The 230,686-nt window shown below is 70.1% G+C and carries 151 protein-coding genes and 2 pseudogenes (2 of these 153 running past the window's edge); 82 read left to right on the top strand and 71 right to left on the bottom strand.

Annotated elements, in window-relative coordinates:
• Positions 1-3,908: the 5' portion of a choice-of-anchor D domain-containing protein gene (locus tag I3V78_RS21600; protein ID WP_204490346.1), read on the bottom strand. Its footprint begins 2,362 nt before the window's first position; only the first 3,908 of its 6,270 coding nucleotides appear in the window; it begins with the start codon at positions 3,906-3,908; its stop codon lies off the left edge, out of view.
• Between the two features lie 639 nt (positions 3,909-4,547).
• Here I3V78_RS21600 and I3V78_RS21595 point away from each other — a divergent pair.
• The 4 genes from I3V78_RS21595 (at position 4,548) to I3V78_RS21580 (ending at position 10,359) form a co-directional block, all read left to right on the top strand.
• Positions 4,548-6,020: an OmpA family protein gene (locus I3V78_RS21595; RefSeq protein ID WP_204490345.1), complete on the top strand. Its 1,473-nt coding sequence runs from the start codon at positions 4,548-4,550 to the stop codon at positions 6,018-6,020.
• 71 nt (positions 6,021-6,091) lie between these two features.
• Entirely contained in the window at positions 6,092-8,134 is a 2,043-nt protein-coding gene (locus tag I3V78_RS21590) for an Ig-like domain-containing protein (RefSeq protein ID WP_204490344.1), read from the top strand.
• 181 nt (positions 8,135-8,315) lie between these two features.
• Positions 8,316-10,268: an Ig-like domain-containing protein gene (locus I3V78_RS21585; protein ID WP_204490343.1), complete on the top strand. Its 1,953-nt coding sequence runs from the start codon at positions 8,316-8,318 to the stop codon at positions 10,266-10,268.
• Positions 10,192-10,359: a hypothetical protein gene (locus tag I3V78_RS21580; RefSeq protein WP_204490342.1), complete on the top strand. Its 168-nt coding sequence runs from the start codon at positions 10,192-10,194 to the stop codon at positions 10,357-10,359. Before I3V78_RS21585 ends, I3V78_RS21580 begins: the two co-directional genes overlap by 77 nt.
• An 87-nt stretch (positions 10,360-10,446) precedes the next feature.
• Here I3V78_RS21580 and I3V78_RS21575 read toward each other — a convergent pair whose 3' ends face one another.
• Together I3V78_RS21575 and mutS are read right to left on the bottom strand one after the other, a co-directional pair.
• On the bottom strand, positions 10,447-11,430 hold the full coding sequence (locus tag I3V78_RS21575) for a hypothetical protein (RefSeq protein ID WP_204490341.1): 984 nt from the start codon (positions 11,428-11,430) through the stop codon (positions 10,447-10,449).
• 54 nt (positions 11,431-11,484) lie between these two features.
• Positions 11,485-14,106, bottom strand: a complete 2,622-nt coding sequence (mutS, locus tag I3V78_RS21570; protein WP_239578156.1) for a DNA mismatch repair protein MutS — start codon at positions 14,104-14,106, stop codon at positions 11,485-11,487.
• Positions 14,107-14,400: 294 nt separating this feature from the next.
• Between mutS and nhaA the strand changes: the two genes are divergently transcribed.
• Entirely contained in the window at positions 14,401-15,732 is a 1,332-nt protein-coding gene (gene nhaA / locus I3V78_RS21565) for a Na+/H+ antiporter NhaA (protein WP_204490339.1), read from the top strand.
• 36 nt (positions 15,733-15,768) lie between these two features.
• Entirely contained in the window at positions 15,769-17,475 is a 1,707-nt protein-coding gene (locus I3V78_RS21560; protein WP_204496740.1) for an AarF/UbiB family protein, read from the top strand.
• On the opposite strand, the gene I3V78_RS21555 is transcribed toward I3V78_RS21560, so the two are convergent.
• The 7 genes from I3V78_RS21555 to I3V78_RS21525 form a co-directional block, all read right to left on the bottom strand.
• Complete coding sequence (locus tag I3V78_RS21555) at positions 17,468-20,572, bottom strand: efflux RND transporter permease subunit (protein ID WP_239576513.1); 3,105 nt, start codon at positions 20,570-20,572, stop codon at positions 17,468-17,470. The genes I3V78_RS21560 and I3V78_RS21555 overlap by 8 nt on opposite strands.
• Positions 20,569-21,750: an efflux RND transporter periplasmic adaptor subunit gene (locus I3V78_RS21550; protein WP_204496739.1), complete on the bottom strand. Its 1,182-nt coding sequence runs from the start codon at positions 21,748-21,750 to the stop codon at positions 20,569-20,571. Before I3V78_RS21550 ends, I3V78_RS21555 begins: the two co-directional genes overlap by 4 nt.
• 21 nt (positions 21,751-21,771) lie before the next feature.
• A complete protein-coding gene (locus tag I3V78_RS21545; RefSeq protein WP_204490338.1) occupies positions 21,772-23,085 on the bottom strand; it encodes a TolC family protein in 1,314 nt (437 codons plus the stop codon).
• Positions 23,086-23,637: 552 nt separating this feature from the next.
• Positions 23,638-24,924 (bottom strand): hypothetical protein, encoded by a 1,287-nt coding sequence (locus I3V78_RS21540; RefSeq protein ID WP_204490337.1) that lies wholly within the window; start codon positions 24,922-24,924, stop codon positions 23,638-23,640.
• A 72-nt stretch (positions 24,925-24,996) separates the two neighbouring features.
• Positions 24,997-26,034, bottom strand: a complete 1,038-nt coding sequence (locus tag I3V78_RS21535) for an SPFH domain-containing protein (protein WP_204490336.1) — start codon at positions 26,032-26,034, stop codon at positions 24,997-24,999.
• 20 nt (positions 26,035-26,054) lie between these two features.
• A complete protein-coding gene (locus I3V78_RS21530; RefSeq protein ID WP_204490335.1) occupies positions 26,055-27,122 on the bottom strand; it encodes an SPFH domain-containing protein in 1,068 nt (355 codons plus the stop codon).
• Positions 27,119-27,715 (bottom strand): hypothetical protein, encoded by a 597-nt coding sequence (locus tag I3V78_RS21525; protein ID WP_204490334.1) that lies wholly within the window; start codon positions 27,713-27,715, stop codon positions 27,119-27,121. Before I3V78_RS21525 ends, I3V78_RS21530 begins: the two co-directional genes overlap by 4 nt.
• A gap of 274 nt (positions 27,716-27,989) precedes the next feature.
• Between I3V78_RS21525 and I3V78_RS21520 the strand changes: the two genes are divergently transcribed.
• The 3 genes from I3V78_RS21520 (at position 27,990) to I3V78_RS21510 (ending at position 31,878) form a co-directional block, all read left to right on the top strand.
• Positions 27,990-28,832 (top strand): MBL fold metallo-hydrolase, encoded by an 843-nt coding sequence (locus I3V78_RS21520; RefSeq protein WP_204490333.1) that lies wholly within the window; start codon positions 27,990-27,992, stop codon positions 28,830-28,832.
• Positions 28,832-30,427, top strand: coding sequence for a sigma-54-dependent Fis family transcriptional regulator (locus I3V78_RS21515; protein ID WP_204490332.1), 1,596 nt, complete (start codon positions 28,832-28,834; stop codon positions 30,425-30,427). Before I3V78_RS21520 ends, I3V78_RS21515 begins: the two co-directional genes overlap by 1 nt.
• A gap of 368 nt (positions 30,428-30,795) precedes the next feature.
• Positions 30,796-31,878 (top strand): hypothetical protein, encoded by a 1,083-nt coding sequence (locus I3V78_RS21510; RefSeq protein ID WP_204490331.1) that lies wholly within the window; start codon positions 30,796-30,798, stop codon positions 31,876-31,878.
• 13 nt (positions 31,879-31,891) lie between these two features.
• Here the strand turns inward: I3V78_RS21510 and I3V78_RS21505 are convergent, their stop codons facing one another.
• The 4 genes from I3V78_RS21505 to I3V78_RS21490 all read right to left on the bottom strand — a co-directional run bounded on the left by I3V78_RS21505 (position 31,892) and on the right by I3V78_RS21490 (position 37,586).
• A complete protein-coding gene (locus I3V78_RS21505) occupies positions 31,892-32,779 on the bottom strand; it encodes a hypothetical protein (RefSeq protein ID WP_338023697.1) in 888 nt (295 codons plus the stop codon).
• A gap of 160 nt (positions 32,780-32,939) precedes the next feature.
• Complete coding sequence (locus I3V78_RS21500) at positions 32,940-34,841, bottom strand: serine/threonine-protein kinase (RefSeq protein WP_204490329.1); 1,902 nt, start codon at positions 34,839-34,841, stop codon at positions 32,940-32,942.
• Positions 34,838-36,526: an adenylate/guanylate cyclase domain-containing protein gene (locus I3V78_RS21495; RefSeq protein ID WP_204490328.1), complete on the bottom strand. Its 1,689-nt coding sequence runs from the start codon at positions 36,524-36,526 to the stop codon at positions 34,838-34,840. Before I3V78_RS21495 ends, I3V78_RS21500 begins: the two co-directional genes overlap by 4 nt.
• A 100-nt stretch (positions 36,527-36,626) precedes the next feature.
• A complete protein-coding gene (locus tag I3V78_RS21490; RefSeq protein WP_204490327.1) occupies positions 36,627-37,586 on the bottom strand; it encodes a hypothetical protein in 960 nt (319 codons plus the stop codon).
• Between the two features lie 97 nt (positions 37,587-37,683).
• On the opposite strand from I3V78_RS21490, the gene truD reads away from it, so the two are divergent.
• From truD to I3V78_RS21470, 4 genes are all read left to right on the top strand, one after another.
• Positions 37,684-39,300, top strand: coding sequence for a tRNA pseudouridine(13) synthase TruD (truD, locus tag I3V78_RS21485; RefSeq protein ID WP_204490326.1), 1,617 nt, complete (start codon positions 37,684-37,686; stop codon positions 39,298-39,300).
• A gap of 123 nt (positions 39,301-39,423) precedes the next feature.
• Positions 39,424-39,990, top strand: coding sequence for an RNA polymerase sigma factor (locus I3V78_RS21480; protein WP_420840456.1), 567 nt, complete (start codon positions 39,424-39,426; stop codon positions 39,988-39,990).
• Positions 39,987-40,496 carry a hypothetical protein gene (locus I3V78_RS21475; protein ID WP_204490325.1) on the top strand — a complete coding sequence of 170 codons (510 nt, stop codon included), beginning with the start codon at positions 39,987-39,989 and terminating at the stop codon, positions 40,494-40,496. Before I3V78_RS21480 ends, I3V78_RS21475 begins: the two co-directional genes overlap by 4 nt.
• Positions 40,497-40,504: 8 nt before the next feature.
• Entirely contained in the window at positions 40,505-41,899 is a 1,395-nt protein-coding gene (locus I3V78_RS21470) for a bactofilin family protein (protein WP_204490324.1), read from the top strand.
• Between the two features lie 18 nt (positions 41,900-41,917).
• On the opposite strand, the gene I3V78_RS21465 is transcribed toward I3V78_RS21470, so the two are convergent.
• The gene (locus I3V78_RS21465; protein WP_204490323.1) at positions 41,918-42,130 is read right to left on the bottom strand and encodes a hypothetical protein; all 213 of its coding nucleotides are present in this window, start codon (positions 42,128-42,130) and stop codon (positions 41,918-41,920) included.
• A 197-nt stretch (positions 42,131-42,327) separates the two neighbouring features.
• On the opposite strand from I3V78_RS21465, the gene I3V78_RS21460 reads away from it, so the two are divergent.
• A complete protein-coding gene (locus I3V78_RS21460) occupies positions 42,328-43,686 on the top strand; it encodes an FAD-dependent oxidoreductase (protein ID WP_204490322.1) in 1,359 nt (452 codons plus the stop codon).
• Positions 43,683-45,170: an FAD-dependent oxidoreductase gene (locus I3V78_RS21455; RefSeq protein ID WP_204490321.1), complete on the top strand. Its 1,488-nt coding sequence runs from the start codon at positions 43,683-43,685 to the stop codon at positions 45,168-45,170. Before I3V78_RS21460 ends, I3V78_RS21455 begins: the two co-directional genes overlap by 4 nt.
• 15 nt (positions 45,171-45,185) lie before the next feature.
• On the opposite strand, the gene I3V78_RS21450 is transcribed toward I3V78_RS21455, so the two are convergent.
• Together I3V78_RS21450 and I3V78_RS21445 are read right to left on the bottom strand one after the other, a co-directional pair.
• Positions 45,186-45,788 (bottom strand): zf-TFIIB domain-containing protein, encoded by a 603-nt coding sequence (locus tag I3V78_RS21450; protein ID WP_204490320.1) that lies wholly within the window; start codon positions 45,786-45,788, stop codon positions 45,186-45,188.
• A gap of 16 nt (positions 45,789-45,804) precedes the next feature.
• Positions 45,805-46,671 (bottom strand): protein phosphatase 2C domain-containing protein, encoded by an 867-nt coding sequence (locus I3V78_RS21445; protein ID WP_204490319.1) that lies wholly within the window; start codon positions 46,669-46,671, stop codon positions 45,805-45,807.
• Between the two features lie 214 nt (positions 46,672-46,885).
• Here I3V78_RS21445 and I3V78_RS21440 point away from each other — a divergent pair, with 214 nt between their 5' ends.
• Entirely contained in the window at positions 46,886-48,229 is a 1,344-nt protein-coding gene (locus I3V78_RS21440; RefSeq protein WP_204490318.1) for a cellulose binding domain-containing protein, read from the top strand.
• A 49-nt stretch (positions 48,230-48,278) separates the two neighbouring features.
• On the opposite strand, the gene I3V78_RS21435 is transcribed toward I3V78_RS21440, so the two are convergent.
• Genes I3V78_RS21435 through I3V78_RS21425 form a run of 3 tightly spaced genes read right to left on the bottom strand, consistent with a single transcriptional unit; the run spans position 48,279 to position 50,403 of the window.
• Positions 48,279-49,502, bottom strand: a complete 1,224-nt coding sequence (locus I3V78_RS21435; protein WP_204490317.1) for a cytochrome P450 — start codon at positions 49,500-49,502, stop codon at positions 48,279-48,281.
• Positions 49,503-49,556: 54 nt separating this feature from the next.
• Complete coding sequence (locus tag I3V78_RS21430) at positions 49,557-49,751, bottom strand: ferredoxin (protein WP_204490316.1); 195 nt, start codon at positions 49,749-49,751, stop codon at positions 49,557-49,559.
• Positions 49,752-49,809: 58 nt separating this feature from the next.
• Entirely contained in the window at positions 49,810-50,403 is a 594-nt protein-coding gene (locus tag I3V78_RS21425; protein ID WP_204490315.1) for a TetR/AcrR family transcriptional regulator, read from the bottom strand.
• A gap of 174 nt (positions 50,404-50,577) precedes the next feature.
• On the opposite strand from I3V78_RS21425, the gene I3V78_RS21420 reads away from it, so the two are divergent.
• The 6 genes from I3V78_RS21420 to I3V78_RS21395 all read left to right on the top strand — a co-directional run bounded on the left by I3V78_RS21420 (position 50,578) and on the right by I3V78_RS21395 (position 59,013).
• Positions 50,578-51,663 carry an acyl-CoA dehydrogenase family protein gene (locus I3V78_RS21420; protein ID WP_204490314.1) on the top strand — a complete coding sequence of 362 codons (1,086 nt, stop codon included), beginning with the start codon at positions 50,578-50,580 and terminating at the stop codon, positions 51,661-51,663.
• Entirely contained in the window at positions 51,660-51,986 is a 327-nt protein-coding gene (gene cutA, locus I3V78_RS21415; protein ID WP_204490313.1) for a divalent-cation tolerance protein CutA, read from the top strand. Before I3V78_RS21420 ends, cutA begins: the two co-directional genes overlap by 4 nt.
• A 304-nt stretch (positions 51,987-52,290) precedes the next feature.
• Positions 52,291-53,574 (top strand): DUF1552 domain-containing protein, encoded by a 1,284-nt coding sequence (locus I3V78_RS21410; RefSeq protein ID WP_204490312.1) that lies wholly within the window; start codon positions 52,291-52,293, stop codon positions 53,572-53,574.
• 68 nt (positions 53,575-53,642) lie between these two features.
• Positions 53,643-55,982 (top strand): DUF1592 domain-containing protein, encoded by a 2,340-nt coding sequence (locus tag I3V78_RS21405; protein ID WP_204490311.1) that lies wholly within the window; start codon positions 53,643-53,645, stop codon positions 55,980-55,982.
• 353 nt (positions 55,983-56,335) lie between these two features.
• On the top strand, positions 56,336-57,673 hold the full coding sequence (locus I3V78_RS21400) for a cytochrome P450 (RefSeq protein WP_204490310.1): 1,338 nt from the start codon (positions 56,336-56,338) through the stop codon (positions 57,671-57,673).
• 32 nt (positions 57,674-57,705) lie between these two features.
• The gene (locus I3V78_RS21395) at positions 57,706-59,013 is read left to right on the top strand and encodes a cytochrome P450 (RefSeq protein WP_204490309.1); all 1,308 of its coding nucleotides are present in this window, start codon (positions 57,706-57,708) and stop codon (positions 59,011-59,013) included.
• Positions 59,014-59,074: 61 nt separating this feature from the next.
• Here I3V78_RS21395 and I3V78_RS21390 read toward each other — a convergent pair whose 3' ends face one another.
• The gene (locus I3V78_RS21390; protein ID WP_204490308.1) at positions 59,075-64,663 is read right to left on the bottom strand and encodes a type I polyketide synthase; all 5,589 of its coding nucleotides are present in this window, start codon (positions 64,661-64,663) and stop codon (positions 59,075-59,077) included.
• Between the two features lie 6 nt (positions 64,664-64,669).
• Positions 64,670-74,791, bottom strand: a complete 10,122-nt coding sequence (locus I3V78_RS21385) for a type I polyketide synthase (protein WP_204490307.1) — start codon at positions 74,789-74,791, stop codon at positions 64,670-64,672.
• 283 nt (positions 74,792-75,074) lie between these two features.
• On the opposite strand from I3V78_RS21385, the gene I3V78_RS21380 reads away from it, so the two are divergent.
• From I3V78_RS21380 to I3V78_RS21350, 7 genes are all read left to right on the top strand, one after another.
• Positions 75,075-80,423, top strand: coding sequence for a beta-ketoacyl synthase N-terminal-like domain-containing protein (locus I3V78_RS21380; RefSeq protein WP_338023696.1), 5,349 nt, complete (start codon positions 75,075-75,077; stop codon positions 80,421-80,423).
• Positions 80,424-80,489: 66 nt separating this feature from the next.
• On the top strand, positions 80,490-90,500 hold the full coding sequence (locus I3V78_RS21375; protein WP_204490306.1) for a type I polyketide synthase: 10,011 nt from the start codon (positions 80,490-80,492) through the stop codon (positions 90,498-90,500).
• A gap of 18 nt (positions 90,501-90,518) precedes the next feature.
• Positions 90,519-96,740 carry a type I polyketide synthase gene (locus I3V78_RS21370; protein WP_204490305.1) on the top strand — a complete coding sequence of 2,074 codons (6,222 nt, stop codon included), beginning with the start codon at positions 90,519-90,521 and terminating at the stop codon, positions 96,738-96,740.
• The gene (locus tag I3V78_RS21365) at positions 96,733-98,145 is read left to right on the top strand and encodes a cytochrome P450 (RefSeq protein ID WP_204490304.1); all 1,413 of its coding nucleotides are present in this window, start codon (positions 96,733-96,735) and stop codon (positions 98,143-98,145) included. Before I3V78_RS21370 ends, I3V78_RS21365 begins: the two co-directional genes overlap by 8 nt.
• A complete protein-coding gene (locus I3V78_RS21360; RefSeq protein WP_204490303.1) occupies positions 98,142-106,175 on the top strand; it encodes a type I polyketide synthase in 8,034 nt (2,677 codons plus the stop codon). Before I3V78_RS21365 ends, I3V78_RS21360 begins: the two co-directional genes overlap by 4 nt.
• 29 nt (positions 106,176-106,204) lie before the next feature.
• Entirely contained in the window at positions 106,205-107,713 is a 1,509-nt protein-coding gene (locus I3V78_RS21355; RefSeq protein ID WP_239576511.1) for an FAD-dependent oxidoreductase, read from the top strand.
• Between the two features lie 60 nt (positions 107,714-107,773).
• A complete protein-coding gene (locus I3V78_RS21350) occupies positions 107,774-108,274 on the top strand; it encodes a cytochrome P460 family protein (RefSeq protein WP_204490301.1) in 501 nt (166 codons plus the stop codon).
• 41 nt (positions 108,275-108,315) lie between these two features.
• Here the strand turns inward: I3V78_RS21350 and I3V78_RS21345 are convergent, their stop codons facing one another.
• Positions 108,316-108,825 carry an SHOCT domain-containing protein gene (locus tag I3V78_RS21345; protein ID WP_338023695.1) on the bottom strand — a complete coding sequence of 170 codons (510 nt, stop codon included), beginning with the start codon at positions 108,823-108,825 and terminating at the stop codon, positions 108,316-108,318.
• Positions 108,826-108,990: 165 nt separating this feature from the next.
• Here I3V78_RS21345 and I3V78_RS39355 point away from each other — a divergent pair, with 165 nt between their 5' ends.
• From I3V78_RS39355 to I3V78_RS21320, 3 genes are all read left to right on the top strand, one after another.
• On the top strand, positions 108,991-110,127 hold the full coding sequence (locus I3V78_RS39355) for a CDP-alcohol phosphatidyltransferase family protein (protein WP_239576510.1): 1,137 nt from the start codon (positions 108,991-108,993) through the stop codon (positions 110,125-110,127).
• 172 nt (positions 110,128-110,299) lie between these two features.
• On the top strand, positions 110,300-111,370 hold the full coding sequence (locus I3V78_RS21325) for a hypothetical protein (protein WP_204490299.1): 1,071 nt from the start codon (positions 110,300-110,302) through the stop codon (positions 111,368-111,370).
• A gap of 228 nt (positions 111,371-111,598) precedes the next feature.
• Positions 111,599-113,092 (top strand): hypothetical protein, encoded by a 1,494-nt coding sequence (locus I3V78_RS21320; protein WP_239576509.1) that lies wholly within the window; start codon positions 111,599-111,601, stop codon positions 113,090-113,092.
• Between the two features lie 828 nt (positions 113,093-113,920).
• Here the strand turns inward: I3V78_RS21320 and I3V78_RS40190 are convergent.
• A complete protein-coding gene (locus tag I3V78_RS40190; protein WP_204490297.1) occupies positions 113,921-116,293 on the bottom strand; it encodes a Kelch repeat-containing protein in 2,373 nt (790 codons plus the stop codon).
• 90 nt (positions 116,294-116,383) lie between these two features.
• Between I3V78_RS40190 and I3V78_RS21310 the strand changes: the two are divergent.
• Positions 116,384-116,944, top strand: a pseudogene (locus tag I3V78_RS21310) (IS3 family transposase); the annotation flags it as partial.
• Between the two features lie 97 nt (positions 116,945-117,041).
• Here I3V78_RS21310 and I3V78_RS21305 read toward each other — a convergent pair.
• From I3V78_RS21305 to I3V78_RS21295, 3 genes are all read right to left on the bottom strand, one after another.
• The gene (locus I3V78_RS21305; RefSeq protein ID WP_204490296.1) at positions 117,042-117,512 is read right to left on the bottom strand and encodes a hypothetical protein; all 471 of its coding nucleotides are present in this window, start codon (positions 117,510-117,512) and stop codon (positions 117,042-117,044) included.
• Positions 117,513-117,576: 64 nt separating this feature from the next.
• Positions 117,577-119,550 (bottom strand): hypothetical protein, encoded by a 1,974-nt coding sequence (locus tag I3V78_RS21300; protein ID WP_204490295.1) that lies wholly within the window; start codon positions 119,548-119,550, stop codon positions 117,577-117,579.
• A 5-nt stretch (positions 119,551-119,555) separates the two neighbouring features.
• On the bottom strand, positions 119,556-122,387 hold the full coding sequence (locus tag I3V78_RS21295; RefSeq protein ID WP_239576508.1) for a DUF6603 domain-containing protein: 2,832 nt from the start codon (positions 122,385-122,387) through the stop codon (positions 119,556-119,558).
• On the opposite strand from I3V78_RS21295, the gene I3V78_RS21290 reads away from it, so the two are divergent.
• Positions 122,346-122,810, top strand: a complete 465-nt coding sequence (locus tag I3V78_RS21290; RefSeq protein WP_204496970.1) for a hypothetical protein — start codon at positions 122,346-122,348, stop codon at positions 122,808-122,810. The genes I3V78_RS21295 and I3V78_RS21290 overlap by 42 nt on opposite strands.
• Here I3V78_RS21290 and I3V78_RS21285 read toward each other — a convergent pair.
• Both I3V78_RS21285 and I3V78_RS21280 read right to left on the bottom strand, forming a co-directional pair.
• Positions 122,777-124,810: a phage tail protein gene (locus tag I3V78_RS21285; protein ID WP_204490294.1), complete on the bottom strand. Its 2,034-nt coding sequence runs from the start codon at positions 124,808-124,810 to the stop codon at positions 122,777-122,779. The genes I3V78_RS21290 and I3V78_RS21285 overlap by 34 nt on opposite strands.
• Positions 124,811-124,835: 25 nt before the next feature.
• On the bottom strand, positions 124,836-128,780 hold the full coding sequence (locus I3V78_RS21280; protein WP_204490293.1) for a hypothetical protein: 3,945 nt from the start codon (positions 128,778-128,780) through the stop codon (positions 124,836-124,838).
• Between the two features lie 89 nt (positions 128,781-128,869).
• On the opposite strand from I3V78_RS21280, the gene I3V78_RS21275 reads away from it, so the two are divergent.
• Entirely contained in the window at positions 128,870-129,640 is a 771-nt protein-coding gene (locus I3V78_RS21275) for a spermidine synthase (protein ID WP_239576507.1), read from the top strand.
• Positions 129,641-129,647: 7 nt separating this feature from the next.
• On the opposite strand, the gene I3V78_RS21270 is transcribed toward I3V78_RS21275, so the two are convergent.
• Positions 129,648-130,532 (bottom strand): SDR family NAD(P)-dependent oxidoreductase, encoded by an 885-nt coding sequence (locus I3V78_RS21270; protein WP_239576506.1) that lies wholly within the window; start codon positions 130,530-130,532, stop codon positions 129,648-129,650.
• Between the two features lie 185 nt (positions 130,533-130,717).
• Between I3V78_RS21270 and I3V78_RS21265 the strand changes: the two genes are divergently transcribed.
• On the top strand, positions 130,718-131,182 hold the full coding sequence (locus I3V78_RS21265) for a universal stress protein (RefSeq protein WP_204490292.1): 465 nt from the start codon (positions 130,718-130,720) through the stop codon (positions 131,180-131,182).
• A 4-nt stretch (positions 131,183-131,186) separates the two neighbouring features.
• Here the strand turns inward: I3V78_RS21265 and I3V78_RS21260 are convergent, their stop codons facing one another.
• The 5 genes from I3V78_RS21260 to I3V78_RS21240 form a co-directional block, all read right to left on the bottom strand.
• The gene (locus tag I3V78_RS21260; RefSeq protein WP_204490291.1) at positions 131,187-131,960 is read right to left on the bottom strand and encodes a lysophospholipid acyltransferase family protein; all 774 of its coding nucleotides are present in this window, start codon (positions 131,958-131,960) and stop codon (positions 131,187-131,189) included.
• Between the two features lie 18 nt (positions 131,961-131,978).
• Positions 131,979-132,767 carry an exodeoxyribonuclease III gene (locus I3V78_RS21255; RefSeq protein ID WP_204490290.1) on the bottom strand — a complete coding sequence of 263 codons (789 nt, stop codon included), beginning with the start codon at positions 132,765-132,767 and terminating at the stop codon, positions 131,979-131,981.
• A gap of 236 nt (positions 132,768-133,003) precedes the next feature.
• On the bottom strand, positions 133,004-133,648 hold the full coding sequence (locus tag I3V78_RS21250) for a hypothetical protein (protein WP_204490289.1): 645 nt from the start codon (positions 133,646-133,648) through the stop codon (positions 133,004-133,006).
• Positions 133,649-133,819: 171 nt separating this feature from the next.
• A complete protein-coding gene (locus I3V78_RS21245) occupies positions 133,820-135,097 on the bottom strand; it encodes a WD40/YVTN/BNR-like repeat-containing protein (protein ID WP_204490288.1) in 1,278 nt (425 codons plus the stop codon).
• Between the two features lie 19 nt (positions 135,098-135,116).
• On the bottom strand, positions 135,117-135,581 hold the full coding sequence (locus I3V78_RS21240; RefSeq protein WP_204490287.1) for a hypothetical protein: 465 nt from the start codon (positions 135,579-135,581) through the stop codon (positions 135,117-135,119).
• 142 nt (positions 135,582-135,723) lie between these two features.
• Here I3V78_RS21240 and I3V78_RS21235 point away from each other — a divergent pair, with 142 nt between their 5' ends.
• Positions 135,724-136,149, top strand: coding sequence for an OsmC family protein (locus tag I3V78_RS21235; protein WP_204490286.1), 426 nt, complete (start codon positions 135,724-135,726; stop codon positions 136,147-136,149).
• 3 nt (positions 136,150-136,152) lie between these two features.
• Here I3V78_RS21235 and I3V78_RS21230 read toward each other — a convergent pair whose 3' ends face one another.
• The gene (locus I3V78_RS21230) at positions 136,153-137,283 is read right to left on the bottom strand and encodes an NAD-dependent epimerase/dehydratase family protein (RefSeq protein ID WP_204490285.1); all 1,131 of its coding nucleotides are present in this window, start codon (positions 137,281-137,283) and stop codon (positions 136,153-136,155) included.
• Positions 137,284-137,421: 138 nt separating this feature from the next.
• Between I3V78_RS21230 and I3V78_RS21225 the strand changes: the two genes are divergently transcribed.
• A complete protein-coding gene (locus tag I3V78_RS21225) occupies positions 137,422-138,267 on the top strand; it encodes an alpha/beta fold hydrolase (protein WP_204490284.1) in 846 nt (281 codons plus the stop codon).
• Here I3V78_RS21225 and I3V78_RS21220 read toward each other — a convergent pair.
• On the bottom strand, positions 138,205-139,122 hold the full coding sequence (locus tag I3V78_RS21220; RefSeq protein WP_204490283.1) for an alpha/beta fold hydrolase: 918 nt from the start codon (positions 139,120-139,122) through the stop codon (positions 138,205-138,207). The genes I3V78_RS21225 and I3V78_RS21220 overlap by 63 nt on opposite strands.
• A 69-nt stretch (positions 139,123-139,191) precedes the next feature.
• Here I3V78_RS21220 and I3V78_RS21215 point away from each other — a divergent pair, with 69 nt between their 5' ends.
• The 3 genes from I3V78_RS21215 (at position 139,192) to I3V78_RS21205 (ending at position 141,747) form a co-directional block, all read left to right on the top strand.
• A complete protein-coding gene (locus I3V78_RS21215; protein WP_204490282.1) occupies positions 139,192-140,193 on the top strand; it encodes an aldo/keto reductase in 1,002 nt (333 codons plus the stop codon).
• Between the two features lie 4 nt (positions 140,194-140,197).
• Positions 140,198-141,001: a phytanoyl-CoA dioxygenase family protein gene (locus tag I3V78_RS21210; RefSeq protein WP_204490281.1), complete on the top strand. Its 804-nt coding sequence runs from the start codon at positions 140,198-140,200 to the stop codon at positions 140,999-141,001.
• A 170-nt stretch (positions 141,002-141,171) separates the two neighbouring features.
• A complete protein-coding gene (locus I3V78_RS21205) occupies positions 141,172-141,747 on the top strand; it encodes a hypothetical protein (RefSeq protein WP_204490280.1) in 576 nt (191 codons plus the stop codon).
• Between the two features lie 131 nt (positions 141,748-141,878).
• Here the strand turns inward: I3V78_RS21205 and I3V78_RS21200 are convergent, their stop codons facing one another.
• Positions 141,879-144,218 (bottom strand): PAS domain S-box protein, encoded by a 2,340-nt coding sequence (locus I3V78_RS21200; RefSeq protein WP_204490279.1) that lies wholly within the window; start codon positions 144,216-144,218, stop codon positions 141,879-141,881.
• Positions 144,219-144,680: 462 nt separating this feature from the next.
• On the opposite strand from I3V78_RS21200, the gene I3V78_RS21195 reads away from it, so the two are divergent.
• Both I3V78_RS21195 and I3V78_RS21190 read left to right on the top strand, forming a co-directional pair.
• Complete coding sequence (locus tag I3V78_RS21195; protein WP_204490278.1) at positions 144,681-145,757, top strand: endonuclease/exonuclease/phosphatase family protein; 1,077 nt, start codon at positions 144,681-144,683, stop codon at positions 145,755-145,757.
• A gap of 37 nt (positions 145,758-145,794) precedes the next feature.
• Entirely contained in the window at positions 145,795-146,589 is a 795-nt protein-coding gene (locus tag I3V78_RS21190; protein ID WP_338023693.1) for a WbqC family protein, read from the top strand.
• Between the two features lie 16 nt (positions 146,590-146,605).
• Here I3V78_RS21190 and I3V78_RS21185 read toward each other — a convergent pair whose 3' ends face one another.
• Positions 146,606-148,396 carry an ATPase gene (locus I3V78_RS21185; protein ID WP_204490276.1) on the bottom strand — a complete coding sequence of 597 codons (1,791 nt, stop codon included), beginning with the start codon at positions 148,394-148,396 and terminating at the stop codon, positions 146,606-146,608.
• Positions 148,397-148,480: 84 nt separating this feature from the next.
• Here I3V78_RS21185 and I3V78_RS21180 point away from each other — a divergent pair, with 84 nt between their 5' ends.
• The 3 genes from I3V78_RS21180 (at position 148,481) to I3V78_RS21170 (ending at position 151,564) form a co-directional block, all read left to right on the top strand.
• Positions 148,481-150,142, top strand: a complete 1,662-nt coding sequence (locus I3V78_RS21180) for an acyl-CoA dehydrogenase family protein (RefSeq protein WP_204490275.1) — start codon at positions 148,481-148,483, stop codon at positions 150,140-150,142.
• 14 nt (positions 150,143-150,156) lie between these two features.
• A complete protein-coding gene (locus tag I3V78_RS21175; protein ID WP_204490274.1) occupies positions 150,157-150,573 on the top strand; it encodes a hypothetical protein in 417 nt (138 codons plus the stop codon).
• A gap of 616 nt (positions 150,574-151,189) precedes the next feature.
• A complete protein-coding gene (locus tag I3V78_RS21170) occupies positions 151,190-151,564 on the top strand; it encodes a hypothetical protein (protein ID WP_204490273.1) in 375 nt (124 codons plus the stop codon).
• Between the two features lie 143 nt (positions 151,565-151,707).
• Here I3V78_RS21170 and I3V78_RS21165 read toward each other — a convergent pair whose 3' ends face one another.
• The 5 genes and pseudogenes from I3V78_RS21165 to I3V78_RS21145 all read right to left on the bottom strand — a co-directional run bounded on the left by I3V78_RS21165 (position 151,708) and on the right by I3V78_RS21145 (position 156,725).
• Positions 151,708-152,949 (bottom strand): M48 family metalloprotease, encoded by a 1,242-nt coding sequence (locus I3V78_RS21165; RefSeq protein ID WP_204490272.1) that lies wholly within the window; start codon positions 152,947-152,949, stop codon positions 151,708-151,710.
• Between the two features lie 137 nt (positions 152,950-153,086).
• A complete protein-coding gene (locus tag I3V78_RS21160; RefSeq protein WP_204490271.1) occupies positions 153,087-153,836 on the bottom strand; it encodes a hypothetical protein in 750 nt (249 codons plus the stop codon).
• 9 nt (positions 153,837-153,845) lie between these two features.
• Positions 153,846-154,055 (bottom strand): annotated as a pseudogene (locus I3V78_RS40185) (hypothetical protein); the annotation flags it as partial.
• 316 nt (positions 154,056-154,371) lie between these two features.
• Positions 154,372-155,673 carry a hypothetical protein gene (locus I3V78_RS21150; RefSeq protein ID WP_204490270.1) on the bottom strand — a complete coding sequence of 434 codons (1,302 nt, stop codon included), beginning with the start codon at positions 155,671-155,673 and terminating at the stop codon, positions 154,372-154,374.
• A gap of 209 nt (positions 155,674-155,882) precedes the next feature.
• Positions 155,883-156,725 carry an alpha/beta hydrolase gene (locus tag I3V78_RS21145; protein WP_204490269.1) on the bottom strand — a complete coding sequence of 281 codons (843 nt, stop codon included), beginning with the start codon at positions 156,723-156,725 and terminating at the stop codon, positions 155,883-155,885.
• Positions 156,726-156,820: 95 nt separating this feature from the next.
• Between I3V78_RS21145 and I3V78_RS21140 the strand changes: the two genes are divergently transcribed.
• On the top strand, positions 156,821-157,798 hold the full coding sequence (locus I3V78_RS21140; protein WP_204490268.1) for an SPFH domain-containing protein: 978 nt from the start codon (positions 156,821-156,823) through the stop codon (positions 157,796-157,798).
• A complete protein-coding gene (locus I3V78_RS21135; RefSeq protein WP_204490267.1) occupies positions 157,791-158,720 on the top strand; it encodes a diacylglycerol kinase catalytic domain-containing protein in 930 nt (309 codons plus the stop codon). The genes I3V78_RS21140 and I3V78_RS21135 overlap by 8 nt, the downstream gene beginning before the upstream one ends.
• A 3-nt stretch (positions 158,721-158,723) precedes the next feature.
• On the opposite strand, the gene I3V78_RS21130 is transcribed toward I3V78_RS21135, so the two are convergent.
• Positions 158,724-161,750: an error-prone DNA polymerase gene (locus tag I3V78_RS21130; RefSeq protein WP_420840425.1), complete on the bottom strand. Its 3,027-nt coding sequence runs from the start codon at positions 161,748-161,750 to the stop codon at positions 158,724-158,726.
• A 327-nt stretch (positions 161,751-162,077) separates the two neighbouring features.
• Between I3V78_RS21130 and I3V78_RS21125 the strand changes: the two genes are divergently transcribed.
• Both I3V78_RS21125 and I3V78_RS21120 read left to right on the top strand, forming a co-directional pair.
• Positions 162,078-163,082, top strand: coding sequence for a DUF3142 domain-containing protein (locus I3V78_RS21125; protein ID WP_338023692.1), 1,005 nt, complete (start codon positions 162,078-162,080; stop codon positions 163,080-163,082).
• Positions 163,069-165,075: a hypothetical protein gene (locus I3V78_RS21120; protein WP_204490264.1), complete on the top strand. Its 2,007-nt coding sequence runs from the start codon at positions 163,069-163,071 to the stop codon at positions 165,073-165,075. The genes I3V78_RS21125 and I3V78_RS21120 overlap by 14 nt, the downstream gene beginning before the upstream one ends.
• Here I3V78_RS21120 and I3V78_RS21115 read toward each other — a convergent pair.
• Positions 165,032-165,850, bottom strand: a complete 819-nt coding sequence (locus I3V78_RS21115) for an alpha/beta fold hydrolase (RefSeq protein ID WP_204490263.1) — start codon at positions 165,848-165,850, stop codon at positions 165,032-165,034. The two genes, I3V78_RS21120 and I3V78_RS21115, sit on opposite strands and share 44 nt — an antisense overlap.
• A gap of 145 nt (positions 165,851-165,995) precedes the next feature.
• Between I3V78_RS21115 and I3V78_RS21110 the strand changes: the two genes are divergently transcribed.
• The 4 genes from I3V78_RS21110 (at position 165,996) to I3V78_RS21095 (ending at position 168,829) form a co-directional block, all read left to right on the top strand.
• A complete protein-coding gene (locus I3V78_RS21110; RefSeq protein WP_204490262.1) occupies positions 165,996-166,475 on the top strand; it encodes an NfeD family protein in 480 nt (159 codons plus the stop codon).
• A complete protein-coding gene (locus I3V78_RS21105) occupies positions 166,476-167,540 on the top strand; it encodes an SPFH domain-containing protein (RefSeq protein WP_204490261.1) in 1,065 nt (354 codons plus the stop codon).
• An 87-nt stretch (positions 167,541-167,627) separates the two neighbouring features.
• A complete protein-coding gene (locus I3V78_RS21100; protein ID WP_204490260.1) occupies positions 167,628-168,293 on the top strand; it encodes a hypothetical protein in 666 nt (221 codons plus the stop codon).
• 59 nt (positions 168,294-168,352) lie between these two features.
• On the top strand, positions 168,353-168,829 hold the full coding sequence (locus tag I3V78_RS21095; protein WP_204490259.1) for a heme-degrading domain-containing protein: 477 nt from the start codon (positions 168,353-168,355) through the stop codon (positions 168,827-168,829).
• Here I3V78_RS21095 and I3V78_RS21090 read toward each other — a convergent pair.
• Positions 168,816-169,325, bottom strand: a complete 510-nt coding sequence (locus I3V78_RS21090) for a superoxide dismutase family protein (protein WP_204490258.1) — start codon at positions 169,323-169,325, stop codon at positions 168,816-168,818. The genes I3V78_RS21095 and I3V78_RS21090 overlap by 14 nt on opposite strands.
• 312 nt (positions 169,326-169,637) lie before the next feature.
• On the opposite strand from I3V78_RS21090, the gene I3V78_RS21085 reads away from it, so the two are divergent.
• Entirely contained in the window at positions 169,638-171,140 is a 1,503-nt protein-coding gene (locus I3V78_RS21085; RefSeq protein WP_204490257.1) for an ATP-binding cassette domain-containing protein, read from the top strand.
• A 7-nt stretch (positions 171,141-171,147) separates the two neighbouring features.
• Here I3V78_RS21085 and I3V78_RS21080 read toward each other — a convergent pair whose 3' ends face one another.
• Positions 171,148-171,756: a glutathione S-transferase family protein gene (locus I3V78_RS21080; protein ID WP_275583496.1), complete on the bottom strand. Its 609-nt coding sequence runs from the start codon at positions 171,754-171,756 to the stop codon at positions 171,148-171,150.
• 73 nt (positions 171,757-171,829) lie between these two features.
• Here I3V78_RS21080 and I3V78_RS21075 point away from each other — a divergent pair, with 73 nt between their 5' ends.
• Positions 171,830-172,942 (top strand): hypothetical protein, encoded by a 1,113-nt coding sequence (locus tag I3V78_RS21075; protein ID WP_204490255.1) that lies wholly within the window; start codon positions 171,830-171,832, stop codon positions 172,940-172,942.
• A gap of 32 nt (positions 172,943-172,974) precedes the next feature.
• Positions 172,975-173,736 (top strand): 2OG-Fe(II) oxygenase, encoded by a 762-nt coding sequence (locus I3V78_RS21070; protein WP_204490254.1) that lies wholly within the window; start codon positions 172,975-172,977, stop codon positions 173,734-173,736.
• 15 nt (positions 173,737-173,751) lie between these two features.
• Here the strand turns inward: I3V78_RS21070 and I3V78_RS21065 are convergent, their stop codons facing one another.
• The 9 genes from I3V78_RS21065 to I3V78_RS21025 form a co-directional block, all read right to left on the bottom strand.
• Positions 173,752-174,315: a hypothetical protein gene (locus I3V78_RS21065; RefSeq protein ID WP_204490253.1), complete on the bottom strand. Its 564-nt coding sequence runs from the start codon at positions 174,313-174,315 to the stop codon at positions 173,752-173,754.
• A 12-nt stretch (positions 174,316-174,327) separates the two neighbouring features.
• The gene (locus I3V78_RS21060) at positions 174,328-175,890 is read right to left on the bottom strand and encodes a hypothetical protein (RefSeq protein WP_204496969.1); all 1,563 of its coding nucleotides are present in this window, start codon (positions 175,888-175,890) and stop codon (positions 174,328-174,330) included.
• Positions 175,891-175,912: 22 nt separating this feature from the next.
• Entirely contained in the window at positions 175,913-177,172 is a 1,260-nt protein-coding gene (locus tag I3V78_RS21055; protein WP_204490252.1) for a glutathionylspermidine synthase family protein, read from the bottom strand.
• Positions 177,169-178,026 (bottom strand): DUF350 domain-containing protein, encoded by an 858-nt coding sequence (locus I3V78_RS21050; protein ID WP_239576505.1) that lies wholly within the window; start codon positions 178,024-178,026, stop codon positions 177,169-177,171. The genes I3V78_RS21055 and I3V78_RS21050 overlap by 4 nt, the downstream gene beginning before the upstream one ends.
• A 13-nt stretch (positions 178,027-178,039) precedes the next feature.
• Positions 178,040-178,888, bottom strand: a complete 849-nt coding sequence (locus I3V78_RS21045; RefSeq protein WP_204490251.1) for a hypothetical protein — start codon at positions 178,886-178,888, stop codon at positions 178,040-178,042.
• Positions 178,889-178,944: 56 nt separating this feature from the next.
• Positions 178,945-179,640: a hypothetical protein gene (locus tag I3V78_RS21040; RefSeq protein WP_204490250.1), complete on the bottom strand. Its 696-nt coding sequence runs from the start codon at positions 179,638-179,640 to the stop codon at positions 178,945-178,947.
• Positions 179,637-181,655, bottom strand: a complete 2,019-nt coding sequence (locus I3V78_RS21035; RefSeq protein WP_204490249.1) for a hypothetical protein — start codon at positions 181,653-181,655, stop codon at positions 179,637-179,639. The genes I3V78_RS21040 and I3V78_RS21035 overlap by 4 nt, the downstream gene beginning before the upstream one ends.
• A 131-nt stretch (positions 181,656-181,786) precedes the next feature.
• Positions 181,787-183,586 (bottom strand): ABC transporter ATP-binding protein, encoded by a 1,800-nt coding sequence (locus tag I3V78_RS21030; RefSeq protein WP_204490248.1) that lies wholly within the window; start codon positions 183,584-183,586, stop codon positions 181,787-181,789.
• Complete coding sequence (locus tag I3V78_RS21025; protein ID WP_204490247.1) at positions 183,583-185,364, bottom strand: ABC transporter ATP-binding protein; 1,782 nt, start codon at positions 185,362-185,364, stop codon at positions 183,583-183,585. The genes I3V78_RS21030 and I3V78_RS21025 overlap by 4 nt, the downstream gene beginning before the upstream one ends.
• Before the next feature lie 68 nt (positions 185,365-185,432).
• Here I3V78_RS21025 and I3V78_RS21020 point away from each other — a divergent pair, with 68 nt between their 5' ends.
• Positions 185,433-186,404: a DUF481 domain-containing protein gene (locus tag I3V78_RS21020; RefSeq protein WP_204490246.1), complete on the top strand. Its 972-nt coding sequence runs from the start codon at positions 185,433-185,435 to the stop codon at positions 186,402-186,404.
• Positions 186,405-186,490: 86 nt separating this feature from the next.
• Positions 186,491-186,775, top strand: a complete 285-nt coding sequence (grxC, locus tag I3V78_RS21015) for a glutaredoxin 3 (protein WP_204490245.1) — start codon at positions 186,491-186,493, stop codon at positions 186,773-186,775.
• Positions 186,776-186,787: 12 nt separating this feature from the next.
• Here grxC and I3V78_RS21010 read toward each other — a convergent pair whose 3' ends face one another.
• Together I3V78_RS21010 and I3V78_RS21005 are read right to left on the bottom strand one after the other, a co-directional pair.
• Positions 186,788-187,750 (bottom strand): SDR family NAD(P)-dependent oxidoreductase, encoded by a 963-nt coding sequence (locus tag I3V78_RS21010; protein ID WP_204490244.1) that lies wholly within the window; start codon positions 187,748-187,750, stop codon positions 186,788-186,790.
• Positions 187,751-188,017: 267 nt separating this feature from the next.
• Positions 188,018-188,557, bottom strand: a complete 540-nt coding sequence (locus I3V78_RS21005) for a hypothetical protein (protein WP_204490243.1) — start codon at positions 188,555-188,557, stop codon at positions 188,018-188,020.
• 250 nt (positions 188,558-188,807) lie between these two features.
• Here I3V78_RS21005 and I3V78_RS21000 point away from each other — a divergent pair, with 250 nt between their 5' ends.
• The 3 genes from I3V78_RS21000 to I3V78_RS20990 are packed head-to-tail and all read left to right on the top strand — an operon-like array spanning position 188,808 to position 191,952.
• Positions 188,808-189,965 carry an LGFP repeat-containing protein gene (locus I3V78_RS21000; RefSeq protein WP_204490242.1) on the top strand — a complete coding sequence of 386 codons (1,158 nt, stop codon included), beginning with the start codon at positions 188,808-188,810 and terminating at the stop codon, positions 189,963-189,965.
• A gap of 44 nt (positions 189,966-190,009) precedes the next feature.
• Entirely contained in the window at positions 190,010-191,482 is a 1,473-nt protein-coding gene (locus tag I3V78_RS20995; RefSeq protein ID WP_239576504.1) for a TIGR02269 family lipoprotein, read from the top strand.
• Entirely contained in the window at positions 191,482-191,952 is a 471-nt protein-coding gene (locus tag I3V78_RS20990) for an NUDIX hydrolase (RefSeq protein ID WP_204490241.1), read from the top strand. The genes I3V78_RS20995 and I3V78_RS20990 overlap by 1 nt, the downstream gene beginning before the upstream one ends.
• Positions 191,953-191,980: 28 nt before the next feature.
• Here I3V78_RS20990 and I3V78_RS20985 read toward each other — a convergent pair whose 3' ends face one another.
• Together I3V78_RS20985 and I3V78_RS20980 are read right to left on the bottom strand one after the other, a co-directional pair.
• Positions 191,981-193,303, bottom strand: coding sequence for a hypothetical protein (locus tag I3V78_RS20985; protein WP_204490240.1), 1,323 nt, complete (start codon positions 193,301-193,303; stop codon positions 191,981-191,983).
• 59 nt (positions 193,304-193,362) lie between these two features.
• On the bottom strand, positions 193,363-194,142 hold the full coding sequence (locus I3V78_RS20980) for a helix-turn-helix domain-containing protein (RefSeq protein WP_338023691.1): 780 nt from the start codon (positions 194,140-194,142) through the stop codon (positions 193,363-193,365).
• A 132-nt stretch (positions 194,143-194,274) separates the two neighbouring features.
• Here I3V78_RS20980 and I3V78_RS20975 point away from each other — a divergent pair, with 132 nt between their 5' ends.
• Both I3V78_RS20975 and I3V78_RS20970 read left to right on the top strand, forming a co-directional pair.
• A complete protein-coding gene (locus tag I3V78_RS20975; protein ID WP_204490239.1) occupies positions 194,275-195,054 on the top strand; it encodes an SDR family oxidoreductase in 780 nt (259 codons plus the stop codon).
• Complete coding sequence (locus I3V78_RS20970) at positions 195,051-195,986, top strand: alpha/beta hydrolase family protein (RefSeq protein WP_204490238.1); 936 nt, start codon at positions 195,051-195,053, stop codon at positions 195,984-195,986. The genes I3V78_RS20975 and I3V78_RS20970 overlap by 4 nt, the downstream gene beginning before the upstream one ends.
• Here the strand turns inward: I3V78_RS20970 and I3V78_RS20965 are convergent, their stop codons facing one another.
• Complete coding sequence (locus I3V78_RS20965; RefSeq protein WP_204490237.1) at positions 195,987-196,916, bottom strand: LysR family transcriptional regulator; 930 nt, start codon at positions 196,914-196,916, stop codon at positions 195,987-195,989. It abuts the gene before it with no gap.
• Positions 196,917-197,040: 124 nt separating this feature from the next.
• On the opposite strand from I3V78_RS20965, the gene I3V78_RS20960 reads away from it, so the two are divergent.
• The 7 genes from I3V78_RS20960 (at position 197,041) to I3V78_RS20930 (ending at position 203,005) form a co-directional block, all read left to right on the top strand.
• Positions 197,041-197,790, top strand: coding sequence for an SDR family oxidoreductase (locus I3V78_RS20960; protein WP_204490236.1), 750 nt, complete (start codon positions 197,041-197,043; stop codon positions 197,788-197,790).
• A 107-nt stretch (positions 197,791-197,897) separates the two neighbouring features.
• Positions 197,898-198,479, top strand: coding sequence for a hypothetical protein (locus I3V78_RS20955; RefSeq protein WP_204490235.1), 582 nt, complete (start codon positions 197,898-197,900; stop codon positions 198,477-198,479).
• Positions 198,480-198,589: 110 nt separating this feature from the next.
• A complete protein-coding gene (locus I3V78_RS20950) occupies positions 198,590-199,117 on the top strand; it encodes a hypothetical protein (RefSeq protein WP_204490234.1) in 528 nt (175 codons plus the stop codon).
• A gap of 78 nt (positions 199,118-199,195) precedes the next feature.
• Entirely contained in the window at positions 199,196-199,819 is a 624-nt protein-coding gene (locus I3V78_RS20945) for a sigma-70 family RNA polymerase sigma factor (RefSeq protein ID WP_204490233.1), read from the top strand.
• Positions 199,812-201,110 carry a FecR domain-containing protein gene (locus I3V78_RS20940; RefSeq protein ID WP_204490232.1) on the top strand — a complete coding sequence of 433 codons (1,299 nt, stop codon included), beginning with the start codon at positions 199,812-199,814 and terminating at the stop codon, positions 201,108-201,110. Before I3V78_RS20945 ends, I3V78_RS20940 begins: the two co-directional genes overlap by 8 nt.
• A gap of 95 nt (positions 201,111-201,205) precedes the next feature.
• Complete coding sequence (locus I3V78_RS20935; protein WP_204490231.1) at positions 201,206-201,724, top strand: hypothetical protein; 519 nt, start codon at positions 201,206-201,208, stop codon at positions 201,722-201,724.
• A 57-nt stretch (positions 201,725-201,781) separates the two neighbouring features.
• Positions 201,782-203,005 (top strand): porin family protein, encoded by a 1,224-nt coding sequence (locus I3V78_RS20930; protein WP_204490230.1) that lies wholly within the window; start codon positions 201,782-201,784, stop codon positions 203,003-203,005.
• Positions 203,006-203,022: 17 nt separating this feature from the next.
• Here the strand turns inward: I3V78_RS20930 and I3V78_RS20925 are convergent, their stop codons facing one another.
• The 4 genes from I3V78_RS20925 to I3V78_RS20910 form a co-directional block, all read right to left on the bottom strand.
• Positions 203,023-204,024 carry a hypothetical protein gene (locus I3V78_RS20925; protein ID WP_204490229.1) on the bottom strand — a complete coding sequence of 334 codons (1,002 nt, stop codon included), beginning with the start codon at positions 204,022-204,024 and terminating at the stop codon, positions 203,023-203,025.
• A 22-nt stretch (positions 204,025-204,046) separates the two neighbouring features.
• A complete protein-coding gene (locus tag I3V78_RS20920) occupies positions 204,047-205,594 on the bottom strand; it encodes a DUF5942 domain-containing protein (protein ID WP_204490228.1) in 1,548 nt (515 codons plus the stop codon).
• A gap of 144 nt (positions 205,595-205,738) precedes the next feature.
• Complete coding sequence (locus I3V78_RS20915) at positions 205,739-206,023, bottom strand: hypothetical protein (protein WP_204490227.1); 285 nt, start codon at positions 206,021-206,023, stop codon at positions 205,739-205,741.
• 601 nt (positions 206,024-206,624) lie between these two features.
• Entirely contained in the window at positions 206,625-207,011 is a 387-nt protein-coding gene (locus tag I3V78_RS20910) for a hypothetical protein (RefSeq protein ID WP_204490226.1), read from the bottom strand.
• A gap of 703 nt (positions 207,012-207,714) precedes the next feature.
• Here I3V78_RS20910 and I3V78_RS20905 point away from each other — a divergent pair.
• The 6 genes from I3V78_RS20905 to I3V78_RS20880 all read left to right on the top strand — a co-directional run bounded on the left by I3V78_RS20905 (position 207,715) and on the right by I3V78_RS20880 (position 212,788).
• A complete protein-coding gene (locus I3V78_RS20905; RefSeq protein ID WP_204490225.1) occupies positions 207,715-208,116 on the top strand; it encodes a hypothetical protein in 402 nt (133 codons plus the stop codon).
• Between the two features lie 13 nt (positions 208,117-208,129).
• The gene (locus I3V78_RS20900; RefSeq protein WP_204490224.1) at positions 208,130-208,624 is read left to right on the top strand and encodes an endonuclease V; all 495 of its coding nucleotides are present in this window, start codon (positions 208,130-208,132) and stop codon (positions 208,622-208,624) included.
• Positions 208,625-208,792: 168 nt separating this feature from the next.
• Entirely contained in the window at positions 208,793-209,845 is a 1,053-nt protein-coding gene (locus tag I3V78_RS20895; protein WP_204490223.1) for an esterase/lipase family protein, read from the top strand.
• Between the two features lie 10 nt (positions 209,846-209,855).
• Positions 209,856-210,518, top strand: coding sequence for a hypothetical protein (locus I3V78_RS20890; RefSeq protein ID WP_204490222.1), 663 nt, complete (start codon positions 209,856-209,858; stop codon positions 210,516-210,518).
• Between the two features lie 15 nt (positions 210,519-210,533).
• Entirely contained in the window at positions 210,534-212,294 is a 1,761-nt protein-coding gene (locus I3V78_RS20885; RefSeq protein WP_204490221.1) for a GMC oxidoreductase, read from the top strand.
• 74 nt (positions 212,295-212,368) lie between these two features.
• Positions 212,369-212,788: a response regulator gene (locus I3V78_RS20880; RefSeq protein WP_204490220.1), complete on the top strand. Its 420-nt coding sequence runs from the start codon at positions 212,369-212,371 to the stop codon at positions 212,786-212,788.
• On the opposite strand, the gene I3V78_RS20875 is transcribed toward I3V78_RS20880, so the two are convergent.
• The 5 genes from I3V78_RS20875 to I3V78_RS20855 form a co-directional block, all read right to left on the bottom strand.
• Positions 212,715-213,350 (bottom strand): RNA polymerase sigma factor, encoded by a 636-nt coding sequence (locus I3V78_RS20875; RefSeq protein ID WP_204490219.1) that lies wholly within the window; start codon positions 213,348-213,350, stop codon positions 212,715-212,717. The genes I3V78_RS20880 and I3V78_RS20875 overlap by 74 nt on opposite strands.
• Positions 213,337-217,284: a protein kinase domain-containing protein gene (locus I3V78_RS39940; RefSeq protein WP_204490218.1), complete on the bottom strand. Its 3,948-nt coding sequence runs from the start codon at positions 217,282-217,284 to the stop codon at positions 213,337-213,339. Before I3V78_RS39940 ends, I3V78_RS20875 begins: the two co-directional genes overlap by 14 nt.
• 223 nt (positions 217,285-217,507) lie before the next feature.
• A complete protein-coding gene (locus tag I3V78_RS20865; protein ID WP_204490217.1) occupies positions 217,508-219,022 on the bottom strand; it encodes a Y-family DNA polymerase in 1,515 nt (504 codons plus the stop codon).
• Between the two features lie 24 nt (positions 219,023-219,046).
• On the bottom strand, positions 219,047-219,907 hold the full coding sequence (locus I3V78_RS20860) for a P-loop NTPase family protein (RefSeq protein WP_204490216.1): 861 nt from the start codon (positions 219,905-219,907) through the stop codon (positions 219,047-219,049).
• Between the two features lie 149 nt (positions 219,908-220,056).
• Positions 220,057-221,220, bottom strand: a complete 1,164-nt coding sequence (locus I3V78_RS20855) for a vWA domain-containing protein (RefSeq protein WP_204496727.1) — start codon at positions 221,218-221,220, stop codon at positions 220,057-220,059.
• A 283-nt stretch (positions 221,221-221,503) separates the two neighbouring features.
• On the opposite strand from I3V78_RS20855, the gene lon reads away from it, so the two are divergent.
• The 5 genes from lon to I3V78_RS20830 form a co-directional block, all read left to right on the top strand.
• A complete protein-coding gene (lon, locus tag I3V78_RS20850; RefSeq protein ID WP_204490215.1) occupies positions 221,504-223,972 on the top strand; it encodes an endopeptidase La in 2,469 nt (822 codons plus the stop codon).
• A gap of 215 nt (positions 223,973-224,187) precedes the next feature.
• Positions 224,188-225,372: an efflux RND transporter periplasmic adaptor subunit gene (locus tag I3V78_RS20845; RefSeq protein ID WP_204490214.1), complete on the top strand. Its 1,185-nt coding sequence runs from the start codon at positions 224,188-224,190 to the stop codon at positions 225,370-225,372.
• Positions 225,373-225,381: 9 nt separating this feature from the next.
• Positions 225,382-228,525, top strand: a complete 3,144-nt coding sequence (locus I3V78_RS20840; RefSeq protein WP_204490213.1) for an efflux RND transporter permease subunit — start codon at positions 225,382-225,384, stop codon at positions 228,523-228,525.
• Positions 228,526-228,686: 161 nt separating this feature from the next.
• Positions 228,687-230,120 carry a glycosyl hydrolase family 18 protein gene (locus I3V78_RS20835; RefSeq protein WP_204490212.1) on the top strand — a complete coding sequence of 478 codons (1,434 nt, stop codon included), beginning with the start codon at positions 228,687-228,689 and terminating at the stop codon, positions 230,118-230,120.
• A 32-nt stretch (positions 230,121-230,152) separates the two neighbouring features.
• Positions 230,153-230,686 carry the start of a glycosyl hydrolase gene (locus I3V78_RS20830; protein ID WP_204490211.1) on the top strand. Its footprint extends 960 nt past the window's final position, so 534 of the gene's 1,494 nt are visible here — the first part of the coding sequence; the start codon lies at positions 230,153-230,155; the stop codon falls past the right edge of the window.

Raw genomic sequence — 230,686 nt, 5'->3', positions numbered from 1 at the left:
CTGATGGACAGGGCGGACTTCCCACTGTTGCCGATGGTGAATTGAGCCGCCGCGCTCATGTGATTCAACTGCGTGGCCGCGAACGTCAACCGCGAGGGCAGTGTGATGTTCGCCGACTGCCCCTTGCCCGACAGGTTGAAGCGCACCGTGCCCTCGGCCGCGTTCGAGGCGACCTGGAGCCGGGCGGAATAGTCGCCGTTCTCCGTGGGCCTGAAGGAGACCGGAACCGTGACCTCCGCGCCAGGCTGCAGCTCCTTGGTGGAGGGATCCGTGCAGTCGAAGGGCGGCGGCGTCACGCTGGAATCGATGATGCTGATGATGCCCAGCGTGAGCGGGGCATCGCCCTCGTTCTTCACCGTCAACTCCCGGGGGCTCCGGGTATTCACGGAGACATTGCCAAAGTCGAGCTCCTGCTCGGTGGGACTGCCCGCGATGTAGAGCTTGATCCGGGGTTGTGTCCCCTTGCCAATGAGCGTGAGCCGGGGCTGCGGCACGTTGTTCGCGTCGCTCAACAGCGTGACGCTCTCGTTGACCAGGCCCGTGACGGACGGCGCGAAGGTCACCTTGATGTCGATGCTCGGACGGCTCGGGTTGAGCACCACGCTGGCGATGGACGGCCCGGTGAAGGCGCCATTGCTGAACTGCAGACCCTGGAGATGGATGTCGCTCGAGCCGTCATTGGTGACGGTGAACGTCCGCTCCGCCGTCGTCGTGGTGCGAACGTCCCCGAAGTCCAAGGTGAGGGAATTGGTGTCCGTCTTGGAATGGACCCGCAGCAGCTTCTGCGCCCCGCCCGACAAGGGGATGGTCACGAGCGCGTGGTCCGGATCATTGGTCTGGAAGACCAGGTTGCCCTCGTAGTCCCCAAGCACCGCGGGCGTGAACCCCACCGTGATCAGCTGCTCGCCTTGCGCGCTGGTCAGCTCGAAGTCCGTGCTCGGGCTGACCGAGAACGGGTTGACCCCCGAGGCGACGGTCGTCTGGAGCGAGCTGAAGCGCAGCTTGCCCGTGCCCATGTTGCGCACGGGAATCGTCAGGGTCGACATCGGCCCGCCCACGTTCTTCTTGCCGAAGTCACGCTTGCCCGTGGTCACCTGGAGCTGCGGCTTGACCCCCGAGCCCTCCAGCGACACGCGCTGACTGGCGACCTCCGTGTTCGCGCTGAAGAGATTCAGGTAACCCTGGAGCAGCGCGCTCGACTCCTGCGTGGGGCGGAAGCGCACCGTCAGCGTCTTGCCTCCCGGAGGCACCTCGAGCTCCGTGCCACGCGGAATCGCGGGCTCGAGCGTGTAGGCCGTGTCCCCCTCGGTGAAGACGTCGTAGAAGAACGCCGAGCCCGAGCCGGTGTTGTCGATCTTCACGTTGCGCGTCTCGCCCACGCCGCCGGCGCGGACCTCGCCGAACTCGAGCTTCGACACGGTGGAGACGCGCGGCCGCACGCCCCGGCCGCGCAGATCGATCTTGAGGCTGTTCTTGTAGGTCGGATCCGTGTTGCCCAGGACGACGGAGCCCAGGACCGGAGTGCCCGTGTCCTCGGGCGCATGGAAGTTGACCTTGATCTTCACGGAGGAGCCCGCCTCGCCCTTGGCCTTGAGCTCCGTGTTGTTCGGCGGCTTCTGGGTGATGGTGTAGGCCTCGTGGGTGGGCGGACCGATGGTCGCCAGCACGATGGGACCATTGCCCTCGTTGCTCACCGTCACCTCCAGCTCCATGTCACTGCCGACCGGCCGATCCTTGAAGTCGAGCAGGCCTCCGGACGTCATCACCACCTTGGGCGCGACGGGCGTGCCGGACACCGGAAGGGTGAAGCCGCTCAAGTCCCTGTCCCGGTTGACCAGGGCGATCTCTCCCGCGCGTGGCAACAGGGGCTCGGCGGTGGGCGCGTCGAAGCGCACCCGGAACGTCGCGGACGAGCCCGGGTCCGCCGGCGAGCTCTTGGCCTTCAACACCGTCCCGTTCGCGGGCTGCTGCGTCAGCACGAACGAGGAGTCCGTGGGCGCGCCAATGGAGTCCAGCAGGAGCGGACCCGTGCCGTCGTTGCTCACCACCACCTCCAGCTCCGGTGACGTCCCGGCGCGATGCGTCCCGAAGGCGAAGCCGCTCGCCGGGTTGAGCCGCAGCTTCGGTTTGACGGCGCTGCCCGTCATCGGGAGGGTGAAGGTCTTGAGGTTCTTGTCCGTGTTGACGACGGCGAGCGTGCCCGCGCGCACGAGCTCCGTCGTGTCCACGGTGGAGGAGGTGGGCGCGTCGAAGCGCACCTGGATCGTCATGGACGAGTCCGGATTGGCCGGCGTCGTCTTGGCCTTCAGCACGGTTCCATCCGCGGGCTTCCGGGTGACGGTGAAGGCGTTGTCCGTGGGCGTGCCGAAGGAGTCCACGGTGAGCGGGCCCGTGCCCTCGTTGCTCACCACGAGATCCAGGAGCTTGGAGGTCTCGGCGCGCACCGGCCCGAAGACGAAGCCTCCCGGCACGCTCAACACGAGCTTCGGTTTGACGGCGGTCCCGGACAGGGGAAGCGTGAAGGTGTTGAAGGCGCTGTCCGTGTTGACGAGGGCGATGGTGCCCGAGCGTGGGATGGCCGTGGTGTCCACGGTGGCCGAGGTGGGCGCGTCGAAGCGCACCCGGAAGGTCGCGGACGAGTCCGGATCGGCCGGCGTCGTCTTGGCCTTCAACACCTTCCCATCCGCCGGTTTCTGGAGGATGACGAAGGCGCTGTCCGTGGGCAGGCCGATGGAGTTCAGCGTGAGCGGGCCCGTGCCGTCGTTGCGCACCACGACATCCATCTCCTGCGACGTCTCGGCGCGCACCGGTCCGAAGGCGAAGCCTCCCGGTACGCTCAGCACCAGCTTCGGTTTGACGGCGGTGCCGGCCACGGGGACGGTGAAGGTGTTGAGCGTCTTGTCCGTGTTGACGAGGGCGATGGTGCCCGAGCGCGCGAGGGCCGTGGTGTCCACGGTGGCCGAGGTAGGCGCGTCGAAGCGCACCTGGAGCGTCATGGACGAGCCGGGATCGGCCGGCGTGCTCTTGGGCTTGAGCACCGTGCCGTCGGCGGGCTTCTGGAGGATGACGAAGGCGTTGTCCGTGGGGAGACCGATGGAGTCGACGGTGAGCGGACCCGTGCCCTCGTTGCTCACCACGATATCCATCGTTCGGGACGTCTCGGCCCGTACAGGGCCGAATTGCAGACCTCCGACCAGACTCATCGTGAGCCGCGGCTTGATGGACGTTCCCGTGAGCTGGATGGGCGTGCCCGGGAAGTCCGGATCGTTGGCGACATTGAGGTCGAGTTGGGCAGTGACCTCGACGCCATCGGCCGCCGGAAGATCGGAGGCCAGGTACTGCACGGTCAGTGTTGTGGATGCACCGGGAGCAAGCGAGATGGGCGGTGGCGTCTGCGCCGGAGTCAGCGCCACGGAGAAGGCATTGTTGCCAGTGATGGTGGGAGAGAAGGAGATCGCATTGGCGCCGACGTTGCGCACCACGATGCCTTGCGTGACGGCGTCGGTGGCGCGAACCTTGCCGAAGGCAATGGGCTCCGTATCCACGACCGTGGCGTATGGAATTCCTTCTCCGGCCAGATCGATGAGAGGCAGTTCCGCCGTGGCGTCACTGGTGATTTGAATCTGCCCATCGAAGGATTGTTCCGCGTCAGGTGCGAATTCGACCTCGATCTCCGCGGGCACGGCCCCTGGCTTGCTGTCTGGCTGCACGGTGATCGTGGCATTCAGGTCGAGCGGCTTCGTGATGTTGAAACGCCCGCCGCCCACCTTGGCGATCTTCGTGATCTTCAGCGGGGCTTCACCGTCATTGGTCAGCAGGATCTTCTTCTTGATGCTTGTCGTTCCTACCTGCTGGAAGCCAAAGTTCAGCGCAGTCCCGACGGACGACTTGATATGCCGCTCAAGCACGGTCAACTCGAGCTTGACGTGAGAGATACAGTAGGAACTGTTCTCCGGAACAAGCTTGAGTTTATTGACATCCCCCACGGCGGTCTTCCACCCAATGCCCGCGCCGAGAGATGCTTCTGCCTTGTTTACAACGCGACCCGCGGCATCCCCGTCACATTTGGTCGGTGTCGTTGCGCATTTGCGTTGTTGTGTCGAGAATGCGCTACCCACGGCTTGGTCGTTCACATACACCGTAACTGTGCGACTAAATGTGTTGGACTCGTGAATGGAAGCACCAAATACCGTGGCCTTGATCGCCTGGACATGCAGGCCGCGGTCCAGGGTGTATGAGATGTCCTTCGTGAAATCAGCGGACGTCGTGCTTCCCGGGCACTTGTAGGTCGTCCGCGAATCACATTGGAGACAGTCGCTGTTGCCGTTCCCGGTCCACGTCAGAAGAAGATCCGGTACGTCCTTGATGACCCGACTCTGGGTGGCAACCAGGGTCATGCCCACGGCCTGCGGTGCTTCTTCCGGCGCTGGACTTGCCGGCTCGGTTGGTCCACAGGCGGCCAGCGCGCCCAGGCACAGCAGGAGCCGCACATAGAGTCGGAGCACTTGTCTCTCCCCACGAAAAGAGCGGTAGGATTCTACCCGATCATGAGCTTACCTTCATCCACCCGGGGTGCAATCGTCGCGGTTTCGCTGGGTTGCTCGCTGGCCTCGGCGCAGTCCAACGACCAGTTGCCGGGCTTCGAGCTGGAGCGACTGGAGACCAACACCGGCCGCGGCACGGTGCTGGTCGGAAACGGCGAGCTCATGGTTCCGAGTGGCCTCAGCGTCAGCCTGCTGGGACACTACCAGAGCCAGCCCCTCGTGCTGAACAACGGCGAGAAGAACCTGGACATCGTCCAGCACCGCGCGACCGCGATGCTGTCCGCGAGCTACGGCGTCCTCTCCTGGCTCGAGCTGGGCGCGCAGTTGCCGTTCGTCCTCTGGCAGCAGGGCAAGAGCCCCACCGACGTCGGTCTGGCCGAGCTGAGGGCGCAGGGCCTCGGAACACCCGTCCTGCAAGCGCGCCTGGGGGTGCTGTCCCGGCGGCGACGGCAGCCCCTGGATCTGGCCGCGGATCTGGGCATCGGGCTGCCCATCGGCACGGGCTCCGCGCTGGCGGGGGATGACGGGCCCCGGTTCCATGCTCGGATGGTGGCGGGCACGGAGATGGGTTGGCTCCATCCCTCGCTCGAGGTGGGCGTGCTCTTCCGCCCCAACATCCTCCTGCCCTCCTCCCCCCAGACCCCTGTTCGCGAGGGGGCCAGCTCGGAGATCCGGCTCGCGGCGGCACTGGCCACGACGGGTCAGGGCCTCCGGGGAGAGCTGGGCATGCGCGCGACGTTCGCACAGCAACCCTCCCTGGAATTGCTCGGCGGGGCCCGTTTTCCGCTGATTTCGGGCCTGGATGCCTTCCTCCTCGGAGGACCCGGGATCGGCGCGGCGCCGGGCACTCCGCGCTTCCGCGTGGTCGCGGGCATCTCGTTCCGCAACGAGCCGCCTCCCAAGATCGCCTTCCTGGACGAGCGCTCGGACCAGGAGCTCCAGCTCGTCCTGGCCAACCCCGAGCGACCCACGCAGGAGAAGCCCGTGCGGCCGGTGCCCACATGGGATATCGCCCTGGGTCGCGGCGAGGAGCAAGGGCCGCTGGCCGCGGCCGCCGAGCCCCTGCCCACCGCGAAGCCGCATCAGCCCGGTGAGCGGGAGAAGGTCGTCTTGCGTGGGGAGATCCACTTCTCGCAGGGAAGCGCCGATCTCCCAGGCGTGGTACCCCTGCTCGATCAAGCCGTCCTCCGCCTGTCGGATCAGGCACGGGCGGGCGTCATCCTCGTCGAGGGGCACTCGGACAAGGATCGCGCGGACTCCTTCACCGCGGTCCGTCGCGCCCAGGCCATCCGGCGCTATTTGATCGATCAGGGGGTTCCCGCCACACGGGTCCGGATTCAAGGCTTCGGCGCGGATTGGCCTGTCAGCGCCCAGCCCGCCACCGAGCAGGAGCGGCAGCTCAACCGTCGGGCGGAAGTGCTCGTCATCACCGATGCCGCCGCCGAGCCGCTCACGACGCAGCAGACTCCTCCGTGAAAGCGCCTCCCCACTCCGAGGCCCATTTCCGCCTATTCTCCAAGTGCTCACGTGAAAGGAGTACAAACCTCATGAAGTACACCAAGGCCCTCCCCTGGCTGCCCGCGCTCCTGGCGCTCGGCGCTTGTGATGGAGAGACCGAAAAGCAGACGCCTCGGCTCGAGGCCGTCACCGTCAGCTGCACGCCGACGCAGGTGGTGGCGGGACAGAGCGCGCAGTGCAGCGCGAGCGCTACGGACCAGGAGGGCGCCCCCTTCGCCGTCTCCGCCTTCACCTGGACGAGCAGCGACAGCGCCCGGGCCCAGGTGGACGCCTCGGGCGGGGTGCGTGCCCAGGCCGCCGGCCCCCTCACCATCCGCGCCAGCGCCACCTCGGGCGGCATCACCCGCCAGGGCGAGGCCTCCCTGACGGTCTCCGACCGCCCGGCCACCGTGCACGCCGCCCCCATTACCGCCTCCGAGACATGGCGTCTGGCCGACAGCCCCCACGAGGTGCGTGGCCAGCTGTCCGTGAGCACTGGCGCCACCCTCACCCTGGAGCCGGGCGTCGTCGTGCGCTTCGCTCCGGACGCCGAGCTGCGCGTACAGGGCGCCCTGTTGGCCCCCGGCTCCGCCCAGGCCCCCGTCCAACTGCTCGGTGTGGCGCTCACCCCTGGCTCCTGGCGCGGCCTGGTGTTCTCCGCCTCGGGCAGCGCCTCCTCCCTCTCTCATGTCTCCGTGCAGGGCTGTGGTGCCCCCTCCGGCGAGGGCGCCTGCCTCTCCCTGCGCGACTCGGCCGCCCCCCTCCTCCAGGACGTCTCCGTGCGCCAGAGCGGCTCGGTGGGCGTGCTCGCCGACGCCTCCAGCGGCTTCGGCCCCGGCTCCTCCCGCCTGTCCGTCTCCGACAGCGTCGGCGTCGCCGTGCGAATGAGCGCCAACCTCGCCGGCTCCCTGCCCTCCTCCTCTTCCTTCTCCGGCAACGCCGCCGACGCCGTCGAGCTCTCCGGCAACGTCACCCGCTCCCAAGCCTGGTCCGGCTCCTTCCTCGTCCCGGAAACCCTGCGGGTCGAGGGGACGCTCACCACGGGCATCACCCTCACCATCACCGCCGGCAGCGTGCTGCGCTTCGCGCCCCGGGCCGAGATGCTCGTGGGCTATGACGAGAACCTCGCCTCGCTCGTGGTGGAAGGCACGGCCGCCGCGCCCGTGCGCTTCACCGCCGACGCCGCCAGCCCCCAGCCCGGCCACTGGCGTGGCGTGTACGTCGCTTCTGAAATGACTACTTCCAGCCGACTGGCACATGCCACGTTCGAGTACGCCGGGGCCGAGGGCGCCCTTGCCGGAACCCGTGCCAACCTGAGCATCGGCGGAATCTGTGAGACGTGTGTCACCCTCACGGATGTCACCGTCCAGAAGAGCAGCGGCCCTGGCCTCGTGCTCCATTCGCCGCTGAATCCCGAATCGGCCCGGCTCACCTCGCGTGACAATGGTCAGTACGCGCTCTCGATCGCGCCAAGACTTGTCCCCCTCATCGCCAAAGACAGTACCTTCAGCGGCAATGCCCTCGGCATCGAACTCATGGCCGGAAGTGTCGGAGTCAGTCAGACCTGGCCCAACCTGGGCCTTCCTTATGTGATTACCAACTTCGTCTATGTGGGCTCGGAAAGCCCCCCCACCCTCACCCTTGCGCCGGGGACGGAAGTCCGCTTCGCGCCCGGCGCGTTCCTGAGCGTGGGCACGCGCGTCGGCAATTTCCCGGGCAAGCTCATCGCCCAGGGGACGGCCCAGGCGCCCATCCGCTTCGTTCCCGATGCGGCCTCCCCCGCTCCCGGCTATTGGCGTGGCCTGCACTTCGGTCGGGCCGATGGCAGTCGCCTCGAGCATGTCGAAATCTCTCACGGCGGCGGCACGGGCGAGCCCGGCATCTACAGGCTCTACGGCGCTGGCAACCTCAATATCTACCGGGAGATTGGTCCCTTCTTCACCCACACCCGCTTCACCTGGGCCAAGGACTGCGCCATCACCGGCAGCCCGGGCACCCGTGACGACGAGACCTCCGTCAACACCGACTTCTTCCTGCCCGAGTACGCCAACTCCTTCGCCAACAACGGCTTCGACGGCCAGTGCGATAGCTGACGTCGACGTCCTTCACCTCGGCTCACCTCGGCCTCGGTTCGCCTGCTCGCGGACCGGGGCCTTTGACTGCCCGCGGCCCTCTGGCGCCTGGACGCCACCACCTGGCGTCCTCACGCAAGCCCCGCACGGCCTCCTCCGCTACAAGCCCCCGCCTCTCTTTCACCCCGGGGGGTTGTCGCCCATGTCTTCCCGTCGCTTCTTCCTCTCCACCGCCTTGTTCCTGGCTGGCTGTGGAGACTCTTCTCCCGTCCCCGCTTCTTCTCCCCGGCTCGAGGCCGTCACCGTCAGCTGCACGCCGACGCAGGTGGTGGCGGGACAGAGCGCGCAGTGCAGCGCGAGCGCCACGGACCAGGAGGGCGCCCCCTTCGCCGTCTCCGCCTTCACCTGGACGAGCAGCGACAGCGCCCGGGCCCAGGTGGACGCCTCGGGCGGGGTGCGTGCCCAGGCCGCCGGCCCCCTCACCATCCGCGCCAGCGCCACCTCGGGCGGCATCACCCGCCAGGGCGAGGCCTCCCTGACGGTCTCCGACCGCCCGGCCACCGTGCACGCCGCCCCCATTACCGCCTCCGAGACGTGGCGCCTGGCCGACAGCCCCCACGAGGTGCGTGGCCAGCTGTCCGTGAGCACTGGCGCCACCCTCACCCTGGAGCCGGGCGTCGTCGTGCGCTTCGCTCCGGACGCCGAGCTGCGCGTACAGGGCGCCCTGTTGGCCCCCGGCTCCGCCCAGGCCCCCGTCCAGCTGCTCGGTGTGGCGCTCACCCCTGGCTCCTGGCGCGGCCTGGTGTTCTCCGCCTCGGGCAGCGCCTCCTCCCTCTCCCATGTCTCCCTGCGGGGCTGTGGTGCCCCCTCCGGCGAGGGCGCCTGCCTCTCCCTGCGCGACTCGGCCGCCCCCCTCCTCCAGGACGTCTCCGTGCGCCAGAGCGGCTCGGTGGGCGTGCTCGCCGACGCCTCCAGCGGCTTCGGCCCCGGCTCCTCCCGCCTGTCCGTCTCCGACAGCGCCGGTGTCGCCGTGCGCATGAGCGCCAACCTCGCCGACTCCCTGCCCTCCTCCTCTTCCTTCTCCGGCAACGCCGCCGACGCCGCCGAGCTCTCCGGCAACGTCACCCGCTCCCAAGCCTGGTCCGGCTCCTTCCTCGTCCCGGAAACCCTGCGGGTCGAGGGGACGCTCACCACGGGCATCACCCTCACCATCGCCGCCGGCAGCGTGCTGCGCTTCGCGCCCCGGGCCGAGATGCTCGTGGGCTATGACGAGAACCTCGCCTCGCTCGTGGTGGAGGGCACGGCCGCCGCGCCCGTGCGCTTCACCGCCGACGCCGCCAGCCCCCAGCCCGGCCACTGGCGTGGCGTGTACGTCGCTTCTGAAATGACCACTTCCAGCCGACTGGCACATGCCACGTTCGAGTACGCCGGGGCCGAGGGCGCCCTTGTCGGAACCCGTGCCAACCTGAGCATCGGCGGAATCTGTGAGACGTGTGTCACCCTCACGGATGTCACCGTCCAGAAGAGCAGCGGCCCTGGCCTCGTGCTCTATTCGTCCCTGAATCCCGAATCGGCCCGGCTCACCTCGCGTGACAACGGTCAGTACGCGCTCTCGATCGCGCCAAGACTTGTCCCCCTCATCGCCAAAGACAGTACCTTCAGCGGCAATGCCCTCGGCATCGAACTCATGGCCGGCCATGTCAATGACAGTCAGACCTGGCCCAAGCTGGGCCTGCCTTATGTGATTACCAACTTCGTCTATGTGGGCTCACAAAGCCCCCCCACCCTCACCCTTGCGCCGGGGACGGAAGTCCGCTTCGCGCCCGGCGCGTTCCTGAGCGTGGGCACGCGCGTCGGCAATTTCCCGGGCAAGCTCATCGCCCAGGGGACGGCCCAGGCGCCCATCCGCTTCGTTCCCGATGCGGCCTCCCCCGCTCCCGGCTATTGGCGTGGCCTGCACTTCGGTCGGGCCGATGGCAGTCGCCTCGAGCATGTCGAAATCTCTCACGGCGGCGGCACGGGCGAGCCCGGCATCTACAGGCTCTACGGCGCTGGCAACCTCAATATCTACCGGGAGATTGGTCCCCTTCTTCACCCACACCCGCTTCACCTGGGCCAAGGACTGCGCCATCACCGGCAGCCCGGGCACCCGTGACGACGAGACCTCCGTCAACACCGACTTCTTCCTGCCCGAGTACGCCAACTCCTTCGCCAACAACGGCTTCGACGGCCAGTGCGATAGCTGACGTCGACGTCCTTCACCTCGGCTCACCTCGGCCCCGGTTCGCCTGCTCGCGGACCGGGGCCTTCGTGTGTCCGAGTCCACTCGCGTCTCAACGCCGCGATGACGTGACGCCAATGCGCAACAGGAAGCGGGCCTTGCGCTCCAGGTCCGCCAGGTGCCGGGACGGCTGCGCCACGGGCACCGGCGCGGGGCGCGGACTCGCGGGCACGATGGCGCGCACGGGCGCCACGACGGGCGCGGGCGGTGCGGCCGGACGCCGGGGCTCGGGCGCGCTCGGGTCGTGAATCACCACGGGGATTTCAATGCGTCCGCGCACGGGTCGCCGGGGGCCGGACTGTCGCCGAGGCAGGGGCGGCACTTTCTCCTCCACCCCGCGCCCGTGGAGCCACGCCCCACAGCGCCAGAGCACGTCGTGGCGCTGGGCCAGCAGCGTCCAGAAACGATCCCGTTGCTCGATGGCCCGGAGCAGCGAGGGCCCCGTGTCGTCGCCCTCCTCCGATCTGCGCCCGAGCATCAGCCGCAGCTTGCCCACCAATTGCTCGGCCTCGGTGAGGTTCGCGCCGGACAGCGGCGAGCGGCCCGCGAGGCGGCCCTCGTTGCGGCGCAGGAGCGCGGTGAGGGCGGCGCAGTCCTCCAGGATGTCCTGCTGGGCCCGGAGCCACACCTCCTCGGCGTCCGCGTCGGACAGCAGGCCCGCCTCCGCCAGGGCATCCGCCGTCTTGCGCAGCTTGCGACGCAGGCCCTGGGCCTCGTCGAACAGGCGGCCGAAGGACGAGGCCTGGAGCTCGTGCTCCACCCGCAGCTCGGCGAAGACGAGCCCCTGGGCGAGCCGTGGCAGTTGCGACAGCTCCACGAGGTTCACGTTGGGCAGGCGGCCCACGAGGACCGAGCCCGCGCCCACCACGTTCTCCACGCCCCGCACCACCGCGTGGTAGGCGAGCACCACGTCCGCGCCACACGCCTCGATGAAGCCCGGCTCGATGGCCATGGCCGCCGGGTAGAACGAGTCGTAGGCCGTGCGCGAGGCGATGGTCTCCAGCTCCGAAGGCTCACTCCGCTCGTCTTCACCCATACGGGCGAGCCTACCGAGCGGCCCCGGCGCGCCGCAATGGCCGCCGGGGACGCCCTACTTGAGCTCGCGCTGCAGCTTCGCCAGCAGGTTGAGCGCCTCCAGCGGCGTCAGCTCGTTGAGCGAGGCCGCCTGCAAGGACTCCAAGACCTTCTGCTGCGCGGGCGCGAGCGTGGGGCCCGCGCTCCCACCGCCGAACAGGCCGAGCTGTCCCGGCGCGGGCGCGCTCGCCTTGGCACCCCGCCGCGCGAGCCGGGGCTTGCCGTTGTCGTCGAACTCGCCGGATTCCAGGTTGCGCAGGATGTCCCGGGCGCGCTCCACCACCTCGGGGGGCAGGCCGGCGAGCCGCGCCACTTCGATGCCATACGAGCGGTTGGCGCCGCCGGGCACGAGCTTGCGCAGGAAGAGCACCTTGCCGCCCTGCTCCTTCACGGCGATGCAGAGGTTCTTCACCCGGGGCTTCTCGCGCGCCAGGTCCACCAGCTCGTGGTAGTGCGTGGCGAAGAGCGTGCGCGCGCCACACTTGTCGTGCAGGTGCTCGGCCACCGCCCAGGCGATGGACAGGCCGTCGTAGGTGGACGTGCCGCGGCCAATCTCGTCCAGGATGACGAGGCTGCGCCGCGTGGCGTGGTGCAGGATGTGGCTCGTCTCCGTCATCTCCACCATGAAGGTGGACTGGCCCCGCGCCAGGTTGTCCGCCGCGCCCACGCGCGTGAAGATGCGATCACTCAGGCCGATGCGCGCCGAGGCCGCCGGCACGAACGAGCCCGCCTGCGCCATGAGCACCGTGAGCGCCACCTGCCGCATGACGGTGCTCTTGCCCGCCATGTTCGGGCCCGTGATGATGAGGATCTGCGACTCGCCCGAGTCCAGCTTCACGTCGTTGGGAACGAACGCCTCGCCCGCCCCCAGCACGCGCTCCACCACCGGGTGACGGCCGCCGGTGATGGTGAGCACCTCGGAGTCGTCCACCACCGGGCGCACGTAGCCGTACTCGGCCGCGCACCGCGCCAGCGACAAGAGCGCGTCCGCCGTGGCCACGCCCTCCGCCGCCGAGCGCAGCCGTGGCGCCTCCTTCACCACCTGGGCCCGCAGCTGCTCGAACAGCTCCAGCTCCAGCGCGCACCGCCGCTCCTCGGCCGTGAGCACCTTCTCCTCGTACTCCTTGAGCTCCGGCGTGACGAAGCGCTCGGCGCCCACCATCGTCTGCTTGCGGATGTAGTCCGGGGGCACGGAGTTCAGGTTCGACTTCGTCACCTCCAGGTAGTACCCGAAGACGCGGTTGAAGCGGATCTTCAGCGAATTGATGCCCGTGCGCTCGCGCTCACGCGTCTCGAGCTTCAGCAGGAAGTCCTTGCCGGAAGTGGACAGCTCCACGAGCTTGTCCAGCTCGGCGTGGAAGCCCGGCCGGATGAAGCCGCCCTCCTTGAGGACCGCCGGGGGCTCGTCCACCACCGCGGACAGGAGCACCTGGGTGAGCTCCGGCAGCGCCCCGAGTGGCCCCGCGAGGCTCTTGAGCAGGCCGGACTCGCAGCGCGCGAGCGCCGCCGACAGCCGGGGCAGCTGCGCCAGGGACACCGCGAGCGCGCGCAAATCCCTCGCGCTGCCCGCGCCGAGCGACAACCGGCCGCACAGCCGCTCGATGTCGCCGACTTCCTTGAGGATGCCCGTGAGCTCCTCGCGCCACACGCTGCGCCGGGACAGCTCGTCCACCGCGTCCAGGCGGGCGTTGATCTCCGGCAGCGAGCACAGCGGAGCCGCGAGCCACCGGCCGAGCTTGCGCGCCCCGAGCCCCGTCGCCGTGCGGTCCAGCACGCCCAGCAGCGAGCCCTTGCGCCCGCCATCGCGCAGGGTGCGCAGCACTTCCAGGTTGGCGCGCGAGGACTCGTCCATGACGAGGTGCCCGCCGCGCTGCTGGCGGCTGAGCCGGTCCACGTGCGCCGCGGCCGTCTTCTGCGTGTCCTTGAGGTAGCGCAGCGCCGCGCCCGCCGCGCCGGTGGCCAGGGGCGCGTCCTGCAGGCCGAACGCCTCCAGCGACTGCACCGCGAAGTGGCCCCGCAGGTACACCGCCGCCCGCGCGGGCTCGAATGCCGCCTTCTCCAGCTCCGCCACCGCCGGGGGCTTGTTGAGCCGCGAGGTGACGAAGGTCGTCTCCGGGCTGTCGCGGAAGCCCTCGGGCACGAGCAGCTCGCGCGGCTCCACCCGGGCGAGCGCCTCCACCAGCTCCTGGCTCGTCTCCGCCTCCAGGGTGAAGAACTCGCCCGTGCTGGCCTCCAGCAGCGCCGCGCCGAAGCCCTCGGCGCCCGGGTACACGGCGGCCAGGAAGTTGCTCGCCCGGGGCTCGAGCGACTCCTCGTCCAGCACCATGCCCGGGGTGATGACCCGCGTCACCTCGCGGCGCACGATGCCCGGCGCGCTGCCCGCCTCCTCCACCTGCTCGCAGATGGCCACCTTGAGGCCGTGCTCCACGAGCCGGGCGATGTAGCGGCGCGCCGAGTGGTAGGGCACGCCCGCCATGGGCACCTTCTCCGCGTTCTTGGCCCGCGCGGTGAGGGTGATCTGCAAGAGCTCCGAGGCGCGGATGGCGTCCTCGAAGAACATCTCGTAGAAGTCTCCCAGCCGGAAGAAGAGGATGGCGTCCGGATTGAGCGCCTTGACCTCGAGGTACTGCCGCATCATGGGGGTGAGCGCGCCGATCTCCCGCGCCGCCGCCGGTTCGGTTTCCACCGGAACCTCGGCCTCCTCCCCACTTCCCTTGGCTTCCTTCCGCGTCGCGCCCATCGCGGCTCCTTGTCTCATGCGTTCGGGTCGGGATCAACAGAACACCCGACCTCCGCCGTCTACCTCGTCGCTCCTACTCCGGCCATGGGGCCCGGCTCGCCTGGACGCCCTGCGTCCCCGAGGGACGGAAATCGGTCCGGCGGCGTCCGAAAACCATGGCCCGAGGCCGGGGAGCATGCGATCCGTCCCGACATGGAGACCCAACCCCGCCCGCCCCCGCCCCGGCTGTTCCAGGTCGCCACCGCGCCGTTGCAGGCCTTCTTCCGGTTGGAAGCCAGCAGCGGCATCCTCCTGGCGCTGTGCGCCGTGGCGGCCATGGTCTGGGCCAACTCGCCCTGGTCGGCGGGCTATGGCGCGCTCTTCGACGCGCCGCTGTCCCTGGGGGTGGGCGGGGCCCCCTCGCACTTCACCTTCCGCGAACTCATCAACGACGGGTTGATGACGATCTTCTTCTTCCTGGTGGGCATGGAGATCAAGCGCGAGCTGGCCACGGGCGAGCTGCGCACGGTGTCCCGGGCCCTCCTGCCGCTCATCGCGGCGCTGGGGGGCATGGTGGTGCCCGCGGCCGTCTACATCGCGCTCAACGCGGGCACGCCGGCCATGAAGGGCTGGGCCATTCCCATGGCCACGGACATCGCGTTCGCCATCGGGTGCCTCACCCTGCTCAAGGGCCGGGTGAGCCATGGCCTGGTGGTGTTCCTCACCGCGCTGGCCATCTTCGACGACATCGGCGGCATCCTCGTCATCGCCCTGTTCTACGGCTCGGGCCTGCACGTGGAGTGGCTGCTCGGGGGGCTGGGCCTCACGGGGGTGCTGTGGGCCTGCAACCACTACTACGTGCGCAACGGCGTGGTGTACGCGCTGCTGGGCACGGGGCTCTGGTACGCCCTGCACCATGGCGGCATCCACTCGACCATCGCGGGCGTCATCACGGGCATGATGATCCCCGCGCGGCCCGTGCGCCGGGGCCGTGAGGTGCTCGAGGAGCTGCGCGGCTTCATCGACGAGCTGTTGCGCGCGCCCCAGGACGAGGCGGTGCGCACCCAGCAGCTCCTGCACATCGAGGAGCAGATGGAGGACATCGAGCCGCCGCTCACGCGCTTCGTGCACCTGTGGCACGGCTGGGTGTCCTACGGAATCGTGCCGCTGTTCGCCCTGGCCAACTCGGGCATCGACGTGCGGGGCATGCACCTGGCGGACCTGCTCGCGCCCCTGCCGCTGGGGGTTCTGCTGGGCCTGTTCGTGGGCAAACAGGTGGGCATCTTCCTGTTCACCTGGGTGGCGGTGAAGGCGGGCGTGTCCGAGATGCCGGGCGGGTCGGGACTCGGGCAGCTGCATGGCGTGGCGGTGGTGGCGGGCATCGGCTTCACCGTGGCGCTGTTCGTCGCGGGGCTGGCCTTCGCCCAGGAGCCCGAGCTGCTGTCCCAGGCGAAGCTGGGCATCCTCCTGGGCTCGCTGCTCTCGGGCGTGGTCGGCTATGGAATCCTGCGCCTGGCGCGGCCCCCCCGGCCCCAGGAAGGTTGAGTTCGCGGGGCCCGCCGTGGAAAGGTGCCGGGCACCGTGCTCTTCCAGGATTTGAACCGCATCCGGCAGATTGGCGTCATCGCGGCGCGCCATGGCTTTGGCGAGTGGTTGGAGCGCGCCGGGGTATGGCGGCTGCTCGGGCGGCGCGAGAAGGTGGAGGTGGCGCCGGAGACGCAGCGCGCCAGCACCGCGCGCCGCTTCCGCATGCTGCTCAATGACCTGGGGCCCACCTTCGTCAAGCTCGGGCAGATCCTCTCCACGCGCGCGGATCTGCTGCCGGCCGAGTACATCGAGGAGCTGGCCACGCTGCAGGATCACGTGGAGCCCATCGCCCTGGAGGAGGTCTACACGCGCATCCGCGAGGCGCTCGGGCAGGAGGCCTCGACGCTCTTCAAGCAGATCGATCCCCAGCCGCTCGCCGCGGCGTCCATCGCCCAGGTGCACCGCGCGGTGACGCTCGAGGGCGAGGAGGTGGTGGTCAAGGTGCAGCGGCCGGGCATCTCCGCGCGGATCGACTCGGACCTGGGCGTCTTGCGCTCGCTGGCCAAGCTGCTCGAGGCGGTGGTGGAGGAGACGGGCATCTACTCGCCCACGGGCATCATCGACGAGTTCGACCGGGCCATCCACGAGGAGCTGGACTTCATCCAGGAGGCCGCGAACATCCGCGCCTTCCAGGAGAACCACCGCAACCGGCCGTACATGACCATTCCCCAGGTGCACGCGGGGCTGAGCAGCCGCACGGTGCTCACCATGCAGTTCGTGCGGGGCGTGAAGGTGAGCCAGGCGCAGCTGTCCCCCGAGGACCGGCGCGAGGTGGCGGGCCACCTGCTCGACACGAGCTTCCGCCAGCTCTTCGAGGACGGGCTGTTCCATGGAGACCCCCACCCGGGCAACATCCTGGTGCTGGAGGGCAACCGGGTGGCGCTGCTGGACTTCGGCGTGGTGGGCCGGCTCACGCGCGCCATGCAGGAGACGCTGGTGATGCTGGTGCTGGCGGTGGCGCTCAAGGACAGCGACTCCGTGGCGCGCATCCTCTACCGGATTGGCGCGCCGGACGCGCGCGCCAACCTGATGGGCTTCCGCAACGACATCGAGAGCGTGCTGGGCAAGTACCTCACGACGACGCTGGGCCAGGTGGACGCGCGCAGCGTGCTGCGGGACCTGTTGGATCTGGCGGTGAAGTACCACATCCGCGTGCCCAAGGAGTACGCGCTGCTGGGCCGGGCCTCGGTGTCCACCGAGGGCATCCTGCGCACGCTCCACCCGGACCTGAACGTGATCGAGGTGGCGATGCCCTACGCCAAGGAGCTGCTCGCGGACCGGTACGATCCGAGCCAGCTCCAGGGCGGGCTCATGCGCACGCTCCTGCGCTTCCAGTCCATGGCGGCGGACCTGCCCACGCAGCTGTCGCAGATCCTCCTGGACCTGGAGTCGGGGAAGTTCAGTGTGACGGTGCGCGCGGAGCAGTTCGACCGGCTCAACGAGAGCCTGCGCACCGCGGCGATCGTCATGTTCCTGGGCCTGTGCGCCTGCGGCACCATCGTGGGCGTGTTCATCTCCTTCGCCCAGGCGCCGCCGTGGCAGTACCACGGCCTGCCCGTGCTGGGCCTGTTGGGCGTGGCCATGTCCGCGGCGCTCTTCGGCGCGACCTTCACCTGGTACCTCTTCGGCAACCGCATCGGCTTTGGCAAGGTGCGCGTGCGCAAGTGGCTCGGGCCCGCGACCAAGCCTCCGCTCAAGTAGGCGCCGGGTGCTTGCCCTCCGGCACGCTCGGGGGCTGTTCGTGGCCGGACTCGCCGCGCCCCAGGCGCGTCTTGATGCGGTCGGCCACCACGTAGAACGCGGGCACCACGAGCAGGCTGAGCACCGTGGACAGCGACAGGCCGCCGAGCACCGCCACCGACATGGGGGCGCGCGTCTCGCTGCCCGCGCCCAGCGACAGCGCCGCGGGCACCGCCGCCATCATCGTGGCCAGGGTGGTCATCAGGATGGGCCGCAGGCGCACCGGGCCCGCGCGCTGCATGGCCTCGGTGGCCGTGGCGCCCAGCTCGCGCTGCTGCAGCGCGTAGTCCACCAGGATGATGGAGTTCTTCTTCACGATCCCCATGAGCAGCAAGAGGCCGATCATGCTGAAGATGTTGAGCGTGGTGCCCGTGGCGGCCATGGCGAAGGCGGCGCCCGCCACCGACAGCGGGAGGATGGTCAGCACCGTCACCGGGTGGAGGAACGAGTTGAACTGCGAGGCGAGCACCATGTACGCCACGCCGATGCCCAGGAGGAGCGCGAAGATGAGGCTGCTCATGGACTCCTGGAAGGCGATGCTCGAGCCGCCGAACACCACCCGCGAGCCTCCGGGCAGCTCGCCCGCCAGGCGTCGCACCGTCTCCAGGGCCTCCTGCTGCGTGGAGCCCGGGGCCACGTTGGCGAAGATGCTGATGGCGCGCTCGCGATCCCGCCGGGTGATGGCCTGGAGCGCCGGGCGCTCCTCCTGCGTCACCAGCGTGGACAGCGGCACCAGCGCCCCCGTGCCCGTGCGCACCTTGAGCAGCGACAGGTCCTCCGGGCGCGAGCGCTGATCCTTGAGCAGGCGCATGCGCACGTCGATGCGCCGGCCCCCGGTGCTGTACTTGCCCACGCGCACGCCGCCCACCAGGGCGTTGAGCGTGCTGCCCACCGAGGCCATGGACACGCCCAGGTCCGCCGCGCGCGCCCGATCCGGGGTGATGCGCAGCTCCGGCATGCCGAGCTGGTAGTCGGAGTCCACGTCCACCACCTTGCCGCTCGCCTGGAGCTTGTCGCGCATCTCCGTGCTGGCCTCGATGAGCTGCTCCCAGTCCGAGCCGCGCACGCTGAACTCCACCGGGAAGCCCCGCGAGGCCGTGAAGCCGCTCTGCGACAGGTCCATCACCACCGCGCGCAGGCCGGGGTAGGAGTTGAGCTCCTTGCGCAGCACCTGCTGGAAGTCGGACTGACTCATGCGCTGGTCGGGCGGCACCAGGGTGATGTTGAGCATGCCGCCGTTCACGCTGCTCACGCCGCCACCGCCGCCCACCACCGCGAAGAGCCGCGCCACCTCGGGCCGCCCGAGCACGAACGCCTCCGCCTTCTGGAAGATCTTGTCCGTCTCCTCCAGCGTGCTGCCCACCGACGTCTGCATGCGCACCATGAGGCGGCTCTGGTCCTGCGAGGGGACGAACTCGCTCGACAGGCGCTGGTAGGCCAGCCCCGACAACGCCAGCACCCCCACCGCCCCGCCCAGCACCCACCAGGGGTGGCGCAGGCCCCGCGCGAGCACCCGGCCGTAGACGCCCTCCAGCCACGTGAAGGCGCTGTCCACCGCCCGCCCCACCCGGCCACGCCCCTCGCGCGACGTCTTGAGCAGCTGCGCGCAGCGCGCCGGCGCCAGGGTGATGGCCTCCACGTAGGACAGCAGCACCGCCACGCACAGCGTCACGCCGAACTGGAGGAAGAACTTGCCGATGACGCCCTTCATGAAGACCACGGGCAGGAAGATGGCCACCACGGCGAGCGTGGCCGCCAGCGCCGCGAAGGTGATCTCCCGCGTGCCCTCGCGCGCCGCCGTCACCCGATCCGCGCCCTCCTCCGCGTGCCGGAAGATGTTCTCCATCACCATGATGGCGTCATCCACCACGATGCCCACCGCCAGGGACAGGCCCAGCAGCGTGAAGGTGTTGAGCGTGAAGCCCAGGAAGTAGATGCACGCCACCGTGCCCAACAGCGACATGGGGATGGCGAGGATCACGTTGAACGTGCTCGACAGCGAGCCGAGGAACGCCCAGCACACCAGCGCCGTGAGGAGGCACGCGAGCAGGAGCTCGAACTCGATCTCGTGCACGCTCTCCTCGATGAACTGCGTCGAGTCGAAGTTGATGCTCACGTCCAGGCCCTCGGGGGCGTCCGCCTGGAGCGTGGCGATCTTCTCGCGCACGCCCTTGGCCACCGCCACCGCGTTGGCCCCGCGCTGCTTCTTGATGCCCATGCCCTGCGCGGGCTCGCCATTGACGCGCGCCTGACGGCGCAGATCCTCGAAGCCGTCCTCCACCAGCGCCACGTCCGACAGGTAGATGGGCGAGCCCTCGCCCTCGCGCACCACCAGGTGGCGCAGCGTCTCCAGGTTCAACGCCTCGCCCATCATCCGGACGTTGATCTCCCGGCCTTCCGTCTCGATGCGGCCCGCGGGCATCTCCACGTGCTCGCGCTGCAGCGCGGCGACCAGATCCGTCACCGTGAGGCCCCGCGCGTCCATCTTCTCCGCGTCCACCCAGATGCGCACGTTGCGCTCGCGCGAGCTGAAGAGCGTCACCTCGCCCACGCCGGGCACCGTCTGCAGCACCTCCTTGAGCCGGTAGCGCGCGAAGTCCGAGATGTACTGCTGCGAGAACGGCCCCGACACGCCCACGGTGAGGATGGGCTGATCCTCGGGGTTGCTCTTGGAGATGATGGGCGGATCCATGTCCTCGGGCAGCCGGCGCTGGGCCTGGCTCACCCGGGCCTGCACGTCCTGCAGGGACAGGTCCACGTTGCGCGCCAGGTCCAGCTCCACCGAGATGGAGCCGCCCGACTGCCGCGCGCTGGAGGTGATGGACTTGACGCCCTCCACCTGCATCACCGCTTCCTCGAGCGGCTCGATGATGTCGCTCTCCACCGCCTCGGGCGACGCGCCCTCCCACGTCACGCCGATGCTGATGACGGGGTAGTCCACGTCCGGAAACTGGCTGATGCCCACGCGCTGGGCCGCCACCAGGCCGAAGACGATGGTCGCCGCCATGAGCATCCAGGCGAAGACGGGCTTCTTGATGCACACCTCGGTGATGTTCATCGCACCGCCCCCTGGGGCTGGGTTTGCTTCACGGGCTGGGCGCGCGGCTCACCCGTCAGGGGCGTCGTGCTCGCCGGCACCACCTTCACCGCCGCGCCCTCCTTGAGCGCCTCGCCGCCCCGCACCACCAATTGCTCGCCGGCCAGGAGCCCCGAGCGCACCTCCACGAGCCCATCCGCCGTGCGCAGGCCCAGCTCCACCACGCGCTCGCGCGCCTTGCCGTCCTTCACCACGTAGGCGAGGAAGCCGCGCTCGCTCGGGCGCACCGCCGTCTGCGGGATGACGGGCGCCTGCCGCGCCGTCTCCACCGGCACGGACACGGTGGCGAACGCCCCCGGGCGCAGCGTCTCGGACTCGGGCTTGCCCACCTCGGCCGTCACCTTCACCATGCGGCTGGCCGGGTCCGCCGCGTCCGCCACGTAGGCGATGCGGCCCTGGTACGTGTGCCCGTCCGAGCGCACCGTGAAGCGCGCCGTCATGCCGGGCTTCATCCGCCCCACGTCCGACTCCGGCACGGTGAAGTGCACGAGCATGGGATCCCGGCGCAGGAGCGTGGCCAGGACGGTGCCCGGCTGCACGTACTGCCCCGTCTGCACCGTGCGCGACTGGAGCACGCCGTCCAGGGGCGCCTTCACGTAGGCGTCGCGCTGGTTGAGCTCCGCCTGCTCCAGCGCCGCCTTCGCCGCGCTCGTGTCCGCCACCGCGCCGCGCGCCTGGGCCTGGGCGCTGTCGAGCTGCTCGGCGGGCAAGAGGCCCGGCTTCACCTCGTTGACCGCCACGCGCCGCTGGGCCGCTGACTCGGCTTGGACTCGCACGGCCTCGGCCCGCTCCAGCGCCGCCTTGGCCGAGCGCACGGCGATGCCGTAGCGCGCGGGCTCGATCTCCGCGAGCACCTGCCCCTTCTTGACGCTCTGACCCTCCATGAAGCCCACGCGCTCCACCACGCCCGGCACGCGCGCGGTGATCTGCACCTGCTCGAAGGCCTCCACCGAGCCCACCGCCGAGACGACGTACTCCACGTCCCGCGCCTCCACGGGCTCCACCTCCACCGGGAACTCGACGGGTCCCCGCGCCCGGCCGCCACCGCCTCCGCCGCCCCCCTTGCCCGCGGGCGCCGCCTCGCCACCGGACGACTTGCCACACCCCGACCCCACGGCGAGCGCCACCCCCAGCACCATCGTCACCACCTGGCTCTTCACTTACGGCTCCTTCCCGAGCGGATCGAGTCCCACCGCGGCCCGCAACTCCAGCAGCGCCGTGCCCAACGAATAGCGGGCCTGGGCCAGCGTCACCTCGGCCTCGTACTGTCGGACCTGCGCGTCACTCAACGCCAGCGCGGCGGCGAGTCCCTGTCGGTACAGCAAGCTCGTCTCCTCCGAGTTCAAGCGGGCGGCGTCCACCGCCACCTGGGCCCGGCTCAAGGACGCCTGGGCCGTGCGCAAGGACACCTCGGCGCGCGCCACGGCCACGTCCACCCGCCGCACGCCCGCCGCCAGCTCCCACTCCAGCGCCCGCGCCTGGGCGAGCCGGTCCCGCCGGTCCGCGTAGCGCTCGCCGCCGTCGAAGAGCGTCCACACCAGGTCCACCGCCAGGAAGCCGTTGCCCGTGCGGCCCGCGAGGCCCGACTCGTTGTTGAGGGTGTACTGGGCCGAGGCCGAGACCGCCGGGAACAGCCGCGCCAGGGGCTCGCGCGCGAAGGCCTGCTGGGCCTCCACCCGCAGGCGCGCGGCGAGCAGGTCCGGGCGGCGCTCCAGGGCGCCCTGGGACAGGCCCTTGAAGGCATCCACGGGCCGCGAGGCCTCGTCCAGCAGGGTCTCGGGCTGCGCGAGCGGGCCCTCCACGGGGGCCACCAGCAGGTAGCCGAGCTCCAACCGGCTCGTGGCCGCCTGCCCGATGGCGTCCGCCAGGGTGGCCTCGGCGGTGGCCACGTCGAGCTGGGCACGCGTCACGTCATTGGTGCTCGCCAGGCCGGCGGTGGCCCGGGCCTTCGCTTCCTCCATGGACTGACGAGCGAGGTCCAGACGGCGCTGCGCGGCCTCGGCCACCTGCTCCTGGCCGAGCGTGGACAGGAAGGCCGTGGCGGCCTGGAAGGCCACCTGCCGCCGGGCTTCCACGGCATTGAGGGCGGCGGCCTCCTTCTCCCGGGCGGCGGACTGGTAGAGCGGAATGCCGCGTGCGTCGAAGAGCTGCACCTGGGCCGAGACGCCGGCCCGGAGGGCGTTGAAGCGCTGGACGACGACGGTCTCGCCGCCCACGACGCGGGTGGTCTCCTGCGGACGACGCGTGTAGCCGCCGGTGACGGTCAGTCGGGGCAGGAAGAAGGCCCGGGCCCGGGCGACGCGGGCCTCGGCGGCCTCTGCGCGGGCCCCGGCGGCCAGCACCGTCTCGTTCTGGGCCGCGGCGAGGGACACCGCCCGCTCCAGGGACAGCGACTCCTGAGCGCGTGCGTCATTCACGGCGAGCGCCAGCCCCGCGCACAAGGGGAGGACGAGGACACGGCGAAGCAGGGACATGGGCATCGGGGGGCGTCGAGGGGACCGGGTCCTATACACCAGGACCGGGCCGAGCGCCGCCAATGCACGAGGGGGGCCTTTATTCCCAGAAGTGAGCGCGTGGCGTCACGTTCCAGTCCCGCTGTTTTCGTGTGGCGGGAGTCACCGTGGACGAGTCCGTGCCGTTCGCCACGTGGGCGTGGGACGCTGGCGAAGACGAAAGAGTCCGGGGCTCTGTGGCGGCGACCCAGCGACATCGGCCCAAGGTGCGTCCTGCCCTGATGAATGCCGGTTACGATCAGGGCGCTAGGCCGAGGCGAAAATAAACGGGCGCCCTCTCCACGTCCTGCTGGCCATCCTGGGGTTTTCTCCCTGCTCCAGTGCCGCCTCGCGTGTGAGTCGGATGGCCCGTCTGTCTGCGAGCCCGGCTTCGCCCGCCTGCGAAACTACCTAGGACGATCTGGGCCTGCATGTCAAATTCATGAATCCTCTGATCGCAGGTGCCACGGGTCAACCGACGGAGGTGGCCGAGATGTCTTTCGCGCCGGGATGTATCAGAAAGCTCAATCCCTTTCAGTTCGGAAGCTTGCTAGGTCGCTCGGGTGGCAGTCCGCAAACGCGCCGCTTGGGCGACCGACTGACATTGTTTACAAGAAACAACTCGTCGGCGCCCCTCTTCACGACATCGCCATCCGTCACAATCAAAACTCCGCGCTCCTGAGACGTTCCGCCAATGCTTGCGACCGACAATGGCCTGAGCCGTTTTTCAATCTCATGGGCTCTAGCTGTTCTGGACTTGATCTCCAATTCATTCAGCCTTTGGCCGACAACAACAATAGATGCAAACCGAACGGCTGATTGGGATGGCTGATTGGGCGGGTATTGGATATCCAGGGCCTTGTCTTCAAAATCTTTCCAAAAATCCTTCCAGTCGCCGCTCACTTCATTCGGCTTCATGTAACCCCGACTTCGCTCAACTAGACTGGAGTCCTTTCGACCTGGGAATTTCTCGCGATCAGGACATACAGCTCCAATTGGATGAGGAAACTCAACCAGGGCATCAATAAACTCCACATCATGCAGAGTGATTGATTCACCTGTCCCCAATCGCACACTGCATTCATCGCATTCGGCACTCATCCCGTCCTGAGATTTGAGAATTTTCGCGTGTGACCCAAAGGGCGTTAGCATGACGGCATTGAAAGCCCCTGTATCGCTCAACGCCCTTCCCGCCTGCCCTTGTGCGAGGAGGTATCCTCCAACGAAACTGACACACAGTAGTAGGATTGTCACGACTGCTGCGAGATTAATCCCAATCGAGGACACCCATTGGCGAAGCCGCACACGATGCATGGATGCGATCATCAGTGCCCGGCTGAGTTCGACTGCGTCTCGGTTCTGCGACTCCCCCTCGGTTGCTGCAAGCGACGCAAATTGGTAGAAGTTAAGCTCCGGACGTGTCGACCTTGATGTCCCTGTCGTTACAATGATCAGGGATTGGTTTTCCCGCGATATCCTGCGCAATTCACTGGCCAAATCTGGGCCGAATGATGAGGGCAGAAAAACAATTCCTCGAAACTCGCCTGAGCTGGATAGGGCACGCCGAACATCCTTGCCCCAGACGTCGGCAGGCGTGCCATTGAGATGTATGTGTTCGGAACAGTTGATGCCGATTTTGTTTGCTGCTTCAATAATCCGAACGCCCAAATCTCTATCATGCTCAAACCTCGCAAGTAGAATGGACGGTTTGTCGGGAGGCGAACGCTTGGCCTCCCAGATGATAGTGGGAACGACGTGCTTGACTATTCCTGTGACTAAACGGATGGCTAACTCTCCTGCTCCAGACTCTAGCAACGGCATCTAGCACCCACCTTGAGAATTGACTTTTGAAGGATTGGCAGGATTTTGTCTTTGGTTTGTCGTTTCAAAAGCCTACTCCCCGCCGCTCGACGCCTGGGCGCCGCCCTTGCTCACGGCGTACTGGGAGAGGATCTGGTTCATGTCCACGGTCTGGAGCGTGGTGCCGCCCTTGCCCGTGGGCATGAAGAGCAATTGCTTGCCCATCAGCGCCTCGGCGATGCGCAGCTTCACCATCGTGCGGCCACCCGCGCCCGCCAGGGCCTCGTTCTCCTTGGCGATGCCCTTGGACTTGGCCTCGGCCTCCTTGAGGATCGCCTCCGCCTCGTTCTTGGCCCGCACCAGCTCCGCTTCCGCCGCCAGCTTCGTCTGCTCCAGCTCGCCCTGCGCCTGGGCGAGCTTCTGCGACACCGTGCCCTTGGCCGTCTCCAGGTTGCGCTTGGACTCCTCCAGGGCCGCCTGCGCCTGCGAGCGCAGCTTCTCCGCCGTCTGCTCCGCCAGCTTCTTGTCGCGGATGACCGTTTCGTACTCGGGGTTGAAGCGGTGCTCGTGCGGAATCACCTGCTCCACGATGATGCCTTCCGAGGCCAGCGCGCTCTCCAGGAGCTTGCGCGCCTTCTCCGCCGCCGCGAAGCGCTTGTCCGCCGTGTAGAAGTCCTCCGAGCGCAGCACGTTGAGCGCATCGCGCACCAGCGCCCGCGCCGCTGGGCCCACCAGCCGGTTCTCCACCTCGCGCGTGCTGCTGCCCACCTTGCGCACCAAGTGCGGCGCCTTGGACGGATCGATCCGCCACGACACCGTCACGTCCACCGCGATGTCGTTGCCGTCCACCGTCTTGAACTCGATGTCGTCCGTGCGGCCCGTCTCCCCCGCCCCCTTGGCCCGCATGCGCAGGTTCTGCAGCTTCGTCTCGAACGTGGTCCAGTCCGTGGAGAACGGCGGGAAGAAGAAGTACGTGGCGCCCGGCGCGTACGTCTCCGGCTGCACGCCCCGCTCGCCCAGGAGCGTGAACTTGCGCGTGAGCACCCCCACCTCGTTCGCGTCCGTGGAGTGGCTCGCGCACCCGGTGAACAGCGGCAGCGCCGCGAGCGCCGTGAGTCCCAGTCGCTTCATGTGCATGATCCGCATGGTGCTCACTGCCCCTTCACGTCGAAGCGCTTGAGCGCCGCGTTCAAGTCCAACGGGTTCACGCCGCCCTCGCCATCCGTGGGCACCACGATGATGCGCGTGCCTCCGAGCACGTCCGCCATCTTCAGGCCCACCATGTTCTCGCTGCCCGCCCCGCGCAGCGCCGCGTTCTCCAGTTCAATCCCCTTGGCCCGCGCGAGCTTCACCACCAGGTCGCCCTGCGCCGCCTGGGTGCGCCGGTAGAGCTCCGCGGCCGAGCGCAGCTTGGCCACCTCCGCGTCTCCGCGCGACAGCTCCACCTGCACCGTGGCCTGGCCCTCGGCGATGATGCGGTTCTTCTCCGCCTCGGCCTGCGCCGCCGCCGCCTCCGCCTGGTTCTTGAAGACCGTCTGGTCCTGGATCTTCCGCTGCTCGATGGCCTGCTGGTAGCGCGTGTCGTAGCGGTACTGGCGCAAGAGCACGTGCGTCACGGTGATGCCCCGGGGCTCGAGCTCCGCCTTGAGCAGCTTCTGCGCGTCCGCCATGGCCTTGTCGCGCAGCTCCCCCCGGTAGAAGTCATCCGAGTCGAGCTGGCCCAGGGTGCGGCGCAGCACCTGCTCGGCGCGCGGAATCACCGCCGAGTCCTCGTAGAGCTGGCCGGGGCCGATCTGCGTCATGATCTTGAACGGGTTCTCCAGCCGGTAGAGCACCGTCACGTCCGCGGACACCGTGTAGCCGCCGGACGTCTGGATCTTGATGGCCCGCACGACGCGGTGGTCCGCGCCCTCGGCCACCTCGGCGGGGTTGTCCACCATGTCCAGCACCTGCAAGTCGCTCGGGAACAGGTGCATGCGCTCGGCGCCGGGCGTCACCCAGTGCAGGCCCGGGCCGTACACCTTGTCGCGGATGCCCTTCTCCCCGCCGAGCACCACCTGCTTGACGCCCAGTTGGTAGGGCCGCACGTATACGGTGCACGCGTTGTAGACGAACAGGCCGCCCACCACGACCACCGCCAGGGGCCAGAGGAGCTTCATCCGGGGCTGCTTGAGGGCCGCGAGCACTCGCTGCTGGGCCTCGTCACGTGACGTTTTCATGACCGCTCCTTGGAACGGGAATCAGGACGCCCGTCCGGGCCCGCCAGGGGCTCGGGCGGATCGGACAGGGGTTGATAGGCCTCGAGCTGTTGCTGCTCGCCCGCCATGTCCGCCACCAGCGTGGCGAGCTGGCGGCGGTAGCGGCGCTCGAGGAAGGACTCCTGCAGGTCCGGCAGGAAGGGGCCCGCGAGGATGAGCGCGAACGGCAGGGGCTCGAGCCAGTTGGGCACGCGCGTCAGGGCGATGACCACCGCCAGCACCAGGCCCACGCTGGTGTAGACGGCGCGCGAGACGAGGTCTCCCCCGCGCCACAGGCCGTAGTGGCGGCGCTGCAGGGCATGGTGCTCGCGCGCGAGCTGGAAGTAGCGCGGCAGGACCACGGAGAAGACGCCGTGCTCCAGGCGGGAGACATAGGGCGCGTCCGCCGCCAATTCGGCGAAGCGGCGCGCCACGTCGTCCAGCGCCAGCCGGGCCTCGGCCTTCAGCGCCCCCTCCACACGCGTGTCCCACTCGCCAAAACCGGGCCGACGCCGCTCGAGCCACGCGAGCACGTGCTCGCTGACCCGGGGCAGTCGGAACTCATCAGGGTACATGTGGCGCGGAGTCTTTCATGCGCCTCCCCGCGCTCACAATGTCCGGGTGGTGTCCGGGTGGTGTCCGGGGGGTGTCCGGAGGGGGCCGCGCACCGGATCGGATCGGCTGCACCATCCCGGTGCGCCACAATGGATCGCTCGCGGTCCAGGCAGCCCTGGAAATCCCAGCAACTCCAGGCCTTTGGCGTTGGCAACGTCCTTGCTTTGTCTCCCCGGCGTGAGGGGCGCTCCGGTGTGGCGCGCCCCCGTCTGACTTGTCGAGGGAGCAGCCATCATGGACGTGCGTTTCCACGGAGTGCGAGGGAGCATCGCGGTGTCGGGGGCGCATGCGGCGCGCATTGGCGGCAACACGTCGTGCGTGGAGGTGACGAGCCAGGGCGAGCGGCTCATCCTCGACGCCGGCACGGGCATCCGGGGGCTGGGCGAGGTGATGATGCGCGAGAGCGCGCCGCGCAAGACGACCCTGTTCTTCTCGCACCTGCACTGGGACCATGTGCAGGGCTTCCCCTTCTTCACCCCGGGCTTTTTGCCCACCACGGAGCTGACGCTCTATGGCCCCGGGCCGGAGGGGGACCGGGCGCTCCAGTCGGTGCTCGCCAAGCAGATGGAGCCGCCGAATTTTCCCGTGCCGCTGTCCACCATGCGCGCGCACATGGATTTCCTGTCGGCGCTGCATGGCCAGACGGTGGAGGTGGGCCCCTTCAAGGTGACGCCCTTCGACTCGCCGCACCCCCAGGGGTGTCTGGCGTACCGGGTGGAGGCGGACGGGCACGTGTTCGTCTACGCCACGGACATGGAGATTTCCCTGGAGACGCTCACCGCGCGCCAGGCCCGGTGGATGGAGGGCGCTGACGCGCTGTGTCTGGACGCGCAGTACACGCCGGACGAGTACAACGGGGCGCGGGGCATGCCCAAGAAGGGCTGGGGCCACTCCACCATGGTGGACGCGGCGCGGGTGGCGCGGGCGGTGGACGCGCGCCGGCTGCTGCTCTTCCACCATGACCCCGCCCACAACGACGAGCAGGTGGAGGGCATGGCCGAGGAGGCGCGCCAGGACTTCTCCGCCAGCGAGCCGGCGCGTGAGGGCAAACGCATCCTGCTCGGGGCGTGCGCGTGATGAGCGAGGCGCATCCGGCGCCGTCCTGCGCTAGTCTGCGCGCTCGCTTCGAGCTGCCCCCCCTGCCCCTCATGGCCCCCTCCCCCGACGTCAGTCACGTGCTCCTCCCGCTCGGCGGGCTCGTCGGCCGCGAGGTCGATCTCGACGCCTTCCTGCAGACGCTGATGGATCGCATCGCGGTGTCGATGCAGGCGGACCGGGGGACCCTGTGGTTGATGGACCCCGCGCGGGGGGACTTGTTCTCGCGCGCGGCGCACCTGCCCGAGGTGTCGCAGATCCGCGTGAAGCGGGGCCAGGGCGTGGCGGGCTCGGTGGCCGAGAGTGGCCTGCCGGTGAACATGCCGGACCCGCGGGGCGAGAGCCGCTTCTACGCGGACATCGACCGGATGACGGGCTACCGGACGACGACGAACCTGGCGGTGCCCCTGCGCGACACGGGCGGCGTGCTCTATGGCGTGCTGCAGGTGCTCAACCGCCGCGGGGGCGAGCGCTTCTCGGACGAGGACGTGGCGCGGCTGATGGCCATCGCCACGCAGGTGAGCCAGGCGCTGCAGCGCACGAGCCTCTACCAGGAGTTGCAGCGCGCCAAGGAGCAGCCCCAGGCGCCCGTGGGCTACTTCTTCAACCGCATCATCGGCGAGTCCGAGTCGCTCAAGGTCATCTACCGGCTCATCCAGAAGGCGGCGCCCACGGACGCCACGGTGCTGCTGCGGGGCGAGAGCGGGTGTGGCAAGGAGCTGTTCGCGCGCGCGGTGCACGTCAACAGCCCGCGGCGCGACAAGCCCTTCGTGAAGGTGGACTGCGCGGCCCTGCCGGCCACGCTCATCGAGAACGAGCTGTTCGGCCACGAGAAGGGCGCCTTCACGGGGGCGGACCACCGGATGCCGGGCAAGTTCGAGTCCGCCGAGGGCGGCACGGTGTTCATCGACGAGATCGGCGAGCTGCCCTTGCCGGTGCAGGGCAAGCTCTTGCGCGTGTTGCAGGACCGCGAGTTCGAGCGCGTGGGCGGCACCCAGACGTTGAAGATGGACGTGCGCATCGTGGCGGCGACGAACCGCGACCTGGCGCGCATGGTGGCCGAGGGGAAGTTCCGCGAGGACTTGTACTACCGCATCAAGGTGGTGGAGGTGGTGCTGCCGCCCTTGCGCGAGCGTGGGGGCGACGACATCGAGCGGTTGACGCGGCACTTCATCGCCTCGGCGGCCCGGCGCCACCGGCTCAACCCGCCCCGCTTGAGCGCGGCGGCCCTGGAGCGGCTCAAGCGCTACCGCTGGCCGGGCAACGTGCGCGAGCTGGAAAACTGCATCGAGAGCGCCGTGGTGCTCAGCGAGGGGGAGATCCTCGAGGAGCACCTGCCCCTGCCCAAGGTGGTGGACGGCGGGACAATGGCCGCGCCCGCCGCCGTGGCCGCGCGCGAGCCAACCGCGCCCGAGACGGGCGAGTGGCTGCCCCTGGCCGAGGTGGAGAAGCGGCACATCCTGCGGGTGCTCGACGCGGTGCGTGGCAACCGCACGGCCGCCGCCAAGACGCTGCGCATCGGCCGCAACACCCTGGGCCGCAAGCTCAAGGAGTATGGACTCGGGGACGAGGGATGACCTGCGCGGTCCGGTCGTCGCTCACGCGACACTACCTGAAAAACGTCCGCCGCCGTCTTGCCTGCAAGAGAGTCCCCGGTTCACACTGATTTCTGATTCTTGGCTCAGACGCTCGGAATCGGAGTCGGGGGACATCCATGAAGAACGCGAAGACGGGCGTATTCTATTGGCTGTTGACCGCGGGCCTCGCGGGCGCGCTCATCGGAAGCAGCGCCGAGGCCCTGCCCCCCGAATGCTACCAGTGCAGACCGTGCGGATGCTCATCCGATGGGGGCCAGCTGCAGTGCTGTGGATTCGGCACCTGCTGAGCTGGCCCGCCCATGACCTCACGCCCCGGTCGCCTTGGAATCGCGTTCGCGGGAGCCGGCATGCTCGTGCTCGGCTTCTTCGTCTTCGCCTCCCCCGCCCTCGACGAGCGGCCCGTTGAACACGGACGGGTCGCGCTGGACGCGGCCCCCCGCCGAGCGGCGCCCGCCCTCACCCGGACGCTCTGGTCCCCGGGCACGGTCCCGAGCACGACGACTGGCCTGCATTCCCGCGCACGAGAGGCCCCCACCCCACGCGGCAACATGAGGGCCGCGCACTTCGTGGCCTCGCTCGGCGCGCCACCCCGCGAGGCCCCCGCCTCCTCCGCGCTCCCCGGCACCTCGAGCGCCCCACCTTCCGACGACGGCCTTCCCGCCTCGGGCTTGCGCTGCACGGTGGAGCCCTCGGGCGCGCTCGACTGTGGCGAGTGCCGGGTGGATGGGGATTGTCCTCCGGGCCAGGGATGCGCCGCCAACCGGAGCACCCGACGCCACGAATGCATGGCCTCGGAGTGTGAGGAGGACGCCCACTGCTTTCCGGGCAGCGTGTGCCGGGCGCTGACGCGGGGCGAGTCGGGCGTGGTGGTGCGCCGGTGCATGCCCGCGGGTCAGCGCGCGGAGGGCGAGGCGTGTGATCTGGGTTATGTCTCGCCGGAGGGCTCCTGCCAGGAGGGGCTCGTGTGCCTGCTGGGCCACTGTGGCAAGCGCTGCCGGCCCGGCGAGCCCGACAGCTGCCCCACCGGATACTCCTGTGAGGACAGCCTCGAGGGCCCGGCCTGTCGCGCGGATTGCCAGACCCTCGGCTGTCCCGGAGGTCAGCGCTGCAAGCGGCTCAACGACACGGACTCCAAATGCCTGGCGACGGTGCGCGGCGAGTGCCCCGAGAACCCCTGTGGCGAGGGCGAGCGCTGCAACCTGCGCTCCTTCCGGAGCGAGGGCGTGTTCTGGTGTGCCCAGCGCTGTCAGCCACTCCTGGGCAACACCTGTCCCGAGGGCCAGGTGTGTGGCATGGGCAGCGCGACCGAGAGCACGTGCTTCCAGTCGTGCGATCCCCGGCGCGCGGACGCGTGCGCCGAGGGGTGGGAGTGCGCCACGGTGTCCGAGGACTTGAGCCAGTGGGGCTGCATCCCCAGCACGAATCCCTGAGGACGCGTGCCGACTAGCTGGCGAACATCCACGCGGCGGCCACGGTGAGACCGCCGGCGGCCGCGAACAGCCGCCACGCCCGGCGCGACAACTGAGAGCCCGTGCTCTCGCCCGGGTTGCCCAGAATCACCATGGCGGGTCCGCCCTGGCGGCCGCGCAGTTCGTACACGCCGCGCACGGGCCCGGGCCGCAACTCGCCCACCACCAGGCACGCCTCGCCGAGCTTGCCCACGCGCTCGTGGGACAGGGCCTCCTCGGCGGGCAGGCCCTCCACGGGCACGTTCGCCGAGCCGGCCTCCGCGGGCATGCCCAGCAGGCACGGCCGGGTCTGCTGGGGCGCGAGCATCAGGCGGGGCGAGAAGCTCAGCGCCGCCTCCGTCTTCTCGCCCTTGATCTGCAACAGGGGGGCGTAGGCGCGCTCCACGGACAGCAGCGAGCCCTTGCTCCCATCCGCCCGGACCGCGCGCACCTCGGCCTCGTAGAAGGCGCACACCACGCCGCCCGGCGACGTCACCGAGTCACTGGCGCCGAGCCGACCCCGGTACACGCCCCAATGGGGCGTCTCTCCCCGGCGCAGGGCGGCCACGCCCTCGTCGATGCTCCGGGGGGCCTCGGACTTGAGCGCATCCGCGCGCCCCCGCACCCGCGAGCCCACCACGGCGAGCCCCGCGGCGCCCACGAGCAGCCCCGCGCCCACGCCATGGCCCACCGCGCCGAGCGACACCCAGGTGAGCGGCCCCATGCCGTAGCGCAAGGCCACGAAAGCGAACATCACCGCCAGCAGCGCGAACCAGGCGAGCGGCCCCCGGGGCGAGAACGCCTGCGCGTCCTTGCGTCCAAAGGCGAACGCCGCCACCACCAGGGCCCCCAGGCCCGCCGCGTAGAGCGGTGCGAATGCCAACCGCCAATCCATGGCTCCCCCTGCCCCCGAGTCCACTCCCTGGGACCGTCCCCACGGCCCCCGACCGGGTCAAAGGTGAGGATGTGGCGCGAGGCTCGCAAGGGCAGGCGCCGCGGACGGGGACGTCCAGTGACGGACGCGGTCACGCCGGGCGGCCGTGCTACTCCTGTCGGGTTTCCGCCAGGGACGGGTCTCCACCCTTCCGGGCCTGGAGGCCACGCACCACCAGATCATCGAAGGTGCACTCCAGGTTGCGGCAGCCCATGGCCACCTTGGCCGAGCGTCCCTGGAAGCCCTCGAGGAACTTGCGGGCGAAGGGCTCCGAGGAGCCGTTGATGAAGGCCTCCGCCTCCACGCCGTTCTTCATCTTCTTGAGCGTGAGCTTCACGCGAAAGGGCCCCGCCGGCATGGGCGTCTCGTCCTGCACGAGGTCCGCCACGTCCTGGGAGCTGTTGCCCGCCACCGCGCGTCCGTCCGTGGTGGTGTAGCGCCAGCTCAGGCGCATGCCCGCGTTGGGGATGGCGTAGATGGAGACCTGCATGCCGGTGACGCGGAAGGACAGCTCGGCGTAGTGCTGCGCGTCGGGATCCTCGCGGGGGTAGCCCCGGCCCAGGGGTTTGGCGCTCATGACGGCCTCGGCGGAGAAGTCGTCGCTGGAGAAGTAGCGGTGCGCCAGGTAGGCCCGGGGGATGAGCTGCCCGCCGCTGGCGTCGTTGCCGCCCTGCAGCACGTGCAGGTGGCCGTCCTGCAGCGACCAGGTGCCGGCATGGGCGTTGATGTTCTCCTCGCCCAGGATGAAGTCCACCCCCACGCGCGCCCGGCCGTCGGACAGCTCGTCCACCACGGCGCCGACGAACAGATCCCCGTTGGTGTTGGCGGGCCACGGCCTGAAGGGAGGATCGATGCGGATGGTGGAGCCGATCATCACCCGGCCACCCCACGGCAAGGGAATGAACACGGGCCCGTCCGACGTGGCGCGGACGAGCCCCAGCACCAGCGCCACCGCGCCCACCCCCGCCAGCGCCGTGCGCAGGGAGCGCCAGCCCGAGGACCACCGGCCCCGCTCCACCCGCCGCTCGGCGGGGCCGTGGAGCGCGCCCTCACCGGGGGACGAGGAGGACGACACGCTCGTCACCAGGGCCTCGAGCGCCTCGCAGGTGGCGTGGGCGCTCGGGAAGCGCGCCGCGGGCTCGTTCTCCAAGAGCCGCTCCACCACGTCGTCCACGCGGGGATCCAACCCCGGCACGCGCTCGGAGGGCAGGCGGAAGCGGCCCACCGGCACCTCGCGGGTGAGCATCTCGTAGAGCACCACGCCCAGCGAGAACAGGTCCGCGCGCCCATCCACGCTCTTGGCGTCCCGCCGCTGCTCGGGCGCCATGTAGTTGAGCGTGCCCATGGCCACGGAGGTGGCGGTGAGCTGGGGGCCCGTCACGTCCGCGCGGCGGATGCCCGCCAGGCCGAAGTCCGCCACCTTCACGTGCCCGCGCCCGTTGAGCAGCACGTTCTCCGGTTTGAGGTCGCGGTGGATGATGTCCTTGTCGTGCGCGCCCTCGAGCGCCCGCGCCACCTGCAGCGCCACGCGCAGCGCCTCGGGCGGGGACAGCTCGTGCATCACCTCGCGCAGCGAGCGGCCCTCCACGAACTCCATCACGAAGTAGTAGTGCTCGCCGGCCACGCCCCGATCGATGATCTGCACGATGTTGGGGTGGCTGAGGGTGGCCAGCGCGGTGGCTTCCTTGTCGAAGCGCCGCACGAACTCCGGATCCTTGGCGAGCCGGGGCGGCAGCACTTTGACCGCCACCTTGCGCCCGAGCGACATCTGCCGCGCGAGCCACACCTCGCCCATGCCGCCCCGGCCGAGCACGCGCTCCATCGTGTAGCCCGGCAGCACCACGGCGGGGCTCGCCACCAGGGTGCCCTCCAGGCCCGACTCCGCGGAGAGGTCCATCCGGGAGGCCCGCACGACGAAGTGCGCGCCACAGGCGCACGGGACCTCGGCCCCCTCGCGCAAGGTGCTCACCTGGTGCGTGCGCGCGCACTGAGGACAGGACTGGGTCGTCATCGCGGACGGGGGGCCGTGGACGTGGTGGTGTTCTCCACGCCGTGCACCCGGTAGGGCTGTACTCCCCGCTCCTTGCCCTTGACCTGGGTGGTCGGCAGGGGCTCCACGTCGAAGCCCGTGCCCGCCTTGAAGACGGTGCTGTCGGTGGCCACCACCTCGCCGCCCCGGGCCAGGCCGCACAGGCGCGAGGCGGTGTTCACCGTGTCGCCAATGGCGGTGAACTCATGGCGCTCGGTGCTGCCCATGTAGCCCACGACCGCCTGGCCGGTGTTCACGCCGATGCCCACCTCGATGGGCCGCTTGCCCACGGCCACGCGCGAGCCGTTGAGCACCTCCACCGCGTCCTGCATCTCCAGCGCGGCGCGCAGGGCGCGCGCCGGGTCGTCCGGGTGCTGCGAGGGCGGACCCCAGACGGCCATGACGCAGTCGCCGATGAACTTGTCCAGGTTGCCCTCGTGGCGGAACACCACCCCGGCCATGAGGCTGAAGAACTCGTTGAGCATGCTCACCACCTCCTGCGGAGACTCGTTCTCCGACAGGGTGGTGAAGCCGCGGATGTCCGCGAAGAGGACCGTCACCTCGGCGAGCCGGCTCTGGCGCAGGTCCTCCGTCTCGCCGCGGATCACCGCCTCGGCCACCGCGCGCGACAGGAAGCGGCTGAGCTCCGCGCGGGTGATGGCCTCGGACTGCACCTGGGCGGCCAGGGCCGCGTTCTCCAGGGCGATGCTCGCCTGGGCGGCGATGCCCGAGAAGATGGTCAGGTCCTTCTCCGAGAAGGCGTTGGACTGCTGGCGCGAGTCCAGGAAGAGCACCGCCTCCAGCTTGCCCTTGGCCAGGAGCGGCACCGCCATGGCCGAGCGGATGCCCTGCGCCACGATGCTCTCCGTGGAGGAGAAGCGCTCGTCGATGATCGCGTCCGCGATGAGCACCGCCTTGTGCGTCTCGGCCACCTTCTGCAGCACCGTGGCGGACACCACGACGTTGGGCGGGCTGCCCGGGCGGTGCTTCTCGGCGATGATGACCGTGAACTGGCCGTCCGCGGCCGGCTTGAGGATGACGCCGTGGTCGGCCGCCAGCAGCTCGAAGGAGACCTCCAGGATCTGCTCGAAGAGGTCGGCGCCCTTGCCCTGCTGGCTCACCGTGCGGTGGAACTCGTAGGCGGTGCGCAGCTTCTCGTACTCGCGCCGCAGCGTGGCCAGCTCCTGGATCTGCTCGGCGGGCCGGAAGTTCTGCGGCGGCCCCTGCTGATCGATCTGCGCGAGGAAGGCGGGCGCCGAGTGGGACTGGGCCACCACCGTCACCCGGGGGGTGCGCGCGAGCGCCGCCGCGCTCGAGGGCGCGCCCAGGCCCGCGGCCTCACCCGAGTGGAACACGAGCCGCGAGGCCCCCAGGCTGATCTCGTCCCCGTCGCGCAGCCGCAGCTCCGTCACGCGCTTGCCGTTGACGAACGTGCCGTTGGAGGAGCCCAGATCCCTCAGGATGAAGTCGCGCCCCACCCGCTCGATGGTGGCGTGCTCCTTGGAGACCTCCCGGTCCACCAAGCGCAGTGTGTTGGACGGATGGCGCCCCAAGGTGGTCAAAGGACCGAGCGCGAACTCCCCCGTCGACCCGTCTGGGAACCGCCCGCGCAGGAACGGTCCCCGCGTGCCCGCGGACTTCGTGGATGGAGGGGATCCTTGACTCACGCGTGAGACCTCGATGGCCCGGATTCCGGTGTCACCGGCGCGACACTACCAGAGCGCTCCGGGCTCCGGAACGGTTACGACGCTTGCCTGCCGGTCGGAATTAGAGGCCGATTCCCTGGTTTTCCGGGACCTCGGAGGCCGAGCGACGCGCCCGGGCGCCCCAGGGCCGCGGGTTCTGCAGGGCGATGCCCACGGCCGGGTACAGGGTGACCCCGCCCAGGTCCCGCGCCTGGCCGAAGAGCACGGGCCGACAGTGGCTGTAGCCCCCGGTGAGCTCCGCGTACAGGTGCACGTAGCGGAAGCCCAGCGCCACGCCCACACTGGCGCCCATGAAGTGGTTGGACACCCGCGCCGGCAGTCCCAGATCGAAGCCCGACACGTCCTGGCCCCCCCGCGAGTAGTCCACCAGCTTGGAGTCGAGCGACGTGCGGCTGTAGATGTACTTGGGCGCCCCGTACAGCTTGAAGACGTCGCCCACGTCCACGCTCAGGTAGAGCGGCACCTCCAGATCCCACCGGGAGAAGTCGTTGATCTGCACGATCTCCAGGGCATCGAGCACGGGGCTCTTGAAGAGGTGGCGGGCCACGGCCGCGCCGAGCGCGATGTCGTAGGACTTGCGCCGGTAGTCCGGGAGGGAGTCGTCGTCCTCGGCGTCGCCCCCATGGGCCAGGCGCGCCTTGGCGTCGAAGCGCAGCGAGGTGGTGCTCAGCCGCAGGCCCACGTCCAGGCCATGCGAGGCGAGCAGGCCCGTGCGGATCATCAACTCGTTGGACGGGCCCGGCGGCGCCACGGCCAGGGCCACGCCCACGCCCAGCAGGCGCTGGGCCTCGCGCTCGTCCAGGTGGTAGGGCTTGCCGCCGGCGACGGCGTCCCGGATGGCGCGCCCCTCGGAGATGCCCTGGGAGATGAGCGAGCCCAGCTGCCCCGCGGGCACGAAGACGCCCGTGGCGCCGGACACCCGGACCTGGCCTCGGGCCAGGGGCTTGGCCGTCTGCAAGGTGGACAGCGTGGAGGCACAGCCAGTCGACAGCAGGAGGGCGAGCAGGAGAGCGGTTCGCATGGAAGGCCGCCGACCATAGGCCGCCGGGCCCGGCATTGTCAGGTCCCCTACATTCGCTCCTTCCGCTCGGGGCACTCCGGCTGTTAAGGGAGCCCTCGTGCGAATCAAGCAGAAACCCGAGGATTTCTCCGTCAAGGAGTCCTACCGCTTCGACGAGGTGGCCGGAGGCCGCTACCGCGTCTACCTCATGGACAAGCAGAAGCTGTCCACCTTCGACGCGGCCAATCGCCTGCGCGATGCCTTCGGCCTCAAGCCCGGCTCCATCTCCTACTGCGGCCTCAAGGACAAGCAGGGCCGCACCGAGCAGCTCATCGCGGTGGATGGCGCCGACGTGGACATGCAGGAGCCCGACCTGCGCCTGAAGTACCTGGGGCGCGCGGACAAGGCGCTCTCGTCCGCCAACATCACGTCCAACCGCTTCGCCGTCACCGTGCGCATGCTCACGCGCGACTCCATCGGGCCGCTCAACGTGGCCGCCGCGGAGATCAACCGCCTGGGCGTGGTGAACTACTTCGACAGCCAGCGCTTCGGCTCGCTCAAGCACGGCCAGGGCTTCATCGCCAAGGATCTGCTGCGGGGCGACTTCGAGGCCGCGCTGCACAACTACCTGGCGCGCCCCTCGGAGCTGGACCGCTCGGACGACGCCAAGGTGAAGGCCTTCTGGCGCGACAACTGGGGCCGCTGGGACGCGCGGGTGCCCTTCGAGGGCACCAAGAAGTACCACCGCGTCCTCAAGTCCCTGCGCGACTACCCTGGCGACTGGGTGCGCGCCTTCCTGCAGATCGACGCGGACTACCGCGCCATGCTGCTGTTCACCTACCAGAGCTACCTCTGGAACGAGGGCGTGCGGCGCTACCTCCAGGAGCTGCTGCCGCGCGAGCACCTCTTCCCCATGAAGTACCAGGCGGGCACCCTGCTCTTCCACCGGGACGCGGACCCCGAGACGCTCAGCCTGCTGCGCGACTCGACCTTCCCGCTGCTCGCCCCCACCTCGCAGGTCGAGGATCCCACCAAGCGCAAGGCGGTGGACTGGGTGCTGGGCCGCGAGAAGCTGTCGCTCGAGCAGCTGCGCATCGAGGAGTCCCCGCGCCTGCTCTACTTCAAGCACGAGGAGCGCCCCACCGTCGTCATCCCCCACAAGCTCGTCATCGGGCGCGTGCAGGAGGACGATCTCAACCGGGGCTACCTCAAGACGAACATCGCCTTCACCCTGCCCCCGGGCGCCTACGCCACGCTCGTCATCAAGCGGCTGTTCCACTTCGAGTACGAGGAGGACAGCGCCCAGAAGATCCGCGAGGGCTGGTACACGCCCCCCGAGGAGCGCGAGGACGACCCCCTCGCGGGCAACCAGCCCCGGGGTCCGCGCAGCCCCCGCGCCCCGGCCCCGAGCGCCGGGCGGGCCGCCCCCGCCGGGCGGGCCGAGTCCTCCCGGAAGGCCGCGCCCTCCGCGCGAGCCGAGCCCCCTGTCCCGGCCGAGTCTTCCCGGCGGGCCGCGCCCTCCAAGCGGGCCGCCCCCGCCCGGCAGGCCGCCCGGCGTCCGCCTCCCTCGGACTCCGCCGTGGGTCGGCTCGCCCAGCCCGTGGTGAAGCCCGAGCCCGTGGAGCCCACGCCGCCCCTGGGCTTCCGCGAGCGCCAGCGCCAGAAAAAGGACGCCAAGGTCCAGGCGCGGGAGCAGCAGACGGCCAAGCGCCCGGAATCCCGGAAGAAAAAGTGATCGTGAGCGCCGTGTCCCCTTCCCGTGCAATGGGGGGGACGCGCCCGCGTAATCCAGGGCGTGAACGCTCTCGCCCTCAACGCAGCACACGTCGCGGACCTCGCCCGGGCCATCGGGATGCGGATGGTGGATGACGCGCCCGCTCCGGCCTGGAAGGCCGACGTGGTGGCCGCCCGCCGGGGGGATCCCTCGGCCTTCGAGTCCCTCGTGCGCGGGGTGCAGCGCCCCGTGTACGGGCTGGCGCTGCGCCTGCTCGGCAACGAGGCCGAGGCCTCCGAGGTCGCCCAGGAGGCCTTCCTGCGCGCCTACCAGAACCTGAACAAGTACGACGAGTCGCGCCCCTTCGATCTGTGGGTGATGGCCATCACCCGCAACCTGTGCCTGGACCTGCTGCGCCGCCGCACCAAGGTGCGCACCCAGGAGCTGGAGCCGATGAAGGACGTGCTCGCGAGCGACGAGATCTCGCTCGAGGAGGGCGCCATCGCCCGCCAGGAGCGCCAGTCCCTGGAGGAAGCCCTCGCCACCCTGTCCGCCGACGACCGGGAGGTGCTCGCGCTCTACTATGTGCAGAAGCGCACGACCAAGGAGATCGCCCAGCTGCTCGGCTGCGCGCCCGGGACGATCATGGCGCGCCTGTTTCGCGCCCGGGAGAAGCTGCGCAAGAAGATGAGCCCGGAGGAGCCCACATGACATCCGAGTCCATCGAGTGCCCGGACCTCGAGGCCCTCTTCACCGAGCTGGAAGAAGGCCCGGGCCCCGCGCTGGCGCACGCCCGCGACTGTCCCCTGTGCTCCGCCGTGCTCGAGGAGCACCGCCTGCTGGAGAAGGACCTCTTCCGGCTGTCGGATCCCCTCCCGCCGCCGGACCTCGTGCACCAGGTCATGGCGCGGGTGGCCGCCGAGCCCGTGCCCCAGCGCCGCGAGGTGTTCACGGGGCTGGCCATCCTCGCCGCCTCGCTGGTGGTGGCGCTCGGCGTGCTGGCGACCAACGACGCGGCCCTGCGCAGCACGGGCATGGGGCTGGCGCGCTTCCTGGTGGACAGCCGCGCCACCTTCGACGCCCTCCGGGGCGGCGCCCACGCCGTCTGGAGCACCGCGGCGGCCCCCGCCGCCGTGATGCTCGCCCTGCTCCTGTTCTCCTCCCTGTTCGGCATCAAGCGGCTGGCCGGCCACGGCCTCCCCCCTTCCCAAGCGTGAGTGACGCCATGAAGACCGCCCGACGCCTGTGCTTGTCCGCCGCCCTGCTCGCGGCCCCCCTGTCCCTCGCCCAGTCCACCCCCGACGACTCCGCCCAGGAGATCCAACTGCGCTTTCGCGGCACGCTGCGCGACGCCCTGCAGAAGATCGCCGAGGAGGGGGAGCTCAACGTGGTGGTCACCGGCGCGCTGGACACGCCCACCGAGGTGAACTTCAAGGGCGTCAGCGCCGACCAGGCCCTGCGCACCATGGCCCGTGCCTACTCGCTCCACCTGGAGCGGGACGGCGGCATCTACACGCTGCGCGCCATGACGGACGCGGAGAAGACCCGCGCCCAGGTGGCGCCGCCCCCCGCGCCTCCGGCGCCCGCGAGCCCATCGGCGCCCGCGCCTCCGCCGGTCCCCTCGGCCGTCACGCCCCCCGATGACTTCTCCGACAGCGCCCTGCTCAACGAGAAGGACCTGAAGCGGCGCGTGCACGCTCAGATGAAGAAGCTGCACCAGCGCGCCCGGAAGGGAGGCCAGGGCATGGTGGCCCGGGGCCACTCGCTGGAGGTGAAGGAGGGCGAGTCCGTGGACAGCGCCATCGTCTACGGCGGCAACCTGGTGATCGACGGCCACGTGGAGGGCGACGCGGTGGTCTACGGCGGCAACCTCCAGCTCAACGGGCACGTGGAGGGGGACGTGGTCGTCTTCGGCGGCAACGCGGAGCTCGGCCCGAGCGCTTCCGTGGAGGGCAGTGTGTCGTCCTTCGGGGGCCGCGTCACCCGCCAGCCGGGCGCCCAGGTCGAGGGCTCCATCGAGTCCCTGGGCGGCGCCAGCATCAGCCGCATGGTGTCCGGTGAGATCAAGGACGCGCTCAAGGACGCCCGCGAGGAAGAGGACGAGGAGAAGCCGGAGCGCGGCGGCACACTCGCCTCCTTCCTGCTGCGCTTCGCCATGCTCTTCGGCATGGGCTTTCTCGGCCAGCTCTTCTTCCCCTCGCGGATGAAGGCGCTGAGCGCCGAGATCCGCAACGAGCCGGTGAAGAGCGGCCTGCTGGGCCTGATGGGCGCGGTGCTGCTGGTGCCCGCCCTGCTCATCCTGTCGGTCACCATCGTCGGCATTCCCCTGGCGTTGGCCCTGGCGCTCGTGGTGCCGGTGCTCACGGTGTGGGGCTTCGCGGCGGTGGCGAGCGAGCTCGGCTCCCGCTTCCCCCTGCGCCCGGCGTCCAAGACCCAGGCGCTGGTGCTCGCGCTGGGCCTGCTCGTCCTGCTGGGACTCGGCCAGATTCCGTACCTCGGCAACGTCGTGACGGTGCTGGCGCTGCTGGTGTCCCTGGGCGCGGTGATGCGCACCCGCTTCGGCATCCGCCCCCAGGGCATGCCCGAGCCCATCTTCCCCAACGAGCGCGCACGGGGTTGAGGGGCGGGAGCGGCGCGCCTAGTGACCCGACCGGGACTGATCCACCGGCGTGTCCTCCAGGCTCCGCTCCTCCTCCTCGCTCAGCACGAGGTCGCGCTTCACCTCCGACTCGCCCCGGTTGCGCAGGAAGTCGATGCTCTTGCGGTTGTCGGGGCGCTCCGCGCTCCGCGCGTCCCCTGGCGACTGCGTGCTCCGCGCGTCTCGCCCATTCGGGTTTCTTTCGATGCCCATCGCGTGTCCCTCCAGGTGTGAGTTCGTGGGGCTGCATCCACGACCGTATGCACGCCCACACCCGGAGAAAGCCGCGAGGCCAGGGAGGCCCCGCTCGATCGGCCCCTCTCCTGGGAACGCGCGGCGCGGCTGACGCGACGCACCACTCGCGGAGGCTTTGACCACTCGGGGCCAGTGGGACATTGTCCGCGCACCCTATGCGTCGCCTCCCTGATGCCGCCGCGCGCGGCAAGTCCATCACCCTGGAGCTCGAGGGTGAGTCGGTCCCGGCACGCGAGGGCGAGCCCGTGGCCTGCTCGCTCGTCGCCGCTGGAGAGTCCGTCCTCGCCCGCTCCATCAAGTACCACCGGGCCCGGGGCCCCTACTGCTTCTCCGGGGCGTGCTCCCACTGCCTCATGCGCGTGGATGGCGTGCCCAACGTCTACACGTGCCGCGTTCCCGCGCGCGCGGGCATGAAGCTCGAGCGGCAGAACGCCTACCCCTCCGCGAAGGTGGACGTGTTCGAGGCCATCGACTGGTTCTTCCCCAAGGGGTTGGATCACCACGAGATGTTCGCCGGCATGCCCGTGGCCGAGCAGGTCATGGCGAAGGTGGCGCGCCAGCTGGCGGGCCTCGGCCTGCTGCCCGACGCCCCCGCCCCCGCGCGCATGCCCGCGCGCATCGTGCGCGTGCGCGTGGCGGTGGTGGGTGGCGGCGCGGCGGGCCTCGCGGCGGCCCACACCCTGGCGGCCCGCGGCGTGTCCTTCCTCCTGTTCGAGCGGGACGCCCAACCCGGCGGCCGGCACCTCACGGGCGCGCTGGAGCCGGACGCGCCCGCGCTGCCCGACACGAGCGCCCTGCCCCCGGACAGCGTGCGCACGCGGGCCACGGCCATTGGCCTCTTCGACGACGCGGAGGGCCGCTTCCTCGCCGTGGTGGTGGAGAGCCCCGAGGGGCTCCAGCTCCTGCGGGTGTACGCCGAGCGCTTCCTGCTCGCGCCGGGGGGCCATCCGCCGATGCTGCCCTTCGAGAACAACGATCTGCCCGGGGTGTACTCGGGCCACGCGGCGAGCCTGCTGGCGCGCCGCCATGGCGTGGCGCCCGCGGTGGCGGCGCTGGTGGGCTCGGGCGAGGGCCTGTACGCGCTCGCGCGGCTGATGGAGGCCCAGGGCACGAAGCTGGCGGCGGTGGTGGATCTCAAGGGCCCCGTGCCCGCGAGCGCCCCGGCGGGCAGCGTGCGGGGCGGCGCGCCCAAGGCGCACGGCCTCGGGTCGGTGAGCGCGCTGAGCTACGAGAGCGAGTCGGGCCGCCGGGTGAAGGTGGCGTGTGACGCGGTGTTGGTGGCGGTGGGCCCCAGCCCGAGCTTCGAGCTGCCGCGCCAGGGCGGCGCGAAGGTGGAGTTCGACGAGGCGCGCGAGGTGTTCGCGGTGGTGGCGGACGCGGACGGGCGCACGGCGGCCGCGGACGTGTGGGTGGCGGGAGACGTGACGGGCGGAGGCAGTACGGCCCAGGCGGCGGCGGCGGGCCAGCGCGCGGCCGAGGCCCTGAGTCGCGAGCTGGCGGGAGGTGCGTCATGAGCAAGCAGATGGTGTGCTCGTGCGAGGACGTGACGGTGGACGACATCCGTCACGCGGTCGCCAAGGGCTTTCGCGACGTGGAGTCCGTCAAGCGCTTCACGGGCTTTGGCACCGGCGTGTGCCAGGGCAAGAGCTGCCTGTCGGCGGTGGCGGCGCTGCTCGCCAAGGACAAGGCGCAGAAGCCCGAGGGCCTCTTGCCCTTCACGCCCCGGCCGCCGCTCTACCCCACGGAGCTGTCCGTCCTCGCGTCGCTGCCGGTGGACGAGACCCAGGCGCCCGTGGGCGGCATGTTCGAGGAGATGAGCGTCTTTCCGCCCGTGCTGCGGCCCGAGGCCCCCGTGCCCAAGAAGGCCAAGGTGGTCATCATCGGCGGCGGCATCCTGGGCCTGGCGCTCGCGTACAACCTGTCGCTGCGCGGCGAGAAGGACGTGGTGGTGCTCGAGCGCGGCTACCTGTGCGCGGGCGCGTCCGGACGCAACGGCGGCGGCGTGCGCATGCAGTGGGGCACGTCGGCCAACATCGAGCTGGCCAAGCGCTCCATCGAGCTGATGGGCCGCTTCGCGCGCGACATGGGCATCAACGTGTGGCTGCGCCAGGGCGGCTACCTCTTCATGGCGAAGACGAAGGCGGTGGCCCAGCGCCTGGAGCGCAACGCGGCGCTGCACAACAAGCACGGCGTGCCCACGCGCCTGCTCACCCTGGACGAGGCGCGGGACATCGTCCCCGGGCTCACGCTCAAGGACGCGCAGGCGGCCACGTACAACCCCCAGGACGGCGTCATCTTCCCCTGGCCCTTCCTCTGGGGCTACGCCAATGCGTGCCGCAAGGCGGGCATCGCCGTGGAGACGTTCACCACCGTCACGGGCTTCGAGCAGTCCGACGGCCTCGTGCGCAAGGTGAAGACGGACCGGGGCGACATCGCGTGCGACACGGTGGTGGTGGCCTCGGGCGCGTGGAGCCCGGAGGTCGCGAAGCTCGCGGGCGTGAAGCTGCCCAACGAGCCGCACCGCCACGAGATCCTCAGCACCGAGCCGCTCAAGCCCTTCCTGGGCCCGCTGGTGTCGGTGCTGGACTCGGGGCTGTACTTCAGCCAGTCCATGCGCGGGGAGATCGTCGGCGGCATGGGCGATGCGCTGGAGCCCGCGGGGCTGAACATGGGCTCCACGCTGCGCTTCGTGTCGCGCTTCGCGCGGGCGCTCACCGAGCAGTTGCCGAACCTGGGGCACGTGAAGGTGCTGCGGCAGTGGGCGGGCTGCTACGACGTGACGCCGGACAACAGCCCCGTGCTGGGCCGCACGCCGGGCCTGGAGAACATGCTCCAGCTCTCGGGCTTCGTGGGCCACGGCTTCATGATGGCGCCCGCGGTGTCCGAGCGCATGGCGGCGTGGATGACGTCGGGCGCGTCCGACGAGCTCTTCACCCGCTTCAGCCTGCGCCGCTTCCAGGAGGGCAAGCTGGAGCGCGAGGACATGATCATCGGCTGAGCCACCCCGCCCGGGTCAGCCCCGGGCGCGGGCCTTCATGCAGTCGCGGCAGGCCAGCCCGTCGCGCAGCGCCTGCCCCTCACGCAGGAGCTTGCGCTGGCCACACTCCACGCACGTGAAGGTCCCGGGCTCGGGGGGCTCGTGTCGCACCACCACGGAGGGCACGGGCGTCACTTCCTCCTCCTCGTCGACCTCGTCGTCCTCTTCTTCCTGCCCGGCGACCTCCAGCAGCACCTCGCGCCGCGACGCGACGGGCGGCGGCGGGCGGATGACGGGAAGGGCCGGCGGCGGCGCCTGACGGGCGATCCCGAGCGCGGTCAGCTCCGTCGCGTCGAGGAACAGGCCCTGACACGCCGAGCACACCTCGGCCGTGGCCCCCGAGCCCAGGGTCGAGGGCGTCAGGAGGATGCGGCACTCCACGCACGAGTGGGACGTGGAGCCGCCCACCATGTGGTGCTGGGCCTTGGTGCCAAACGCGCGCTGGAGGTGCCCTCCGGGCGCCCACACCTTGCCGCAGGGGCCACAGGCGCGCAGCTCCACCTCGGTGCCCACCGGGCTGGTGACCTGGAAGGAGTGGAGCGGTTGGGTGCAGTGGGGACAGCGGTTCTCGGCCTTCATGGGCGCGCAGCCTAATCTACTCGGCGCCGAACCAGACACAGGCGATGCCGAGGTCATCGCGCGGGAGGCTGCCCTGCTGGGCGAAGGCCTCCAGCACCTGGGTCAACCGACGTTTGACGAACCCCCCGCGGCGCTCCTCGAAGGTGAGCAGCTCCCGGACGACCTCCGGGGCCTGCACCTGGCCCATCTTGAAGATGCCGTCGGTGATCACCGCCATGGCCTCGATGCCCTCGTCCACGGGACGGAAGCACGCCACATGGCCCTGCTCGAGCGAATCGAACTCGTGCCGCAGCGAGCCCGACTCCAGCACCCGGATGCGTCCATCCTCCGCGACCCGGAACACGATGAAGTGCTCGTGCGCGGGATCGTCGATGCCCTTCTGGATGTCGCCGACGTATTCCCGGTACAGATCCTCGTGCAGGCAGTAGTTGAGGTAGAAGGGCGCGTTGCCGTCCCACTCGAACCAGACGACCTTGTGGCGGCCATCCGCGTAGCGCAGCACGTAGGCGCCACTGCCGAAGAGGTAGATGGCCGCTTCCCGGGGGTTGGCCACGAAGCCCACCAGCGAGGCGAAGTAGTCCTGCCGATCCGATGAGATGTGATTGGCCTGGAACTCGCCCTTCAACGCCGGGAAGAAGGCCGGCCCGAAGGCCTGCAGGGGCTCGCGGCTGCGCGGCCGCAGCGCCTTCTGGAAGGCGAAGCAGATGGCCCGGGCGCCCACGTCGGTGTGGGCCTCCATCCCCGAGCACCCATCCGACACCGCGCCGTAGACCGTGTCCGTGTCGAACGCGCCCGACAAGGCGTAGTCCTCGCAGGGCTCGCCCCGGCTGACGTGGAGCTGGCCCGTGGTGAAGAAGTGGTCGGTGTTCATTCGCGAACACATGGTAGCTCACATGATGTCCTCGCTTTCCGTATTTCGGCGCGCGGGGAGTCGGGTCACACTCCGCGTCCGCCCCCCCGGATTCTCGGCGCTCGGAAAAACGAGACATCAAACCGACATCGTGGAAAAACCCGATTAAATCGGTTAAGGGCTCTTGTCTGTCCTGAACACGTTCCCGGAAGAGGCCCCCGCCTCGCGGGACAAGGAGCCCTGAACCATGAAGACGACCTGGAAGCAGGGCCTGCTGGCGGCGGTCTCGCTGGTGGTGCCCCTGAGCGAGAGTCTCGCCGGAACGGCGGACTTCACCGTGCAGTACCAGAACTACAACGCCGCGGCGCCCAACGACAACATCATCGAGGCGGGCATCCAGCTGCGCAACAACACCGGGGCGGCCATCCCGCTCAAGAACGTGGTGGTGCGCTATTGGTTCACGAAGAACGGCGCCACGCCGACGCCCGCGTGCTGGTGGTGGAACTCGCCGGACTGCTCCGCCCTGTCGCTGACGACGGCGAGCGTGTCCGCCACCAACGCGGACCAGTACGTGGAGATCCGCTTCAACGACGCCGCGGGCAGCCTGGCGGCGGGCGCCACGAGCGGCCCCATCGACCTGGGCATCACCTTTGGTGGCACCAACGTCAACGAGGCGGATGACTACTCGTACGGCAACGTGACGGCGCCCACCGCCTGGAGCAAGATCACCGTGCACGACGTGGGCTCGGCGGCGCTCTCCGGCCTGCGCGGGGGCACGCCGCCCTCGGGCAGCACCCAGCCGCCGCCCACGGTGGGCGCGGAGTTCTTCGACGACTTCACCTACAACGGCACGGGCGAGTCGGCGTTCACCAACCTCTGGAACGTGCGCACGTACGCGGGCCCCCCTGGCGTGAGCGGCGCGACGTGGACCGCGGGCAACGTGTCCTTCGTGACCGACGGCTCGGATCGGCTCTTGCGCCTCAAGGCGGGCACCAACGGCACCTCGGCGGGCACCACGCACACGGAGGTCATCTCCCGGGCACAGAAGTTCAAGTACGGCACCTACGCCACGCGCATCCGCTTCCGCGACACGACGCTGTCCGGCCCGCGCGTCTTCGGCGACAAGTACGTGGAGACCTTCTTCGCCATCGCGCCCTACGGCGATCCCAACTACTCGGAGCAGGACTACGAGTACCTGCCCAACGGCGGCTGGGGCCAGGGCAACACGCCCACCATGTTCCTCACGTCGTTCGACCGGAACATCAAGGGCAGCCCCGAGCGCAAGCTCAGCTACAGCCACGACGGCTGGCACACGCTCGTGCTGCACACCTCGCCCTCGGGCAACGTCTACCACATCGACGGCGTGGAGCGGGCCAACCACCCGGCCTGGTACGCCCCCATCATCAACCAGTTCCTCGACTTCCAGATGTGGTTCATCGAGCTGGGCCCCGCCGGCGAGGCGCGCACCTACTACGAGGACGTGGACTGGGTGTACTTCGCCAAGGACACGTACCTGGACACCAACGCCGTCAACGCCAAGGTGACGAGCCTGCGCGGCGCCTCCGTGCCGCGCAAGGACACCGTGCCCTGAGCCCCCGCGCCCGGACCGCCTCGGGGAGAGACGGTCCGGGCCGAAGGGACTAGCGGGCGTTGAGCTTCACCTCGAGCGACTCCATCTTCCGGATGACGGGATGGGGCCCGAACGAGGGCTCCCGGACGAGCTGGATCGTCGGGAAGCGCTCGAGGATGCGTCCCACCACGAGTTGCAGCTCCAGCCGCGCCAGGTTCGCGCCGAGGCAGAAGTGCAGCCCGTGGCCGAAGGCGATGCTCGCGTTGGTGTTGCGGCGCACGTCGAACACGTCCGCCTGGGGGAAGGCGGCCTCGTCGCGCAGCGCGCTGTTGAGCATGAGCAGGAGCATCTGCCCCTTCTTGATGTGCGCGCCGCCCAGCTCCACGTCCTCGAGCGCGTAGCGGGCGATGCCCACCTTGCCGAAGTTGTCGTGGCGCAGCACCTCCTCGATGGTGCCCTTGATGAGCTCCGGCTCGGCCTGGACCTGGGCGAGCAGCGCGGGCCGCTTGAGCAGGTTGTAGAGCGCGAAGCCGATGAGGTGGATGGTCGTCTCGAACCCGCCCACGATGAGCGCGGACACGAGCGACAGCAGCTCCGGCGTGCTGAGCCGGTCGCCCTGCTCCTCCGTCTGGATGAGCGTGGTGAGGATGTCGTCGGGCAGCGGGTGGTGGCGCCGATCCTCGATCGTCTCGCGCACCAGGGCGATGCCCTCCTGCACGTCCACCCGCATGGCGGGCACGTCCTCGGGGCGCACCAGGCCCGGCAGGAAGCTCTTCACCGACGCCTCGGTGAACCGGGTGAACAGCGCCTCGCGGCCCTTGGCGATCTTCAGCATGGAGCCGATGACCCGGGGGGGAATGCGGTCCGCGATGTCGGAGATGACGTTGATGGTCCCCCGGCTCGCCGCCTCGTCGAGGAGCTCATCGACGATGGCCAGCACCTCCGGCCGCAGCCGCTCGATGGCGCGCGGGGTGAGCGCGGGGCTGACGAGCTTGCGCACCCGGGCGTGATCCGCGCCGGAGAGCGCGAAGAGGCCCGCCCGGTTGAGCTCCGCCAGCTCGGGGATGGTCGCCGCGGTGCCGAGCTGGTGGGCGAACTCCCACTCGGCGCGGTTGGGCGAGAAGCGCTTGGCGTCCCGGAGCACGGCGACGGACTCCTCGTAGCGGGTGACGAGCCAGCCCCGGCCCTCCGTCCAGTAGGACACGGGGGCCTGGGTGCGCAGCGCCTCCAGGACGGGATAGGGATCGACGTCGTAGCCGGGCGCGTTCGGGGCGAAGGACACGGTGGGCGACATGGTTCAACTCCTTCTGACAAACGAAAAAGGGGAAAAAAGGCGGGGGGAAAAACGTCACTCCTCGGACAGCGACAACGCCTGCTTGGGGCAACCGTAGATGGCCTTGTCCACCCGGGCGCGCGCCCCCGGGGAGACGGTCTCGGAGAGCACCTGCAGCTCATCCTTGTCATTCAATTCGAAGACATCCGGGGCCTCGCGAACACAGACGCCATTGGCCTCGCAGCGGCCCCAATCGACCACGATCTTCATGCGCAGCTCCTTCGCAGCTCATTGATACGGGGTGGAACGTCCAAACCTGTGGGGGGCGTCACGCCTTGAGCAGGCGCAACACCATGGCGAGCGGTGGCCGGGCCCGGTCCGGGTGCAAGGCTTGGCTGATGGCGAGCCCCTGGGACACCGCCATCCAGGCGCGCGCGAGCTCTCCGGGGGGGCCCGCGGTGGCCTCTCCCGCGCGCTGCGCCGCCTCGATGAGCTCCGACAGGGGCGCGTGGACCCGCTGCTCCAGTCGCTCCAGCGCCTCGCGCACCGGCGCCGGCGCGCCCTCGCCCATGGAGGCGTGCACGATGATGAGCAGGTGCTCTCCCGCCGCCTCCGAGTGCTCGCCCATGGCGGCGCACACCTCCACGAGCCGCTCCCAGGCGGACTGGGGCCGGGCATGCGCCGTGGCGATCAGCGCCTCCCAGCCCTGGATGGAGTCGTCGATGACGGCGACGAAGAGCGCTTCCTTCGTGGGGAAGTAGTGGTGCACCAGGCCGTGGCTGATGCCCGCGGCGGACGCGATGTCGGAGATCTTCGCCGCCACGAACCCCCGGCGCGCGAACACCTTCCGGGCCGCGCGCAGCACGTCCCGCCGCCGCTCCTCCCGAAGCTGCTCCACCCGCACCGCCAGGCGAGGACTCATGACACGCTCCGTTCATTGATTGACTGGACAGTCAATCAACCCAGGCCCCGAGCAGTAGCAAATCCGGACAGGTGGCACAACCCGACCCCGGATAAACCGACCTCCCGGAAGAATTCACCGCCCGGACTGGACGCCCCCGCCGCATGTGGAGCACTTCCACTAGGCTTCGGGCCCATGACAGAAGCGGATCTCCTGCAAGAAGCGGAGCGGTTGAGTGGGTTGTTGGCGGAAAAGGCCGCCGAGCATGACCGGGAGGGTTCATTTCCGGACGAGGGGTTCGAGGCCATCATCCGCTCGCCGCTCAACACGGCGCTGCTGGATGGGTGCTCGTGGCGGACGTTCGGGCGGATCGTGGGCACGCTGTCCCGGGGCAATGCGTCCTTCGGGACGGCGTGGCTGATGCACCAGGGCACGGCCATCACCTTCCTCGCGCTGCCCCAGAAGGATCAGGTGGCGCACTTCGAGGCCCAGTTCCGCGCGGGGGCGTGGTTTGGCAACGCCCTGTCCGAGCCCACCAGCGGCAACCTCTTCCTGATGCCCCAGCAGGAGGCGCGTCGGGTGGAGGGGGGCTGGCGGCTGTCGGGCGCCAAGCGCTTCGTGTCGGGGTGTGATCGGGCGCGCTACCTGGTGACCAACGCGGTGTGTGACGGGCAGCCCGGCTTCTTCCTCATCGACAAGGATGACTCCATCCGGGTGGAGGACATCTGGGACTCCATGGGCATGCGCGCCACGCGCAGCCAGTTGCTGCACCTGCGGGACACGCTGCTGCCCGAGTCGCGCCGGCTCCAATTGGATCCCACCGCCCCCAGCGCCATCTCCGTGGGCCTGCCGTGGATTTCCATCGGCATCGCCGAGGCGAGCCTCGCCTTCGCGCTGGAGTACGCGCGCACGCGCCGGCTGCCGCCCCAGGACCGGCCCCTGGCGGAGATGCAGTGGATCCAGTTCTCCGTGGCGGACATGAGCATCCGCCTGGAGGCGGCACGGGCCCTGGCCGAGCGCTCCCTGCTCGCCACGGATCAGAAGGAGCCCGTCGCCCCCCTGCTGCAGATGCAGGCCAAGGTGGTGGCCAACGAGGCGGCCATCGCCATCTCCACCGCCGCCCTGGAGCTCGCGGGAGGCTCGGGCTACCTGCGCACCCACCCCATCGAGCGCTACGTGCGCGACGCCATGAGCGGGCCCCTGATGGCGTGGTCCTCGGCGGTCATCCGGGACTTCCTGGGCAAGCAGCTGCTCGGCCTCAACGGACCGCGCGCGCCATGACCGAGGCCATCCTCGTGTTCGTGACGGCGCCCACGGCCGACAAGGCGGCGGAGCTCGCGCGGACGCTGGTGGAGGAGGGCCTCGCCGCCTGCGGCAACATCCTCCCCGGCGTGCGCTCCATCTATCGGTGGGAGGGTCGCGTGCACGACGAGCCCGAGGTCCTGCTCCTGCTCAAGTCCTGGGCCCCGCGCTTCGAGGCTCTGCGCGCGCGCGTGGTCGCGCTCCACCCTTATGAGTGCCCGGAGGTGCTCCGCGTGGACGTGGCCGAGGGCCACCCGCCGTATTTGCGGTGGATCCAGGACGCGGTCCTGCCCGGCCGATAGAAAAACATCCCGGGCGGAATATTCATCAGCCATGGGATGCCGGCCCCGGGGACGGAGTGCAATCACAGGCGTGTTTGTGGTTCGCTCCTCCCCCCTGGACATACATTGGACATACATGGGTGGATGTCGCACGCCCGGTCCGGGCCGAGGGCGGACGAAATCGACCGATCTGTTCTCGACACAGCCTGCTACAAGCATTAGTCAGGAAGCACCGCGAGCCAGGAACTCATGGGGGAGGTTCCGCGAACGCCCCCTCCATGTCCTCAGCTCCGACGCGCGGCTCATCTGCGACAGGAGTAGTGGAATGAGGAGAAGGGACTTCACCGCGAGTCTGGGTCTGTCCTTGCTGGCGTCTCCGCTGTTGCGGCTGTTGGGCGGCGAGGCCCACGCGGCCACCCTCCGCAAGCGCCGACTCATCGTCGTCTTCACGCCCAATGGCACCGTGCACAAGCACTGGCGCCCCACGGGGGGGGAGAAGGACTTCGCGTTTCCGGCGGGCAGCATGCTCGAGCCGCTCAATCCCTACCGCTCCAACCTCCTCGTCTGTGAGGGATTGGATTTCGTGGACGTGGACAACCACGACGCCGGCATGGCGAACATGCTCACCGGCGGCGGCACGGCGCGCGACGCGTCGGGCGGCCTGTCCGTGGATCAATACGTCGCGAGCAAGCTCGGCGAGGGCTCGCGCTTCAAGTCCCTGGAGTTCGGCGTCCAGACGAGCCTGTGGGGCGCCGCGAAGTCCACGCGCATGTCCTACTCGGCGCCGGGCATCTTCGTCTCGCCCGAGGACGTGCCGCGCAATGCCTATCAGCGCCTGTTCGGCGCGCTGGGCGGGGACACGGCCGCCGCGGACAAGCAGACCCGCCGCCGCAAGAGCATGCTGGACATGGCGCGCACGGATCTCAACGACCTGGCCACGCGCGTGGGCTCCGAGGAGAAGCAGCGGCTGGAGCAGCACCTGGAGGCCCTGCGCCAGACGGAGAAGGGCCTGGTGACGCCCATCTCCGTGGACGGGTGCGCCCTGCCCGAGGTCCCCCTGGCGGTGAACGCGCAGGCCAACGAGCAGTTCCCGGCGGTGGGCCGCATGCAGATGGACCTGATGGTGAGCGCGCTCGCGTGCGGCATGACGCGCGTGGCCTCGCTGCAGTGGTCGCACACCGTGGCGCCCCAGGTCTTCACCTGGGCGGGCTCCAGCGAGGCGCACCACGAGCTGTCCCACAAGGACGACGCCAACACGGCGGGCATCGCGGACTTCGTGCGGTGCGAGCGCTGGTTCGCCGAGCAGTTCGCCTACCTGCTGCGCGCCCTCAAGGCGCGGCCGGACCTGGAGAACGGCGGCACGCTGCTGGACTCCACGCTGGTGGTGTGGGCCAAGGAGCTCGGCGACAGCCGCCTGCACAACTGCCGCTCGGTGCCCTTCGTGCTCGCGGGAGGCACGGACAGCGGTTTCCGCTTCGGGCGCTACCTGCGCTACACCAATGCCTCGCACCAGAAGCTGCTCACGTCGGTGTGCCAGGCCATGGGCGTGTCGATCGAGGCCTTTGGCGATCCCTCCCGCTCGACGGGCACGCTCGACGGGCTCGTCTGAGCGCCCCGGCCGCCCTGCCCCCTTCCCGCTTTTCCTCCCCCTTCTCGCCCTCCCCCCGGGTGCACTCCGTGCTGACCTTCCGGCGACTCGTTGCCCTTGGCGCTCTTTTCTCCACCGCGGTCTTCCTTCCCGCGTGCACCGCGTCCAGCGACGCGGGCTGCCCGGACGATCTGGAGTTCTTCCGCACCCAGATGTGGGAGCCCACCATGTCCACGCAGTGCATCGCCTGCCACAGCGCGAGCGGCGCGGCGAAGGGCACGCGCATGGTGCTGCTGTCCCCGGACGAGCCGGGGGCGCTGGAGGAGAACTTCATGACGGTGCGGGCCATGGCCCGCGAGAAGGTGGACGGCACGTCGCTGCTGCTGCTCAAGCCCACGGGCCTGCACCCCGCGGGGCACGGGGGCGGCAAGCTCGTGGCGCAGACGAGCACCCTGTACACGAACTTCCAGCGCTTCGCGGACCGCGTCAACGGCACGCCCGGCGCGTGTGACGGCTCGCTCCAGCAGATGGCGTGCACGCCGGAGGGCCTGGATCCCACCGCCCGGCGCCAGCTGCGCATGCTCACGCGCTTCGAGTACGACAACACCCTCAAGGACCTGCTCTACCTGGACACGGAGTCCAAGTGGGGCCAGGCGCTGCCGGCCGAGGAGGTGGTGCACGGCTTCGACAACACGGCCGACGCGCGCGCCGTGGGCCAGTTGCTCACCGACAAGCTGCTCACCGCGTCCGAGCAGGCCGCCGCGGCCGCCGTGGCGAAGCTGTCCCGGCACGTGTCGTGCGCGCCCGGCGAGGCCTGCGCCCGCACGTACATCCAGGACTTCGGCGCCCGCGCCTTCCGCGCGCCGCTGGCCGCGGAGGACCTGTCGCGCTACCAGACGCTGTATGCGTCCGTGGCGAGCGAGGACGGCTACCTCAAGGGCCTGGAGGCGGTGACCACCGCCATGCTCCTGTCCCCCCACTTCCTCTACCGCTCGGAGCTCGGTCAGCACCAGGGCAATGGCCGCTACGTGCTCAGCGACTACGAACTGGCCTCGGAGCTGTCCTACCTCTTCTGGGGCTCCATGCCGGACGCGGACCTGTTCGCCAAGGCGAAGGCGGGCCAGTTGCACACGCCCGAGCAGCTCGCCGCCGAGGCGCGCCGCATGCTGGCCTCGCCCCGGAGCCGCCCCATGCTCGACCACTTCGTGAGCCAGTGGCTGGACTTGGAGAAGCTCGCGCAGACGCCGAAGGACCCTTCCCTGTTCGCGGACTTCACCCCGGCGGTGCGCGCGGCCATGAAGGAGGAGACGCTGTCCCTGTTCAACTCCGTGGTGCGCCAGGAGGGCGGCGGGCACCTGGCGGACCTCTTCACGGCCGAGTACACCTACGCCTCGGACACGCTGGCGGCGTTCTACCGGCTGCCCACGTCACTGGCGGGCTCGACCGTGTCCACGGGCTCGCGCCGCTGGGAGCTCACCGGCACGGGCCGCGGCGGCATCCTCTCTCACGGCAGCATCCTGGCCACCCAGGCCACGGCCCAGGTCGCCTCGCCCGTGCGCCGCGGCCGGCTCGTGCGCGAGCGCCTCTTGTGCCAGCCCCTGCCCCCCGCCCCTCCGGGCCTCAACCTGGAGCTGCCCACGGTGGACCCGGGCATGCCCAACCGCGAGCGCTTCTCGGAGCACTCGAGCAACCCCTCGTGCTCGGCGTGCCACAAGATGATGGATCCCATCGGCTTTGGCTTCGAGCAGTTCAACAGCGTGGGGCGCTTCGAGCCGAAGCTGGCCAATGGCACGCAGGTGGACGCGAGCGGGGAGATCCTCGCCTCGCCCTCCACCCAGGGCACCTTCACGGGCGTGGAGGAGTTGCAGGACAAGCTCGCCGACAGCCCGGACGTGCAGCAGTGCTTCTCCCTGCAGTGGCTGCGCTTCGGCTATGGCGTGTCCGGCGATGACTCCACCTGCGCGGCCACCCAGCTGTCCGAGCGCTTCCGTCAGAGCGCGACGAGCATCCCCGAGCTGCTGGTGTCGCTGACGCAGCTGCCGCGCTTCACCCAGCGCTGGGGCGCGGTCGCCGCCATGCCCGCGCCGCCGCCGCCCACGGGCACCATCCCCGTCCCCACCCCGCCGGAGACCGTTCCCGGCACGGGCGGGCAGACCCCGCAGCCCCCGACCATGGGCGGCGTCCAGGTGTCCACGAAGGTCCAGGACGACTGGGGCGGCGGCTACTGCCACAACGTCAAGGTGACCAACACCAGCTCCTCCGAGACGAACTGGCGCATCTCGCTCCAGGTGGAGGGCACGATCTTCAACGCCTGGAACGCCACCTACAAGCTCACCGGCGCGGGCGTGGTGGAGTTCACCGGCGTGGACTGGAACGGCCGCTTGTCTCCGGGCAACAGCGCCAGCTTCGGCTTCTGCGCCAGCCGCTGAAACACGGCGTCCAGCCCCACCGCTCCCACACGAAGAGACCCGCCACCACGAGCCGCGCCCTCCGCAGTCAGGGGGGCGCGGTTTTGTATTTTCAATGCTTCGTGTCCCGTTGCCCTCCCAAGCAAACGTCTGGGCGCCTGGGAGCCGTCTGGATTGGTGGGGCCTTTCGACAAGTCTTTTCAAGTCAATGCCTAAGCATGCTCGGGCGGCATCGAGTGTGATATACAGGTCAATCGATGGCATTCCCCATTCCCGAATCCGCTCCCGAACCTGTCTCCGGCGCTCGTGCCCAGCCGGAGGTCGCTCCTTTCATCCTCGAGCAGGCCGGTGATGTCTCGCGCCCGCGCCGGGGGATGCCCACCGCCGTCGACATCGCGCACCTGCCCGGTGAAGGCGGTATCGGCACCGCCGTGCGAAACACACTCGGCTGGATGCGTCATGGCATCGACCATCTGGCGGCGCAGCACCGCCGCTACGGGCCCGTCTACCGCTCGGTCTTCGCCGGCTACCAGGTCGTCTGCGTCGCGGACCCCGACATGGTCCTGTCCATCGCGCGCGACGAGCAGACGTGGTCCACCTCGCTCGCATGGCTCACCTTCTTCCAGGGGATTGATCCCAAGATCAACGCCGCGAAGGTCGACTCCCCTCTCTTCCTGGACTTCAAGGCGCACCGGGATGCCCGGAAGGTCTTCCAGCCGGCGTTCGGCCACGCCGCCACCGCCAGCTACTTCGAGGCCGCGACGTCCATCTACACCGAGGCGATCGAGCGCTGGGTGGAGCGCGGTCAGGTGTCGTTCAAGGACGACATCCGCAGCCTGATGATGAAGGTGTCGACGCGCATCTTCCTGGGCGTCGACGACGAGGCCGAGAAGTTCGAGCGCGCGTTGATTGACTACTGGGAGGGGCCCCTGTCGCTCACGCGCAGCCCGCTGCTCAGCCCGGCCTGGCGCCGGTCCATCCGCGGTCACCGCACGCTGTGCGAGATGCTGCGCTCGCGGATCGCCGCCCGGCGTGCTTCCGGCGGAGAGGATCTGTTCAGCCGCCTGTGCGCCAAGAGCCAGGAGCCCGAGACGCTGGTGGATGACGACGGTCTGGTGCGGCTGATGATCGGCATCAAGTCCGCCGCGTTCGCCACCACGTCGTCGGGGTTGACCAGCATGGCCTACCTCCTGGCCACCTACCCGGAGTGGCAGGAGCGACTGCGTGAGGAGGCACTCGCCCTGTCCAAGGGACGGATCAACTACGAGGAGAGCGGCAAGCTCGAGGTGACCTCGCGGGTGTGGAAGGAGACGATGCGCCTCTACCCCGTCGCGCCCTACACCGCGCGGCGCGCGCTCCATGACACCCAGCTCGGCCAGTGGCGGATCCCCGCGGGCACTTTCGTCATGGGGATGATTTCCGTGGCGATGCAGGACGAGACGCTGTGGAGCAATCCGCGCAGCTTCGACCCGGACCGCTTCACCGAGGCGCGCGCCGAGGACAAGAAGCACAAGGCGGCGTTCCTGCCGTTTGGCATTGGGAGCCACACCTGTACGGGCATGCACCTGGCGAACGCCGAGGTGAAGGCCTTCTGGCACGCCATGCTCACGCGCTGCCGCTTCTCGCTCGTGCGCGAGTCCAAGGCGCGCCACACGTACATGCCGGCGGGCATCGTCTCCGGCGACGTCCAGCTGCGCATCGAGCGGCTCTGATCTTCCCCTCTTTTTTTCCAGGAGACTCCCCGATGTCCCAGACGCCCCAGCGCTCCGCGTCCCCCTCGGAGCAACCCGTCGTGCCCCCGATGTCCTCGCAGTTGCCCGCCGTGCTCGACGGCTTCGATCTGACGGATCAGGCCCGGTTCGGCCAGGGGTTCCCCCACCAGGTGTTCGCCCGCCTGCGCCAGCACGCGCCCGTGTTCTTCCATCCGCCAGGGCAGACCCACGATGGCGAGGGCTTCTGGGTCCTGAGCAAGTACGCCGACATCCGCGACGCGGCCGCCAATCCCGTCTTCTCCGCGGCCGGGGGCGGTGGACGCCCCAGCGGCGGCACGCACATCGACGATGTCCGGCCGGAACTTCCCGGGGTCATGATCAACATGATGGATGATCCGCGGCATCAGCTCTTCACGGACGTGCTGACCCCCGCGGTGGGACGGCAGGCACTCGGCGTGCTGGAAGGAAAGCTCCGCCAGCACACCCAGCAGCTCGTGTCCGAGCTGCTCGCGCGGGGCGACTTCGACTTCGCCGATGCGGTGAGCGCCAACGTCGGTGCGCAGGCGATCTCCCTGCTGATGGGGCTGCCGCCGCAGGACTGGGCCCAGTTCTCCCAATGGACGGGGAGCCTGATGGGCTTCGATGACCGCGAGGTCGGCCACCCCACCGAGCGCAGTCAGAAGACCCACATGGAGCTCTTCCACTACGGCGCCAAGATGCTGGCGGCCAAGCGGGCCCAGCCTTCGGATGACCTGACCTCGCTGCTGGCGAACGGACAGCTGGCGGCTGGCGTCGACCAGAAGCCGCTGACCGAGATGGAGCGGATGACGTGCTTCTGCCTGATGGTGCTGGCGGGAACCGAGTCCACCCGCAACGCGCTCTCCGGCGGCATCCTGGCGCTGGCCGAGCACCCCGAGCAGTGGAAGGCCCTGCGCGCCGATCGCTCCCTGATCAAGGGCGCCGTGGAGGAGATCCTCCGCTGGACCACGCCCACGCCGTACAACCGCCGCACCGCCACGCGGGACATCCAGCTGCGCGATGCCCAGATCCGGGCGGGCGACAAGGTCACCCTGTGGTGGACCTCGGCCAACTGGGACGAGGAGGTGTTCTCCAACCCGTTCGCCTTCGACATCCGGCGCAACCCCAATCCGCACCTGTCCTTTGGCTACGGCACCCACTCTTGCTTCGGCGCGCAGCTCGGCAAGCTCGAGCTGCGCGTGGTGTTGGAGACCCTGCTGGACCAGGTCGAGCGGATCGAGCTCACCGGGCCCATCACCTGGGCTGGCAGCAACAAACACACCGTCGTGCTGAAGATGCCCGTGAAGATGACCGGCGCGTAAGTGATTGCACGGGCCGGCGGTCCTCGACTCAAGAGGCCGCCGGAGCCCGGCACGCGAAGCCTCACAGGCGCCGCGTCAACGACGCCAACCGCTCCTCGATGAGCGCCCGCTCCGCCTCGGTCATGTCGTCGAGTTCCTCCTCGGCCGCATCCTCCTCCGCGAGCCGGGCGCTCTCGACGGGCATGGGGACCGGCTCCGGGCTGGCGGGCTGGAGCTGCTCGGCGAGGTGCTCGGTCAGGGCCTCGATCGTCGGATAGGTCCACAACAACACCGCGGGGAGCGAGAGCCCGAACAGGGCCTCCAGGCGATTGCGCAGCTCCAGGCTGAGCAGCGAATCGAAGCCGAGCGACATCAGCGGCGCCTGCGGCTCGAGGGCCTGGGCGTCCAGCCGCAGCACACGTCCAATCTCCTGACGCAGCAGGAGCGCGATCCGCATCCGGACTTCCTTGGGGGGGGCGGTGCGCAGCGCCTCGAGGTCCCGCAGCTTCGTGTTCCGGTTCGCACCGCCCTGCGGCTGCACCTCGCCCATGAGCTCGGAGAAGCGCTTCGAGCGCGCCATGTGGGGCGAGGTCTCGAGCCACTGCCGGGGATCCATCGCGATGACCGCCACGTGCACGGACTTGCGCTCGAGCAGCGCCCCCAACACCTCCAGGCCATCGGCCGGGCTCATTCCGAGGATCCCCCGGTGGGAGAGCCGCTCGCCGCGATTGGCCTGCTGCGCGGCCATGCCGACCTCCGAGAAGGCGCCCCAGTCGACGCTGAGCGCGGGCAGGCCCTGCGCGTGCCGCGCGAGCGCGATGGCGTCGAGGGCCGCGTTGGCCGCGGAGTAGTTGCTTTGTCCCGGTGCGCCAATCAGGGCGGCGGCCGACGAGAAGAGCACGAAGAAGTCGAGCTCGCGGTCGCGGGTGAGTTCGTGCAGGTGCAGCGCGCCGAGCACCTTGGGCGCCATCACCCGGTGGTAGCGCTCGGGCGTCTGTTGCGCGAGCATCCCGTCGTCCAGGACGCCGGCCGCGTGGATGACGCCCCGCAGGGGACCGAGCTGGCGCGCCTGCTCGACGGCACGCGCCACGTGCCGCGGGTCGGAGACGTCCGCGGCGACCACCTCCACGGCGATTCCCCGGGCGCGCAGCGCGTCCACGGCCCCGCGCTGTGCTTCGTTCTCCGCTCCCCGGCGGCCCACGAGTACCAGGCTGCGGGCTCCGCGCTCGGCGAGCCAGTCCGCCACGCGCAGGCCGAGGCCGCCGAGCCCTCCGGTGACCAGGTAGCTGCCGCCGTCGCCGCGCACGACGGCTCCTCCGGCGGGCTCGAGGCGCGCCGCGCGGGCCACGCGGCCGACCCGGCGGACCCCCTGACGCAGAAGCACCTCCTCTTCACGCTCACGCGACACGAGCTCGGCGAACAGCGCCGGATGCTCCTCGCCCGACTGCGCGAGGTCGATGCGCGTGAAACCGAGCGCCGGATGCTCGTGGAGAAAGCCGCGGGCCATTCCCCAGAGCTGTGCCGCGGCCACATCCACCGCGCCGGTTTCCCCGGCGGACCACTGGGCCCCCCGTGTGACGACGCTCAGGCGCGGTGGCTCACGCGGCGCCGCCGCGACAATCGCCTGCACCAGGTGCAGCAGTCCGGCGGTGGCTTGGGCCGCGCGCTCCAGGGGCCAGGTCAGCGGCCCGGCCGCGGGCTGCTGCTCCGACAGGCCCCAGAGGAAGACGGCCTCGCGCAGCGGGGCACCGCCCGCGAGCGCGGCCACGAGCTGGTCGAAGTCGGTGCGCCGCTCCGGAGCCACGGTGTACGCCGAAGCGGAGACGCGTGCGAAGGCTTCACCGGGCGTCACCGTGATGCATTCGTCCCCGCGCGCGCGAAGCTGCTCGGCGAGCCGAGCCGCGACGCCGTGCGCGTCGGCGAACAGCAGCCAGCGCCCTCCCGGGGGCACCTGCGCCGTCGACAGCGGCTGCCGATCCCACCGCGACTCGTACAGCCAGTCGCTCCACGCCGGGCCCCCGTTGGCCGCCAGGGCGGCACGGGAGACACGCCGCAGACGAAGCCCATCGACGCGGGCGACCACCCGCTCGTCGGCCGCGAGCACCACGGCATCGCCCACGAGAAACGACTCATCGTCCCCTGGCTGATAGCGGGCCAGGCAGTGCAACGGCTGGTCCACGCCCTCCCCATGGAACTCGAGACGGTCGACCGAGAAGGGAATGTATGCGTGGTCCGCGCTCTCCGGGACGGCCGCCGCGAAGGTCTGGAAGACCGCGTCCAGTTGCGCCGGGTGGAGGGCCTGCCGCGGCTCCGCCCGCTGGCCCTTGAGCGCGGCGGGACGTTCCAGGACGGCCCGGGCCTCGCGCGGGCCAACCCAAAGCTGGCGAATCCAGCGGAACATCGGGCCCAGCTCGATGCCGCGTCGCGTGTTCTGTTCGTAGAACGCGGTGGGATCCACCTCGGTGACCGCCCCGCTCGCCAGGCGCTCCAGAGCCGAATCGGGCCGTGCTCCGGTGGCCTCGAGACAGGAGATGAAGCCCGTGGCGTGCTCGTCCCAGCTGCCGGAGCGCTTGGGCGATGCCGCGCGGCTGGCGCGACGAAAGCGCGTCTTTCCACCATCGCGAGGCAGCGCGGTCAGGTGGACCGCCACCGCCGCCTGAGCGCTCACGCGCAACGCCTGCGGGAAGGTCACCGATTCGAGAACACAGGCCGCACCGCCGACCAGCTCGTCGGCGACCGACAGCACGGCCGCCAGGTGGAACGCACCGGGAACCACGACGTCATCGAAGATCCGGTGCTCTTCCAGGTACGGGCGCTCGGAGAGCTGGAGGCGGTCCACGAAGTGCACCTCCTCGCCCGGACTGAGCACCCGCTGGCCGGCGAGCGCCGGAGCGCGCGAGGAGGTCTCGATGTCGACGTGCACCGAGTTCGCGAGGCGCAACTCCTCCCAGTACCGCTCGTGTTGCCACGGGTAGGTCGGCAGCAGCACGGCGCGCTGGGGGGAGCGGAAGATCCTGCTCCAGTCGATGGGATGGCCGTTGGCGTGGAGCTGGGCCAGCGCTTCGCTCAGGGCGCCCCACTCGGGCTGGCCACGGCGCAGCGACGCCGCGATGACGCGCCGCCCGCTGAGCGTCTGCTCCATCGCCATGGCGAGCACGGGATGGGGGCTGATCTCGAGGAAGGTGCCATACCCGGACCGGTCGAGGGTGGTGATCGCGTCCGCGAAGCGGACCTCCTGGCGCAGGTTGCGCGCCCAGTAATCTCCATCGAGCGAGCTGCCCGCCACCTCGCCCCCCGTCACGGTGGAGATCATGGGCAGGCCGCCGCCACGGGGCACGAGCCCGGAGAGCCGCTGACGGAATTCGTCCATCAGGGGCGCCACCTGCGGGCTGTGGGAGGCCACGTCGATCTTCACCCGGCGCGCGAACACCCCACCGGCCGCGAGCTCCGCGAGCAGCGCCTCGATCGCCTCGCGCTGTCCCGATACCACGGTGGAGCGAGGTGCGTTGATGGCACCGATCGACAGGTGCGGCTCGTGGCGCACGAGCCACTTCGCCACGTCCGCGGCGGGCAACTCGACCATCGCCATGGCGCCCTGATTGCTGATGCGCATCATCAGCTCGCTGCGGACCGAGACGATGTGCGCCGCATCCTCGAGGGTGAGCGCTCCGGCGATGTGCGCGGCGGCGATCTCCCCCACGCTGTGACCGGTCACCGCCGCCGGCTCGATGCCCCACGAGCGCCAGAGTCGAGCGAGGGCCACCTGGATGGCGAACAGGAGCGGTTGCACCACCTCACCCCGCGTCAGGTCCGGCGGCGGCGCGGCGGCGCCAAACGCCTCGAGGATGGGGTAGCCTCCATGCGGCGCCAGCGCGGCGGCGGTGGCCTGGAGGCTGTCGCGGAACACCTGCGAGGCGGCGAACAGCTCCAGGCCCATCCCCACCCACTGCGCGCCCTGTCCGGAGAACACGAACGCCAGCTTCGCGGCCCGCCCGGGCTCGGTCCGTCCGGTGAACAGGCCCGCGTGGGACGCTTCGTCCCGAAACGCGTCGAGGGCGGCCACCCACGCCTCGCGTGTGGCCCCGGCGATCGCGAGCCGATGCTCATGGTGGGAGCGCCGCAGCGCGGCGGTGTGGGCGATGGCCTGCGGGGATGCATCGAACCGGGGCGAGGCCAGGAGGTGGCGATAGGCGACGGCGAGATCGCGCAAGGCCGACGGCGAGCGTGCCGACAGCAGGAGGACCCCCGGCTCCGTGGCGGCCGGAGCCGGCTCCGAGGCGCGCGGCGCGGCCTCCGCCGCGGGCTCGCCCGCCTCCTCGAGGATGACATGCACGTTGGTGCCGCTGAGCCCGAAGGAACTCACGCCGGCGAGCAGGGGCGCGGGCGACTCCCAGGGAGCGAGCTCGGTGGAAACGCGCAGCGGCAGGCGCTGCCAGTCCACGTGGGGGTTGGGCCGCGTGAAGTGCAGGTGCGGCAGGAGCTGCTTGTGCTGGAGCATCAGCACGGCCTTCATGAGGCCGGTGATCCCCGCCGCCGTCTCCAGGTGCCCGACGTTGCTCTTGACCGAGCCCACCCAGAGCGGCTTGTCCGAGGTTCGCCCCTCGACGAGTGCACCGAGCGCGTCGAGTTCGATGGGATCGCCCAGCAGCGTCGCGGTGCCGTGCGCCTCGACATAGTCGAGGTGTCGCGGCTCGATGCCCGCGTTCTGGCACGCCCGCCGGATGACGGCTTGCTGGGCGAGGCCGTTGGGCACCGTCAGGCCGCTCGAGGCCCCATCGTGATTGACGGCCGATCCGCGCAGCACGGCGAGGATGGGATCGCCATCGGCGCGCGCCCGCGACAGCCGCTTGAGCACGACGACGCCGCAGCCCTCGCCCCGGCCATAGCCATCCGCCGAGGCATCGAACGTCTTCGAGCGACCATCGGGCGACATGTTGCCGGCGCGCGACAGGAAGATGAACGTCTCCGGGGACGCGATGAGGTTCACCCCGGCGGCGATCGCCACGTCACTTTCTCCAGCGCGCAGGCTCTGGCACGCCAGATGGACGGCGAGCAGCGACGAGGAGCACGCGGTGTCCACGGTGAAGGACGGCCCCTGCAGCCCCAGCAGGTACGAGACCCGTCCCGCCGAGAAACAGGTGGCGTTGCCGGTGCCGTCATAGACGTCGATGTCCTTCGGCTTCGCGGCGTAGGCGTGCCGCCGCAGGTAGTCGCTCTGGCTCGCCCCCACGAACACGCCCGTGGCCGACTTCTCGAGCTTCTGCGGAGACAGGCCCGCGCGCTCGATGGCCTCCCAGGTCACCTCGAGCAGCAGGCGCTGCTGCGGATCCATGAGGACCGCCTCGCGGGGCGAGATGCCGAAGAAGCGGGCGTCGAACTGGTCGATCGACTCCAGCATCCCCGCGCGGCGCGCGTACGTCTTCCCCGCGGCTCGCGGATCCGGGTCATAGAACGCGTTGATGTCGAAGCGGTCCGGCGGCACCTCCGAGGTGCCATCCTGGCCAGACGACAACAGGCGCCAGAAGTCCTCCGGACTGGCCACCGAGCCGGGGAGACGGCACGACATGCCGAGGACCGCGATCGGCTCCGCGGTGAGCGAGTAGACCTTGGACTCGAGGTCCTTGATAACGTGGAAGGCCTGCTGGAGCGGCGAAAGCTTGGGAGCGGTCATGGGAGGTCAACGGCGGGAGTCGTATTTTTTCGCGATGAGCGCGGCGAGTTCATCGTCCGAGAGGTCGCCCTCTTCGTCCTCGCTCGGCGCCTCAACCCGAACCGGTGCGCTGCCCTCGGCGGGGCTGGGCGCGCTGGCGACGGGGGCGTCGGAGAGCAGAATCCCGGCGTGGCTGAGCAGGGAGGCGAGGTGCTCCGTCAGGGAGCTGAGGGTCGAGTAATTGAACAAGGTGGTGGCGGCGAGGGTGACGTCGAACTCGCGCTGCAACCGGTTGCGGATCTCGATGGCCATGAGCGAGTCCATGCCCACGTCGACGAACCCCCGCCTGGCGCCCAGCTCATCACCTTCGCGCGCGTCCCACCCGAGGCTGCCCTCCACGACCCGCCGGATGTGCTCCTCGAGCACCCGCATCCGCTCGGAGGGAACGGTCGCCAGGAGGGTGTCGCGAGCACGTACGGGCGCGGCAGCGACGTGCCCACCGGCACGCGGCGCCAGGACATCACTCCCCGCCAACTCCCGGGTGAGCGGAGAGCGCTGACCCTCGGCGTCGAGCACGGCCCAGTCCGTCGGCAATACGGCGACCTGCGCCTCATCGCTCGCCACGATCCGGTCGAGCGCGGCCCACCCGTCGGCGACCGACAACGGGCTCCAGCCAACGCCCAGGGTGCGGCGGCTGGTTTCGGCGTCGAGGCGAGCGGCCATGCCCGCCGCCCACGGACCCCAGTTGATGGTGACGACCGGCACGTGGTGCGCACGCTCGTGGTAGGCAAGCGCGTCGAGGAACGCGTTGGCCGCCGCGTAGCTCGCCTGCCCATGTGGGCCCAGGAGCGAGGAGGCCGACGAGAATTGGACGAAGAAGTCCAGGTCCCGTGTGTTGCGCAGCAGATGCCACGCGCCGCGGACCTTGGGCCGCAGGACGCGTTCGAAGGCCGCCCAGGATTGATTGACGAGCAGGCCATCCTCGACGACGCCCGCGGCGTGAATCACCCCGCGCAGCGGCGGACCCCCCACCTTGAGGCGACTCAGCAACTCGTGCACCTCACCGGGCACGCCGAGGTCGGCCCTCACGCTGTTGACCGAGACGCCCTGCGCCACCAGTCCAGCGATGGTGGCCTGAGCCTCCGCGTTGGCACCCCGCCGACTCACCAGCACGAGATGCCTCGCGCCCCGCTTCGCCAGCCAACCCGCGACGGCCAGGCCGAGCGCACCATGCCCGCCCGTCACCAGGTAGCTCGCGTCGGAGCGGATGGGCACCGGCCCGGTCCGCGCCGGCAGGCAACGCGCGAGTCGCGCGACGAGACGGCGGCCGCCACGCAGCGCGATCCGCCCTTCACCGGACTCGCCCGTGAGTTCAGCGGCCAACGCGAGGGCCTGCGCGCGCTCCGGAGGCCGCGTGGGCTCGGTGGGCTCGAGATCCACCGTGCCGCCCCAGAACTCGGGATGCTCCGAGGCAATGACCGCGCCCAATCCCCAGGCGGGCGCCTGCGCCACCGAAACCCGGGCGCCATCGTCCCCGGTGCACACCGCCCCCTGGGTCACCAACCACAGCCGAGCGCCACCGACAGAGGCCCCGCGTGTGGCGAGCGCCTGCACCAGCGCCAGCACACTGCCGAGGTTGAGGGACTCCGCGAGATCCAACGCGGCGTCATCGAGCATCCGGGTGGGCGCGATGTCGAGGCTGCACAGATGGACGATGCCGCGCAGGGGCCGATTCGCGGAACTCACCCCGGCGTCGAGGGCACGCGCCACCTCGGGCACGGGCCACCCCTGGCGCCGCAGCTCGTCGGGCCGCAGCAAGGAGCAGGTGTCACCGCGAGCGGTGAGGACCTCGGCCAGCGCGGCGGCGAAACCGCCGGAGTCGGCCAGGAGGAGCCAGTGGCCGGCACCCGGCGCGGACGTCACCGGCCGCGACAGCGCGACTTCGCGCCATTCGCAGCGCGAATACCAGGACGCCTCGCGCTCGGCCTCACGCGTCTTCGCCGACTCCGCGAGCCGAGTCCGGCTGGGAGCGTCGAACCACAGGCGGCGCCGCTGGAAGGGGTAGGACGGCAGCGGATGGCGCTCACGTGGGAAGGGCCGATCCCAGGCCTTCCAATCGATGGGAGCACCCGCGACGTGGAGCCGACCGACGCTCTGCGCGATGACCTCGGTATCTAGCTGGCCGCGCCGCATCGAGGCGACACACGTGACCGTGGACGGCAGGGTCTCGACGGCGAGCCCCGTCAACGTCGGATGGGGACCGATCTCCAGGAGCATGTCGCAGCCCAGGTCGACGAGCGCCTTCATGCCCGCGGTGAACTGCACGGGCTCGCGGATCTGCCGCGACCAATACGAGGCATCGATGTGAGGCAGTACGGTACCGGTCAGCCCGGTGACCCACGGCAGACGCGCCGGCCGCGCGGTGATCGAGGCGATCGCCCGCGCGAAGGGCGCGAGGATCGGCTCCACCTCGGGTGAATGGAAGGCGACCGACACCCGGAGCTGTTTGGTCTCGACCCCTCGCGCGCGGAAGTCCGCGGCGATGTCCAGGACGGGACCTTGGGCACCCGAGATCACGGTGTGCTCGGGACCATTGAGTGCCGCGATCGAGACGCGCCCGGAGTGCGGGGCGAGCGCGGCCAGCACCGCGTCCGCACTGGCGCGGATGCTGACCATGACGCCGCCCGCGGGAAGGGTCTCCATCCACCGCGCGCGCTCCTGGATCAACAGCAGCGCATCCTGGAGGTCGAGCACACCGGCGGCACAGGCGGCCGCGATCTCACCCACGCTGTGGCCGAACACCGCGTGCGGCTCGATGCCCCACGAGCGCCACAGGCGCGTCAGCGCGTACTGCACGGCGAACAGCGCCGGTTGGGCACGCCCGGTGCGATCAATGGACTCGCCGTCGGCGAGCAGGGTCAGCAGCGGTTGCCCGGCATCACGATCCAGGAAGGCCGCGCACGCATCGAGGGCCTCACGAAACACGGGCTGGGTCTCGTAGAGCTCCTGGCCCATGTGGACGTATTGCGAGCCCTGTCCGGTGAACAGGAAGCCAATGCGAGGAGCCGGGACATCGGTCACGTCCCCGTGCACGGCCTCCCCCGCCGCCGGGGCCGCGGCGAAGGCGGCGAGCCGGACCCGGAGCTGCTCGGCGGAGGTGAAGGTGATCGCCAGGCGGTGTGGCAGGTGGGTACGAGCGGTGTTGGCCGAAAACGCGATGTCCTCGGGCCGGAGTTCGGGATGCCGCTGGACGTGGTCGGACAGACGCCGGGCCTGCTCGACGAGCGCCTCTTGGCCGCGCGCCGACAAAGTCACCACATGGGCCGGCCGCTCACGCAGCGGCACCGAGGCCGTCACCGCCCGTGCGTCAGGGGCGCTGCTCGCGGACGCTGCCTCCACGATGGCGTGTGCGTTGGTGCCGCCGAGGCCGAACGAACTCACCGCGGCGAGGCGGCGGCCGGGGACTGGCCACGAATGCAGCCGCGTCGGGATGTCGAAGGGCTCGCCCTCCAGGGGCAGCTTGGGATTGAGCTCGTTGAAGTGGACGTTCGGAGGAATTTCACCGCGGTCGACGGTGAGCGCGGCCTTGATGACACCGGCGACGCCGGCCGCCGCCTCGAGGTGGCCCAGGTTGCTCTTCACCGCGCCCAGGAAGCACGGCGAGGTGCGGCCCGAGGCGCGTCCGTAGACGGAGGCCAGCGCTCCGACCTCGATGGGATCACCCAATTGCGTGCCGGTCCCGTGCGCCTCGACAAAGCCCACCTGTGAGGCCGGAATCCGGGCCTGCTGCAGCGCGCGCTCCATCAACAGCCGCTGCGCCGGGCCACTGGGGACCGTGAGTCCGCCGCTGCGGCCATCGTGGTTCACCGCCGAGCCACGAACCACGGCGATGATCCGATCTCCCTGGGCCCGTGCGTCGCGCAGCCGCTTGAGGACGAGCACGCCGCAGCCTTCGCCGCGCCCGAAGCCGTTGGCCGAGGCATCGAAGGTCTTGCAACGCCCGTCGGGCGCGAGCGCACCGGTCTTGCCCAGGCCGATCATCATCTCGGCGGACAACAGGACGTTGACGCCAGCGACGAGCGCCAACCCGCATTCCCCCGCGCGCAAGCTTTGGGAGGCCAGGTGCAGGGCGACCAGCGCCCCGGAGCAGCCCGTGTCGAGCGCCAGGTTGGGACCGCGCAGCCCCAGGACATACGACACCCGGCCCGACAGCGTACACGGCAGGTTGCCGGTCAGCGCGTAGGCGTCCAACTCCTTCGGGTCCTCGCTGAACCGGCTCAGGTACTGGTTCGTCGAGCCACTCACGAACACACCCGTCGCAGAGTCCACCAGGCTGTCGGCCTGCACGCCGGCGTGCTCGAGGGCTTCCCAGGTCACCTCGAGCAGGAGCCGTTGCTGGGGATCCATGCGCGCGGCCTCGCGCGGAGAGATGCCAAAGAACTCGGGATCGAATGACTCGACGTCGGACAGGAAGCCGGCGCGACGCACGTGGAATCTGCCGGGCACGCTCGGGTCCGGGTCGAACAGCGACTCATCATCCCAGCGGCCGAGCGGCGCCTCGGAGGTGGCATCACGGCCCTGGACCAGGAGGTCCCAGAACGTCTCCGGATCGACCACGCCACCGGGGAACCGGCAGCCGATGCCAACGATCGCGATGGGCTCGACGGCGGAGTCCGGCGGGGCCTCGACCGCGGCGGCGAGCGGCCGTGCCACGGGTGCATCCGCTGGAACGGCAAGCACTGCCCGCGCGCCACCCCGTACCGCCGCGCCGTTCTCCTGCCAGTGGGCGACGAGATGGGCGGCGAGACGCTCGATCGTCGGATGGTCGAAGGCCAGCGTCACCGGGAAGGGGTGCGCGAAGTCCTTGGCCAGACGGCGGCGCAGTTCCATGGCCAGGAGCGAGTCGAAGCCGATGTCGAAGAACCCCTTGCCGCGGGGAAAGACGTGATGACGGGGATAGCCGAGCGTCTCCGCCACGACGCCCGCGACGTGCGCCGCGATCCGTTCCGCGGCGGCCCCGGACGAGAGCCCCGACAGGTCGCCGAGCAACTTCGAGGTGCTTTCCTGCTCGCGCGGGCTCGCCGGGCCACGGGCGACCGCGAGGTCCTCGAGCCACGTCGGCGTGGCGCCGATGCGCTCCTGGAGGTGGAGGGCCCAGTCCATGTGGGCCACGACGGCATGGGCCGTCTGACCGGCGGCCAGCACCCCGAGGGCCTGGAGACCCTCGGCGGCGGCGAACGGCATCAACCCGACGCGCTTCGCCCGGTCACCAAACTGGTGATCGAGCTCCTGGTCCCACACGCCCCAGGCGATGCTGAGCGCGGGAAGCCCGAGCCCGCGGCGGTGAACGGCGAGGGCATCGAGATACGTGTTGGCGGCGGCGTAGCTCCCCATTCCCGCGAGGCCAAGAACGCCGGCGACGGAGGAGAACAGGACGAAGAAGTCGAGGTCCCGGTCCCGGGTCAGCAGGTGCAGGTTCCACGCCCCCGCCGCCTTGGCGCCGAGGACCTCGGTGTAGTCCCGCCACGGCTCGTCGACGAGGAGCGCCTGGCGCGCCTGGCCGGCCGCGTGGAAGACACCGCGCAGGGGGGGCAGCTCGGCTCCGGCGGTGGCGAGCACCTGACGCAGCGCCTCGAAGTCCGCCACGTCGGCGCGGGCCAACAAGACCCGCGCGCCCTGCTGCTCGAGCGCCTGGATGCGGCGCGCCGCCGCGTCCGACGGCTTGGAGCGGGCCAGCAGGAGGAGATGCCGCGCACCGCGCGCCACCAGCCACTCCGCCAGCATCAAGCCCAGCCGCCCCAGTCCTCCGGTGATGAGGTAGCTGACGTCGGGCGAGAGGCTCAGGGTCCGGGAGGTCCGTTCGTCACGGCCCCGGCGCAACCGCAGCCCGAAGTGCCGGGCGGCGCGCAGCGCAAGCTGCTCTTCTTTGCCCTGGAAGAGCGCGCGGTGGAGTTGCTCCGCGTTCGCGCGCACGGAGCCGCGGGGATCGACGTCGACGAGGCGCGGGGTGGCCTCGGGATGCTCGCGACCGAGCACCCGGCCCATGCCCCAGAGCGCCGCCGCCGCGGGAGTGTCGAGTGTCTCGCCCTCCTCCACCGCCACCGCGCCCCGGGTGAAAATCCAGACGGGCGCGAGTGCGCGGGCCGCGAGTGCCTTGGCGAGTTGCAGCAGGACGCGCACCGGCTCGAGGGGCTCGAAGGAGAACGGCTGCTCTGGCGGGGTGGCGGCATCGAGCCCCTGGCCGAACAGGATGCCGCGCAACGGCCGCCCGTCAGCCACCGCGATGAGCTTCTCCTGGAGTTGGACACCAGACTCGAAGGCTCCGGAGATGCGCACGCATTCATGGCCCTCGGCCTCGAGACGGGCGGCCAGCAGCTCACACGTGCCGCGCGCATCCGGGAAGATGAGCCACCGGCCGGCCGCCGGCGTGGCGCTCTCCAGCTCGAGTGGCTGCCAGGCCACCTCGTAGCGCCCTCGCCCGAGCAGCCCGGTCTCCGTCTTGAGGCTGCTCTCGAGGGACGCCGGGACGCAGTGCAGGCGGGAGACGACGGCGGCCGGCCGCAGCGCCTCGTCGTAGAAGTGGAGCGTGACGGAAAGCGCCGGCCTTCCTCCGCTTTCCACCTGCGCGACGGTGCCGTGGATCCACACGACGTCCGCCTGTGCGTTGACGTCGAGCGCGTCGAGGGAAATGGGCGCATAGCGGAGGTCCGTCACGCCCGCGCACGACACCAGGGCGGTGAGTGCCTCGTTGAACGGCTCGGGGTGCAGGATGAAGCGCTCCGCGTGATCGCCAGCGCGCGGCGCGCGAAGCCGGCACAGGACCTCGCGCTCGCCACGGTGAATCGCCTCGATCCAACCTTCGGCGCCGGGGGAGCCGGTCATCGCCGCGATGGCGTCCTTCGGGACGGCTTCCATCCCGCGGCGCACCGCGTCCACATCGAGCTCCGCGAGCGACAGCGCGCCCGCGGACACGAGTTCCCCTTCCGACAGCAAGGTCCACGACCGCTCGTCCTCGGCGTCCGCGGAGGAGGCGGAGAGAAGCTGGAAGCGGTCGGGACGTGAGGTCCCGGGCGAGAGGATGAGCTGGACCTGTCGCTCCTCCCCCTCGGGGATCGCCAGCGGGCGGACGAAGGTCCATTGACGCGCCGAGACCGGACCGCGGCTCCCCAGGTCCCGCAGCGCGGCGAGCACCATGGAGAAGCTCCACGACGCGGGAGCGATCACGCCCCCCTCGACGCGGTGGCTCTCGAAGCAGCGCAACGACTTCGAACCGAGCACGACCTCGTACACCGCGTCACGGAGCACGGGCGAGCGCAGGCGGCGCCCTGGCGGCAGGCAGTCGCGTGAGGCCTCCGTGGCGCTCCCCATCGCGGGCCGCCGCTCCAACGTCGCGGAGGGCAGCCAGTGGCGCTGGCGCTGCCAGGGATAGGTCGGCAGCGGCGACCAACGCGCCGTGTGGGCGGCGCCCTCCCCGCTCGCGCTCACGCGCTCGAAGGCGACGGACTGGCCGCGGGCGTAGAGCGCGGCCAGGGTGAGCAGGAGCGTCTTCTGCTCCGCCTGCTCACGGCGCAGCGACGCGACGACCGTCACCTCACGGCCCGTGTGGGCGGCGGCTCCCTGCAGCACCGAGCCGAGGATGGGATGCGGACTGACCTCGAGGAGGACATCGATTCCATCGGTGACCAGCAACTCCTCGAGGACGGGGAAGAGCTGCACCGGCTCGCGGAGATTCTGGTACCAATAGTCGGGGCCAAGCCCGTCGGCGCCCACCCAGCCCCGGTGGACCGTGGAGCGAAAGGCGAGCGTGGGCTGCTGACCCCGCACGGACGCCACCGCCGCGAGGAGCTGCTCGCGCAGCGGCTCCACCTCGGGGCTGTGCGAGGCGTAGTCCACCTTCACCTTGCGGCAGAACACGCCCCGGCCGGCCATCTCGGTGACCAACCGATCGATGGCGTCGGAGCGCCCCGCCACCAGGCTCGACGTGGGCCCGTTGACGGCGGCCACCCCGAGCCCCTCGCCGAGCATCCCCTCGAGCGTGCTGGCCGGGAGTTCGACGCTGGCCATCGCCCCCCCCCGCAGTTGCTTGACGAGGCGGCTGCGCGCGGTGATGACCCGCACCGCGTCCTCGAGGCTGAGCGCACCGGCGACGCAGGCCGCGCTCACCTCGCCCATGCTCTGGCCAACCACGACCGCCGGCTCCACCCCCCACGAGCGCCACAGCGCCCCCAGGGCGATCTGGATCGCCACGATGCAGGGCTGGATGACATCGACCTGATCCAGGCGGCTGCGCGTGCCGTCGGCCAGCAGTTCATCGAGCACCGACCAACCGGCCAGCTTCCGGATCGCCGCGTCGAACGCGCTCAGCGCCTCCCGGAACACCGGCTCGCGCGCATGCAACTCCCTGCCCATCCCCACCCACTGCGAGCCCTGACCTGGGAAGATCATGGCGATGCGCGGCGGGGCCTTGCCCATCTCCGCCACCGGCGACTCGGACTGGAGCGCGAACGCCTTCAGGCTCTCCACGAGCTCGGCGCGCGAGCCGCCGACGATGCCCTGACGGAAGGACAGATGGCTGCGCCGCGTGCTCGCCAGATGCACGTACTGCGCGAGCGCCATCGGATGCTCGGTCTCGCTCAGCCGCCGGGCATGCTCGAGCGCCAGCGCGCGAAGCGCCTCGGGACTGCGCGCCGACAGGGGCAGGAGGACCTCGCCCGCGGGGCCTTCCCGGAGGGCGGCGCTCGGCGTGGCCGTACCCGGTGCGGGCCGGGGAGCCTCCTCGACCACGAGGCCCGCGTTGGTCCCGCTGATTCCAAACGAGCTGACGATGGCGCGGCGTGGCATCCCGCCGACCGGCCACGGCCGGGCCTCCCCCCCGATGGACAGGGCGGTCCGCGCGAGCGAGATGCGCGGGTTGAGGCCGCGGAAATGAAGGTGCGCGGGAAGGGTCTCCTGACCGAGCGCCAGCACGACCTTGATGAGCCCGGCGATGCCGGCGGCCGCCTCGAGGTGGCCGATGTTGGTCTTCACCGAGCCGACCGCGCAGCTCGAACCATTGGCGCGCGGCGCGCCAATGACGGCCTTCAAGGCCTCGAGCTCGATCGGATCCCCGAGAGGCGTCCCCGTGCCGTGGGCCTCGACGTAGCCGATGTCCGCCGCCGCGACCTCGGCGTTCTCCAGGGCCTTGCGCAGGGTCGCTTGTTGCGACAGCACGTTGGGCACGGTCAGGCCGCCGGAGCGGCCATCATGGTTGATCGACGAGCCGCGGAGGACCGCCCAGATGCGGTCGCCATCGCGCTGGGCGTCCGACAGGCGCTTGAGCACGACGACGCCGCAGCCCTCGCCCCGCACGAAGCCATTGGCGCGCGCGTCGAACGTGCGGCACCGGCCGTCGGGCGACAAGGACTGGGTCAGCCCCACCATGCGCATCCACGTCGAGGACAGGAGCAGGTTGACGCCGCCGGCGAGCGCCAGCGCGCTCTCTCCATTGCGCAGGCTCTGACAAGCCAGGTGGATGGCCACGAGCGATGACGAGCACGCCGTGTCCACGGCGGCGCACGGGCCCTGCAGGCCGAGCGTATAGGCGATACGACCCGCCGCCACACTGGACATGTTGCCGGTGGCCGAGTAGCCGTTCTTCTCCTCCGGGGGCAAGGCGAGCACGTGGTGCTGATAGTCGGAGGACGCGATTCCGACGAAGACGCCCACCGGGTGTTGAATCAACCGGTCCGCTGGCTGCAGGGCGTTCTCCAACGCCTCCCAGCTCACCTCGAGCAGCAGGCGCTGCTGGGGATCGAGCTGCGCGGCCTCGCGCGGGGTGATGCCAAAGAACTCAGCGTCGAAGCCATCGACCGAGTCGAGGAGCCCCGCCCAGCGCAGCGCCGGCAGCTCGTTGACATCGAGCTCTCCTGGCGGCCACCGATCCGGAGGAATCTCGCGGATCGCATCCACGCCGTTGGCGAGCAGACGCCAGTACGACTCTGGCTCATGGGCGCCGCCGGGGAAGCGGCAGGCCATGCCGATGATGGCGATGGGCTCCTTCTGGGCCGCGCGGAGCTGGGCGTTCTCGGACCGGAGCTTCTTGATGGTGACGGTCGCACGCTCGAGGAGTTCGCGCTGTTGCTGAGATCCGTCTGACGAAGAGGCTGTCATCTCGCTTGGAGGGTGAAGACCGCCGGTGCGGCGAGGCTGCTCCGGGAGGCCTTCGAGAAGAGGGCAACGACACTCACGGGCGCGCGGGAGCACGCAGCCGAAAGCAACGACTCAACGTGGAGAGCGGCCGCGACTGATTAACACAAGACATCCATGCGATACAAGACAGTGGTTTCTTTCCGCTTATCCACGACCTGGAGGGAAACCTCCATTGCCGGAGTGTTAAGGACATGATACCTGTTACCAATCAGGAGTTATTTCCTTTCAACAACCTGTTGGGAGAGTGGCCTTGTCTACAGTGAATCGGGTGCTTCGCGCGCTCGAACAGGCGGAAGCGAAGATCGTGGCGCTCGAGCAGCGCCGCGACGAGCCGATCGCCATCGTGGGACTTGGCTGTCGCCTGCCCCAGGGCAACTCCCCGCAGGACTTCTGGCGCACGCTCGAGTCCAGGGTGGACGCGGTGGCGGAGATTCCCGAGTCGCGCTGGCGGCTCGACGAGTCGCTGCGGAGGGCGCGCTGGGCGGCGCTGCTGCGTGACGAGGACGTCATGGGGTTTGACGCCGGCTTCTTCGGCGTCTCGCCGCATGAGGCCGCCGCGATCGATCCCCAGCAGCGGCTGTTTCTCGGGGTCTCCGTGGAGGCGCTCGAGGACGCGGGCATCGCGCTCGAGTCGGTGCGGGGCTCGCGAACGGGGGTGTTCGTCGGGATGATGACGCTGGACTACCAGCACCTCTCGATGGAAAGCCCGCTCGAGAAACTCGACATCTATACGTCGACGGGCATCGGGGCGTGTTTTGGCAGCGGGCGCCTGTCCCACCTGCTCGGCTTCGAGGGGCCGTCGCTCTCCACCGACGCGGCCTGCTCTTCGTCCCTGGTGGCGCTCCATCTGGCGTGTCACAGCCTGCGCGCGCGGGAGTGCGACCTGGCGGTGGCCGGCGGCGTCAACCTGATGTTGTCGCCGTGGACGATGCACCTGTACGTGAACATGCAGGCGCTGTCCCCCGAGGGGCGCTGCCGCACGTTCGATGCCGATGCCAATGGCTTCGTGCGCGGCGAGGGCTGCGGCGCGCTCGTGCTCAAGCGCCTGTCGGATGCCCTGCGTGACGGGGATTCAATTCGAGCGCTGGTGCGCGGCACCGCGGTCAATCACAACGGGAGATCCAGTGGGCTGACGGCGCCCAACGTCCTGGCGCAGCGGGCGCTGCTGCAGCAGGCCCTGGAGGCGGCGCAAGTCAAACCCCATGAGGTTGGCTACATCGAGGCGCACGGCATTGGTACGTCGATGGGAGATCCCATCGAGATCGAGGCCTTGAAGGCCGTGCTCGGAACCCCCCACGCCGATGGCTCGAATTGCGTGGTGGGCTCGGTGAAGACCAACATCGGCCACCTCGAGGCGGCCTCGGGGGTCGCGGGAATCATCAAGACAGTGCTCGCCTTCGAGCACGAGCGCATTCCGCCGAACCTGCACCTGCAGACCCTCAATCCGCGAATCGAATTGCAGGGCACGGCCCTGTCCATCTCCAGTGAGGGCCGCGCCTGGCCGCGAGGAGCCCAGCCCCGGCGGGCGGGCGTGAGCGCGTTCGGCCTCAGTGGCACGAACGCGCACGTCGTGCTGGAGGAAGCGCCCGTGTCCGCCCGGACCGAGGCGGAACCCGTGGCCGATGGCCAGCCGCACATCCTGCTGGTGACGGCGCGTGGCGAGGCGAGTCTGCGACGTCTCGCCCTGCGTTACGCGGAGCACCTGGAGTCGCAGTCCGCGCCCGCGATCCGGGACGTCGCCTACACGACGACGATGCGGCGCAGCCACCATCCCCACCGGCTGGCGGTGGTGGGCAGGACGTCGGGTGAGCTGGCCACGAGCCTCCGCCACTGGCTCGACGGGAAGGAGGCAGGGCCTCTGCGTGCCGGGCGTGCCGCCCCCAGCGGGGCGGCGACCGTGTTCGTGTACTCGGGTGAGGTGGCCGTCTGGAGTTCCCTGGGCCGCGAGTTGAACGAGCGCTCCGAGGCGTTTGACCAGGCCCTGCGGCAGTGCCAGGAGGCCTTCTCGGCGCTGGGGGCCCCGGTCTCGCTGCACGATGAACTGCGAGCGCCCGTGGCGCCGTCGTCAAGGCATGCCGGGCTGGCACTGTTCGCGCTCCAGGTGGCCCTGACGGCGGAGTGGCGGGCCTGTGGCGTGGTCCCGGATCGGGTGCTGGGCGACGGCGTGGGCGAGGTGGTCGCGGCGCACGTGGCCGGCATCCTGACCCTCGAGGCCGCGGCCGAGCTGGTCTGGCGGCGAGGCGAGGCACCCCGAGCGCTGGCGCCTCGGGCCGGACAGCTCGCGTTCTTCTCGACCGTCACCGGACAGCGGGAGGCGGGAGAGACCCTGGGCGTGGAGCACTGGATGCGCCAGCCGCGCGAGCCGGCCCGGCGGGACGAGGCGCTGCGGCGAGCCCTGGGGGACCAGCCGGGTGTGGTGGTGCGGATGATCGCCTCGGGTGGCAGTGGCCCGGACGTGACGGGACGGCAGCGCCTGCTCGAGGCGCTGGCCGAGGTGTTCGTCGCCGGTGGCGGCGTGGACTGGGCCGAGGGTCCCGAAGCCAAGGGGCGTCTGGTGCGCCTGCCCACCTACGCCTGGGAGCTCGAACGGCACTGGCTCACGCGTTCCACCCCCGCGCCCGGAGAGGCTTCGCCGGCCCGTCCGGACGGTGCGGGGCTCACCGAGCAGGGCGCACAGGAGACCAAGGAGCGCGAGGCCTCCCCATTTCTCGTCCAACGATGGGAGCAACGGACGCCCGTCCAGGAGGCGCGGGGCGAGCGCTCGCGCACGGGCGGCAAGTGGTTGATCGTGAGCGTCGACGAGCCGAGCGGCACTCAACTGGCGACCTTGCTGCGCGCCGCCGGTCAGGACGTGACCGTGTGGCCGTGGGCCGACGGGGACGCCGCCATCGACGCCGCGTTGAACCGGTCCTTTGGCGAGGAGGACGCACGCGGCATCGTGGTGTGCGCGAGCTCCGGGTCGCCGCTCCCGGAGGGCATCGACGGACGGGAGCTGCAGGCCCAGGTGGAGCGGGAGTGCGGCCGTGTCCTGCGGCTCGCCCAGCGCGCGGCCGGGCGGCGGTGGCGGAGAGCCGCGCCTCGGCTCTGGCTGCTCACCGAGTCGTCACAGCGGATCACTCCCGACGAGGTGGGCGGCGGGACGTCGGCGGCCTCGCTAAGGGGCGCCGCGCTCTGGGGCGTGGGACGCACCCTCGGGCTGGAGCATCCGGACCTGCGCTGCACGCGGATGGACCTCGAGGCGAACGCCGAGCTGAATCCAGTGGTCACGGAGCTCTTGCGTGACGCCGCGGACGAGGAGTTGGGTCTGCGCGGCACGTCCTGGTACGCCGGACGCCTGGAGCGCACCGGGCGTGCCTCGGGTCAGACGCGCCGCGAACCCTCGCGGGGCCGGCCCTTCCGCCTCGAGATGGATCGCGCGGGGATCCTCGATCAGATGAAGTTCCGCATGGCGAGCTTGACGCCACCCGGTACCGGACAGGTCCGCGTGAAGGTGCTCTCGGCGGGTTTGAACTTCATGGACGTGATGACCGCGATGGGCATCTATCCGGGCGCCAACACCGGTGGGCTCGAGCCCGTCGTGCTGGGCGGAGAGTGCTCGGGGGTCATCGAAGCGGTCGGTCCCGGGGTCGAATCCCTCGCGGTGGGCGATCCGGTGGTGGCACTCGGCCGGGGCTGCTTCGGCTCGCACCTCACGACGAACGCCGCCTACGTGCAGCGGCGTCCCGAGGCGCTGGACGCGCTCCTGGCCGGCGGCGTCCCCATCGTGTTCCTCACCGCCTGGTATGCGCTCATCACGCTCGGCCGTCTGCAGCCGAAGGAGCGCGTGCTCATCCACTCCGCGGCATCCGGCGTCGGGCTCGCCGCGGTGCAGATCGCGCAGTGGCGCGGGGCCGAGATCTACGCCACGGCGGGCACGGAGGAGAAGCGGGCCCTGCTGCGGCGGATGGGGATCGCCACGGTGCTGGACTCGCGGACCCTCGCCTTTTCCACCCAGTTGCTCGAGGCAACGGGGGGCGAGGGCGTGGACGTGGTGCTCAACTCCCTGTCAGGCGAGGCGATCGAGGCGAGCTTCGCCGCCATGGCGAGCGACGGCCGGTTCTTCGAGATTGGCAAGACGGACATCTACGATCAGAAGCGGGCGATGAGCCTGCTGCCGTTCCGCAAGCGGCTCTCGTACCATGCGGTGGACCTGCTGGGACTGGCGCTGGAGCGCGAGCAGCGTTTCGCGACGCTGTTCGCCGAGGTGATGGAGGCGTTCGCCACCGGCGTGCTCCGCCCACTGCCCACCGCGTCGTTCGACGCGGCGGACACGCTCGAGGCCTTTCGCCAGATGGCCTCGGGCCAGCACACCGGCAAGCTGGTGGTGAAGGTCCAGGAGGCCGAGGTCCAGATGGAGTCGTCGGCGGCCCCGACGATCGACGCGCGGGCCAGCTACCTGGTGACCGGGGGCCCGGGCGTGCTGGGGCTGTCGCTGACCGAATGGCTCGTCGAGCAAGGCGCGCGACAGATCGTCTGGCTGAGCCGCCGGGGTCTGGAGGGAATGCCCGCCGGGGAGGCCGCGCGCCTGGAGGCATTGCGTGCGCGAGGCCTCGAGTTGAAGGCCTGTCCGGGCGACGTGAGCCAGCTGGCCGATGTGGCCGCCGCGGTGGCCGCCGCCGAGGCCATGGGGCCCCTCCGGGGCGTGGTGCATGCGGCCGCGGGGGTGCATGACACCGGTGCGGCGATGCTGACCGCGAAGGTGGCGGGCGCGTGGAACGTGCATGTCGCCACCGCGCGGGCACCGCTGGACTTCTTCGTGCTGTGCTCGTCGGCCTCGGCGCTCCTCGGGGCTCCGGGTAGGGCCTGGGACGCCGCCGCCAACGCCTTCCTGGAGGGGTTGACCCAGCATCGGCGAGGCCGCGACCGGGTGTCGGCGAGCGTGCACTGGGGGCCCGTCTCCACCGCCGAAGGCGGCGCTTCCCTCTCCGCCGCGGGGGTCTGGAGCCTGATCCCTCACGACGTCCGCCGGGCGATGAGCGCCCTGCTCGCGGCCGGTGCCGACAGCGCGGGCGTGATTCGCTTCAGTGCCCGCCAGCTGATCGAATATCACCCGCATCTGGCCACGGGGACCCGCTTCCTGCCCCTGCTGGCGGGTGGTGACGAGCGGCTCCAGGGCGGAGATCGCGCGCTGCTCGCCCGCTTCGCCAAGGCGAACGCGTCCGAGCGGGCCGCGCTGATCGAGCACTTCATCCGTCAGCAGCTCGAGCAGCTGCTGCGCACGGACCTCGAGGGACTCGAGCAGGATCGCCCCTTCAAGTCGCTCGGCATTGATTCCCTGAAGGGGCTCGAGCTGCGCAATCGGATCGAGAGCGCCCTGGGACTCACGCTGTCCGCGGCGCTGCTGTGGGCTTATCCCGACCTGCGCTCGCTGCGTGAATACCTGCTGAGCCGGTTGGCCGTCAGCGCGCCGCCCGGGGTGGAGGAGCGCGGTTTGGCGGGAGCGCGCGAGGAGACGGAACAGCGCGCCCTGATGGACCTGCGTCAATTGTCGGACGAACAGAAAGCCGAGCGGCTCGAGCAAGAACTCGAGGAGCTCGAGCGCCTGCTGCAGTGAGGAGCACGGGCCTTGTCTGAAACAACTCGGAAGTCGCCGGAATCGTCGACGCAGCTCGAGCGCGCGATGGTCGCGCTCAAACGCGCCAGGGAGCAGCTCGAGGCCAAGGAGCGCCAGCGCACCGAGCCCATCGCGGTGGTGGGCATGGCGTGCCGCTTTCCCGGGGGCGCCAATGATCTCGCGGCCTACTGGAGTCTGCTCGAGCGCGGCGGCGATGCCGTGCGGGAGATTCCGGCCGAGCGCGTGCCCGCGGATCCGGCGTTCCCCCAGAGCGTGTCCTCGGCGGCGTTGCTCGACGATGTCGAGAGGTTCGACGCGGAGTTCTTCGGCATCTCGGCGCGGGAAGCCGAGCGGCTCGATCCGCAGCAGCGCCTGCTCCTCGAAGTGACCTGGGAAGCGCTGGAGACCGCCGGTCTCAATCCCAGCGGCCTGTCGGGCTCCCCCACCGGCGTCTTCATTGGTATTGGGGCTCCGGACTATCTGCGGCGGATCCTCCGTTGGAGTCCCTCCGAGGTCGACGCCCAGTCGTTCACCGGAAGTCTCGCCAGCGTCGCCGCCGGCCGCCTCGCCTATACCCTCGGCCTGCAGGGGCCGTGCATGGCGCTCGACACGGCCTGCTCCTCGTCGCTCGTCGCGCTGCACCAGGCGTGTATGAGTCTGCGCGGTGGGGAGAGCGACCTGGCACTCGCCGGGGGCGTGAACCTCATCCTCTCTCCCGAGAGCAGCTATGTGCTGGGCCAGCTCAAGGCCCTGTCTCCCGATGGCCGGTGCAAGACGTTCGACGCGCGCGCCAATGGCTACGTGCGCGGTGAGGGCTGCGGCATCGTCGTGCTCAAGCGCCTGTCGGATGCGCAGCGCGACGGCGATCATATCTGGGCACTGGTGCGCGGCTCCGCCGTCAACCAGGACGGCCGCTCCGCCGGGTTGACCGCGCCAAACATGCTCGCGCAGCAAGCGCTCCTGCGCCAGGCCCTGCGCAACGCCCGGGTGGAGCCAGAGCAGATTGGCTATGTCGAGACGCATGGCACCGGTACGTCGCTCGGGGATCCGATTGAAATCGAGGCCCTCACCGCGGTGCTGGGGGCGCCTCGCGCCGACGGCTCGACGTGCGTGCTCGGCGCGGTCAAGACCAATATCGGCCACCTCGAGGCGGCCGCGGGAATGGCCGGTCTGCTCAAGGCCATCCTGACGTTCAGGCATCAGTCCATCCCGCGCAACCTGCACTTCCAAGCGCTCAATCCCCGGATCTCGCTCGCGGGCACGCCGTTCGTCATGTCCGACGGCCAGCAGCCCTGGCGCGCGGGCGACAAGCCGCGCTTCGCGGAGGTCAGCTCGTTTGGAATCAGTGGCACCAACGCCGCGGTAATCCTCGAGGAGCCGCCGCGTGAGGCGGCCGTCGCGCCCGCGCGGCCAGAGTCCGGTGAACGCACCCACCACGTGCTGACCCTCTCGGCCCGTTCGCCCCGTGCCCTCGAGCGCACCGTGGCCAACGTCGCCAGACACCTGCGGCAGCCGGGTGCGCCTTCGCTCGAGGACCTGTGCTTCACCTCGCGGGTGGGACGCGCGCACTTCGCGTACCGGGCGGGCTTCGTCGCCTCGACCGTCGAGCAGCTCCAGGGTCAGCTCGACGCGTGGCTGGCGAGCAAGACGCCCGGCGCGGCCAACGCCGGCACCGCGGCTTCCCGCCGTCCGAAGATCGCGTTCCTGTTCACCGGGCAGGGGTCGCAATACGTGGGCATGGGGCGTGGACTGCATCGCTCCGAGCCGGTCTTCCGCGCCGCCCTGGAGCGCTGCGTCCAGCTCTTCAACACCGAACTGCCCCGCCCGCTGCTCGAGGTGATGTGGGGGCAAGATTCGACCGAACTCGACCAGACGCTGTACAGCCAGCCCGCGCTGTTCTGCCTCGAGTATGCCCTGGTGGAGCTGTGGCGCTCGTGGGGCGTCGAGCCCGACCTCGTGCTCGGCCACAGTCTGGGTGAGTACGCCGCGGCCACCACCTGTGGGGTGATGTCCCTCGAGGATGCCTGCCGGCTGGTGGCGGCGCGCGCTCGTGCCTGCCACGATCTGGGCCCGGGCGGAGCCATGGCCACGGTCGAAGCGGAACCCTCGCGGGTCGAGGCCGTGCTCGCCACGCTGGGCGGTGGCCTGGCAATCGCCGCCTACAATGGGCCGAGAAGCCTGAGCATCTCCGGTCCGGCCGAGCAGGTGCGGGCGGCGACCGAGGAACTGGTCCGTCAGGGCGCCAAGGTCAAGCCGCTCAAGACCTCGTGCGCGTTCCACTCCCCGTTGATGGCGCCGGTGGTCGCGCCGTTGTCCGCGCAGCTCGCGCGCGTGTCGTTCCATGCGCCCCGCACGAGTTGGATCACCAACGTCACCGCCGACCGGGCCGGTGAGGGCTTCAACGCAGCCGCCTACTGGAGTCAGCAGTTGTGCGCCCCGGTGCGCTTCGCCGAGGGAGTGCGGCGGGCGCGCGAGCTCGGGTGCGAGGTCTGGGTCGAGATCGGACCAAATCCGGTCCTGCTCGGTGCGGTGTCGCGGGTCATCGAGGAGCCGCAGATCACCGCGCCGTCGCTGTACCACGGCCGGGACGACGACGCGGTGCTGGCGCGCGCGGTTGCGACGCTCTACGAGCATGGCGCGAAGCTCGACTGGAGCGCCTTCGATGGGCCGTTCACCCACCGGCGCGTGCCGCTGCCCACCTATCCGTTCGAGCGGGAGCACTACTGGTTCCCGCTGGCCTCCACCCCTGCCCCGCCGCCGGTGAGCGCGAGCACACGCGCGGTGCACCCACTGCTCGGCGAGCGGATGCGGCTGCCCAATCGGGAAACCCACTTCACCCACCGGCTGGAGCCAGCACATCCCAGGGAACTCGCCGAGCACCGCGTCCACGGGCAGGTCGTGGTCCCGGCCGCGCTCTACGTCGCGTCGTTCCTCGCCGCGGCCCGCGAGGTCTCGGGCGGGACGGTTCTCGAGGATGTCGCGTTCACGCGCGCGCTGACGATTCCGGAGGGCGCCGCGGCGCAAGGCGTGCCCGTGTCCGTGGTGGTGACACCGGATGAGGCCGCGGCGCGACTGTCGTTCTTCGGCGGTGGCGATAGCGAGAAGTCAGAGGCCGAGTGGGTGCTGCACGCCAGCGCCGTGGCGAACTCCCGGACGGTCAGTTCCGGGATGGTCGAGCCACGCGAGCTGCGCGGCCGCTGCTCGCGGGCGGTGGTGCCCCAGGACGTGCTGGCGAGCGTCTGGACAGACGCGGGCGCCGGCAATGCACCCCCGATGAGTCTGGGCCCGAGCTTCCGCCGCATCGCGGAGCTCTGGGTGGGCGAGTCCGAGGTGCTGGCGCGGATGACGCACGAGCAGTCCTCGGGACAGGCCGAGCGCTGGGAAGTGCCGCTCACGGTCCTCGACAGTTGTTTCCAGATGCTGGGGGTCGCCGCCTCCGCCCGCGAGGCCCCTGAATCCCGAGAGGCGTGGATGCCCATCGGCATCGACCGCGTCGAGCTCCACCCGGCCGCGGCTCCGTCGGGCACGGAGGTCTGGGCGCACGCCTCGGCGGTGCTGGTCGGCGATGGCTCGATGCTCCGCGGTGATGTGCGGCTGTTCGACGCCTCGGGCACGCTGCTCGTGACACTCTCCGGGGTGAGTCTCAAGAAGGTGTCGCGCTCCGCCCTGTTGCAGCCGCCGGCGTGGCGTCAGTGGCTGTATGCGCTCAACTGGCGCCGCCTCGAGCCGACGCCAGGCGCGGGTGTGACGACGGAGGGATCGTTCGCCGTCATCCTCGACCGTCACGGCCAGGGTGAGCGTTTCGCCCACGAACTCGAGGCGCGCGGCATCGCCGTCGCGCGCTTCTCCGGGCCGCTGGAGTTGGAGAGCGCTCCACCCCTCGACGTCACCCACGTGGTGTCGTTCGCGGCCCTCGATGGAGGGAGGCCCGAGGAGGTGACGTCGCGGGCCCTGACCCTGCTGCAGACGGCCAGCCGCCTGCCCTGGCGCCGTGCCCCGCGCCTGTGGTGGGTGACCTCCGGAGCGCAAGCCGTCGAAGGCGAGGGACGCCCGGTGTCCATCGCCCAGGCGAGCCTCTGGGGACTGGCGCGTTGCGCCGCCCTCGAGTTGCCCGAGATCTGGGGGGGCCTCGTCGACCTGGACCCGCGCGATGGCGCCGGGGGCGTCGCCCTCTTGCTGGAGGTGCTCGCCGGCACGGAGTCTCAGCTCGCCGTGCGCTCCGGGGCCTTCTATACCGCCAGGCTCGAGCGTTCTCGGCACCGCGACACGCCGCCGCTGCGGCTGCGGCTGCGCGACGACGCCACCTACCTCATCAGCGGGGGCCTGGGCGGCATCGGCTGGCCGCTCGTCGAGGCCTGGGTCGAGCGCGGAGCGCGCCACCTGGTCCTGCTCGGACGCTCGGCACCCTCGGCCGAACAGCAGCGCCAGCTGTCCGAGTACGCGCAGCGCGGCATCACCGTCCACGTGCTCGGGGTCGACGTGACCGACGGCCCCGCGCTCGCGGCGCGTTGGGACGCCCTCCACGCGCGGCTCCCGCCACTGCGCGGCGTGGTGCACGCCGCCGGAGTGCTCGATGACGCGGCGCTGCTGCGCCACACCGAGCGCCACCTGCGCGACGTGATGGCCCCCAAGCTGCTGGGCGGAGAGAACCTGCTCCGGCTCACCGAGGGAGCACCGCTCGACTTCTTCGTGCTGTTCTCGTCACTGGCCGGCGTCCTCGGCTCCCCCGGTCAGGCGAGCTACGCGGCCGCCAACGCCGGACTGGACGCGCTCGCCCACGACCTGCGCGCACGGGGTGTTCCCGCGCTGAGCATCGCCTGGGGCCCCTGGAGCGTCGGTTTCGCGGCGGAGCACCAGCAAGCGCTCACCACCCGTGGGGTGGCGCCGCTGCCGACTCCGCTCGCCCTCGAGGCGCTCGGCGAGTGTATCGCGCTGGGCGGTGCCCACCTCGTGGTGACCGCCGCCGACTTGTCGGAGGTGGCGGCACGAGTCCCCGAGCGGTCCCGCGCGATCCTCGAACGTTGGACGGCGCGGGCCCCCGAGCCCTCCACACTCACGGCGCCTTCGCGGACCCGCGGCTTCGTCGCCGAGGTGCTCGCCGCCCCCGCGCCGCGGCGACGCAACATGGTGCTCGAGCGCATCACGCACGAAACCCGCCAGCTCCTCGGCCGGGCCGCGCACGTGCGCATCGATCCCACCCAGAGCCTGTTCGAGCTGGGGCTCGACTCACTGAGCGCCGTACAGTTCCGCACCGCGCTGCAGGACGCGTTCGGTCGCACCCTGCCCGCCTCGCTGGCGTTCGAGCACCCCACGCTCGACGCGCTCGCCGACGCACTGCTCGCACGGGTCGAAGCCGAGAGCATCGCCGCCGAGGTCCCCGCCGCGCCCGCGGCCAGCCATGGCCCGCTCGCGCCCACCGACGAAGGCGTCGAGACGGCGCTCGAGGGATTGCGCGAGGGCCGATTGTCCCTGCCCTCGCTCCCGCCCTCGACCCTGGCCACCCTGGCGGAGACGGTCCGGGCACGCATGCCCGAACTGCCGGTCCTCACCGCCGAGCCGATCGCCATCGTGGGCATGGGGTGCCGCTTCCCCGGTGGGGTCGGCTCGCCCGCCGAGCTGTGGACGATGCTGAGCGGTGGCGTGGACGCCATCACCGAGATCCCCGCGGACCGTTGGGATCGCGACGCCTGGTATGATCCGGACCCCGACGCGCCTGACAAGACGACGATCCGTCACGGCGGCTTCATCGACGACGTCGCCGGCTTCGACGCGGGCCTCTTCCGGATCTCCCCCCGCGAGGCGCGGTGCATGGATCCGCAGCATCGTCTCCTGCTCGAGGTCGCCTGGCAGGCGCTCGAGAACGCCGGGCAGGATCCCCAACGCCTGATGGGCACCAACACCGGTGTCTTCATGGGCTTCATGAACAACGACTACGCGAGCCTCGCCGAACTGGCGGAGCTCGAGGGTCATCTGGCGACCGGCAACGGCATCAGCAACGCGGTGGGCCGGCTGTCGTTCGTGTTGGGCATCCACGGTCCCTCGGTGGCGCTCGACACCGCGTGCTCGTCGTCGCTGGTGGCCATCCATTCGGCGGTGGAGAGCCTGCGCAAGCGCGAGTGCAACCTGGCGCTGGCCGGCGGTGTCAGCCTGATTTTGTCTCCCGGGCTCACCATCCTCATGTCCAAGCTGGGCGGCCTGGCGCTGGACGGCCACTGCAAGACGTTCGATGCCGCGGCCGATGGCTACGTGCGCTCCGAGGGCTGTGGCGTGCTCGTGCTCAAGCGCCTGTCGGATGCACAGCGTGACCGGGACCGGATCGTGGCGGTGGTCCGTGGCTCCGCCGTCAACCACGGCGGCCGGAGCGGGGGCTTCAGTCAACCCAACGCGCGCGCCCAGCAGGCCCTGCTGCGTGAGGCGCTGACGCGCAGTCAGACGCTGCCCCAACAAGTGAGCTATCTCGAAGCGCACGGCACGGGCACGCCGCTCGGCGACCCAATAGAATACCGGGCGGCGGCGGCGGTGTACTCGAACGGACGCGACGCCAACGCGCCGCTGCACATCGGCTCCATCAAGACGAACATCGGTCACGCCGAGGCCGCGGCGGGAGTGGCCGGGGTGATGAAGGTCGCCCTGGCGCTCCAAGCGCGGCAGATCCCTCCCCACCTGAACCTCAAGAAGCTCAGTCCCGAGATCGATCTGGACGCGGTCCCGGCGCGCATCCCCACCGAGCTGATCCCCTGGCAGCCGATCGGTGGACGGCGCATCGCCGCGGTCAGTGGCTTCGGCATGAGCGGCATCAACGCCCACCTGCTCCTGGAGGAGGCCTCCCCCGTCAGCGCGAGCGAGCCGTCGGCTCCGGCGCGCACCGAGCTGGTGGTGCTGTCGGCTCAATCCGAGGCGGCGCTGGTGGCACTGGCGACGGCCTACCAGGAGCACCTCGCCGGAGACTCGGCTCTCCTGCCCTCGCTCCACGACCTCGCGGGGAGCGCGGGCGCGCGTCGCGCCCACCACGAGCTGCGGCTGGGGCTCGTCGCCAACGATCTCGCCGAGGTGCGCCAGGGGCTCGCCGCCTTCCTGCGTGGCCAGACCGGGGGCCGTGTCATCACGGGCGCTTGCGAGGCTGGCAGGAGGCCCCGCGTCGTCTTCGTGTGCCCGGGCCAGGGCTCGCAGTGGTTGGGGATGGGGCGCGAGCTGCATGCCCACGAGCCGGTCTTCCGGGAGGCCCTCGCCGCGTGCGAGCGCGCCATGCGACCGCACGTGTCCTGGAGCCTCGTCGAGCGCCTCCACGCGCCCGAGCCGCCCACGGGTATCGACGTCATCCAGCCGCTGCTGTTCGCGATCTCCGTCGCCCTCGGCATGCAGTGGCGTGCCTGGGGCATCGAGCCCGACGCGGTGGTGGGCCACAGCATGGGCGAGGTCGCCGCCGCCCACCTCGCGGGCGCCCTGAGCCTCGAGGATGCCGCGCGGATCATCTGCCGCCGCAGCAAGCTGATGCTCGAGGTCGCTGGCCGCGGCGCCATGGCCATGGTCGAGCTCGGCGCCCAGCAGCTCGAGCCGCGTCTGGCGGCCTACGGGGACACGCTGTGCGTGGCCGCCTCGAACAGCACGCGCTCGTCGGTCATCACCGGCGAGGCCGCGGCGGTCGAGCGATTGCTCGCCGAGCTCAAGGCGGAGCACGTGTTCGCCCGGCTCATCAAGGTGGACGTGGCCTCGCATGGCCCGCAGGTGGATCCCATCTCCCGCCCGCTCGTCGAGTGTCTGCAAGGGATTCGTCCGACCGCCGCGGCCCTCCCCTTCTGGTCCTCGGTCACCGCGTCGCTCGGGGAAGGGACCGAGCTCGGGCCGGAGTACTGGATGCGCAACCTGCGCCAGCCGGTGCGGTTCGCGCAGACCCTCACCGCGCTTCTGGACTCCGAGCACACGCTGTTCGTGGAGCTGAGCGCCCATCCCGTCCTGGCCACCGCGATCGAGCACACCGCGCAGGACAGTGGCCACGGCGCCTGGGTGGTGGGCAGCCTCGAGCGGGACAAGCCGGAGCGCGCGTCCATGCTGCGCTCCCTCGCCGAGCTGTACGCGCGGGGCTATCCCGTCGACTTCCGTCGGCTGTATCCCGACAGCGTCGCGGTGGCGCTGCCCACGTATCCGTTCCAGCGGCAGCGCCACTGGCTGGAGCTGGCCAAGACGACGCCGCTCCTGCTGCGGCACCGCGCCGACCTGAAGAGCGCCGCCACACCGGCTCCGACGCCCTCCGTGGGCACCCAGGCCCCCGGGGCCGAGCTGCTGACCGGGCTCACCTGGCAACCCATCGATCCGCCGAGCCCGACCGGGTCGGGACGCCGCTATCTGATCTTCGCCGACCGGGGTGGCATGGCCGAGTTGCTCGCCGCCGCGCTCCAGGAGCGGGGCCATTCGTGCGCGGTGCTGCCCGCGGGGGATGCCGCGCCGCAGGAGGCCGCCCTCGCCGCTCTGGCGGACGGCAGCCCGTTCCATGGAGGCATTCACCTCGGGGGTCTCGACGCCGCGAACGTCCCGGACGATGGGGCGGTGGCGGCCTCGGCGGTGTTGGCCGGCGCCCTTACCCGCGCCCTGACCACGCTCGAGCGCTACGGCTCTCCTCCGCTGTGGCTCGCCACCCGGGGCGGCCAGAGCCTCGACGGCGAGGCGCCGAATCTGACCCAGGCGGCCCTCTGGGGCCTGGGGCGGGCGATGGCCACGGAGTTTCCGGCACTGCGCAGCGCCCTCATCGATCTGGACCCCGCGGTCACGAAGGATCGCGTCCCGAGCGAGGCGGCCGAGCTTTGTCTTTGGCTCACCACCTCGCACGGGGAGCAGCAGGTCGCGCTGCGCGCCGGTCAGGCGCGGGTGGCACGGCTGACGCGCTCGGTCGAGTCCTCCCCGGGCGCCCCGATCTCCCTCCAGGGCGACCGGACGTACTGGCTCACGGGCGGGCTCAGCGGCCTCGGGGGCGCCCTGGCGCACGAACTGGTGTCACGCGGAGTCCGGCACCTCCTGGTCACCGGCTGGCGGGATGCCGCCGACCGGGCGCGCGGTGACGAGACAGCGCGGACCCTCGAAGCGGCAGGCGCTTCGGTGCTGCTCGCCGAGACATCGCTGTCCGACGCCACGGCCATCGCCTCCCTGCTGGCGGCACTGCCGCGGCCCCTGGCGGGAGTGATCCATGCGGTGGCGCCCGCCGCCACGACGACCACCCGCTCGGCCCCCCCTTCCGAGGAAGCGTTGCGCTCGGCGGTGTCAACGCTGGCCGACGAGAGCTGGCGCCTGTATCAGGCCACCCACGGGCACGCGCTCGACTTCGTGATGTTGTTCGGCCCGGCGGCGATGCTGCTCGGCGGCGTCGGGCAGAGCGCGACGTCGGTCGCCACCGAGATCTCCGTCGCGCTCGCCGCGCGTTGGCGGCGCGAGGGCGGATCGGCACGCGCCTTCTTGCTGGCGAGCTGGCCCGGCGCCGAGGAGCCCGCGCTCGATGGCGTCGGGATCTCCACGGTGGACACGAAGAGGCTGCTCGACACCGCGCTCCACGCGGTGACCCCCGGGAGCGCCGGAGCACCGGGACAGGTACTCGCGTCGATTGACTGGTCCCTGTTCCGCAACGCCTACGCCCAGCGCGCCGACGAGCGATTCCTTGGCCAGCTCGGCCAGCTCGAGCGGGCGGCCTCCTCCGGCGGCTCCTGGCGCGACGGCTTGAAGGGCCTGCCCGCCGAGGCGGCACGAAAGCGCCTCCACGAGCTGGTCGCTGACGAGGCCCGGCAAGTGCTCGGACTCTCCTCGGAGCAGCCCTTGTCGAGCCGCCTCACCTTCACCGAGCTCGGCATGGACTCGGTGATGGCGCTCAAGCTCATGACGCGGCTGGGACGTGCCTTGGAGGTGCGCCTGGCCACCGTGCTCATCTTCGAGCACCCCACCCCCGCGGAGCTGACGGAACACCTCGCCCATGACGTCCTCGCGTTGCCGCCCGAAACGGTGGCCGCGGCCACCCGCGGCTCCGAGTCCGAGGACGACGACCTCTCCGAAGACGAGCTGGCGAACATGTTGATGCTCAAGCTGGGCGGTCACTGAGGTCCTGGACAACCAACCATGTCGACTCCCGATAACGTCGAAGCCCGCAGGGCGTTGCTCCGTCAAGCGCTCTCCAAGATCGAAGGACTGGAGCAGCGGCTCGCCCAGGCGGAACAGTTTCGAGATGCGCCGATCGCCGTGGTCGGCGTGGCGTGCCGGTTCCCCGGAGACGCCACGACGCCGGAGCGCTACTGGCAGAACCTGGCGGCCGGCCGGGACGCGGTGAGCGAGGTGCCTCCCAGTCGCTGGGACAACGCCACCTGGTTCGACTCGGATCCCGAGGCGTCGGGAAAGACGTACTCGCGCCATGGAGGATTCCTCGGCGCCATCGATCAGTTCGACGCGGCCTTCTTCGGCATCGCGCCGCGGGATGCGCGGTCGATGGACCCGCAGCACCGCCTGGTGCTCGAGTGCGTGTGGGAGGCTTTCGAGCGCGCCGGCATCCCACCCACCACCCAGGCCGGGAGTCGCACTGGGGTGTTCGTCGGCCTGGCGACCACGGACTACGGTTGGCTGCTTCAGGACAGCAAGGGCGCGTCGGCGCTCGATGCCTACTTCCTGACCGGCGTCGCGCCCAGCTTCATCGCCGGGCGCACCGCGCACGTGTTCGGCTTCGAGGGTCCCGCCGTGTCGATCGACACCGCCTGCTCCTCGTCGCTCGTGGCCATCCACCTCGCCTGCAACAGCCTGCGCTCGGGCGAGACCGACGTGTCGGTCGCCGCCGGCGCCAACCTGCTGCTCGCGCCCATGCCGCAGGTGATGATGTCCAAGGTCCGCGTGCTGTCCGCCTCGGGCCGCTGCCGCGCGTTCGACGCGACGGCGGATGGCTTCGTGCGCGGTGAGGGCGTCGGCGTGGTCGTCCTCAAGCGGCTCTCCGACGCGATCGCCGCGGGAGATCCCGTGCTCGCCGTCATCCGCGGCACCGCGGTCAACCAGGACGGCGCCACCAATGGGCTCACCGTGCCGAGCAAGAAGGCCCAGGAGAAGGTGATCCGGGCCGCGCTCGACAATGCCCGGCTCAACCCGCACGACGTGACGTACGTGGAGGCGCACGGAACCGGGACCTCGCTGGGAGATCCCATCGAGCTGCGGGCCCTGGGTGACGTCTACGGCAAGGATCGGCCCAAGGACCGCCCGCTCTATGTGGGCTCGGTCAAGACCAACTTCGGCCACACCGAGGCCGCCGCCGGCATCGCCGGCTTCATCAAGGTCGTCCTGTCGCTCGGGCACGAGGGCATCCCTCCGCACCTGCACTTCCAGCGCCCCAACCCCCACCTGGACTGGAGCCGCCTGGGCATCCAGGTGCCCACGTCCATGGTTCCCTGGGGCACCGCCCGGCGCATCGCCGGCGTGAGCGCCTTTGGCGCCAGCGGCACCAATGCACATGTCATCGTCGAGGCCCCCCAGGTCCGCGAGCCGCCCCTCGAGGCCGTCCCGGCGCCCGGCGCGCGGCGGGCCGAACTGGTGGTGCTCTCGGCGCGCGGCCCCGCCGCCGTCTCGGCCCTGGCGCAGTCCTTCGTGGGACGGCTGGAGGGCGAACCCGCGGTGTCGCTCAAGGACCTGGCGGCGAGCGCGGCGGGGAGCCGCGACCATCACGAGCACCGGCTCGCGGCCGTGGCCGAGACCCCGGCGGAACTCGCCGCCATTCTCGCGGACATGGCGCACGACGTGCCCCGTTCCGAGGGGGCACGGGGCCGGGCGAGTCCCGACGCTCGCCCGCGGATCGCGTTCGTGTTCCCCGGCCAGGGCTCGCAATGGCTCGGGATGGGGCGCGAGTTGCTGGCCGAGGAGCCGGTGTTCCGCGCCGCGATCGAGCGCTGCGCCGAGGCCTTCGCCCCCCGGGTGGACTGGTCGCTGATCGACGTGCTCGAGGGCCGCGCCGAGGCCGAGCGTATCGACATCGTGCAGCCGGCGCTGTTCGCGATGGCGGTCGGGCTCGCCGCGCTGTGGCGCTCCTGGGGAATCGTGCCCGACGCGGTGGTCGGCCACAGCATGGGCGAGGTGGCGGCCGCGCACGTGGCCGGAGCCCTGTCGCTCGAGGATGCGGCCCAGGTCATCTGCCTGCGCAGTCGGCTGCTGCGCACGGTGAGCGGACAGGGGGCGATGGCGGTCGTCGAGCTCGGGATGGAGGCGGCGCAGGCGCGCGTCCACTCGCGAGCGGCCCTGCTCTCGGTCGCCGCGCACAACGGCCCGCGCTCCACGGTGATCGCCGGAGATCCCACGGCGCTCGAGGCGCTGCTGCGTGAACTCGAGGCGGAGGCGGTGTTCTGCCGCCGGGTCCAGGTCGACGTCGCCTCGCACAGTCCGCAGATGGAAGCGCTGCGCGCGCCCCTGATGGCCAGCCTCGCCGGGCTGAAGCCGCGCCCCGGAACCACGCCGATCTACTCCACGGTGACCCGGGAGATCCTGACGGGTGGAGAGCTCGATGCCCTCTACTGGGCCCGCAACCTCCGCGATCCGGTCCTGCTCGCGCCGATGATCGATCGCCTGCTCGCGGACGGCCATACCCTGTTCCTGGAGCTCAGCCCGCACCCGGTCCTGCTGCCGATTCTCGGGGAGCGCCTGGCGCAGGAGGAGCGCGGTGCGGCGGGGGTGGGCAGTCTTCGCCGTGAGAAGCCCGCGCGCCGGATGTTGCTCCAGTCGCTGGGCGAGCTCTACGTCAAGGGCGCCCCGGTCCAGTTCTCGGCGATCCATCCGAAGCCCCGCCGACTCGCGCTGCCGACCTACCCCTTCCAGCGCGAGCGCTACTGGTTCTCCGCGGGGACCCGGCGCGAGCGGCGTGCGGAAACGGCCGGCGGGCTCCTCGGCACCGGAGTCGAGTCCTCCGTGGCGGGCCGCACCGCCCTCTGGCAGCGGTGGTGGGGCGGCGACAGCGCGGGCTTCCTCGGCGAACACACGGTCGCGGGAGCCTCGCTCCTGCCCTCGACGCTCTACCCCCTGCTGGCCGTCGAGGCGGCACGCCGTGCCGGAGGTGACGCCGCGCGGGGAGTGGAGGCCCTCGTCTTCGGCGCTCCGCTGGCGCTGGGCACGGCCGCGGAGCAGGAGCGCGAGCTGCAACTGGCGTGGCTGGATCCGGCGAGCGGCACCGGCCACTTCCAGGTGTCCAGCCGACGCGCTGGCGAGGCCTGGGTGATGCACGCCCGGGGCCGGGTGACGGAAGGCGAAGCGGCGAGCGCGGACACGGAGTCGCTCGCGGCCGTGCGCGAACGACTCCCGCGAGGCGTTCCCAGCGCGGAGCTGTACCGCGCGATGGAGGCCAACGGCATCGTCAACGGGCCGAGCCTGCGCCCCATCGAGGAGCTGTTCCTGGGCGAGGGGCAAGCGCTGGCCCGGCTCGCGGTGGCCGAGCGTGCCGCGCGCGCCACGCATGGACTGGTCCTCCACCCCGCCCTGTTCGACGGCGCCCTGCAGGTCGTGGGCGCGGTCCTGGCCTCCTCGGTGAACGGTGACGGCGCGCCGTTGCCGACCCGGCTCGAGCGCATGCGCGTGCACCCGTCCACCGCCACCAGCGGCTGGAGCCACGTGCGTGTGCGTGCCCTCGCCGAGGGCGGATGGAGCGCGGACGTGACGCTGTGGGACGACGCGGGCACGCCGCTGGCCCAGGTCCTGGGCCTCCGTCTCGAGCGGCAGGCGGTGGCTCGGCCACGGTCGACCGGGCTGTTCTGCCCGCACTGGGAGCGCGTCCCGTTGCCCGAGCCCGAGACGTCCGCGGCCCCGCGGTCCGAACAGCGCTGGTTGATTCTCGCCCGAGCCAGCGCGCTCGGCCGGGCGCTCCGCGACGCCCTCGTTCCACGGGCCTCCTCGGTGCGCCTGTGGGAGCTCGAAGGGCCGCTCGGGCCGGAACAGCTCGCCCAAGCCGTCGGCGATGAGCCCGCCGCCTGGAGCCTCGTCTACGTGCCACGCGGCGCCGGTGACATGGATGCGCACGAGGCCGCGGCGGTGGCGCTGTTGTCCGAGGCCGCCATGGACCTGGGGACCCTGTCTCGCTCCGCCGCGCCCGCGCTCGCCCTCGTGGCCGAAGCCGGTGCTGGGACGCCCCTCCAGGCCGCCCTCGACGCCAGCGTCCGGGACGTGTCTCCGCCGCACTGGACACGAATCGAATGGGCCCGGGGCGCCCCGCTCGAAGGCGTGGCCCGCGAACTCGTGCAACGTCCGGGCGAGGACGAGGTGGCGTGGCGCCCGGAGGGACGTGAGGTGGCGCGCCTGCGCCAGCCGCCCCTGGAGCCGCCGGTGGTCCATCGGGCCTACGCTGGCGAGCCCTGCCGACGGGTGACCGCGGGGAGCGGAGCGCCAACGCGCCCGTCGCTTCGTGCCCTCCTGCGCAAGTCGCCTGGCCCTGGTGAAGTGGAGCTCCAGGTGCGCGCCATGGGCTGGGCCACCGGTCATGACACCGAGGCCGGAGTCGCGCCGGGCCTCGCGTGCTGTGGCGCGGTGGTGGCGCTCGGCCCGGGGGTCGATCAGGTCGCCCTGGGCGACGAGGTCCTCGGAGTCGTGCGCGGTGGCATGGCCTCTCATGTCATCGTGTCGGCCACCGGGCTCGTGCGTCGGCCGGAGTCACTCCCCGCCGTGCACGCGGCCGGCGCCGTCCTCCCCTATGCGGCGGCCTGGTACGCGCTGAACGAAGCCCTCCGGATCGGGCGGGGCGAGCGTGTCCTCGTCCATGGAGCAACCACGGTGCTGGGGCTGGCCACCGTGCAGCTCTTGCGGCGAGCCGGGGCCGAGGTCCACACATCGGGACTCGCCGACGAGTTCCTGCGCGCGACTTCGGGACGCGGGGCGGACGTGGTGTGCAACACGCTGCCCGGCGCGGCGAGCACCGCCGTCATGCTGCTGGCCCGGGGCGGGCGGTTCCTGGACCTGGCACCGCGCGCGTCGAAGGCCACGGCCGCCGAGGGGGAGACGTTCGAGCCAGGCCTCTGGCGGGAGCTCCAGCGCCGTCGCGGCTCCTATCAGGGCATCGACCTGGCGGAGCTCGCGGAAGATCGTCCCGCCGCCTACACGGCCGCGGTGGAGCGGGTCGTCGAGCTGTTCACGGCGGGGCAACTGCCCCCCCTTCCCGTCCGCGCCATCGCATTGGGCGAGGCCGAGCACACCCCCCTGGCGCGCGATGACGAGGCCGGCGCGCGGGTCCTCTCCTTCGCGCACGACGACTCCGCGCGGTTGGCGGTGCCGATCTCCCCTTGGCCGGGAGTCTCTCCCGAGGGCACCTATCTGGTGGGGGGTGATGGTTCGGAGCTGAATGCGTGGTTGGTGCGCTGGCTCGCCCAGGAGGGAGCCACCCGGGTCATCGTGGTCACACCGCCTTCCGAGGCCGAGGGCGACGCACCGTTCGCCGGACTCGCGCGCGCCATCCAGGAGGCCGAGTCCTCGGGGGTCCGGATCGAGTGGCGCCGCCACACGAACCTCGACCGTGGACAGTGGGAGCGGCTCTTGCGGCCCGGTGGGCAGGAGGCTCCGCGATGGAGCGGCGTTTTCTACGGCGTGACGGCCTCCGATCGCCCGCTCGCCCAGGACTGGACGCAGAAGGTGGTTCCAGCGCTCGAACTCGCGGTGGCCACCAGGAGCCTCGCGCTCGACGGCTTCACGCTCGTCAGCACACCGGGCGCCATGGCGGGGGGCCCCGCGGAGACACTCGCGTCCGCCTTCGCCGCCATCGCGCGGGAGCGTTTCCATGCCGGTCACCCGGCGCTCGCGCTGTCATTGGCGCCCGCGATGGCGGGCGAGGATCGCACCGCCGAGGTGTCGTCCCATCTGCGCGAGGCGCTCGCGACACGCCAACCCCAGCTCATCGCGTTGCCAGCGACGATGGAGCCTGTCTGGCTCGAGCGTGTGCGGGCACAGTCACGCTTCGCCAGCCTGATCGCGGAGCTGGCGAGCTCCGCGGACCTCCTGTCCGCCAGGAGTAGACTGCTTTCCACTCCCAGTGCCCAGGCCCGCAGGGCGCAACTCGATGAGCTGTTACGGGCGCGGGTCGCCTCGGTCCTCGGCATGGAATCCTCACAACTCGACGCACGCATCCCTCTTCTGATGCTGGGTCTCGATTCGCTGATGGCGCTCGAAGTGCGCGAGCGGCTCAACAAGGCGCTCGGCATCCGGCTCGCGATCTCCAAGCTCCTGGCGGGCAGCACACTCAGCGAACTGGTCGACCACCTCGTTGAACTCTGGGAGTCCTCCCTGGGCTCACTCGAGGGCAACAGTGAAGCCAGCACACGCACCCCGGCGAAGGGTTCCCATGTCTGACAATACTGAACCGACACCTGTGACGACTTCCCCGGACGTCCTTCCTCCAGGCCCCTCCAGCGCGCTCTGGACCTCGGTCCGCTATGCGACCGATCCCGTGAGTCTCTACCGGGACCTCACCCGGTATGGCGATGGCCACACCGTCACGATGCCGCTTCAGATGGGGCCCGTCGTGGTGGCCTACAGCCCGCAGGCCGCCAAGGACATCCTGACCGCGGACATCTCGACGTTCGATCTCTACGGCCCGGATGCGCTGGCCATGGTCTTCCGGCCGCGCTCCCTCGTCATGCTGACGGGAGCCGAACACACCCGGGAGCGCAAGCTCCTGATGCCGCCGTTCAGCCGCCGGCAGATCCTCGCCGCCTATGCCGTGACCATGCGGGAGACGGCGCTCCAGTACGCGAGCGAGCTGGCCCAGGGCGGGCCGTTCGTCATGCAGAAGCTCGCCCAGCGCATCATGCTCCAGGTGGTCATCCGCGACATGTTCGGCGTGACGGAGCCCGCCGAGCAGGACGAGCTCCGGCTGCGCATTCGCGAGCTCTTCGAGGCGTCGTCCCCCGCGCTCATCTTCTTCCCCGCGCTCCGCCGTCCCTTCGGCGGGCTGGGCCCGTACGCCACGTGGCAGCGCGCCGACGCACGGCTGACCCAGCTCATCCATGGGCTCATCGCCAGGCGCCGCGGCGAACCGTCTGGCGCGAAGGTGGACCTCCTGTCCCTCCTGCTCACGGCGCGCTACGAGGACGGCAGCGTCCCCAGCGACGAGGTCGTCCACGACGAGCTGATGGCGCTGTTCCTCGCCGGGCACGCGGCGACGGCGACGACCATCTCCTGGGTGTTCTACTGGCTGCACCGCCATCCGGAGACGCTGGCGAAGGTGCGCCAGGAACTGGCCACGCTGCCGATGGACGTCGCGCCGGAGCGCTACACCGAGCTGCCCTACCTCGACGCGGTCTGCAACGAGACCATGCGCATCTACCCGCCCGTGGCCGACCTGTACCGCAAGCTCCGGACTCCGCTCCGCATCGGCTCGCGCACCATTCCGGCGGGGACCGGCGTCGCCGTGTTCACGACGATGCTTCACGCGCGGGAGGACCTCTTCCCGGAGCCGCTGCGCTTCCACCCCGAGCGCTTCGACGCGCGCAGATACACCCCCTTCGAATTCATGCCGTATGGAGCGGGCGCACGGCGCTGCATCGGTGCCTCCTTCGCCCACCAGTCGCTGCAGATCGTCGTCGCGACGATCCTGCGCCACTGGGAGCTGGGCCTGGAGTCCTCGCAGGAGGAGAAGGCGGTGCGTCAGGGGGTTGGCGTGGGACCCAAGAACGGGGTGCGGATGCGCATCCTGCGTGCCTCGACCCAGGAGCCGGCGCCGGTCGCCGCCCCATCCCGAGCGGTGAATTCATGACCTCGCCTTCCCTCAGCCAACTCACCGCGTGGATCGCCGAGGAGCTCGGCGCGCACCTGGAGCTCGATCCCAAAACGGTCGACGTCCACGAGCAATTCAGCCGCTATGGGCTCGACTCCATCGGGGCGCTCGCGCTCGTGCGCAAGCTGTCGCAGCGGCTCGATCGGCCGCTCTCCCCGGTCGCGGTCTGGCGCTTCCCCACTCCGCACGAGCTGGCGACGCACCTGCACGGCGGCACGAGCGCCAAGGCCGCCTCCACGGCGGGCCCGCCCCCCGACGTGGAGGCGGAAGCCGCGCGGGGTGCTCCAGACGAGCCGATCGCCATCATCGGGATGTCCTGCCGCCTTCCCGGCGCGCCGGACCTGGAGGCGTTCTGGCGGTTGCTGCGCGAGGGGGTGAACGCCATTGATGACGTGCCGCGCGAGCGCTGGGACGCGGCGGCCTGGGCCGCGACCGAGCCCGGCGCCGCCGGGGCGCGCAAGGGCGGCTTCCTCAAGCAGGTCGATCGCTTCGATCCGCTGTTCTTCGGGATCTCTCCGCGCGAGGCGATCACGATGGACCCGCAGCAGCGCCTCATGCTGGAGCTCACCTGGGAGGCGCTGGAGAACGCCGGCATCGTCGCCGAGAGCCTGAAGGGCAGCCAGACCGGCGTCTACGTGGGCTCCGCCTGGGTGGATTATGCCCGGCTGCTCTATCAGCAGGGCGCGCCGACCCTCACCCAACACACGGTGACGGGACACCACCGCAGCATCCTGGCCAACCGGGTGTCGTACGTGTTCGGCCTGCAGGGGCCCAGCCTGTCACTCGACTCGGCCTGCTCGTCCGCGCTGGTCTCCGTCCACCTGGCCTGCGAGGCCCTGCAGCGCGGTGACGCCACGATGGCGCTGGCCGGGGCGGTGAACCTCAACCTGCTGCCCGAGAGCACCCACGCCATGGTCAAGTTCGGCGCGCTGTCGCCGGACGGGCGGTGCGCCACCTTCGATGCCGGCGCCAATGGCTATGTGCGCGGCGAGGGCGGCGCCATGGTGGTGCTCAAGCGGTTGTCGCGCGCCCTCGTCGACGGAGACCCCATCGTCTGCGTCATCCGCGGCTCGGTGGTGAACAACGACGGCGCCAGCAATGGACTGACCGCCCCCAACCCGGTGGCACAGGAGTCCCTGCTGCGCGCGGCGTATCGCCGGGCCCGCGCCGAGCCGGGTGACGTCCAGTACGTCGAGCTGCACGGCACCGGCACCCAGCTGGGAGATCCCATCGAGGCCAGCGCGCTCGGCGCGGTGCTCGGCGGCGCCAGGCCCACCAGCGCGCCCCTGCTCGTCGGCTCGGTGAAGACCAACGTCGGTCACCTCGAGGCCGCCGCGGGCATGGCGGGGTTGATCAAGACGGCGCTCTGCATCGCGCACCGGCGACTCGTCCCCAGCCTCCACTTCACGACGCAAAACCCACACATCGCCCTGGATGAGTTGAACCTGCGGGTCCAGACCCAGGAGGGGCCCTGGCCCGCGGCGGAGCGGCCGCTGGTGGCCGGCATCAGCTCCTTTGGCATGGGCGGGACGAACGCGCACGTGGTCGTCGCCGAATGGCCCTCGCCGCCCGTCGCGAGCTTCCCGCTCGCCGCCAGCAGCCCGCAGGCCCTGCGCGAGCAGGCGCGGGAATGGCTCGAGGCGGTGGAAGGCTCGGAGCGCGAATCGCGAGTCACCCCGGGGGTGCCGTCCCCGTCGGCCGAGCACCGGCTGGCGCTGACCGCGCGCTCCTCGGGAGAGCTCGTCCAGGGCCTGAGGGACTTCCTCGAGGGCCGGACGAGCCCGCGGCTGGCCACGAGCCGGGCCGCGTCCCGTGAGGCGCCGAGGGTGGTGTTCGTCTTCGCCGGCCAGGGGGCGCAATGGCTCGGAATGGGCCGCTCCCTGCTGCACCGGGAGCCGGTGTTCCGCGCCACCCTCGAGCAGTGCGGGCGGTTGATCCAGAAGCACCTGGGCTGGTCGTTGCTCGAGGAGCTGACGGCGGGAGCGGAGCGCTCCCGGCTCGACCACGTCGAGGTGGGCTGGCCGGTGAGCATCGCCATCCAGATCGCCCTGACCGACCTGTGGCGCGCCTGGGGCGTGTCACCGGCGGCCGTCATCGGGCACAGCGGTGGCGAGATCGCGGCGGCGTACGTCGGCGGCGCGCTGAGCCTGAGCGATGCCATCGAGACCATCTGCGCCTATGCGAACATGCTCGCGCGGGTCCGCGGTCAGGGCACCATGGGTCTGGTGGGCCTGTCGTGGGAGGACGCCGCCCGGGAGCTGGTGGGCCATGAGGGCCAGGTGTTCCGCGCCATCCACCACGGCGTGAACGCCACCGTGCTGGCGGGACGGCCGGACGCGCTCGAGACGCTGTTCCACGCGCTCGAGCAGCGAGGCATCTTCTGCCGTCAGTTGCCGGTGGACGTGGCGCCGCACAGCCCGCTGGTGGAGCACCTGCGCGGTGATCTGCGTGAAGCGCTCCAGCGGGTTCAGCCCCGGCCCTCGCGCATCCCCATCATCTCGACGGCCCTGGGCACCGTGCTCGCCGGCGAGGGCTACGATGCCGAGCACTGGGTGCGCAATTTCTGCGAGTCGTTGTCGTTCTCGACCGCCATCGATGGCCTGCTGCGGGACGGGTACGAGATCTTCCTCGAGGTCAGCCCGCACCCGAGCACCCTGTACGCCATCCAGGCGAACCTGAAGCACCACCGCCGCCCCGGGGTGACGCTGGCTTCGCTGCGGCGTGACGAGGACGAGCACGCGGTGCTGCTCGATTCCCTGGGCGCGCTCTACGCACTCGGAGTGCCGGTGCGCTGGCACGAGGTCGGCCCCGCCCGGGTGCCGCCCGCCCCCGAGCAGCGGGGCGCGCCCCTGCCGGTGCCCCTCTCCGCCCGGAACGAGGCCGCCCTGCGCGCGCAGGCCCAGGCGCTGGTCACCCACCTCGAGGTCGCCGCCGAGCTTCCGTTGGGCGACGTCGCGCATGGCCTCGCCACGCAGCGGACCCATTTCGAGCATCGCGCCCTGGTGGTGGCCCATGAGCGCGCGGAGCTGCTCGCCGGCCTGAAGGCGCTCGCCGAGAGCTCCTCCGCGCCCCATCTGGTGCGGGGCAGCGTCAAGCCCCCGGGCAAGCTCGTCTTCGTCTTCCCAGGGCAGGGCTCACAGTGGGTCGAGATGGCACGGCCGCTGCTCGACAGCAGTGACGTCTTCCGCGCCCGCATGGAGGCATGCGCCGAGGCGCTGGCCCCTCATGTCGACTGGTCGCTGCTCGCCGTGCTGCGGGGTGAAGCGGGCGCCCCGTCGTTGGAGCGCGTCGATGTGCTCCAGCCCGTGCTGTTCGCGGTGATGGTGTGCCTGGCCGAGCTGTGGCGCCACCTGGGAATCCAGCCCGATGCGGTGGTGGGCCACAGCCAGGGCGAGCTCGCCGCGGCGTGTGTCGCCGGGGCGCTGTCCCTGAGCGACGCCGCCCGGATCGTGGCGCGCCGCAGCCAGTCGCTCGCCATGCTCGCCGGGCTGGGCACCATGGCGCTCGTGGAGCTGCCGGCCGCCGAGCTGATGGAGCGCCTGGAGCGCTTTGGCGGCCAGCTCGCCATCGCCGCCATCAACGGTCCCCACTCCACCGTCATCTCCGGCGGAGTGGCCGCGGTCGAGACCCTGCTCGGTGAACTCGAGGCCGCGTCGGTGTTCGCCCGGAGGATCCGCGTCGACTATGCCTCGCACGGCCCCCAGGTCGAGGCGGTCCACGAGCAGCTCTTGAGCATGCTCGCGGGTATCCAACCCGTCACGTCCACGCTGCCCTTTGTCTCCACGGTGCACGGGCGGGTGCTTGACGGCGCGACGCTGGACGCCGAGTACTGGTACCAGAACCTCCGGCGGACGGTGCGCTTCGCCGACGCCGTCGAGGGGTTGGTGGCCAGTGGGCATCACTTCTTCGTCGAGGTGAGTCCGCACCCGGTCCTGACGATGGCGCTCAAGGACACCCTGGCGGCCGCCGGGCGCCCGGGGGCCGTCGTCGGCTCGTTGAAGCGTGATGCCGGTGATCTGCGTCAGCTCCTGCTCTCGCTGTCCGAGCTGTTCGCGAACGGCCTTCCCGTCGATTGGAGCCGCCTGCATCCCGTAGCGCGCCGGGTCTCGTTGCCGACCTATGCCTTCCAGCGCGAGCGCTACTGGCTCGAGCCCGCCCCGGTCCAGCGGCGCGGCCAGGAGGACGCGACCCAGGGCCTGTTCGGCGCGCCCATCTCGTCCTCGCTCGATGACGGACTCTGGCTCTGGGAAGGCGTCATCAGCGCCGAGCGCTTCCCCTACCTCGGGGAGCACCGGGTCGACGGCCGGGTGATCGTGCCCGGCGCGGCCTATCCGGCGATGGTGCTCGAGGTCCTCGAGGGCACGCCGTGGGCGGGGGCCTCGGTGGTCGCGGAGCTGGAGCTCCATGTGGCCCTGGACGTCTCGCCCCCCCTCGCACGCACCGTGCAGCTCACGCTGCTCTCGGGTGGAGACGGAGCGGCCTCGTTCCGGATCTCGAGTCGGGAGGGCTCCGGAGCGGGCGCGGCGCGCAGTTGGGTGCTTCACGCCAGTGGGTTGCTGCGGCGGGCTTCTCCAGCGCCCGCCGCCCTCCCCCAGGACGTGTCGGCGATTCAGGCGCGCTGCACTCAGCGCATCACGGCGGAGGAGCACTACGCGACGTGCCAGGCCTGGAAGCTCGGCTATGGCCGCGGCTTCGCGGGAATCAACGCCGTGTGGCGAGGGGCGCACGAGGCGCTCGCCGCCGTCTCCGTCCTCCCCGCCGCCGCGAACGAGCTCATCCCCCAGCTGGATCCCCGGTGGTTCGACGCGGCGCTGCAGGTGGCGCTGACACTCGATTCGCGCTACCCGGGACGCTCCGCCGCCGCGGCGGTGATGCCCGTGGGGTGGCGCGCCCTGCGCGTCCACGACCTGCCGCGCGCCCCCGCCGAGGTCTGGAGCCACGTCCGGCTTCGCGGGACCCAGGCCGAGCGTCAGCTCATGGTCGCCGACATCACGGTCATGGACGTCTCCGGCCGTGTCCTGCTCGAGGTCGAAGGACTGCGCCTGCGTCGATTGGAGGCCTCCGACGAGCGCGAGCAGGTCTTGCGCCTCGAGTGGCGTGAGGCCGCACGGGCCGCTCCCACCGAGTCGCCAGCCGCCGGCGGGTGGCTGTTGGTGGGTCGATGCGCCGTGACCGACGGCGTGCGCAAACGGCTGGAGGCGCGCGGCCACACCGTCGCGGTGCTCGACGCGCACGAACTCGCCGACGACAGTGCCCGTGCTCACGCCCGGGTCCGCGAGTGCGCGAGCCGCCTGGGCTCGTGCATGGGCGTCGTGCACCTCGCCAGCCTGGAGCCGATGGCGATTCCCGACCATGAGGAGTCGATGGTGGGGGCCAGCGCGCCGGTCTGGGCCAGTGCGCTGCACCTGACGCAGGCGCTCACCCGCCAGGGGTGGCGAGATGCCCCCCGGCTCTGGTTCGTCACCCGGGGCAGTCAGACCGTCGAGGGGGTCGCGGGTCCGGACGCCGCGGCGCTCGCCAGCGCGCCGCTCCTCGGCATGGCCAGGACGATCGCCTACGAGCACCCCGAGCTGCGCTGCACGCGCCTGGACCTGCACGCCGGGCCCGCGGCCCACGACGCGGCCACGCTCGCGGAGGAACTGACCGCGGAGCTGCTCGGGGGCAGCACCGACGATGAGCTCGCGCTGCACGAGGGCCGCCGCTTCGTCGCGCGGCTGGCCTTTGGCCCGATGGGTCCTCCCGTCGCGCATCGGGCCGCGGCGGGTGGACGACCGTTCCAGCTGGCCGTGGCCGAACCGGCCACTCCGGGCGCCGTGACGTTCCGCGAACTCGAGCGGCGGGCCCCGAAGGAGGGCGAGGTCGAGCTCGAGCTGGACGTCGCCGTGCTCGACCCCACCGAACTCTCGAAGGTGACCTTCGTGTGTACGGGACGGGTCACGTCCGTTGGAACGGGCGTGGGAGGAGAGCTCCTCGGCCAGCAGGTCGTGGCGGTGGGCTCGGCGGGCGAAGCGCTCGCCACCCACACCGTGCTCCCGGCGAGCCGTGTGGCCGCGCTGCCGCGCGAAGGCCTGGGCGAGAACGTGGCCCGAGAGGTCATGGGCCTGATGGTCGCCAGCCATGCGCTCGAACACCTCGCGCGGGCCGAGGGGGGCGAGCGCCTGCTCGTGCACTCCGCGACCAGCAGCGCCGGGGTGGCGGCCCTCCAGGTGGCGCGACAGCTCGGCCTCGAGGTGTTCGCCACCGCCGCCCATGAGGAGGAGCGCGCCACCTTGCGCGCGCTGGGCGTCGCGCATGTCGTGGACGGGCCTCCCCAGGCGGTCGCCGAGCGGCTCCTCGCGCTCACCGAGGGGCGTGGCGTCGACATCGTGCTCGGCACCGCCGTCGGGTCACACCCCGGCGACGCCATGGCCGAGAGCCTGCGCGTGCTCGCGCCGTGCGGTCGGTTGGTGGAGCTCGGTGCACGCCCTTCCAGCAACGCCGCGCGCCTCCCGCCGTCGCTCTTCGCCCGGGGTCTGTCCTACGCGGCCGTGGACCTGGGCGCCATCGCCCAGGCGCACCCGCGGCGCTTCACGTCGCTGTTCCGCGAGGCCGTGCGGAGCCTGGCGGCGGGAGCGCTGCCGCTGCGACCCGCGCGGGTGGTGCCAATCTCCCGGGTGGCCGAAGCGGTGCGCGGCGAGCCTGGACAACCGCACCCGGGCGAGCTGGCCTTCGCGCTGCGCGATCCCGAGGTGGCGCTCGAGACCCGGGGCCCGCGCTTCCGCGCTGACGCCAGCTATGTCGTCACGGGCGGCATGGGCGGCCTGGGCCTGTCGCTCGCGAAGTGGATGGTCGAGCAGGGAGCCCGTCGGCTCGTGCTGGCGGGACGCAGCCTCCCCAGCCAGGCGGCGAGCAAGCTCGCGGAGGAACTCGAGCACAAGGGCGCTACCCTCGTGCTGGCCACCGCCGATGTCTCGCGACCGGCCGATGTGGAACGGCTGCTGCGCGAGGCCGAAACCCCCGGGACCCCGCTGCGTGGCGTGTTCCATCTGGCGGGAATCCTCGACGACGGCCTGGTCGCGCAACAGGACACGGCCCGCTTCCGCCGCGTCATGGCGCCGAAGATCGACGGCGCCTGGCACCTGCACCGGCTCACCCGGGACCGGCCGCTCGACTTCTTCGTCCTCTACTCCTCCGTCGCCTCGCTGCTCGGCTCGCCGGGACAGACGGGCTACTCCGCGTCCAACAGCTTCCTGGATGCCCTGGCCCAGCACCGGCGCGCCGCCGGGCAGCCCGCGCTGAGCATCTCGTGGGGACCGTTCTCCGAAGTGGGTCTGGCGGCCGCTCGCGAAGTTCGCGGCGAGCGACTGCAGGACCGTGGCATGGCGAGCATGTCCACGCAGGCGAGTGAAGCCAGCCTCGCCGCGCTCCTTGGGCGTGACGAGCCCTGGGTGGGCGTCGTCTCGCTGGACGTGGGACGGTGGCTCGACTTCTATCCGACCCTCACCGCCAGCGCGTACTTCAATGAGCTGGCTGGCGCCGTCACGGCGTCGGCGACGTCCGTCGACCACGCGCACCAGGCGCTGGCCGCCCGGCTGCAAGCCACGCCCGGGCAGCTGCGCAACGCCCAGGTGGAAGGCTTGATCCGTCAACAGCTCGCCAAGGTGCTGCAGTGTCGGCCCGAGGCGATCTCCGCGCAGGCCCCCTTCACCTCGCTCGGATTGGAGTCGCTCACCGGGCTCGAGCTGAGAAACCGCCTCGAGAAGCAGACCGGCCTCCGGCTGCCCGCGACGCTCATCTGGACGCATGGCTCAATCGAGAGCCTGGCCCGCGCGCTGCTCGATCGGCTTCTGCCGGAGGCGCTCGACCACCGCGCCGCATCGCCCGTCCCCGAGGCCAGGCTCGAGCCGAAGCCCGAAGAGCGGATCGAGGCGCGGACCGAGGAGCAACTGCGTGAAAGCGCGCGTGCGATGAGCGAGGCGGAGCTGATGGCCGAACTCGCCCAGGAGCTCGACGCGGTGGGCGGCATCTAGTCCGCGAGACCGAGGACAATGGCATGGACATGAAGAAGACCCCCGTCGTGATCGTGGGAGCGGGGCCCTGTGGCCTCGCGGCGGCCTGTGGCCTCAGACGCCGCGGCATCGAGGTGACCGTCCTGGATTCCTCCGCGGAGCCAGGCAGTGGCTCGCGGGCGATCCTGTTGTGGCCCCCCGTGCTCGAGATGCTCGCGGAGCTGGGGGTGCTGCCCGAGGCCGAACAGCAGGGCTACCGCCCGCGCGCGCTGTGCTACCACACCCATCGCGACCGGACGATCCGCCTGCCGCTCGACGAGATCAACGGCGCGCTGGTCCTCCGTCAGGAGCGCACCAGCCGACTGCTCGAGGCGGCACTGGTGAAGTTGGGCGGCCGCGTCGAGCGCTCGGTCCGGATCTCCGAGGTCATCTCCGGACCGGACTCGGTGCGGGTGAAGGCGGAGGGCCCCAATGGGGAGCCGCTCCAATACGAGGCCGACTGGCTGATCGGCTCCGACGGCGCGCACAGCACCGTGCGCAAGCAGTTGGGGATTGAGTTCGTGGGCACGGAGTTCTCGCGCGCCTTCGCGCTCGCCGAGGGACAGGTCGACGGCGACTTCGCGCGCGAGGATGCCCACTACTACGTCACGCCGGCCGGGGTGCTCGTGGTGATCGCCCTGCCGGGCGGAGAGGTGCGCGTCAGTGGCGCCCTCGACGAGGGCGAAACGATGAGCCTCGAGGCCGTGCAGCGCCTGCTCGACCGGCGGGGCCCGGGAGGGTTGCGCATCTCGCAACCGAGCCAGCTCAAGACGTTTGGCGTCCCCCATCGCGTCGCCGCGACGATGCGCGTCGGGCGGTGCTTCCTGGCCGGTGACTCCGCCCACGTCCATTCTCCCGCGGGAGGCCAGGGCCTCTCCCTGGGCATGCAGGACGTGCGCAACCTGGTGTGGAAGCTCGCCGGGGTGATTCACGGCCAGCTCGCCCCCACGATCCTCGACAGCTACAGCCCCGAGCGGACGGCGGCGGCGCGGCAGGTGGTGCAGGCCATCCACGGACTGACGAAGCAGACCCTGTACCCGCCGATGGCGCTGCGCCTGCGCAACGCCCTGCTCCACCTGCTGCACCGCGCGGGACGCCTGCGGGACATCCTGCTGCCGTCACTGTCCGGCCGGCACGTGCACTACCCGGATGTGCTCCTCGGGGAGTCTTCCGGGACCGGGAAGCGGCCTCGGCGCGCCGGGCCCCTGCCCGCCCCGGGAATGCAGATCCCCGCCTGGGTCCCGAAAGCCGAGGGCGAGGGCCTGAATGGCTTTCGCTTGATCTCCGTGGGGCCCCAGGACAGCACGTTGGCCCGGCGTGCCCCCACGCTCGTGAGCGGCTCACCCGCGCTCGCCACGCACCACCACCTCGTCCAGGCCGAGGAGGGCTTCCTGCTCTTGCGCCCGGATGACTATGTGGCCGCCAGCGGGCAGACCCTCGCCCAGTTGGAACAGGTCTGTCAGCGGCTGGCGCATGTCGTGCAACCGCACGTGGCCACGGCCAGAACGGGCACCGGGTAACCCCGGGCGCCTCCCGCACGTAGTCCTTCAGAACCCCCCCCACCGTGAAGGATGTCCGTGATGCGCTCGCTCCTGTCGCTGTCCTCGTCGTGGCTGCTCGTCCTCGGCCTCGCCTGTGGTCCCAACTCGAACGGACAGGGGGACGAGGGGCTAGGCCCGATCGAGTCGCTCGACACCTCCGAGGCGGGCATCACCGCCTTCGTGCGCGAGGGCCGCTACCGCGACTGGGTGGCCGAGCCCAAGGTCCACGCGACCCGTGCCCCGCACCAGGCCCGGGTGCGGGTCTTCTTCAATGACACGGCCGTCACCTCCCTGCGCGCGGGCAACGCGGTGCACCCGGTGGGCACCATCCTCGTCAAGGAGCTGTTCGCCGAGGACGGAGTGACGAAGAAGGGCCACGCCGTGGAGGTGAAGGTCGCCGAGGGCCCCGGCAAGGACACGTGGCTCTTCTATGAGGGGTTCACCCCGGACTACACGCGCAACTACTACGGGCGCGGTCACGATACGTGCCACGGCTGCCACGCCGCGGGCACGGACTATGTCACCACGCCACTGCCCTGATTCTCCGCCTGGAGGGGAACCGCGCGAGTGCCGGCATCCCTTCAGAGACGCGCGAGAATCTCCGCCTTCTTGCGCGCGTATTCGTCCGGCGTGATGAGCCCGTTGTCCGCCATCGACTGAAGGTCCTTCAGCGCCTTGACCGGGTCCGAGGGGCGCTCCTGGCCCTCCATGAGGTTGCGGAAGTTCAGGGGCTTCTGCGGCGTGACGGGCTCCAGGACGACGACCCGTTGAGGATCTTCCGGATCGAGCATCACCTTGAGGCGCAGGCCGGGCTCCACGAGGACGGCCTTCCAGTCCAGCGCCCGGCTCTTGAGCCGCACCTGGTACGCGGGGCGGCCCGGAGGCTTCACCTCCAGCAGGAAGTCGTAGACGTAGCGCTTGTTGATCTGCATCACCGTGCGCTCCATCTTCAGGAGGGTGGCCACCGCGGGTGTCCCCTGCTGGCGGACATGCCGCGTCCTCAAGTGCGAACGGACGAAGGATGCCGCGATGCCGAGGCCCAGGAGCAGGAACAATCCCGTCTGGATCATGGCGATGTGAACGATATCCACGAAGCACCTCGAGGAAAGTCCGGGAGCGTACCACCGGCCAAGAGAGGGCGCGTGAAGTGAAGCGCTTCACGCCCCCGGGGTGAGCCCGCGCACTGTGTCCACGCGCCGGTCCCGTCATGGTTCGCTCTGGCTCGGGTCACCCTACCCACCCGCGCCGGACGGACGATGAAGATCATGGCGATGCCCGAGCAGCGCGCAGCACGGTTGGAGTTGAAGCCCCACGTATTGGTCCTCGATCAGCAGCAGAGCTACAAGCGCCTGGAGGAGGACGCCCTCGTGCGGACGCTCCGGGAGGGCTGCCGCGGCTTCGCCCTCCGACACCTGCCCTACCGGCTGTCTCCCGTCATCCTCGGCCTGCCCGGACTGCTCCTCCACCTGGTCCTGCTCGTCGCCGTGCATACCCTGGAGCACGCGCGCTGGATGTACGGGCTCTGGGTGGTCTGCCGGGTGCTCCATTTCTGTCTGGATGCCATGGACGGCACCCAGGCCCGGCGCAATGGAACCCAGTCCACCGCGCGCCACTTCTGGGACCATTGGGTCGACGTCGCCAACTCCGCCATGGCGGTGATGATCGTGGCGCAGCTCGGGCCGCGGCAGGGGCTCTCCCTGATGCCCTACCTGCTGCTCACCACCACCGGGCAGCTGTTCTTCTACCTGGGCCTGTGCCGCTACTTCGCCACGGGCGTCATGCGCGACCCCTACATCAATCACCTCTGGAACTATGTCTTCTGTCTGTTCCTGGGGCTGTCCGTCTGTGTCCAGGGCCTGGACGTCCTCACGTGGCCCCTCTTCCAACAGGTGTACGCGGTGCTGAGCCTCACCGCCTTCGGGGCGGGCTTCTGGTCCCTGCTGCGGGATGTGCTGCTCATGGCCCGCTCGCGGCTGTCCTCGGTCGCCTTCTATGTGCGGATTCTCGCGGCCCCGCTGCTCATCCTCGGCCTGTACGTGACGTGCTTGCGGAGCTGGGACGACGTGTTCTCCGCGCGGGCCCTGGTCGCCATCGCCATGAGCAGCCTCACGGTGGGCATCCACTCGCGCCAGCTCGTCAACAAGGCGCCCGCCTGGGTCACGCCCGAGAGCGCCCTGTTCCTGCTGGTGCTGCCCCTGTCGAGCCTGCCCCTGGCGCTCCAGCCCGCGCTGCGCCACGGGCTGCTGGGCGTGATGGTGTTGGTGATGATCCTCCAGCTTGTCCGCGCGCTCCGGGAGATGGTCGCGCAGTACCCGGAGATTGGCTTTCCCCTGGTCTGGTTGTCCGAGTCCCATCGGCCCGTGCTCCTCCCGGTCAGCAACAAGCTCGTGTGATGCGCTTCACGCTCCGGGAGTGAGCCCGCTCACTGCGCCCGCGCGTCTGTCTCGTCATTGTGCGCTCCGGCTCGGGTCACCCGACCCGCGCCGACGTGATTCGCAACGCGCTTGGGGGAGAGACGACATGTGGCGGAACGTGAATCGAAACACCTGGGGAGTGTTCATCGCATTGACCAGTGCATCGCTGGGCTGTCAGCAGGTCCAGGAAGCGCAAGAGGCGCGGTCGGCGTCGCAGGCGCTCACCCCTCCGGAGAAGGTCTTGATCCTGGGGACGAGTGTCTCGGGGGGCACGAGCAGCCGTGAGGCCCTGGCCGCGGCGGGACTGGGCTACACGGTGGACGTGGTCACGCCCACGCAGTGGGCCGCGCTGACGGAGGACCAGTTCGAGGCGTACCGGGGCATCATCATCGGCGACGCGGACTGCCAGGCCGATGTGAGCGCGATCCAGGCGGCGATCGACAACCGCGGCGTCTGGGGACGCGCCGTCGATGGCAAGGTGGTCATCTCCGGCGCGGACTCCACCGCCAATGGCACCTCGTTCCTCGTCGAGAACGCGATCGCCAGCATCGTGCGGGATCCCATCCGCACGGGCCTGTATGTCTCGCTGGGGTGCGCCTACCAGGGCGCCGCCGCGAACACGCCCGTGCCCCTGCTGGAGCCGTTCGGCACCTTCACGGTGGCGGGCACGGGGTGCTTCACCGGAAACGCGCACCTCTTCAAGATGGAGGGCCGCTACAACCAGGCGCCGGAGCCGCTGTCCGACAACCTGCGTGGCAACAACAGCGCCCTGAATGGAGCCGGGGGATGCGCCACCCGCGTGGTGTTCAGCGCGTACCCGGACAAGACGTTCGCGCCAGTGGCCATCGCCGTGGGCACCTCCAGCACCCTGCCCAACACCCGGGACTACTGGGACCTGGCGGACGACCTGAGCGACTACGACGAGTACACGGGGACGCCCTTCATCGTGACCCAGGGCGCCATGGCGTACAGCTCGGGCTGTGGGCAGGGCCTCGATCCGGCCGCCACGTGTGACTTCTTCACCGAGGGCGCCAATGGCGACCGGGCGACGCCCAGTTCCCCGGCGGGTTCCACCTGCTCGTTCGCGTGCCAGTCCAGCTGGTGCGGGGATGGCCAGCTCGACACGGCGGCCGGAGAGGAATGCGACACCGGCGTCTACAATGGCCGGGACCAGAGTCCCAGCGTGGCCAGCACCTGCAGCGCCTTCTGCAAGAGCCTCTGATCGTCGGCGCATGCGCGTGCCGCGCCCTCGGCCAACCGGGGGCGCGGCGTGCCCGTGTGGCGCGTGGTGGAAGGGATTGCACATCCGGACTGGGCGACCATGCGGACGAGCCGCCCTGGTTTTTCCGCCACTTGGTGCGGGCCCCGGCGCGCCCTAACCTGCCCACCAGGCATGACATGGGGGGTTGGGAATATGGCGGGATGGGTGTCCAGACTGAGCGGAATGTTGATGTCCTGCGGAATGCTGGCGGCGTGCGGCGCGCCCCTGGATGAGGCGGGCGCGGAGGTGTCCTCCGGAGAACCCATCTCCGCGAGCAAGGAGGCCTCCGAGGCGCTGACGGCCTTCTGCCCTCCGGACGCGGCGAGCACCCAGCGGATGAAGGCGAATCTCCCGCCCGCCGATGGCGCCCCGCCCCGTTCGACGCCCGCACCGGACGCGTTCGTGAACTTCCAGGGCCGCCTCTACTTCTCCGCGCTCGGCGAAGCCCCCGGGCGCACGTTGTGGCGGAGCGATGGCACGTCCGCGGGGACGGTGGCGGTGAAGACCCTGGCGGGACTGCAGTCGCTGACGCCCGCCCCCTCGCGGCTCTTCTTCCGGGCGGTGGACGACGCCCACGGCGAGGAGCCGTGGGTGAGCGATGGCACGACCGCCGGCACCCGGCTCCTGAAGGACCTGACCCCCGGTGCCGAGGGCTCCACCCTGGTGGATCTGGCCACCCTGGGGGAGCGGCTCGTGTTCTTCCGCCAGGTGAACGGCGCGACGCCGAGCTCCGAGCTGTGGACGTCGGATGGCACGAGCGCGGGCACCGTGCGCGTGCGGACCCTGCCCGAGGTGGTTCCCTCGTCGGGGACGAACTTCGGGGGCCCGGTCCCCGCCGACGTCCTGAAGCTCGGGGGCGCGGTCCTGTTCTTCACCCGGGACGCGAGCGGCCTGGCCCTGTGGAGGACCGATGGAACCCAGGCGGGCACGTTCCGAGTGAAGGACGTCAGCACCTCGGGCACGGGCGTGTCCTCCACGCGTGTGACGGGCGGATGGGCCTTCTTCTACGTGGTGAGCGCCAACGGGGCGGTGGCGGTGTGGAAGAGCGACGGCACGAAGGCGGGCACGCAGAAGCTGTACACGTACGGCTCCACGCGCGCGCCGCTCCTGCTCGGCGTGCTGGGCTCCTCGCTGTACATGACGACCACGTCCGCGTCCTCGCAGCGCATCTCCGTGAGGCGCATTCCCCTGGAGGGTGGCTCCGAGACGTCCGTCGTCACGCTCCCGAACGCGTACGCGGACCAGGGCGCCGCGTACCCGTACGTGACCGGGATCAGCGCGGTGGAGGGCGGCACGAAGTTGTACTTCGCGCTCACCATCGGCGGCGAGCGACAAGCGCCCCGGGACGCCCAGCTGTGGGTGACCGATGGGACGGCCTCGGGGACGACGATGCTGCACCGGCCGCTGAGCCGCTCGGACGAGTACACCTCTCCGATCTACGCCGCGGCGGACGACCTCGTCTTCTTCAGCGCCGATGCGGAGAGCACCACGGGCATCGAGCCCTGGGTGACGGATGGCACCCCCGCGGGCTCGCGGCTGCTCAAGGACCTGGTGCCGGGCGGTGACTCGTCCTACCCCTACGGATTCCTGCGGGTGGGCTCGCGGGTCTTCATGAGCACCGCCGACATCTACGATGGCGGCCAGGTGTGGGCCACGCAGCTGCGCACCACGTGCTCGCCCTGAGCTCGTCTGCCTCATCCGTGTGAATGGGGCAAACGATGGGTTCGATTCCCGCCGCAACCAATAGAGGTTGCCCGCCGCCTTGAGTCGAACTCACTCCTACCGAGGAGGTGCGGATCGCCCTGGGGGACCAAATCGGTTCTTGTCGGACCAAATTTGGACCAAATCCGTGTGCGTATAGGGCGTATAGGCGGGATAGAAGCCATGTGGAGGGTGAGGGTTGGAGCGGAGGGGCTGAGAAGGGCCGCTGCCGGGGCCAGCAAGGCCGCGCGCCGCGCCGGTATACGGGAGGGTGCAACCCCTTGGGGCCCCCCCCGCCCTGGCCGCCCTCGCTTGAGGACAGAGGCAGGCAGTTGGGGCGTGTTGACAGCGGCTGCGCCAAGTTCAGCACCACGCCCGCTGGTGATCCCCGGGCCGGGGCCCGCTTCAGCGCCTGCGTGGCAAGTCCCAGGTGCTCCAATATCGAGCGCAACCCAGCGGGGGGCCGTCACATACGCCAGCACCTTTCGCCTGCCTCCACACCGGGGACAAGCGAACACGTCCAGTGCGAAGGTCCTGCGCAGCAGCCCGGCCCAATCCACCCGCGCTGTCCTCTGTTTCCTCGGCGCCTCCACCGTTGCGGCCAAGCAGAGGCTCTCCTTCTGTGGGCCCGCCTCCATCCCCGCATGAGGGATGCCTGGAGGTCTCACGGCCGCATCCCTCTCGTCACGACGCGGTCCGGCGGGCACTTACGTAGAACTCGACGGTGTTGTCCGCACCCTTGCGTTGGGACAAAAGCCCTGCCTTCAAAGAGGCAGGGCTTTCTTTGACTGCGCACCCGGTGACCAGGCTTCAAGGGGTATACAATTCCGCTGTCGCAAGGCGGCTAGTGGCTCCTGAGCCGCCCATGACGAGTACCTTGCCGTTGAGCAACAGCTCCGCCGTGTGTCCGTTTCGCTGCACGGCACTCATAGTACCAGCCGCGATCCAGGTGCCCGTCGCCGGGTCATAAATTTCAGCTGAGACGGAGTTACCGTAGTTTCCCCCTGCGACGAGCACCTTGCCGTTGGGCAACAGCGTCGCCGTATGTCCAGCGCGAGTCACGGCCATGGAACTGGTGGCGCTCCACTTGCGCGAGGCTGGATCATACACCTCCGCTGTCCGCAGAGCGGTGTTGACGTTGTATCCACCCACGACGAGCACCTTGCCGTTGGGCAACAGTGTCGCCGTGAAATACCGACGAGGATCGGTCATGGCGCCGGTAGCGCTCCACGTGCCAAGAGACGGATCGTATTCCTCCGCCGTCACGAGCATCGAGCTACTACTGAAGTTATACCCACCCGTGACAAGCACCTTGCCGCCAGGCAGCAGCGTCGCCGTATGTTCCCAACGACGCTCCGTCATGACACCTGCAGTGCTCCAAGTTTCCGAGGATGGATCATACACCTCAGCCGTCCCTCCCACATCTCCGCCAGCGATGAGCGCTTTGCCATTGAGCAGCAGCGTTGCAGTATGGTACCGACGACGGGCAGCCGTGGATTGGGTGCTCTTCCAGATGCCCGAGACGGGAACGAATACCTCCACATTTTCGATGGCATTGCCAAATCTGTTCCCTCCGGAGACGAGTACCTTGCCATCAGGTAGCAACACCGCCGCTTGATTGAGACGAGAGAAAGCCATCGAGCCAGCGGCGCTCCACGTGCCAGAGACTGGGTCGTACACCTCTGCCGTCGCCATCTGTTGGGTCGTCGAGTTAGTTCCTCCTGTGACGAGCACCTTGCCATCAGACAACCGTGTCGCCGTGTACCATTGGCGAGGCTCGGCCATGGACCCCGTGGAACTCCAGCCCGAGCAGGATGTCAGTCCCGTCACGGAGAAACTCCTAGTGGCCGTCAAGTTGAAACCATTGGTGACGGTGGCAACAATGGTGGGAGAGGTGCTAGGGCTGACACAAGAAGGAGCGGTCCAGGTCACGCGGCTACTGGAGCTGCTGTTGCTCGGCGTGCCGATCGTGCCTGTATTAGCGGTCCATGAAAAGGTGAGCGCCGAGCCTTCCGGATCATTAGCGTCCACCTCATACGTCAGCACTTGAGCAGCAGTGGCCGTATCCGAGGAGCGATAGGAGCGAACAATAACGGGGTTGAGGTGGTTAATTTGAGAGGTGTTGCTGACACATAGGGCCACGGTGCCCGAGTTGCTCCCTCCGCGTCCGTCCGAAATCTTCACAGTCAAACGGCAGTTGTTGCAGGTGCCGGCCGGAAGTTCCGAAGGGGTAAACTGAGCAGTGGGCGAAGAGGCGTTGTCCCACGACCCGGCACAGCTCGCGCTCCATGCGTAGGAAAGGCTGTCTCCATCTGGGTCAGAGACCGAGGCTGAAACAATAGACCGCTGACCCACCGGCAGTTGCGTGGGGGTAGCACTCATAGCGGATATGCTGGGAGAACTGTTGAAGGACAGGTCGAGCTTCGCCTCACCTTCTCCATCGGCATAGGTGACGTTGACAACCAGGGTGACCTTGGAGGACAAACCACCTGAGTCCGTCACGGTGAAAGTGAGCCTTTGAAGGCCCGTGGTCTTAGGAGCCGTCCACGAACTAGAGAGCGCGGTCGGCATAGAGAACGTTCCAGCCGTGGCGGTCCACGCATAGGAAGACGTATCGCCTGTATTTGGATCATGCGCAGTGGCCACTAGAGAGATGGATCCACCCGCCACCGTGGTGGTGGATGAAGCCACCAATGAGTCGATCACCGGCGCCTCATTCTGGAATGGAGGTGGTGGGCCGAATTGCTGGAGAATGATGGCAACCGCAGTCATCTTGCTGGCGTAAATGGTGATATCAGAAACGGACCCCTCGAAGAGCTTGGTTCCCGAAGAGTCGAACGCTTGCGCGAGGAACGAGCGATTGTAGCCCGCAGGGATGTTGCCGATGGTTCCGCTCCAACTGCCAGCGGTAAGAGCAAGGTCCTGAGTAATGGAGGGAAAGTCGGCGGCGCTTGACGTGATGGAGACCCGCGAGATGGCGGTAGCCAATTCCTGGCGCACGGACACGGCAAACTGAGCCGAACCCGTGTCGGGAGAACCGCAGCTTGCAGACAAGACACAAGCAAGCACGAGCAGCAAGTGGGCAGGTGCTTTTGTCATGATGGATGCTCCGATGTAAGTGCAGCGCGGTTCACTGCTTTTCGACGTTTCCTCTTGCTTGGCTGGCAATGCCCAGGTGTTCACCTTTCTGAAGCACCTCGGCACTGACCGGAGGAGCATAGGAGAAACCAAGAGACGTTTGAAAGTGAAAGTATAGGAGGAATGGGGGCCCTGAGGCATCCCCTCCAGCCCGTGGCGCCCAATGTCCTCGCGCGGGACTTCTCTCCCGTGCAACCCAACACCACCTGGGTGACAGACATCACCTACGTGGGCACGCGCGAGGGGTGGCTGTATCTGGCGGTGGTGCTCGACCTCTTCTCGCGCGGGGTGGTGGGCTGGTCCATGAGCGACAGCATCGACCGGCACCTGGTGCTCAGTGCCCTGGACATGGCGCTCGAGGGCCGTCATCCCCCACGCGGGCTGGTGCACCACTCGGACCGCGGCCGCCAGTACGCCAGTGAGGACTACAGAAGCGCTCTGGAAGCACGTGGGATTGAGTGCAGCATGTCGCGCAAGGGCAATTGCTGGGACAACGCCGTGGTGGAGAGCTTCTTCAGTACGCTGAAGCAAGAGCTCGTCTACACCACGGACTTCAGCACGCGCGCTCAGGCCCGACTGGCCCTCTTCGAGTACATCGAGGCCTTCTACAACCGGCAGCGGCGGCACTCGACCCTGGGCTATGTCAGCCCAGTGCAGTTTGAGCTTGCCGCCTTACCGCAGAAGTTGGCAGCATAGCCCTACTGTCCACGTCAGCGGCTCATGCCCAAGTCGCGGCGTCCAGATGAAGTGCGGCACAGCGCAGAGCCATGGATCCACGGCGTCCGCGAGGCGCTCAGCCGCTCCGGGCGTCCTCGCCGGGCAGCTCGAGCCCGAAGTGGCGCCGCACCCGCTGTGCGCCCTCGAGCAGGCCGTGCTCCGCCAGCCGCTGGCTCGCCCAGAGCGCCCCGGCGGACATGGAGGACACGGCCACGTAGGGCGAGGGCATGGGCACCAGGTGGAAGATGGTGCTCAGCCCCAGGCGGATGATCGGGGAGTCGATGAGGAAGGCGCACCCGATGACGCGCTCCCGCATGGCCTGCTTCTGGACGCTCAACCACTCCTGCTGGCGCTGGCGCTGCGAGGCCGAGGGCAGGTTGAGCTTCCCCATGTCCAGGATGCTGACGTACAGCTCCCCCCGCCGCAGGTAGGCGGCCCCCTGCTCCAGGTACGCCTCGAAGCACGCGTCCGACGCCGTCCCCCGGAAGCGGGAGATGAGCAGGGGCCAGAGGGAATCGTCGAAGGTGATGGCTGCCGCGGGGCTCATGCGTCCGTCCGGAGCGCAGTATGGCCGATTCCAGAAGGCCCGGGGGGTCCCGCGCCCCCCGCGCCTATCCTTTGGACACGAAACGCACCTTCTGTACGCCCTCGATCATCTGCAAGGCGAACGGCGCGGCGGTGAAGGACTGCTGGCCGAGCTTGCCGCGCATCGCCTCGGCCAGCCCCACCACGTCCACCAATCCCTTGTCCGCTTCGCGCCAGGGCACCGCGTCGATGATCAGCTCCTCGCTGCCCGCGCCGGAGTCCAGGTCTCGCAGGTTCTTGCTGTAGTTCGCCGAGTCGCTGCCCTCCTGGACATCCAGTCCAAAATGCATCGCCTCGGGTTTCTGGTGCACGTCCAGCGTCTTGAGCTCGCCCTCGAAGAGGCCAATGAGCACATCCTTGGACAGCTTCTCGATGCGCACGGGCGTGAGCGTCTGCTGATCGGTGGGAAGGAAGTCCGCGTTCTCCACGCGCTCGTTGTAGGCCTCCACGAGCAGGTCCGGCCAGCCCGACACCACGCTCGAGCGCATCACGAAGCCCGTCACCACCCGCCCCCCGCTCCGGGTCGCCACGCGCGAGCGCAGCCCCTGGTCGCCCAGGAAGTCCGTCTCCGTCACCCGGCCCACGCTCAACGCCCCATCTTGCAGGCACTCCACCCAGACGGGGTCCAACCAGAAGAAGCGCAGGGACTCGGCGGGCAGGAGCTTCTCGTCCGGAATGACGTAGTTGAAGGGCAGGCCGCGCAGCACCGACAGATCCTGGAACCAGGCCGCCGCCGCCTCGGGCATCCCCGCGTCCATCGCGCGCATCGCCAGCCGCCGCCTCTTCGCCGGCAGTCCCCGCACCGCGCGCTGCGACTGGGCATTGCCCTCCTGGGCCACCTTGCGCTTCCAGTTGTACAGCTCCAGCGCCACGCGGGTGTTGGCCAGGGTGAGCAGGCGCCCCAACTCCCACGCCGAGGCATAGGACACATCCAACAGCCCCGTGGTGGGGTCGTAGCGCAACAGCTCGTCCGCGCTGCGCGCTGGCAGCGTGGGCGCGTCCGGAGGTGAGCCCGGGATGAGCGGGCCCCGGTAGAAGGACACCGTCTTGTCCCCCTCGCGCAGGGCATGGGGGACGGGCACGTGACCCTGGGCGAGCCACGCCTGGGCCGCGCTCGTGCCCGCGGCGGGCGCGCGCAGGGAGCCCGGCTCCCGGTTGAGCCGCTTGAGCAGCGCGGTGAAGCCCTGGGCGGGATCCACGCTGTGGAATCTCCAACTCGTCAGACTCACCAGGCGGATGAAGTCCGAGTCCCCCGCGCCCTGGAAGTCGAAGGCGCCGTCCTTGTAGCGCCCCTCCAGCGACACCATGTGCACGATGCTGTCGGCGCCTGGCTCGGGCAGGCGGTTGCACAGCACCGTGGATTGCGCATCCCCCTCGGGCTCGCCCCCGGCCGTCTTGCGCTGACGCGCATGGGCCAGCAGCGCCAGCTCCGCGGACGTGGGCAGCAAGGACTGGAGCAGGTCGCGCCGCACGTCGATGACCGTGACCATGTCCTCGGCGCTCTGGCCCGGCTCCAATTGGACCGTGGGAAAGCGCCCCGCCCCCGGAGACGACGAGAGCTGTCCCAGCGTCACGCTCTGCGCCTTGAACTTCCTCGAGCGGTCCGGATCGCCCGCGAAATCCGAGTCGCGGAAGAGCAACAACGCGAGCCAGGACAGGTTCTCGTCCTCCGTGCCCGGCAGACGCTCCCAGGGCAGCGTGCTGCGGCGCAGGGAGATGTGGGGCAGCACGTTGGAGTGCTCGCCCACGCTGCCATCGGGCGGGAACACCGCGGCGATGTCCTCGGGAGCGAGCGGACCGAAGCGCTCTCCCTGCACCGCGAAGGTGAGCGTGCGCGCCGGCACGGAGCGCTCCTGCCCCTCCACCTTCACCGTTTGCGACACCGTGACGGTGTACACCCCGCTCTCGAGCGGCGGCTGCTCGTACTGGAGGAATTCGATTCTCGCGTCGGTGCTCGGCGCGCGCAGGTTCGACCGGAGATCCACGAGAGAGGTCTTCATGGGCTTCACGCTTCCTTCACCTGGGGAGCGAAAACGAAGAGGTTGGCGACATCGGCGCGCAGCGCGACGTGTTCGGCGGGCACGAAGCCCAGGGACGAGAGCAATGCGTCTCGCGCGGAATTGTGGGCGATGGACTCGCGGATGGCCGTGCGTCGTGCGTCGTCCTCGAGGTCCCGGGCGCGAAAGGCCGACAGCGTCTGCCAGGCATAGGCGTCCGGCATCGTCGAGGTCTCGTAGCGCAGCAGCTCCACGGGCAGGGACTTCGTCTCCGCGGGGTTGGGCACGGCCGCGGGCTCGATGCGCAGCCCGGCGAGCGTGTCGTTCACGAAGGAGCGGTCGTTGACGCCGGGAAAGCGCAGCCGCTTCTTCCCACCCACCATCTGCGTCTTGGGTGCCCCCCACAGCGCCTCGGGCACCTTGCGCTTCTCCTCGCGCACGACGAACTTGTCGCTCACCACCTCCGTGTCCCCGTACTGGATGGACACGCGGTGTTCGCTCTCCATCTGGTCCGTCTCCACCGCCATGGGCGCCACGCCCAGGGACTGGTTGCCCTGGAACGACGCGTCGGAGGGCACGAAGACGGCCGTCTTGCTCGGAATGACCGAGTCCGTCACCAGCGCGAACTCCTTGGGGTTGACGATCCACACCTCGTCCCCCTGGGTCGAGCGGTACTGACGCAACAGACCCTCGGCCACGGCGGCGCTGACGATCTCCTTGTCCTCGGGCAGGAAGGACGAGCGGAACTCGTCCCAGGCGATGGGCACGGGCGCCACGCTCCCCTGGTTGCCGAACTTCACCGTCACGCTGAACAGCCAGAAGTCCAACTGCGCCTTGCCACCGAACGACGGCCCCCAGATGTGCAGGTCCGCGCCCACGCTGCCCTTGAGACAGCCCAGGCCCGCGCGGAAGCGCACATACAGGCGGATGTCATAGGCATACGGCCGCCAGCTGATGAGGAAGTCGGCGCCCATCGTGAAGGACGCCCAGGCCGATCCGCTATCGTAGCGCGCCTCGAGGTAGCCGCCCGCCATGACCGCGTGGGCGCACAGCGCGAAGTAGGACTCGCCCCGGATGGAGATCTTGCTGTCCACCCGCCAGTCGAAGCCCACCCGGGGCACGTCCGGGTAGTGCTCGGGCTTCTTGAAGGACGGGTGGTAGCCGCCCTGGGTCAGCACGAAATCCCCCGCGTGGGGACCGGCGAACCACGTGGCGAACGCGAAGCCACCCGTGAGCTTGCACGCCTTGCCCAGGAGATAGGAGTTGGGCGTGAGCTGCCCGCGCACCATCACCACGCCCTCTTCCGGGGCGAAGCGCGCCTGCAGCGCCAGCTCCACGTACACGAGCGGATCCTTCGCCGCCGCGCCGGGCTTGGAGAAGGGCACCGTCAGGCGCGCGATCCCGAGCATCCCCAGCTCGAACCCCTTGCCGATGGCCGCGTACAGCAGCGCGAAGCCCTCCAGCATCTTGAACGAGGTGAACTTCACCCCGATCGTCAGGAAGCCCGTGTCGGGTTGGATCTTCAGATACTGGGTGAGCGCCTCGAGCTGCGTGGCGACGGCCTCGGTGGCGTTGTCCGAATTCCAATCCCCCGTGCCCTCCACGGCCTGTTTGACCAGGGGGAACTCCTGCACGTCCTCCAGCTTGGGCGCGGTGAAGGCGCGGTTGTAGCCGAAGCCCGCGGCCAGGCCGGTGACGAAGAAGAAGGGCGGGCCGCCGAGCGGGTAGTCGAGCGTGGCGTAGAGGAACAGCGACGGCTGGCCCCCGTTGGGCACGGCGTAGGCGCCAATGGCCGCGAGGCCGAGCGACTGGCCCTTCACGCCCATCTGCAGCGCCGCCATGCCGGCGTACTCCTCGTAGTTCTCCCGCTTCTTGCGCAGGAAGGCGCCCGCGATGCGCAGCGTGGCGTTCTCGTACTCGAGCCCGAAGCCCTCCACGAGCAGTTGCGCGGCGCCGCTCGGCATGGGCAGCCGCACGGACACCCCGGAGAGTGACAGCCGGAGGTCGCCCACGGTCAGGACGATCTCCGGTACGAACTGCACGGCGCCGTCCCGGTAGATGAGCCCCAGCTTCTCGAAGTGCACGGGCCCCACGGAGCGCTGCACGGTGAGCCAGGCGCCGTTGTCCGCGAGCGTGATGGGGAGGTCATCCAGCGCGGCGCGTGTGAGCTGCCTCGGCACGAGCCCGCGCGCGGAGAACACACCGCCCGCACCCGGCTGACGCCGCCGCTTGAGCGGCATGTACCAGGAGCGCACCAGCTCCCCGAGGGCCGCGTACGCGACGAACCAGGCGCCCCGCTCCAACTCCTGCGCGGCCGCGCTCGAGGCGCGGATGCGGCAGGGCGACGTCATCTCCTCCAGCACGCCGTTGAGCGCCTGGACCTCCTCCTTGGAAAAGCGGGCGGTGGCCACCAGCAGATCCACCGAGACGCTCGCGCCCGTCTGGGCGGAGCTGAAGTACAGCCCCACCAGGGGCAACTGCCCCAGGTCCACCTCGGCGCTCAGCCCGCCCCCGAGCAGCAACCGGGGTCGCGTCCGCCCTTGGGCGTTCCGCTCACCCGCGAGCACCAGGACGAAGTTCCGCCGGATGGGGATGGACAGCTCCTCGGGGATGGTCAGCCCGAGCGCCGGAGCCACACCGCCAAAGAGGGCGTGCAGCGGGATTCCCTTCTCCTCCACGATGTTGCACTGCACCACGAGTGCGCTGCCGAACTTCCGGGTGAACACGCCCTCGAAGACGAGCTGCGTGAAGTCACTGCCCGTGAGGGGCATCTCCACCCGGGCCGCGAAATCGGCGACGTGAGGAAACTTCCCCGTGGCGCTGTCGGGCTTGAGGGACATGGCGAGACCAAGCACGAGGTACCGGGAACTGTCTTCCTCGTCTTCCCCCTCGCCCTCGTCTTCTCCCTCGCCCTCGTCTTCTCCCTCGCCCTCGTCTTCTCCCTCGCCTTCGCCCTCGCCCTCGTCTTCTCCCTCGCCTTCGCCCTCGCCCTCGTCTTCTCCCTCGCCCTCCAATTTGATGCCTATGTTCAAGGAGAATTCATACTGCTGCTTCTCCGTATTCGCGCTGAAAGCAACCCCATCCACACGCAAGGATTCATCCAGGGTTCTCAGGAACCCGGGAATGAAATCCGCCTGGAAGGTGCGCTCGAGCGTGAAAATGACGTCCCGGACACTCTGGATCGTGTTCGGATCGATGTCGATATCGAGATTGGCCATGACGTCCCTGGTCAGTACTTGATGATGAAATTGACGACCGTATAGGGCTGCATGTTGTTGTGAGCAACGTTACCGCCCGCTCCCTCCACTCTGACTCCCGTCTTCACACTATCCGTAGAGTGCCAAACAATCCCATTATCCGCATCTCGGTTGGGCACCACACTTCCACCACGGCCCTCGGCGTTTGTGGCGGTGAACTGATGGAAATGCCCGTCGTCCAACACGCCATGAGTGTGATGTGGCATTTCCGAAACTTCCAACTTATGCATCATTGCACCAGCCATGGCGCCCAGGGGAAATGCAGTCGGTTGAAACCCTACTGGCACTCGTCCCTGGAGTGTGGGGACCCGGAACTCCGTCGCGCCAGGCAGTGGATTGTCTCCGTCGGTCTTGTAATGGTCTTTGACCACCGCGTAGAGGTCCGCGTAATCGGCACGCTTGTAGATGCGTCCATCGCACTTCAGCCAGCCCTCGGGGGCCGTGTCACCTCCGAAGCAGACAATGGTGCCCACGGGGACGAGCCAGCCCGTCTTGTCCTTGATGCGCTCACGGATAGACACGAGCCCATCTTTAGCCAGCGTCATCAGGACGATGCCGCCGTTGGTGAAGAATTTAAGGGAGTCGTTCGATAAAGCTCCAAACCATGCCCCACTTCCGTCGATTCGCGTGCCCAGACGCACTGACGAGGCCCTCGACGAGTGAATGAACCCATCCCCATTTTCAGTCGTGCTGAGTTCGAGCCGCCCATTGCTGCGCAACGCCATCAACGGCGTGGTTTCGTCGTGCTTGAGGAACCTGGCAGCATCGAAGTCACCGGTCTTGGCCATGTCCGAGCGGAAGACAAAAGACTTTTCGTGTTGGATGTCCGCGTTGTTCGCCCGCAGGTGTCCGCCCTGCAGGTAGAAGCGAACCGTGGGGTTGGGATTTCCAACACCCACATGGCCCGAGTAGTCGTGGCTCGCGTCCACTTTCTGGCCAAACACCAGCGGCGCCTTTTCAATGACACACACCCGCTCGCCATCCCAATACCCGGGCACGTTCTCGCAGCGCACCACGAGTTCCGTCGGACCATCGGGGTGTTGGGTCACCAGCTTGCCCAATTGAAGCTCCCACGCCGCCCGGGGCGCCAGTGTCACCTCCTTGGTGGGGGTGAAGGTCCACTCCAACCGGGTCTTGTCCGCGCTGAGCGTGGCGGCCGAGCGGCTCCAGTCCGGGAGCGTGGAGAAGGTGATGTCCTTGACCTGCTGCTCGGTGCCCAGGGCCCATGGCGCATCCGCCACCGTGCCCACTGGCAGCGCCACCACCAGGCGCGAGGTGCGCGTGAGCGAATTCGTGTCGTACATGAAGCGCAGCGTGCCCTCCTGGCTGCCGACGGGCGCCTCGTTGCTCAACCGCAGGCGCAGCGTGCCCTGCGCGTTGTCCACGTTGAGCACCTGATTGTTCCCCACGAAGCCCACGCGCAGGGGGTTGTCCGGCCGGCCCTGGCGGTTGAGCGTCCCGAGCGGCCTCTGGGCTTCCAGCTCGTACTCCCCTCCCTGTCCCGGGCCGTTCAGCTCGATGGTGAGGGCCGCGGTCGGGTCCTTCTCGATCGTGGGCTTGGGCCACTTGAGCTCCATCACCACCTGGGCGCCCGCCTCGGGCTGGGCCGACACGCCCTTGAGCCCCACGGAGAGCCACTCCCCGGGTTGGAGGGTCACCGCCGGGCTGCGCCAGGACAGGAAGATCTCCGTGGACCCGTCCGAGTTGTCCACGCGGGACGAGACCCAATCCTCGCCCTCCACGCCCACCGAGCGCCGCGCCAGGGTGTTCGCGGCGAAGCGCAGGCGGAAGTGGTGGTTGGTGGAATCCGCCTGCTCGCGCGGATTCAAGGTGATGCGCTCGTTCTCCTTCACCAGGGCGTTGACGATGCCCAGCATCAGCACCTGCGCCGCGCCCGGGTTCTCGATGAGCAACCGCTCGCGCAGCCGCTCCCCGCGCGTGTTGAACAGCTCGTAATTGACTTCAAAACCAAACGGCTTCTTCTTGTCGGCGGTGGTGTCGGCCATGGGCGTTATCTCCAGTCGTGTCTGTTCAGGAGCCGGACTCTTCCGAGCGGCGCAGCATCAGCCAGCCCTCGCGCACCTCTTGGGTCGCGGAGAAGGCGGCGCGCGGGTTCACGGGATCGAGCTTGTCCGTCTCGGCCCAGGCCCCGTCGGGCTGGCGCGTCGTCCAGGACCAGGTGAGGCCGGGCTCCTCGGGCACCGGCAGCCGCAGCGTCTTGCGGTCCGTGAGCAGGGGCGCGGTGAGGAAGCTCACCTCCAGGTCCGCGAGCGCCTGGGCGTAGAACTCGGGCAGCACGCGCAGTTGCTCGCTCGGCAGCACGCCCGTGGTGGCGTGCACCTGGCCGCGCGGGTCGAGCAGCATCGTCACGTGCTGGGCCGGATCCGCGGCGGTGCGGAGCATGAGCAGGGACTCGTCACTGTAGGTCTTGATGCGCGGGTGGACGCCCAAGCGCATCTGCGGCGAGAAGAACGTGCCCTCGTTCGCGTAGGTGTAGCCCCCGGCGCTGTCCGGGCTCTCGCGCCAGTAGCCCACGAGCCCGTCGTCCAGTTGGCCGAACTCTCCCAGGCGGATGGGGACCTTTACCTTCTCCACGCCGCGCGTGGTGTCCTGGCCCCGGGCGATGGCATTGGGATCCAACGCGGGCGGGCCCTGGAGCTCCAGGGTGATCGCGGCGCGCACCACGGCCACCGGGCGGGTCATGAGCAACGCGCGGCTCGGATGCTCCGCGTAGGAGGCCGGGTCGATGGTCTCCAGGGCGGTGCGCTGGGTGGACAGGAAGGCGCTCAGGAACGTCTCCCCCTGGGCGAGCACGTGCCGCACCACCTGTTGCAGGTGGGGGTTGGCGAACTCGGGCAGGCCCTGGGCGCTCGTGCGCACCGCGGCGCGGGTCCCCGGCGCCGTGCGCCAGGTGCCGCCCTGGTCGATGGAGCCCAGTGCTCGTCCCGTCTGGTCGTACACGGCGAGCGCGCGGTCCTGGTTGTTCACGAGCAGCCAGCCGCACACGGGGTTGGTGTCCGGGTGCTCGGTGGCGAGCATGAACTGCACATCCTTGGCGGGCAGGAAGTCGAAGCGCAGGCGCGCGGGCTGGGCGAGCCGGGGCGGCAGGAGCATGTGGTACTGCGGGGTGTTGTCCGGCGGCACCAGGTCCTCGGTGGTGATGACGCGCGTGTCCTCCGGCGTCTCCAGGTCGACGACCTCCTTCACCTGCCCGAAGGTGTCCACGAGCCACAGGCCGGTGAGCGAGAGAGCCCCGGTGCGCAGGGGGTTGAAGATGTCGAGCGTGAGGGGGCGCTGCTGCACGGCGGGGCCCATCGCGTCGCGCACCGCCTCCGTGTAGAAGAACTGCTCGGTGTCGCGGGCGGCCAGGGGGTCGCTGATCTTGAGCTGGAGCGTGGGCTCGCGCAGCATCAGCACCTGGTTGAAGTTGCCGAGCGACTGCGCGAGGCACGGCGTGGAGCGCAGCTCGCCGTAGGTCCAGAGCGCGGTGAACACGGGGTCGCTCGTGTCCGGCGCTCCGCCCTGGCGCTCCTGGTACCAGGTGAGCAGGGCGTCGAAGTGCTCGGCGAGGTAGCCCTCGTGCTGGGCCTCGCCCGGGACGTTCTTCTCGGCGTAGTAGTCCTCGAGCACCTCCTGGGCGAGGTAGCGCTGGAGCCGACCGCGCACCTCGAGCGTCACGCCCGGGGTGAGCAGGCTCACGCCGCTGTAGACGCTGCCCTCCTGGGCGAAGTCCTGTTCGTGTCCGCCCTGGAGCCGCTGGTCCACCGCCCGGGTGTCCAACTGGTAATGGCGCTGGAGCAGCCCCGGGTCGTAGTCGCCGTTGTCTTTCCGGCCGGCGGGCGACACGATGAAGTACCAGTTCATCAGGAACGGGCTCCACGGCGCCTGGCTCCAGACGTCTCCCTCGGACGTGAGGCCCGACAGGTGGGTGCGCACCGCGGAGAGCGTGGCGTCGGGCAGGGCCGCGAGGTCCAGGGACAGGTCCACATGCTGGCCCACGAGCTGGCGCGGCGCGGAGGTGGCCGACGCGAGGTCCCCCCACAGGTCGCTCCGCGCGGCGGGGCCGGACAAGAGCAGCACGGGCTCGGAGGGCTCCCAGTAGGGCGCCGCGGGCAGGCCGTGGAGCTGGTAGGGCGCGGCGGCTCCCTCGGCGGTGGCGTTGTAGGCCGCCACCGAGTCGCGCAGGGCCCGCAGCGCCTCGGCCAGCCGCGAGGCGAGGCTCGTGGCCAGCACGGGAATCTCCAGCACCAGGCCCTCGGCGCTCGCGCGCACGGGGTAGACCCCCCCCCCGTCGTGGATCTCCCAGGCCTCGCCCTTCTTCAGCACCTTGACGGTGTGCTGGGCGGACAGCTCACGGCCCAGGCAGTTGGGGAACTCCACCGCCCACGTCCAGTACGAGTCGGCGTCCACGTCCGACAGCTCGAAGGGCGCTCCCGCGTCGATGACCTCCACGTAGGTGGAGAAGAAGTCGCTCTCGCGCGTGACGACCGTGAAGGACACCGGCGCGAGCGTGACGTCGCCCTCGCCCAGGTCGAGCACGCCCCGGCTCGTGAGCCGCTGGCGCACCGGGACGACGTACTCCTCGAAGAAGGACGAGTTGACGTTCTCGTGCCGCTCCATCGCGTCGTACCAGGCGGTGTACATGCGCTGGCGCAGCGCCTCGAGCTCGTCGCCCGCCCGCTGGTAGGCCTCCTGGCACGTGTTGAGCGTCTGGAGCTGGCCCATCCACGCCGGGGGCAGGCCCGTGGCGCGCGCCTTGCGCGGGGCGCGGCGGCGCATCGAGGCGAAGACGTCCTGGGACTCGTCCGACTGGGGCTTGAGCGCCCAGCGCGGGCCGGCCGTGTGCGAGACGAAGCCCCGCTCATGCCGCGACTCGAGCAGCCGCGCGTCCAGATCCAGGGTGAGCCCCTCCAGGCGCTCGGTGAGCTGCAGCGCCTCGAGCTGCTCCTCCACCTGACGGCGCACGGCGCGTGCCTGCTCGTTCGTCTCGGGCGCGCGGCGGTGCGCCATCAGCGCCGCCAGGGCCTCCGACTCCGTCTGGCCCACCGCGAGCAGCGGTTTGTCCAGCGCCGCCACCCGGTTGACCGCCGAGCGTGTCCCGGCCGCGAAGGTGAGCCGTGCGTGGAAGAGGCTCGCCGCGGGCACCGCGTCGCCCTCGGGCAGCGTCCACTGGAGCTCTTCGTCCAGCTTCAGCCGCAGCGTCTCGGCGTCCGGGTCCCCGTCCAGGAACGGCACCAGGCAGTCACGCGAGGCATCGGTGTACCACCCGAGCACGTCATAGCGCAGGCCGGGCGGAGGCGAGGCGGTGGCGAAGTCCGCGTCGTGCAAGCCGAAGACGGTGCGGCAGTTGGGGTAGAAGGACGCGAAGGTGGCGCGCACCGGATCCAACGCGTTGAGCCGGGGCTCGGGGCCCGCGGCGGTGAGGTCCGCGAGGTACTCGGCGCCCGGCTGGCTCCGGGCGGCGCGCCAGTCCGCCAGGGGCAGGGCCCGGCCAAGGAAGCGGTAGCGCAGGCCGGGGCCCGGCGCGGGGTCCGGCACCACCATGACGTTGACGGGGATGTCGCCCTCGCCCTTGCCCTGCTCCTCCCATTCGTCGCCATGGCCCTCCGGGTAGAGGTAGTCGCTCTCCACCACCCACTGGCGCTCGGGCTGGTCGCCCCCGGAGCGCAGGATGAGCCAGCGGTTGGGCACCTGGGGAAAGCGGATGCCGGAGGCGTCGCTCTCGCCGCGCGTGAGCGCCTGGGGCAGCATCCAGTGCAGGTGGATGCCCGCGGGCAGGGGCAGGTCGCGCGTGAAGGGCGGGGTGAGGATGGCGCCGCTGAGGTTGGGTTGATCGTCGACGTCGCCCTTGTCGTGTCGCGACGGCAGCCTGCGGTAGTCCGCCAGCGCCCGGACCACGGTCTGTTCCGTGTCCAGACACAGCGCTTGCAGCCGCAGGGGGACCTGGAGGAAGCCTCGCCTCGGAGTGGTTGCCATGGTGGCATCTAGGCGTCACTCGCTTGAAGCCCCAATCAGCAATTCACTGACTTGCCGTGAACCTTTTTTTACGCTAGGGCCGCATCTCGATGGCCGAGTCCAGGAAGCCCCGCGTGGTGCACGAGGCGCCCTCCCCGTTTGGGACCATCTACGTGGTGGACGAAGGCGACCAGCGCTCGCTGCGCTTCGACAGCGTCGAGGGCACGCTGCAGAGCGCCTTCCTCAAAAGCGATCCCCTGGCGGTCTCCACGAACTACGTGCGCGTGGCGGCCTCGGGCCTCGCCTTCACCCGGCGTCGAGAGCGCGCACTCGTGGTGGGACTGGGCGGCGGGGCCTTTCCGCTGATGCTGCACCGCCGGCTGCCGCGCATCCGGGTGGACGTGGTGGAGCTCAACCCCGTGGTGGTGGAGGTGGCCCGGCGCTTCTTCGGGGTGCGTCCGGACTCCCGGCTGCGCATCCACGTGGAGGATGGCGGGCGCTACATCCAGCGCCGCGAGCCGCCCTACGATCTCATCTTCCTCGACGCCTTCCTGGACGAGGGCACCCCCGCGCACCTCAAGGAGGAGACGTTCCTGGAACTGGTGCGTGCCCGGCTCCACACCGACGGGGTCGTGGTGCTCAACATCGCCTTGGAGCGGCCCCGCTCACTGGAGGCGCGCATCGCGGCCTTCGCGCGGGTCTTCCCTGGAGGGGTGCTCTTGCGCGGCACGCCGGAGACGGGCAACCGCATCCTCGTGGGCGCCCGGCGGCGGCTTCCCGCCGAACCCGTGTTCCGCAAGCGCATGGAGCGGCTGTCCCGGGAGCTGGAGATCCCCGCGCTCTCCCCGAGCGTGGTGTCCTTCGAGCCCCTCCCCGGCTGACGCCCGCTCAGCGCGCCTCGGGCACGGGGGCGAACGCCAGGTCCAGGGTCGGCTGGGGGTGGAGGGAGGGCTCCAGCTCCGGCGCGCCGTGCCGCAGCCGCCGCGCCGCTCCCAGTCCCGACGCCCGCCGCACCCGCCGGGGCAGAATGGCGCTCAGTCGCGTCATCCACCGGTGCATCAAGCCCGGATGCACCCGGGGCAGCCCCCGCTCGAAGGCCGCGATGGCCTCGAAGGCACAGCGCGCCGCGGAGATGCGCATCCACGCGGGCGGCGGCGCCACCTGGTCCTCCGCGCCCGCCTGCTCGTCCACGCGGGTGTCCACCGCGCCGGGCGACACCTGCGTCACCACCACCCCGGTGCCCAAGAGCTCCAGCCGCAAGGACTCGGTGAAGCCGTCCAGGAAGCGGCGGGTGGCGCAATAGACGGCCATGCCTGGCGCGAACGAGTTGCTGCCCGCGGCGCCCACCGTGAGGATGCCGCCGCGCTTGCGCTCCACCATGCCCCGCACGAGCCGATGGGCGAGCAGCAGGGGCGCCGTCAGGTTCACCCGCATCATCTGGTGGATGCGCGACCAGCTCTCGCGCTCGTACAAGCCGTAGTCCCCCAGGCCCGCGCAGTTCACCAGCACGTCCACGTGGATGAGGTTGCGGCGCAGGGAGTCGAGCAGCGCGTCCACGTCCTCGGGCTGGGCCAGGTCACACTGCTCCACCACCACGCCGAGCGTGGGGTTGCGCGCGAAGAGCTCGTCGCGCAGTGTCTCCAGACGCTCCGCGCTCCGGGCCACCAGCACCAACGTCCGGGCCCGGTAGGCGAGTTGGCGGGCGATCTCCCGGCCAACGCCCGAGGAGGCCCCCGTGATGAGCACGGTGCCGGAATCGATGGGCGGACGCATGGAACTCCTCCACTGTGGAGCGTGAACCGAAAAAGTAGTCACCCCCGGCCCAGGCGCATGGCTCGCCCGGCCCCTCGCCCTCCAGACGAGGAGCGGGCGGCGGCCTTGCCGGGACTGGGCGTCATCCCGAAACCACAAGGAGTGCCCCCTCCGCTCCTGGAGTCCGGGCCCACCTGGAGGGTCCCATGACCGCGCCATCCCGCATCCTCGTCCCCGTGGACCTGATGGAGGGCTCCCAGGCCATCGTCGACTACGCGGTCACGCTCGCCCGGCCCTTCAACGCCGCCATCGAGGTGATGCACGCGTGGGAGCCGCCCCAGTACGTGGCGCCGGATCTCCTCGTGGCCGCGCCGGGCTGGAACCCCCAGCCGCTGGAGAAGATGGCGCTGGAGACGGCGCGCGAGTCCCTGCGCAAGTTCGTGGGCGGCATCCATGGCGCGGGCGCCGTCACCCAGCGCATGGAGGTGGGCGAGCCCGCCTCGGCGGTCCTCCGCGTGGCGGAGTCGGGGGGCTTCAACCTCATCGTCATGGGCACGCACGGCCGCCGCGGGCTGCCGCGCCTGCTCATGGGCAGCGTGGCCCACAAGGTCATCTCCCGGGCGCACTGCCCGGTGCTCACCCTGCGGGTGCCCGAGGCGAAGGACGCCTAGGCGGCTAGGTCGGCACGTCGGTGGGCGCGTCCTCCACGCCGGTGAGGGGCTTGAGGGTGGCGCGCAGGGCGAGGATCTGCTCGCGCGCCAGGTCCTTGAGCCGCCCCACGTCGTCGAGCGTCATGCCCTTCGTGGAGATGGGCGTGCCCACCGTCACCATGCCGCGCGAGGTGGCGAAGCGCCACGAGTGCTTGGGCAGGGCCCGGCGCGTGCCGCTCACCGCCATGGGCAGCACGTCCGCGCCCGTCTCGATGGCCAGGCGGAAGGCGCCGTCCTTGAAGGGCAAGAGCTCGTCCGTCTTGGAGCGCGTGCCCTCGGGGAAGATCATGATGGGCATGCCCTTGTCGAGCCACCGGGCACACTGGGCCATGGCCTGCTGGGCGGAGTCCTTCTCGCCCCGGCGCACGGGGATGTCCCCGGCGAGCCACATGCTCCAGCCCACCACGGGAATCTTGAAGAGCGAGTCCTTGCCCAGCCACTTCATCTCCCACGGCAGGTAGGAGATGAGGAAGCAGTCCGCGTTGGACTCGTGGTTGCTCACCACCACGGTGCGCGGCCCGGGCGCCACGGGGTTGCCGTGCACGGAGAACTTCCAGAAGGGGTTGAGCCGGGCGGCCGTGGCGCCGATGAGCCGGAAGAGCCGACCGGTCACCACCTTGCGCCGGTCGAAGGGCCAGGTGAGGACGAGCGGCGCCTGGATGCAGAAGCCCGCCACCGCCACGAGACCGGTTTCCGTCCAGGCGTACATGGAGAGCAGCGCGTTGTTCACGTTGTTCATGGATGGGCTCCTGGCCTATCAGCGGCGGACCTTGGGGTCTAGATCCACACTCACCGGGCAGTGGTCGGACCCGAGGACGTGGGGGTGGAGGGCGGCCCGCTTCACATAGGGCATGGCCGCCGGAGAGGCGAGCACGTAATCGATCCGCCAGCCCACGTTGCGCTCGCGCACCCCGAAGCGCTGGCTCCACCAGCTGTAGTGCCCGGTGCCCTTCTCGAAGTGGCGGAAGGTGTCCACCCACCCCGCGCGCAGCCACCGGCAGAACTCCTGGCGCTCCTCGAGGAGAAAGCCGCTCGTCTCCCGGTTGTCCCGGGGCCGCGCCAAGTCGATCTCCTGATGCGCCGTGTTGAAGTCCCCCATGACCACCAGCCGCTCCCCGTCGCGGAGCCCCCGCTCCAGCAATGCGTAGAGGCGGCGGTAGAAGGCCAACTTGAAGGGCACCCGGCTGTTGTCCCGCTCCTTCCCATTGCCGTTGGGGAAGTAGCAGTTCACCACCGTGAGCTTGCCGAATCGTGCCACCTGGAGGCGGCCCTCCACGTCCATCTCCGCCACGCCCAGCACGCTCACCACGTCGTCCGGCTCGCGGCGGGAGAACAGCCCCACGCCGCTGTAGCCGGGGCGGAGCGCGGAGACGAAGTGGGCCCCGCGCCAGCCCTCGGGCTTGCGCACCGCGTCGGGGAGTTGGTCCGCCTGGGCCCGGACCTCCTGCACGCCCACCACGTCGGCCTTCTCGGCCGCCAACCAGTCCAGGAAGCCCTTCTTGTGGGCCGCCCTCAGTCCATTCACGTTCCACGAGACGATGCGCACGGTGCCGTCTTCCTTGCCCGAGCGGCCCGCGCGGATCCACTCCGAATGCGCGCGGGCCGCCCGGCCCGCCCGACCAGCGGCGCGGCATCCGGGGGCCCGGGGACGTGACGGCCCCGAAAAGCGAACGCCCCGGCCCAAGGGGACCGAGGCGTTGGCGTTCTCCGGGCGGATCATCCGGGGGAACGACCCGCGTGGGAGTGATTCAGGGCCTCGCGTCAGGGCCTCGCTTCAGGGCCTCAGTGAGGCATCAGGTAGCGCAGCACCTTGGTGGAGGCGTTGAGCGTGAAGGTCACGCTCATGTCGGGCAGGTTCAGCGGGATGGCCGGCGTGGTGCCCGTCTGCTCCGGGAAGATGATCTGCTTGCCATCGAAGCGCAGCACCTTGCCGGGGACCTCCCACTCCTGACCGGCGATGTTGAACACCAGGCCGCCCACGTCCGCGAAGCCGCCGGGCAGCAGGATGGCCGAGGCGGGGATGTGGTAGGGGATGGCGGGCACCGTCGCGCCCGACACGTCCACGCAGTAGTGGCGCTGGTAGTTCAGGTCCGGCAGGTTGACGGTGAACGAGGGAATCGTCTCGTTGATCGCCGGGATGGAGAACAGCGGCAAGCCGAGGGCGCCCAGGTCCAGCCCCGGCAGGCGCAGCGAGTAGCCGAGGATGTTCTGCGTCGTCTCGTCCAGGTGCACGCGCACCGGCTGGGTCAGCAGCGAGCTGGCGGGCAGCACGATGGGGATGGCCGGCGTGGTGACCGTCTGGCCTTCCACGTTGCCAAGCACATACACGCACAGACCATTCGCACCATCCGCCAGGGCGAGCCCGGGAAGGGCAACGGTGGCGACGGCAGCACCCGCGAGGAAACGCTTCAGGAGTTTGCTGATCATGGTGGCTCCGTGAGGGAGAGAGGCCGTTGGGGGAACGCGGGCGGTGGGGAATCCCGCTCGCGTCGCGGCGTCATCCTGAAACCAACAATATCCGGCTTTTCCTGCTCTGGCAAGCTAGTCCAGAATTTCTCGGAAGATGCAAAAATCCAGAAAAGCTGGGTGAAGATTGCCTCAGGTGGGAGCGCGTCGGCGGCGTCCCGACAAAGCCAGACAAGACACGCACCCGAGCAGTCCCCAGGGTGTCTGACTTTCACTCCCAGGCGTGCTCCCGCAGCCCCCGGACTTCGCGGGCGGAGGGGCTCCCGCGTCGGGCGGTGGGCCCGCGTCCCCGGGGCCTGGCGTCGGCGAGGTCACCCCCAACTGCTCGGCGAGCTGCGGCCACCGGGCCGAGCACAGGTCGCGCACGGGCGTGCCCGCCGGGCACTCGTGCACGCCGCGCAGCTCCCGGAGGCTGAGCAGGGGAGTCCACGTGGTGCCCTCGTCCGCGCTGCGCGCCAATTCCCAGTCATTCGCCCAGGTGGAGCCGCAGGCATACAGCGCCCCCGCCACGTGGGCCACGCAGGCATTGCCCGCGGGCAGCGCCAGCCGGGTGAATGCACCGCCCTCCCCTCCCCGGTACACGTGGTTGTACGTGGCCACCCACGCCGTGCGCCCGTCCTCCGAGACCTCCATGTTGACGAGGAGATCGTCCGGATCGAGCACGGAGCCGAACGTCTGGCCGCCGTCGTCGCTGCGCAGCACCACGTGGCGGGGCATGCCCGCGGGCCCGAGCAGGGACACGCGCACCCACAGCACGTCCGGGCGCACGGGGCTCACCGCGAGCAGCTTCGCGTCGTACGCGCCCTCCAGCGCCAGGGGCCACTCCCGCCACGTCTCGCCCGCGTCGTCGCTGCGAAAGACATACGGCGCATAGCCCACGGCCCCACTCACGTAGAGGCGCCGGGGCGCCGAGGGCGCCACGCGCACGTCGGAGAACACCGCCTCGCGCCGCAGCGCGGTGGGGCGCCAGGTCCGCCCCCCATCCTCCGAACGGTGGAGCGCGTTCGTCGTCCCGGGCCGCCCGGTGCTCAGGTAGAGCACCGCGTCGTCCGTGGGGTGCGCCGCGAGCCCGGTGACCCAGGCCTCGCCGAAGTCGGACGCGGTGCTCCAGGTGCACCCCTCGTCCCGGGAAGAGATGAGCGCCGTGCCCGTGGCGGCGAGGAGCATGCCGTCCGCGCGCCACACGAAGCGCTCGGGCATCCAGCCGCCATACCCCATGGCCTCCGCGCACACCCAGCGCCAGCTCGCGCCGCTGTCGCGCGACACGAGCGCTCCTTGGGTGAAGCCCATCCACTGCTGCTCGGGGTGGCCGCGACGCGGGGTGAAGCTGTGCGTCTCGGCGAACCCGCCATGCGCCCAGGTGTCCCCGGCGCCCAGGGCCGCCAGGCAGGCGAGCCCGTATCGGATCATGCGCCGCATCGTCCGCCCCCTATTCCAGGACCGCGCCCTGCTCAATCCACCGCTCCAGCATCGCCACGTCCGCCGCGGGCAGCGGCGCGCTGCGCTGGGGCATCCGCTCGCCACACGCGTCCAGCGCGCACGGCAGCCCCGTGTAGTCGCCCGTCACCTTGTGCAGCAAGAAGCTGCCCGCCGGGTCTCCCGGCCGCACCCGGGGCAGCGAGGGCTCGCGCACGCTTGCCTCCTTGAGGCGCGCGAGCAGCACGGCGGGCTCGGCCACGCTCGGGGACAGGGGCACGTAGCCCGCCGGATAGGCCGTGCCGTGGCAGCCCGAGCCGAAGCCACACGAGCCCTGGAGCAGCGGCACCACGTCCTGGGTGAAGGTGGGCCGCGCCGGCTCCGGCGTGGGGACGGGGTCCTCGCCACACCCGGTGAGCAGCAGGGCCAGGGCCCCGGCGATGAGTGTCCGAGGCGCGTGCGGAGGGATGAAGGACATGGGGACGGCTCCTCTGTGTGCGGGGGTGAACCTTCGGCCGGGGACCGGGCCCGAGTCCACGTGACAGTGCCAGCTTGGCCCCTAGGCTGCACGCGCACGGAAGCGGGCGCTCCGCCCCTTCCACTCGAAGGAGGTCGCGGCGATGGGAATCAGCAAGGGCAGCGCGCAGTGGACCGGTGGCATCAAGGACGGCAAGGGCGTGATGAAGCCCGCCCACGCCCCCGAGGCCCCCTTCTCGCTCGGCACCCGGTTCGAGGGCCAGCAGGGCACCAACCCCGAGGAGCTCATCGGCGCGGCGCTCTCCGGGTGCTTCTCCATGGCCCTGTCGCTGGGCCTGGAGAAGGCGGGCCTCAAGCCCCAGAGCATCCAGACGGCCGCGGACGTGCAGCTCGACAAGCAGGGCGAGGGCTTCGCCATCACCACCATCACGCTCACCAACGAGACGCGCGTACCGGGGACGAACGACGAGCAGTTCCAGAAGATCGCCGAGGAGACGAAGAAGAACTGCCCGGTGTCCAAGGCGCTCGGGGGCGTGAAGATCACGCTCCACGCGAAGCTGGCGGGCTGAGCCTCACGGCGCGCCGGGCGCCGCCTCCCGGGCGGCCTCTGGCGCCGGGTCCACCGGCGCGCGGGCGAGCTCCCGCAGCCGGTGCGCCAGGAAGTGCGTCAGGCTGCGGCCGGCGATCTCCGGTGTCATGGGTTGAGGCCCGTAGGCCTCCCCGAGCACCGCCTGGAGCCGATCCGCGTGGAAGTGCCACGTCGTGTCCGCGAAGGGCTTGTTCTTCTCGAGGAAGCGCTGCAGCTCCGCGTCCACCGCGTGCCGGGGCGGCCCGAAGCCCGCTTGAAGGCCCAGCGCGGACCACGCGGGCTCCAGGGCCCCGGCCAGCGGGATGAGCTCGTCCCCGATGCAATGGAAGATCTCCCGGTCCTCGCGCGACGCCCGGGTCTCCAGGAGCGCCAGGGCGCGGCGCACCACCGTGTCCACGCACACGAGGTTGAGCAGGCTGTCCGCCTTGAGGTCGAGCTGGACGTGCTCGGCGTGCCGACGCTTGCCGAGCAGCAGCGCCTCGGCGAGGAAGAACAGGCCGAAGCTCGCCCCGGAGGACCAGCCCGTGTCGTGATGGCCGATGATGACGCTCGGCCGGAAGAGCGTCACCGGCAGGCCCAGCTCCGGGTGGTGCAGGAGCAGGTTGGACTCGGCCATCCACTTGCTCAGCTGGTAGGCATTGATGACCCGGGGCGCGACATGGGGCCGCTCGCGCACCTGTTCGACTCCGAAGCCCGCCGTGTAGGCGGTGGAGACATGGTAGAAGCGCTCGCAGCGCCGGGCCCGCCGCGCGGCGAGCGCGTAGAGCATGGACGTGGCCCGCACGTTCTGCTCCACCGCCGGGAGGATCTTCTTGAGCGAGTAGCTCATCTCCGCGGCCACGTTCCACACGTGCGTCACGTCCTCGAGCACCTCCGGCGCGAGCGTGCCCGGGAGATCCTGGAAGTCCACCTGGAAGACGGACAGCCGGGACAGGGGCTCGGCGCCCAGGGAGAAGCCAAAGCCCCGGGCGGCCGTGTCCACCGCCGCGCGGACCCGCTGCCCCGCTGGATCGTTGCGCGACAGGGCCTTCACCCGGTGGCCCTCCGCCAGCGACCGCGCCGTCAAGGCACTGCCCAGGAAACCCGTCGCACCCGTGATCAGGATCGTCTTCATCGATGAGGCAAGGCACTACCCTGAATCCCTCTCACGCGGCATCACCTCGCGGTGTGGGGCCGGTGTTGGACCCGCCACGCCCGCCTCCGCTCGCCGGACGGGTCCGGGCGTGGAGCGCGTCTTGCTATAGCCCCGCCCATGCACCTGCATCATCAATGCATCACGGCGTCGCCCTCCGCGGAGTGGATTGTCTTCTTCCACGGCATGGGCGGGGATTGCTCCATCTTCTATAAACAACTGCCCGCCTTCCAGGGGCACTACAACCTGTTGCTCATCGATCTGCCCGGCCACGGCCAGTCCGCCAGCCTCGAGGGCGAGGAGCCCGTGGCGTTCGCCGCCCGGAAGGTGATCGCGCTGCTCGAGCACCTGGGCCTGCCCCCCGCCCATTTCATGGGCGTCTCCCTGGGGACGATCGTGATGCAGCACGTGGCGCTGCTGCGGCCCGAGCGGGTTCAGAGCATGGTGCTCGCCGGTGCCGTGCGCCGCTTCCAGCCCTGGGGGGAATGGCTGGTGAAGCGCTCGCTCACCTTCCCCCTGGTGCACGTGCTGCCCGCGCGCGCGGGTTATGTCCTGTTCGCGCACATCCTCCTGCCGCGCGCCAACCACCGCGCCTCGCGGGACATCTTCCTGCGCGTGTCGCGGGGGTTGCGGCCCTCGGACTACCGGGCCTGGGCCGCCGTGGCCTACGGGGCGGAGACGACCTACACCCCGCTCGCCCGGCGCACGAACACCATCCCCAAGCTCTACGTCTCGGGCGCCCAGGACCACATGTTCCTGCCCCGCTTGCGCGACTTCGTGCGCGACGAGGCCCGGGCGGAGCTCGTCGTGCTCCCCGCGCGCGGGCATGTCTGCAACATCGAGGACGCGCCCCGGTTCAACGCGCTCGCCCTGGACTTCTTCCAGCGGCACGGCGCGCGCGCGCTACACGCCCCGCGCCCGGCGGAAGGCGCGCACGCGGGCGGCGATCTCGTCGCCCGCCTCTAGCAGGCCCGCGTGCCCCGCGTCCTCCACCACCAGCCAGTCCGCGCCGGGCAGCAGCGCGTGCATGCGCTCCATCTCACGCAGGGGGACGAACAGATCGTGGGTGGCGGCGATGATCTGCGTGGGCACCCGCAGCTCCTGGAGCACGTCCCAGCTCGGCGGCGCCTCCAGGAGGCCCCGGAACATCAGCCAGAAGGCCCGCGGATCCATGCGGCGCACGCCCGCCATGAACTCGAGGATGTCCGCGCGGGGCGCCCGCGCCCGGAGCAGGCCCGTGGCCCGGCCGAAGGGGTAGGCCAGGGCCGAGCCCATGAAGGCATGCACCAGCGGCGCCGTGCGGGGCACCAGCGGCGTCAGGCCCTCGAGCACCTGGGACAGCCGCAGGCGTCCCCGGGGGACCCCGAGGCTCGGGTTGGGCGTCGCCGGACTGCCGGCGATGAGCGTCACCGCGGGCACCAGCTCCGGTCGGCGCCGGTAGAGCTCCAACACCACCCGCACGCCCATGGAGAAGGCCACGTGGTGCGGGGGACGCCCGTCGCCCAGCGCCATCATCGCCTCGGTCACCCGCTCCAGGTCCTCCACCTGGGCCCGCAGCGCGTAGTCCTCCGTGGGGGACGTGCTGCTCAGCCCATGCCCCCGGTAGTCCCAGTGCACCAGCCGATGGTCCCGCTCCAGGTCCGCCACGAGGAAGCGCCAGAAGTTCTCCGTCGTGGAGATGCCGTTGGTGAGCAGCACGGGCGACCGGGTGGCGAGCGCCCGCTCCGTGTCGTTCCCGGAGGCGTCGCCCGTGTGCGTGTGGTAGGCGATGCGGGTGCCATCGGGCGCGGACAGGTAGTGGGTGTGGCGGCGGTAGGGCATACGCCCCCACCATTCGGACGTTTGACCGGCGGTGCAAGTCCCTCGATGCCTGATCGTTCCCTGCCACCCATGACCTCCCCCTCCCCCGCCTCCCCGCTCGCGCCCTGGCTGACCCCCCGCGCGCCGTCCGCCGACGCGCCCCCGCCCCGGGTGGCCGTGGGCACGATGAACTTCGGCACCCGCACCCCGGAGCCCGAGGCCCGGCGCATCGTGGCGCGCGCCCTGGAGCGCGGGGCGCTCTTCTTCGACACGGCCAACTCCTATGGCAACGGCGAGTCCGAGCGCATCCTCGGGCGGGCGCTCAAGGGCCAGTGGGACCGGGTGGGCCTGGCCACCAAGGTGGGCCTGGCGCGGACCCGCGGCCGACCCGAGGGGCTGGCGCCCGCGCACCTGGTGAAGGCCGTGGACGAGAGCCTGCGGCGGCTGGGCACGGAGCGCGTGGACGTCCTCTACCTGCACGCCCCGGACGCGGCCACCCCGGTGGAGGAGACGCTCGAGGCCGTGCGCGGGCTCCTCCAGGCGGGCAAGGCGCGCCACTGGGGCGTGTCCAACCACGCCGCCTGGCGGATTCTCGAGATGCGGGCCTGGGGCGAGGGCCACGGCCTGCCGCCGCCCGCCCTGTCCCAGGTGCTCTACAACCCGCTGGTGCGCGAGGTGGAGCACGAGTACCTGCCCTTCACGCGCCGCTACCCCCTGCACACCACCGTCTTCAACCCCCTGGCCGGGGGCCTCCTGTCGGGCCGCTACGCGCCGGGGGCCGCCATCGCCCCGGGCTCGCGCTTCGACGGCAACCGCCTGTACCAGAACCGCTACTGGTCCGAGCGGCTGCTCGACCTGGCGGGGCGGCTGCGCACGGTGGCGGACGCGGCGGGCCTGACGCTGGTGGGGCTCGCCTATGGCTGGCTGGCGGGACGGCCCGGGGTGGACTCGGTGCTCGCGGGCCCGGGCGCCGTGGAGCACCTGGACGCGGCCCTGGACGGGTGCGCCCAGCCCCTGCCGGCGGACGTCGCCGCCCGGGTGGATGCCGTATGGCGGGAGTGGCGGGGCACGGACGCCAGTTACGTGAGGTGAGCGCATGCTGGCCGTGAACCCAGGGACATTCGACATCGAGGGCCCGCTCGCGCACTACGCCGCGCACGGGTACGCGCGCCTGGGCCGGGTGCTCGCGCCCGAGGCCCTGGAGGCCCTGCGCGAGCGCGCGGACGACCTGATGCTGGGCCGGGTGAGCTACCCGGGCTTCTTCTGGCAGATGGACGCACCCTCGGGGCTCTACGCGGACGCGCCGCTGGGGCTCGGCTGGCAGGGGCCGTCGCTCGACTACCGCAAGCTGGAGAAGCTGGAGAAGGACGCGCGCTTCCTCGCGTGGATGCAGAACCCGCTCTTCGAGCGCCTCGTGCGCGCGCGCATCCCCGGGGACGTCTCGCTCTACCGGGCCATCCTCTTCCACAAGGGCGAGCGCGGCGGCAGCGAGGTGCCCTGGCACCAGGACGGCGGCAAGCTGTGGGGCCTCAGCCGCGACCCCGAGTTGCAGATCTGGACCGCCCTGGATGACGCCCCTCTGGACGGCGGCTGTCTGGAGGTCGTCCCCGGCAGCCACCGCTGGGGGCTGGCCACGGAGTTGGGCGGCGTGGTGCCACCGGATCAGGTCGCGGCCCGGGGCGCCGAGGGCCTCGGCGTGGCCCTGCCCGTGGTGGCCGGCGAGGCCGTCCTGCTGCACAACTACGTCTGGCACCGCTCCGGGCGCAGCCTCACCGGCCAGCGGCGCAGGGGCTTCTCCGCCTGCTACCTGGGCGAGGACAGCCGCTGCGTGCGCAAGAAGAAGACCCCCCGCGCCTTCTTCCCCCTCTTCCGGAATGGGCCGCCAGACGGACCCCGCTGAGCCTGGCCGCCCTGCCTGCGACCCCAGCGGGTAGGGCAACCGGACGTCCGAGCGGGGGGAATCCCCCATCGCCATATGGAATCCCACGTCTCACCACAGAGTCTCCGGACTTCAAGGTGATTCCATTTTTCCAGCGGCAGCGCATCGTCATGCGTCACGGGAGAGGCAACATGGGATGGATGGATCGGCTGTTCGGACAGAAGAAGGCGGGCGAGCTGGCGACGCCCGCGACGTCACGTCCCGCGACGGTGGGGGGCTCGGCGGATGAGCAGGCCCTGGAGCGCTACCGCTACCTGCTGCGCACGGCGCCGCCCGAGGCCATCGAGCAGGCCCATGCCGAGGCCTTCGCGCAACTCACGCCCGAGCAGCGGGCCCAGGCCCTGCGCGGGCTGAGCCAGACGCTGCCCGAGTCGGAGCGCGCACGGGCGGATGACCGGCCGCAGACGCTGGCGCGCATGGCGACCCGCGCGGAGCTGCGTCAGCCGGGCACGCTGGAGCGCGCCTTCGGCGGCGGCGCGGGCGTGGGCATGGGGAGCATCCTCGCGGGCAGTCTCCTGGGCACCATCGCCGGCTCCTTCATCGGCACGGCCATCGCGCACCAGTTCATGGATGGCTTCGGGGACTCGTCCTGGAGTGACGAGGGGGGCATGGACGACGCGCAGGCGGACGCCTCGGGGCTCGAGGACGACGGCGGCGGCTATGACGACGTGGGCGGCGGCTTCGACGGCGACTTCCTCGACGTGTAGCGGGACGCCTCGCGGGACACCGCCCGGGGCCGAATCCCTCGGGCCATGTCCGAATCCGAGGGATCCCTCGAATTCGGACACGGGTCGGAACCTTCGCCGGGCGAGGGTCGCCTCGGGGTCCGTTCTCCGCCCTACCCCGCCTTGAGGCTGCTCTTGCGCAGGGCCGGCAGGCTGATGCGGAAGGTGCTGCCCTTGCCCACCTCGCTGTGCGCGGTGATCTCCCCGCCAAAGCCGGTGATGATGCCGTGGCAGATGGACAGGCCCAGGCCCGTGCCCACGCCCACGGGCTTCGTCGTGAAGAACGGATCGAAGATGCGGCTGAGCACCTCGGGGGCCATGCCGCACCCCGTGTCCTTCACTTCCAGGATGGCGTGGTCGGTCTCCGCGCGCAGCACCACGCGGATCTCGTTCTTGTCCGGCTGACCCGCGCTGATGGCGTGCGCGGCGTTGATGAGCAGGTTGAGCACCACCTGGCCAAAGCGCGCCTCGCTGCCCTCCACGAGCGGCACGTCGGACACGTCCTTGATGACCGTGGCGCGGTGGCGCAGTTCGCCGCGCGCGAGCGCCAGCGCCGAGTCGATGACGCGCCGCAGGTCCACCGCCGTGGGCAGCTCCTCGTCGCCGCGCGAGAACGTCTTGAGGTCCTGCACGATGAGGCGCACCCGGTTGACGCCCTCGTTGGTCTCCTCCAGCACCTCCTCCAATTCGTCCAGGCGGCCCGGGGGCAGGAGCGCCGTGATGGCGTGCAGCTCCTCGGTGAGGAAGGACAGGTTGGAGATGACGAAGGCGAGCGGGTTGTTGATCTCGTGCGCCACGCCCGCCGCGAGCGTGCCCACCGACGCGAGCCGGTCGGCCACCACCAGCCGCGCCTGAATCTGCTTGCGCTCGGTGAGGTCGCGCGCGCTCACCACCGTGGCCGTCTGACCGGCGAACAGCAGCCGCAGACTGCTGATCTCCCCCGTCACCACCCCGCCGTCCGGCGGCAGGAAGCGCACCTCGCGCACCCGGTGCGCGCCCCGGCCCGCGACCCCATCCAGCATGCTGGCGGCGGCCGCCCGGTCATCCGGGTGCACGTAGTCCATGAGCGAGCGGCCCACGAGCTCGCTGCCCTTGAGCCGCAGGAAGGTGCACGCGGACGGGTTGACGTAGAGCAACGGCCCGCCCCGGTGCACGAAGATGGCCTCGGGCGAGCCCTCGATGAGGGCGCGGAAGCTCTCCTCGGAGCGGCGCAGGGCCTCCTCGGCCGCCTTGCGCTCGGTGATGTCGAAGGACACGCCTCCGAGGAAGCGCCGCCCGGAGCTGTCGCGCGCGATGAAGCGGTAGGTGAGGAACTCGCGCGGCTCGCCCTCGGGCGTGGGGATCATGCTCTCGGAGACCGAGGGCTGGCCGGACTTGAAGGCCTGATCGTCCTGGTCCCGCAGGTGGGCCACCGTCTGCGGGGGCATGAGCTGCTCGTCCGGGATGGTGCTCACGTCCATGCCGGGCGACAGCCCGAAGAAGCGCCGGAAGGGCTCGTTGGCGTACACGCGCCGGCCGCCCTCGTCCTTCATGTAGGCGAGCGCCGGGTTGTTGTTGAGGAAGGAGTCGAAGAGGTGCTGGCTCTCCTGGAGCGCGGTGACGATGGAGGCCACCTCCGTCATCAGCGCCTGCTTCGCCGCGTGCTCGGCCGCGTTGCCCATGGCCGCGCCGAGCAGGCCCGCCATCAGCTCCAGCGTGCGCTCGTCCGAGTCCACGAAGGCGTAGGGCACCTGCGAGGCGATGCTCAACAGGCCCACCGTCTGGTTGTCGCGCTTGAGCGGCACGTTGAGCATGGAGCGCACCTTGAGCCGGCGCGCCGTGTCCAGGTTCACCCGCGAGTCGCGCTCGGTGTCGTCCGTGCGCACCACCTGGCCCCGGAGCACGCTGGAGCCCGCCATGGTGCTGCTCACCGGCAGCCGCGCCCCCTCGAACTGCTTCGAGTAGCCCGTGCACACCCGGTAGTACATCTCCTCACCCTCGATGATGCCCACCGCCGCGCCGCCGGCGCCGCAGAGGATCATCGCCCGCTCGGCGATGAGCCGCATCACCACGTCCAGGTCCAGGCCCGCCAGGGCGATGTCGTTCTGGGTCTGGATGATGGCGGCCAGCCGCTCGATCTCCCCGCGCGCGGACTCCTCGTGGGACTGCCGGCGCATGAAGGCGTAGCAGCGCCGCTCGAACAGGGCGATGCGCGCGCGGATGTCCGCGGCGTGGAAGGGCGCCACGAGGTAGTCGTCCACGCCGATCTCCATCAGCGGGGCGAGCTCGTCCTCGACCAGGCGGTTCACCATGCCGAGCACCGACACCTCGGCCACGCGGATCTGCGCGCGCAGACGGTTGAACCACTCGGACTTCTCGCGGACCTGTTCGGCCCCCACCACGAGCACGTCCACCAGGGAGATGGTGGCGGCGGTGACCTCCGGCCCCGCGGCCACCACCACTTCGTGTCCCATCTGGGCGAGTTCCGCCCCAATGGGGTGGTCACCGTCGCGGCTGAGAAGAAGAAAGCGCATGAAGGAGCGACAGGGTGTCGAGGGAATCGGGAGCTTGGAGGATCGACACCACCCGGGTCCACCCAGAAAGGCTCCTGGCGGAACAGCCCTCTGGATTTCCGCGGGAGGACCCCAAGCCTAACCCCGTTCCCACCCCCACGGGAAAGGCGCCCCGGGCGACCCGCTCCCGCGAAGCGATGGCCCGCTCCCACGAATGCTTCCCGGTCAACGTTCGGAACGTCGCGCGCCGCGCACTGGAAGGCGGGACTTACCGGAAAAGAAGGGTAGCGGACTGCCGCGCGGGCGGGGGGGGACCTATCTCCTCCCGAGTCGTACACGGGCGGGCATCGAGGCGGGGCGTGGAGGGGTGGGCATGGGTGGGCGGCTCGGGGTTCCCGGGGGGAAGGTGATGCGATGAGGTACATGCTCGCGATTGGGCTCTGCCTGGGTGTGCTCGGCGCCTGCCACCTGGCCACGCGGCCCCCGGCCCCGGACGAGCGGCCCGGCACCCTCACGGTGATGACCCGGAGCCTGGCACCGGCCACGAGCCTGGAGCGGGTGTGGAGCGCCACCGGCGCGGCCGAGGTGGCGCCCCGGGTCGCGGAGTGGTGGGGCGCGCTGCGTCAGGAGGACCTCGTGGCCCGCTCCCGCGCGCTGGCGGATGAAATCCAGTACGCCCGCCCCCACCTGCTCGGGCTGCAGCAGGTGGCCCAGGTGCGGCTGCAGTCCCCGGGGGACGCCATCTTCGGGGGCGGCGAGCCCGCCCAGGCGCTCCAGCTGGACCTCCTGCCGGCGCTGCTCGCGGAGCTGGACGCGCGGGGGCTGCGCTACCGGGAGGTGGCGCGGGTGCGCGACCTGGACGTGGAGGTGCCCCTGCTCACCGGCGCCGCGCCGAGCTTCGACGACGCGCGGCTGACGGACTTCGACGTCATCCTCGCGCGCGAGGACGTGGCGGTGAGCGGCGTGCGCACGGGCAACTACGTGGCCCGCCGGGACGTGGAGGTGCCGGGGCTGGGGCGCCTGGCGCTGCCGCGCGGGTGGCTGTCGCTGGTGGCCGAGGTGGGCGGCCAGCGCTACCGCTTCGTGAGCACCCACCTGGAGGCCGCGCCGGGCGAGGAGGGCCTGCGGGTGCAGCTGGCCCAGGCCGCGGAGCTCATCCACACGCTGCGCGGCGAGCCCTTGCCCGTGGTGCTGGTGGGCGACTTCAACAGCCCGGCGAACCTGGGCCTGGTGGGCGCGCCCACGTACCGCGAGCTCTTGCTGGCCGGCTACGTGGACGTCTGGACGCGCCGTCCGGGGGGCGCCCTGGCCTTCAGCCCCCTGGAGACCCGGCGCAACCTGGTGCTGGTGCGCGGCTCGGCGGCGTCCGGCCCACCCCGGGTGGGGCCCGTGCTGGCCTACGGCGTGGGCGATGCCCGGCCAGAGCGCCGCCTCGCGCCCTGGCGCTCGAACCTGGGCGGCGTGGTGGCCCACCTGCGGCTGCCGCCTCCGAGGAACTGATGCCCGCGTGCGCGGGGGGCGGCTACACTCGCGCGCCGTGAGCGAGCCGTCCGGAGTCCTCGTCGCCGAGCAACCCCACTACCTGCCCTGGCTGGACTTCTACGAGCAGGTGGCGCGCTCGGACACCCTGCTGGTGCTGGACAACGTGCAGTGGCTGCGGCGGGGCTGGCAGCGCCGCACGCGCGTGGCCCTGCCCGTGGGCACGCCCCTGCCCCCGCCCACCGAGTCCGCCTTCCAGTGGCTCACCATCCCCCTGGAGGGCGCCCACCGCGACACGCGCCTCGGCGACCTGGCGGTGGAGCCGAACCAGCCCTGGCCCCGCAAGCACCTGGCCACCCTGACGACGCTCTACGGCCGGCGCCCCTACTTCCGCGCCCAGGTGCTGCCCCGGCTGGAGGCCTTCTACGCCGAGGCCGCCCGCGAGCGCGGTCCGGGCTCGCTCCTGCGCACCCTCCTGGCGAGCCAGGCCCTCTTCCACGAGCCCCTGGGCCTGTCGCCCCGCGTGGTGCTCGCCTCGACGCTGGGGCGCCCGGTGGAGGAGAAGACGGAGCGCCTGGCGGCGTACTGCACCCGGCTCGGGCACGACACGTACTACTCCGCCGTGGGCTCGGTGTACCTGAAGCCCGGTCCCTTCCGGGACGTGGGGGCGCGGCTGCTCTGGCAGAACTTCCGCTACCCCCCGTACGACCAGGGCCGCCCCGGCGAGCGCTTCGTGATGGGCCTGTCCATCGTGGACGTGCTGTCCAACGTGCCCGTGGACGAGGTGCGCGCGTGGCTCGCCCCCAAACCCTGGGGGCCCTTCGCCCCGCGCGCGCCCGGCGCCGCGTCCTAGCTCAGGCGCCCTTGGCTCAGGCGCCCTTCTCCTTGTCGAAGCGCACGAAGTAGCTGCGCACCGCGCTGTCCACCAGGTCCCGCGTGAGCCGGGGCGGCTCGCCGCGGTAGTGCGCCATGTCGATCATCTGATCCAGCAGGTCGCGCGGCTGGCACGCGGCGAACAGGCGCTGGTGCGGCGTGTAGTGCGAGTTGATGAGGTACTGCACCACGTCCGGGTCGTAGTCCACGCCGCGCTTGTCACACATGACCTGGAAGATCTGATGGAACAGATCCTCGTCGGGCCGCTGCACCTCGAGCTTGTAGCGCACGCGCCGCAGGAAGGCGTCGTCCACCAGGTCGCTCGGGTCCAGGTTGGTGGAGAAGGCGGAGAACACGTCGAAGGGCACCTGGACCTTCTTGCCCGTGTGCAGCGTGAGCATGTCCACGTCGCTCTCCAGCGGGACGATCCACCGGTTGAGCAGATCCTTCGGGGACACCTTCTGGCGGCCGAAGTCGTCCACGAGGAGCATCCCGTTGGTGGCCTTCATCTGGAAGGGCGCCTCGTAGTACTTCACCTCGGGCGAGTACACGAGATCCAGCATGTCCAGCGTGAGCTCGCCGCCCACGACCACGAGCGGCCGACGGCAGCGCACCCAGCGCCGGTCATACGCGGGCGCCCCGGGCTCTTCCTCCACCGGGCGGTGCAGGATGCTGTCGTAGATGCGGACGATGAAGTCGTCGATGAGGATGGCGTGGGGGATGAAGATGTCCCCCTCGAAGCAGTTCACCATGCCCTGGCAGATGGCCGTCTTGCCGTTGCCCGGGGGCCCGTAGAAGAAGATGGCGCGGCCCGAGTTCATCGCCGGACCGATGCCATCGAAGATGTAGTCGCGGATGATGAGGTCGCCGAACTTGTCCTCCATCCGCTGGCGGGTGATGCGGTTGCCGCGGATGCTCTGCTTCTTCACCGACTGGATCCACTCCTGCAGGGGCACCGGCGCCGGACCGTTGTAGCGGTTGCGGTCGAGGATCTGCCTGAGCACGTCCGTGGCGAACGTGGTGAGCTGGTAGATCATCGTGGACTTGCCCAGACCCGAGCCGCCACCGCCGCGGATGTCGATGTACTTCTGGCGCCGCAGGGCCTCGAGCACCTCGTCCACCACGGTGGTGGGCAGCTTGAGCCGGTTGGCGATGTCCATGCCGCGCATCTCGCCGGCGAAGAAGATGGCCTTGAGGACCAGCTCCTCCACCATGGTGGCGTTGAGGCCCAGCTCCTCGAGGTTGCGCGGCTGGGGCGGCACGAAGCGCGGCGCGTTGCCGATCGCGTCCGCCTCCACCCGGCGCATGGCGCCCGTGTTGCTGCGCCGCTCGGGCCCCGAGTAGGACACGCCATACGCCGACGTCCGGCGCTCGACCCCGGCCGGGGGCGCGGGAGGCAGCTCGGGGGGCGGAGGTGGCGCCGCCGCGCGGCGGGTCCCCTGCGGCTCCACGATCACCGAGGGCATGTCCGTGTCGGTGGCCACCGGCGGGGGCGCGGGGGGCCGCTTGTCCACGGGGCGGGCGTCCGCGGGCGGCCCGGGACGGCGATCCAGGAAGGCACTGGGCCCGGCGGGCCGACGCGGCTCGGTGCCCACGGGGGGCTGGGGCGGCCGGACAGCGGCCGGGGCTCCGGTGCCCAGGGTGGGCCGGAGCCGAGGCGTCGCCCCGGTGTTGCCCGCCGAGGCCGCGGGAGTCTCCCGGGGCGTGACGCTTCGGCTGCTGTCGGTCTCGAAATCGGGGGGATCGAATCCGGGGGGACTCGCCCCCGGCCTCCGCTGCTCGGGCATGCATGCTCCGGGTTGAGGCCGCCGACTCTAGCAGGAAGTCGACACCCCTTTCCCACCCTCTCGGCGGTGCTAGCCTCCCCGGCCATGAGCTTCTTCCAGGATCCCCCTCGGCTGGGCAACCAGTACGACGACGACGCGCTCCTGCGCGGCTACCTCGACCGCGTCCTGCCCCGGGACATGAAGGCCGGACTGGAAGAGGAGTTCCGGGAGCTGGGCGAGCTGTCGGGCGGGTACTTCTACGCGTTCCAGCTCAGGGACCGGCTCAACGAGCCCGAGCTGACCCAGTGGAACGCCTGGGGCCAGCGGGTGGACCACATCGAGGTGTCCCCGCTCTGGAAGGAGGCCGAGGTCCTGACGGCGAAGCGGGGCCTCGTGGCGGTGGCCTACGAGCGCAAGCACGGGGACCGCTCGCGCCTGCACCAGTTCGCGCTGAACTACCTCGTCCAGCCCTCCCTGGACATCTACTCCTGCCCGCTGGCGATGACGGACGGGGCGGCGCGCACGCTGCTGAGTCTGGGCAACCAGGAGCTGGTGGCGCGCGCCCTGCCCCACCTGACGTCGCGCGACCCCAAGACGTTCTGGACGTCGGGCCAGTGGATGACGGAGCGCACGGGCGGCTCGGACGTGGGCCTGACGCAGACGGTGGCGCGGCAGACGCCCGAGGGCTGGCGGCTGTATGGCACCAAGTGGTTCACCTCGGCGACGACGGCGCAGATGGCGCTGACGCTGGCGCGCCCCGAGGGCAACGGCGCGGGCGGCAAGGGCCTGGCGCTGTTCTTCGTGGAGACGCGGGGCGCGGACGGGCGGATGAATGGGATTCAAATCAACCGCCTCAAGGACAAGCTGGGCACGCGCAAGGTGCCCACGGCGGAGCTGACGCTGGACGGAGCGCAGGCGGTGCCGGTGGCGGGGCTGACGGACGGCATCCGAAACATGGCGTCCATGCTGAACGTGACGCGCACGTGGAACGCGGTGGCGAGCACGTGGATGATGCGGCGGGCGCTGGCGCTGGCGCGCGACTTCGCGAAGCGGCGGGTGCAGTTCGGCGCGCCCCTGTCGGAGAAGCCGCTGCACGTGGACACGCTGGCGGGCCTGGAGGCCGAGTTCCACGGCGGCTTCCTCCTGGCGTTCCGGGCGGCGGAGCTCCTGGGCAAGATGGAGGCGGGCACGGCGACGGAGGAGGAGCTGTTGCTCCAGCGGCTGGTGACGCCCTTGGCGAAGCTGACGACGGGCCGGCAGACGGTGCACGTCACGTCCGAGGTGGTGGAGAGCTTCGGCGGCGCGGGCTACGTGGAGGACACGGGCATTCCGCGGCTGATGGCGGACGCGCAGGTGCTGTCCATCTGGGAGGGGACGACGAACGTGCTCTCGCTGGACACGCTGCGGGCGATGGCGAAGGACGGGGCGCTGGAGGCGCTGTACCTGGACGCCGAGCGGCGGCTGGCGACGGCGAAGGACACGGGCCTGCGGCCGAGCGTGGTGGCGGCGCAGGACGCGCTGGAGAAGGCGCGGGTCTGGGTGACGAAGGCGATGGCGAATCCGGCGGAGGTGGAGGCCGGGGCGCGGCGGTTCGCGCTGACGCTGGGCCGCACCTACGAGTTGGCGTTGCTCGTGGAGCACGCCCAGTGGTGTCTGGAGCATGGCCACGGCCCGAGGAGCATGGCGGCGGCGCGGCGCCTCACGCGCAACGGAGTGGACCTGATCGCCGACATGGACCTGGACGAGTCCCGCCTGCTGGTGGTGTGAAAGGACGAAGACCCATGAAGCTCTCTCTTCTCACTCCGTTGCTTTGCGCGTTCATTCTGACGGGATGCAACTACCGCCTTCACCTTCAAAAGAAAGCGGAATGGGCTGCGCCCGAGGAAATGGAAAAGGTCAAACCTCCGAGTTCGGCCGAGGGCAGCATTTCCCTCGATGGTCAAAGCTTGAAGGCCATCGAAATCGCGATGGACGAGTTCCTGCCGCCTGGAGCCAAGGCGAGTTCCCACGACGAGAAGCTGGCGCGCTGTCTCTCGTCGCGGGAGAACTACGACGTCTCTGTCCTCAAGAGCGCTGAAGGCGTCTTCTTCGTGACCATCGCCGCCAATCTCGACCGATGCAACATCGATGACATCGTCTTCGATGCGGGGGCCACCTACGGCATCGATTCGCAAGGCCGGATTGTCTTAAAGCACTGACGGCGGGCTCATTCACGGCTCGGAAGAAATCGTCGGGGTTCATGTATTGAAAGAGCATGAGCCTGCTGGAATTGAGTCCGGAGCAGACAAGCGGTTGGAGACATGCTTCCGCGACACGGAGGACCGACGCCTGCGCGAGCGGTGCCAAGCGGTGCTGAGGACAGCGAGAGGCCGACTCCAGTCGTAAATTGCAGAGGACTCGGGGACGAAGACCCGCAACGTCCAGCGCTTCTTGGCTCGTTACCGGGCGGGAGGCCTGGAAAGGACTACGGATTCGCTGGGCCCCCGGCAGGACGCCGCTGATTCCAAAGGAACCGACCGAGACGATTCTCTCCTGGATACGCCACGGCCCCGAGGCGTGTGACATCGCACGCGCTAGTTGGACGCACATGGCACTGGCTGACTTCCTCTATCGCCAGAGCGATATCCGCGTCCAGGAAACGGCCATGGGCGACTTCTGCCGCCACGGCGTGCACCTGTATCGACCCACCTGCCGCTTCTTACGCGCCGGCCCCGAGAGCCAGCGATAGTCGCGGCGGGAACTGGGTGGGAAAAACACCAAGCCGAGCGAGGCGAACTTGTCCTGCTGAGCCAAGACGAGGCGCGCTTTCCCATAGTGCCCACGCTCACGGTGACCCTGGGGCTCAAGGGCGAGCGCCCTGTCATTGGGACGCGGAATTGCAAGGACGTGGTGCACACGTTCGCCTCGGCCAATGTCCTCACGGGCAAGGTCACGAGTCGCCTGTACGGCAGTCTCACCCGGACTCGCCGCCACGACGGACTGTCCAAGACGAAGCAACTGCAGGTGGCGTTCTGCCACCACCTGCTGGATGTCTCCCCGGCATATCCCACCGAGACCTACCCCGAAGTTCTCCTCGGCATCGACAACGCGCCCTGGCACCGCAGACGACCAGTGCTCGGGCTTGGGTTACTTCCGCTCGCGACCCCAGGCCGTGCTCCAACTCCTTGGCTCTTCTTCCTCTCCGACTGATTCACACGAGCCGTGAATGAGGTTCGTCGCCGCGTTTACCTTCTGCTGCGTCGCATGTACCACCGTCCTCTATATGTGCGACGCGTTGGCACCAGCCGCTCCACTATGCAACCCGTCGCGGATCAGAGCAGATAGTAAATAGATCAGCGACGGATTAGCAGCCCAGCAATTTGTCGCGGCTCCAGATTGCGCCACCGGAAGGTGGCAACCGAATAGCCAGACTCGGATTGGAGGAGGGGGGTGGAGCCAATCTTGAAGTTGTCGACTTCCCTCTCCAGTAGGGCATCCCCCTTCATGGGCTCCCGCAGTGGCTTGGATGACCTAATTACCAGGACCAACTCATTAATGTAGTCATACTGGTTGATGTAGAAAAACGCATCATCCGCCTGACTTGGTTCGACGCCATGAGTTTTCCTGCTGGGAGATAGCGGAAGTGTATACTCATACCGAGCTGACGTCTGGATAGTCCGGCGCTCTCTGGCCTTAAGGCTGAAGCGAAAGAACGCCGCCACCCGTACTGGATCTTTGTGGTGGAGAGAGTACTTCTCGGTACTCGGAACCCACGACACAGTGGTGCTGCTCTCGGGCGATACGTGGAACACCTCTTCAAGGTCACCTTCCACGGTGTCCTCCAATGCGAGCACATGGTAGGTGATTTCCACATCCGCCGTATACTTCCCGGGCTGGGTAAAGTCGGTGATGTCACCATCATTCAGCCTTACGCTCATCACCACACTCTCTAGCACAGTCTTTTTTTTGTCCTTTTTCCCGGCACGCTCGGCCCAGGAGGTATGGTCATCCAAATCGTCGCTCTTCTTCTTTAATTCCGCTTCTACCTCAGCCTTGGTTGTAGCAAGCGCTGAATTTTTCGTCTCAAGTAGAGCGTAAGCTGCCCGCGAGTCCCCCAGTTCCGTCTGCAGGTCTCGCGTCCTCTTGTAATTCTTCAGAATCAACCTCCGCCGCTCCTCTGGGGTGGGCGTTGACGCAGGCAGTTTCCCTACCAGCAGGTCGAGAGCTTCGACGATCTGCTCTTCGCGGTATCCTCGGACCTTCAACATCTTGGCAGCGAATGCATCTGCCCGGAGTTCAGCTTCTTTCGGCGGGCGTGCCTGCGTCACGGCTAAGCCAGCCGTATCTCCCTCGATATGATGGCCGAGTTCATGGGCAATCACCAAAGCAACAAAGGCCTCTGGCACTTCTCTGTCGAGAAAGTCCGGCCGGTAGACGATGACGCGCTCACCAGAGGGAGTAATAAGTGACACAGCATTTGACACCTCCGCACTAGCTTCAAGCCGGACCCAGTTGCTGAGGTAGGCTTGGTCCAATAGATCGACCAAGACCTTGGCGGTACGTCCATCTGCTGGGTATCGATTCAGCTTGGCCACCTCCGAAACGCCACTGAAGGCACACCCAATCAGCGTGGGCGTGGGCTCGAAGAGATTGCGGAACATCGCGCAAGAAGATAGCAGCGGAACGAGTAACAACACGGCAAAGCGCCGTATCATAGCTTGCCTTTCGACTATCAGGGTGCAAAGTTAATGACGAGACCAGGCTGCACGCCAACGATAAAAGCTGGCCCCACCGTCGATGAACCTCCCAAGTACCCAGCAATGACTCCGAGCGAGAACCCAATCCTGTACCGCTGCTGTGCGGCTGGGTCATACGAGATCCACGCGAACTCTGGAGCCCCGTAAAGTCCGACCGTAAAGCCGATCTCAGCGGGAGCGGGTTGGTCGGAACCACCTGCATTCGGGAACAGCATGCCTGCCACGCCGACGTTTCCAGATACCAAAAAGTTCATTGTGAACGACGTCCGTCGAGGGAGAATAAACTCGACCTTGTTACTTTTACTCTCCCGGTAGGTCAGGGTAGGCCTGATGATGGGAATGGACGCCCCTGCGCCAATCGCAGCGCTGGGACCCAACAGGAACTGGCTTGAGGTGGAGCCGAAGGCGCCACCGATGAAAAGCAGCCCGGGCGTACTGACAATGGCTTTGGGCTCGACGAAGATGTGAGCGCACTCTTGAGCATAGGCATCGAGAATTTTTTCTTGACCAATGTCTGCCCATGCCATGTTGCTCGCACAGACACCGTTCTCGACAGAGACGACAAGGTCGGGTACGGCAAGGGCAAGACCGACTTCACTCAGCGGCTTTGTTCGGGTAATCGGCTGCTGCTTTTCTTCCTGTTGCGCGGAACCTGAGTGGGCGGGCTGACTCGCCAGGAGAGTTATCAGAATACCAAATGGTATAGCAAAACACGGGATCTTCATAAAATGCTCCTAGCTTTGGTCGGCACACATCATGCCAGTTGGCGGAGCTGAAGCCAATAAGAGCCTATTTCGGAGGAAGGCGTGGAACCAGGTGATGATGCCCAGGGCGAAGTGCAGCATCCCGAGGTAGGTGTCTTCGCGCTTCTCCCAACGCACCAACAGCCGACGGAAACGCGGGAGCCAGGCATGGGTTCGCTCTACGGCCCAACGCCGCGCTTTTGGGACTGGCCCGCTTTTGGCTCTCCCGCACTTTATGTGCACGTGCCGCTGGACGTGGCTTGTCGCTGGGGTGTTTCGCAAGTGGGCGACCAGGGGGGAACAGCGGGCAACGAGCCTGACGCGTACAACCGACGATGAGCGAGTCAAACGACAGATGTACGGTCGAGCCAGTTTTGAATTGCTGCGCCGTCGCATGCTCCTCGCTGGATGAGCCTCGTGCACATAAAGTGCGGGAGAGCCACAAAAGCGGGCCAGTCCCAGATCAGCCCCACTTGGAACAATGCGACTTAAGAAGTCATTTCAATCGGGTCCTGCGTTAGGGAGGCATCTCTACACCAATGGTTTCGAGCAAAGCCTTTCGCTCTTGGGTAATCAAGTAAAGGATGAATCCACTATCGGTCACACGCAGTCGGTTTTCGCTCGTATCAAAATCAAGAATCGTCGGCTTCACATGGTTCTTGTGCTGAAGCTTTCCAATCTTGGCAAGTGCTTGCGTGACATTGTTTTGCTGTAACTGACCTTTCCTCGTTGGGTGGACCTCATTCAGAGTTCTGAATATGTACGACATCTTCAATCCGCGCTTGAGGTCTGCCGGATCCGACGTGATGGCGACATATGCTATCCACTTGTACATCTCCAGTTCGGTCTTGTTCAGGCCCTCCGAAAAATCCTCAAGAAATTTTTGATATCTACCTGCCTGCTCTGTTCCAATGTCATGAATTATCACATCAACTTCGCTCACAGAGCCAACGCTCAATAACTGCGGCTGTGTGCGCCAGACATTAGCTCTCTCGCAAAGACGATAACAGGTCTCCTGCAAAACACCCACGTTGTTTTGACAACGATCAAGCACCTCTTTCTTGACGGACTCAGGAAACTCGACATTGAGAAGTTTTTCGCCTTCCTCAATGACTTGACTTAGATCAGAGGGATCCCATCGATCTGCGTCCACTGGCACAAGACGTCCCGCCAAGTCTCCATTGTATAGGACAAGTTTGTTTGATTCCAGCCAGACCCCTACAACGACAAAGACCAAATTTGACTTCTCATGAAAGGCCTTCAGGTCGAACGCAATCTCTCTTTGGACCTCCTCTGATAAATAGTGAAAGTCCTCCAGAATTACGTACTTGCTAAACTCTGCTGCCTTAAGCACTCGGATGACGTCATTGGGATCTGATGGATCAATTTCAAACCGGCTCCCAGAAACCTCTGTCGTCGTTGTTTTTTGATACCCACCGCCGCCGCTACCACTTGCTTCCGCAACAAGTGGCACTTTCCCCTTGGCTGATACGGTTACATCGAATTTGGCTGTACCCGTCGTGGTCCTTTTGTCAGTGGCTGTAACGTGCGCTCCCGCACACTTGAGCAACATTTCGTATATTTGTGCCCGCGTTGTCGTGTTGCCGCACTGAACGACAACGTAATCGTCCTCATTCAGTGTCTGTTTTCGAAGGCTGGTTTTTCCCTGCTTGGATCCCCCAAAGACAACAATGTGCTTGTCTCTGGAGAGGCTATTGATAAACAAGTCGTCAACATATGCGCGACGCACATAATTTAGCGGAATGCCACGAGCTACGCCAAATACCTCGGAAAGCTTGCGCTCGACACCGACGGTCATGCTTGCTCCTGTTCTTCTTTGATTGTACAAAAAGGCTATTGCAAATCAATTATTTTTACAGGGCTACGTTACAGCGCGTAAACCTTTTCCCAGCTGATGGTCCAATTACTCGTAGACCTCCGGCACTCCATTGGTGGTCATAAGGTGTCGAGTTGTTGTAACGCAGCATCATTGGAGTCGGCTTCCACCAAGCTACGCCACTAGAAAAGTCAATTGGCCTGACGGGTGCCGTCTCCTCTCGCGAACTGGAACATCCGCTCGCGCACGTCCGCCGGGTCGGTCACGTTGTTGTGGTGCTTGCCCGGGAGGATGAGCGTGGTGGCGTTCGGGAAGATCGTGCCCAGGCGCTCGCCCATGTCCACTGGGACCACCTCGTCCTTCGTCCCATGGATGATGAGCACGGGCAGGCTCACGCCCGCCGCCTTGGAGGCCGTGTCGAACGGATCCCGCACCAGCCACCGCGCGGGCAGCCACGGGAACAGCCGCGCGCCAATGTCCACGATGGAGGTGTAGGGCGTGATGAGGATCAACCGCGCGCCCTGCCCTCGCGTCGCCATCTCCACCGCCACGCCCGAGCCCAGCGACTGGCCCTCCAGCACTGTGTCCTCGGGCTTCACGCCCATCTGGGTGTGCAGGTAGTCCAGCGCCACCTGCGCCGCGGCGTAGATGCCCTTCTCCGAGGGCCCCTCTCCGCCCTTCGCGAGCCCATAGCCTGGGTACTCCACCGCGTAGAACCCGAGCCCGGCCTCCTGGTAGCGCTGCCCCAGCCAGATCTCGTCCGACAACTGCTCGCCGTTGCCGTGGAAGTGCACCACCGTGGGCGCGCCTGGAGGTCCGGGCATGTGGAACGCGTACACCGTCGAGCCCTCGGGGCCGGGGAGGCGCAGCAGCGCGGACTGGAACAGCTTCGGCTCCCGCGCGCCCGGAGGCACGGGGAACACCAGGTGCCGCTGGTTGAGGAACACCAGCACACACAGGCTCACGTAGACAAAGACCAGGGACACCAGAATCCGGAGCACCACCCGCCTCGCCAGACCGAGAACACGATTCATTGGGGGCCAGCCTAGCGGATCCGCCTTTCGCTTGCACTCGTGTCCACACGACACTATGTTGGTGTCCTTCCGACACGGAGCAAGGGGGTCGAGGCATGAGCATCCGGTACATGAAGGCGCCACCGACGACGTACGTCATGCGGTTCAGGGATGGACGGGTGACGCGCGAGGGGCCCGGCCTGTCCTTCTTCTACTGGACGGCCACCACCACCGTGGTCGCCATTCCCCTCGCCAGCGCGGACGTCCCGTTCGCCTTCAACGAGGTGACCCAGGACTTCCAGGCCGTCACCCTCCAGGGCCAGCTCACCTACCGCGTGGCGGATCCCCAGCGGCTCGCGGCGCAGCTGGACTACTCCGTGAAGCCCTCGGGCGGATACGCCTCGGATGACCCGTCCAAGCTGGAGGAGCGGCTCGTCCAGGCGGCCCAGGTGCGGGCCCGCTCCGTGGTGCAGACCCTGCCCCTGCGCGACGTGCTCGTGAACGCGAGCCTCCTCGAGGACAAGGTGCTCCTGGGCCTGCGCGAGTCCGAGGCCGTGCGGATGCTCGGCGTGGAGGTGCAGGGTTTCTCGCTGCTGTCGATCCGCCCCACCCCGGAGATGGCCCGGGCGCTGGAGGCCGAGTCCCGCGAGGCCCTGCAGCGGCGCGCCGACGAGGCCATCTACGCCCGCCGCAACGCCGCCGTGGAGCAGGAGCGGCTCATCAAGGAGAGCGAGATCGCCACCGACCTCTCCGTGGAGGCGGGCCAGCGGCGCATCCGCGAGGCGCGCATCGCCGCGGACATCGCCGTGGAGGATCAGCGCGCCGCCTTCATGGACCGCTGGAGCGAGAACGAGCGCAAGGCCGCCGAGGCCAAGGCCTATGCCCTGGAGAAGACGCTCGGCCCCGTGCGGGACATGGACTGGAAGGTGCTCATGGCGGCGGCGGGCGGCGGGGGCGATCCCAAGCTCAACATCGCGCTCGCCTTCCGGGAGCTGGCCGAGAACGCGCAGAAGATCGGCTCGGTGAACGTGTCTCCGGACCTGCTCAACGCGCTGCTCGCGGCCCCCGGCGGAAGTCCGGAACGCCATGGCTAGGCATTACGAAAAGATCGTCCTCGTCACCCGCGCGACGCGGCTCGACGAATTGGTGCGGCGCTTCAACACCCGCTCCCAGGCACGCTTCTACCTGGAGCACGCCGACCAGGACTTCGAGGACTACGTGCGGGAGGACGACACCTACCGCCGGGCCCTGGATGCCCTGCACGGGCAGTTGTCCTTGGGGCTCCCGGTGCAGCAGGTGGACCGCTCGCTGGTGCCCACCTTCCTCTTCGGGGAGAAGGACCTGGTCGTGGCCCTGGGTCAGGACGGCCTGGTGGCGAACGTGGCCAAGTACGTGGGCCATCAGCCCCTGGTGGGCGTCAATCCGGACCCCTCGCGTTTCGATGGCGTGCTGCTGCCCTTCTCCGTCGCGCAGTCCCGGCAGGCGGTGCGCCAGACGCTGGAGTCCCGGGCCCGCTGGCGCTCGGTGACGCTCGCCGAGGTGGTGCTGAGCGATGGCCAGCGGCTGGTCGCGTTCAATGACTTGTTCCTCGGGGCCCGCACGCACGTGTCCGCCCGCTACACCCTGCGCCACGGAGAGGACACCGAGACCCAGTCCTCCAGCGGCATCATCGTGTCCACGGGCGTGGGCGCGAGCGGCTGGCTCTCCTCGGTGTTCAACCAGGCCCGGGGCCTGACGCGCGACACCGGGGGCGCGCCGGGCGAGGACTTCGCGCTCGAGTGGGAAGATCCCCGTCTGGCCTTCGTGGTCCGCGAGCCCTTCGTCAGCCGACACTCCTCGGCGCGCCGGGTGTCGGGGTTCATCCGCGCGGAGTCGGAGCTGGTGGTGGAGTCCCGGATGCCCTCGGGCGGGGTCATCTTTAGCGACGGCGTGGAGGAGGACTTCCTCGCCTTCAACGCGGGCACCACCGCCCGCGTGCACCCGGCGGCGCGCCGGGCCCTGCTCATCGTGCCGTGAGGCTCACAGCCGCATCGAGGAGATGATGGGCTCGAGCTGCTGCACCTTCACGTTGAGCACCTTGCCCGTCTTCTCCAGCGTGCCCTGGCCCACCAGGAACAGCGCGCCGTGGATGTCCTTGCGAAAGCGCGCATAGGCGTCCGGGGGCAGCACGAGGTTGGCGATGCCCGTCTCGTCCTCCAGGGACAGGAAGCAGAAGCCCTTGGCCGTGGGCGGCATCTGCCGACAGATGAGCATGCCGCCCACCGCCACGCGCCGGCCCGCGGGCACCCGCTCCAGGCCCGCCGCCGTCACCGCGCCCCGCTTGCGCAGCGCGGGCCGCAGCAGCTCCAGCGGGTGCTTCTCCAGCGACACGCCCACCGTCTCGAAGTCCGTGCTCACCCGGTCTCCGATGTTCATCTGCGGCAGCGCCGCCGGCGTTCCGTCCATCGCCATGCCGAAGAACAGGTCCGTCTCCTCCAGCGGGCCCAGGGCCTGGATCTCCCACAGCGCGTCGCGCCGCGAGCGGTTGAGGCTGCCCAGCGCCCCCGCCAGCGCCAGCCGCGCCAGCTCGTGCCGGGGTGCCCGCGTGCGGCGCGCCAGGTCTCCAATGCTCGTGAAGGGCTTGCCGTCACGGAACGTCTCCACCCGCCGGCCCACCGCGTCCTGGAGGCCCCGCACCATGCGCAGGCCCAGCCGCAGCCCGCCCTCCTCCAGCGTGCAGTCCCAGCCCGAGTGGTTCACGTCCACCTCCAGCACCGGCACCCCGTGCCGCTGGGCGTCCGCCACCAGGGTGTGCGGGGCGTAGAAGCCCATGGGCTGCGAGTTGAGCAGGGCCGCGGTGAACGCCGCCGGGTAGTGGCACTTGAGCCACGAGGACGCGTAGGCCAGCAGCGCGAAGCTCGCCGAGTGGCTCTCCGGGAAGCCGTAGTGCGCGAAGCCCCGGAACTGCTTGAAGAGCGTGTCCACGTACTCGGGCGGGTAGCCCCGGGCCACGCCGCCCTCGATGAAGCGCTGGTGGAAGGGGCCCAGCCGCTCCTCGGCCCGCTTGTGCGAGAGCGCCCGGCGCAGGCCGTCCGCCTCCGCCGGGGAGAAGCCGCCCACCGCCATGGCCAGCTTCATCGCCTGCTCCTGGAAGAGCGGCACCCCGAGCGTCTTCTGGAGGATCGCCCGCACGTCCTCCGAGGGGTACTCCACCGGCTCACGGCCCTCGCGCCGCCGCAGGTACGGGTGCACCATGTCGCCCACGATGGGGCCGGGCCGGATGAGGGCGATCTCCACCACCAGGTCGTAGAAGCAGCGCGGCTTGAGCCTCGGCAGCATGTTCATCTGCGCCCGGCTCTCGATCTGGAACACGCCGATCGAGTCCGCATTGGTCAACATCTCGTAGACCTTGGGGTCCTCCGCTGGAATCGTGGCCAGCGACAAGTCCCTGCCGTAGTGCACGCGGATGAGCTCCAGGCACTTGGCCAGCGCCGTCAGCATGCCGAGCCCCAGCAGGTCCACCTTGAGGACGCCCACCGCCTCCAGGTCGTCCTTTTCCCACTGCACCACGGTGCGGCCCTTCATGGCCGCGTTCTCCACGGGGATCATCTCCACCAGGGGCTCGCGGGTGATGACGAAGCCGCCCACGTGGATGGACAGGTGCCGGGGCGTGCCCTCGATCTCCTGGGCCAGCGCGAGCGTCTGCCGCACCCGCCGGTCCTCCTCGGAGAGGCCCACTTCCTTGAGCAGCTCCGGCGACATCTCGCCGCCGTGCGAGCCCGCCACCTTCGCCAGCCGGTCCACCTGGTCCAACGACAGCCCGAGCGCCTTGCCCACCTCGCGCAGCGCCAGCCGTCCCCGGTAGCAGATGACCTCGCACACCATGCCCGCGCGGTGCCGGCCGTGCTTCTCGTAGACGTACTGGAGCACCTCCTCGCGCCGCTCGTGCTCGAAGTCCACGTCGATGTCCGGCGGCTCCTTGCGCTCCATGCTCAGGAAGCGCTCGAAGAGCAGTCCCATGCGAACCGGGTCGATCGCCGTGACACCCAGCGCGTAGCAGACCGCCGAGTTCGCCGCGCTGCCGCGCCCCTGGCAGAGAATCCCCCGCGAGCGCGCGAAGCGGACGATGTCCCAGATGGCGAGGAAGTAGCCCGCGAAGTCCAGCGCCGCGATGAGCTTGAGCTCATGCTCGATCTGCTTCACCACGTCCGCGGGCACGCCGCCCGGGTAGCGCACCTGGAGTCCCTGGTACGTCAGCTCGCGCAGCCAGGTGGAGGTGGAGTGGCCCGGGGGCAGGTCCTCCTCGGAGAAGTGGTAGCGCAGGCCCTCCAGCGTGGCGTGGCAGCGGCCCGCCAGCTCCAGGGTGCGCTCCAGGGCCTCGGGGCAGTCGGCGAACAGGCGCGCCATCTCCGCCGGGCCCTTGAGCGTGCGCTCGGCGTTGGGCAGGCGCCGCGTGCCGAGCTGGGCGAGCGTCGTCTTGTGGCGGATGGCGGTGAGCACGTCCTGGAGCGGCTGGCGGCCCCGGTGGTGCGTGTACACGTCGTTGTGCGCGCACAGGGGCGCGCCCAGCTCCCGCGCCAGGGCCTTGGCCTGGGCCACCCGGGCCTCGTCCCCCGAGGACAGCGAGCGGCAGACCCCCACGTAGAAGCGGTCGGCGAAGGCCTCGGCCAGGGGCGCCACCCGGGAGGCCGCCACGGGATGGGGCAGCAGCGCGAGCAACCCCTCGTTGCCCTCGGCCAGCTCGCGCCACGGCAGGCCCGCCTCGCCCTTGGGGTGCAGCATGCGGCTCTTGGAGAGCAGCCGGCTCAGGTTCGCGTAGCCCCGCGCGTCCTGGGCGTACAGCACCACCGGCGGCCCATCCAGCAGCGTCAGCTCGCTGGCGACGAGGAACTTGAGGCCCACGGCCTTGGCCGCCAGGTGCGCCTTCACCGCGCCATACAGCCCGTCCCCGTCCGTCAGGGCCAAGGCGGACACGCCCCGCTCCGCCGCGGCCAGCACCAGTTCCTCGGGGTGCGAGGCGCCGCGAAGAAACGAGAAGTTCGAGCGGCACACGAGCTCGGCGTACACGCCCACCAAGCTACTGAGCAGCCGTTCAGGCGGAAGGTCGGCTCCGGTCAGCTTGGGGATCCGACCCGGCGTGTCTCGTCACTTCCCAAGTGGATCACCCGGGCCCGACCTCTCCCACGAGATCCCGAGGGGCGTTCCGAGCGGAGGTCCGTGAGGCGACGCTCCCGGAGGCCCAGCCTTGACACCCCTGTAGCACCCGCCAAGCATGGCCGCCCCTTGCCGCCCTTCCTTCCACGGTGGCCGCCCGTCCCCGCGGCGCTCCTGCTCCTCACCTGCACCCTCGCCTGTTCTCGCCCGGAGCCGCGGCCGCTCGGCCATGAAGCGTACGTGTGGCAGCGCGACTGGAGTCCGGCGCTCGTGGAGGCCGTCACCCAGGCCCCCACCGAGCTGGGCGTGCTCCGGGTCCTGGCGCGGGAGCGCTCGGGGGTGGCGCGCGCGCCCGTGGACATCGCGGTCGACGCGGAGGCCCTGGCCCGGAGTGGTCGCGAGGTGGTGGCGGTGATGCGCGTGGAGGGCACGGCACCCCTCGATGGGGTCTCCCTCCAGGAAGTCGTCACGCACGCACGGGCCTGGCGCGCGCGGGGCGTGCGGGTCCGGGGCGTGGAGCTCGATCATGACTGCGCCACCGCGTCGCTCGCGGCGTACGCGGACTGGCTGGCGCGCGAGCAGAAGGCGCTCGGCGACCTGTCGCTCTCCATCACCGCGCTGCCCACGTGGAGCGAGTCGCCCCGGCTCGAAGCGCTCACCGCCCAGGTGGACACGCTCGTGCTCCAGGTGCACGCGGTGCGCGCCCCCACCCTCTTCTCGGCCGTGGAGGCGCGGCGCTACCTGGAGGCGTGGACACGGGCCTCGTCCCGGCCCTTCCACGTCGCCCTGCCCACCTACCGCGTGCGGCTGCGCGACGGCACGCCCCTCGCGGCCGAGCCGACCGAGGTGGCCCGCTTCCTCGCGGACCTGCGCGCGCGTCCGGTGCCCCAGGTGTCGGGCCTCGTCTGGTTCCGGCTCGGCCACCGGGGGGACGCGGACGCGTGGAGCCTGCCCACGCTCACGGCGGTCCTCCGGGGCGAGTCCCTGACGCCCCACTTGCAGCCGCGACTGGTGGACGCGGGCGGCGGCACGCTGGACATCGTCCTGGAGAACACCGGCCGCGTGGATGCCGAGGCCCCCACGCGCCTCACCCTTTCTGGAAGACTCGAGGTGCTCGATGGCGTGGCGGGTTATGCCGCGCGTGGCACCTCCCTCGTGGCGCGCACGCCTCCCCGCCTGCGCGTGGGCGAGCGACGTGTCATCGGCTTCGTGCGGGGCTCCGAGGTGGCGCTTGCGGCTCCGTGATTCCCTGGTGTGTCTGTCCCTGCTCGGCGTGCTGAGCGTGCCCGTGCGCGCCGCGTACGCGTGTGGCCCCGACTTCCCCGTTCAACTGCTCGACAACCGGGCGGTGACGCTCTCCGAGCTGCCGGACAGCACCTTCCTGTTCGAGGCGCGGCGGCTCGTGCCGAAGCCCGCGGACGCCTTCCTCGTCGTCGAGGGCCCCGAGCCCGAGGGCGTCCGGAAGGGCGGTGGGTCCCGGGAGCGGACCCTGTACGAGGCGGGCGCGCGCCTGTTCCACGAGACCCGGCCCGACGAGGCCGCGGCGCGCTTCCGGGAGGTGCTCGCGCTGCCCGAGTCCGAGCGTCGGCATTTCTCCACCCTCGCGGCCTACATGCTGGGGCGGACCGCGTCCCCGCCGGAGGCGACCGAGCGCTTCGCCGAGGTGCGCGCGCTGGCGCGGCAGGGCTTCGCGGACCCGCTGGGCCTCGCGGTGGCGAGCCTGGGCGAGGAAGCCCGGGAGCACCTGCTCCTGGGAGCGGACGTGAAGGCCGTCCAGCTCTACGCGCAGCAGGCGGCGCATGGCAGCGCCTCGGGCGCGACGTCGTTGCTGTTCATGGCCCGCCTGCTCGTGCGCGACGAAGCCCGGCTGAAGCGCGCGCTCCCGGACCCCCTGGTGCAGCGGCTGCTCGCCACCTATGCCTGGACGCGCGGCCACGAGGAGGCCTGGACGGAGGATGGCAGCGCGGCGCCCCTGCCCCTGGCGCGGCTCGTGGACCTGCTGGCCGAGGTGCCGGGCCTGGCGGGCGCGGACCGGCTGGCCGTGACGGCCTGGCGCGAGGGCCGCTTCGAGCTGGCGGAGCGCTTCGCCGGCCAGGAGCGCACGCCCCTGGATGCCTGGGTCCGCGCGAAGCTGGCCCTGCGCCGGGGGGACCGGACGCAGGCGGACCAGTGCCTCGCCGAGGCGGGCAACGGCTACCCCGCCGCCGAGGACTGGCAGACGGATCCGTACCTGAAGCCCCTGCGGCCCCGCATGTACGTGGAGGCGGAGCGCAGCCTGCTGGCGCTCCTGCGCGACGACTTCCCCGGGGCGGCCGAGCACGCGCTGAGCAGCTGCTCCTGGCCGGACATCGCCTACGTGACCGAGCGCGTGCTGTCGGTGGACGAGCTGCGGCGCTTCCTCGCGGCGCACGCGGCGGATCCCCGGCTGCGCTGCCAGCCGGATCCCGCCTTCTACGTGGAGGAAGGCGAGCCCCGGCCCACGGTGGAGGACTCCCTGCGGCCCCTGGTGGGTCGGCGCCTGCTGCGCGACGGCCACGGCGTCGAGGCGCTGGAGTTCTTCCGGGGCACGCCCTGGGAGGTGCCCGCGCGGCACTACGTGGACGCCTTCACCCGGGCGCACGCCGCCTGGACGGACGACGACGAGGCGCGCTCGCTCTACGCCGCGGCCCGGCTGGCGCGCTTCGACGGCATGGAGCTGCTGGGCACGGAGACGGCGCCCGACTGGCACTGGGTGGCGGGCGAGTTCGACATGGACGTCCTCGCCGAGGAGTTCGCCGACCAGCGCATCGACCGGCCGCTCGCGCTGGCCCACCTGCCCCTCATGTCCGCGCAGGAGAAGCACCGCCGTGAGGCCCACGCGCCCAAGTACCTCAAGCGCTTCCAGTACCGGCTCACGGCGGCGGACCTGGCCGAGCAGGCCGCCCAGCTCATGCCGCCCCGGAGCCAGGCCTACGCCGCGCTGCTGTGCCAGAGCGCGCGCTTCAGCATGAAGGTGGAGCCCGAGCGGGCCCAGCGGCTCTGGGAGACGTACGTGCTCCACGGCGCGCTGCTGCCGGACGCGACCGACTTCGTGTTCGGCCAGTCCTGCCCCGCGCCGGACTTCGAGCGACGGCTGCACAAATCGCGCGCCCACCCCGTGCGCAAGCGCACGCTCGCGGCGCTGGGCGGCGGCTTGTTGGTGCTGGGCGTGGGCCTCACCCTGTGGCGGCGCGCGGGACGGCGGCCAGGAAGTCCGTGAGCGCGGCGTTGACGAGCGCCGCCTCCTCCACGCTGGAGGTGTGGCCGCCCCGGGGCATCGTCACCAGGCGCGAGCCCGCGATGGCCGCGTGGAGGCGCTCGGCCTTGGCGGGCACCGTCGCCACGTCCTCGGCGCCCACCAGGACGAGCGTGGGCGTGCGGATGCGCGACAGCTCCGCGTGGACGCCCTGGCGGCGGATGACGCCGTTGACCGCGCGCCAGATGTCCCGCCGGTTCTCCTTCAGCCGCCGCTCCCACTCGGCCCGCTCCTCGGCGCGCGCGGGATCCTCCAAGAAGGTGCGGCCGAACATGATGGGCATCACCTGGGAGGAGACCCAGCGCAGCCCGAACCAGCGCGCCACGAAGTTGAGCAGCTTGTAGCGCGGCACGTTCTGCTCGGGCTCGGGGTCCGCCGACGTCTCCATCAGCACGAGCGAGCGCAGGAGCTCCGGCCGGCGCATCGCGAGGCGCATGCCCACGAAGCCGCCCATGGACAGGCCCGCGAAGTGGCACGGGCCCACGCCCAGCGCCTCGATGAGCGCCACCCCGTCCTCGTACACCGTCTCCATGTCCACGCAGTCCACGGGCCACACGTCGCTGCGGCCCTGGCCCCGGTGGTCATAGGTGATACAGCGGTAGCGGTCCTTGAGCGCCGCCACCTGCTTGTCGAACATCCGGCCGCTCCACAGCAGGCCATGACTGAACACGAGCGGCTCGCCCGGGCCTCCGGAGTCCTCGTAGTACAGGCGGGTGCCGCGAACGTTCAGCAAGGGCATGGCGAGGGCTCCGGGAATGCGGGGAATCGTGGGCCGGGCAGCCTAGCGTGTCCGGGTCCGGGAAGGCGCGTGGAGGGGCCCGGAGCGCTGGCGCCCCGGCGCTCCCCGGTGCACACTTCCGCCTCAACCCGGGGGAGAGGTGCTCATGGACATCCAGGCGTGGCACTTGTGGACGCTCGCCGCCATCGCCGCGGGCACGCTGGAGATGATGCTGCCGGGCTTCGTGGTGCTCTGGTTCGGCGTGGGCGCGCTGGGCGCGGCCCTGGCCGCGGCGCTGGGCGTGGGCACCAGCGGCCAGTTCGCCCTGTTCTCGGTCGTGTCCCTGGGGCTGTTCGCCTCCTCGCGCACGATCTTCAAGAAGGCCTTCATGCGCGACGCCTCGCCCATGAAGACGGGCGTGCCGGCCATGTTGGGCCAGGAGGCGGTGGTGGTCGAGGCCCTCGCCGAGGGCGCGGGCGGCACCGTGCGCATCAACGGCGAGCTGTGGTCGGCCCGGCCCCTGGGCGGCGACGTGGCCGAGGGCGAGCGCGTCATCGTCGAGCAGGTGGAAGGGCTGAAGTTGTGGGTGCGGCATGCCGCCGTCACCCGGGAGCTGACTCCGAGCCACAAGAAAGAGGGTTTCTAGATGGGTCCCACGCTGTTCATCGTCTTCGCGGTCGCCGTGGTGTTCGCCATGGTCAAGGGACTGCGCATCGTGCCCCAGGCCAAGGTCATGGTCGTGGAGCGTCTGGGCAAGTTCCACCACGTGGCCAACAGCGGCCTGAACATCCTCATCCCGCTCTTCGACGCGCCCCGCCCCATGGAGATGCGCGTGGGCAACCGCTTCTACCGCAGCCACCTGGTGGACATGCGCGAGCAGGTCATGGGCTTCGAGACCGTGCAGGTCATCACCCACGACAACGTCACCATGGAGGTGGGCTCGGTCATCTACTACCAGATCGTGGATCCGGGCCGCGCGCTCTACGCCGTGGAGAACCTGGCCATGGCCATCGAGCAGATGACCATGACGAACCTGCGCAACATCATGGGCGGGCTCACCCTGGACCAGACGCTCACCAGCCGCGAGACGGTCAACAGCAAGCTGCGCGCGGTGCTGGACGAGGCCACCGAGAAGTGGGGCGTGAAGGTGACGCGCGTGGAGCTGCGCGAGATCGAGCCCCCCGCCGCCATCAAGGATGCCATGGCCAAGCAGATGACCGCCGAGCGCGAGCGCCGCGCCGAGGTCACCAAGGCCGAGGGTGACAAGGCCGCCGCCATCCTCTCCGCCGAGGGCGAGAAGATCTCCCGCATCCTCCGGGCCGAGGCCGAGCGCGACGCGGAGGTCGCCCGCGCCGAGGGCCGCAAGCGCGCCACCCTGCTGGACGCCGAGGCCAAGTCCGAGGCCACCCGGCTCGTCTTCGAGGCCATCCACGCCGGCGGCGCCACGCCCGAGGTGCTCGCGCTGCGCTACATGGAGACGCTCCAGGAGCTGGGCAAGGGCGACAACAAGATGTTCATCCCCTACGAGGCCACGGCCGTGCTGGGCAGCGTCGCCGCGCTCAAGGAGGTCTTCTCCCAGGAGAAGACCGCCACCACGCCCCAGAAGCCCGCCGCCGCCGCCCTGAGCGCCCAGGCCCTCTCGCGCGCCATGGCCCCGCCGCCCTCGCCCGTGCCCGTGCGCAACCGGCCCGCTTTTCCGCCCGAGGAGTAGGTTTGAATAGCTGACAGACGGGTGCGTCGGTGGTGGCGCTCGCTCCCCAGGCAGGGGGGCGGGCTTCCCACACAAGGACTGACGACAATGACGCGCATCCGCCGGAGTCTGGCCCTGGCCTCCCTGGGCCTCTCCCTGATGGCTTGTGGCACGAGCAAGTTCTACACGCTGCCCGCCGATCCCTCCCGCATCAGCGAGACCCAGACGTACATCGGGGCCTGTGCCACCCAGCTCGGCCTGCAGTCCGAGAAGCACGACAACACCCAGACCGTCCGGGTCGAGTACGACGCGGACGCGTCGGTCTACTACCAGTACAACGAGGGCGATCACCTCAACATGCAGGTGGTCGTGGACGACAAGAAGGTCCCCCCGGGGGAGATGCAGCAGAAGTTCAACGCCGTGAAGGCCCGGGGCGACGAGATCTACGCCTGTGCCCAGGCGCGGCTCCAGGCCCCCACGGGACACATGGCCCCCGCGGGGCACATGGCGCCCGCCCCGGCCGGCGCCTCGTCCATGAACATGAACGCGAACGCGTCGCTGCACGGCAACTGCGCCCGGGCGGTGGAGTGTTACGCCCAGCTGGCCCGCGTCGTCTGTACGCAGGGCGCCAGCGACTGCAGCTTCAAGGTGGAGATCTCGGGCAATGACGACGAGGGCTGCCGCGAGGCCCTGCTCCAGGTCCCCAACCTCCTGCAGCCCTTCCGCATGATGCAGCCGGGGCTCAACGCGCCGGCCGTCTGCCGCGCCGAGTAGTCACCCCGCCCCGTCCGGCACGTTCTGCCCTATCCTCCAGGGCCCCTGGGGAGGCGGACGTGCCCGGACACCTGGATGCATTGCTGGCGGAAGAAGCCGAACTGCAGTTCGACACCCTGAGCCACGAGGACGCCCTCGCGCTGGGCCTGCTCTTGCTCGAGCGCGTGCGGCGCGAGCGCCTGCCCGTGGTGGTGGACGTGACGCTGGCGGGGCTCACCGTGCTGCGCTGCGCGCTGCCGGGCAGCCGTCCGGACAACCTGGACTGGGTGCGCCGCAAGACGAACACCGTCCAGCGCTTCTGGCACAGCTCCCTCTACATGGGCCGCTACTACGCGGCCAAGGGCCAGAGCCTCACCGACAAGCCCCACATCGACGCCACCGAGTACGTGGACCACGGCGGCGCGTTTCCCCTGCTGCTCAAGGGGCTCGGGTGCGTGGGCAGCCTCGCCGTGTCGGGGCTCGCGCAGGAGGAGGACCATGCCCTGGTCGTCTCCGTCCTGCGCGAGTGGAAGGCGCGCCGCCCTACTTCGCCGTGATGACGCCGCAGGCCACGCGGCCTCCGGAGTTGCCGGCCGGGTTGCTCACCAGGTCGTCCTCGCCCCCGTGGATGATGACGGCCTTGCCCACGATGTCCTCGGCCGAGCCGTCGCTGATCTTCCACTCTTTCTTGGTCACGGTCAGCGAGCCCTTGCCGTCCGCGCCGATCTGGATGTTGCCCAGGTCGCCCAGGTGGTGGTTCATGTCCGCCGGGCCGTGATCCTTGGACGCGGGGTTCCAGTGGTCACCCGCGCTGGTGGCGTCCGGCGCGCTGCAGTCGCCCTTCTGGTGGATGTGGGCGCCGCGCTTGCCCTCCGTGGCTCCGGACACGTTGAGCGTGAGCTTCACGCCCTCGGAGGTCTCCTCGAACTCGGCCTGACCCGTGGTGGCGCTGCCACTGCGGCTCTCCAGGCCCGCGCTGGCGGACTTGGTGGTGCCACAGGCGGACAGGGCGAGCGCGGCGGCGAACAGGGGGACGAGAGAGAGCTTCTTCATGGGGGTGTCTCCTTCTCTGCGAGGGAATGCATCGACTGGCGCCCCCTGGGTACCCGTCCAAACGATGGAGGGCCAATGGAACCTGCGGGTTCGTGCGCGGGCTGTGGCCTGTCCGACGCTTGCGCCGGAATTGCGCGCGCGCCGCTCGCTGTTGCATAGTCCGGAAGCCCCGCTCCACCGCGGGGTGTCGTGCGTACACGAGGCCGCGTACTCCATTGAAGATCCTCTCCTGAATCGTCGGCGCAGTTCTTTCGCCCACCCGCCGGGCCACCTCGCGTGTGTCCGTGCCCGGTTTCGATTCCGGAGTCCCTCGTGTCACTCATTCGCGCCCATCGCGTGGCGTTCGCGTTCTCCGACGCCCATTCCCTCTTCTCCGACGTGGAGTTCCACCTCGCCCCCGGCTGGACGGGGCTCGTCGGCGCTAATGGCGCGGGCAAGTCCACCCTGCTGCGCTTGTTGTCCCGGGAGCTGAACCCCACCGAGGGCCACCTGCGCTTCGAGCCGCCCTCGGCGCTCGTGCGGCTGTGCCCCCAACGCGTGGAGGCCCTCACCCCGGACGTGCTCGCCTTCGCCGAGGCCTCGGACGCGCGCGCCCGGCGGCTCTTGGGCCAGCTCGGCCTGGACGTCACGGCGCTCGGGCGCTGGCCCACGCTCTCGCCCGGGGAGCGCAAGCGCTGGCAGGTGGGCGCCGCGCTCGCCCAGGAGCCCGACGTGCTCCTGCTCGACGAGCCCACCAACCACCTGGACGCCGAGGCCCGGGACTGGCTCCTGTCCGCCCTGCGCCGCTTCCGGGGCGTGGGCGTGCTCGTGTCCCATGACCGCGCGCTGCTCGAGTCGCTCACCACCACCACGCTGCGCGTGCACGGCGGCGGCGTGCGGCTGTGGCCCGGGGCCTATGCCGCCGCGCGCGAGGCCTGGGAGGCGGAGCTGGACGCGCGCCGCACATCCCGGCAGGGCGCCCAGGACGAGCACCGCCGGCTCCAGCAGCGGCTGGTGAAGACGCGCCAGGACCAGGCCTCGGCCTCCGCCGCGCGCAACGCCGGCAACCGCCTCAAGGACAAGTACGACAACGACGCGCGGAGCATGGGCGCCAAGGTGGTGGCCGGCTGGGCGGACATGCAGCACGGCCGCCGCGTGGCCAACACCCGCCGCGAGGTGGAGAAGGCCGCCGCCGCCATCGAGTCCATCGAGGTGGAGAAGAGCGTGGGCCGCTCCGTCTTCGTCGACTACGTGCGCCCACCCCACCCGCTGCTCTTCAGCCTGGACGTGCCGGAGCTCCGCGCGGGCGAGGTGGCGCTGTTCGGCCCCCTGCGGCTCGACGTCCCCCGCGAGGCGCGCATCCGCATCGAGGGTCCCAACGGCGTCGGCAAGAGCACCCTGCTCCGGGCCCTGTTGGACCAGGCGCGGGTGCCGCTGGAGCGCGTGCTCTACCTGCCCCAGGACGTGGGCGACGCGGAGGCCCGCGAGGCCCTGGAGGCCGTGCGCGAGCTGCCGCCCGAGGAGAAGGGCCGCGTGCTGTCGCTCGTGGCCGCGCTCGGGGTGGAGCCGGACACGCTGCTCGCCTCGGCACAGCCCTCGCCGGGCGAGGCGCGCAAGCTGCTCATCGCCCGGGGCCTCGGCCAGCACGCGTGGGCGCTCGTGCTCGACGAGCCCTCCAACCACCTGGACCTGCCCTCCCTGGAGCGATTGGAGGAGGCGCTCCAGGGCTACCCGGGCGCCCTGGTGCTCGTGTCCCACGACACGCACTTCGCGCGGCGCTGCACCACGGAGCGCTGGCGGGTGGAGGCGGGCCGCGTGGACGTCACCTCCGAGTGACGGGGCGTCAGGGCACGGTGTCGAACACGGTGCGCTGGAAGGCGGGCCGCGCGGCGATGCCCGCGAGCCACGCCCCCAGCGCCGGGTGCCGCTCCCGCCACGCGTGCGGGTAGCGGAGGTCCGTGTACTCCAGCGCCACGCCCACCGCGACGTCCGCCAGGCTGTAGCGACCGCCCACGAAGAAGCCGCTCGACAGGTCCGCCTGTGCGAGCACGTCCAGCACCCGGCCGATCCGCCGCTCCTCCCACGCGAGGGACTCCGGAGAGCGCAGGGCCTCGGGGCGGCGCAGCTCCAGGAGCCGGGTCACCAGCGCCTGGAGCAGACCATCGGCGAGCGAGGTCCAGTGCAGCACGTCCCACCGGGCCTCACCGCTCGCGGGCAGCAGCGGCTCGCCGCCCAGCCCATCCAGGTACTCGAGGATGACGGGCGAGTCGATCATCGTGCGCCCGCTGTCGAGCACCAGCACCGGCACCTTGCCCAGCGGCGTCAGGGTTTGGGTCTGGCTGTCCAGCGAGCGAGGGTTCTCGCGCACGAAGGTGTAGGGCAGCTGCTTCTCGTCGAGCAGGACGCGCACCTTGCGCACGTAGGGAGACGTCATCGAGCCGTGGAGTCTCATGGTCCGCTCCGCGTACCACGTTCCCGTACCCCAGGTGCGGCCCGGCCGTGACAACGGTAGACTGCCGAGCACCATGAGCCACCGGATCGACAACAACCGCCCCGCCTCCGCGCCGCGTACCGATGCGGCCACGCCGTCCACCCCGTCGGCCCGCGCCCCCACGCGCGCGACCCCGGCCGCGGGCGGTGACGACGATGCCTTCAAGGGCACGACGCTCGCGGGTCAGCGCCGGGCCTTCGCCGGTCACTTCCTGGGCACCCAGCCTCCGGCCGCCGCCACGCCCGTCTCGGCGCCCACGGGCGGCACCCCCGCCGCCGAGGCCGCTCCCGCCGCGGCGGTGGCGCCGACCCGCACCGAGGCCCAGGTGCGTGAGGACCTGGGCCGCTCGGTGGATCGCGCGCTCGACACCCTTCCGGGCACGGTCACCCTCACCCCCGAGACCCGCGAGCGCATCCGCGCCTCCGTCATCGAGAACGCGGAGACCGCCGCGCGCCGGATTGGCACGTCGATCGCGAACCTCGGCAAGGTGGAGCTCGGCTTCAACGTCAACAACACCTTCTTCACGGCCGGCGTGTCGGCGCAGGTCTTCCCGGGAGAGAACGCGAACACCTGGACCGCCTCCGTGGGCGTGAGCACGCCCAACCGCGCGGGAACCTCGGTGTCGGTGGCCTACGGCTTCAACATCGGCCCGCGCCTCATGAACGGGGATGCGTCGATCAACGCCCGGTTGTCCGGCCCCTTCACGGTCAAGGCCGGCACGGATGGCACCGTCACTGTGGAGCACGACATGCCCACGACCAGCCGGGGCGGTGGCCTGCCGAGCGCGGGCATCGAGCTGAGCGTGCCCCTGCGGCAGCTGGCCGAGGGGGGTCAGCAGGTGATGGCGCGGATGGCGGCCCAGGCCGAGCGCCTGACGGGCAACGACCGGGTCGGGCTCACGTTCCAGGCGCACCAGCTCACGGATCAGGCGCGCGCCCAGGCCAATGATCAGTTCCGTGCGCGCCAGCAGGCCATCAACGCGGAGTTCGACGCCCGCCTGCGCTCCAACCCCACGCCCGAGTACCGCGCCATCGTGGACCGCGAGCGCGGCCAGCGGCTCACCGACAACCAGCGGCAGTACAACGATCAGTACCGCCTCATCCAGCAGATGAACGCGGAGATGATCGCCCGCATCGAGCGGCGCTAGCCGCCGCGCGGCGCCGGGGTATCGTGCCCGCCATGGCCGATTCCCCGCGTGTCACGGTGGCCGAGTGCGAGCTGGACGCCCTGCGCTCGGGCACCGTGGATGTCCTCGCCCTGCTCGACACCCACCTGGGGGTGCGCGTGCCCGGTGTGCTCTCCCCCACCGAGTGCGCCGCGCTGGTGCGCCGGGTGTACGCGGGGAGCCCCTTCTGGACGCCGGACTTCGACGGGGTGCAGTTCTCGCTCGGCCGGGCCTGGTACACGCACCTGGAGCAGGACCGCGAGGACGAGTACTTCGCCCAGGCGCGCACCTCCGACGCCACCGTGGAGCGACTGCTGCCGGGCTTCCAGGCGCGGATGCGTGAGCTCATCGCCCTGCTGGTGCGGGGCCAGGCCCACCGGCGCGAGGGCTGGTGTGGCCCCGGCCTGCACATCTTCCCCGCCGACGGGTGGTTGTCGAACAACGGGGGCGACGTGCACTTCGACACCGAGGGCCTGACCGACACGCAGTACGAGCAGCGTGCCCGGGCCCTCACGCTCGTGCTCATGCTCCAGCCGCCGGAGTCCGGGGGGGCCCTGCGGCTCTGGGACGTGGCCTTTCCCCAACGCGAGAAGGTGCCCGACGATGCCTTCCAGGCCCGGGGGCATGACGTGGACTACCGGGTGGGCGAATTGCTCGTGATCGACAGCTACCGGCTGCACCAGATCCAACCCTTCCGGGGCGGCCGGGATCGCATCTCGGCGACCGCCCACGCCGTGCGGCTCGACTCCGGCACGGACTGGGAGGTGTGGTTCTGACGGCCCGCGCGCCCGTCAGTCCAGCGGGCGCAGGTAGTGCCAGTCCTTGCCCCTCAAGTCCTCATCGGTGAGCGCGAGCGACGCGTCCGTACCGGGCAGCAGGTAGGCCAGGTGCGACTGCACGTGGAGGAAGTTGAGCATGGGCGGCCCCTTGAGCAGCTCGGCGAAGGTCTGCCGCTTCCACAGCCGGGCCTCGGGGATGTTGCAGTGCCGCAAGAGCCGCTGGTCGCTCTCGCTCTGGTACTTGAGGAGCATCGCCAGGGCGAACACCATGTAGCGGGGGCTCCCATCCTCGGGCGCGGAGACCCGACGGGCCTCGCGGCCCTCCAGGCCGTTCACCCAGTCCTGGTAGTCATTGGTCGCGCGGGAGGGATCGTCCCAGTAGTCCCAGACGCCCCGCTCGAAGCGACGCGACTCGGCGCGGAGCATCTTGCACAGCGAGCTGTAGTGGTCGTGCATCCGCGCGTAGTTGCCCTCCTCGGGCGCGGAGCGCAGGCGCCGGCTCAGCTCGTGGAACAAGGAGTCGCTCCGGCCCTCCATGGGCAGCGCCACCTGAAAGGAGAAGATGGAGTATTTCATCCGTGTCTCCGCTCAGCCGCCCGAGGAGCCCGAGGAGCGACTCCACGAGCTGCGAGGGCCGAACGAGGGCCCGAGGATGGAATACGGGCGGTTGCGGACATGCATGGCCACCTTGCCGAAGTTGACGGGACGTTGGAGGGGGGCGCCGCTCGCGCCGCGCGGCACGGAGGAGAACATCGTCGGCCGCCGCGCGGGCACGTACCTGTCGCTCCCCGAGAGCGTGGACGTGCCCAGGTCCGGATTCTGGAGCGAGACGATCCCGTCGGCCGGACGGGGCATCCCCGCGGGCGGCGGGGGCTCCGCGAGCCGCCGCGAACGGGGACGCTGGCGCCCGGGTGCCGCGAACGGTGGGGCGGTCGGCGGATTCCACGGGTAGCGCTGCCAGAAGGAGGCATGCACGGGCCGGGCGCCTCCGAAGTAGTACAGGTGCGAGAGCGGCAGCGGAAAAGGGCTCGCGGCGAAGATGCCCGCGTGCGGCGTGACGCGCGGTGTCCCCGCATCGGGCGTCCCCGCGTCCGCCGTTCCCGCATCGGGCGTCCCCGCGTCCGCCGTTCCCGCATCGGCCGGGCCCGTCGACAAGGCCTCGGGCCGGAAGTCGCTCGCGGCCACGACCTTCACGTCCAGGCCCGCGTCCCGCCACGCCACCAGGTCCTCGTTGAGGTCGTCCAGCTCCTGGGTGACGGCGCCGGGCAGGACGTACAGCACGTGCTGGATGCCCAGCGCGCGCAGCTGCTCGGCGGACGGCATGCGCGCCGTGTAGCGGTTGTCGAACTGCTTCTGGGGATCCGTGTAGGGCGCCAGCCGCTCGCGGTCCAGGACGAACACGGGCGGCGCGGGAGTGTCGCGCCGGGGCGCGAGCCAGGCGAGCAGCGGCTGGTAGTACGCCACCGCGGCCAGCGTCAGGTGGGCGGGCACCACCCCGAGCGGATGCGGCCAGTTGTCATAGGTGAAGACGGGCTCGAAGCGCTCGGCCAGGGCCGTGGAGAACGCCACCGCCTCGGGGCCGGGCAGGTCCACGAGCACCGCCGTGGCGGCGGCCGCGGGGGGCCGCTCCTTGAAGAGCGACAGCAGCGCCAGCCCCTGGTTGAACGCCGTGTCCATGGCGGGCGTGTGGAGCGTGCGCAGCGACTGGCTCAAGGAGACGGCGTTGCCGTCCACGGATTGAAAGAGCGTCGCCTGGTAGAAGGGCTTGAGCGCGCTCTGCCGGGGCGCCAGCTCCGTGGCGAGCCCGCGCACCGCCGAGCTCACGGGGGTCGTGGCCTCGGCGGGAAAGACCAGCCCGCTCGCCGTGGCGCCGAAGTTCCACCCGAGCCGGCGCTGCGCGTCCAGCGCGCCGAACATCTCCACGCTCCGGTTGGAGGGATCATCCTCCTCGTCGTCGCCCAGGGCCGACAGGACCCCGCCCACCACGGCCACCGTGCCGCCCACCGTCAGCAGCGCCAGGATGGCCTGACGCCGGGCGATGGGATCGCTCATCTCCTTGAGGCCCTCGTTCCACCACTGCGCGCCAATGAGCCCCGGCTGCTGGGTCATCACGCGGCGCTTGACGGGATTGGCGTCTTGCTCGTTGCTCATCGTCTCCTCGTCTTCCCGTCCCTCACGGCGTGATGAGCACCGGTGTGCTCAACGCCAGGGGGTCGGTGGCACCGCGCTGCACGCGCGTGTAGAGCCCCGCGGCCTGTCCGGCGATCACGTAGACCCCGTGGTTGATCGTCTCCCCGGAGGGGCTCTCCTCCGCGGCGAAGTAGCGCTGGGCCACCCAGCGGCCGGGCAGCGCGTGCACCAGGGCCGCGTTCCACTCCCGCTGGGGAGTGAGCCGGCCCACCAACACCTCGTCGCCCTCGGCGCCATAGTCCGACTTGAGCACCCACTGCTCGCGGTCGCGCGCCAGCTCCTCGATGGGCAGCGTCTCCAGGCGCACGGTGTAGGGGATGTGGGCGCGGATGGTGGCGCGTGCCCGGGCGGAGAAGCGCGCGTGGTGCTCCCACATGAACGCCAGCGAGCGCTTGTTCTGGGTGAGCACCGCGCCGAACGGATTCACCACCGCGCACCGCCCCTCCAGACAGGCGCGCAGCACCAGGGCCAGGGGACCCGTCAGGGGCGCGCGATCCTCGAAGGACTCCTCGTCGTCCCACACGGACAGGCGCTCGCCCCACCAGTCCGTCTTGTAGTGGCGCAGGAGCACGTCACAGGGCGCGCCCAGCAGGGCCACCCGGCCGTCCGGCGCCTCGGAGAGGTTGAAGGGCGAGCCCAGGTGCACCGTGTGCCCGCGCGCCTCGAACCACTGGTGGTAGAGCCGCACGAGGCCCAGGTCCTCGGGGATCTCCGTGGGGTAGACGATGCCCACCGCGAGCCGCTCGGGCGCGGGCATGAGCAGCCGCCCGGCCAGCGCCTCCACCATCTCGCACAGCCGCTCGCCCAGCGCCCGGTTGGGGTCCTCGGTGTCCGGCCAGCCCTCGTGCACCAGGGGGTTGAGCAGCACGGCCTCGACCTCGCCCGTGGGCGTGTCGCTGTTGAGCTCGCACACCGCGAGCTGTCCGTCCTGCGTCACGAACACGTCCGCGCGCGCCACGCCATGCCAGACGGGCTGGGACGCCTGCCACATGAGCTTCTGCACGGGCGTGAGGCAGAAGAAGTCGTCCAGGAACTCGGGCGAGGCGGCGCACACGCGCGCCAGCTCGTGGTAGGCCGCCGCCACGTCCTCGGCGGCCCGGTAGAGCGCGGCGCGGCGCGCGGCGGGCACGAGCAGCGGCTCGGCCCGGAAGCGCGGCATCCCCTCCAGCCAGGGATCCGTGACGAGCCCGGTGCGCACCAGCCGCTCGGCGAGCGCCTCGTAGGTCAGGGGCGGCGGCGTCATCCGAGGCGCGTCACGAGGAAGGCGGCGGCCAGATAGGACACGGCCTCCATCACGCCCATGCCCAGGTTGCGCTCGACGGCGATGCCCTGGTCCAACCGGCCGCCGCGAAAGGAGAAGCGCGCACCGAGCAGCAGCGTCTGCACGAAGAGCTGGCGCACCGGGTAGAGCGCCAGCGCGAACAGCAGCGCCAGCCCGTAGCCGCGCAGGGACGTGCCCCAGTCCACGAAGGTGCCCTCCACCGCGTGGCCGATGATGATCGAGAGCGCCACGGTGACGCCCGCGTAGCCGAACGCCGCGGCCAGGTTCTCCCCGAGGATCTCCTCGGCGTCGTCGTAGACGGTGAGCGTGCGGAAGAGCAGCACGAAGGCATGCAGGGTGAGCTGGGCGAGCACGAAGAAGACGAGCGACACACCGAGCGAGCCCAGGTCCGAGCCGGACACCGACTTGGACAGGAGGATGCCGGTGGCCAGGTAGTGCCCGCCGGCGGCGAGCCCCGCCGCCACGTTCTCGCGCTCCACCTCGGCGTGCAGCCGCGAGCGCAGGAGCACCCGGACGCCCAGGTTGCCGAACACCTCCAGCAGCACCATGGCCAGCAGGCCGTGGGCGGCGATCCACAGCGCGTCCCAGGCCAGGCTCTCGCCTTCCGCGCTGCCCGCCACCACCGCGCCGGAGATGAGGAACAGGCCGAGCACTTGGCCGATCTGCACGAGCGCGTGGGCGAGCTGGCCCTGCTCCAGGTCCGAGCGGACCGTATGCGCGGGCGTCCACAACCGCTGGCCGGCGCGCAGGAGCAGCAGGAGCACGATCGTGGTGAGCGCGCCGAAGAGGGGCAGGTAGAGGGATCGCAGCGCCATGAGGGCGCGCATGCTACCCGACCCGGGCGCTCACGGCCTCATGGTCCTGTCGCAACCGCTCCAGGAAGCCCGGTTCGAAGACCCCATCCACCCGCAGCGAGTAGCGAAACCCCGGCCCCGCCTCCACCCCGTGGTAGTCGAAGTCGTTGAACCAGTACGCCCGGCCCTCCACCGGCGTCTTGACGCGTCGCGTCTCGTCCCAGAGGAACAGCCGCTTGCCGCCGCGCGGGCACACGGTGATGAACTGGTCCGGCGCCGTCTGCTCCTCGGGCTCGCCGTCGCGGTGGACCGTGCCGTGATCATTGGCGTTCAAACCGAGCAGCGTGCAGCGGCCGATCTCCCGGAAGGGCAGCCCCTGGACGAAGGCCAGGGTGCGGGGGAAGTACAGCCGGGCCTCGCGGGTGAAGGCCTTGCCCTGGGCGGTGCTCTTCTCGCCCCAGTAGCCACCGGGCATCAGCTCGTAGAAGACCTTCCAGGGGAAGTAGACGCCGTACTTGAACTCGAGGAAGCGCATCTGCTCGCGCGTGAGCGGGTGGTCGCGCTCCTCGCCGAACTCGTAGTCCTGGCGGCGCTTGGGATCGAAGCGCGCCGCGGGATCTCCCAGCGACACGAACGTGGCGAACTCCCGCTCGTCGAAGCCGCGGATGACCTGGCCGTAGTCGACGTAAGGGTCCTCGGCGAGCGACGGCGGGACGATGCCCATGGCCTTGTGGCTGCCGCCCGTATAGGTGGTCGTCACCTGGGCGAGCGCGTAGCAGATCTCGTCGTCCAGGGAGGCGAGCAGGCCGAGGTCCAGGTAGGGCGTCAGATCGATGAAGGGCCGTCCCCAGATGCCGGTGAGGCCCTCGCTCAAGTCGTGCATGACGCCGCCATCGTAGCGCAAGTTTCGCGGCGGTCACCGCGTCGGAACGGGAACTCTCACCAGAAGGAGGCGTCCTGGAGGAGCCGCCAATCATAGGCCCAAAGCGTCACCGTCAGTTCCCTGAGCACGTCCGATGAGGCTTCTTTCCCGTCCTGAAGAGCAGGCCCCCGGATTCGAAGTGGGTTGTGTGCCGTCTCGATCAATGAGACCTGTGCCTCTAGACCCGCATGCTCGAGCACTGCTTGGACTTCGTCGCACGCGTGTTCCAGGTAATCACCTGGAATATCGAGAAGATCCTCTCCGTCTCCAAAACCGTATTTTTTCACGACGTTCTCCACCGAGAACGCGATTTTGCGTACTGGGGCGTAGAAGGCGCTGTCCGCCGTGCGGACGAACGGGCCTCGACTCAGGCGGACCAGGACAGGGAGGAATGAACCCAGCAGATCCTCCTGGAGTCCTGCGCGCACCCAGCCGATCGCTCCTCGTATGGGGCCCATCCAGGGACAGTCCAAGGCCTCGACCTTGACGTTCATCGTCTGGAGCGCCTGCTCCGCCTCAGCCTGCTCCAGGAACTGATAGAATCCGATGAGAACGCCATGATCCTCGATGGTGCCATCCAAGCCGAGCAGAACACCGCGTAACGCCAACTCGTGCACCAGCCATGACTTCCATTCAGGCCCGATGGCCGGCTGGTCGAGGATGACCGCGAAATGGGGAGGGAGTGTGCTCTCGCCCTTGTCGTGGATGTTCAACGCGTCACCTTCCCACGGCGCCGTTGTCCCTCGTTGAATGGGGGAACGATGTCCGGAGATGGCAGGAGGGTTGGATTCTTGACCAGCGAGTGCGCTGTTGCTTCGAGCACCTCGCGGGTAAAGGGGATGTTCTCGGTGAACAATTTTCCTGCGGTCCCGCGCGTAGCCCCCGCCACGTCTTGAATCTTGGACAGGTCGAACGAAGCCGTCATGTTCTTGCCCAGTTCGTTCTTACCGACTCGCTCGAAGAGTTGCACCGTTTCGTTACCACCAACGACTTGCTCCATTGCCTTGAGTGCATGGGTGTTCTGCATTTGCGCCGTGCTGTGCTGATCGTTCTTTCCCGTCTTCATCTGCTCCAACTCGACCGGCCTCCATCGACCCTCAAGGGTTGGCTCCGCGATCAGCGCGTCCACCTCGGTAATGCTCTTCCACAGCGCTCCGTCCGCTTCGTAGAGCCCTCTCGGATTACCCTCGCGCCCCTCGTTGCGCTCTGCGAACTGCCATTCCTTTTTGGTAAAAAAACCCTTCACTCGCCGAACGACCTCGATGTTCGCGAAGACACGGTAGCCCTTGGCCGCAGGATATTTCTCGGCGAGCAACGAGCGCTGCAGCGCCTCTCCCAGTTCGCCCACCAGCATGTCGATGTCGCGAGCCTGGATGGCTTTTCTCAGGGCAGCCCAATCAGGAGGGCTCTTCAGCGTCCGCAACACCTTGACAACGTATTGGACCAACTCCTTGCCCATGGCGTCCCGCAGAAGAGGGTCCTGCAGTGTCTTGAGCCAGTTCATTCGCGCTCGCGCCAATTCGGCTTGGCTCGCGAGGACCGAGCCCCTGGCCGCCTTGACTTGGGCCTTGGATGCCCCCTCATGGGCAAGAAATGAGTCCAGGCTCTTGCGTCCCTTGACAAGCGAGCTTTCTAACGTCTGAAGCGCTCTGGCATCGCCAACCCTGCCGCGCAGTTGGAGCAACCCCCCGCGTGCGAGTTCTGGCAGGCTCTTGCTCAATGCATCCAGGATGCTGCCCGGGTCGGCGCTTTTCGCCTCGGCCCTGGCAATATCCAGAACCTCAAGCGCCTCGCCTCGTGCTTCAGGAACGAAACCACTGCCAGGCTGACTTCGCGCTGTTTCGAGCCTGGCCTCAGCCCGCACTACGGCTCGCTTCGCACCTATCTCCCTCAGTGTTGGCTGTACCCTCCTCGCCACACGTCCCATCACAATGAAAAGCAGGATGTCGAAGCCCACCTGTCCCACTTTTTCCGCGAAAGTCTCTCCAGCGGCACGCAGCTCATCCTGTGTCTTCGCACTCTCGCAGCTTTTCTCCAGCACGAACCATGCCTTCACCAGACCGTAGATATCCTCCCAAGCGAACTGGGCCAGCAAAGCGGTCGTAAGCATGCCCGCCATGATCTTGGTCACCAAGGTGGGGTCCGGCACAAGCCATAAGGCAACGTACAGGCCCATGATGCCAAACAAGGTGAGAACAAATCGCGGATCGCTGAAGGAGCGCAATGCGGTCTCACCAATCTGCCCTGGCCAACTCGTCACCGACAATTGGAGTGCGACGCGCACTTTCATCGCCACACTGAGACGCTTGACATCGACCTGTCGTTCCTCCCATTCCTCCAAAAGCTCTTGTCCGGTCATCTGCGACGTCGACGCCTGAACTGCAGGACGAATGCCCGCATGAGGAAGGGCCGAAGCCAGATGGGACGCATTCCTCGGCACCTCAAATGCGAGCAGTCTTCCAAACTGGAGTTCCTGAAGAATCACCTTTTTGAGTAGAGATGGACTGGGGGAGGTCTTGAACTTCCGGAAAACGTGCTGGATAGACTGTCTGTAGATGTCTTGCAGGGTGTGCTCATCTGAGACCAGCCACATGTCCAGCAAGCTTTTGACCCACGAAAAGCTTGCGGCCTTGTGGCCTCCCCACTGAGCCTTGCCGCTTACGAAAACGAGTAGACAGGACCGTGTGTTGTCATTTCCAGGAAGCATCCACGCTTTGGATTCAGCCATCGTGTCCCCCTTTTATTTCAATTGACATCCACAAAACGTTCAAGACCTAAACCACAACTCCTCCGCCATCAAGGCAGCCCCCTTCCATCGCACCTGGGGACATGTTGCCGATCGGCAATCAACCCGCGACCTCACCCGGTCCGGTCGCGGTCGATGAACTGCTGGCCGTACAGGTCCGCGTAGACGCCCTGGCGCGCCATCAGCTCCGTGTGGGTGCCCTGCTCCACCACCCGGCCCGCCTCCAGCACCAGGATGAGGTCCGCGTCGCGGATGGTGCTCAGCCGGTGCGCGACGACGACACTGGTGCGGCCGGCGAGCAGCGAGGTCAGCGCGCGCTGGATGAGCGCCTCGGTGCGCGTGTCGATGTTGGCCGTGGCCTCGTCGAGGATGAGCACACGCGGGTCCACGAGCACCGCGCGGGCGAAGGACACGAGCTGGCGCTGGCCCTGGCTCAGCCCCGTGGCGCCGCCGCCCAGCTCCGTGTCGTAGCCCTTGGGCAAGGCGGCGATGAAGTCGTGGGCATGGACGACCCGCGCGGCGGCCTCGATGCGCTCGCGGCTCACGTCCGGCAGGCCATAGGCGATGTTGTCCGCGATGGTGCCCGAGAAGAGCACCGGCTCCTGGAGCACCGTGGCCATCTGCCGCCGCAGGCTCGCGCGCGTGAGCGAGCGCACGTCGTGCCCGTCCAGCCGCACCGCGCCTCCGGTGACGTCGTAGAAGCGCGGCAAGAGGTTGGTCACCGTCGTCTTGCCCGCCCCCGTGCGGCCCACCAGCGCCACCGTCTGGCCCGGCGCCACCTCGAAGCTGACGTCGTGCAGCACCGGGTGCGCCGGGTCGTACGCGAACGACACCCGCTCGAAGGAGATGCGCCCCTCGGCGTGCTCCAGCACCCGCGCGTCCGGTGCGTCCGCCGGCTCGCGCGCTTCGTCGAGGATGGCGTACACGCGCTCGGCCCCCGCCAGCGCCGCCTGCATCAGCGTGTAGATGGAGGACACCATCTGCAGCGGCCGGAAGAACTGCTGCGTGTAGATGAGGAACGCCGCCAGCAGGCCCACGCTCAGCTCACCCTCGAGGATCCGATAGCCGCCGTAGCCGATGACCAGCGCGGTGGAGAGCGTGGACAGCACGTCGATGAGCGGCGAGAAGGCCGCGGTGATGCCCACGGCGGAGACGTTCGCGTCCCGGTTGGCCGCGTTCTTCTGCCGGAAGCGCTGGATGTTGAGCTCGGTGCGGTTGAACGCCTGCGCCTGCCGCACGCCACCCAGCTCCTCCTGCAACCCCGCCGTCACGTCGCCCACCGTCTCGCGCGTCTTGCGGTAGGCGCGCCGGGCCCGCCGGGAGAAGAACGCGGTGGTGAGCACCATCACCGGGATGATGGAGAAGCACGCCAGCGCCAGGGGCAGGTCCAGGGCCAGCATCGCCACCATCACGCCCAAGAGCCCCAGCAGCGAGCCGAGGATCTGCGTGAGGCCCTGGCCGAAGAACTGGTTGAGCAGGTCCACGTCCCCGAGCAGGCGGCTCATCAGATCGCCCAGGGGCCGCCGGTCCAGGTACGACAGCGGCAGGGCCTGGAGCTGCTCGAAGAGCCGCAGCCGCAGCGTGGAGAGCACGCGCTGGCCCACCCACCCGATGCGCTGCGTCTGCCGCCGCTGGGCGTACGTGCCCACCAGGTAGGTGGTGAACAGGAACGCCAGGGTGACGAGCAGCCCCCGCCCATCCCCGTGCGAGATGTTCCGATCGATGGCCCGGCCCACCAGGAAGGGCCCCAGGGCCTGCGCGGCCGCGCCCAGGACGATGAAGCCCAGGGCCGCCGCCAGGACGGAGCGGTAGGACCGGATTTCCCCCAGGAGCCTGCGGGCCACGGCGCTCCGGTCCTTCGCGGGCGCGTCCTCCATCTCCGCCAATCCACTCAAGTCCGAGGAGCGTCTCATCGCTCGTCCTCCCGCGGCTCGGGACGCAGCTGCGAGCCGAGGATCTCGTTGTACAGGGGGCTCGAGGCGAGCAGCTCCTCGTGCCGACCCTGGGCGACCACCTGCCCCTCGTCGAGCACGATGACCTGGCTGGCGTCGCGCACGGTGCTCATGCGCTGGGCGATGACGAGCGCCGTGCAGCGCGTGTCGCGCATGAGCCGGTCCAGGGCCTGTTGGATGTCGCGCTCGGTGCGCGCGTCCACCGCCGAGGTGCTGTCGTCGAGGATGAGCAGGCGCGGCTGGGTGAGCAGCGCCCGGGCGATCGCCACGCGCTGGCGCTGCCCGCCCGACAGGCCCACGCCCCGCTCGCCCACGAGCGTGTCATACCCCTGGGGCAGCTCCGCGATGAACGCGGCGGCCTGGGCCGCCTCGGCCGCGGCCTGGACCTCCTCGGGCGTGGCGTCCGGGCGGCCATAGGCGATGTTCTCGCGCAGCGTGCCGGCGAAGAGCGTCGCCTCCTGGAGCACGATGCCGATCTGCGAGCGCAGGCTCGCGAGCGTCACGTCGCGCACGTCCCGGCCGTCGATGAGCACCGCGCCGCCCGTGACGTCGTAGAAGCGGGGGATCAGGTTGATGATGGTGCTCTTGCCCGAGCCCGTGGTGCCGAGGATGGCCACGAACTGGCCGGGCGCGACCGTGAAGGTGACGCCCTTGAGGATCTCCCGCTCCCCGCCCGCGTAGCGAAAGCGCACGTCGCGCAGCTCCACCCGGCCCTCGATGGGCGGCAGCACCTGGGCCCCGGGCTTGTCCACCACGTCCGTCCGGGTGTCGAGCAGCTCGAAGATGCGCACCGCGGACACGCCCGCGCGCGACATCTGGTTGGTGAGAAAGCCCAGGGTGATGATGGGCAGCAGCAGGAAGGCCAGGTAGTTGTTGAACGCGAGCAGCTCGCCCACGGTCAGCCGCTCCTGGAAGATGAACCAGCCGCCCACCCCCACCACCACCACCGTGCCCACGCTCGCGAAGAAGAACACCCAGGGAAAGTAGGTGGAGATGACGGTGATGAGCCCCACGTTGAGGTTCTCGTACTCCACGTTCACGCGCTCGTAGCGCGCCGACTCCCGCCCCTCCGCCGAGAAGGCACGCACCACCCGCGCGCCCCGGAGGCTCTCCTGCAAGTGGGAATTGAGCTTGCCGAGCGTGCCCTGCACCTGGCCGAACATCGGGCCCATCTTCATCATGAAGCCGCGCAGCACCCAGAGCACCGGCGCGATCGCCAGCAGGGACGCCACCGCGAGCAGGGGCTGCAGCAGGAACAGCAGCACCGTGCACCCCACCAGCATGGCCAGCGAGGCCACCACCTGCACCGCCCCACCCCCCACGAAGGTGCGCACCTGCTCCACGTCGTTGGTGAGCCGCGTGAGCAGCTGCCCCGTCTGCGCCTGATCGTGGTAGCTGAAGCTCAGGCGCTGCAGCCGCTCGAAGAGCAGGTTGCGCAGGTCGAACGCCACCCCCTGCGAGGCGCGCTCGGCCAGGTAGCCCTGCAGGAAGTTGAAGAGCCCCCGTCCCAGCGCGAGCCCCACCAGCCCCCCCACCGCCCCGGCCACCACGGCGCGCTGGCCCTGGCCAAAGCCCCGGTCCACCGCGAGCCGCACCAGCTGGGGCGCGGCGAGGTTGGCCGCCGATGCCAGCAGCAGCGAGAGCAGCGCGCCCGCCGTCTCGGCCCGATAGTGCCGCAGGTAGCCCAGGGCCCGGCCCAGCGCCTTGCCCGATCCCGGCGCTCCTCGTCTCGCGTCCATGACCCGTGTGCCTCCTACTGGCTCAATGCCATTGCACTGGCCGTCAGGCTAGGGGAAGACTGCGCGGCGTGATCCCCGTTCATTCCTTCCTGTCCGCTTTCCTGACGCTTCAGACCCCCACCCCCCCTCCTGCGCCCCCGCCCGCCCCGGTGGCCGCCGAGTCCGCCGCCGAGCGCGCCGCCCAGGCCGCCGAGCGCGCCGCCCAGGCCGCCGAACGCTCCGCCGCGGCCGTCGAGCGGCTCGCCCAGGGCCTCGCGGGCCCCGTCGCCGCCGCCGAGCAGAAGAAGGCCGAGGAGCAGAAGGCCGAGGCCGCCACCACGGCCAGCGCATGGGACGTCACGGTCGGCATGGGCCTCATCTTCGTCACCGGCAATGCCTCCACCGTGACGCTCAACGGCCTCATCTCCGCGGAGCGCAAGACGGAGAACTGGATCTACGCCGTCAAGGCCCTGGGCGCGTATGGCCAGGCCCGCGCCCCCACCCTGGAGGGCCAGCCCCAGGCGCCCGATCAGGTGGTGGCCCTCAACGCGCTGCTGCAATTGCGCGGCGACCGCCGCTTCACCGAGCGCCTCAGCGGCTTCCTGCTGGCGAGCGCGGACACGGACCACGTCAAGAGCGTGGAGGCGCGCGGCGGCTTCGAGGCGGGTGTGGGCGTGCAGTGGTGGGACGTGAAGCACCCGGATGGCAGCAACTCCTTCCTGCGCACCGACCTGGCCCTGCGCTACGGCCGCGAGGCGCGCTTCCAGTACTACCCCACCCCGGTGAACCTGCCGGACGTGTCGCTCGGCGGCCCCCGCGTGGGCGCCGCCTTCCGCCATGGGGTGACCAAGGACATCGCCCTCCTCGAGGAGCTGAGCGTGCTGCCCAGCCTCATCGAGGGCTCCCGTCTGCTCATCACCAACCAGACCCAGCTCAACGTGCGACTCACCCGGACCCTGGCCATCGCCACCACCTTCCTGCTCCAGTACGACAGCCAGCCGGCGGCCGGAAAGCTCTCCACCGACACCTCGCTGTCCCTGAGCGCCACCGTCACCTTCTAGGCAGTGCCCTCGTCCCGCTGGCCCGCCTCCCGGGCGGGCGAGCGGGCGCCATGCGGCTCCCGGCGGCCATGCCTAGCTTGGAGTCCATGAGTCTCGTGACGCTCTACACGAAGCAGGACTGTCCGTACTCACGGAAGGCCCGGGAGTTGCTGCGCGGTCTCGGCATCGACTACGAGGACATCGACGTGACGCACGACAAGCGCCGTCTCCTCCAGATGATGGAGCGCTCCAATGGGGGCATCTCCGTGCCGCAGGTCTTCATCGCCGGGCACCACATCGGGGGCTACTCGGAGCTGCGCCAGCTCCAGGCGCGGGGCGACCTCATGACCCTGCTGGGCGGCGGCCGGGACGCGGTGCCCAGTCCGTCCTGAGGACGCCGGGGCTCAGCCCTCGAGGCCGCGGTACCACGCCACCAGCCGCGCGAGTCCCTGCTCCAACGTCACCTGGGGCCGGAAGCCCGTCTCGCGCTCGAGCGCCGCCACGTCCGCGCACGTGGCGTCCATCTCCTCGGGGCGCGCCGCGCGCATCTCCACCCAGGCCGTGGTGCCCAGCTGCTCCTCGAGCAGATCCACCACCCGTGACAGGGTCACCGCCCGGCCCAGGCCCACGTTCAAGACGCGGTAGAGCGGCAGGCCCGAGGGGGCCGCGTCCAGCACCCGCACCAGCGCCTCCACCACATCGTCGATGTAGGTGAAGTCGCGCTGGATCCTGCCCTCGCCATGCATCTCCAGGGCGCGGCCCTCCAGCATCGCCCGCAGGAAGACCATGGGCGCCATGTCCGGCCGGCCCCAGGGGCCATACACGGAGAACAGCCGCAGGCCGGTGATGGGCATCGCGTACTGGTGGCTGTAGGCGTAGGCCATCATCTCGTTGGCGCGCTTGGTCGCCGCGTAGATGCTCAGGGGCCGGTCCGCGATCGAGTCCTCCGCGAAGGGCATGTCCGCGCCCGCGCCATACACGGAGCTCGACGAGGCGAACACCAGGTGCTCCACGCGCGAGCGCCGACACAGCTCCAGCACCTGGAGAAAGCCCGTGACGTTCGTCTCCGTGTACTCGGGCGACTCGGAGTCCATCGTCCGCACGCCCACGCGCGCCGCCAGGTGCACCACGCGCTCGGGCCGCGCGCCGTCGAACAGCTCCTGACAGGCGCGCGTGTCGCGGATGTCCATGCGGTGGAAGCCGAAGTTGGAGGCCGCCCGCAGGCGCGACAGCCGCGTGGCCTTCAACGTCACGTCACCCGACGTGTCCAGGTTGTCCACGCCGATGACGGTGTCCCCGCGCGCGAGCAACCGCTCACAAACGTGATATCCGATGAAGCCCGCGGCTCCCGTGACGAGCACCTTCATGTCCCTGCTCCCTTGCGACCCTGGCCCCCCCGTCCAGCGGTCCCAGGACATACCACTGACACCCGCCTCGATTCTCGGGTGGTGAAGCGCTTTCCGCCGCGCGCCAATCCCTGGAATTCAGTCCCTCCGCGATACCTCGGCGCCGCTTCCGGAGAAACGCGCGCCGCACCCCAGCGGGTCGCGGTCCGCGACCACACTCCATACGTACAATGACCGAGGGCGCGCGGTCCCCCGCAGTCCCGGCGATAGCGGAGATAAGCCGCGCCCTCACGGCAGCAGCCGCACCGCCTGGATGACGGCCTGACGGACGTGGGCGCGCCAATCCGCGCGGGCCCGCGGAAGCGGCCGCGTGGTGGTGTCCGGCACGTCGTCGCTCGCCCAGACATGACCCGTGGGGCCCACCATGCGCAGCTCGAGTTCCACCTCTGTCTGTCCGGTGGGTTGAAGCGAGACACCGTCCAATCGCAGCAGCACCAGCACCACGGTGGCCTGCGCGCCGTGCTGCCGCGCCAGCGCCGAGGCCCGGGGCACCGAAGGCGTGGGCCCCACCTCGGTCTCCACCCACACCACCTCGTAGCCCCGCGCCCGCAGGGCCTCGGCGCCCGCGCGCGCCACCACGTCGCGCGGTTGCTCCTTGCCCCGCACGTGGCCCAGCAGCCCCCGCGGCGAGGGCCGAGGCACCTCCGAGGCCGCCAGCACCACCACGCGCGAGGGGACGCCGTCGGCCCGGCGGGGCGCGCCCGCGCAGGCGAGCACGAGAGACAGCAGCAGGAGGGGCCCCCACGGCCCGGTGCGCGCGCAGGTCATCGTCTCCCGCAACAGACGGACCCCGGGAACGATGCCCGCCGCCCCGCGCTGGACACCGCGCCCACACAACCTTGCTCCAAGATGTCCGATACCCGAGGGTTCCCGGGAGTTTCACTCAAGCCCGGGATTTGCCCCCTCGCGGAGATTTCCCCCCATGGAAACGAAGTGGAGTCCGAGAAGTCTCGTCGTGTCGTTGTGCGCGCTCCTGCTGGCCACGGCCTGCGGGGGTCCCGAGGAAGGCGCGGTCCCCATGGATCCGCGGAGCGAGGAGATCATCGCCCTGGACTCCGCGCTGGGGTCCGTGGACATGCACCACCTCATGTCCGATGCCGACATCTCCGGCTATCAGACCGTGTCGGTGGATCAGGTCCAGAGCTTCCTCGCGTCCAAGGGCTCCTACCTGGCCAACTACCGGGATCCGGCCTTCGGCAACAAGACGGCCGCCACGCTGATCGTGGAGCGCGCCAGGGCCTTCACCATCAACCCGGTGTACATCCTCGCCCGCATCGAGACGGAGTCGGGCCTCATCCGCAGCGGCAAGTCCACCAACCTGGCCAAGGCCACGGGCTGTGGCTGCCCGGACGGCAGCGGCTGTGATTCGCAGTACACGGGCTTCGGCAGGCAGGTGGAGTGCTCGGCGAAGACGTTCCGCAACTACCTGCGGGACCTGGAGGCCGGACGCCCCACCCTCTCCGGCTGGAAGGCCGGCGTGAGCAAGAACACGTTGGATCCGTGCACGGTGCGGCCCGCCAACAACGCCACCGCCGCCCTCTACACCTATACGCCCTGGGTGGGCGCGTACGCCACGCAGTGCGGCACCTCCCAGTGGGGCGGCTCGTCGCTGGTGGCCGCGCTCTACCGCGAGTTCCGTGACAGCCGGCAGTGGGGCGGCCCGTGCACCGTGGGCGGGGACATCCTCGTGCGCTACAACCAGATCGGGGGGGCCGGGGGCGTGCTCGGCGCGTGCACCACGAGCGAGCTGACGACACCGGACGGCGTGGGCCGCTTCAACCACTTCCAGAACGGCAGCATCTACTGGACGCCCGAGACGAAGGCCTGGGAGGTGCACGGCCTCATCCGCGCGCGCTGGGAGGCGCTGGGCTGGGAGACGGGCCCCCTGGGCTACCCCACCACGGGCGAGACGGCCACCCCGGACGGCGTGGGCCGCTACAACCACTTCAAGAAGGGCAACTCCCTGGGCAGCATCTACTGGACCCCGGCCACGGGCGCCTGGGAGGTGCACGGCCGCATCCGTGACAAGTGGGCGGAGCTCGGCTGGGAGAAGAGCGCCCTGGGCTACCCCGTCTCCGACGAGTACGCCGTGACGGGCGGCCGGGAGAGCGAGTTCCAGAAGGGCTTCATCACCTTCACCGCCTCCACCGGCGCGCTCTCCGTCCGCATGAAGTAGCGCGGGCGCCGCGAGGGGTCGCGGTGAAAGGCCTGGAGATGGGAATGGAACAGTCTGGGGCAAAAGCATGGTCGGGCCTGCTGCTCACCCTTGTCCTGCTATCCACGGGCTGTGCCTCGCTGACACCACCACCCGGTCCAGGCACGAGCCTGCGTTACACCCCTCGCGAGACCACGGAACGTGCCTCGACTCGAAGGCATGGCGTCGAGCCCTCGCGTCCGCGCGGCTCGACGTCCGCGCCCGAAGAGCCGGAACGAATTCATCGGCACCGGACCGCCCAAGAGGCACTCGCGGCCCAGTTGGCGTTTCGCGGTGCCCTTCGCGAATTGTCCAGTTCCACAAGCCGCATCTCCCACGCGCTTTCCCAACTCAAGGCGCAGGGGCGAGGCCTCTCGGGCAAGCACGCGGACCTCTTCGTGCAATTCATCGACTTCGGCACCAGGCAGATGCGGTGGATCGACATCCAGCGCGTCGCCGCCACGAGCCTGGCCAACACCGCCTCGGAAGTAGAAGCCCCCGACCTGCAGCTCGCCCTGTTGCGCATGGCCGGCCCTCGGCTGGAAGCCGCTATGCTGGGCTCGATCCTGCTCGCTACCTGGCTCGATTGCCTGCACCTCGTGGACGCCCTGCTCGACCCATTCCTCTACAGCGTGGAGCGGATGGCTCGGGACCTGAGGGATTGGCGGGAAATGCTCGAGCCCAAGTTGGGGGCGCTCTCTTCGCTGGTGCCCGACCAGTTGGAGGCCACGGCGCACGACATCCCCGCCCTGGTGGGTCATCTGTCGGACGCACTCGCGACCCTCGTGTCGAACGTGCGCGAGAAGGCGGAGTTCACCGAGAAGGTCCTCGTGCTCAGGGACCTCCTCCTATCAGTCCCTTTGATGCTCGAGGCGCCCCTATTGGCGTCCGAGGCATCGTCGGCGTCCGCCCTGCTCGGCGTGGGTCTGACGGTGGGCGGCGATGGCGTGATGATGGGCACACGCCTTGTCGTCTCCGCCGAGTGGGTGGAGATGATGCGGCGGTTGATCCACGCGGGTGTCCTCTCTCTCCCCGCTGTCACCGCCGCCGTGAGGATTCATGCGGGCGGTACCGTGCTGGCGCAAGCACACGGCGAGCTGCCGCGGGGGGTGCGCGATGCACTCGGAGACGGACCCGAAGTGCGAGCCATGCGCGCAACGGGAAAGGCGGGAGCTGGCATGGCCGAGCCGCCGCGGCACCACGTCATGCCGAAGGAGTTCCGCTCGTGGTTCGAAAAGCGTGGCTTCACTGGCGAGATGGACATCAACCAGTTCTGCGTGGAGATGGAGCGGGCGCACCACGAGGCCATTCACGGGGGCGGCCACTGGAAGCTGGGGCGCGCATGGTCCGGTGAATGGAACCGGATGATCATGAAAGCGCTGCGCGACGCCGAGGCTGAAGCGGGTCGGATGTTGACGCGGAACGAGGTCATGGACATCGTCGCGGACCGGATGCGCTTCTACGACATCCCGATGAATTTTTCTCCTTGGGGACGGTGATGACCGACGGGCGTTCGTGGGAGGGCAACTGGAAGGTGCGCCTGTACGAACGCGTCCGCGCGCGCGGGTATGACTCGCTCACCGCCTTCGCGGATGCGCGCCCAACGGCCTCGCTGGTGGCGCTGGCCGAGGAACTGGGTCCGGACGATATCGCTGGAGTGCAGATCTTCAACGGGCTGCTCGCCGAGGCGGAGCGCGGCCGTCGGGTCACACGGCTCGTTCGCGGGCAACTCGTGCGAGAGCTGTGGGCAGGTCTCCCGAACGGTTGGCCCGCCCTGATGGATGACGCCACCCGCTTCAAGGTCGCCAAGGCCATTGGACTGTGGAGTTCCCTGACTCCGACGACCCATGAGGCGCGCGTCGAACAGGCACGGGCAATGCTCCGTGCCACACCACCTGCCCCCGGTTGGCTCCCGCTCGGGCCTGACGACGAGTTGCTGCGCACACTCCTGCCCGACGAAGAGTCCTGAGTGTTCCAGCCGCGAGCCCTGGGAGGCGTCAGGGAACCGCGCAGCCCGATTCGAGATTGGCCGAGAGCGCGGTGGCCACGCGGGTGATGCTCTTGGGCGTTACCGTGATCGGCGTCACCTGCACGGCACCGCCCTCGGCGTACTCCTGCTTGCCCTCGACGGGCTGGAACTCGGCCTCGGTGGGGGTCCGCACGCAGCCGGTGCCACCGGAGAAAATCTGGCGCAGGGTCAGCGTGGGGCCCGACAAGCTGAAGGAGAGCGTGGAGCCCTCGGGGCCCGACGTGGCCTGAAGCCCCCCGTAGAGCGCCTCCTGCAAGGACCCGTCCGGGGCGAACCGGGCGAGCACGTGGGCGCGCACGTCGGAACCGAACGCGCCGCTGTTGGCCGTGAAGGTCATCCACGTGTCCTGACCCATGGGCACGAGTGAGTAGCCACCGCCGAACTGGAGGGGCGCGCGGGTGGCCCCCGTCGACGTGGGCACTTCCTGGGAGAGCCGCGCCCGGCTCATCTTCCGGAGTCGGCCCTGGGCGTCGAACGTGGTGATCAGGAAGGGGCTGAGCGCCGCCACGCTGTCGCCGCGTGTGGAGTCGTTGCCCATCCCCACCATCAAGGAGCCATCCGCCAGGGTGCGCACGCCCGTCAGGGAGTGGTTGCCAGGCCCGGGCGACGCGAAGCTCTGCCACGCCACCGCGCCCTCCGCGGACACCTTCGTGAGCGTGACGCCCGTCATGCGTGCGCGGTCCCCGTAGCCGACGCCCGCGACGATGAAGCCATCGGCCACGGCCACCGCGTGGGTCGAGGGTATCTGCCGCGCCCACACCGGTTGGAGCCGGGCGTCCAGGCGCAGCAGGTTGTTCCCCGAGACGAGCAGTCCTCCGTCGTCGAGCGCCAGGGCCTTGCCCGGAGCCATGTTCGAGAACTCGACGGCCTGCTGCACGGCCCCCGTGCCCAGGTCGAGCCGCATCACCCGGAGCGTGCCGGGATAGCTGTCTCCCGCGATGACGAACAGCGCGCCGTCCTTGCCCGGCACCAGGTGCGTGGGAAGGGTCCGCTCATCGAGCCGCATCGCCCACGTGAGCGACAGGGAGGCATCGAGGCGCACGATCGCCACGTCCGCGTTGTAGCCCTTGTCGTCGGCCAGCAGCGCGGCGAGCACCACGCCCCCGTCCGGCAGTGCGGCGAGAGTGCCGTTGTCGTAACCCACGAAGAACCGCGTCCCGGAGAGGGTCAGCGTGGTCGCGGTGTTCTCCCGGGGCACCGTGCTTCCTCCCCCGCCACCTCCCGCGCTGGTCACACCACAGGCCGTCCACATCAGCAGAGCCAGTCCACACCACTCACGCGCGAGCCGCATCCGGGGCCTCCTGAACGGCGGCGAGGATACGTGGCGCGAAGGCGAGGCCAACCCCGCGTTCAGGGGGGCGCGCTCCCGAGGTGCTCCAGCGGGTCGTGACGCGCGGCCCTCGCCTCGTCCGCGCGCTTCAGGAAGGCGCCCGGCGTGAGCCCGACGAGCTCCCGGAAGTCGGTGATGAGGTGCGCCTGGTCGTAGTAGCCCGCGTCCACGGCGATGCGCCCCCAGTCCCTCGCGCTCGTCGCCATCCCCAGGGCCCGCCGCAGGCGCACGGTCCGCGCGAACTCCTTGGGCCCGATGCCGATGCTCTCCGTGAAGGCGCGGCGCAGATGCCGCGCCGTGACGCCCAGCCGCTCCGCCACGCTCTCCACCCGCACCTCCTCGCCCTCGAACAGGCGGACCGCGCGGCGGGCGAGCCGGGCCGATGCCGGTTCCTCCGCCTGCTGGAGCCGCGGGACGAGCGCCCGGGTGAGCCGGTCGAACACCTCCGGCAGGCCCCGCGCCGCGAGGAGCTCCAGGCGGAGGTCCTCGCCCGAGCGGCCCCAGAGGTCCTCCACGGAGACGATCCGGTCCGTCAGCGCGTTCGCGGCCACCCCCAGCATCGGCGTGGACCAGCCGGGCTTGAACTGGATCATCACCGCCCACGTGACGCCGGTGGCGTTCTTGAACAGCGCCCGCGTGCGGGGACCCGAGACGCACACGTCCCCCGTCCGCCCCTCCTCGAGCGCCCGGAAGACCAGGGTCGTCCGCCCATCGGGCAGACGGTCCACGGGCTGGGCGCGTCCGTCGGTGGCCACGATGGCACGAACGTCCTCGACGAAGCGGGAGAGCGGCGACCTCACGGCGGCGGTGTCCATCATGCGTGGCCTCGCATTCTCGTGTGTCCACTGCGGCCGTTCAAGCCTGGGGAGGGCCCGAGTGAAATGTCCGTTCCTTCCAATCCCCGCGCGGCGGCGGGAGGTACGACCGTGAGCATGAGCCATCGAGATTTCTCGGAGCAGGTCGTGGTCGTCACTGGAGCGAGTGGAGGCGTGGGGGCCGCCGTCGCGGAGGAGCTCGCGCGGAGGGGCGCCTCGGTCGTCCTGGCCGCGCGCCGCGCCGGCCCCCTGGGCGACGTGGCCCGCCGGTGTGGGAGCCAGGCCCTCGCCGTCGTCGCCGACATGACGAAGCGCGATGACGTGCAACGCCTCTTCGACGAGGCCCTCGCGCGGTTCGGCCGCGTCGACATCTGGATCAACAACGTGGGCCGTGGCATCGGCCGCCCCCTGCTGGAGATCACCGACGACGACGTCGACGCGATGATCCGCGACAACCTGAAGTCGGTGCTCTACGGCATGCAGGTCGTCACGCCCCACCTCCAGGCCCGCGGCACGGGCGCGATCGTGAACGTGTCGTCCCTGCTCGGCCGCATCCCCCTGCCTCCGCGCGCGGCCTACGCGGCGTCCAAGGCGGCGATGATGTCGCTCTCGGAGGCGTTCCGCATGGAGCTGGCGGGCTCGCATCCTCACCTGCGCGTGGTGGTCGTGTACCCCGGTCGGATCACGACCGACTTCGGCCGCAACGCGCTGGGTCAGCCCACGGCGCCGAGCGCGCGGCTTCCCGCCGAGGCCCTCGCCGCCGTGAGCGGCGCGCCCCAGACGGCGGAAGAGGTCGCGCACGTGGTGTGCGACGCCGCCCTGAACGCCCGCGGAGACGTCTACACCCAGCCCGACGCGTCCACGCACGTGCGGGCGTACCAGGAGAAGCAGTCATGAACGCGCCCCACGCCCCCACCCCCGTCCTCTCGGTCAGCCCCCTCGTGCTGCCCGCCCCCGGCCGCGGCGTCGACCTCCAGGTGCGCGTCTCCGCGCCCGTGACCGGAAGCCACCTGCCCATCCTCCTGCTCTCGCACGGCCACGGCCGATCCAACCACCTCTCGTCGTTGAACGGCTACGCCCCGCTCGCCCACTATTTCGCGGCGCATGGCTTCGTCGTGATCCAGCCCACCCACCTGGACTCGAAGACGCTCAGCCTCGGCCCCGAGGTGCCCGATGCGCCCCTGTACTGGCGCTCGCGGGCCCAGGACATGACGCGCATCCTCGATCAGCTCGACATGATCGAGGGCGCCGTCCTCGGGCTCGCCGGGCGCGTGGACCGCGGCCGGGTGGCCGTCCTCGGGCACTCGATGGGCGGACACACCGCGAGCCTGCTGCTCGGCGCCCGGAGCAAGGCGCTCCCGGGCGGCACGGACGTGACCCTCGCCGAGCCTCGAATCAAAGCCGGCGTGCTGCTCGCCGCGCCCGGCCGGGGCGATGCCCTCAGCGCGTTCGCGGCCGAGAACTACTCCTTCTTCTCGACCACCGACTTCTCCACGATGACGACGCCCACGCTCGTGGTCGCCGGCGACCAGGACGACTCGACCCACCTGACGGTCGCGGGCCCCTCCTGGCACGCGGATCCCTACACGCTCGCCCCGGGCCCCAAGTCCCTGCTCACCCTGTTCGGCGCGGAGCACGGCCTGGGCGGCGTCTCCGGGTACGACGTCGCCGAGACCACGGACGAGAACCCCGCGCGCGTGGCCGCCGTCCAGCGCCTGTCCTGGGCCTACCTGCGCTCCGCGCTCTACCCGGGAGACCCCGCCTGGAAGGACGCGCAGCGGGCGCTGACGGACACGGCCCAGCCGCTCGGGCGGGTCGAGTCCAAGTAGCTACCCGTCCCCCGTCCGCGCGGGCGAGGCGGCGCCGAAGTGCCGCTCGAGCAGGGCCACGAGCCAGTCCATGAACACGCGCACGCGCGGGGGCACCTTGCGCTGGTAGGGGTGCACCAGCGCGAGGGGCAACGGGGGCGGACGCACGTGGGCGAGCACCTCGCGCAGCCGCCCCTCGGCCAGGTGGTTCGCGACGCCCGAGGCCGGCACCTGGATGAGGCCGAAGTGCGCCAGGCCCCCGGCGATATAGGCCTCGGACTCCGTCACCGTCAGGGTCCCCGCGAGGACGAGCGCGCGTGGCTCGCCCCGCACCACGAAGTCCAGGGGGTAGGGCTTGCCCGTGGCGCGCTCCAGGTAGTTCACCGCGTGGTGGGCCTCCAGCGCCTCCAGGGTGCGGGGCTCCCCGCGCCGGGCGAGGTAGAGCGCGCTCGCGCAGGTCACCTGCGGCATGGGCGGCAAGCGCCGCACCACCAGCCCCGGCGTGTCCACGGTGCCCCCGCGCAGCGCGCAGTCCACCCCTTCTCGCGCGAGGTCCACCGGCCGGTCCCCCGTGCCCACCACCACGTCCACCTGCGGGTAGCGCTCATGGAACTCCGGCAGCGCGGGGATGACGATGTTCGCCGCCATGTTGCCCACCATGTGCACGCGCACCGTGCCCCGCGGCTTCGCACCGCCCGGGGCCAGCTCCGCCTCCGCGCTCTCCAGGTCCGACAGCAGCCGCGTGCAGGTGCGGTGGAAGAGCTGCCCCTCGGCCGATACGCTCACCTCGCGCGTCGTGCGGTGCAGCAGGCGCACGCCGAGCCGCGCCTCCAACCGCTGCACGGCGAGCGTGACCGTGGCGCGCGGCATGCGCAGATCCTTCGCCGCCTTGGAGAAGCTCCCCAGCTCGACGATGCGGGTGAAGACGCGCATCTCGTCCAGACGATCCATCCCCCATTGTTCATGGATTTTGAATGGAGAAGCCACGGCGTTCGCCTTCCCTGAACGACGGCGCGCCCGTATTCATGCCGTGTGTCCGGGCCCTGGAGGCCCGGTTTCCTCACGGAGAATCCCCATGAAGACCCCCGAGAAGACCACGGATGTCGCCATCATCACCGGAGCCTCGCGCGGGATTGGCCGGGCCATCGCCGTGCGGCTGGCGCACGAGGGCCGCGCCGTCCTCGTCAACTACGCGAGCAACGAGCAACAGGCCGCCGAGGTCGTGCGGGAGATCACCCAGGCGGGCGGCCGAGCGCTGGCCGTGCGCGCCGATGTCTCCAAGCCCGACGAGGCGAAGCACCTGTTCGACGTGGCGGAGCGCACGTGGGGGCCGGTCACCGTGCTGGTGAACAACGCGGGCGTGGGCCAGCACCAGGAGACGATCGCGCAGACGAGCGACGCCCTCTACGAGCGCATCATGTCCATCAACGTCCGGGGCACGTTCAACACCCTGCGCGAGGCGAGTCAGCGCATGCCCGCGGGCTCGCGCATCGTGAACGTCTCCACCAGCGTGGTGGGCACGCTCAACCCCGGCTACGCCGTGTACGCGGCGAGCAAGGCCGCCGTGGAGACGATGAGCCGCGTCTTCGCCAACGAGCTGCGCGGGCGGAACATCCGGGTGAACGTGGTGGCCCCGGGCCCCGCGGCCACCGAGCTGTTCTTCGAGGGCAAGTCCCAGGAGTTGATCGACGCCATCATCAAGCGGGCCCCCATGGAGCGGTTGGGCACGGTGGAGGACATGGTGCGCGTGGTCGCCTTCCTGGTGGGCGAGGAGTCCGGCTGGGTCCACGGCCAGGTGCTGCGCGTGAACGGCGGCATGGTCTGAGCCGACAGGGGGAGCATCGGTCAGTGGGAGGATGCTGTGTGTGGATGCGCAACGTTCGGCGCCTTGCGCCGACAATCTACTCAAAAGACACACACACGGAGTCCACCATGCTCAAGCGGATCCTCGGCTTCTCCCAGCCCCAGCGCCCGTCCTTCCCCTCCCCCCAGACGCAGTCCCCGTCGCCGAAGCCGTCCACGCCGGGCTACCAGGACGTGAAGGCCTCCATCGGCCAGGACGACTTCTACGCGAAGATGGCCAAGGCCGACCCGGCCAACGCCGACAAGTGGCAGGAGATGGTGAAGGTCCAGAAGCAGTTCAAGGACGCCGAGGCGTCGTACACGCAGCCGGAGGCGCGGACCTACAGCGAGTCCAACCGCGAGACGCTCCACCGCGCGGCCACCCATCTGCTCAAGACGCAGGGCGCGGACCACGTCTACGACGACTTCATCCAGATGCACCCGGCGGTGTTCAAGGAGAACGGGGCCTGCTCGCTGCCCTTGACGGCGCAGGTGAGCATCCTCGGCAACACCAAGCCCTCCATGGTCAACGGCGAGAACGCCAAGCGCCTGTTCAACGGCTTCACGAACGACGCCCCGTACCAGAAGCTCGTGCAGCACGCGGCGGACAAGACGCGGGACTCCCGCCTGAAGGAAGGCAAGCCCGTCACGACCAGCGGCTACACGAAGTAGGCGAGACCCACGGACGGGACGGAGCGTCGGGGTAGTCTTGGAGAGGTCCCATCCGCGACCTCCCTCCGAGCCCCCTCCCCGACTCGCCGATACGTTCCGCTGAGATTCCCATGCACACGTCCAAAGTCAGACGCCACACGCTGTCGACGGTGTTCCTGGGATGCCTGGGGTTGGGGCTCGGGGCCCTCATGGGCCCGGGCTGTCGGCATCCGCCTCCCGTGGCCTCCGTGCAGGCCGCACGGACGGACGACCCGCGAGGGGATGACGACCCGCGGAAACAGGCCCTGGCCACCCCTCCGCGCTCGCACGTCTTCAACCATGGACCGTTGACGCTCGAGGACCAGGTGGCGCGTCCGGGCGTGGCGAACTGGCTGCATGCCTGGGGGGACTGTTGCCACCCGGCGGGAGTGCGCGTGCACTGGGAGGCGGCCCGGGGCGCGCTGGAGGTCGACCTCCTGGACGTGGAAGGCCGGCCCCTGCCCCTGGACGCGCCCGGAGACATCGCCCAGCGCGCGGCGGGCGAGGTGCGGCTCCTCCGGGCCGAACACGGCGGCGCGTTCCTCGTGCGCATCCAGGCCCCGGGCGCGGTGGCCGTGCCCTACACCGTCGAGCTGTTCGCCCCCGTGTTCGTCCGGTGACGCCGAACTCCATGGAGGCAGGCGGGGCACGCCGCGCGGAAAATGAAATCCCGCCGGGAACCTTTTGGACCCTGGCGGGTGCAACCCGCTGAAATGCCCATCCTGGCGGTCCTCGGTCCACAGACGCCCCTCCCTCGGAGCACCCCCAGCGAGCTCGCGCCCGCCGTGGTGGAGCGCGCCCGCCGCGGGGACGCCGACGCCATGCGGGCCCTGGTGCTCCACCACCAGAAGCCCGTCCACGCCCTGCTCTACCGGCTGCTGGTGCCCAGCGGGCGCGGGGCGCTGGTGGAGGACTGCACCCAGGAGACCTTCCTGCGCGTCTACCGCGCCCTGCCGGACTTCCAGCCCCAGGGCGCCGCGAAGCTCTCCACCTGGATCCTCACCATCGCCACCCGGCTGGCGCTCAACGAGCTGCGGAGACCCTCCCTCGTCGTCGCCGTGGACGAGCTGGCGGCGCTGCCCGTCTCCAGCCCCTTGCATGCCGACTCCCTCGTGGAGCGCCGCGCCCTGGGCCAGGCCATCCGCGACGCGCTCGGCCAGCTGCCCCCGGACCAGCGCGCGGTCCTCGTCCTGCGCGAGCTGCATGGTCTGGAGTACGCGGAGATCGCCGGGATCCTCGACCTGGAGCTGGGCACCCTCAAGAGCCGCCTGGCGCGTGCCCGCGCGGCCATGCGCACGGCCCTGGAGCACCATCATGGCTGACCCTCCCGCTCGCGATCCCGAGTCGTTGGATCTCTCCGCCTTCGAGGTCCCCGAGCCCCCGCCCGGGCTCGCGGACCGCGTCCTCGCCCGGCTCCCCCTGGCCCCCCGGCCCGAGCGCCGTCCGCCCTGGAGGCGGCTGGCCGCGGTGGCCGCGGTGCTGCTGCTCGCGCTGCCGGGGGCCTGGTGGGCCCTGCGCGAGTTCGGGCCGCCCCATGCCGGGGAGCGGGACTTCACGCGGCGCGAGACGATCGCCCTGGGCCCGTCCGCGCTCGCCGTCGCCGAGCCCGGCACGCGGCTGCGCTGGAGCCTGGGCCGCCGAGGCGCCGTGCACGTGCAGCAGTCCGTGGGGCGCGTCTTCTACCGCGTGGAGACTGGCTCCGACTTCCGGGTGGACACCCCCTCCGGTCAGGTCGTGGTCCGGGGGACGTGCTTCACCCTCGAGGTCCCCGCGTCCCCCGCGTCCCGGGCGCTCCTGAGCGTGCAAGAGGGCCGTGTCGCCGTCACGCACCTGCTCCACACCACCGAGGTGAGCGCGGGAGAGCGGGCGGAGCTGCTCGCGGACCGTGCGCCACGGCGCCTCCCCGAGCCCGGGTCCGAGCACGCCGGGGAGAGCCCGGGCGTCGCCTCGGGGGGCCCGCACGTGTCGCGCCCCCGCGAGGACGCTTCCGGGGCCGAGCTGGAGTCCCTGCGCGAGCGGGTGCGCCTGCTGGAGCAGTCCCGTCCGGGCGCGCGGCGGCCCTCGGCCGGCGCGTGGCTCAACCCGAGCCACGAGACCTTGCTCCAGCTGGCGAAGGAGTGCCGGCTGCGCTGGGATGCACCGAGTCTCCAGCAGCGGCCTCATCTTCCCAACGCCGGGGAGTGGGCGGAGCTGGGCGTCACGGAGGCGGAGCTGGCCGTGGTCCAGGACGTCCACGAGGCCTTCGTCGCCTGGGCGCTCACGCAGCTGAGGGCGATCTACGTCGAGGTCACGGGGGACGAGGACAGCGCACAGGTGCTGGCCGCGCATTCGCTCCAGTATGAGATCCGCGACAAGTCTCCGGAGCTCAGCCTCCAGCAGGCCTATCAGCGGCTGGCCCGGGAGCGGGCGGGACTCCAGAGCCCACCGTCCGACCCCTCGGGCATGACGCCCGCCGAGCGTCTGGTTCGCTTCACCCTGGGCCTGGGCGATGCCTACGAGCGCGCCCTGGCCGAGAAGCTGGGCTCGAAACGGGCCCGGGAGCTGCGCCAGAAAAACGATGGCTGGCTCGAGCGCCGCGACTCCCAGGAGGGCTGTCCTCCCCCCGGGGACTGACCTCCTGGCTTCCACCGCCGCGCGAGGCGCGCGGCGTTCCGTCTCACCCCCCACGAGAGCGCCTGAACGCGCTCCCATTGAAACGAGGCCTGTCGATGAAGTCCCTGCTCACGCTCCCCTTGGTGATGGTGCTCCTGACCGCGTGTGGTTCCGCCGCGACCCGCTCGGACCCAGACGCGGTCGAGTCCACCGAAACGGTGGAGTCCTCCCTCTGCAACGCCACCTGTCCCCATGTCAGCTTCTACTACTGCGCCCCCGACGACGGTTACCGCTGTGGCCCCTGCGAGGCGCACAACGCCATCGCGTGCTACCCGATCCCCGCATCAGGCACCTACTCCGTGTGCGGCGGAGGCTGTCCGGAAGGCGGCTTCGTGACCCAATACTATGAGCGAACCAACTGCGACCTCGCCGGAACGCCCAAGCTGTCTGTCAATTGCGCCAAGCCGTACCCGGACCAGACGACGTTCACGGCCTGTGGTCTGCAGTGCCCCTCGGGGTACACCCTCGGCGCCAGCTGGTTCGAGCGCCAGTGTGATGCGGTCTGTGCGGTGAGCAGCAGCCCCACCTGCACCAATACGGCCGACAACGCGATGCGGTGCGACAAGATCCCCTGAAGTCCCCCGTGCTTTCGCGCTCGCGCCCTCGGCCTCGACGCTCTATGAGACGAGGGCATGAGCCACACGCCAAGAACCGGGCGCGGCCGCGCGCTGCTGGCAGGCGCCTTGAGCCTGCTCTCCGGCGCCGCCGCCAGGGCCGATGACGCCCCCTTCGGGGTGTTCCAGCTGGGTGAGGGGACGTTGAAGCTGGGGGGCGCGCTGCGCTTCCGCGCGGATGTCACCCTGGACGCGCCCCGACCGACGAGCGGCATTTCCTGGGACGTGGCCTGGCTGAACCTCGGGTATGACTCCCCGACCTTCTTCGGCGCCTTCCAGTACCGCTTCTACGGGGGCGTCAATGCCCGCGGCTACCCAGACACCACCAACCTGGGCGAGGAGAACTACGTCACCTTCGCGTACCTGGGCTACAACCTCACCGACAGGCAAAGGCTCACCCTGGGAATGAACCAAGTGCCGTTCGGCATCCTTCCCTGGGTGAGCAGCTCGTTCTACCAGACCCTGGCCAATGTCATCGGCCTGGAGGACGTGCACAACGTCGGCGTCAAATACAACTACGTCGGCGGCGCGCTCCAGGTCGCCGCAGCCTACAACCTGCGCGATGGGGGCAGCTACTTCGGCCCGACCCGGGACGCGAACCGGTACTCGATCGGCTTCGTCCAGCACGACAGCTATGTCGAGGGCGGCACCAACAGCCGCGAGCGGCACCAGTTCGTCGGGCGCGTGGCCTATACGCTCTTCCATGGGGAGAAGAGCTCGTCCGAGTTCGGTGCCTCCGGGCTGTACTCCCGGATCCAGAACCTGGATCTCAACGCGTCCGGCAGCCGCGTGGCCGCCGCGCTCCATTGGGTCGGCAACCATGGCGGGTTTCGCGGCATGGTCGAGGGCGGCCTGCAGCGGATCAACCCCCGCAATCCGGACGGCAACACCTCACTCATCACCCTGGGCGGCTTCGGCGGCTCCTTCAACGTGGCCACCCGGGGGACGTTCCTCTCGGTCGACCTCAGCTACAGCGTGCCGGGCTCGTGGGAGCACATCAGCGGCGTGCGGCCGTACTTGAACTACAGCGTCTTCACCAAGGACAACGCGGCGTTCAAGACCTCGCATCGCGCCTTCGCGGGCACCTCGTTCTTCCTGTATGACCGGTGGTGGATCGCGGCGGAGTTCCGCTTCGGCAGGAACGATCCGTACACCGGCTCGTATGTGGATGGCCTGGGCGTGGGCGGCGACGATCTGTGGCACAAGGCCTACTTCATGAACGTCGGGTTCTACTACCCGTAGCACGGCCCTCGCTCGCGTCAGCTCCGGAGGGCTTTGAGCCGTGCCTCGAAGTCGTCCAGACTCGAGACTTCCTCCGCGTCTTCCATGCCCTCGGGAGGCAGGAACTCGTCCCGCAGCAGGGCTTCCTCTTGCTTCTTCTTGAGCGTGAAGGCCGTGGTCTTGAGCGCTTCCGAGTAGGCCGTGTGGTTCTTCAAGACCTTGTCGACGAGGACTCCCTCCAGCTCGAAGATCTCGGGGATGCTCGTTTCGCCGAAGGTCTGCTTGATGCTGATCAGCTCGTAGAGCTGCGCGGCCTGGCGGTCGTCCCAATGCTTCACGACGTTGATGCACTCCGGCCTGATGACTCCCGGATAGCGCACGGCATCCGCCGCGTTGTTGGGATCCACGGTCATGGGCAGCGGGAGCTTGTCCCGTTTGACCGTGAGGAGCAGCGGCTCCTCGCCAAGCCGCACCCGCAGGGAGATGTAGATCGCCAGTCCGTGCGCCTTCTTCGCCAGATAGACCGAGGAGCCCAGGGGGCCCGTGAGCCCTTCCGTCAAACTCCCGCCCGACCCCAGCTGGGCCCCCACGACCCCCTGGCCGTAGCTCTTCCAGTTCGCCGCGTCGACGCTTCTCGCGGCATCGGCCCCCGTGACGGCCATCTGGATGGAGGTCAAGGGCTGCAGTCCATTGCGCGCGATGGACTCGATGTATTTCATCGAGGAGACATGGAAGAAGACGTCCTCCTGTCCCGTGTAGGGCGTGACGGGGTTGGCCGTCTGCCCCAGTTGGAGCTTGCTGATCAGGGCGTGATAGCCCGGCTTCGCTTGCTCGAGCTTGTTGAGCCACAGCTGCTCGTTGGGCACGAGAAGGTACTTCACGGCCATCTTCCGCTTGCTCGGGTCTGACTTCCGAGCCTTGAGGTAGAAGACCTTGACCAGGGTCTTGTCCTCCTCGTGCGTCTCGACGAGGCCACCCCAGAGCCTGTCCTGCGTGAAGATGTTGACCCACGTCCCCACGGGAAACTTCACATTGGGCATGTGACTGGCCTCGGAAGATGGTTCACGGACGTCGGGTACTTCTCGCGGCCTGGCGCGGCGGCAAGGCGAGCCGCGCCAGCACCAACGCCATCAGCGCGTTGCCAGCGTACCAGTACTGCGTGTAGGCCGGGGGGATGAGCGCCAGCGGCGGATGGGAGAACGCCTCCACCGCGAGCCAGGCGCTGAAGCCCACCCCGAGCCCCGCCGCGAACCGCCGCAGCCACGGCATCACCCCCGACAGCACCGCGAACACCAGCGGCACCGCGGCGCTCAGCGCCACGGGCTGGGCCAGCGGATAGGACACGAGGCGGTGCCACTCGGGCATGGGCCGCACGAGCACGTCGAACACGCCGCCCGCGTGCCCCGTCCACCGGAACACGACCACGCCCATCGTCGCGACCGCGAAGGGCAGCAGGTAGAGCGGGTGGAAGAGCACGTTGAACATGCCCGGACGGCTCTGGGCGCCCATCGTCACCAGCACGATCACCAACAGGAACAGGCCGAGCACCGGCGGCTTCCAGTCCACGGGGCCCGGGGCCGCCCGCACTCCGGTCGTGACGGGCGGGGAGACGACGGACGGGCGCGGCGCCGGAGGCCGCACCGCCGAGGGGCTGTCCTCCTCGTCCGCGGCGGCCTGGTTCAGCTTCTGGAAGTGGCCCGAGAAGTCGGCCTGGGCGTAGCTCGCGGACGTCGCATCCACCAGCGCATGGGGGAAACGGATGTGTCCGGTCACCACGCCCTGGGCGTCCGCCTTCAACTCGGATTTGCGCAGGGCGTCGGCCAGCAGGCGCTGCTCTTCCGCCGTCTCCATGCCCGTGGTCAGCAGCAGGACCGAGCGTCCCAACTCCAACAGCTTGAGCAGGGCCTGGCCCTGCTTCTCGCCGCCGGTGAGGGCGGTGCCGTGCAGGTCGAGCCCTTCCGGCGTGACGTCGAACGCGCCCAGCAGCGACTGGAGCATTCCCGTCTTGCCCATGAGATCCGGCAGGCGAGAGCCGGACACGAGGCCGCCCACCATGCCGTGCTTCCAGCCAATGGTGTCCAGGGCCTTCACCAGGGGGCTGTCATCCCCGAGGCCACCGCCCTGGCGCTTGAGCGCGAGCGCCTGGCTCACGAGGTTCTGGGGACCGACGAGCAGGTAGTGCCCGTCGAGCGCCACGTCCGCCGCCTGGGCCTTCACCGCCGTGGGCACGCCCTCCAGCTCGGTGAGGGTGTAGCCCTCGGACTGGAGGTAGGTGGACAGCCGCGCCCAGTCGAAGCGCCCTCGGGCCACGGCCAGCCCGGTGGTCACCGCGAGCGAGTCCAGGTCCTCGCGGGTGTCGACGCCCGTCTTCGCGTGGACGTCCTTCACCTGCCGGTCCAGTTCCTCCTGGGTCTTCGTGTCCAGGGGCATGTCCAGCTCGGTGGAGTGGACGACCAGCAGCTCGCGGGTGTCCGGGCCGAAGTAGGCGAGCAGCGCCGGATCCTTGGGGATGAACCGGACCCGGACGCCCAGGCGAGACAGCAGTCCGAAGTGGTACGCCGCCCCGACCCCCACGGCCAGCAGCACGACGAACACCAGCAGCTTCTTCATGAGGGACGGCTCCTTCGGAGGGCCGCGTGGGCGCCTCCCCGAGCTTACGCACGAACTCCGGGGTGATTGCACTCCTGGAGGTCCTGGCGTCCAGAGGGGACTCGTGGGACCAACCATGAGGGCGTCAGGACCCCTACTACTTGGCTACCCGTCCCAGTCCTCGAAAGCGGGCAACCCGTAGCTGCACTGCGTGTTGTTCGCAGTGGGGTAGAGCTTCCCGTCCCGCTTCTCGAAAGCGGGCAACCCGTAGCTGTGTTGCGTGTTGTTCGCAGTGGGGTAGAGCTTCCCGTCCCGCTTCTCGAAAGCGGGCAACCCGTAGATGTACTGCGTGTTGTTCGCAGTGGGGTAGAGCTTCCCGTCCCGCTCCTCGAAAGCGGGCAACCCGTAGCTGTGTTGCGTGTTGTTCGCAGTGGGGTAGAGCTTTGACATATGTTTTCTCCTCTCTTTCGAGGCCGATATATGTCTGGCTTGAAATAAATGCAAGTCTGATTGTGATTGAAAGGGGGGAGCGCAGTGGTCAGGGCTTGCATGAGCAACGCCTCCACGGCATCCCGCTTGGCTTCCGCGTGTTCCACCCGAGCACCCAAATAGCGCATCCGAGTTCCCTCGGATTCATCAAGCCCCGGCTGGACCTCCTGTAATGCCCGCTCCGCTCGCTGGAGTCTCGCCGCCAGTTCCCATCGCCTGTCAACGCCCATAGACCCACCTCCCAGAAATTGGGTCGAAATTTTCCCCGGGGGCACACGAGCATGTGACGACCGAGGATCTCCCCCCCCCGCATTCCCCCCATGGCCTCCGTGAGCACGAACCAGACCACCCGCCCACCCATATCGGGCAGGTCCCTGGCGGACCATGGGAATGACGCGAGCCGAAGCCCAGAGGAATTCAGCGGGAGGATGCGACGTGAGCCCAGCGGGGCTCCTGGAGGACCTGGATGGGTCGCTCGTCTCGTACCCAAGGGGTCCAGCTAGAAAGCCCCCTTGGGTACTGATGGGTGGACGTCAGCGCCCGTTGCTACCCGCCGTAGAGCTTAATCCTGGCGCTGAGCCACCTTCGTGAGAGGGAGTTCCTCCATGCGCCGGACCGCCTTCATCAGGGGGGACGCCTCCCACTCCCGGGCCACCTTTGAGAGAGAGTACTCATCCCACTGCCGGGCCAGTTTCATGCCCGGGGATTCACCCATGCGCTGGGCCATCTTCATGACCGGCGACTCCGCCCACTGCCGGGCCACCTTTGAGAGAGAATACTCATCCCACTGCCGGGCCAGTTTCATGCCCGGGGATTCACCCATGCGCTGGGCCATCTTCATGACCGGCGACTCCGCCCACTGCCGGGTCACCTTCGAGAGAGAGTACTCCTCCCACTGCCATGCCAGCTTCATGCCCGGGGATTCACCCATGCGCTGGGCCATCTTCATGACCGGCGACTCCGCCCACCGCCGGGCCGCATTCATAGCCGGAGAGTCAAGCACTGCGGTCATGGGCTTGATGGACCCCGCCAGGGACGTACTACAGGTCAGCCGCTTTGACTGGAGCGGATCCACCTCAGGTTGAGGATTCGCGGGCGAATCGTCGCAACGGGCGCACTTGGCACGCACGTGCATCAACGCATCATGATACGACTCACCGTTGCGAGCAGCGCGCTCGCGAGCCTGCTTCTTCTGCTTCTTGTTCCCGTTCACAGCGAACTCCCAAGGGCATGGCAAGGCCAAGGGTCCGTGCACCGCGCCTGCCGCCCATAAGGGCCGCAACAACCACCCGAGGACAGAGTCCCCTTAGCCCTTCGAACAGGCTCCGCACGGAGAGCCAATGAGGGTTAGGCGTGGGTGAGACGCCCGTTCAGGCATTCTTTATCGACCTCGAACCGTTGTCAAGCATGCCCCTCGACGCGCGAAGCCCAAGACCTGTTTGGCCGCACGTGGTGGCGCAAAAAAGAATCGCCCGGGTTTTACTGGGGAGTTGCTGGGCAGCCAAGCAACCGAGCCACCTGTCGAGCAAGCACGTCGTTCTTTGGGCTCATGGATCCCCTTGCGCGTCCGCGCACCGAGAAGGAGTCGGTGGCACACCGAGTGGTAGATTGCCCTCCAATGAGGTCGTCGGCGAATCACAAGGGGAAATGACGTGCGCTCGTTTGTCGTCGGCCTCTCGCTCCTGCTGTCCAGCGGCTGCGTCCATATTCATCGGAAGGCGCCCATCGCGCCTCCGGAAGTGGCTGAGCGCATTCAATTCCCGCAGTGGGGGAAAAGCGCCACCGCCGTGACGGGCTCCCAGCTCAAGGCACTTCAAATCGCCATGGACGACTTCCGCCCTCCGGGCTCGGGCGCATCCACGCACGAGGACGCATTGGTGCGTTGTCTGCAGAAAATCGAGAACTACGACGCGTGGGTCGTTCGCGGAGAAGGACTGACCTTCATTCATTTCACGCCCGAGGAGGGGGAGCGCTGCGGACTGGACTCGAACGCGGTCGACCTCGGCGTCAGTTATGCGGTGAGCGACGACGGGATCATCCTCAAGCGCGAGTAACAAGGTGACCGGCATGCTCGCCTGTGTCGATGTCCACTACCTGGAGCACGAGGCCCATGGCGCCTTGTTGCTCTTCCCCAGTTGGGACGCGGCCGTGGCCACGGACCGGCGCGTGGTGCGGCTGCCGTCCCCGGCGGAGTACAAGCCCGGGCACTTCTACGAGCGTGAGCTGCCCGTGGTGCTCGCCCTGCTCGCCCAGGTGGAGCACGCCTTGGAGGCCGTGATCATCGACGGCTATGTCTGGTTGGGCGCCGCGAACGAGCGGGGACTGGGCGCGCACCTGTACGAGGTGCTCGGCCGTCGTGTCCCCGTGGTCGGCGTGGCCAAGACGGCGTTCAAGGGCTCCGACTTCGCCACCCCCGTGTCCCGGGGCGAGGCCACGCGTCCGCTCTACGTCACCGCCGTGGGCCTGGACGCGCGGGTGGCCGCCGAGCACGTGCGCACGATGCACGGGCCCTATCGCGTCCCCACCCTGCTCAAGGACGTGGACCGGCTGTCGAGGGAATGAGGCGTCGGCGCCTCGCCCAGCCTCCGCTTCCCGTCACATCGTCCCCGAGTCCACTCCCTCCCCCCTGGCGGCTCTCCGCGCTCCGCGTCCGCGGGCGGGCGGACGAGCCATACGCCCCGTGCCACCGGGAGCGGGCGTCGCCATTCATCTCATCTGGGGGAAATCATCATGCTCTGTCACACCACCGCCTCTTCCCCACCTCGCGAGGAGATCATCGATTTCCGCGCGGGTGATGGTACGCCCCTGAACCTCATCCGGGTTCGCGGCCCTCGCGCGCCCTTCCGGGGTCCCGTGGTGCTCGTCCATGGCGCCGGGGTCCGGGCCAACATCTTCCGGCCGCCCACGCGGCGGACGCTCGTCGATGCCCTGATCGCCGACGGCTACGACGTCTGGTTGGAGAACTGGCGGGCGAGTATCGACGTCGCGCCCAACGAGTGGACGCTCGACGAGGCCGCCCTCCACGACCACCCCCGCGCCGTCGAGACCATCGTGCGCGAGACGGGCGCGCGCCAGGTGAAGGCCATCGTCCACTGTCAGGGCGCCATGAGCTTCGTCCTGGCGGCCATCGCCGGGCTGCTGCCCCAGGTGCCCCTCGTCATCAGCAACGCCGTCTCCCTGCATCCCGTGATGCCGCCCGCCGCCCGCCGCAAGCTGCGCCACCTCATCCCGCTGTTGTCCCGGCTGACGCCCTACCTCGATCCCCAGTGGGGCCTGAAGCCCAAGGGCCTCTTGCCCCGGCTCCTCACCCTGCTCACGCGCGCCACCCACTCCGAATGCGACAACACCGTGTGCCGCATGGTGAGCCAGATCTACGGCGTGGGCCACCCCACGCTCTGGCAGCACGAGAACCTCGATGAGCGCACCCATGCGTGGCTGACGTACGAGTTCGCCCACGTGCCCCTCTCCTTCTTCGTGCAGATCCTCCAGAGCGTGGAGGAGGGTCATCTGGTGCTCACCGGGCGTTTTCCCGAGCTGCCCCGGGACATCGTGCGGCACGCGCCCCGGACCGATGCGCGCTTCGTCTTCCTGGCGGGCCGGGTGAACCACTGCTTCGAGGCGGAGAGCCAGCGGCGCACCTACGAGGCCTTCTCGCGCCACCGGCCCGGCTACCACTCGCTGCACGTGCTGCCGGGCTACGGCCACCTCGACGTCTTCATGGGCAAGAACGCGGCCCGGGATGTCTTTCCCCTCATCCAGGCCGAGCTCGACCGGCCTGTCTAGGAGCGTGCGCATGACTCCCGACGAACGACTCGCCCTGCTCGCCTCCGCCCCCGACGTCTTCTTCCACGAGACGCTGTCGGGGGGCATGTCCTGGGGAGACACCGAGCCCCTGCGGGGCGCCGCGCGGGGCCGGCGCACGCCCCTCACCTTCCACGCCACCGCGCTCATCGACGACGTGGTGGCGTTCATCGAGCGGCCCGAGCACACCGCGCGGCTCGTGGCCCGCATCTCCTCGCCCGTCTTCGGCCCCGAGGCGCTCGCCGTGGAGCATGGGTGCTTCAACCTGTTCCGGCCGGGGGACGCGCCCCGGGTGCGGTTGATGACCTACGCCCTGCCCTTCTCGCACGCGGGTCGCGCCTGGCTGCTGTCCGGCACCAAGACGCTCCATGACGACCGGGGCTGGGACCTGTGGCACGACACCACCCGGCTCTTCTGCCAGTTGCACGAGGGCGAGGACGAGCGCGGCAAGGTGGTCGCCGCGGGCGTGCTGTCCATGGGCGTCTCCCAGGTGCTCGAGCTCATCGCGTCCATGGGCTCCTGCCGACCTGGCGTGGCGGGCCTCCAGGCGCGGCTGCGCTTCGGCCACTTCTTCCTCGGGGGCTTGTGGGACCTGTACGCCCCGCGCGTCCGGGCCGCCGAGCGTCCGGGCCCCGCCGAACCCCTCCTTCCCTGAGCACGGAGCCCGCACATGCGTTCACGACGAGAGCACTTCGACGTCATCATCGTGGGCTCCGGCTTCGGCGGCTCGGTGATGGCCTGGCGCCTGGCGGACGCGGGCCTCCGGGTCTGCCTGCTGGAGCGCGGCAAGGCCTATCCCCCGGGCTCGTTCCCGCGCAGCCCCTACGCCATGCGCCGCAACTTCTGGGACCCCCCGCAGGGCCTGCACGGCCTGTTCAACCTCTGGTCCTTTCCGGGGCTCGCGGGCGTGGTGGCCAGCGGGCTCGGCGGCGGCTCGCTCATCTACGCCAACGTGCTGCTGCGCAAGGACGAGAAGACCTTCGTCCGGGAGGATCCGCGCGAGGGCACCTATGAGTACTGGCCCGTCACGCGCGAGGACCTGGAGCCGCACTACGACGCCGTGGAGCGGATGCTCGACGCCCAGCGCTACCCCTTCACCCAGGAGCCCTACCGCCACACCGCGAAGACGATCGCCATGAAGCTCGCCGCCGAGCGCCTGGGCCTGGAGGCCGACTGGCAACTGCCCCCCCTGGCCATCACCTTCGGCAACCGCGGCGAGGCCCCCGTTCCCGGCGAGCCCATCCACGAGCCCCACGGCAACCTGCACGGGCGCACCCGCCTGACGTGCCGGCTGTGTGGCGAGTGCGACATCGGCTGCAACTACGGCAGCAAGAACACGCTGGACTACACGTACCTGTCGGCCGCCCAGCGCGCCGGGGCCGAGCTGCGCGTGCGCGCCGAGGTGCGCTCCTTCTGGCGCGAGCGCGAGGGCTACGTCGTGGAGTACCTCGATCACTCGGACGTCCAGGAGGGCGCGCCGCCCCGGGTGCCGCCCTCGCGCCAGCCAGGTCGGCGGATCTCCGCGGACAAGCTCGTGCTGGCCGCGGGGACGTTCGGCACCACGTACCTGTTGCTCAAGAACCGCGACGCCCTGCCCGGACTCAGCGCCCGGCTCGGCGAGCGCTTCAGCGGCAACGGCGACATGCTGGCCTTCGTCTCCAAGTGCGTCCAGCAGGGCAAGGGCGGCCGCGAGCCCCGGCTGCTCGATGGCGGCCATGGCCCCGTCATCACCAGCGCCCTGCACATCCGCGACGCGCTCGAGGGCGGCACCGGCCGGGGCTTCTACATCCAGGACGCCGGCCACCCGGAGTTCATCAACTGGCTGCACGAGGGCGCCAACCAGTTCGCCGTCGCGCGCCGCTTCGCCCGGTTGGGACTCCGGCTCGCCCGGGGGTGGCTCGGGTGGACCCGGGACACCGACGTGGGCGCGGAGATCGCCGACGCCATCGGCGACTGCGTGGGCTCGTCCTCTTCCCTGCCGCTGCTCGCCATGGGGAGGGACCTGCCCACCGGGCGCCTGTCCCTCAACGACGACGCGCGGCTGACGGTGGACTGGAAGATGAAGGACTCGGCGGCCTACTTCGAGCGCGTGCGGCACATGCTCGCCCGGGTCGCCGGCGTGCTGGAGGGGCGCTTCGTCCAGGACCCGCTCGGCTACCTCAGCCGGATCATCACCGTGCACCCGCTCGGGGGCTGCGCCATGGGCCGCTCGGCCGCCGAGGGCGTGGTGGACGCGCATGGAGAAGTCTTCAACCATCCGGGCCTTTACGTGGCGGATGGCGCGGTGATGCCGGGGCCCACGGGCGCCAACCCCAGCCTCACCATCGCCGCCCTCGCCGACCGGTTCGCCGAGCACCTCATCGAGCGCTCGCGCCGCCCCTCCCCGTCGCGCGCCGTCTCCGCGCCGGAAGGAGCGTCGGCCCCCGCGTGAGCGCCTCCGCCCGTCACAGCCCGGACCCGGGGCTTCCCTCCGGGTGAGGGGTGAGAAAGGAACAGGTGGAGGCCATGAGTATCATTCTCCTGGTGGATGACGAGCCCGACGATCTGGCGCTGTTCGCGGACGTGCTCGAGTTGATGGAGCACCGGGTGGTGCGCGCCCGGGACGGACAGGAAGCCCTGGAGCTGGCACGGGCCCGGAGGCCCGATCTGGTGGTGACGGACTGCCACATGCCCCGCATGACGGGGGGCGAGCTGAGCCAGTGGCTCTCCCGGGAGCCGCGCCTGCGCGACGTGCCCGTGCTGATGCACAGCAGCGCCGCCGACCCGCACGCGCCCGGCGTGCGGTGCTTCCTGCCCAAGGACGCGGACCTCCCGGTGTTCGAGCGCGCCGTGGACGAGCTGCTCGGGGGCCTCAGGGCGGCGAGGCGGACGAGTCCGAGCCCACGAGTCCTTCCCGCTCCGCCAGCGTGCGCAGGTGTTCCTTGACGCGCTGGAACTGCTGGCGCAGCGCCGCCGCCCGGCGCTTGAGGGCCGCGCCCGACAGGGCCTCCTCGCCTTCCGCCATCACCCGCGCCACCTCCTCCCACGACAGCCGCTGATCCACCCGGAGCGACAGCAGCAGGCGCTCCTGGGGCTCCAGGCTCTCGCGCAGCGCGCGGAAGCGCTCCTTCACCGACGTGCGCTGCCAGGGCTGGGTGTCCGAGCGCGCCGCGAGGGGGGCCTCGGGCATCGCCGACAGGCTCATGGGCTGCTCGCGCCGCACGGCCGGGGCCCGCAGGACCTGGATGCACGCGTTGCGCGCCAGCCGGTACGCCCAGGTGCGAAAGGCGCTCTCCCACCGGAAGCCGGGCAGGCCCCGCAGCAGGTTCTCGCTGAAGACGCTGAAGGCCTCGTGGCCTCGATCGGCGTCATGCAGCATCGCCATCATCAACCGGAGGATCTCCGGCCCGTAGCCCTCCAGGGCCCGCTCCACCGCGCCCCCCACGTCCCCCGCCTGGCTCAGCGCCTGGATGTCCCGCTCCAACCGTTCCCGTTCATCCGCGTGCATGTCCCGCTTCCTCCTGTCCCTCGGGCACCCCGGGCCCCGTCAGGACGTCCCTGTTCCCGGGAGCCTCGTCGTGCAGCGCCAGCAGCCCCGTGGCGCGCCGCTCGAACAGCGCCGCGCCCTGCTCCCGCGCCAACCACACCGCGCGCTCCAGCGCCCCGCGGGCCCGCGCCTCGTCGCCCAGCGCCCGCCAGGCCTGGGCCTCGAAGCGGTGGAGCTCCGCCGTGTAGAACCGCTCCCCCGTGGCCTCCGCCCGCGCCAGCGCCTCGCCCACCGCGCGCAGGGCCTCCGCGGGGCGCCCTCGCAGCACGTGCACCCGCGCCAGCAGGCCCACGTGGTAGGGCAGGCCCGCGTGCAGGCCCGCGATGCGCCAGCGGCCCAGTCCCGCGCGCATCCCCTCCAGGCCCTCCTCGGGCCAGCCCAGCTCGGCCAGCGCCCAGGCGCGCATGAGGCCCGCCCACGTCACCCACTCCACCAGCAGCCGCTCCCGGCGCTCGCTCGCGATCGCCAGACAGGCCTCGGCCAGCTCGAGCGTGCCCCGCGCGTCCCCGCCCATCTGCCGGGACACGGCGCCGTAGATGCGCACGTAGGCGCGCGTCTGGGGGTGGCCGATGCGCTCGGCGAGCCGCAGCGCGTCCTCCACGCGGGCGCGGGCCTGGGCCTCCTGGCCGACCGCCGTCTGCATGACGGCCGCGTGCGCGAGCGCCACCGCGGTGGGATCCACCCAGTGCCGCACCGCCAGGCGCCGGTGCTCCTCCAGGGAGAAGTCCGAGCACGTCACGGCGCGCTCCGCGTACGCGAGCGCCTCGCGCATGCGCCCCCAGGTGAAGAGGATGGTGGCCATCATCCGGTAGCCCAGCGCGAGCAGCTCCTGGTGGGCCTGCCGCGAGCCCACGTCCACGAGCTGCTCGCCCAGCACGTAGGCCTCGCGGTACTCGCCGCGCGAGTAGGAGTAGGCGAAGGGGCCCCAGTAGGACAGCTCCAGCGCGGGCAGCGCGTCCCCCACGCGGGGAAACAGCTCGCGCACGCGCGCATAGGTGCGCTTGACCTCGGGATCGGCGAGGCCTCGCACCTGGGACAAGGGGATGCCCAGCGCGGTGAGCAACTGGAGCTCCTGGGCGGCGCGCGCGGGCGTGTCCGGCTGGGTGCCGAGCAGCGTGAGCGCCTGGCGCAGGTGGCTCGCGGCCTCCGCGTTGGCCGAGCGCAGCACCGCGCGCAGGCCCGCCCGCCGCCAGAACTCGAGGGCCCGCGTGGGCACCCCCGCCTCCGTATAATGATGGGCCAGCAGCTCCGGCTGGTTGCGCGCCACCTCGGGCAGCTGCTCCTCCAGGGCCTGGGCGATGCGCCGGTGGTGGTGGCGCCGGGGGCCGCGGGGCAGCGACTGATAGGCGGCCTCCTGGAAGAGGGCATGGCGGAACTGGTAGGCGTCGCTCGCGAGGGCCTCCTCCCCGTGCCGCAGCAGGCCCGAGGCGACCAGGGCCTCCAGATTCTGGCGCAGCGTGGCCGGCGCGCGCCGCGTCAGCGACGTCATCAAGTCCCAGGTGAAGTCACGGCCCACCACGGCGCACAGCTGGATGAGCGACTTGAGCGGTCCGGGCAGCGCGTCCATGCGGGCCAGCAAGAGGCCCTGCAGGGTGAGCGGCAGGGCCGGCACGGCGGCCCCCGCGGCGAGCCGGGACGCCATCTCCTCCACGAACAGGGGCACCCCATCCGTCCGGTCCACGAGCAGGTGCACGGTCTCCTCGCTCAGGGGGATGCCGGCCGCCTCCCGCACCATCCGGGCCGTCAGCGGCGCCGACAACCGCTCCAGCGCCAGGTGGTGGAAGGCGGGTGAGTCCGTCCCCACGGCCTCCCGCTCCGGCTCCCGGGTGCTCGCCAGCAGGAGCACCCGGGCCTGTCCCACCCGCTCGCGCACCGCCGCGAGCAGCTCCCGGGTGGACGGGTCCGCCCAGTGCAGATCCTCCACCACCGCGAGCACGGGCCGCTCGCGCGCCAGGCGCAGCAGGAGCGTCAGGAGGACCTCACGGGTGCGCTCCTTGCGCTGGTGGGGCGCGAGGGCGAAGCGCGGCGTGGCCTCCTCGGAGGGCAGCGAGAGGAACGCGGCCAGCAGCTCGCACTGGGCGGCGTCCAGGCCGAGCTCGAGCAGCCGCGCGTCCACGACGTGGCGGTGGTGCTCGGGCGAGCCCTCCGGGGACAGGCGGAAGAGCCGCTGGAGCAGCTCGACGACGGGGTGGTAGGCGCTCTGGGAGAACTGGCTCCAGCACTGGCAGCGCAGGACGATGCTCGGCGTGCGCGACACCCGCTGCCGGGCTTCCTGCAACAGCCGCGACTTGCCGAGCCCCGCCTCGCCGGAGACCAGCACGAAGGCGCCCTGGCCCTCGCGGGCCCGCTCCCAGGCACCGAGCAACCGCCGCAGCTCGGCCTCCCGGCCCACCAGGGGCGTGAGCGCGCCCGTGGCCCGCGTGCGATCGAAGCGGAACACCGTGGCCCGGGCCCGCGCCACCCGCCAGCGCCCCAGGGGCCGCACCCCGGACAGGCCCTCGAAGGCGCCCGGCTCGAGCCCCTCGGACTCGAAGGCGCCCTGGCTCAGCTCCTGGGTGGCCGCGCTGAGCACCACGCTCCCGGGACGGGCCCCCCGGGCCAGCCACGCCGCGACGCGGGGCGCCTCGCCTTGAATGGTGGGCGCGCCGCCCCGCAGCTCCGCGGGCCGGTCATCCAGCACCACCGTCTCCGTGTGCAGGCCCACCTGGAGCGTGAAGGGTCCCGCCACCAGCCGGAGCCCCGCCGCCACGGCGTGCTCGGCGTCCTCCTCGTGCGCCACGGGGTAGCCGAAACAGGCCAGCACCTCGTCCCCCATGCAAGCCGTGATGGAGCCGCCGTGCGCCTGGACGATCTCCGAGCAGTGCTGGTGGAAGCGCGCCTCCCACTCGCCCAGCTCCTCGGGATCCAACGGCCCGCCCGCGCCCCGCGCCCCCCCGAGGTGGCAGGCCATCACCGTCACCGAGCGGCGCTGCGCGACCACCTCCCGGGGCGCCTCGCGCCAGGGCCCCAGCGCCTCCTCCAACTGGCGCAGCCGCTCCACCAACCGCGCCGCCGAGGCGAGGCGCTGCGCGGGCGCCTTCATCAACAGCGCGGCCACCAGCGCCTCCACCTCCTCGGGCAGCTCGGGACAGTGCCGCCGCACCGAGGGCACGGGCTCCGGCGAGGTGATGCACGCGCGCAGCCCGTCCACGCGGTCCAACGGATAGGGCGGCGCGCCCGTGAGCATCTCGTACAGCAGCAGGCCCGCGGACCAGAGATCGCTGCGCGCGTCCTGCGCCGCGCCCCGCCACTGCTCGGGAGACATGTAGGCCGGCGTCCCGGCGATGGGCGGGAGGGCCGAGGACACCTCGGTGGCCTGGGACCAGGCGAGCCCGAAGTCGATCAACGTCACCCGCCCCCGGGGTCCGAGGAAGACATTGCTCGGCTTGAGATCGCGGTGGACGAGGTGGCGGCCGTGCACGTGCGCGAGCCCGGCGGCCACGCCGCCCATCACCTCCAGCGCCTGGCGAAGCCCCAGGCGGCCCTCCCGGCGCAAGAGCGCCGCGAGCGACTCGCCTTCCAGGCACTCCATGATGAGGAAGGGCACGCGGGGCGCCCAGGGCGCGCCGCGCCACTCCGCCACGTCGAAGATGCGCAGGACGTTCTCGTGATCCAGCTGGGCGATGGCGCGCGCCTCCTGCCGCAAGCGCTCCAGCGCGCCCGCCTCCTGCGCGCCGCTCCGGGAATGGAAGAACTTGAGCGCCACCACGCGCTGCAACTCCGCGTCGTACGCCCGCAGCACCTGGCCCATGCCCCCCTCGCCCAGTTCCGAGAGGATCTCGAAGCGCTGTCCGTCCGTGCCCCCCAGCCGCTCGCCGGCAACGGGCTTGAACGACAGCGTGGGCCCCTGAGCCACCGCTCGCAGGAAGGAGTCCTCGAAGTCTTCCGACGAGGACCCTCCCGGCGCGGTGCTCCCAGGGGGATGTGGATCCCCGTCAGCCATGCCCTCAACCCCCCGAGCGCATGCCCCGCGCCTGCTTCAAGCACGGAACGCGCCTCGGACAAGGGTGGGGGCGGACCCGCCGCGCCGCCACGACGCCTCCAGGCAAGGCTGGTCCACGAACGCGCGGGCGCGGCGCTCAGTCGAACAATCCCTGGAGGTAGAAGCGGCTGTCGCGCCCATCCCGGAAGACCCAGGCCTGCCCGACGCCCTCCAAGTGCACGCGGTAATAGTCCCGGCTGTAGGGCCGCGCTTCCCACCAATCGCCGCTCAGCCGCTCGGGGCCCATGAGCGCCACCACCCGGCGCCACTGGCCGCCCAGGCGCGCGGCCACCCACTCCCCGGCCTCCGTCAGGTGCACCTCGAGCGGCAGGGGCTGGCCCAGCAGGCGCGCGGGGCGCTCCCGGAGGACCTCCGGCACGGGGCTCACGACCTCCCGGGGAACGAGCCCCTCCCCCTCGAGGCCCCGGCGGGCGGGCGGCGGGCGGAAGGCGCGCGGGGTGTACCCGGCCTCGGGCCGGTGGGAGTCCTCGAGCGCGGCCATGAAGAGCGAGTCCTCGCCCAGGGCCGTGGCCAGCCGGGAGAGCACCACCTCCAGGTCCGCGTCCCCTTGAGGCGCATCCCCCAGGGCCAGTTGCTGACCACGGTCCTCGCAGTCCTCCTCCACCCGGAGCACCAGCCCCGCCACCGGGCCCTCCAGGCGCACGTCCGAGAGCCGGTGCCGTGTGAGGTCCAACAACATCCGCCCCTGCGCGGTGGGCCGCGCCAGCGTCAGGGGCACGAGCACCTGGCCCGAGGGATCCAACTTCAACGTCAGGCCCAGGCGCACCGCGGCGCGGCGCCGTCCCGACAGGCGGCCACACAGCCGGTCCAACACCGTCTTGAGGGCGAACTGGAGGGGCTCCAAGGACTCGGCGGGCCACTCCAGCGTGAGCCGCTCCTCCAGCACCTCCTCCAGCACCTCGGCGAGGAAGGGCGTCTCGTCCGCGCCCCGGCACCGCCCATGGGCCCGCATGCCGACGGCGCCTCCGCGGGCCGTCACCGCGCCCACGGGCAGGGCGGCCACCTCGCCGAGCGTGCTCAACCCGAGCGCCGCGAACGCCGCCTGCTCGGGACCCTCCAAGGCCCCGAGCGGCAGCGGCCCGAGCGCCCGGGCCGACTCCCCGTCCGGCACCACCTCATAGGAGGAGCGCGTCCCATGTCGGGCGAGGGCGCGCGCGGTGAAGAGCTCCGAGGCCACCACCATGCGGCCCCGCCAGCCCAGCGCCTCGCAGCGCTCCAGCACCCGTGCGCACAGGCCCTCCTCGCCCTTCACCAGGTGGGCGGCCCCCGCGTCGAGCCACAGCCCGTCCGGCTCGGCGAGCTGGAAGCCCGGCGCCAGGTCCATCAACATCTCGCCCAGGGCCACCAGCGCCCGCCGCTCCTCGTCCGGCCGGTAGGTGAAGTGGCGCAGCGCGGGCTCCAGGGCACACGCCGCGGTGAGCGTCGTCCCCGGCCGCACGCCGGCCTTCAACGCGCTCGTGGACGCGCCCGCCACCCGCTGCTGGCCGCGCACCTCCTCCACCAGCACGAAGGGCTTGCCGGTCAGCTCCGGCAGCTCGATGACCTTGCGCTGCACCGGAAAGCGCGGAAAGTGCAGATACCCCAGCCGCATGTCCCCCTCCCCTCCTTCCCCGACTCAGTGCAGCGCGGGCCCGGCGTCCAGGTGCGGCCGCAGGGACGGCAAGGGCGCGTCCCGCCCGGGCCGCTGGCCCAGGATGCCGCGATGCCCCTCGCGCGGCGCCGTCTCGCGCGGCAGCTCCGGCACCGTCATGGGCACGCCCGGCGGGAGCTCCGCGCCCCAGGGGCACTCCTCCTCGGCCAGCTCCGGGTAGAGCGAGCGCCAGGGCACCAGCGCCTGGGAGCCCAGTCCGCCCTGCCGGCTGCGCACCACCTCCACCGAGAGCCCCTGGGCGCCCCGGGGCTCGGTGCGCAGGCGCAGCAAGCCATCCGCCGGGGCCTCGGGGGCCGTGAGCAGCAACAACAAGGTGCCGCCCCGGGCCGCCGCGTCCACCAGGCGCTTGCCCTCGGCGGGCGACAGGCGCACCCCCGCCTCGCCTCGCACGGCGCCCGGCGGGGCCCGCGTCAGATCCAACACCACGCACGCGAACGCCCCGCTGCGCACGAGCTGCACCGCGGACCACGCGAGCTGCTCCACCGTCCGGGGCCGCACGATGAGCAGCCGCGACGCGTCCACCCCGGCCGCCATCGCCGCCGGCGGGTAGAGCTCCCCGGAGCCGTCCACGTAGGCGCACAACCGGCCCTCGCGGTGCGCGGCCGCCACGGCCCGCAGCGCGAGGCTCGTGCGCCCCGAGGCCCGCTCCCCCCACAGCTCCACCACCTGCCCCAGCGGCAGTCCGCCCCCGGGAAGCAGCGCGTCGAAGGCCTCCACCCCCGTGCGCAGCGCCGCCAGGTACGTCCTCGGCGCTGCCTGCAACCGGCGGATCTGCTCCCTCAACGCCTCCACCGTCACCGCCAGATTGCCCACCGTCGCACTCATCACGTCACCCGCCCCGCACAAGACCTGAAACGAGGTTCAGTATGCCGAGCGTTCTGACATGCGCCAGGAAATGTCGCCTGGTGGGCGGACGGGCAATGGGCCCGCGAGGGGATCTCCAATGTCCTCGCGGGGTTGGCCGGACGGGCCGCTCAGTTGGCGCAGAGCACCTTCACCTCCAGCCGGCGATCCGTGGCGCGCCGGGGGCAGGAGGACTGGAAGTACAGGCGGGCGGCGCGGTCCTCCTGGGCGGGGGCGTAGGAGAGGTCGCCGCCGGCCACACTGCACGTCTGGATCTGCCCGTCCTCGCGCGTCACCTGGACCTGGAGGAGCCGGGCGTCCGGCAGGTTCACCACCTCGATGCTCTGCGCGGTGCGCGCCAGCGAGGCGATGTTCACCAGGGTCTCGCGGTAGTTGGCGCGGCAGATGGAGTCCAGGTTGGCCAGCCCCGAGTCGAACAGCGCCGCCATCTCGCGCTGGCGGTAGCCGGGCCCGTAGGACGTGGGGCAGTCGGCGTTGCGCACCACGTTGCCGTCCCGGATGAGCTCGGCGCGCTTGTCGCCCAGGGCCACCGGGCCGATCGTCGCCCACAGCACCTCGCGCGAGCCGCCCGAGCCGTCGGCGAGCGCGCGGAAGGTGTCGAAGTAGCTGCGCACGGGCGTGAGGCGGTCGGCCTGCTCGGTGCACAGGTCGCGCGAGGAGTCCGAGTCCAGCACCACCGGCGGCGGACGCTCCGTGGAGCTGCAGTCGTCCTCGTCGGACACCACCACCACGAGCAGCCGGGCCCCATCGCGCAGGAAGCCCTCGGTGCCGCCCTCGGCCACCGGCAGCGTGGACAGGGGCGGCGTGAGCGCCAGCCGCACCGCCTCGAAGGGCGTCTCCTGGCCGCTGCCCTTGATGCCCTGGCGCACCAGCCGGCGGAACTTCTCGAGCAGCGCCGGATCACCGCCCTCCAGGAAGCGCTCGGCCGTGGGCCGCCCTTGCGCGTCGGGGACGGGCTGCAGCCGCCCCGCTTGATCGTTATAGGGGAAGAACTCCACGCGGCCGTTCACGCGCGCCTGGAGATAGACCGACGTGGTGAGCACACCCACGCGGAAGTCCTGCGCCACGCCGTCGTCCTTGCGCAGCGCTTCCAGGAAGGCGGGCAATTCGGTCGCGATCGCCGCCTGCTCCTCGCTCATCGAGCCCGAGTTGTCGATGACGAAGAGCAGATCCGTCTTCTGGGCCGGGATGAGGGGCGCCTCGGCCTGGCAGCGGCCCGGCAGCGTGGAGCCGGGAACATCCACGGGCGTGGTGCACGCCATGTTGCACGCCATGCTGCACAGAGTGGCGGCCAACAGCGCGCTCGTACGGAAGGAGGGAACCATGCAGTCTCCAGGGAAGGGCCGGTGAGCGTAGCGCGTGCGACGCCCACCCCAGGCAGCTTTTCCCACGCCCTAACCGTCCGACAGCCGACGCCCCTGGCGAAAAGTACAGGTCTCGTTTGCCATGTCCGTTTTGATTGCTACGTTGGGTCGACCCCCTCAGAAGCTAGACCACAGAAATCTTTGACTGGCCCGGAACCCATCCGGCCGGGTTGTGAAATCGAGGCATCTCTCCATGTCCGACGAAAAGAAGAAGGGCCCGTCCTCCGCCGCGGCGATGCCCGCCGCGATGGCCCCCCCTGGAATCATCAACAAGGAGGACATTCCGCAGGTCCTCCCCATCCTCCCGCTGCGCAACTCCGTGTTCTTCCCCGGGGGCGTGCTGCCGCTCGCGGTGGGCCGCCAGAAGACGATCGCCCTCATCAAGGACGCGGTGCGTGACGACCAGGTCATCGGCGTCGTCACCCAGCGCCGCGCCGAGGAGGAGGATCCGGGCGCGTCCGACCTGTACACGATGGGCACCGTCGCGCGCATCGTGAAGCTGCTCAAGATGGGCGAGGACAACTACTCGCTCGTGGTGCAGGGCCTGGCGCGCTTCCGCGTGCTGGACCTCGTGCAGGAGGCCCCCTACCTCAAGGCCCGCGTGGACGCGGTCGAGGATCGCACCGCCGCCGAGAACGTCGAGGTCGAGGCGCTCGGCATCAACCTCAAGAAGCTGGCGCGCGAGGTCATCGAGCTGATGCCCGAGCTGCCCGCGGCGGCCACCGAGCTCGTCGAGTCCATCACCCACCCCGGCCACCTGGCGGACCTGATCGCCGCCAACGTGGACGTGGACATCGGTGAGAAGCAGGCCGTGCTGGAGACGGTGGACCTCAAGGCGCGCATGAGCCTCGTGCTCGAGCTGCTCAACCGCAAGCGCGAGATCCTCAAGCTCAGCAACAAGATCGACTCCGCAGTCAAGGGCGAGATGTCCAAGACCCAGCGCGAGTACTACCTGCGCCAGCAGCTCAAGGCCATCAAGGAAGAGCTCGGCGAGATGGGCGAGGAGGAGGAGGAGCTCGACGAGCTCCAGGAGCGCCTGAAGAAGGCCGGCCTGCCTCCGGACGTGGAGAAGGTCGCCAACAAGGAGCTCAACCGCCTCAAGACGATCCCGGCGGCCTCCAGCGAGTACACCGTCGCGCGCACCTACCTGGATTGGATCGCCGACCTGCCCTGGGCGAAGATCAGCGAGGACAACCTCGACATCGAGAACGCGCGCCAGACGCTGGAGAAGGACCACTACGGCATCAAGAAGGTCAAGAAGCGCATCCTCGAGTACCTGGCCGTGCGCAAGCTCAAGAACGACATGCGCGGGCCCATCCTGTGCCTCGTCGGTCCTCCGGGCGTCGGCAAGACGTCGCTCGGCCAGAGCATCGCCAAGGCCGTGGGCCGCAAGTTCGTGCGCCTGTCGCTCGGCGGCGTGCGCGACGAGGCGGAGATCCGCGGCCACCGGCGCACCTACGTCGGCGCGCTGCCCGGCCGCTTCATCCAGAGCATGAAGAAGGCCGGCATGAAGAACCCGGTCATGATGCTGGACGAAATCGACAAGCTCGGCGCGGACTTCCGCGGCGACCCCAGCGCGGCGCTCCTCGAGGTCCTCGACCCCGAGCAGAACAGCACGTTCAGCGACCACTACCTCGACGTGGCGTTCGACCTGTCCAAGGTCATGTTCATCGCCACGGCCAACCAGCTCGACCCCATCCCCGGGCCGCTCCGCGACCGCATGGAGATCATCGAGCTGACGGGCTACACCTTCGAGGAGAAGCAGAGCATCGCGCGCATCCACCTCGTGCCCAAGCAGCTCAAGGAGCACGGCCTGTCGCCGGACCACATCACCATCACCGACGAGGCCCTGCTGGTGCTCACCACGGCCTACACGCGTGAGGCCGGTGTGCGTAACCTCGAGCGGCGGATCGCCGACCTCTGCCGCGCCGTCGCGGTGGAAGTGGCGGGCGGCAAGACCGAGAAGCAGGACGTGGATGGCAACCGGGTCAAGGAGATCCTGGGCGCCGAGATGTTCTACTCGGAAGTCGCCGAGCGCACCGAGGTGCCGGGCGTGGCCACGGGCCTCGCGTGGACCGCGGCCGGCGGTGACCTGCTCTTCATCGAGGCCACCAAGATGGCGGGCAAGGGCGGCATGACGCTCACCGGCCAGCTCGGTGACGTGATGAAGGAGAGCGCCACGGCGGCCCTGAGCTACCTGCGCAGCAAGTCCGAGTCCCTGGGCATCAACGCCAACTTCCTGGAGAAGACGGACCTGCACCTGCACTTCCCCGCGGGCTCCATTCCCAAGGACGGCCCCTCGGCCGGCGTCACCATCCTCACCGCGCTCACCAGCCTGCTCACGGGCATCCGGGTGCGCGGCGACACGGCGATGACGGGCGAGGCCACGCTGCGTGGCCTGGTGCTGCCGGTGGGCGGCATCAAGGAGAAGGTGCTCGCCGCGCACCGCGCCGGCATCAAGCGCGTCATCCTGCCGGAGCGCTGCCGCAAGGACCTGCAGGACGTGCCGGAGCAGGCCCGCAAGGAGATCGAGTTCATCTTCGCCACGCGCATGGACGAAGTCCTCGCCGCGGCGCTGGAGACCTCGCCCTTCAAGGAGGGCACGGTGCCCCAGCCCACCGAGGCGGCCTCCACCGAGTCCACCCCCGAGGTGCGCGCCTAGCGCGAGCCCCGAGGTGAAGCCGTCCTGACGGGCGGGTCCCTTCCCAGGGGCCCGCCCGTCGTCGTTGCGGGCCTGAGACACGACGCCCCTGCCCCACCCGGTGTCAGGCGGGGGGCGGCGGGACGTCCGGTACGGTGGACCTTGACCCGGCTCCGGCGGCCCGTTAGCTCATCGGCCCCCCAAGCAGCCCGCCGCCGGGCCTCACTGATCGCCTCATGCCTCCCCACCGCACCCTGAAGCCCGTCCCGTCGTTCGCCCTCGTGGTCCTGCTGGGGCTGCTGGCCTGCGGCAAGAAGGAGGCTGCCGCGCCCGCCTCCGCGCCTCCCCCCACGGAGGTGGGCGTCGTCACGGTACAGCCCACGCGGGTGCCCGTGCGCGAGGAGCTGCCCGGCCGCATCGCGCCCACCCGGATCGCCGAGGTGCACCCGCGCGTGTCGGGGATCATCGTCCGGCGGGCGTTCGAGCAGGGCGGCACGGTGAAGGCCGGGGACGTGCTGTTCAAGCTGGACTCGGCCCTGTTCGAGGTGGAGCGGGACAGCGCCCGGGCGGTGCTGGCCAAGGCCGAGGCGAGCGCCGAGGAGGCGCGCCAGCAGGCCGAGCGCGGCGAGAACCTGATCGGCAACGGGGTCATCACCCAGGAGCAGTTCGACGCCCTCCGCGCGGCGCGGCTGCGCGCCACCGCGGACGTGGCGGCGGCCCGGGCGGCGGTGCGCCGCGCGGAGATCAACCTGGACTACACCACCATCCGCGCGCCCATCGGAGGCCGGATCGGACGGGCCCTGGTGACGGAGGGCGCGCTGGTGAACGTGGGGGGGCCCACGGCGCTCGCGGTCATCCAGCAGCTCGATCCCATCTACGCGGACTTCACCCAGCCGGTGGCGGATCTCGCCCGGCTGCGGCAGGCGCTCAAGGCGGGGCGGATCACCGGGGTCGGCGAGGCGCCGGCCGACATCCGGCTGCTGCTCGATGACGGCACCCTCTACGCCCAGCCCGGCAAGCTGCTGTTCTCCGACGTGAGCGTGGATCCGAGCAGCGGCCAGGTGACGCTGCGGGGCGAGTTCCCCAACCCGGATCAGGAGCTGTTGCCGGGCATGTACGTCCGGGGCTCGATCGAGCAGGGCATCCAGGACGGCGCGCTGCTCGTGCCCCAGCAGGCCATCCAGCGCGACACCGCGGATCAGGCCCATGTCCTCGTGGTCCGTCCGGACGGCACCACCGAGCGTCGGCCGGTCCGCCTCGGGCGCACCGCCCAGGAGCAGGTCGTGCTCCTGGACGGGGTGAAGCCCGGGGAGCGGATCATCGTCGAGGGCTTCCAGAAGATCGCGCCGGGCGCCCCGGTGACGCCGGTGGCGTGGACGCCCCCCGCCCGGAACCCCACCCTCCCGGCCCAGGATCGCTAGAGCCCCGCCATGCCGCGTTTCTTCATCGACAGGCCCATCTTCGCGTGGGTGATCGCGCTGTTCATCATGGTAGCGGGGCTGTTCGCCATCCCGAACCTGCCCGTCTCGCAGTACCCGAGCGTGGCGCCGCCGCAGATCACCCTGTCCACCTACTACCCGGGCGCCACCCCGGAGGACACCTACCAGAGCGTCACGCGCATCATCGAGGAGGAGCTCAACGGCACGCGCTCGCTGCTGTACTTCGAGTCGACGAGTGAGTCGACGGGCGCCATCTCCATCACGGCGACGTTCGCGCCCGGGACGGATCCCGCGCTCGCCGCGGTGGACCTGCAGAACCGCGTCAAGCGCGTGGAGCCCCGGCTGCCGCGGGCCGTGGCGCAGCAGGGCATCCAGCTGGACGAGGCGGGCAGCGGCTTTCTGCTGATGGTGTCCCTGCGCTCGCCGGATGGCTCCGTGGATGAGCGGGGGCTCGGGGACTACGCCTCGCGCAACGTGCTCAACGAATTGCGCCGCATCGACGGCGTGGGCCGGGCGCAGCTCTTCTCCGCGGAGCGGGCCATGCGCATCTGGCTGGACCCGAACAAGCTGCTCGGGCTGGGCCTGTCCACCCAGGACGTCACCAACGCCATCCGGGGGCAGAACGCCCAGGTGGCCGCGGGCGCGCTGGGTGACCAGCCCGGCCCCGCCACGCAGCAGGTGGCGGCGAGCATCCTGGTGAAGGGCCAGCTCACGTCCACGGACGAGTTCGGCGCCATCGTGCTGCGCGCCAACGCGGATGGCTCCTCGGTGCGCCTGCGGGACGTGGCGCGCGTGGAGGTGGGGGGCCAGGGGTACGCCATTTCCTCGCGGCTCAACAGCCAGCCGAGCGCGGCCATCGGCGTGCAGTTGTCGCCCACGGGCAACGCGCTCACCACCTCGCGCGAGGTGCACGCGAAGATGAAGGAGCTGTCGCGCTTCTTCCCCGCGGGCGTGGAGTACGAGATTCCCTTCGACACGGCCCCCTTCGTGGAGGTGTCCATCCGCAAGGTGCTCTACACGCTCGGCGAGGCGGTGGTACTCGTCTTCCTGGTGATGCTGCTGTTCCTGCAGAACATCCGCTACACGCTCATCCCCACGCTCATCGTCCCCATCGCCCTGTTGGGCACGTGCGCGGTGATGTGGGCCTCGGGCCTGTCCATCAACGTGCTCACCATGTTCGCCATGGTGCTGGCCATCGGCATCCTCGTGGACGACGCCATCGTGGTGATCGAGAACGTCGAGCGCATCATGAGCGAGGAGGGCCTGCCCCCCCGCGAGGCCACCCAGAAGGCCATGCAGCAGATCACCGGCGCGGTCATCGGCATCACGCTCGTGCTCAGCTCGGTGTTCGTGCCCATGGCCTTCTTCCCGGGCTCGGTGGGCATCATCTACAAGCAGTTCTCCCTGACCATGGTGGCGGCCATCCTGTTCTCGGCGCTGCTCGCCCTGTCGTTGACGCCGGCCTTGTGCGCCACCTTCCTCAAGCCGATCGTCCCGGGCCACGCGCACGCGAGCCGGGGCTTCTTCGGGTGGTTCAACCGCGGCTTCGAGCGCACCGCGCGGGGCTACCACGGCCTGGTGGGCCGGAGCCTGCGCCGCTCGGGCCGGTTCATGCTGCTGTACGTCGTGCTGCTCGCGGTGCTCGGCGGGCTGTTCGTCCGGCTGCCCTCGGCCTTCATCCCGGACGAGGATCAGGGCTTCCTCATCGTGGGCATGCAGGGGCCGCCGGAAGCCACGAGCCCGCGCATGCTCGACGTGATCGTCCAGGTGGAGAAGAACTTCCTGGAGGATCCGGCGGTGGATCGCATCCTCTCCATCCAGGGCTTCAGCTTCTCCGGCCAGGGGCAGAACGCGGCGCTGGCCTTCGTGACGTTGAAGGCCTGGGCCGAGCGGGCGGTGGAGGACACCGCGGCGGCGGTCGCCCAGCGGGCCAACGGGGCGCTCTGGGGGCTGCGCGACGCCATCGTCTTCGCCGTGCCCCCGCCGCCCATCGAGGGCCTGGGCAACACGGGCGGCTTCGCCTTCCGCCTGGAGGACCGGGGCGGGCTGGGACAGGAGGCCCTCGCCTCGGCCCGGGAGCAGCTGCTGGCGGCCGCGGCGAAGAGCCCCGTGCTCGTGGACGTGCGCTTCGAGGGCCTGACCAACGCGGCCCAGGCGGAGCTGCGGATCGATCGCGAGAAGGCCAGCGCGCTGGGCATCACCTTCGCGGACATCAACGAGACGCTCAACACGTACCTGGGCTCGACGTACGTGAACGACTTCCCCAACACCGGGCGGATGCAGCGGGTGATCGTCCAGGCGGAGGGCGCGCGGCGCACGCGCGTCGAGGACCTGCTGACGCTCACGGTGCGCGGTGCCAGTGGGGCCCAGACGCCGCTGTCGGCCTTCGCGAGCGTGAACTGGCGCATCGCGCCGGCCCAGGTCATCGGCTACAACGGCTATCCCTCGGTGCGGCTCGGCGGCAACGCGGCCCCGGGCTACTCCAGCGGTGACGCCCTGCGGGAGATGGAGCGCCTGGCGGGCGAGCTGCCCCGGGGCTTTGGCTTCGACTGGACCGGCCAGTCGCTGCAGGAACTCCAGTCGGGCGCGCAGGAGCCCATCCTCATCGCCCTGTCGCTCCTGTTCGTCTTCCTGTGCCTGGCGGCGCTCTACGAGAGCTGGTCCATCCCGATCTCGGTGATGCTGGTGGTGCCGCTGGGCGTGCTCGGCGCGGTGCTGGCGGTGCTGCTGCGCGGCATGAGCAACGACGTCTACTTCAAGGTGGGCTTCATCACGATCATCGGGCTGTCGGCCAAGAACGCCATCCTCATCATCGAGTTCGCCAAGGATCTACGGGCCCAGGGCCGCTCGCTGATGGACGCGGCGCTGGAGGCCGCGCAGCTGCGCTTCCGGCCCATCCTCATGACGTCGCTGGCCTTCACGCTGGGCGTGGTGCCGCTCGCCATCGCGCGGGGCGCGGGCGCCGCGAGCCAGCAGGCCATCGGCACCGGCGTGCTCGGCGGGATGATCAGCGCCACGGTGCTCGCGGTCCTCTTCGTGCCCGTCTTCTACGTGGTCGTCATGGGCCTGTTCGGCGCGCGGCGAAGCGCCAGGCCGCCCTCCGAGGCGCCCGCCCCCACGCCTCCCCCGCCGTGACGGTCTGTCCTGACAGGCATTGGCGGCTCCAATGCCTTGCCTGGAGGCTGAATCGTTTCATGTGCGAAAGATTCAAAACAGACTGACCCGAGAAAAATCCGGATTGCCTCCATTCAAGGGAAAACAGTAGAAGCCCCCATCCCTGAATCCGGAGAACGTCCTTGCGCCTTCCGTCCCTGCCCGTCCGCACGATCACCGTTGGCTTCGCCTTCCTCTCGTCGCTGCTCGGGTGCTCCGGACAGCCGGAGGCCAGCGCGGAGGAGACGTTGGGCGCGCAGGGGCAGGCGGCGCTCGCCACGCGCGTGGTTGGCTACTTCCCCACGTGGAATGGCAACGTGGCGGACATCCAGTTCGACAAGCTCACCCACGTCAACTACTCCTTCGTGGTGCCCACGGCCCAGGGTGGCCTGACGGGCCCGGGCAGCGGGGACAGCCGGCTCAAGTCGCTCGTCACCGCGGCGCACGCCAAGGGCGTCAAGGTGCTCATCGCCGTGGGCGGGTGGAACAACGGCGATGACTCGGCCTTCGAGCAGCTCGCCGCCAACGCCACCGCGCGCAACACCTTCGTCAACAACCTGGTCAACTACGTCACCCAGGCGGGCCTGGACGGCGTGGACATCGACTGGGAGTACCCGGACCCGGGCACCTCGGCGCAGAACTACGCCACGCTGATGAAGCAGCTGGGCACCGCCATGCACTCGCGCGGCAAGCTGCTCACCGCCGCGGTCGTCGCCAATAGCTACACGGGTGGCGGCGTGCCCACCGCCACCTTCGCGGACATCGACTTCCTCAACATCATGGCCTACGACGGCGGCCAGCCCCACTCCACGTACACCTACGCGGTGCAGTCGCTGGACTACTGGCTCGGCCGCGGGCTGCCCAAGGACAAGGCCGTGCTCGGCGTGCCGTTCTACGGCCGCTCGCCTTCGTCCTACGTGGGCTACGCCGCGCTGGTCGCCCGTGACTCCCAGGCCCCGTACAAGGACAACGTCGGCGACGTCTATTACAACGGCATCGCCACCATCCAGTCCAAGACGACGCTCGCCCTGCAGCGCGCCGGCGGCGTGATGATCTGGGACATCTCCGATGACGCCAAGGGCAGCGCCTCGCTGCTGACCGCCATCGCGCAGAAGGCGCAGGGCGGCACCACGCAGCCCCCCACGGGCCAGAACCTGCTGGCCAACGAGGGCTTCGAGAGCGGGCTCACCAGCTGGAACTCCGAGTGGCACAACAGCGTGCTCGCGCACAAGGTGGACACGGACTTCCCGTACACGGGCGCCTCCAAGCTCACCCACTACGCCTCCGCCGCCTACCAGCAGGTGAGCGGCCAGTCCAAGAGCCTCGCCAACGGCACCTACCGCGCCAGCGTCTGGGCGCGCTCGAGCGGCGGCCAGAATGCGCTGCGCCTGTACGCGAAGAACCACGGCGGCGCCGAGGTCACGGCCGAGATCGGCTCGGGCGCCGTGTCCGCCTGGACGAAGTACACCATCAGCAACATCCCGGTGACCAGCGGCGCCATCGAGGTGGGTGTCTACAGCGATGCCCAGGCGCAGAACTGGGCCGCGTTCGATCAGTTCGAGCTCGTGGCGCAGTAGTCCCCTCCGGTCCGCTCCCGAGAACCCCACCCATGAAGCCCACGACCTTCCCCCGGCGCGGCGCGCTCGCCGCGCTGCTCGTCACGGCCACCGTCGGATGCACCGGCGGTGAGCCCTCCCCCGCCCCCCCGCCTGATACGGCCCAGGACACGGCGGCGCTCGCCCCGAGCCAGCTCACGGTGAACCTGCGCGCGTACTCGGGCCACTACCTCGTCGCCGACAAGGGCGGTGGCGCCGCGCTCCAGGCCTACAGCACCTGGGCCAAGGAGTGGGAGACCTTCACCCTCACGGACCTCAACGGCGGCACGCTGCAGAGCGGCGACGTGGTGACGCTGCGGGGGCTCGGCGGGCAGTGGGTCTCGGCCGACAAGGGCGGCGGCGGCGCCGTCTACGTCAACGCGCCGCACGCCCTGGGCTGGGAGGAGTTCCGCCTGGTCAAGGTGGGCGGCACGGGCACCATCGCCGCCGGGGACAAGGTCGCCCTGCAGACGACGCTCGGCGGCCAGTACCTGAGCGCCATCGACTCGGGTGGCGGCGACGTGCTCGCCACCGGCGTGTCCGTGCGC

Origin of the sequence: Archangium primigenium, assembly GCF_016904885.1 — a bacterium.
In the GTDB taxonomy this organism is placed as follows: Bacteria; Myxococcota; Myxococcia; order Myxococcales; family Myxococcaceae; genus Cystobacter; species Cystobacter primigenius.
Note: the sequence above shows the minus strand (reverse complement) of the source record. Positions and strands in the feature narration are given on the sequence as shown.

Coding starts and splice junctions, on each gene's coding strand:
- I3V78_RS21260 (WP_204490291.1), bottom strand. CDS start 131,960: ATGAACAACGTGAACAACGCGCTGCTCTCCATGTACGCCTGGACGGAA.
- I3V78_RS20975 (WP_204490239.1), top strand. CDS start 194,275: ATGAGCCATCGAGATTTCTCGGAGCAGGTCGTGGTCGTCACTGGAGCG.
- I3V78_RS20965 (WP_204490237.1), bottom strand. CDS start 196,916: ATGGATCGTCTGGACGAGATGCGCGTCTTCACCCGCATCGTCGAGCTG.
- I3V78_RS21320 (WP_239576509.1), top strand. CDS start 111,599: ATGTCCTGCGGAATGCTGGCGGCGTGCGGCGCGCCCCTGGATGAGGCG.
- I3V78_RS21595 (WP_204490345.1), top strand. CDS start 4,548: ATGAGCTTACCTTCATCCACCCGGGGTGCAATCGTCGCGGTTTCGCTG.
- I3V78_RS20890 (WP_204490222.1), top strand. CDS start 209,856: ATGACTCCCGACGAACGACTCGCCCTGCTCGCCTCCGCCCCCGACGTC.
- I3V78_RS20925 (WP_204490229.1), bottom strand. CDS start 204,024: ATGCCCAATGTGAAGTTTCCCGTGGGGACGTGGGTCAACATCTTCACG.
- I3V78_RS21045 (WP_204490251.1), bottom strand. CDS start 178,888: ATGCACGACTTGAGCGAGGGCCTCACCGGCATCTGGGGACGGCCCTTC.
- I3V78_RS20910 (WP_204490226.1), bottom strand. CDS start 207,011: ATGAAGATGGCCCAGCGCATGGGTGAATCCCCGGGCATGAAGCTGGCA.
- I3V78_RS21470 (WP_204490324.1), top strand. CDS start 40,505: ATGAAGACCGCCCGACGCCTGTGCTTGTCCGCCGCCCTGCTCGCGGCC.
- I3V78_RS21520 (WP_204490333.1), top strand. CDS start 27,990: ATGGACGTGCGTTTCCACGGAGTGCGAGGGAGCATCGCGGTGTCGGGG.
- I3V78_RS21230 (WP_204490285.1), bottom strand. CDS start 137,283: ATGAAGACGATCCTGATCACGGGTGCGACGGGTTTCCTGGGCAGTGCC.
- I3V78_RS20845 (WP_204490214.1), top strand. CDS start 224,188: ATGCCTCCCCACCGCACCCTGAAGCCCGTCCCGTCGTTCGCCCTCGTG.
- I3V78_RS21280 (WP_204490293.1), bottom strand. CDS start 128,780: ATGGCAACCACTCCGAGGCGAGGCTTCCTCCAGGTCCCCCTGCGGCTG.
- I3V78_RS21050 (WP_239576505.1), bottom strand. CDS start 178,026: ATGGCGCTGCGATCCCTCTACCTGCCCCTCTTCGGCGCGCTCACCACG.
- I3V78_RS21555 (WP_239576513.1), bottom strand. CDS start 20,572: ATGAACATCACCGAGGTGTGCATCAAGAAGCCCGTCTTCGCCTGGATG.
- I3V78_RS21090 (WP_204490258.1), bottom strand. CDS start 169,325: ATGAAGAAGCTCTCTCTCGTCCCCCTGTTCGCCGCCGCGCTCGCCCTG.
- I3V78_RS21080 (WP_275583496.1), bottom strand. CDS start 171,756: ATGAGACTCCACGGCTCGATGACGTCTCCCTACGTGCGCAAGGTGCGC.
- I3V78_RS20860 (WP_204490216.1), bottom strand. CDS start 219,907: ATGAGTGCGACGGTGGGCAATCTGGCGGTGACGGTGGAGGCGTTGAGG.
- I3V78_RS21545 (WP_204490338.1), bottom strand. CDS start 23,085: ATGTCCCTGCTTCGCCGTGTCCTCGTCCTCCCCTTGTGCGCGGGGCTG.
- I3V78_RS21250 (WP_204490289.1), bottom strand. CDS start 133,648: ATGATCAGCAAACTCCTGAAGCGTTTCCTCGCGGGTGCTGCCGTCGCC.
- I3V78_RS21160 (WP_204490271.1), bottom strand. CDS start 153,836: ATGAAGATCCCGTGTTTTGCTATACCATTTGGTATTCTGATAACTCTC.
- I3V78_RS21500 (WP_204490329.1), bottom strand. CDS start 34,841: ATGACGACCCAGTCCTGTCCTCAGTGCGCGCGCACGCACCAGGTGAGC.
- I3V78_RS21055 (WP_204490252.1), bottom strand. CDS start 177,172: ATGACGCCGCCGCCCCTGACCTACGAGGCGCTCGCCGAGCGGCTGGTG.
- I3V78_RS21460 (WP_204490322.1), top strand. CDS start 42,328: ATGCGTCGCCTCCCTGATGCCGCCGCGCGCGGCAAGTCCATCACCCTG.
- I3V78_RS21375 (WP_204490306.1), top strand. CDS start 80,490: ATGGTCGCGCTCAAACGCGCCAGGGAGCAGCTCGAGGCCAAGGAGCGC.
- I3V78_RS20865 (WP_204490217.1), bottom strand. CDS start 219,022: ATGCGGCTGGGGTATCTGCACTTTCCGCGCTTTCCGGTGCAGCGCAAG.
- I3V78_RS21370 (WP_204490305.1), top strand. CDS start 90,519: ATGTCGACTCCCGATAACGTCGAAGCCCGCAGGGCGTTGCTCCGTCAA.
- I3V78_RS20950 (WP_204490234.1), top strand. CDS start 198,590: ATGCACACGTCCAAAGTCAGACGCCACACGCTGTCGACGGTGTTCCTG.
- I3V78_RS21575 (WP_204490341.1), bottom strand. CDS start 11,430: ATGGGTGAAGACGAGCGGAGTGAGCCTTCGGAGCTGGAGACCATCGCC.
- I3V78_RS21360 (WP_204490303.1), top strand. CDS start 98,142: ATGACCTCGCCTTCCCTCAGCCAACTCACCGCGTGGATCGCCGAGGAG.
- I3V78_RS21410 (WP_204490312.1), top strand. CDS start 52,291: ATGAGGAGAAGGGACTTCACCGCGAGTCTGGGTCTGTCCTTGCTGGCG.
- I3V78_RS21010 (WP_204490244.1), bottom strand. CDS start 187,750: ATGAAGGTGCTCGTCACGGGAGCCGCGGGCTTCATCGGATATCACGTT.
- I3V78_RS21295 (WP_239576508.1), bottom strand. CDS start 122,387: ATGTCCCTCAAGCCCGACAGCGCCACGGGGAAGTTTCCTCACGTCGCC.
- I3V78_RS21390 (WP_204490308.1), bottom strand. CDS start 64,663: ATGACCGCTCCCAAGCTTTCGCCGCTCCAGCAGGCCTTCCACGTTATC.
- I3V78_RS21000 (WP_204490242.1), top strand. CDS start 188,808: ATGGATCCGCGGAGCGAGGAGATCATCGCCCTGGACTCCGCGCTGGGG.
- I3V78_RS21115 (WP_204490263.1), bottom strand. CDS start 165,850: ATGCCCTTGCTGAACGTTCGCGGCACCCGCCTGTACTACGAGGACTCC.
- I3V78_RS20840 (WP_204490213.1), top strand. CDS start 225,382: ATGCCGCGTTTCTTCATCGACAGGCCCATCTTCGCGTGGGTGATCGCG.
- I3V78_RS20880 (WP_204490220.1), top strand. CDS start 212,369: ATGAGTATCATTCTCCTGGTGGATGACGAGCCCGACGATCTGGCGCTG.
- I3V78_RS21220 (WP_204490283.1), bottom strand. CDS start 139,122: ATGCCCTACCGCCGCCACACCCACTACCTGTCCGCGCCCGATGGCACC.
- grxC (WP_204490245.1), top strand. CDS start 186,491: ATGAGTCTCGTGACGCTCTACACGAAGCAGGACTGTCCGTACTCACGG.
- I3V78_RS21420 (WP_204490314.1), top strand. CDS start 50,578: ATGACAGAAGCGGATCTCCTGCAAGAAGCGGAGCGGTTGAGTGGGTTG.
- I3V78_RS21180 (WP_204490275.1), top strand. CDS start 148,481: ATGAGCTTCTTCCAGGATCCCCCTCGGCTGGGCAACCAGTACGACGAC.
- I3V78_RS21235 (WP_204490286.1), top strand. CDS start 135,724: ATGGGAATCAGCAAGGGCAGCGCGCAGTGGACCGGTGGCATCAAGGAC.
- I3V78_RS21265 (WP_204490292.1), top strand. CDS start 130,718: ATGACCGCGCCATCCCGCATCCTCGTCCCCGTGGACCTGATGGAGGGC.
- I3V78_RS21075 (WP_204490255.1), top strand. CDS start 171,830: ATGAGCCACCGGATCGACAACAACCGCCCCGCCTCCGCGCCGCGTACC.
- I3V78_RS21395 (WP_204490309.1), top strand. CDS start 57,706: ATGTCCCAGACGCCCCAGCGCTCCGCGTCCCCCTCGGAGCAACCCGTC.
- I3V78_RS21510 (WP_204490331.1), top strand. CDS start 30,796: ATGCTCGTGCTCGGCTTCTTCGTCTTCGCCTCCCCCGCCCTCGACGAG.
- I3V78_RS21275 (WP_239576507.1), top strand. CDS start 128,870: ATGGCCGAGTCCAGGAAGCCCCGCGTGGTGCACGAGGCGCCCTCCCCG.
- I3V78_RS21245 (WP_204490288.1), bottom strand. CDS start 135,097: ATGATCCGATACGGGCTCGCCTGCCTGGCGGCCCTGGGCGCCGGGGAC.
- I3V78_RS21185 (WP_204490276.1), bottom strand. CDS start 148,396: ATGCCCGAGCAGCGGAGGCCGGGGGCGAGTCCCCCCGGATTCGATCCC.
- I3V78_RS20955 (WP_204490235.1), top strand. CDS start 197,898: ATGCTCAAGCGGATCCTCGGCTTCTCCCAGCCCCAGCGCCCGTCCTTC.
- I3V78_RS21205 (WP_204490280.1), top strand. CDS start 141,172: ATGGGATGGATGGATCGGCTGTTCGGACAGAAGAAGGCGGGCGAGCTG.
- I3V78_RS21070 (WP_204490254.1), top strand. CDS start 172,975: ATGGCCGATTCCCCGCGTGTCACGGTGGCCGAGTGCGAGCTGGACGCC.
- I3V78_RS21135 (WP_204490267.1), top strand. CDS start 157,791: ATGGCTAGGCATTACGAAAAGATCGTCCTCGTCACCCGCGCGACGCGG.
- I3V78_RS21105 (WP_204490261.1), top strand. CDS start 166,476: ATGGGTCCCACGCTGTTCATCGTCTTCGCGGTCGCCGTGGTGTTCGCC.
- I3V78_RS21200 (WP_204490279.1), bottom strand. CDS start 144,218: ATGGGACACGAAGTGGTGGTGGCCGCGGGGCCGGAGGTCACCGCCGCC.
- I3V78_RS21525 (WP_204490334.1), bottom strand. CDS start 27,715: ATGTACCCTGATGAGTTCCGACTGCCCCGGGTCAGCGAGCACGTGCTC.
- I3V78_RS21450 (WP_204490320.1), bottom strand. CDS start 45,788: ATGAAGGCCGAGAACCGCTGTCCCCACTGCACCCAACCGCTCCACTCC.
- I3V78_RS20875 (WP_204490219.1), bottom strand. CDS start 213,350: ATGCACGCGGATGAACGGGAACGGTTGGAGCGGGACATCCAGGCGCTG.
- I3V78_RS21025 (WP_204490247.1), bottom strand. CDS start 185,364: ATGGACGCGAGACGAGGAGCGCCGGGATCGGGCAAGGCGCTGGGCCGG.
- I3V78_RS20900 (WP_204490224.1), top strand. CDS start 208,130: ATGCTCGCCTGTGTCGATGTCCACTACCTGGAGCACGAGGCCCATGGC.
- I3V78_RS21110 (WP_204490262.1), top strand. CDS start 165,996: ATGGACATCCAGGCGTGGCACTTGTGGACGCTCGCCGCCATCGCCGCG.
- I3V78_RS21540 (WP_204490337.1), bottom strand. CDS start 24,924: ATGCCGTTGCTAGAGTCTGGAGCAGGAGAGTTAGCCATCCGTTTAGTC.
- I3V78_RS21355 (WP_239576511.1), top strand. CDS start 106,205: ATGAAGAAGACCCCCGTCGTGATCGTGGGAGCGGGGCCCTGTGGCCTC.
- I3V78_RS21140 (WP_204490268.1), top strand. CDS start 156,821: ATGAGCATCCGGTACATGAAGGCGCCACCGACGACGTACGTCATGCGG.
- I3V78_RS39355 (WP_239576510.1), top strand. CDS start 108,991: ATGAAGATCATGGCGATGCCCGAGCAGCGCGCAGCACGGTTGGAGTTG.
- I3V78_RS21385 (WP_204490307.1), bottom strand. CDS start 74,791: ATGACAGCCTCTTCGTCAGACGGATCTCAGCAACAGCGCGAACTCCTC.
- I3V78_RS21240 (WP_204490287.1), bottom strand. CDS start 135,581: ATGTCCTTCATCCCTCCGCACGCGCCTCGGACACTCATCGCCGGGGCC.
- I3V78_RS20885 (WP_204490221.1), top strand. CDS start 210,534: ATGCGTTCACGACGAGAGCACTTCGACGTCATCATCGTGGGCTCCGGC.
- I3V78_RS21065 (WP_204490253.1), bottom strand. CDS start 174,315: ATGAAATACTCCATCTTCTCCTTTCAGGTGGCGCTGCCCATGGAGGGC.
- I3V78_RS21400 (WP_204490310.1), top strand. CDS start 56,336: ATGCCCACCGCCGTCGACATCGCGCACCTGCCCGGTGAAGGCGGTATC.
- mutS (WP_239578156.1), bottom strand. CDS start 14,106: ATGATGCGGCAGTACCTCGAGGTCAAGGCGCTCAATCCGGACGCCATC.
- I3V78_RS21475 (WP_204490325.1), top strand. CDS start 39,987: ATGACATCCGAGTCCATCGAGTGCCCGGACCTCGAGGCCCTCTTCACC.
- I3V78_RS20895 (WP_204490223.1), top strand. CDS start 208,793: ATGCTCTGTCACACCACCGCCTCTTCCCCACCTCGCGAGGAGATCATC.
- I3V78_RS21435 (WP_204490317.1), bottom strand. CDS start 49,502: ATGTCGCCCACCGTGTCCTTCGCCCCGAACGCGCCCGGCTACGACGTC.
- I3V78_RS21215 (WP_204490282.1), top strand. CDS start 139,192: ATGACCTCCCCCTCCCCCGCCTCCCCGCTCGCGCCCTGGCTGACCCCC.
- I3V78_RS21365 (WP_204490304.1), top strand. CDS start 96,733: ATGTCTGACAATACTGAACCGACACCTGTGACGACTTCCCCGGACGTC.
- I3V78_RS21060 (WP_204496969.1), bottom strand. CDS start 175,890: ATGAGCAACGAGCAAGACGCCAATCCCGTCAAGCGCCGCGTGATGACC.
- I3V78_RS21515 (WP_204490332.1), top strand. CDS start 28,832: ATGAGCGAGGCGCATCCGGCGCCGTCCTGCGCTAGTCTGCGCGCTCGC.
- I3V78_RS21210 (WP_204490281.1), top strand. CDS start 140,198: ATGCTGGCCGTGAACCCAGGGACATTCGACATCGAGGGCCCGCTCGCG.
- I3V78_RS21305 (WP_204490296.1), bottom strand. CDS start 117,512: ATGAGCCCCGCGGCAGCCATCACCTTCGACGATTCCCTCTGGCCCCTG.
- I3V78_RS21455 (WP_204490321.1), top strand. CDS start 43,683: ATGAGCAAGCAGATGGTGTGCTCGTGCGAGGACGTGACGGTGGACGAC.
- I3V78_RS20915 (WP_204490227.1), bottom strand. CDS start 206,023: ATGTCAAAGCTCTACCCCACTGCGAACAACACGCAACACAGCTACGGG.
- I3V78_RS20940 (WP_204490232.1), top strand. CDS start 199,812: ATGGCTGACCCTCCCGCTCGCGATCCCGAGTCGTTGGATCTCTCCGCC.
- I3V78_RS20960 (WP_204490236.1), top strand. CDS start 197,041: ATGAAGACCCCCGAGAAGACCACGGATGTCGCCATCATCACCGGAGCC.
- I3V78_RS21445 (WP_204490319.1), bottom strand. CDS start 46,671: ATGTGTTCGCGAATGAACACCGACCACTTCTTCACCACGGGCCAGCTC.
- I3V78_RS21175 (WP_204490274.1), top strand. CDS start 150,157: ATGAAGCTCTCTCTTCTCACTCCGTTGCTTTGCGCGTTCATTCTGACG.
- nhaA (WP_204490339.1), top strand. CDS start 14,401: ATGGAGACCCAACCCCGCCCGCCCCCGCCCCGGCTGTTCCAGGTCGCC.
- I3V78_RS21490 (WP_204490327.1), bottom strand. CDS start 37,586: ATGCGAACCGCTCTCCTGCTCGCCCTCCTGCTGTCGACTGGCTGTGCC.
- I3V78_RS20970 (WP_204490238.1), top strand. CDS start 195,051: ATGAACGCGCCCCACGCCCCCACCCCCGTCCTCTCGGTCAGCCCCCTC.
- I3V78_RS21535 (WP_204490336.1), bottom strand. CDS start 26,034: ATGAAGCGACTGGGACTCACGGCGCTCGCGGCGCTGCCGCTGTTCACC.
- I3V78_RS20855 (WP_204496727.1), bottom strand. CDS start 221,220: ATGGCGTGCAACATGGCGTGCACCACGCCCGTGGATGTTCCCGGCTCC.
- I3V78_RS21030 (WP_204490248.1), bottom strand. CDS start 183,586: ATGAGACGCTCCTCGGACTTGAGTGGATTGGCGGAGATGGAGGACGCG.
- I3V78_RS21585 (WP_204490343.1), top strand. CDS start 8,316: ATGTCTTCCCGTCGCTTCTTCCTCTCCACCGCCTTGTTCCTGGCTGGC.
- I3V78_RS21530 (WP_204490335.1), bottom strand. CDS start 27,122: ATGAAAACGTCACGTGACGAGGCCCAGCAGCGAGTGCTCGCGGCCCTC.
- I3V78_RS20935 (WP_204490231.1), top strand. CDS start 201,206: ATGAAGTCCCTGCTCACGCTCCCCTTGGTGATGGTGCTCCTGACCGCG.
- I3V78_RS20990 (WP_204490241.1), top strand. CDS start 191,482: ATGACCGACGGGCGTTCGTGGGAGGGCAACTGGAAGGTGCGCCTGTAC.
- I3V78_RS21300 (WP_204490295.1), bottom strand. CDS start 119,550: ATGAAGACCTCTCTCGTGGATCTCCGGTCGAACCTGCGCGCGCCGAGC.
- I3V78_RS21430 (WP_204490316.1), bottom strand. CDS start 49,751: ATGAAGATCGTGGTCGATTGGGGCCGCTGCGAGGCCAATGGCGTCTGT.
- I3V78_RS21480 (WP_420840456.1), top strand. CDS start 39,424: ATGGTGGATGACGCGCCCGCTCCGGCCTGGAAGGCCGACGTGGTGGCC.
- I3V78_RS21270 (WP_239576506.1), bottom strand. CDS start 130,532: ATGCGTCCGCCCATCGATTCCGGCACCGTGCTCATCACGGGGGCCTCC.
- I3V78_RS21550 (WP_204496739.1), bottom strand. CDS start 21,750: ATGGTGCTGGGGGTGGCGCTCGCCGTGGGGTCGGGGTGTGGCAAGTCG.
- I3V78_RS21350 (WP_204490301.1), top strand. CDS start 107,774: ATGCGCTCGCTCCTGTCGCTGTCCTCGTCGTGGCTGCTCGTCCTCGGC.
- I3V78_RS21285 (WP_204490294.1), bottom strand. CDS start 124,810: ATGGCCGACACCACCGCCGACAAGAAGAAGCCGTTTGGTTTTGAAGTC.
- I3V78_RS21100 (WP_204490260.1), top strand. CDS start 167,628: ATGACGCGCATCCGCCGGAGTCTGGCCCTGGCCTCCCTGGGCCTCTCC.
- lon (WP_204490215.1), top strand. CDS start 221,504: ATGTCCGACGAAAAGAAGAAGGGCCCGTCCTCCGCCGCGGCGATGCCC.
- I3V78_RS21225 (WP_204490284.1), top strand. CDS start 137,422: ATGCACCTGCATCATCAATGCATCACGGCGTCGCCCTCCGCGGAGTGG.
- I3V78_RS21145 (WP_204490269.1), bottom strand. CDS start 156,725: ATGAATCGTGTTCTCGGTCTGGCGAGGCGGGTGGTGCTCCGGATTCTG.
- I3V78_RS21590 (WP_204490344.1), top strand. CDS start 6,092: ATGAAGTACACCAAGGCCCTCCCCTGGCTGCCCGCGCTCCTGGCGCTC.
- I3V78_RS20995 (WP_239576504.1), top strand. CDS start 190,010: ATGGAACAGTCTGGGGCAAAAGCATGGTCGGGCCTGCTGCTCACCCTT.
- I3V78_RS20930 (WP_204490230.1), top strand. CDS start 201,782: ATGAGCCACACGCCAAGAACCGGGCGCGGCCGCGCGCTGCTGGCAGGC.
- I3V78_RS21150 (WP_204490270.1), bottom strand. CDS start 155,673: ATGACCGTCGGTGTCGAGCGCAAGCTTTCCGAGGTATTTGGCGTAGCT.
- I3V78_RS21440 (WP_204490318.1), top strand. CDS start 46,886: ATGAAGACGACCTGGAAGCAGGGCCTGCTGGCGGCGGTCTCGCTGGTG.
- I3V78_RS20985 (WP_204490240.1), bottom strand. CDS start 193,303: ATGCGGCTCGCGCGTGAGTGGTGTGGACTGGCTCTGCTGATGTGGACG.
- I3V78_RS21195 (WP_204490278.1), top strand. CDS start 144,681: ATGCTCGCGATTGGGCTCTGCCTGGGTGTGCTCGGCGCCTGCCACCTG.
- cutA (WP_204490313.1), top strand. CDS start 51,660: ATGACCGAGGCCATCCTCGTGTTCGTGACGGCGCCCACGGCCGACAAG.
- I3V78_RS21005 (WP_204490243.1), bottom strand. CDS start 188,557: ATGACCTGCGCGCGCACCGGGCCGTGGGGGCCCCTCCTGCTGCTGTCT.
- I3V78_RS20920 (WP_204490228.1), bottom strand. CDS start 205,594: ATGAAGAAGCTGCTGGTGTTCGTCGTGCTGCTGGCCGTGGGGGTCGGG.
- I3V78_RS21425 (WP_204490315.1), bottom strand. CDS start 50,403: ATGAGTCCTCGCCTGGCGGTGCGGGTGGAGCAGCTTCGGGAGGAGCGG.
- I3V78_RS21465 (WP_204490323.1), bottom strand. CDS start 42,130: ATGGGCATCGAAAGAAACCCGAATGGGCGAGACGCGCGGAGCACGCAG.
- I3V78_RS21035 (WP_204490249.1), bottom strand. CDS start 181,655: ATGGCTGAATCCAAAGCGTGGATGCTTCCTGGAAATGACAACACACGG.